The organism is Gordonia sp. C13 (genome assembly GCF_023218005.1).
Classification (GTDB): Bacteria; Actinomycetota; Actinomycetes; order Mycobacteriales; family Mycobacteriaceae; genus Gordonia; species Gordonia namibiensis.
Window position 1 is genome coordinate 344,891 of sequence record NZ_JALPSY010000001.1, and the last position, 186,800, is coordinate 531,690.

174 protein-coding genes, 3 tRNA genes and 3 pseudogenes (1 of these 180 cut by a window edge) are annotated in these 186,800 nt (G+C 67.4%); 53 read left to right on the top strand and 127 right to left on the bottom strand.

The window, feature by feature from the left end; all coding sequences use genetic code 11:
- On the top strand, positions 1-165 hold the final stretch of the coding sequence (locus tag M1L58_RS01620) for a metal-dependent transcriptional regulator (protein ID WP_162904481.1). Its footprint begins 525 nt before the window's first position; only the last 165 of its 690 coding nucleotides appear in the window; its start codon lies off the left edge, out of view; its stop codon occupies positions 163-165.
- Here the strand turns inward: M1L58_RS01620 and truB are convergent.
- Genes truB through M1L58_RS01635 form a run of 3 tightly spaced genes read right to left on the bottom strand, consistent with a single transcriptional unit; the run spans position 162 to position 2,726 of the window.
- Positions 162-1,082 carry a tRNA pseudouridine(55) synthase TruB gene (gene truB / locus M1L58_RS01625; protein WP_248657585.1) on the bottom strand — a complete coding sequence of 307 codons (921 nt, stop codon included), beginning with the start codon at positions 1,080-1,082 and terminating at the stop codon, positions 162-164. The two genes, M1L58_RS01620 and truB, sit on opposite strands and share 4 nt — an antisense overlap.
- A 1-nt stretch (position 1,083) precedes the next feature.
- On the bottom strand, positions 1,084-1,740 hold the full coding sequence (locus M1L58_RS01630; protein WP_248657586.1) for a 4'-phosphopantetheinyl transferase family protein: 657 nt from the start codon (positions 1,738-1,740) through the stop codon (positions 1,084-1,086).
- A complete protein-coding gene (locus M1L58_RS01635; protein WP_248657587.1) occupies positions 1,737-2,726 on the bottom strand; it encodes a metallophosphoesterase family protein in 990 nt (329 codons plus the stop codon). Before M1L58_RS01635 ends, M1L58_RS01630 begins: the two co-directional genes overlap by 4 nt.
- Before the next feature lie 69 nt (positions 2,727-2,795).
- On the opposite strand from M1L58_RS01635, the gene M1L58_RS01640 reads away from it, so the two are divergent.
- Positions 2,796-3,644 carry a hypothetical protein gene (locus tag M1L58_RS01640; protein WP_248657588.1) on the top strand — a complete coding sequence of 283 codons (849 nt, stop codon included), beginning with the start codon at positions 2,796-2,798 and terminating at the stop codon, positions 3,642-3,644.
- Between the two features lie 6 nt (positions 3,645-3,650).
- On the opposite strand, the gene M1L58_RS01645 is transcribed toward M1L58_RS01640, so the two are convergent.
- From M1L58_RS01645 to rimP, 7 genes are all read right to left on the bottom strand, one after another.
- Complete coding sequence (locus M1L58_RS01645; protein WP_248657705.1) at positions 3,651-5,030, bottom strand: MATE family efflux transporter; 1,380 nt, start codon at positions 5,028-5,030, stop codon at positions 3,651-3,653.
- Positions 5,027-5,983 carry a DHH family phosphoesterase gene (locus tag M1L58_RS01650; RefSeq protein ID WP_248657589.1) on the bottom strand — a complete coding sequence of 319 codons (957 nt, stop codon included), beginning with the start codon at positions 5,981-5,983 and terminating at the stop codon, positions 5,027-5,029. The genes M1L58_RS01645 and M1L58_RS01650 overlap by 4 nt, the downstream gene beginning before the upstream one ends.
- The gene (gene rbfA / locus M1L58_RS01655) at positions 5,980-6,429 is read right to left on the bottom strand and encodes a 30S ribosome-binding factor RbfA (protein WP_006866500.1); all 450 of its coding nucleotides are present in this window, start codon (positions 6,427-6,429) and stop codon (positions 5,980-5,982) included. The genes M1L58_RS01650 and rbfA overlap by 4 nt, the downstream gene beginning before the upstream one ends.
- Before the next feature lie 95 nt (positions 6,430-6,524).
- The gene (infB, locus tag M1L58_RS01660) at positions 6,525-9,371 is read right to left on the bottom strand and encodes a translation initiation factor IF-2 (RefSeq protein ID WP_248657590.1); all 2,847 of its coding nucleotides are present in this window, start codon (positions 9,369-9,371) and stop codon (positions 6,525-6,527) included.
- A 131-nt stretch (positions 9,372-9,502) separates the two neighbouring features.
- Positions 9,503-9,757, bottom strand: a complete 255-nt coding sequence (locus tag M1L58_RS01665; RefSeq protein ID WP_248657591.1) for a YlxR family protein — start codon at positions 9,755-9,757, stop codon at positions 9,503-9,505.
- A 103-nt stretch (positions 9,758-9,860) separates the two neighbouring features.
- Positions 9,861-10,871, bottom strand: coding sequence for a transcription termination factor NusA (nusA, locus tag M1L58_RS01670; protein WP_006866885.1), 1,011 nt, complete (start codon positions 10,869-10,871; stop codon positions 9,861-9,863).
- A gap of 82 nt (positions 10,872-10,953) precedes the next feature.
- Positions 10,954-11,523: a ribosome maturation factor RimP gene (gene rimP, locus M1L58_RS01675; protein ID WP_248657592.1), complete on the bottom strand. Its 570-nt coding sequence runs from the start codon at positions 11,521-11,523 to the stop codon at positions 10,954-10,956.
- 116 nt (positions 11,524-11,639) lie between these two features.
- On the opposite strand from rimP, the gene M1L58_RS01680 reads away from it, so the two are divergent.
- A complete protein-coding gene (locus tag M1L58_RS01680) occupies positions 11,640-12,143 on the top strand; it encodes a hypothetical protein (RefSeq protein WP_051992540.1) in 504 nt (167 codons plus the stop codon).
- Positions 12,140-12,604: a ferritin-like domain-containing protein gene (locus M1L58_RS01685; protein WP_127962920.1), complete on the top strand. Its 465-nt coding sequence runs from the start codon at positions 12,140-12,142 to the stop codon at positions 12,602-12,604. Before M1L58_RS01680 ends, M1L58_RS01685 begins: the two co-directional genes overlap by 4 nt.
- 20 nt (positions 12,605-12,624) lie before the next feature.
- Here M1L58_RS01685 and M1L58_RS01690 read toward each other — a convergent pair whose 3' ends face one another.
- Complete coding sequence (locus M1L58_RS01690; RefSeq protein WP_248657706.1) at positions 12,625-14,355, bottom strand: proline--tRNA ligase; 1,731 nt, start codon at positions 14,353-14,355, stop codon at positions 12,625-12,627.
- Between M1L58_RS01690 and yaaA the strand changes: the two genes are divergently transcribed.
- A complete protein-coding gene (gene yaaA, locus M1L58_RS01695) occupies positions 14,354-15,136 on the top strand; it encodes a peroxide stress protein YaaA (protein ID WP_248657593.1) in 783 nt (260 codons plus the stop codon). The genes M1L58_RS01690 and yaaA overlap by 2 nt on opposite strands.
- On the opposite strand, the gene M1L58_RS01700 is transcribed toward yaaA, so the two are convergent.
- From M1L58_RS01700 to M1L58_RS01715, 4 genes are all read right to left on the bottom strand, one after another.
- Positions 15,137-16,636 carry a DHA2 family efflux MFS transporter permease subunit gene (locus M1L58_RS01700; RefSeq protein WP_248657594.1) on the bottom strand — a complete coding sequence of 500 codons (1,500 nt, stop codon included), beginning with the start codon at positions 16,634-16,636 and terminating at the stop codon, positions 15,137-15,139.
- A 72-nt stretch (positions 16,637-16,708) separates the two neighbouring features.
- Positions 16,709-17,908 carry a uroporphyrinogen-III C-methyltransferase gene (gene cobA / locus M1L58_RS01705; protein WP_006866878.1) on the bottom strand — a complete coding sequence of 400 codons (1,200 nt, stop codon included), beginning with the start codon at positions 17,906-17,908 and terminating at the stop codon, positions 16,709-16,711.
- Positions 17,909-17,983: 75 nt separating this feature from the next.
- Positions 17,984-18,238 carry a hypothetical protein gene (locus M1L58_RS01710; protein WP_127962916.1) on the bottom strand — a complete coding sequence of 85 codons (255 nt, stop codon included), beginning with the start codon at positions 18,236-18,238 and terminating at the stop codon, positions 17,984-17,986.
- Entirely contained in the window at positions 18,235-19,230 is a 996-nt protein-coding gene (locus M1L58_RS01715) for an acyl-ACP desaturase (RefSeq protein ID WP_006866876.1), read from the bottom strand. The genes M1L58_RS01710 and M1L58_RS01715 overlap by 4 nt, the downstream gene beginning before the upstream one ends.
- Before the next feature lie 208 nt (positions 19,231-19,438).
- On the opposite strand from M1L58_RS01715, the gene M1L58_RS01720 reads away from it, so the two are divergent.
- A complete protein-coding gene (locus M1L58_RS01720) occupies positions 19,439-20,104 on the top strand; it encodes a response regulator (RefSeq protein WP_006866875.1) in 666 nt (221 codons plus the stop codon).
- Here the strand turns inward: M1L58_RS01720 and M1L58_RS01725 are convergent.
- Genes M1L58_RS01725 through mqo form a run of 6 tightly spaced genes read right to left on the bottom strand, consistent with a single transcriptional unit; the run spans position 20,101 to position 27,783 of the window.
- A complete protein-coding gene (locus M1L58_RS01725; protein ID WP_154881954.1) occupies positions 20,101-21,732 on the bottom strand; it encodes a GAF domain-containing sensor histidine kinase in 1,632 nt (543 codons plus the stop codon). The two genes, M1L58_RS01720 and M1L58_RS01725, sit on opposite strands and share 4 nt — an antisense overlap.
- Entirely contained in the window at positions 21,729-23,180 is a 1,452-nt protein-coding gene (locus M1L58_RS01730) for a cobyrinate a,c-diamide synthase (RefSeq protein WP_248657595.1), read from the bottom strand. The genes M1L58_RS01725 and M1L58_RS01730 overlap by 4 nt, the downstream gene beginning before the upstream one ends.
- A 2-nt stretch (positions 23,181-23,182) precedes the next feature.
- A complete protein-coding gene (gene cobO / locus M1L58_RS01735; protein WP_248657596.1) occupies positions 23,183-23,800 on the bottom strand; it encodes a cob(I)yrinic acid a,c-diamide adenosyltransferase in 618 nt (205 codons plus the stop codon).
- 25 nt (positions 23,801-23,825) lie between these two features.
- Positions 23,826-25,730 carry a VWA domain-containing protein gene (locus tag M1L58_RS01740; RefSeq protein WP_248657597.1) on the bottom strand — a complete coding sequence of 635 codons (1,905 nt, stop codon included), beginning with the start codon at positions 25,728-25,730 and terminating at the stop codon, positions 23,826-23,828.
- Positions 25,727-26,224, bottom strand: a complete 498-nt coding sequence (locus tag M1L58_RS01745; protein ID WP_006866869.1) for a GNAT family N-acetyltransferase — start codon at positions 26,222-26,224, stop codon at positions 25,727-25,729. Before M1L58_RS01745 ends, M1L58_RS01740 begins: the two co-directional genes overlap by 4 nt.
- A gap of 32 nt (positions 26,225-26,256) precedes the next feature.
- Positions 26,257-27,783, bottom strand: coding sequence for a malate dehydrogenase (quinone) (mqo, locus tag M1L58_RS01750; RefSeq protein ID WP_248657598.1), 1,527 nt, complete (start codon positions 27,781-27,783; stop codon positions 26,257-26,259).
- 152 nt (positions 27,784-27,935) lie between these two features.
- Between mqo and M1L58_RS01755 the strand changes: the two genes are divergently transcribed.
- Positions 27,936-28,997, top strand: coding sequence for an alpha/beta hydrolase (locus tag M1L58_RS01755; RefSeq protein ID WP_006866867.1), 1,062 nt, complete (start codon positions 27,936-27,938; stop codon positions 28,995-28,997).
- Positions 28,994-30,391, top strand: a complete 1,398-nt coding sequence (mtr, locus tag M1L58_RS01760) for a mycothione reductase (RefSeq protein WP_248657599.1) — start codon at positions 28,994-28,996, stop codon at positions 30,389-30,391. Before M1L58_RS01755 ends, mtr begins: the two co-directional genes overlap by 4 nt.
- Positions 30,392-30,398: 7 nt before the next feature.
- Here mtr and M1L58_RS01765 read toward each other — a convergent pair whose 3' ends face one another.
- The gene (locus tag M1L58_RS01765; RefSeq protein ID WP_374112645.1) at positions 30,399-31,202 is read right to left on the bottom strand and encodes an alpha/beta fold hydrolase; all 804 of its coding nucleotides are present in this window, start codon (positions 31,200-31,202) and stop codon (positions 30,399-30,401) included.
- 13 nt (positions 31,203-31,215) lie between these two features.
- Complete coding sequence (locus M1L58_RS01770; protein WP_248657707.1) at positions 31,216-32,790, bottom strand: cobyric acid synthase; 1,575 nt, start codon at positions 32,788-32,790, stop codon at positions 31,216-31,218.
- Between the two features lie 145 nt (positions 32,791-32,935).
- Between M1L58_RS01770 and M1L58_RS01775 the strand changes: the two genes are divergently transcribed.
- A complete protein-coding gene (locus M1L58_RS01775; RefSeq protein ID WP_248657601.1) occupies positions 32,936-35,101 on the top strand; it encodes a protein kinase domain-containing protein in 2,166 nt (721 codons plus the stop codon).
- 26 nt (positions 35,102-35,127) lie between these two features.
- On the opposite strand, the gene map is transcribed toward M1L58_RS01775, so the two are convergent.
- The gene (map, locus tag M1L58_RS01780) at positions 35,128-35,991 is read right to left on the bottom strand and encodes a type I methionyl aminopeptidase (protein WP_006866861.1); all 864 of its coding nucleotides are present in this window, start codon (positions 35,989-35,991) and stop codon (positions 35,128-35,130) included.
- Positions 35,992-36,134: 143 nt separating this feature from the next.
- On the opposite strand from map, the gene M1L58_RS01785 reads away from it, so the two are divergent.
- The 3 genes from M1L58_RS01785 to M1L58_RS01795 are packed head-to-tail and all read left to right on the top strand — an operon-like array spanning position 36,135 to position 39,036.
- A complete protein-coding gene (locus M1L58_RS01785) occupies positions 36,135-37,142 on the top strand; it encodes a heme/hemin ABC transporter substrate-binding protein (RefSeq protein WP_248657708.1) in 1,008 nt (335 codons plus the stop codon).
- Positions 37,139-38,242, top strand: a complete 1,104-nt coding sequence (locus M1L58_RS01790; RefSeq protein WP_248657602.1) for a FecCD family ABC transporter permease — start codon at positions 37,139-37,141, stop codon at positions 38,240-38,242. Before M1L58_RS01785 ends, M1L58_RS01790 begins: the two co-directional genes overlap by 4 nt.
- A complete protein-coding gene (locus tag M1L58_RS01795; RefSeq protein ID WP_006866858.1) occupies positions 38,239-39,036 on the top strand; it encodes a heme ABC transporter ATP-binding protein in 798 nt (265 codons plus the stop codon). The genes M1L58_RS01790 and M1L58_RS01795 overlap by 4 nt, the downstream gene beginning before the upstream one ends.
- A 36-nt stretch (positions 39,037-39,072) precedes the next feature.
- Here the strand turns inward: M1L58_RS01795 and M1L58_RS01800 are convergent, their stop codons facing one another.
- The 6 genes from M1L58_RS01800 to puuE all read right to left on the bottom strand — a co-directional run bounded on the left by M1L58_RS01800 (position 39,073) and on the right by puuE (position 46,574).
- Positions 39,073-40,905, bottom strand: a complete 1,833-nt coding sequence (locus M1L58_RS01800; RefSeq protein ID WP_040536084.1) for a penicillin-binding transpeptidase domain-containing protein — start codon at positions 40,903-40,905, stop codon at positions 39,073-39,075.
- Between the two features lie 82 nt (positions 40,906-40,987).
- Positions 40,988-41,824, bottom strand: a complete 837-nt coding sequence (locus M1L58_RS01805) for a GNAT family N-acetyltransferase (RefSeq protein ID WP_248657603.1) — start codon at positions 41,822-41,824, stop codon at positions 40,988-40,990.
- A gap of 63 nt (positions 41,825-41,887) precedes the next feature.
- The gene (ispG, locus tag M1L58_RS01810; protein WP_006866855.1) at positions 41,888-43,075 is read right to left on the bottom strand and encodes a flavodoxin-dependent (E)-4-hydroxy-3-methylbut-2-enyl-diphosphate synthase; all 1,188 of its coding nucleotides are present in this window, start codon (positions 43,073-43,075) and stop codon (positions 41,888-41,890) included.
- A 66-nt stretch (positions 43,076-43,141) separates the two neighbouring features.
- Positions 43,142-44,368, bottom strand: coding sequence for a M50 family metallopeptidase (locus M1L58_RS01815; protein WP_006866854.1), 1,227 nt, complete (start codon positions 44,366-44,368; stop codon positions 43,142-43,144).
- A 34-nt stretch (positions 44,369-44,402) separates the two neighbouring features.
- Positions 44,403-45,575, bottom strand: coding sequence for a 1-deoxy-D-xylulose-5-phosphate reductoisomerase (gene dxr / locus M1L58_RS01820; RefSeq protein WP_006866853.1), 1,173 nt, complete (start codon positions 45,573-45,575; stop codon positions 44,403-44,405).
- Between the two features lie 12 nt (positions 45,576-45,587).
- On the bottom strand, positions 45,588-46,574 hold the full coding sequence (puuE, locus tag M1L58_RS01825) for an allantoinase PuuE (RefSeq protein ID WP_154881921.1): 987 nt from the start codon (positions 46,572-46,574) through the stop codon (positions 45,588-45,590).
- A 114-nt stretch (positions 46,575-46,688) separates the two neighbouring features.
- Between puuE and M1L58_RS01830 the strand changes: the two genes are divergently transcribed.
- Positions 46,689-46,970, top strand: coding sequence for a DUF2631 domain-containing protein (locus M1L58_RS01830; RefSeq protein ID WP_005199001.1), 282 nt, complete (start codon positions 46,689-46,691; stop codon positions 46,968-46,970).
- Between the two features lie 81 nt (positions 46,971-47,051).
- Here M1L58_RS01830 and rlmN read toward each other — a convergent pair whose 3' ends face one another.
- On the bottom strand, positions 47,052-48,158 hold the full coding sequence (gene rlmN, locus M1L58_RS01835) for a 23S rRNA (adenine(2503)-C(2))-methyltransferase RlmN (RefSeq protein WP_248657604.1): 1,107 nt from the start codon (positions 48,156-48,158) through the stop codon (positions 47,052-47,054).
- A 30-nt stretch (positions 48,159-48,188) separates the two neighbouring features.
- Here rlmN and M1L58_RS01840 point away from each other — a divergent pair, with 30 nt between their 5' ends.
- Positions 48,189-48,623 (top strand): LapA family protein, encoded by a 435-nt coding sequence (locus M1L58_RS01840; protein WP_248657605.1) that lies wholly within the window; start codon positions 48,189-48,191, stop codon positions 48,621-48,623.
- Between the two features lie 11 nt (positions 48,624-48,634).
- Here M1L58_RS01840 and M1L58_RS01845 read toward each other — a convergent pair whose 3' ends face one another.
- The 5 genes from M1L58_RS01845 to M1L58_RS01865 all read right to left on the bottom strand — a co-directional run bounded on the left by M1L58_RS01845 (position 48,635) and on the right by M1L58_RS01865 (position 52,720).
- Positions 48,635-49,501, bottom strand: coding sequence for a phosphatidate cytidylyltransferase (locus tag M1L58_RS01845; protein ID WP_006866849.1), 867 nt, complete (start codon positions 49,499-49,501; stop codon positions 48,635-48,637).
- The gene (gene frr / locus M1L58_RS01850; RefSeq protein ID WP_006866848.1) at positions 49,498-50,055 is read right to left on the bottom strand and encodes a ribosome recycling factor; all 558 of its coding nucleotides are present in this window, start codon (positions 50,053-50,055) and stop codon (positions 49,498-49,500) included. The genes M1L58_RS01845 and frr overlap by 4 nt, the downstream gene beginning before the upstream one ends.
- An 83-nt stretch (positions 50,056-50,138) precedes the next feature.
- Positions 50,139-50,894: a UMP kinase gene (pyrH, locus tag M1L58_RS01855; RefSeq protein ID WP_006866847.1), complete on the bottom strand. Its 756-nt coding sequence runs from the start codon at positions 50,892-50,894 to the stop codon at positions 50,139-50,141.
- 33 nt (positions 50,895-50,927) lie between these two features.
- On the bottom strand, positions 50,928-51,698 hold the full coding sequence (locus M1L58_RS01860) for a glucosyl-3-phosphoglycerate synthase (protein ID WP_248657606.1): 771 nt from the start codon (positions 51,696-51,698) through the stop codon (positions 50,928-50,930).
- Complete coding sequence (locus tag M1L58_RS01865; RefSeq protein WP_248657607.1) at positions 51,695-52,720, bottom strand: alpha/beta hydrolase; 1,026 nt, start codon at positions 52,718-52,720, stop codon at positions 51,695-51,697. The genes M1L58_RS01860 and M1L58_RS01865 overlap by 4 nt, the downstream gene beginning before the upstream one ends.
- A 285-nt stretch (positions 52,721-53,005) precedes the next feature.
- Here M1L58_RS01865 and M1L58_RS01870 point away from each other — a divergent pair, with 285 nt between their 5' ends.
- Together M1L58_RS01870 and M1L58_RS01875 are read left to right on the top strand one after the other, a co-directional pair.
- The gene (locus tag M1L58_RS01870) at positions 53,006-54,427 is read left to right on the top strand and encodes a condensation domain-containing protein (RefSeq protein WP_248657608.1); all 1,422 of its coding nucleotides are present in this window, start codon (positions 53,006-53,008) and stop codon (positions 54,425-54,427) included.
- Positions 54,424-56,151: an MFS transporter gene (locus M1L58_RS01875; protein WP_308221778.1), complete on the top strand. Its 1,728-nt coding sequence runs from the start codon at positions 54,424-54,426 to the stop codon at positions 56,149-56,151. Before M1L58_RS01870 ends, M1L58_RS01875 begins: the two co-directional genes overlap by 4 nt.
- Here the strand turns inward: M1L58_RS01875 and tsf are convergent.
- A complete protein-coding gene (gene tsf, locus M1L58_RS01880; RefSeq protein WP_006866842.1) occupies positions 56,123-56,947 on the bottom strand; it encodes a translation elongation factor Ts in 825 nt (274 codons plus the stop codon). The genes M1L58_RS01875 and tsf overlap by 29 nt on opposite strands.
- A gap of 55 nt (positions 56,948-57,002) precedes the next feature.
- Positions 57,003-57,824 carry a 30S ribosomal protein S2 gene (rpsB, locus tag M1L58_RS01885; RefSeq protein ID WP_005198990.1) on the bottom strand — a complete coding sequence of 274 codons (822 nt, stop codon included), beginning with the start codon at positions 57,822-57,824 and terminating at the stop codon, positions 57,003-57,005.
- A gap of 250 nt (positions 57,825-58,074) precedes the next feature.
- Between rpsB and M1L58_RS01890 the strand changes: the two genes are divergently transcribed.
- The gene (locus M1L58_RS01890) at positions 58,075-58,614 is read left to right on the top strand and encodes a M23 family metallopeptidase (protein WP_374112641.1); all 540 of its coding nucleotides are present in this window, start codon (positions 58,075-58,077) and stop codon (positions 58,612-58,614) included.
- On the opposite strand, the gene M1L58_RS01895 is transcribed toward M1L58_RS01890, so the two are convergent.
- Complete coding sequence (locus tag M1L58_RS01895; RefSeq protein ID WP_006866840.1) at positions 58,615-59,499, bottom strand: tyrosine recombinase XerC; 885 nt, start codon at positions 59,497-59,499, stop codon at positions 58,615-58,617.
- A gap of 79 nt (positions 59,500-59,578) precedes the next feature.
- Entirely contained in the window at positions 59,579-60,445 is an 867-nt protein-coding gene (locus tag M1L58_RS01900; protein WP_006866839.1) for a siderophore-interacting protein, read from the bottom strand.
- 182 nt (positions 60,446-60,627) lie between these two features.
- On the opposite strand from M1L58_RS01900, the gene M1L58_RS01905 reads away from it, so the two are divergent.
- A complete protein-coding gene (locus M1L58_RS01905) occupies positions 60,628-61,221 on the top strand; it encodes a TetR/AcrR family transcriptional regulator (protein ID WP_248657609.1) in 594 nt (197 codons plus the stop codon).
- Between the two features lies 1 nt (position 61,222).
- On the opposite strand, the gene dprA is transcribed toward M1L58_RS01905, so the two are convergent.
- Positions 61,223-62,359: a DNA-processing protein DprA gene (gene dprA / locus M1L58_RS01910; RefSeq protein ID WP_248657610.1), complete on the bottom strand. Its 1,137-nt coding sequence runs from the start codon at positions 62,357-62,359 to the stop codon at positions 61,223-61,225.
- Positions 62,356-63,864 (bottom strand): YifB family Mg chelatase-like AAA ATPase, encoded by a 1,509-nt coding sequence (locus M1L58_RS01915; protein WP_248657611.1) that lies wholly within the window; start codon positions 63,862-63,864, stop codon positions 62,356-62,358. Before M1L58_RS01915 ends, dprA begins: the two co-directional genes overlap by 4 nt.
- A 363-nt stretch (positions 63,865-64,227) precedes the next feature.
- On the opposite strand from M1L58_RS01915, the gene M1L58_RS01920 reads away from it, so the two are divergent.
- Positions 64,228-65,838, top strand: a complete 1,611-nt coding sequence (locus M1L58_RS01920; protein WP_248657612.1) for a DUF222 domain-containing protein — start codon at positions 64,228-64,230, stop codon at positions 65,836-65,838.
- Between the two features lie 13 nt (positions 65,839-65,851).
- Here the strand turns inward: M1L58_RS01920 and M1L58_RS01925 are convergent, their stop codons facing one another.
- The 10 genes from M1L58_RS01925 to M1L58_RS01970 form a co-directional block, all read right to left on the bottom strand.
- Positions 65,852-66,508, bottom strand: a complete 657-nt coding sequence (locus tag M1L58_RS01925; protein WP_248657613.1) for an SRPBCC family protein — start codon at positions 66,506-66,508, stop codon at positions 65,852-65,854.
- Positions 66,505-67,095, bottom strand: a complete 591-nt coding sequence (locus tag M1L58_RS01930; RefSeq protein ID WP_154881910.1) for a (2Fe-2S)-binding protein — start codon at positions 67,093-67,095, stop codon at positions 66,505-66,507. Before M1L58_RS01930 ends, M1L58_RS01925 begins: the two co-directional genes overlap by 4 nt.
- Positions 67,092-69,527, bottom strand: coding sequence for a xanthine dehydrogenase family protein molybdopterin-binding subunit (locus M1L58_RS01935; protein ID WP_248657614.1), 2,436 nt, complete (start codon positions 69,525-69,527; stop codon positions 67,092-67,094). The genes M1L58_RS01930 and M1L58_RS01935 overlap by 4 nt, the downstream gene beginning before the upstream one ends.
- Positions 69,524-70,396 carry an FAD binding domain-containing protein gene (locus M1L58_RS23435; protein ID WP_248657615.1) on the bottom strand — a complete coding sequence of 291 codons (873 nt, stop codon included), beginning with the start codon at positions 70,394-70,396 and terminating at the stop codon, positions 69,524-69,526. The genes M1L58_RS01935 and M1L58_RS23435 overlap by 4 nt, the downstream gene beginning before the upstream one ends.
- Positions 70,393-71,781, bottom strand: coding sequence for an MFS transporter (locus tag M1L58_RS01945; RefSeq protein WP_248657616.1), 1,389 nt, complete (start codon positions 71,779-71,781; stop codon positions 70,393-70,395). The genes M1L58_RS23435 and M1L58_RS01945 overlap by 4 nt, the downstream gene beginning before the upstream one ends.
- Positions 71,782-71,888: 107 nt before the next feature.
- A complete protein-coding gene (locus M1L58_RS01950) occupies positions 71,889-73,157 on the bottom strand; it encodes an FAD-dependent monooxygenase (protein ID WP_154881907.1) in 1,269 nt (422 codons plus the stop codon).
- Positions 73,158-73,162: 5 nt separating this feature from the next.
- On the bottom strand, positions 73,163-74,209 hold the full coding sequence (locus M1L58_RS01955; protein ID WP_154881906.1) for a hypothetical protein: 1,047 nt from the start codon (positions 74,207-74,209) through the stop codon (positions 73,163-73,165).
- A 233-nt stretch (positions 74,210-74,442) separates the two neighbouring features.
- Positions 74,443-75,225, bottom strand: a complete 783-nt coding sequence (locus M1L58_RS01960) for a carbon-nitrogen hydrolase family protein (RefSeq protein WP_248657617.1) — start codon at positions 75,223-75,225, stop codon at positions 74,443-74,445.
- 17 nt (positions 75,226-75,242) lie between these two features.
- A complete protein-coding gene (locus M1L58_RS01965) occupies positions 75,243-76,007 on the bottom strand; it encodes a flavin reductase family protein (RefSeq protein WP_308221779.1) in 765 nt (254 codons plus the stop codon).
- A gap of 14 nt (positions 76,008-76,021) precedes the next feature.
- The gene (locus M1L58_RS01970) at positions 76,022-77,104 is read right to left on the bottom strand and encodes a formamidase (protein WP_248657619.1); all 1,083 of its coding nucleotides are present in this window, start codon (positions 77,102-77,104) and stop codon (positions 76,022-76,024) included.
- 222 nt (positions 77,105-77,326) lie between these two features.
- Between M1L58_RS01970 and M1L58_RS01975 the strand changes: the two genes are divergently transcribed.
- From M1L58_RS01975 to M1L58_RS01990, 4 genes are all read left to right on the top strand, one after another.
- Positions 77,327-78,331 (top strand): LacI family DNA-binding transcriptional regulator, encoded by a 1,005-nt coding sequence (locus M1L58_RS01975; protein ID WP_248657620.1) that lies wholly within the window; start codon positions 77,327-77,329, stop codon positions 78,329-78,331.
- Between the two features lie 512 nt (positions 78,332-78,843).
- Positions 78,844-80,454 carry a DUF222 domain-containing protein gene (locus tag M1L58_RS01980; RefSeq protein ID WP_248657621.1) on the top strand — a complete coding sequence of 537 codons (1,611 nt, stop codon included), beginning with the start codon at positions 78,844-78,846 and terminating at the stop codon, positions 80,452-80,454.
- A gap of 29 nt (positions 80,455-80,483) precedes the next feature.
- A complete protein-coding gene (bluB, locus tag M1L58_RS01985) occupies positions 80,484-81,122 on the top strand; it encodes a 5,6-dimethylbenzimidazole synthase (protein ID WP_248657622.1) in 639 nt (212 codons plus the stop codon).
- A gap of 99 nt (positions 81,123-81,221) precedes the next feature.
- Positions 81,222-82,523 carry a DUF4185 domain-containing protein gene (locus M1L58_RS01990; protein WP_248657623.1) on the top strand — a complete coding sequence of 434 codons (1,302 nt, stop codon included), beginning with the start codon at positions 81,222-81,224 and terminating at the stop codon, positions 82,521-82,523.
- Positions 82,524-82,542: 19 nt separating this feature from the next.
- Here the strand turns inward: M1L58_RS01990 and M1L58_RS01995 are convergent, their stop codons facing one another.
- From M1L58_RS01995 to M1L58_RS02100, 22 genes are all read right to left on the bottom strand, one after another.
- Positions 82,543-82,935: a YraN family protein gene (locus M1L58_RS01995; RefSeq protein ID WP_248657624.1), complete on the bottom strand. Its 393-nt coding sequence runs from the start codon at positions 82,933-82,935 to the stop codon at positions 82,543-82,545.
- Positions 82,936-83,065: 130 nt separating this feature from the next.
- The gene (locus tag M1L58_RS02000; protein WP_005198978.1) at positions 83,066-83,377 is read right to left on the bottom strand and encodes a DUF2469 domain-containing protein; all 312 of its coding nucleotides are present in this window, start codon (positions 83,375-83,377) and stop codon (positions 83,066-83,068) included.
- Entirely contained in the window at positions 83,374-84,060 is a 687-nt protein-coding gene (locus M1L58_RS02005) for a ribonuclease HII (RefSeq protein ID WP_006866820.1), read from the bottom strand. Before M1L58_RS02005 ends, M1L58_RS02000 begins: the two co-directional genes overlap by 4 nt.
- A 22-nt stretch (positions 84,061-84,082) precedes the next feature.
- Positions 84,083-84,934: a signal peptidase I gene (gene lepB / locus M1L58_RS02010; protein WP_248657625.1), complete on the bottom strand. Its 852-nt coding sequence runs from the start codon at positions 84,932-84,934 to the stop codon at positions 84,083-84,085.
- Positions 84,935-84,952: 18 nt separating this feature from the next.
- Positions 84,953-85,294 carry a 50S ribosomal protein L19 gene (gene rplS / locus M1L58_RS02015; RefSeq protein WP_005198975.1) on the bottom strand — a complete coding sequence of 114 codons (342 nt, stop codon included), beginning with the start codon at positions 85,292-85,294 and terminating at the stop codon, positions 84,953-84,955.
- A gap of 156 nt (positions 85,295-85,450) precedes the next feature.
- On the bottom strand, positions 85,451-86,449 hold the full coding sequence (locus M1L58_RS02020; protein WP_248657626.1) for a hypothetical protein: 999 nt from the start codon (positions 86,447-86,449) through the stop codon (positions 85,451-85,453).
- Positions 86,446-86,781, bottom strand: coding sequence for a hypothetical protein (locus tag M1L58_RS02025; RefSeq protein WP_248657627.1), 336 nt, complete (start codon positions 86,779-86,781; stop codon positions 86,446-86,448). The genes M1L58_RS02020 and M1L58_RS02025 overlap by 4 nt, the downstream gene beginning before the upstream one ends.
- On the bottom strand, positions 86,778-87,131 hold the full coding sequence (locus M1L58_RS02030) for a YbaB/EbfC family nucleoid-associated protein (protein WP_248657628.1): 354 nt from the start codon (positions 87,129-87,131) through the stop codon (positions 86,778-86,780). The genes M1L58_RS02025 and M1L58_RS02030 overlap by 4 nt, the downstream gene beginning before the upstream one ends.
- Before the next feature lie 32 nt (positions 87,132-87,163).
- Complete coding sequence (gene trmD, locus M1L58_RS02035) at positions 87,164-87,883, bottom strand: tRNA (guanosine(37)-N1)-methyltransferase TrmD (protein WP_154881896.1); 720 nt, start codon at positions 87,881-87,883, stop codon at positions 87,164-87,166.
- Entirely contained in the window at positions 87,883-88,416 is a 534-nt protein-coding gene (rimM, locus tag M1L58_RS02040) for a ribosome maturation factor RimM (protein WP_248657629.1), read from the bottom strand. The genes trmD and rimM overlap by 1 nt, the downstream gene beginning before the upstream one ends.
- Before the next feature lie 26 nt (positions 88,417-88,442).
- Entirely contained in the window at positions 88,443-88,685 is a 243-nt protein-coding gene (locus M1L58_RS02045) for an RNA-binding protein (protein ID WP_004572301.1), read from the bottom strand.
- Positions 88,682-89,131 carry a 30S ribosomal protein S16 gene (gene rpsP, locus M1L58_RS02050; RefSeq protein WP_232719027.1) on the bottom strand — a complete coding sequence of 150 codons (450 nt, stop codon included), beginning with the start codon at positions 89,129-89,131 and terminating at the stop codon, positions 88,682-88,684. Before rpsP ends, M1L58_RS02045 begins: the two co-directional genes overlap by 4 nt.
- A 448-nt stretch (positions 89,132-89,579) precedes the next feature.
- Positions 89,580-90,674, bottom strand: coding sequence for an amidohydrolase family protein (locus M1L58_RS02055; protein WP_248657630.1), 1,095 nt, complete (start codon positions 90,672-90,674; stop codon positions 89,580-89,582).
- A gap of 17 nt (positions 90,675-90,691) precedes the next feature.
- Entirely contained in the window at positions 90,692-92,251 is a 1,560-nt protein-coding gene (gene ffh, locus M1L58_RS02060) for a signal recognition particle protein (RefSeq protein WP_154881893.1), read from the bottom strand.
- A 38-nt stretch (positions 92,252-92,289) separates the two neighbouring features.
- Entirely contained in the window at positions 92,290-94,872 is a 2,583-nt protein-coding gene (locus tag M1L58_RS02065) for a [protein-PII] uridylyltransferase (RefSeq protein ID WP_248657631.1), read from the bottom strand.
- A 58-nt stretch (positions 94,873-94,930) separates the two neighbouring features.
- Positions 94,931-95,269 (bottom strand): P-II family nitrogen regulator, encoded by a 339-nt coding sequence (locus M1L58_RS02070; RefSeq protein ID WP_005198965.1) that lies wholly within the window; start codon positions 95,267-95,269, stop codon positions 94,931-94,933.
- 50 nt (positions 95,270-95,319) lie between these two features.
- Positions 95,320-96,654: an ammonium transporter gene (locus M1L58_RS02075; protein ID WP_006866809.1), complete on the bottom strand. Its 1,335-nt coding sequence runs from the start codon at positions 96,652-96,654 to the stop codon at positions 95,320-95,322.
- Between the two features lie 254 nt (positions 96,655-96,908).
- Positions 96,909-98,480 carry a signal recognition particle-docking protein FtsY gene (gene ftsY / locus M1L58_RS02080; RefSeq protein WP_248657632.1) on the bottom strand — a complete coding sequence of 524 codons (1,572 nt, stop codon included), beginning with the start codon at positions 98,478-98,480 and terminating at the stop codon, positions 96,909-96,911.
- Complete coding sequence (gene smc / locus M1L58_RS02085; RefSeq protein ID WP_248657633.1) at positions 98,477-102,085, bottom strand: chromosome segregation protein SMC; 3,609 nt, start codon at positions 102,083-102,085, stop codon at positions 98,477-98,479. The genes ftsY and smc overlap by 4 nt, the downstream gene beginning before the upstream one ends.
- Before the next feature lie 58 nt (positions 102,086-102,143).
- Positions 102,144-102,425 carry an acylphosphatase gene (locus M1L58_RS02090; RefSeq protein ID WP_248657634.1) on the bottom strand — a complete coding sequence of 94 codons (282 nt, stop codon included), beginning with the start codon at positions 102,423-102,425 and terminating at the stop codon, positions 102,144-102,146.
- A 4-nt stretch (positions 102,426-102,429) separates the two neighbouring features.
- Complete coding sequence (locus M1L58_RS02095; protein ID WP_248657635.1) at positions 102,430-102,888, bottom strand: OsmC family protein; 459 nt, start codon at positions 102,886-102,888, stop codon at positions 102,430-102,432.
- A gap of 66 nt (positions 102,889-102,954) precedes the next feature.
- A complete protein-coding gene (locus M1L58_RS02100; protein WP_374112642.1) occupies positions 102,955-103,251 on the bottom strand; it encodes a VOC family protein in 297 nt (98 codons plus the stop codon).
- A gap of 3 nt (positions 103,252-103,254) precedes the next feature.
- Here M1L58_RS02100 and M1L58_RS23570 point away from each other — a divergent pair.
- Positions 103,255-103,383, top strand: a pseudogene (locus M1L58_RS23570) (HTH domain-containing protein); the annotation flags it as partial.
- A gap of 401 nt (positions 103,384-103,784) precedes the next feature.
- On the top strand, positions 103,785-103,988 hold the full coding sequence (locus M1L58_RS02110) for a WYL domain-containing protein (RefSeq protein ID WP_308221785.1): 204 nt from the start codon (positions 103,785-103,787) through the stop codon (positions 103,986-103,988).
- Positions 103,989-104,004: 16 nt separating this feature from the next.
- Here M1L58_RS02110 and M1L58_RS02115 read toward each other — a convergent pair whose 3' ends face one another.
- From M1L58_RS02115 to rsmD, 7 genes are all read right to left on the bottom strand, one after another.
- Positions 104,005-105,399: an HNH endonuclease gene (locus M1L58_RS02115; RefSeq protein WP_248657712.1), complete on the bottom strand. Its 1,395-nt coding sequence runs from the start codon at positions 105,397-105,399 to the stop codon at positions 104,005-104,007.
- Positions 105,400-105,838: 439 nt separating this feature from the next.
- Positions 105,839-106,714, bottom strand: coding sequence for a bifunctional DNA-formamidopyrimidine glycosylase/DNA-(apurinic or apyrimidinic site) lyase (mutM, locus tag M1L58_RS02120; protein ID WP_248657637.1), 876 nt, complete (start codon positions 106,712-106,714; stop codon positions 105,839-105,841).
- 29 nt (positions 106,715-106,743) lie between these two features.
- The gene (gene rnc / locus M1L58_RS02125) at positions 106,744-107,472 is read right to left on the bottom strand and encodes a ribonuclease III (protein ID WP_248657638.1); all 729 of its coding nucleotides are present in this window, start codon (positions 107,470-107,472) and stop codon (positions 106,744-106,746) included.
- On the bottom strand, positions 107,465-108,139 hold the full coding sequence (locus tag M1L58_RS02130; RefSeq protein ID WP_248657639.1) for a YceD family protein: 675 nt from the start codon (positions 108,137-108,139) through the stop codon (positions 107,465-107,467). Before M1L58_RS02130 ends, rnc begins: the two co-directional genes overlap by 8 nt.
- Before the next feature lie 42 nt (positions 108,140-108,181).
- Entirely contained in the window at positions 108,182-109,030 is an 849-nt protein-coding gene (locus tag M1L58_RS02135; RefSeq protein ID WP_006866800.1) for a DivIVA domain-containing protein, read from the bottom strand.
- A 122-nt stretch (positions 109,031-109,152) separates the two neighbouring features.
- The gene (gene coaD / locus M1L58_RS02140) at positions 109,153-109,641 is read right to left on the bottom strand and encodes a pantetheine-phosphate adenylyltransferase (RefSeq protein WP_248657640.1); all 489 of its coding nucleotides are present in this window, start codon (positions 109,639-109,641) and stop codon (positions 109,153-109,155) included.
- Positions 109,642-109,680: 39 nt separating this feature from the next.
- On the bottom strand, positions 109,681-110,241 hold the full coding sequence (rsmD, locus tag M1L58_RS02145) for a 16S rRNA (guanine(966)-N(2))-methyltransferase RsmD (protein ID WP_248657641.1): 561 nt from the start codon (positions 110,239-110,241) through the stop codon (positions 109,681-109,683).
- Between the two features lie 164 nt (positions 110,242-110,405).
- On the opposite strand from rsmD, the gene ectA reads away from it, so the two are divergent.
- From ectA to M1L58_RS02165, 4 genes are all read left to right on the top strand, one after another.
- Complete coding sequence (gene ectA, locus M1L58_RS02150; protein ID WP_154881883.1) at positions 110,406-110,933, top strand: diaminobutyrate acetyltransferase; 528 nt, start codon at positions 110,406-110,408, stop codon at positions 110,931-110,933.
- A 227-nt stretch (positions 110,934-111,160) separates the two neighbouring features.
- Entirely contained in the window at positions 111,161-112,450 is a 1,290-nt protein-coding gene (gene ectB, locus M1L58_RS02155; protein ID WP_006866796.1) for a diaminobutyrate--2-oxoglutarate transaminase, read from the top strand.
- Positions 112,447-112,887: an ectoine synthase gene (locus tag M1L58_RS02160; RefSeq protein WP_006866795.1), complete on the top strand. Its 441-nt coding sequence runs from the start codon at positions 112,447-112,449 to the stop codon at positions 112,885-112,887. Before ectB ends, M1L58_RS02160 begins: the two co-directional genes overlap by 4 nt.
- Before the next feature lie 54 nt (positions 112,888-112,941).
- Positions 112,942-113,820 (top strand): NAD-dependent protein deacetylase, encoded by an 879-nt coding sequence (locus tag M1L58_RS02165; RefSeq protein WP_248657642.1) that lies wholly within the window; start codon positions 112,942-112,944, stop codon positions 113,818-113,820.
- A gap of 17 nt (positions 113,821-113,837) precedes the next feature.
- On the opposite strand, the gene proB is transcribed toward M1L58_RS02165, so the two are convergent.
- The 11 genes and pseudogenes from proB to M1L58_RS23440 all read right to left on the bottom strand — a co-directional run bounded on the left by proB (position 113,838) and on the right by M1L58_RS23440 (position 127,721).
- Positions 113,838-114,983 (bottom strand): glutamate 5-kinase, encoded by a 1,146-nt coding sequence (gene proB / locus M1L58_RS02170; RefSeq protein ID WP_248657643.1) that lies wholly within the window; start codon positions 114,981-114,983, stop codon positions 113,838-113,840.
- Positions 114,980-116,446, bottom strand: coding sequence for a GTPase ObgE (obgE, locus tag M1L58_RS02175; RefSeq protein ID WP_248657644.1), 1,467 nt, complete (start codon positions 116,444-116,446; stop codon positions 114,980-114,982). The genes proB and obgE overlap by 4 nt, the downstream gene beginning before the upstream one ends.
- Before the next feature lie 95 nt (positions 116,447-116,541).
- Positions 116,542-116,805 carry a 50S ribosomal protein L27 gene (gene rpmA, locus M1L58_RS02180; protein ID WP_005198946.1) on the bottom strand — a complete coding sequence of 88 codons (264 nt, stop codon included), beginning with the start codon at positions 116,803-116,805 and terminating at the stop codon, positions 116,542-116,544.
- Between the two features lie 38 nt (positions 116,806-116,843).
- Positions 116,844-117,155, bottom strand: a complete 312-nt coding sequence (gene rplU / locus M1L58_RS02185; RefSeq protein WP_006866789.1) for a 50S ribosomal protein L21 — start codon at positions 117,153-117,155, stop codon at positions 116,844-116,846.
- A gap of 279 nt (positions 117,156-117,434) precedes the next feature.
- A complete protein-coding gene (locus tag M1L58_RS02190) occupies positions 117,435-120,875 on the bottom strand; it encodes a translation initiation factor IF-2 N-terminal domain-containing protein (protein WP_248657645.1) in 3,441 nt (1,146 codons plus the stop codon).
- Between the two features lie 434 nt (positions 120,876-121,309).
- Complete coding sequence (gene ndk, locus M1L58_RS02195; protein WP_154881878.1) at positions 121,310-121,726, bottom strand: nucleoside-diphosphate kinase; 417 nt, start codon at positions 121,724-121,726, stop codon at positions 121,310-121,312.
- Positions 121,727-121,764: 38 nt separating this feature from the next.
- Positions 121,765-122,241, bottom strand: a complete 477-nt coding sequence (locus tag M1L58_RS02200; protein WP_006866786.1) for a hypothetical protein — start codon at positions 122,239-122,241, stop codon at positions 121,765-121,767.
- 207 nt (positions 122,242-122,448) lie between these two features.
- Positions 122,449-122,838 (bottom strand): DUF4233 domain-containing protein, encoded by a 390-nt coding sequence (locus M1L58_RS02205; protein WP_248657646.1) that lies wholly within the window; start codon positions 122,836-122,838, stop codon positions 122,449-122,451.
- Entirely contained in the window at positions 122,835-124,361 is a 1,527-nt protein-coding gene (folC, locus tag M1L58_RS02210) for a bifunctional tetrahydrofolate synthase/dihydrofolate synthase (RefSeq protein WP_248657647.1), read from the bottom strand. Before folC ends, M1L58_RS02205 begins: the two co-directional genes overlap by 4 nt.
- The gene (locus tag M1L58_RS02215; RefSeq protein WP_248657648.1) at positions 124,358-127,030 is read right to left on the bottom strand and encodes a valine--tRNA ligase; all 2,673 of its coding nucleotides are present in this window, start codon (positions 127,028-127,030) and stop codon (positions 124,358-124,360) included. The genes folC and M1L58_RS02215 overlap by 4 nt, the downstream gene beginning before the upstream one ends.
- A gap of 51 nt (positions 127,031-127,081) precedes the next feature.
- Positions 127,082-127,721, bottom strand: a pseudogene (locus tag M1L58_RS23440) (SDR family oxidoreductase).
- 140 nt (positions 127,722-127,861) lie between these two features.
- Between M1L58_RS23440 and M1L58_RS02225 the strand changes: the two are divergent.
- Positions 127,862-128,506, top strand: coding sequence for a TetR/AcrR family transcriptional regulator (locus M1L58_RS02225; protein ID WP_248657649.1), 645 nt, complete (start codon positions 127,862-127,864; stop codon positions 128,504-128,506).
- Positions 128,507-128,567: 61 nt separating this feature from the next.
- On the opposite strand, the gene mobA is transcribed toward M1L58_RS02225, so the two are convergent.
- Positions 128,568-129,218: a molybdenum cofactor guanylyltransferase gene (gene mobA, locus M1L58_RS02230; RefSeq protein WP_248657650.1), complete on the bottom strand. Its 651-nt coding sequence runs from the start codon at positions 129,216-129,218 to the stop codon at positions 128,568-128,570.
- A gap of 49 nt (positions 129,219-129,267) precedes the next feature.
- Here mobA and M1L58_RS02235 point away from each other — a divergent pair, with 49 nt between their 5' ends.
- Positions 129,268-131,574, top strand: a complete 2,307-nt coding sequence (locus M1L58_RS02235; protein WP_248657651.1) for an FdhF/YdeP family oxidoreductase — start codon at positions 129,268-129,270, stop codon at positions 131,572-131,574.
- Between the two features lie 77 nt (positions 131,575-131,651).
- Here M1L58_RS02235 and clpX read toward each other — a convergent pair whose 3' ends face one another.
- The 5 genes from clpX to M1L58_RS02260 all read right to left on the bottom strand — a co-directional run bounded on the left by clpX (position 131,652) and on the right by M1L58_RS02260 (position 136,263).
- Entirely contained in the window at positions 131,652-132,932 is a 1,281-nt protein-coding gene (gene clpX, locus M1L58_RS02240; protein ID WP_006866778.1) for an ATP-dependent Clp protease ATP-binding subunit ClpX, read from the bottom strand.
- A 198-nt stretch (positions 132,933-133,130) separates the two neighbouring features.
- Entirely contained in the window at positions 133,131-133,829 is a 699-nt protein-coding gene (locus M1L58_RS02245) for an ATP-dependent Clp protease proteolytic subunit (protein WP_006866777.1), read from the bottom strand.
- Positions 133,830-133,884: 55 nt separating this feature from the next.
- A complete protein-coding gene (locus tag M1L58_RS02250) occupies positions 133,885-134,484 on the bottom strand; it encodes an ATP-dependent Clp protease proteolytic subunit (RefSeq protein ID WP_006866776.1) in 600 nt (199 codons plus the stop codon).
- 257 nt (positions 134,485-134,741) lie between these two features.
- Entirely contained in the window at positions 134,742-136,103 is a 1,362-nt protein-coding gene (gene tig, locus M1L58_RS02255; protein WP_006866775.1) for a trigger factor, read from the bottom strand.
- Positions 136,104-136,189: 86 nt separating this feature from the next.
- Positions 136,190-136,263: transfer RNA gene (locus M1L58_RS02260), tRNA-Pro, on the bottom strand.
- Between the two features lie 198 nt (positions 136,264-136,461).
- Here M1L58_RS02260 and M1L58_RS02265 point away from each other — a divergent pair.
- Positions 136,462-136,535: transfer RNA gene (locus M1L58_RS02265), tRNA-Gly, on the top strand.
- A 112-nt stretch (positions 136,536-136,647) separates the two neighbouring features.
- On the opposite strand, the gene M1L58_RS02270 is transcribed toward M1L58_RS02265, so the two are convergent.
- Positions 136,648-136,917 carry a hypothetical protein gene (locus M1L58_RS02270; protein WP_248657652.1) on the bottom strand — a complete coding sequence of 90 codons (270 nt, stop codon included), beginning with the start codon at positions 136,915-136,917 and terminating at the stop codon, positions 136,648-136,650.
- Between the two features lie 211 nt (positions 136,918-137,128).
- Here M1L58_RS02270 and M1L58_RS23445 point away from each other — a divergent pair, with 211 nt between their 5' ends.
- The gene (locus M1L58_RS23445) at positions 137,129-137,314 is read left to right on the top strand and encodes a hypothetical protein (protein ID WP_308221780.1); all 186 of its coding nucleotides are present in this window, start codon (positions 137,129-137,131) and stop codon (positions 137,312-137,314) included.
- Positions 137,315-137,603: 289 nt separating this feature from the next.
- The gene (locus M1L58_RS02275; RefSeq protein ID WP_248657653.1) at positions 137,604-138,302 is read left to right on the top strand and encodes a L,D-transpeptidase; all 699 of its coding nucleotides are present in this window, start codon (positions 137,604-137,606) and stop codon (positions 138,300-138,302) included.
- A 101-nt stretch (positions 138,303-138,403) separates the two neighbouring features.
- On the opposite strand, the gene M1L58_RS02280 is transcribed toward M1L58_RS02275, so the two are convergent.
- The 4 genes from M1L58_RS02280 to M1L58_RS02295 all read right to left on the bottom strand — a co-directional run bounded on the left by M1L58_RS02280 (position 138,404) and on the right by M1L58_RS02295 (position 141,253).
- On the bottom strand, positions 138,404-139,339 hold the full coding sequence (locus M1L58_RS02280; protein WP_248657654.1) for a PE-PPE domain-containing protein: 936 nt from the start codon (positions 139,337-139,339) through the stop codon (positions 138,404-138,406).
- A gap of 93 nt (positions 139,340-139,432) precedes the next feature.
- Positions 139,433-139,870, bottom strand: coding sequence for a hypothetical protein (locus tag M1L58_RS02285; RefSeq protein ID WP_006866770.1), 438 nt, complete (start codon positions 139,868-139,870; stop codon positions 139,433-139,435).
- Between the two features lie 96 nt (positions 139,871-139,966).
- The gene (locus M1L58_RS02290) at positions 139,967-140,770 is read right to left on the bottom strand and encodes an Fpg/Nei family DNA glycosylase (protein WP_248657655.1); all 804 of its coding nucleotides are present in this window, start codon (positions 140,768-140,770) and stop codon (positions 139,967-139,969) included.
- 3 nt (positions 140,771-140,773) lie between these two features.
- Complete coding sequence (locus tag M1L58_RS02295) at positions 140,774-141,253, bottom strand: ribose-5-phosphate isomerase (RefSeq protein ID WP_040536043.1); 480 nt, start codon at positions 141,251-141,253, stop codon at positions 140,774-140,776.
- Between the two features lie 22 nt (positions 141,254-141,275).
- Between M1L58_RS02295 and M1L58_RS02300 the strand changes: the two genes are divergently transcribed.
- Positions 141,276-142,301 (top strand): M48 family metallopeptidase, encoded by a 1,026-nt coding sequence (locus M1L58_RS02300; protein ID WP_248657656.1) that lies wholly within the window; start codon positions 141,276-141,278, stop codon positions 142,299-142,301.
- Positions 142,302-142,347: 46 nt separating this feature from the next.
- Here the strand turns inward: M1L58_RS02300 and M1L58_RS02305 are convergent, their stop codons facing one another.
- Positions 142,348-142,971: a mycothiol-dependent nitroreductase Rv2466c family protein gene (locus tag M1L58_RS02305; RefSeq protein ID WP_248657657.1), complete on the bottom strand. Its 624-nt coding sequence runs from the start codon at positions 142,969-142,971 to the stop codon at positions 142,348-142,350.
- Positions 142,972-143,177: 206 nt separating this feature from the next.
- Between M1L58_RS02305 and M1L58_RS02310 the strand changes: the two genes are divergently transcribed.
- Positions 143,178-144,413: a TetR/AcrR family transcriptional regulator gene (locus tag M1L58_RS02310; protein ID WP_248657658.1), complete on the top strand. Its 1,236-nt coding sequence runs from the start codon at positions 143,178-143,180 to the stop codon at positions 144,411-144,413.
- A gap of 29 nt (positions 144,414-144,442) precedes the next feature.
- A complete protein-coding gene (gene pepN, locus M1L58_RS02315) occupies positions 144,443-147,028 on the top strand; it encodes an aminopeptidase N (RefSeq protein ID WP_248657659.1) in 2,586 nt (861 codons plus the stop codon).
- Between the two features lie 27 nt (positions 147,029-147,055).
- Here pepN and M1L58_RS02320 read toward each other — a convergent pair.
- Both M1L58_RS02320 and M1L58_RS02325 read right to left on the bottom strand, forming a co-directional pair.
- Positions 147,056-147,367 (bottom strand): annotated as a pseudogene (locus M1L58_RS02320) (helix-turn-helix domain-containing protein); the annotation flags it as partial.
- Between the two features lie 11 nt (positions 147,368-147,378).
- Positions 147,379-148,737, bottom strand: a complete 1,359-nt coding sequence (locus M1L58_RS02325) for a sensor histidine kinase (RefSeq protein ID WP_248657660.1) — start codon at positions 148,735-148,737, stop codon at positions 147,379-147,381.
- A gap of 176 nt (positions 148,738-148,913) precedes the next feature.
- Here M1L58_RS02325 and M1L58_RS02330 point away from each other — a divergent pair, with 176 nt between their 5' ends.
- Entirely contained in the window at positions 148,914-150,308 is a 1,395-nt protein-coding gene (locus tag M1L58_RS02330) for a cation:dicarboxylate symporter family transporter (protein WP_248657661.1), read from the top strand.
- A gap of 205 nt (positions 150,309-150,513) precedes the next feature.
- Positions 150,514-151,578: a fatty acid desaturase family protein gene (locus tag M1L58_RS02335; protein WP_248657662.1), complete on the top strand. Its 1,065-nt coding sequence runs from the start codon at positions 150,514-150,516 to the stop codon at positions 151,576-151,578.
- 89 nt (positions 151,579-151,667) lie between these two features.
- Here the strand turns inward: M1L58_RS02335 and M1L58_RS02340 are convergent, their stop codons facing one another.
- From M1L58_RS02340 to M1L58_RS02350, 3 genes are all read right to left on the bottom strand, one after another.
- Entirely contained in the window at positions 151,668-152,162 is a 495-nt protein-coding gene (locus M1L58_RS02340; RefSeq protein WP_006866759.1) for a DUF5130 domain-containing protein, read from the bottom strand.
- The gene (gene ctaJ, locus M1L58_RS02345; protein WP_006866758.1) at positions 152,149-152,397 is read right to left on the bottom strand and encodes an aa3-type cytochrome oxidase subunit CtaJ; all 249 of its coding nucleotides are present in this window, start codon (positions 152,395-152,397) and stop codon (positions 152,149-152,151) included. Before ctaJ ends, M1L58_RS02340 begins: the two co-directional genes overlap by 14 nt.
- 151 nt (positions 152,398-152,548) lie before the next feature.
- On the bottom strand, positions 152,549-153,148 hold the full coding sequence (locus tag M1L58_RS02350; RefSeq protein WP_248657663.1) for an HNH endonuclease: 600 nt from the start codon (positions 153,146-153,148) through the stop codon (positions 152,549-152,551).
- A gap of 150 nt (positions 153,149-153,298) precedes the next feature.
- Here M1L58_RS02350 and M1L58_RS02355 point away from each other — a divergent pair, with 150 nt between their 5' ends.
- Both M1L58_RS02355 and M1L58_RS02360 read left to right on the top strand, forming a co-directional pair.
- A complete protein-coding gene (locus tag M1L58_RS02355; RefSeq protein ID WP_040536040.1) occupies positions 153,299-153,727 on the top strand; it encodes a globin in 429 nt (142 codons plus the stop codon).
- Between the two features lie 100 nt (positions 153,728-153,827).
- Positions 153,828-155,876, top strand: a complete 2,049-nt coding sequence (locus M1L58_RS02360; protein WP_248657664.1) for a glycoside hydrolase family 13 protein — start codon at positions 153,828-153,830, stop codon at positions 155,874-155,876.
- 6 nt (positions 155,877-155,882) lie between these two features.
- On the opposite strand, the gene M1L58_RS02365 is transcribed toward M1L58_RS02360, so the two are convergent.
- From M1L58_RS02365 to ettA, 5 genes are all read right to left on the bottom strand, one after another.
- A complete protein-coding gene (locus tag M1L58_RS02365; RefSeq protein WP_248657665.1) occupies positions 155,883-156,569 on the bottom strand; it encodes a hypothetical protein in 687 nt (228 codons plus the stop codon).
- Entirely contained in the window at positions 156,569-157,039 is a 471-nt protein-coding gene (locus M1L58_RS02370; RefSeq protein ID WP_006866752.1) for an acyl-CoA thioesterase, read from the bottom strand. Before M1L58_RS02370 ends, M1L58_RS02365 begins: the two co-directional genes overlap by 1 nt.
- 117 nt (positions 157,040-157,156) lie before the next feature.
- Positions 157,157-159,439: a molybdopterin-dependent oxidoreductase gene (locus M1L58_RS02375; protein WP_248657666.1), complete on the bottom strand. Its 2,283-nt coding sequence runs from the start codon at positions 159,437-159,439 to the stop codon at positions 157,157-157,159.
- A 63-nt stretch (positions 159,440-159,502) separates the two neighbouring features.
- Positions 159,503-164,245 carry an NAD-glutamate dehydrogenase gene (locus M1L58_RS02380; RefSeq protein WP_248657667.1) on the bottom strand — a complete coding sequence of 1,581 codons (4,743 nt, stop codon included), beginning with the start codon at positions 164,243-164,245 and terminating at the stop codon, positions 159,503-159,505.
- A 38-nt stretch (positions 164,246-164,283) separates the two neighbouring features.
- On the bottom strand, positions 164,284-165,957 hold the full coding sequence (ettA, locus tag M1L58_RS02385; RefSeq protein ID WP_006866749.1) for an energy-dependent translational throttle protein EttA: 1,674 nt from the start codon (positions 165,955-165,957) through the stop codon (positions 164,284-164,286).
- A 316-nt stretch (positions 165,958-166,273) separates the two neighbouring features.
- Between ettA and M1L58_RS02390 the strand changes: the two genes are divergently transcribed.
- From M1L58_RS02390 to M1L58_RS02410, 5 genes are read left to right on the top strand one after another with little or no spacing between them, the layout of a single operon-like run.
- On the top strand, positions 166,274-167,266 hold the full coding sequence (locus M1L58_RS02390; RefSeq protein WP_248657668.1) for a glycoside hydrolase family 26 protein: 993 nt from the start codon (positions 166,274-166,276) through the stop codon (positions 167,264-167,266).
- A gap of 13 nt (positions 167,267-167,279) precedes the next feature.
- Positions 167,280-168,551 carry a PP2C family protein-serine/threonine phosphatase gene (locus M1L58_RS02395; RefSeq protein ID WP_248657669.1) on the top strand — a complete coding sequence of 424 codons (1,272 nt, stop codon included), beginning with the start codon at positions 167,280-167,282 and terminating at the stop codon, positions 168,549-168,551.
- Positions 168,548-170,575 carry a glycosyltransferase family 2 protein gene (locus tag M1L58_RS02400; protein ID WP_248657670.1) on the top strand — a complete coding sequence of 676 codons (2,028 nt, stop codon included), beginning with the start codon at positions 168,548-168,550 and terminating at the stop codon, positions 170,573-170,575. The genes M1L58_RS02395 and M1L58_RS02400 overlap by 4 nt, the downstream gene beginning before the upstream one ends.
- On the top strand, positions 170,575-170,928 hold the full coding sequence (locus tag M1L58_RS02405) for an STAS domain-containing protein (protein WP_006866745.1): 354 nt from the start codon (positions 170,575-170,577) through the stop codon (positions 170,926-170,928). The genes M1L58_RS02400 and M1L58_RS02405 overlap by 1 nt, the downstream gene beginning before the upstream one ends.
- A 19-nt stretch (positions 170,929-170,947) precedes the next feature.
- Positions 170,948-171,361, top strand: a complete 414-nt coding sequence (locus M1L58_RS02410) for an ATP-binding protein (RefSeq protein ID WP_248657671.1) — start codon at positions 170,948-170,950, stop codon at positions 171,359-171,361.
- A gap of 3 nt (positions 171,362-171,364) precedes the next feature.
- Here M1L58_RS02410 and M1L58_RS02415 read toward each other — a convergent pair whose 3' ends face one another.
- Positions 171,365-171,799 (bottom strand): single-stranded DNA-binding protein, encoded by a 435-nt coding sequence (locus M1L58_RS02415; protein WP_248657672.1) that lies wholly within the window; start codon positions 171,797-171,799, stop codon positions 171,365-171,367.
- A 158-nt stretch (positions 171,800-171,957) separates the two neighbouring features.
- Here M1L58_RS02415 and M1L58_RS02420 point away from each other — a divergent pair, with 158 nt between their 5' ends.
- Complete coding sequence (locus tag M1L58_RS02420; RefSeq protein WP_248657673.1) at positions 171,958-172,548, top strand: chorismate mutase; 591 nt, start codon at positions 171,958-171,960, stop codon at positions 172,546-172,548.
- A 13-nt stretch (positions 172,549-172,561) separates the two neighbouring features.
- On the opposite strand, the gene M1L58_RS02425 is transcribed toward M1L58_RS02420, so the two are convergent.
- Positions 172,562-174,586 (bottom strand): cytochrome c oxidase assembly protein, encoded by a 2,025-nt coding sequence (locus tag M1L58_RS02425; RefSeq protein WP_248657674.1) that lies wholly within the window; start codon positions 174,584-174,586, stop codon positions 172,562-172,564.
- A 245-nt stretch (positions 174,587-174,831) separates the two neighbouring features.
- On the opposite strand from M1L58_RS02425, the gene M1L58_RS02430 reads away from it, so the two are divergent.
- From M1L58_RS02430 to M1L58_RS02455, 6 genes are all read left to right on the top strand, one after another.
- A tRNA-Arg gene (locus M1L58_RS02430) sits at positions 174,832-174,904 on the top strand.
- A gap of 38 nt (positions 174,905-174,942) precedes the next feature.
- Positions 174,943-175,203: a hypothetical protein gene (locus M1L58_RS02435; protein WP_248657675.1), complete on the top strand. Its 261-nt coding sequence runs from the start codon at positions 174,943-174,945 to the stop codon at positions 175,201-175,203.
- A gap of 49 nt (positions 175,204-175,252) precedes the next feature.
- A complete protein-coding gene (locus M1L58_RS02440) occupies positions 175,253-175,618 on the top strand; it encodes a hypothetical protein (protein ID WP_248657676.1) in 366 nt (121 codons plus the stop codon).
- Between the two features lie 250 nt (positions 175,619-175,868).
- Positions 175,869-176,063, top strand: a complete 195-nt coding sequence (locus M1L58_RS02445) for a hypothetical protein (RefSeq protein WP_248657677.1) — start codon at positions 175,869-175,871, stop codon at positions 176,061-176,063.
- Between the two features lie 812 nt (positions 176,064-176,875).
- Complete coding sequence (locus tag M1L58_RS02450) at positions 176,876-177,445, top strand: hypothetical protein (protein WP_248657678.1); 570 nt, start codon at positions 176,876-176,878, stop codon at positions 177,443-177,445.
- Between the two features lie 337 nt (positions 177,446-177,782).
- Positions 177,783-178,106: a DUF4190 domain-containing protein gene (locus M1L58_RS02455; protein WP_248657679.1), complete on the top strand. Its 324-nt coding sequence runs from the start codon at positions 177,783-177,785 to the stop codon at positions 178,104-178,106.
- A 4-nt stretch (positions 178,107-178,110) separates the two neighbouring features.
- On the opposite strand, the gene M1L58_RS02460 is transcribed toward M1L58_RS02455, so the two are convergent.
- The 11 genes from M1L58_RS02460 to M1L58_RS02500 all read right to left on the bottom strand — a co-directional run bounded on the left by M1L58_RS02460 (position 178,111) and on the right by M1L58_RS02500 (position 186,532).
- Complete coding sequence (locus M1L58_RS02460; RefSeq protein ID WP_248657680.1) at positions 178,111-178,425, bottom strand: hypothetical protein; 315 nt, start codon at positions 178,423-178,425, stop codon at positions 178,111-178,113.
- Between the two features lie 503 nt (positions 178,426-178,928).
- On the bottom strand, positions 178,929-179,528 hold the full coding sequence (locus M1L58_RS02465; RefSeq protein ID WP_282578181.1) for an HNH endonuclease: 600 nt from the start codon (positions 179,526-179,528) through the stop codon (positions 178,929-178,931).
- A 401-nt stretch (positions 179,529-179,929) separates the two neighbouring features.
- The gene (locus M1L58_RS02470) at positions 179,930-180,676 is read right to left on the bottom strand and encodes a hypothetical protein (protein WP_248657682.1); all 747 of its coding nucleotides are present in this window, start codon (positions 180,674-180,676) and stop codon (positions 179,930-179,932) included.
- Positions 180,673-180,924, bottom strand: a complete 252-nt coding sequence (locus tag M1L58_RS02475) for a hypothetical protein (protein ID WP_248657683.1) — start codon at positions 180,922-180,924, stop codon at positions 180,673-180,675. Before M1L58_RS02475 ends, M1L58_RS02470 begins: the two co-directional genes overlap by 4 nt.
- A gap of 175 nt (positions 180,925-181,099) precedes the next feature.
- On the bottom strand, positions 181,100-181,261 hold the full coding sequence (locus M1L58_RS02480; RefSeq protein WP_248657684.1) for a hypothetical protein: 162 nt from the start codon (positions 181,259-181,261) through the stop codon (positions 181,100-181,102).
- Between the two features lie 286 nt (positions 181,262-181,547).
- On the bottom strand, positions 181,548-182,018 hold the full coding sequence (locus M1L58_RS02485) for a hypothetical protein (protein WP_248657685.1): 471 nt from the start codon (positions 182,016-182,018) through the stop codon (positions 181,548-181,550).
- A 261-nt stretch (positions 182,019-182,279) separates the two neighbouring features.
- Positions 182,280-184,277, bottom strand: a complete 1,998-nt coding sequence (locus M1L58_RS02490; protein WP_248657686.1) for an AAA family ATPase — start codon at positions 184,275-184,277, stop codon at positions 182,280-182,282.
- Between the two features lie 60 nt (positions 184,278-184,337).
- Positions 184,338-184,511 (bottom strand): helix-turn-helix domain-containing protein, encoded by a 174-nt coding sequence (locus tag M1L58_RS23575; RefSeq protein WP_374112643.1) that lies wholly within the window; start codon positions 184,509-184,511, stop codon positions 184,338-184,340.
- A gap of 132 nt (positions 184,512-184,643) precedes the next feature.
- Positions 184,644-184,982 carry a DUF3102 domain-containing protein gene (locus tag M1L58_RS23580; RefSeq protein WP_374112646.1) on the bottom strand — a complete coding sequence of 113 codons (339 nt, stop codon included), beginning with the start codon at positions 184,980-184,982 and terminating at the stop codon, positions 184,644-184,646.
- Positions 184,883-185,425 (bottom strand): helix-turn-helix domain-containing protein, encoded by a 543-nt coding sequence (locus tag M1L58_RS23450; RefSeq protein WP_308221781.1) that lies wholly within the window; start codon positions 185,423-185,425, stop codon positions 184,883-184,885. Before M1L58_RS23450 ends, M1L58_RS23580 begins: the two co-directional genes overlap by 100 nt.
- Positions 185,426-185,434: 9 nt before the next feature.
- The gene (locus tag M1L58_RS02500) at positions 185,435-186,532 is read right to left on the bottom strand and encodes a tyrosine-type recombinase/integrase (RefSeq protein ID WP_248657688.1); all 1,098 of its coding nucleotides are present in this window, start codon (positions 186,530-186,532) and stop codon (positions 185,435-185,437) included.
- Positions 186,533-186,800 lie beyond the last annotated feature (268 nt).

The following is a 186,800-nucleotide window of genomic DNA, read 5'->3' on the forward strand; positions in this document are numbered from 1 at the left end:
GAGATGCTGCGCTACTTCGACGAGGTGGGCGTGGCCCTCGACTGCGTCGTGACCGTCGCCGAGAAGCGGCCGTTCGCCGGCACCATCTCGGTGTCCCTCGACGACGCGGCGCCGATCGACCTGGGCGACATCGCCGCCCGCGCGATCTTCGTCGTCCCGCGCTAGCGCAGCGTCGCCGGGCGAACCACCATCACCGAACTCGCGCGCTTGCCCTTCTCCTGGATCAGCGCGATGGCCTGCTCGTGCGGGTCGACGACCACGTAGACGCCCTTCATGCCGATCGGCTCGAGCCACCTTCCCTGGCTGATGGATTCGGCCTCGTCGTCGGTGATGTCACGTCGCGGGAAGGACAGCTTCACGGCCTCGTCGATGTCGAGACTGACGCGGCCGTCCTCGCGAACCTCGTCGAGCGTGCGGGCGTGCTCGAGGGTGAACGGCCCGACCGCGGTGCGTCGGAGCGCGGTGAGGTGGCCGCCGACGCCTAGTGCGGCGCCGAGGTCCCGGGCCAGGGACCGGATGTAGGTGCCCGACGAACAGTCCACCGCGACATCGAGATCCACGACGCCGGGGGTTCCGTTGTCGGTGTCACCGTCGCGTCGGGTGGCGAGCACGTCGAATCGCGACACGGTGACCGGGCGGGCCTCGAGGTCGAAGTCGGCGCCGGTGCGGACCAGGGCGTGTGCCCGACGGCCGTCGACCTTGATCGCCGACACCTTCGCCGGGACCTGCTGGATGTCGCCGGTGAGATCGGCCACGCCCGACGCGATCTCGTCGTCGGTGACACCGGTGGCGTCGGCGGTGGTGAGGATCTCTCCCTCACGGTCGTCGGTGGTGGTGGAGGCGCCGAGACGGATGGTGGCCGTGTAGGACTTAATGGTCAGCGACAGCAGGCCGAGAAGCTTTGTCGCCCTCTCGATCCCGACGACGAGGACGCCGGTGGCCATCGGGTCCAGGGTGCCGGCGTGGCCGACCCGGCGGGTGTCGAAGATCTTGCGGCACCGCGACACGATGTCGTGGCTGGTGATCCCCGCCTGTTTGTCGACGATGAGCAGGCCGGCCTTTTCGATGGTTGCGTCGGCCATGTCAGACCATCGCGATCGTGGTGGTGATGATGCCCCGTTCGACGAGCCAGCGGCCCTGGAACTCGAGCACCGGCGGACCGCCGTCGGTGGCGGCCGGGTCGATCAGGATGCGCGAGATGAACGTCCCGGACGTCTCCGCGGTCTGTTCGAAGGTGATGAGGGCGTCCTCGAAACCCAGCCACCGCTTGGTGATCGGGAACCATGCCTTGTAGGTGGCCTCCTTGGCGCAGAACAGCAGGCGATCCCAGTGCAGTCCGGCCGGGCGGGTCGCGAGGACCTCGCGCTCGGCGGGCAGGCTGGTGTGCTCGAGTACGCCGTCGGGTAGCGCGTCGTGTGGTTCGGCGTCCATGCCGAGGGACCGCACCCCCATCGCATGCGCGACGATCGCGGCGCGGTAGCCGTCGCAGTGGGTCAGACTGCCCACGATGCCCGCGGGCCAGATGGGGGCACCCTTGTCGCCCTTGAGGATCGGCACCGGGTCGTAACCCAGCTGCCCCAGCGCCTGCCGGGCACAGTGGCGGACAGTGGTGAATTCACGACGACGCTTCTCCACGGCCTTGCCGATGAGCGCCTGCTCGGCGGGCATCGCGATCAGGCCGGGCGGATCGTCGAACGCCTCCGCCGAGGCGACCCCGGATGGGAGGAGTTGTTCGATCACTGCTCGTCCTTTCGTGCTTGCCGTTCCGCCTGCCGCGTCCGGCGCTCTGCTTGCCTCTGCTCCACCCGTGCCCGGAATTCCGCGGCGCGTTCGGCGTAGTCGGGCGGCAGGTCGAAACGCACCCCGTGCTCGGGGAGGTCGGTCTCGCCGAGGCCGTCGCCGGGCACGATGTTGCGCATCAACGGGTTCGGCAGGCCGCGTCGCTTCCACTCGCGCGGATAGCCGACCGACACCTCCTCGAAGCGGATGCCGTCGTACCAGGTGGTGCGCGGGATGTGCAGGTGTCCGTAGACGCAGCATGCGGCGTTGAACTCGGTATGCCAGTCGGCGGTCAGCTCGCTGCCGCACCACAGTGCGAACTCCGGGTAGATGAGCGCATCGCACGGTTCTCGACGCAGCGGCCAATGGTTGATGAGGACCGTCTTCTCCGACGGGTCGAGGGCCTCCAGCCGGCGGCGGGTGATCTCGATGCGCGCCCGGCCCCAGGCATCCCGGGTCGGGAACGGCTCGGGTGAGAGCAGGAACTCGTCGGTCGCCACCACGTTGCGTTCCCGGGCCAGTGCCAGCGCGGTGAGCTTGTTGGCCGTGCCCTCCGGCCGGAAGGTGTAGTCGTACAGCAGGAACATCGGGACCACGCGCACCGGATCGCTGCCGTCACCCGGATCGAACAGCGGGTAGATGTCCTCCGGGGTCACCACGCCGATGTCGCGGCACGCCTGCACGAGATAGTCGTAGCGGGCCACCCCGAACACCTGCAGCGGGTCCTTGGCCGTGGTGTACAGCTCGTGATTGCCCGGAACCCAGATGACGGTGTGGAAGCGGGTCCGCAGCCGGCGCAGGGTGTCGACGATGTCGTCCGTGCGTTCGGCGACGTCACCGGCCACGATGAGCCAGTCGTCCGGCGACGTCGGCCGGATCTCGTCGATGATGTGCTCGTTGCCCCGATGGGCGACGTGCAGATCGCTGATCGCCCACAAAGTTGCCACGAGGATCCATCGTGCCAGAGGTCGTGAATCCACCGTGCCCGGGGCGGGTCGACGTGGGACGATCGAGCGGTGTACGGCGCACCCGTCGGCCCGGGCGGATCACGTCTGCCGGGCAATCGCGGACCCTGGTGGGTCCAGGTCGTCGTGAGCTCCCTGATCCTGCTCGCCTACCTCGTCGCGCAGGTGGCGGCGTACGCCGTCGGCGACACCACCGAGCGATGGACACAGTACGGATTGAGCGGCGCCGTCCTGGTCGTCTTCGTGGTGATCACCGCGACATGGGCTCGGTCCGGCTGGCGGGTGATCGTGGCGGTACTGCTCGGTCTGCTGTTCGTCGGGCTGGAGCGACTCGCCCTGCTCCCCTTCTACCTCGACCTCTCGGTCACCCAGGAGTGGTCGGCGGACGTGTTCCGGCTCGCCTCGATGGCCGCCACCGCGATGCTGCTCACGGGCCTGGTCGTCGTGTGGTCGGTCGCCCGGCGTCGGACGGCCATGACGTGGGTGGGTCTGCTCCCGGCCGCCGGGCTCATCGCGTTGGGGACCTGGGCGACCTACTATCACCAGCCCGACTTCGGGGTCGACCTCACGGCCACCGAGGTCACCTTGCCCCTGCACTACTGGATCGGCGTCGTGGCGTTCGAGTCCGTGTTCGGCGTCGCAGCGGTCCTCGTCCTGTGGGCGTGCGACGCGATCGGTCTCGCCACCCGCCGATCCGTCACGACGAGCACCCCGAACGTGCAGAGCTTCCGGACCACCCAGCTGTACCGGACGCAGGCGGGTCATCCGGACCTGCGGGAGACCGAGCGATATCGGCCTCCGCCTCCCCCGCTCGCCCAGCCGCCGCGGCGTCTCGACGACCCGTCGTTCCGGACCACCCAGATCCGCCGGCCCCACGACAGCGGCACCCGGGACGACTGACGAGCGTCAGGCGGGTACGGCGCCTGCTTGCCGCCAGCGGCCGGAGCGGATACGCCACACGACGGTCGCGAGCCGGACGACCATGAAGACCACCAGGCCCGACCAGACCCCGGCCAGTCCCCAGTCGAAGATCAGCGACAGCCAGATCAGCGGCAGGAATCCGACGAGCGCGCCGGTCAGGGTCGCGGTGCGGAGGAAGGCGGCGTCGCCGCTGCCGAGGAGGACGCCGTCGAGGGCGAAGACCACTCCGGCGATCGGCAGCATCCCGACGAAGAACCACCACGGCACGCCGATCGCGTCGAGGACGGCGTCGTCGGAGGTGAAGATGCGCGGGATGAGAGTCGCGCCGGCGGCGAAGACCGCGGCCATCGCGGTCGCGGCGACCACCGACACCCCGGTGACGCGGCGGGCCACGGTGTCGGCGACCTTGAGGCGACCACCGCCGAGCGCGGCACCGACGAGCGCCTGCGCGGCGATCGCGACCGAGTCGAGGAACAGCGCCATGAACTCCCAGAGCTGCAACACGAGCTGATGCGCCGCGACCTGCGCGACGCCGAACCGGGCAGCCACCGCGGCGGCCGAGACGAAACAGACCTGGAACGACAGGCTGCGGACGATGAGGTCGCGTGCCATCGCCAGCTGGGCGACGATGATCGTCCGGTCGGGTCGGAAACCCTTCGACTCGGTTGACGACCCGACCTCGCGGATCACCCGCACCGCGAAAAGCACACCCGTGACGCCCTGGCCGATCACGTTGGCGACGGCGCTGCCCGGCAGGCCGAGGCGCGGGAACGGCCCGACACCGTGAACCAGACCGACGACGAGAACCGCCGCGAGCGACAACCCGATGACCACGTAGACGACCGGCCGGCGCGTGTCCTGTACACCGCGCATCCAGCCGTTGCCGGCCATCGACAACAGGATCAGCGGTACCCCGAACATCGCGATGCGCATCCAGTGCGCCGCGTCGGCGGCCACCGCGGCCGACTCCGGCGACGACGCCCCGACGAGAAGCCGCATCACCATCGGGGCCAGCGGATAGGCGACCGCGACGATCACCACGCCGACCGCGACCGCGATCCAGCTGGCCTGCACGCCCTCGCGCACCGCACCGGCCCGGTCACCCGCACCGAACCTGCGCGCCGAGCGGGCCGTCGTGCCGTACGACAGGAAGGTGAGCTGGGTGCTGACGATCGAGAGGACCAGCGTGCCGACGCCGAGCGCGGCGAGCTGCTCGCCGCCCAGGCGACCGACGACCGCGAGGTCGAGGAGAAGGTAGAGAGGTGGTGCGATGAGGACCGCGAGCGCCGAGACGGTCAGCGTCGCGATCCGTGCGACACCTGCCTCGTCAGATGCCGCGGCCTCCTCCTCGCGGGTGCCGCTCAGAGTGACTCCAACAACCTCGCGACGACCTCGTCGGCGGTCCCGGCGTCGCTGTAACCGGAGGCCTGACGATGCCCTCCGCCACCGTGGGCGCGGGCGATCGGGACGAGGTCGACGATCTCCTTGGACCGCAGCGACACCGTCCACACTCCGGGTGCATTCTCCTTGAACACCGCGGCCACCTCTGCGTCGCGGGCCGTTCGGATGGTGTCGACGACGCTCTCCGACTCCTCCCAGCTCATACCGGCGAGGGCCTTCTGGTCGACGATCGCGTAGACGAGTCCCTCACCATTGCACGCCGACGGGACGATCTTCGCCGACGCGAGGACGCCGGACATCATCGAGAACCACTCGAACGGGTGGGAGTCGAAGAGGATGCGACTCCACCGGCGCGCGTCGACGCCGGTCTCCAGCAGCCGCGCCGCGATCCGGAAGGACTGCGGCCGGGCCCAGCGGAACGAACCGGTGTCGGTGGTCAGTCCGGCGTAGATGCAGGTGGCGATGTCGGCGTCGAGTTCGACCCCGAGCTCGTCGAGTACATCGAGCACGAGGACCGACGTGCAGTCGGCGGCGGGATCGATCAGGTCGAGGTCACCGAAACCGGGATTCGAGGCGTGATGGTCGATGGTGATCGACGTGTCCGCCGCGCTGAAGACCTCACCCAACGCCTCGAGGCGTTCGAGGTTCGCCGCATCGACCGACACCACCAGCGGGTGCCCGACCACCTGGTTCGGGGAGCACAGGAGTTTGCTGCCGGGCAGGCCGCCGAGGGAGGCCGGCAGCTGCTCGGAACCGGGATAGGACACCTCGACGTCGACGCCGCGACGGTCGAGGGCCAGTCCCAGCGCCAGACCGCTGCCGATGGTGTCCGCATCCGGCCGGATGTGACAGCAGATGGTCACCGCCGAAGCGGACGCCAGCTCTGCGGCGATCGCCGCACACGCCGGAGCGTTCACTCGTCGTCGCCGGCGTCGTCTGCCGAGCGATAGGGGTCGGCGTCACCGGCCGGTGATGCCTCGGCTGCGCGTCGTGCGACGAGTTCGTCGTTGGCGCGGGCGCGCGCAACGAGTTCCTCCATCTGACGGGCCGCGTCGGGCACCGTGTCGAGCATGAAACGCAGGGTCGGGGTGAAGCGGACGCCGGTACCGGCGCCGACCTTGGACCGGAGCACGCCGGTCGCCTTGGCCAGTCCTGCTGCCGCCGCCTCGTAATCGGGTTCGGCGTCGATGGATTCGCCCATCACCGTGTAGTAGACGGTCGCGTCGTGCAGATCGTTGGTCACGCGGGTGTCGGTGACCGTCACGTAGGCCAGGCGCGGATCCTTGATCTCGGTGGCGATCGCCGACGCGACGATCGTCGAGATCCGCTTGGCCAGACGTTGTGCCCGTGCTGGATCAGCCATCGGGAGTCCTTCCATGAGCGGTGCCGTGCGCGCCGGCCCGGTGTCGGGCCGACGCGCACGGACGTGGGTCGAGAGAGCTCAGAAGCGCACGCGCATCAGTCGCGCGGCTTCTCCTGCAGCTCGTAGGTCTCGATCACGTCGTCCACCTTGATGTCCGAGTAGGTCAGCGTGAGACCACATTCGTAGCCTTCGCGAACCTCGGTGGCATCGTCCTTCTCGCGCTTGAGCGACGACACGGTGAGGTTCTCGGCGACCACGACGTTGTCACGCAGCAGGCGCGCCTTGGCGTTGCGACGCATGATGCCCGACTGGACGAGGCAACCGGCGATGTTGCCGACCTTCGACGACTTGAAGATGGCGCGGATCTCGGCGCGGCCGAGCTCCACCTCTTCGTAGATCGGCTTGAGCATGCCCTTGAGCGCGCTCTCGATCTCGTCGATGGCCTGGTAGATCACCGAGTAGTACCGGATGTCGACGCCCTCGCGGTTGGCCAGCTCGGTGGCCTTGCCCTCCGCACGGACGTTGAAGCCGATGATGATCGCATCCGAGGCCGCCGCCAGGTTGACGTTCGTCTCGGTGACGCCACCGACACCGCGGTCGATGATGCGCAGCGAGACCTCGTCGCCCATCTCGATGCCCAGCAGGGCCTCTTCGAGGGCCTCGACCGTACCCGAGTTGTCACCCTTGAGGATGAGGTTGAGCTGGCTGGTCTCCTTGAGAGCCGAATCCAGGTCTTCCAGGCTGATCCGCTTGCGGCTGCGTGCGGCCAGCGCGTTGCGCTTGCGCGCATTGCGGCGGTCGGCGATCTGCCGGGCGATGCGGTCCTCCTCGACCACGAGCAGGTTGTCGCCTGCACCGGGGACCGAGGTGAAACCGATGACCTGGACCGGACGCGACGGCAGCGCCTCGGGGACGTCCTCGCCGTGCTCGTCGACCATGCGACGGACACGACCGTAGGCGTCACCGGCGACGATCGAGTCGCCGACGCGGAGCGTGCCGCGCTGGACCAGCACGGTCGCCACCGGGCCACGGCCGCGGTCGAGGTGCGCCTCGATGGCGACACCCTGGGCGTCCATGTCCGGGTTGGCACGCAGGTCGAGCGATGCGTCCGCGGTGAGCAGCACGGCCTCGAGCAGTGCGTCGATGTTCTCGCCCTGCTTGGCCGAGATGTCGACGAACATGGCGTCGCCGCCGTACTCCTCGGGCACCAGACCGTATTCGGTCAGCTGTCCGCGGATCTTCTGCGGATCGGCGCCTTCCTTGTCGATCTTGTTCACCGCGACCACGATCGGCACGTCGGCCGCCTGGGCGTGGTTGACCGCTTCCACCGTCTGCGGCATGACACCGTCGTCGGCCGCGACCACGAGGATCGCGATGTCGGTCGCCTTGGCGCCGCGGGCACGCATGGCGGTGAACGCCTCGTGACCCGGGGTGTCGATGAAGGTGATCAGGCGATCCTCACCGTTGAGGTGGGTGTTCACCTGGTAGGCACCGATGTGCTGCGTGATGCCGCCGGCCTCGCCCTCGCGGACGTTGGCCTTACGGATCGTGTCGAGCAGTCGGGTCTTACCGTGATCGACGTGGCCCATGACGGTGACCACCGGCGGACGCTGTTCGAGGTCTTCCTCGCCGCCCTCGTCCTCGCCGTAGGTGAGGTCGAAGCTGTCGAGCAGCTCGCGGTCCTCGTCCTCCGGGCTGACGACCTGGACGCGGTAGTTCATCTCCGAGCCGAGCAGCTCGAGCGTCTCGTCGTTGACCGACTCGGTCGCCGTCACCATCTCGCCGAGGTTGAACAACGCCTGGACCAGCGATGCCGGGTTGGCGTCGATCTTGTCGGCGAAGTCGGACAGCGAGGCACCACGGGCGAGACGGATGATCTCGCCGTTGCCGCGGGGCAGACGAACGCCGCCGACGGACGGAGCTTGCATGCTCTCGTACTCGGCGCGTTTTGCCCGCTTCGACTTGCGACCCTTACGGGGAGCGCCGCCGGGACGACCGAACGCACCGGCTGCACCGCCGCGGCCACGACCGCCGCCGCCACCGGGACGACCGCGGAAGCCACCACCGGCGGGTGCGCCGGGAGCGCCGCCGCCACCGGGTCCGCCACGGTAACCGCCGCCGCCGCCGCCACGGCCACCGCCGGCACCGCCACGACCACCCGGACGGGCGTCAGGACGAGCCGCACGCGAGGGCATCGCGCCGGGGCTGGGACGGGGAGGCATGTTGCCCGGGTTGGGACGCGGACCGCCCTGACCGGGAGCGGGACGACCGCCACCGGGACGGGGTCCACCCTGGCCGGCAGGTCCGGGACGGCCGCCACCGGGACGCGGGCCGCCCTGGCCGGGGCCGGGACGAGCCGCCGGGCGCGGCGCGGGAGCCGACGAGTACGGGTTGTTGCCGACACGCGGTGCACGCGGGCCGGGCTTCGGCCCGGGACGGGGACCCGGGGCCTTGGTCGGCGGCGTGGGTGCTGCCGACGCGGCGGGTGCCTGAGGTGCGGCGGGCGCCTGAGGTGCCGGGGCCGCGGGCTTGGGTGCGCCGGGGGTCGGAGCAGCGCTCGGACGCTCGGCGGCCGCCGGTGCGGGGGTCTCGACCGGGGCGGGACCCGGCTTGGGGCCGCCCGGCTTGGGTGCGCTGGTCTGGGGTCCCGGGGCGGGACGCTCGGCCGGCGCTGCCGGGGCGGCACCGGGCTTCGGCGCGCCGGACGGCTTGGGTCCGGGCTTGGCCGACTGGCGAGGAGCGGGTGCCGACGACGATCCGCCGTCCTTGGCTCCCCCGTCCTTGCCGGGGAATGATTCACGCAGTCGACGGGCCACTGGGGCCTCTACCGTCGACGACGCCGATTTGACGAACTCGCCCTGTTCCTTCAGGCGCTCGAGCACCTGCTTGCTCGTCACACCGAGCTCTTTGGCCAGTTCGTGCACGCGGGCTTTGCCTGCCACTGCTCTCCTTTGCTGGAGGCCAAGCGGCTAACCCGCTACGGCCTCGATTTATGTCCGGTACATGCTCATCGTGGGGACTTCACGGTGTGCTCATGTCTTCTGCAACCTGTTCCGGCTCCGAGGAGCCATCTTTAGTGGGTGATCACGCCGAGCTGTTCGGCGAGATCGTCCGGGTCCGCGGTCAGACCGGGGGTCCGGAGTGCCGCGGCGAAGGCCCTGCGTCGCGTCGCGACGGAGATGCACTCCGCCCTCGCATGCAACCAAGCACCACGTCCCGGCATGGTCTTCGCGGGATCGGCCACGAGCACTGGGGTGTCGTCACGCTGCTGCGCGACGACACGAACCAACTCGGTGGCCTCTGCCCGTTGCCGGCAACCGATACACATCCGTACCGGCCTGTGATTGGTTGACGTGCGGGGGGCGGATCGCTGAACCATCGATCAGTCTAGCGCGACCGGGCGGGTTGCGAACAATCGGCTGCCACTCGTGTCACTCGGGTCCCCCCTCGACCGCGGGGGCCGCGTCGGAGCGGATGTCGATCCGCCAACCGGTCAGCCGGGCGGCCAGACGGGCGTTCTGCCCCTCCTTGCCGATGGCGAGGGAGAGCTGATAGTCCGGCACGACGACCCGGGCCGCCTTCGCGGCCGCGTCGACCACGGTGACCGATACAACCTTCGCCGGGGACAGAGCATTCCCGACGAACACACCGGGATCGGAATCGAAGTCGATGATGTCGATCTTCTCGCCGGCCAGTTCGCTCATGACGTTGCGCACACGCTGACCCATCGGGCCGATGCACGCGCCCTTGGCGTTGAGCCCGGCGACACCGGTGTGCACGGCGATCTTGGACCGGTGGCCGGCCTCGCGGGCGACCGCGACGATCTCCACCGAACCGTCCTCGATCTCGGGCACCTCGAGCGAGAACAGCTTGCGGACCAGGTTCGGGTGGGTACGCGACAGCGTGATCTGCGGTCCGCGGGGGCCGCGGCTGACGCCGACGACGTAGCACTTGATGCGGTCGCCGTGGGTGTAGACCTCGCCGGGTACCTGCTCGGCGGGCGGGATGACGCCCTCGGTGCTGTTGGCATCGCTGCCGATCTGCACCACGACCATGCCGCGGGCGTTGGCGCGGGAGTCCTGCTGCACCACGCCGCCGACGATCTCGCCCTCGTGTGCCACCAGGTCACCGAAGTTCTTCTCGTTCTCGGCGTCGCGGAGGCGCTGCAGGATGACCTGGCGTGCGGTGGTGGCCGCGATCCGGCCGAAGCCCTCGGGGGTGTCGTCCCACTCGTGGACGACGTCACCGTTCTGGTCGAGTTCCTGTGCCATCACGCGGACTGCACCGGACTTGCGGTTGATGTCGACACGCGCATGCGGCGCGAAGCCGTCGGTGTGACGGTAGGCGGTCAGCAGGGCGGTCTCGATGGCGGTGATGACCGTCTCGATCGAGATGCCCTTGTCGGCCTCGATCATGCGCAGTGCGCCGATGTCGATGTTCATGGGGTCTGGCTCCTATTCACTTGTCGCCGCTGTTCACTTGTCACTGCTGTTCAGTTCTTCGGTTGTTCAGTTGTTCGGTTGTTCAGTTGTTCAGTTGCGTGCGGTCGCGCGTCCGCCGGCGCTCGATCTCGTCGGCGTCGAGGCCGCAGAGTTCGAGTTCGGCGACGCTCGGCTGCGAGAAGTCGACCTGCACCACGGCTCTCGTCACGGCCTCGAGCGGGATGGTCTCCACCGCGATCCGTCCGCGGTGGTTCATCACGATCTCGACGCTGGTCTCGTCGAGCTTGCCGATGCGGCCGGTGAGGGTCCGCTCCTCGCTCCCCTCGACCGGGGCGAGGTCGACGGCGACGCGGCGTCCGGTGTTGCGACGCCAGTGCCGCGGGAGGGTCAGGGGACGATCGACGCCGGGCGAGGTCACCTCGAGGACATAGGGGTCCTCGTCGGCGAGTTCCGGTACCGCGTCGAGGACCTCGGAGATCCGGTTGGACAGATCGGCGAGAACGTCGAGGTCGCTGCCGCCGTCGCGATCGACGACGATCGTCAGTTCGTCCTGGCCGTCGCGTCGGTTGACGATGACGTCTTCGAGGTCGAAACCTTGCTCCACGACAAGCTTTTCGACGAGTTCACTCACCTGCGGCGGGCTGATCGGCATGCCACTCCCCTCGTCTTCAGTTGTCGGGCCGTGCAGGGTCTCGCACGAAGTTGCTCCGACACATCCTAGTGGATCCCGAGGCATGCCCCGACCACCTTCGTTTCGCGGCTGGCATCATGTGTCGCGTGACCACATTGGATCGGCGCACCGTGCTGCGCGGAGGACTCGTGGCAGGGGTCGCGGTGGCCGGCCTGGGTGCCGTCGGCGTGTCGGGCTGCAGCACCGGGCCGTCGGAGGAGGCCAGGACCGCCGAGCGGCTGGTACCGCTCGTGCGCAGTGCCCTCGGCGACGAGAAGAGTGCCCGATCACTCGCCGGCGCCGAGCCGCGATATGCCGCCGCCCTCGCCGTTGTCGCAGACCAACGCGCCGAGCACGCACGGGCGCTGCGTGAGGAGATCATCCGGCTGGACCAGGGCGTCGCGGCCACCATCGACGAACCGGCCCCCTCTGCGGCACCCGCACCGGGCGGACCGCCGACCCTGGTGGGCCTGCGCGCCGGACTCGAGCAGTCCTCCGGCGAGGCGCGCGATGTGGCGATCTCCCTGTCCGGATACCCGGCCGGTCTGGCCGGATCGGTCGCGGCCGCCGTGACCTCGATGCGAGAGGTGCAACTGGCATGACCAGCCCCGTCCCCTCCCCGGCGGCCGACACCGGCGATCCGCTCGTCGTCGCCGCCGACGCCGAGAACGCCGCGATCTTCACCTACGGGGTGATCACCGCATTCGTCGCGGCCGCGCGCCGACGCATGGTCGGCGACTACGCCGCCGAGCACCGCGCCCGCCGGGACGAGATCGACCGGGCCATCACCGCCGCCGGTGGCACACCGCCGCTGGCCGCGGCCGGTTACACGCTTCCGGTGGAGGTCACCGACCCCGAGACCGCCGCTCGGGCAGCCCTCGCGGCAGAGGTCGACTGCACCACCGCATACCGGGCGTTGCTCGAGCAGGCCGACGACGAGCCGGGTCGCCGGATCGGCGTCGACGGTCTGTCGGATTCTGCGGTCCGCGCCGCCACGTGGCGTGCACTGCTACAGGAAACCCCGGTCACGGTCGCGTTCCCGGGGTCTCCTGTCTCGGGTTGATCAAGAGCAGGGGCTGAGTCTCAGCCGCGCGCCGCGGCGACGACCGCGTCCACTGCGCCGTCGACGGCCACCTCGGTGGCCTCCCCGGTGAACCGGTCGCGGATCTCGATGGTGCCGTTGGCATAACCGCGTCCGACGACCACGACCGTCGGCATGCCGAGGAGCTCGGCGTCCTTGAACTTCACGCCGGGCGAGGCCTTGCGGTCGTCGAGGAGCACCTCGAGTCCGGCGGCGTCGAGGTCAGCGGCGAGCTGCTCGGCACCGGCGATCGCGGCCTCGTCCTTGTTGGCGATGACCAGGTGAACCGCGAACGGCGCCACGGTCTTCGGCCAGCGCAGCCCCTTGTCGTCGTGCGACTGTTCGGCGATGACCGCCACCAGACGTGACACACCGACTCCGTAGGAGCCCTGGGTCAACCGGACCGGCTTGCCGTTCTCACCGAGTACGTCGACCTCGAAGGCGTCGGTGTACTTCTGCCCGAGCTGGAAGATGTGTCCGATCTCGATCCCCTTGGCGCTCAACAGCTTTCCCGCACCGTCCGGCGACGGGTCGCCGTCGCGCACCTCGGCGGCCTCGATCGTGCCGTCCGGGGTGAAGTCACGGCCGGCGACCAGCCCGAACGTATGGCGGCCGGGTTCGTCGGCTCCGGTGATCCACGAGGTCCCGTCGACCACGCGGGGGTCGACGAGGTAGCGGACACCGTTGGCGTACAGGGCCTTCGGACCGATGTACCCCTTCACCAGGAACGGGTTGGCGGCGAAGTCCGCGTCGGTGAGCAGTTCGACCTCGGCCGGCGAGACGGAGGCCTCGAGACGCTTGAGGTCCACCTCGCGGTCGCCGGGCACACCGACGCCGACGATCTCGGGATCCTTGCCCGGCGCATGAAGTTTCACCATCACGTTCTTGAGGGTGTCGGCGGCGGTGTACTCGCCGTCGAGGTTCGCATTGGCCCACTCGACCAGGCTCGCGATGGTCTCGGTACCCGGGGTGTCGTGCACGACCGCCTCGGGCAGGCCGTCGATCGGCTTCGGGTCGGGCGCATGCGTGACGACCGCCTCGACGTTGGCCGCGTAATTCGACTCCAGGCATCGCACGAAGGTGTCCTCGCCGACCTCGGACTCGGCCAAGAACTCCTCGGAGGCGCTGCCACCCATCGCGCCGGAGGTGGCGGAGACGATGACGTACTTGATCTGCAGGCGCTCGAAGATCTTCTGGTAGGCCTCGCGGTGCAGGTTGTAGGCCTTCTTGAGGCCGTCGTCGTCGAGGTCGAAGGAGTAGGCGTCCTTCATCACGAACTCGCGGCCGCGGAGGATGCCCGCGCGCGGACGCTCCTCGTCGCGGTACTTGGTCTGGATCTGGTACAGGATGACCGGCATGTCCTTGTAGGACGAGTACTCGCCCTTGACCAGGGTGGCGAAGAGCTCCTCGTGCGTGGGTCCGAGGAGCATGTCGGCACCCTTGCGGTCCTTGAGGCGGAACAGGGCGTCGCCGTACTCGGTCCAGCGGTTGGTGGCCTCGTACGGTTCGCGCGGCAGCAGCGCCGGCAGCAGGATCTCCTGGCCGCCGATCGCGTTCATCTCCTCGCGCACCACCTTCTCGATGGCCTTGAGCACGCGCAGACCCAGCGGGAGCCAGGAGTAGACGCCGGGCGCGACGCGGCGGACGTAGCCCGCCCTCACCAGCAACTTGTGGCTGGGCACCTCGGCATCGGCCGGGTCGTCGCGCAGGGTCCGCAGGAACAGGGTCGACATGCGTGTGATCACGACAAACCAGCTTAGTTATGGTGTTCCGGTGCTCGTCATCCTCCCTCCCTCCGAGACCAAATCCGACGGTGGGCACGGGGCTCCCCTCGATCTCGACAGCTTGTCGTTTCCCGAGCTGAATCCTGTCCGCAAACGGATCGGCGAGGCCATCGTCGACCTCGCCTGCGACCTCGACGCCAGCCGCAAGGCACTCGGCCTGGGCGCCACCCAACTCTCCGAGGTGGACCGCAACGCCGACCTGTGGCTCTCCCCCACCCGGCCGGCCATCGAGCGCTACACCGGCGTCCTCTACGACGCCCTCGACCACGCCTCGCTCACCAAGGCGGGCAAGACCAAGGCCGCCGAACGCCTGGCCATCGGCTCGGCCCTGTTCGGTGTGGTGCGCGCCGCCGACGCGATTCCCGCCTACCGGCTGTCGGGTGGATCGAAGCTGCCCGGCATGCCGACGCTGGCGTCGATCTGGAAACCGGAGCTGTCGCCCGCACTCGACGCGGTGGAGGACTTCGTCGTGGACCTGCGCTCGGGGGTGTACCAGCAGCTCGGCCCGGTCAAGGGTGCGGTCACCGCGACGGTGATGACCGAACAGCCCGACGGCTCACGCAAGGTCGTGAGTCACTTCAACAAGCACTACAAGGGCCTGATGGCGCGCGAACTGGTGCGCACACGACGCAACGTGCGCGACATCGACGGTCTGGCCGCGGTCCTGTCCGACGCCGGTCAACGCGTCGAGATCGCCGCACCCGACCAGATCGTCGTCATCACCGACTGATCACTCGACGCCCGCGTCGGCTGCTTCCTGGGCGGCCTGCCCCTCGGCGACCTGTTCCGGGGTGAACCGCATGAACAGCACGACGACCGCGGCGATGACCGCGATGCCGGCGCAGGCCGCGAACGCGAGACCGTAGCCCTCCGCCTGCGCGGCCAGCTGTGCCGGGTTCATCGTCTCGACGGGTGCGGTGGTGCCGCCCTTGGACAGCGCCCGCGACGTCACCATCGCACCGACGACCACGAGGCCGACCGCACCGCCGAGGTTCTGCGCGACCTGCGCGAGCGCGGTCAGCGGACCGATCTCGTTGGGTCCGACTCCGGCCACCACGGACAGGGTCAGCGGGATGACGGCGAGGCCCACGCCGAAGCCGATCACGATGACCGGCAGGAAGATCCCCGGGAAGTAATCGGGGGCGTCGGTGGCGATCGACGAGGCGTAGAAGCAGCCGGCGAGGATGACCGCGCCGCCGACCAGGACCAGCCAGCGAGGCTGGATCATCAGCGCGAGCTTCGACGCGATCGCCGCGGCGATGCCGAGTCCGAAGGCGAAGGGCACGACGGCCAGACCGCTCTGGATCGGCGAGTACTTCAGAATTCCCTGCAGGTACAGCGAGATGAAGACCGCCATGCACATCATGATCATGCTGGCGAACAGGATCGCCCCGAGCGCCGCGACGCGGGAGGTGTTGTCGAACAGCGAGAACGGCAGGATCGGGTTGGCGGCGCGGCGCTCGACCACCACGAAGGCGATGAGCGCCAGTACGCCGAGCACGAACGAGCCGATGACGACGGGCGAACCCCAACCGTTGGGACCCTCGTTGACGCCGAGCACCAGCAGGGTGCAGCCGAGGGTGCCGAGCACCGCGCCGGGGACGTCGAGCGGCAGACGCTCACCCTGCGATTCGCGCAGCGCGATGATCGCCCCGATCACGACGACCAGGCCGATGGGCACGTTGATGAGGAACACGAGTCGCCACGACACCTCGGTCAGCACGCCGCCCAGGATCAGGCCGGCGACCGAGCCGACGCCGGTCATCGCCGCATAGATGGCGAAGGCCTGGCTTCGGGGTTTGCCCGGCGCGAACGTGGTCGCGACCAGGGCCATCGCGGTCGGGGCGGCGATCGCGGCCGACGCCCCCTGCAGCGCTCGGCCGACGATCAGGCTCCCCTCGTTCCACGCGAGACCGCACAGGAGTGAGGTCAGGGTGAAGGCCACGACGCCGACGATGAACATCCGCTTGCGGCCGAAGGTGTCGCCGAGGCGGCCACCGAGCAGCATCAGTCCGCCGAAGGCCAGGACGTAGCTGGAGATGACCCAGTTGGCGCTCGACTCGGAGAGGCTGAGGGCGTCGCGAATCCGTGGGAGGGCCAGCGCCGCGACGGTGCCGTCGAGCACCATGAGCAGCTGCATTCCGGACAGCACCAGGATCGGCAGTCCGAAGACCGGACGGAACTGGGAGGTGTCCACAGTTCCAGCGTGCACGGATCCGGGATTCGACATAAGGCACGACGGTACCGGCCGAGCGCGCCGATGTGCCAATCCCTGTTGGTTCGGTGTCCCGGATCGTGCGGCTCAGGCGCCTTCGGTGAACGCGGCCACCTGGCCGATGACGACGATGGCCGGCGGTCGCAACCCCTCGGCCTCGGCGACCTCGGCGGCATGCGCGAGATCGGTGCGCAGCAGTCGCTGTGTCGGCAGCGATCCGTTCTCGATCATGGCGACCGGGGTGTCGGCGGGCCGGCCGCCCTCGAGGAGTGCGTCGGCGAAGACGTCGACGCGTTCGACGGCCATCATCAGCACGAGGGTGCCCCGCAGCTTGCCCATCGCCGACCAGTCGATCAGCGAGTCGGGGTGCCCGGGCGGGACGTGACCGGAGGCGATGACCACCTCGTGGGTGACGCCGCGGTGGGTCACCGGGATGCCGGCCGACGCGGGTGCGGCGATCGAGCTGCTGATGCCCGGCACCACGGTGACCGGTACACCAGCGGCGACGCAGGCCTGCAGCTCCTCGAAGCCGCGACCGTAGACATAGGGGTCGCCGCCCTTGAGCCGGACGACGAACTTGCCCTCCCTGGCGCGCGCCACGAGGACGTCGTTGATGGCCTCCTGCTTCATCGCGCGGCCGTAGGGAACCTTGGCGGCGTCGATGATCTCGACCTGCGGGCCGAGTGACTCGAGCAGTTCGGCTGGCGCGAGACGGTCGGCGACGACGACGTCGGCCTCGGCGAGCAGTCGCTGACCCCGCACGGTGATGAGGTCGGGATCTCCGGGACCTCCGCCGACCAGCGCGACACCCGGGGCGTGCGGCTCGACGTCGTCGACGGTCAGCGAGCCCTCGGCCAAGGCGCGGCTGATCGCGGCGCGCAACGCGGCCGACAGCTTGTGGTCGCCACCGGCGAGGACGCCGAACTGGACGTCGCGGTGCCGGGCGGACGCCGGGGTGACCGCGGTTCCGTACTGTGCGTCGTCGGCGCGCACGCAGAAGGTGTGGCGGCGTTCGGCCTCGGCGACGACCGCCGCGTTGACCGCCGGGTCGTCGGTGCAGGCCATGACGTACCAGGCACCTTCGAGGTCGCCGTCGGCGTACGCGCGGCGGGTCACGGTGATGCCCTGGAACGACTCGACGGCCGGCGTCGGGTCGATGGCGATGACGTGCACGTCGGCTCCGGCCGCGATGAGGTTCGGCAGCCGACGCTGTGCGACGGAACCGCCGCCCACGACGACCACCCTGCGGCCCGCGAGGTCGAGGCCCACGAGGTAGTGACCAGACATGGGACGAAACACTACCGGGCGGCCGCCACGTCCCCGGCGCCCGCCGGTGTGATCTACAGCTGCCCCCGGCCCGATCTAGAGCGGCAGTTCCCCGGTACGGCGAATGTGGGCCCAGACGTCGGCGGCCGGCACACCGAGCCGGTGCGCGGCCGACTGCAACAGCGCCCCGAGCAGCTTGGAACTGCAGTAGGAGGCATCGAGCGCGTCGTCGGCGCTCATGCGGATCTCGTTCCACCACGCCGGGTTCCGGTCGGCGGCCGCCTCGGCCATCGAGATCGCCGTGGCGAAACCGCGATCGCAGTCCACCCGCGCCGGCTGTGTGATCGTCATGCGCGACCCCGGGCCCGCTCGCGCTGCAGGGCACGCTCGCGCGAGGCCTCGAACTTCTCGACCTTGACGTTCATGTCCTCGAGGAAGGCGGCGAGCTGTTCGCGGTAGTGCTCACCGAGCGGACCGAAGTCCTCGCGTTCGAAGATGCGCCACTTGCGCAGCACCGGCATGACCACCTCGGACATGTGCTGCGGCAGGTCGTAGATGCCGCCCTTGGCGATGAGCACCGCGTTGCGCCGGAAGTTCGGCATGGTGGCGCCGGGCATCTGGAAGTTGGAGACGATCGCGTAGATCGCGGCCATCGTCTGGTCGGGCACCAGGTCGAGGGCGCCGGCGACGATGTTGCGGTAGAAGAGCATGTGCAGGTTCTCGTCGGCCGCCACGCGCTGCAGCATGCGGTCGGCGATCGGGTCGCCGCAGGCCTTTCCGGTGTTGCGGTGCGAGACGCGGGTGGCGAGTTCCTGGAAGCTGACATAGGCGACGGCATAGAGCATGTCGAAGCTGTGGTCGCGCTGTCCGTCGTCCTCGGGCAGCGGGTTGAAGCCCGACGTCATGTGGGCCATGCGGATCTCTTCGAGCTCGACCGGGTCTACACCGCGGGTGACGACGAGGTAGTCGCGCATGACCACCGAGTGGCGGTTCTCCTCGGCGGTCCACCGGCCGACCCACCAGCCCCACGCGTCGTCGAGACTGAAGTTCTGGGCGATGACCCGGTGGTACGACGGCAGGTTGTCCTCGGTGAGCAGGTTGGTGATCATCGCGGCCTTGGCGGTCTCCGACAGCTGCGACTGTTCCGGGTCCCAGTCGATGCCGCCGAGCATCGCGAAGTTGCGGCCGGAGTCCCACGGCACGTAGTCGTGCGGATGCCAGTCCTTGGTCATCCGCATGTGACGCTCCACCTCGGTCTCGCACACGGGTAGCAGTTCGCGCAGCAGGTCCGATCCGGTCATCCCGCTGTTGGTCAGTTCCGGGGGTCCGATGAGGGTGGTCACGTGCTCTCCTGGTCCGAAGGTCGGGTGGGACAGGCGGATCGAGAATCCGTCGACAACCACTGTGCGCGCCGGGACGGGTGTTGCTCGTGGGGAGAAAGTCCCGCTTCGATGGGGGCAGACGTCGCGAATATGGCCGGGACCCGGTCGCGGCCGACACAACGCCCGGTTGTGAGTTCTCGCAGCTGAGAAGGTCCGGTACGTTCAGATCATGGCTGACGATTCGACCCCCACACCGGTTCGCGTCTACCTCGTCGACGACCACGAACTCGTCCGACGCGGACTCCGCGACCTCCTCGGCACCGCAGACGACATCGAGGTCGTCGGTGAGGCGGCATCGGTCGGTGAGGCCCTCGTCGGCATCCTCGCGACCAAGCCCGACGTGGCCGTGCTCGACGTCCGGTTGCCCGACGGCAACGGTGTCGAACTCTGCCGCGATGTCCGTGCCGCCGAACCGGACGTGAAGTGCCTGATGCTGACGAGTTACGCCGACGACGACGCCCTGCTCGCCGCGGTGCTCGCCGGAGCGTCGGGCTTCGTGCTCAAGCAGATCCTCGGCCACAACCTCGTGGCCGCGGTCCGCACCGTCGGACAGGGTGGTTCGCTGCTCGACGACCGGTCGACCGCCGCCCTGCTGGCGAAGCTGCGCGACGGCAGGCAGGAGGAGAAGGACCCGCTGGCCGAGCTGACCCATCAGGAACGCGAGGTGTTCAACCTCATCGGCGAGGGTCTGACGAACCGCCAGATCGCCGAGCGGATGTTCTTGGCGGAGAAGACGATCAAGAACTACGTGTCCCGCATCCTCGGCAAGCTGGACATGCAGCGCCGCACCCAGGTCGCGGTGATGGCGACCAAGCTGCGTGACGGCAGGAACTAGCCGGTCAGGGGTACCGACCAGGTCAGCGTCGTCCCGCCCTCCTCGCGGTTGCCGCGCGGGCGGGTCACGACACTGAACGTCCCGTCGCATTCCTCGGCGCGGCGGGTCAGGTTCTCCAGCCCGCGATAGGTGACGTCGGTGCCGATACCGACCCCGTCGTCGGTGATCTCGACCGTCAGCACGTCGTCGGCACGGACCGCGACGGCGATGTGTTCGGCCTGCGCGTGCCGCAGCGCGTTGCTCAGCCCTTCGCGCAGCACCGCGTCGATATGGGGTCCCAGCGTGTCCGGCACCACGGTGTCCACGGGGCCGTCGAACTGGACGCTCGGCGAGATCGACGCGTGCCCGGACAGTTCGGAGACGATGTCGAGGACGCGGCGCCGCAGGGTCGACCCGTCGGCACCGGCGGTGACCGTCTGCAGGTCGAAGATCGACGTCCGGATCTGCGCGATCGTGCGATCGAGGTCGGTCATGATCTGTTCGAGCCGCGCGGTGGCGGCGGCGGGATCGGTTGACCCGGCCAGAAGCGTCTGCACCGACATGCCCACGGCGAACAGTCGCTGGATCACGTGGTCGTGCAGGTCGCGCGCGATGCGGTGGCGGTCCTCGAGCACCTCGAGGTCGCGGGCGATCTGCTGCTGCTCGGCGTAGACGACGGCCAAAGAGGCGATCTCGGCGACGCCGGCCAGTCCGGCGATCTCCTCGGAATCCCAGTACGGGCGGTTGCGGTGGGTGATGATCATCCAGCCGAAGGCGCCCGAGGCCCGCTGCAGCGGCTGCACGGTCGTCCAGCGGGCACCCCGACGCACCAGCGACGGCGCGATGGTTCCGGCGCGCAGGACGGTGATCGCGTTCGCATGCGGTGCGGTGAAGCTGTCGATGTCGATCCGCTCCCCGGTGTGACCGCGCAACTCCACCTTGCCGTCGAGTTCGGTGAGGAGGAAGACGTCAACCGCACCCACCAGGTCGGCGACGTCGACACACATCCGGGACATGGTGTCCGACAGGGCGATACCGGCGAGCGGCTCCGAGCCGCGCCGCGCCAGCACCTGCATCCACTGGTGTCGGGTGCGGGCCCGTTCGAAGAGTCCAGCGTTGTCGATGGCGATACCGGCGGCCACCGCGAGCACCGCGACCACCGTCTCGTCGACCTCGGAGAAGTCGTCGGCCGAACGCTTCTCGGTGAGGTAGATACTGCCGAAGACCTCCCCGCGCACCAGGATCGGCGCACCGAGGAAGGTACGCATCGGCGGGTGGTTGGGCGGGAACCCGACCGAGGTCGGATGCGACCCGAGGTCGTGGATGCGGTGCAGCCGCGGGTCGTCGATCAGCAGCCCCAGCACGCCACGGCCGACCGGCAGGTGACCCATCGTCGACCGCTGCGCCTCGGTGATCCCGATGTGGACGAACTCGCTCAGACCGCCGTCGGGACCGCGGACCCCCAGCGCGCCGTACTGCGCGTCCACCAGACCGGCGGCCACCTCGACGATGCGCTGCAGGGCACGGTCGAGTTCGACGCCCTGACCGACCACGAGCACGGCCTCGAGCAGCTGGCGCAACAGTTCGGGGTCGTCCGCGCCGTGGGTCGCCAGGGCGTCGAGGGTCTCGCGGAGTCGGCGTGCCGTCATGGGCGAGCCCGCGTCGAGGAGTTTGTCGGCATCGTCCACGACGAGGAGCCTACTCGGGACACGAAGCGGTACAGCGCCTCCGGGATGGCCGCCGGGTGCAGGTGCAGATACGACGCGTGGACCGCATCGGTGACGACGCCGTCGGTGGCGGGCCGCCCCTCGACGTCGCGCCACGCCCACGCGGGCGACGTCGTGTCCCCGACTTGCACGGTGCTTCGGTGGAATTCGTGCCCGGTGACGCGCTCGCCGGCACGGAACAGCACCGAGTCGCCGACGGCGACGGCGTCGCGGTAGCCGAGAGTCAGCTTCGGTCCGAAGCTGCCGGTGATGTCGAGGACTCCGCTCATCGGGCGGTCGTCGAGGCGGTCGGCCAGGTAGACCAGACCGGCGCATTCGGCGTGGATCGGCCGGCCCGCGGCCGCGTGTGCACGCAGGTCGGCCCGCAGTTCGTGGTTGGCGCCGAGTTCCTCGGCGTGTTCCTCCGGGAAGCCGCCGCCGATCACGACGCCGGTGGTGTCCGGCGGAAGCCTGTCGCACAGCGGGTCGAACGCGACGACCTCGGCGCCCGCGGCCTGCAGCATCTCGGCGTGTTCGGCGTAGCCGAAGGTGAACGCCGCTCCCCCGGCGACCGCGACGACGGGCCGCGTAGCCGAGGCGGGTGTGCCGTCGAGAAAGGGAGCGAGGGCCTCGGCCGCCGACCATTGCGCGACGTCGGGGATCCGACGCTGCCGAGCCGCGGCCACGATCGCCGGCAGATCGAGTGCGTCGCGCAGGCGAGCGGTCATCGACGCGACGGCAGCGACCGCGTCGGCGCTGCGCTCGGCAGCGGGGATGAGTCCGAGGTGTCGGGACGGCACGGTCAGCGACGGGTCGCGACGCAGCACGCCGAAGACCCGGACGCCGACGCGGGCGCACGCCTGGCGCAGCACCATCTCGTGCCGCGGCGAGCCGACCCGGTTGAGGATGACGCCGGCGATGTGGACCGACGAGTCGTAGGACAGGAACCCGTGCAGCACCGCGGCGAGTGACTGGCTGTGCCCACCTGCGTCGACGACCAGCACCACGGGTGCACCGATGATCGACGCGACGTGTGCGGTCGAGCCGATACCGAGCGCGTCGGTGCCGGCGGCGTCGGGGTCGTCGCTGGTGATGCGGCCGTCGAACAGCCCCATCACACCCTCGACGACGGCGATGTCGGCGCCGGCCGAACCGTGGGCGAACAGTGGTGCGATCAGGTCTTCGCCCACCAGATTCGGGTCCAGGTTGCGGCCCGGGCGCCCGGCGGCGACGGCGTGGTAGCCGGGGTCGATGTAGTCGGGACCGACCTTGAACGGGGCGACCCGGTGACCGGCCGCGCGCAACGCGCCGATGAGTCCTGTCGTCACCGTCGTCTTACCGCTGCCCGAGGACGGGGCAGCGATCACGACCGCCGGTGTCGCACGGGACATGGTCACCACTCGATGCCCTTCTGGCCCTTGCGGCCGGCATCCATCGGATGAGCGATCTTGCGCATCTCGGTCACGAGATCGGCGGCGTCGACGAGCGCCTGCGGTGCGCGACGGCCGGTGATGACGACGTGCTGACGTCCGGGGCGCCGGGCGAGCGTCTCGATGACCTCGTCGGTCTCGACCCAGCCCCAGGCGAGCGGATAGGTGAACTCGTCGAGCACGTAGAAGTCGTGTTCGCCGGCGTCGAGCCGACGGGCGATCTCGGCCCAGCCGGCGCGCGCCGCGGCGGCATGGTCGTCGGCGTGCTCGGTGTTGGCCCGCAACCACGACCATCCCTGGCCCATCTTGTGCCACTCCACCGGACCGCCGGCGCCGGTGTCGATGTGGCACTGGCCGAGAGCCAGCAACGCCGACTCCTCCCCGACCTTCCACTTGGCGCTCTTCACGAACTGGAAGACCGCGACCCGCAGACCGGCGTTCCACGCGCGCATGGCCATGCCGAAGGCAGCGGTGGATTTCCCCTTGCCGTCGCCGGTGTGGACGGCCAGCACGGGCTGGTTCCGGCGCTGGCGGGTGGTCAGGCCGTCGTCAGGAACCGAGGCGGGAACCCCTTGGGGCACTGGATGTCTCCTTCAGTAACCGGTATCAGGCCGCACCGCGGGTCAGCGCGGTCGCGGACAGCTCGTCCATGGTCAGCAACTCGGCGCCGAGGTGGGAGGCGAGGTCGGCGGCGAGGCCGAGCCGCACCATCCCCTGCTCGCAGTCGACGACCACCGACTCGATCCCCCGGCGCCGGATCGCCGACGCCGCGAGCCGCGCCCGTGCCGGGGCATCCCGGCCGGAGGTGGCGCGACCGTCGGTGAGGACGACGACGAGCGGCCGACGATTCGGTTCGGTGCGGCGACAGCGTTCGACGACGTCGCCGGCCAGGGTCAGCCCCTCGGCCAGCGGCGTCCGGCCACCGGTACGGATCTCGGCGAGGCGGCGCACCGCGATGTCCACCGACTTGGTGGGCGGCACGGCCAGCGTCGCGGTACCGCCGCGGGCGACGACCACGGCCACCCGGTCGCGACGCGTGTAGGAGTCCCGCAGCATCTCGACGCACAGTTCTGCGACCGCGGTGAGCCGGCGGCGGGCGGTCATCGATCCGCTCAGGTCCACCACGAAGACGACGAGATTGGATTCCTGGCCGATGCGTTCGGCTGCGCGCAAATCGGGTGCCGCGATCCGGACCGACGACTGCGGCGCCCGGCCCACCGCGGCGAGGACGGTGGCGAACAGGTGCACCGGCCGGCCGTCGGCGAAGTCGACGGCGTGGGTCGTGTGCCCGCGCCGGCTGCGCGCCTTCGACCGGCGGCCGGGGTCGCCGTCTCCGACCCCGGTCACGCGGAGCGCACGCACCCGGCGCCCCGTCGGCGTCGGGGCGGCACCGAAAGCGGGCCCGGGGGCCCGCTGCGACCTGGGCTCCGAGTCTTCGTGCGTATTGGCCTCTTCCGAGGACCCTGAGGATTCCGACGACTCCCCCGGCTCCGGCGCACCCCCGCCCGGTCCGCCGTCCGGCGGTGTCGGGTCGTCGTCCGGGGGCTCGGGAGAGTCGGAGCCGGCGGCATCCTGGCCGGCCGACATCGCGTCGTCGATCTGGTCGTTCGAGAGACCGGATTCGTCGAAGGGATTGCGGCGCCTGCGATGCGGCAGGGCGAGTTCGACGGCGGCCCGCACGTCCTCCTCGGCCACCGTCGTGGCCCCGCGCCAGGCCGCGTGTGCGGCGGCGGTGCGCGCGACGACGATGTCGCCGCGGAGTCCGTCGACGTCGAGGTGGGCGCAGATGCCGGCGATGCGGCGCAGTTCGCGCGTCGGGACCTCGACCTCGCTCGCTGTTTCCCGGGCCGCGTGAATCCGCTGTGCCAGATCGTGTTCGGCCTCGGCGTACTCGGCGGCGAACGCGTCCGGGTCGGCGTCGAACGCCATCCGCCGCCGGACGACCTCGACACGTTCATCGAGATCCTTGCCTGCGGCGACGTCGACCGCGAGCCCGAAGCGGTCGAGCAGCTGCGGGCGCAGCTCCCCCTCTTCCGGGTTCATGGTGCCGACGAGCACGAAATCCGCTGCCTGCGTGTGGGATACGCCGTCACGCTCGATGGTGACGCGCCCGCTGGCTGCGGCATCGAGCAGGACGTCGACGAGATGGTCGGCGAGCAGGTTGACCTCGTCGATGTAGAGGACCCCCCGATGGGCCCGGGCGAGGAGTCCGGGGGTGAACTCCGCGCGCCCGTCGCGCAGCACGGAGGTCAGGTCGAGGGAGCCGATCACGCGATCCTCGGTCGCGCCGATCGGCAGTTCGACGACGCGCCCGGACCGTTCGTCGCCACCGATCAACGGGCCGAGCCCGCGCACGATGGTGGACTTGGCCGTCCCCTTCTCGCCGCGGATGAGGACGCCGCCGATGCTCGGCGAGATGGCGGACAGGATCAGGGCCAGCTTGAGCTGATCCTGTCCGACGACCGCGCTGAAGGGATAGCGGACCGGGGCCGGATCCGAGACGTCGGTCATCGCGGGCCGGAACGGAGCATCGACACGTGTGGGATCCCGTCCTCGAGGTACTCGTCGCCCTCGGCGACGAAGCCGAACTTGCCGTACATCTCGGTCAGGTAGGCCTGCGCCTCGATCCGGCAGGGACGATCCCCGACCTCGTCGAGCGCAACCGTCAGGAGCCGGGCGACCAGCCCACGACCGCGATGCGCGCGTGCCGTACAGGCACGGCCGATCCGGTACACGGTTCCGGCGTCCGCACCCGGCGGCTCCTCGAGGAGTCGCAGGGTCGCCAGCACGGCATCGTCGTCGGGTTCGCCGCTCTCGGTGATCCAGAACTGACGTGTCGTCGGCTCCAAATCGCGACCGTCGATCTCCGGGTACGGGCAGGCCTGCTCCACGACGAACACGTCGACCCGGAGCCTCAGGATCCGGTACAGCGTGGCCGCATCGATCTCGGCTGCCGTACTGCGATGTACCTGCGGGCGCTGGTCGTGCTGCGGTTCAGGGCTCATGTGTCGTGGTTAGCACAGATGACCGCCCGGGATCACCCCGCGGTGGCGGGGGCGAGCGCGCCGGACTCGACGGTGCTCGCGTCGCGACCGGTCAGCCGCAGGGACTTGTTGGTCCAGTCCCACACCTGTCGGTACAGGTCACGGTTGCCGTTGAGCTTCTGACCGAACGACGGGATGATCTCGGTGAGCTTCGGCGACCAGCCGGCGTATTCGGCCGGGAAGCACTTCTCGAGCACCGAGAGCATCGCGGGGACGGCGGTCGACGCGCCCGGGGACGCACCGAGCAGACCGGACATGGTGCCGTCCTCGGAGGTCACGACGGCCGTGCCGAACTCGAGCTTGCCGCCGACACCCGTCTTGCGGATGACCTGGACGCGCTGACCGGCGGTGATGAGCTCCCAGTCGGCCCCGAGCGCACGCGGCACGAACTCCGACAGCGTGTTGACGCGGTCGGCCTTGTTCGCGGCGAGCTCGCTGATGAGGTACTTGAGCAGGCCGAACTCCTGCGGCGCGATCGACACCATCGGCAGCAGGTTGCCCGGCTTGATCGAGGCGGGCAGGTCGGTGATCTTGCCCGACTTGAGGAACTTGGGCGACCAGCCGGCGTACGGACCGAACAGCAGGCCCGGCTTGTGGTTGATGACACGGGTGTCGAGGTGCGGCACCGACATCGGCGGCGCGCCGACGGCGGCCTGGCCGTAGACCTTGGCCTGGTGCTCACCGATGAGGTCGGGGTTGGTGCAGCGGAAGAACTCGCCCGAGACGGGGAAGCCACCGAAGCCCTTGGCCTCCTTGATGCCCGACTTCTGCAGCAGGTGCAGGGCACCGCCGCCGGCACCGACGAAGACGAACTTCGCGTGGACCTTCAGGACGTCACCGGTCCGGCCGTTGCGGACCTTGACGATCCAGCTGCCGTCGGACTGCTTGGACAGGTTGGTCACCGAGTGACCGAAGTAGATGTCGGCGCCCTGCGCGACGTAGTTGAGCAGCTGCTGGGTCAGCGCACCGAAGTCGACGTCGGTGCCCTGGTCGAACCAGTTCAGCGCGACGGGGTCGGAGAAGTCGCGACCGGCCGACATCAGCGGGAGTCGCTTGGTGAACTCGGCCGGGTCGTCGATGAACTCCATGCCCTCGAACAGGGTCTGGCCCGCGAGGTTGTCGTAGCGCTTGCGCAGGTACTTCACGCCGGCGTCGCCGTGGGTGAAGGCGACGTGCGGGATCGGGTTGATGAACTCCGAGGGATCGCCGAGGATGCCCTGGTCGACCGCGTGGGCCCAGAACTGGCGAGACACCTGGAACTGCTCGTTGATGTTGAGCGCCTTGGTGATGTCGACGTCGCCGTCGGCGGTCATGGGCGTGTAGTTGAGCTCACACAGCGCCGAGTGTCCGGTGCCCGCGTTGTTCCACGGGTCGCTGCTCTCGGCGGCAGCGGCGTCGAGCCGTTCGAACAGGCTGATCGACCAGTCGGGCTGCAGCTGACGGAGAAGCGCTCCCAGGGTGGCACTCATGATGCCTGCACCCACCAAAGCCACGTCGGTCTTGATCACCGTTTTCGACACCTGGACTCCACTTCGAGCTCATCAACGATCTTTTCATCGGCCATTGTCCAGCATGGCACGTTCTGTCACAGAATCGACCTGCTCAACTGTGGTATCCGTGACACTTCCGCGGCGCCCCCTGCCCGAGCGGAGGGGTCATTAAGCTGGCTGCTGTGAGCGTATCCGCAGGCACCGGCTGGCAACCCGACCGCTTCCTGGACCACTATCAACTCCGCACCATCCCGCTGGGCGACGATCCGGACGGGGAATCTCCCGTCACCGCCACCCTGATCCGCCGTGCCGAGGCGGGTGCGCGGATCGACGGCTCCCGCCCCGTGGCCGGTGCGGTGCTCTATGTCCACGGCTTCACCGACTACTTCTTCCACGAGCCGCTGGCCGATTTCTTCACCGCCCGCGGTTACGCGTTCTACGCGATCGACCTGCGCAAATGCGGACGGTCGCGGGAGGACCACCACACCGCCCACTTCACCACCGACCTCGCCCGGTACGACGAGGAGCTCGGACTCGCGCTCGAGCTGATCGCCGAAGAGGTCGGTGCGGACACCCGCATGATCATCGCCGGGCACTCGACGGGCGGGCTGATCACGGCGCTGTGGCTCGATCGCCTGCGCGAGCAGGACCCGGCCCGGCACGGGCTCGTCGACGGCCTGCTGCTCAACTCGCCGTGGCTGGACCTCCAGGGTGACGCCGTCCTGAGGACGCTGCCGGTGACGATGCTGATCAAGGCGGTGGCCGCGGTACAGCCCACCCGGGTGATCCCGCAAGAGCTCTCCTCGGCCTACGGCGAGAGCCTCCACGAGAGCGCGCACGGTGAGTGGAGCTACGACCTCGCCCTCAAACCGATGGGCGGTTTTCCGGTCACCTTCGGATTCCTGAACGCCGTCCGCAGCGGGCAACGGCGGCTGCACCGCGGCATCGACGTCGGCACGCCGGCACTCGTGTTGCGGTCGGACAAGACCCATTTCGCGAAGACCTACTCGGCGTCGACCGATCGCGCCGACGTCGTCCTCGACGTCCGCCAGATCGCCCGCTGGAGCGGCTGCCTCGGCGGACGCGTGTCGACCGTCCCCATCCCCGATGCCCGCCACGACGTCTTCCTCTCCGTGCCACATGCGCGTGAGCAGGCCTATCGCGAGGTCGACGACTGGCTCACCCACACCATCCGGCCCGCGACCGAATCCTCGGAAACCAGTAGGAAAGAGAGCACCCTATGACCGCCACGCAGGTCGTCGACCTGGCCATCATCGGCTCCGGCAGCGGCAACTCCATCCCCGACGAGCGCTACGTCGAGAAGACGATCGCCATCTTCGAGGAAGGCGTGTACGGCGGCACCTGCCTCAACGTCGGCTGCATCCCGACCAAGATGTTCGTCTACGCGGCGGAGGTCGCCGAGATCGCCACGCAGGGAGCACGTCTCGGTGTGCACGCCAAGGTGGACTCGGTGGACTGGCCCGGCATCGTCGAGCGCGTGTTCGGACGGATCGACCCGATCTCCGAGGGCGGCAAGGAATATCGCGTCGACCGGTGCGAGAACATCACCGTGTACAGCTCCCATGTCGAGTTCGACGGCCGGGACGATGACGGCCTCTACCGTCTCGTCACCGCCGACGGTGCAACGGTTCTCGCGCGCGAGGTCGTCCTGGCCGCCGGCTCCCGCGCGGTCATCCCGCCGGTCATCGCCGACTCCGGCGTCACGTACTACACCAACAACGACGTGATGCGTCTGCCGGAGCTGCCGGAGCGACTCGTCATCGTCGGCAGCGGTTACATCGCAGCCGAATTCGCGCATGTCTTCGGCGCCCTCGGTTCCAAGGTGTCGATCGTCGCCCGCGGCCCCGCGCTGCTGCGCAAACAGGACGCCGACATCTCCAACCGCTTCACCCAGGTGGCGAAGGAGAAGTGGGACGTCCACCTCGACACCGGGATCACCGGTGCGGAGGACCTGCCCGACGGCGGGGTACGCCTGCAGTTCGACGACGGGACCCGACTGGAGGCCGATGTCCTGCTCGTCGCCACCGGCCGGAAACCCAACGGCGACCGCCTCAATCTGTCCTCGGTCGGCATCGAACTCGACGAGGAGGGCCGGGTGCGCTGCGACACTCGCGGCCGCACCGCCGCGCGCGGGGTGTGGACGCTCGGCGACGTCAGCTCGCCGTACCAGCTCAAGCACGTCGCCAACCACGAGGAGCGGGTGGTGCAGGCCAACCTGCTCAAAGGTTGGGACGCAGACGATCTCGTCGAATTCGACCACCGGTTCGTCCCCGCGGCCGTCTTCACGCACCCGCAGATCGCCTCGGTCGGGATGACCGAGGACGAGGCCCGCGACGCCGGGTACGACATCACGGTCAAGGTCCAGGCCTACGGTGACGTCGCCTACGGCTGGGCCATGGAGGACACCACCGGCTTCTGCAAGGTGATCGCCGAACGCGGCACCGGCAAGATCCTCGGCACGCACATCATCGGCCCGCAGGCCCCGACGGTGATCCAGCCGGTCATCCAGGCGATGTCCTTCGGCCAGACCGCCCTCGAGGTCGCCCGGGGCCAGTACTGGATCCACCCGGGCATGCCCGAGGTACTCGAGAACGCGCTGCTGGGTCTGGAGATCTAGCGCCGATCTAGAAGATCGTCGACCGCAGCGCGATCTCGCTCGCCAGTTCGGCGGGTGCGTTCTGCGGGATCCAGTGGTCGACCCCGGCGAGTTCGCAGAACCGGAAGTCGGAGTAGGCGTAGCGGCCACTGCCCTGCGCCTGCTCGCGCCCGAGCGCGGCGTCGGCGTCACTCCAGACGAGGGTCGTGGGGATCTCCACCGGCGGGCATGCCATGGTGCCCTTGATGTCGCCGACGAAGTTGGCCCGGTACCAGTTCAGCGCCGCCCGCAGGGCGCCCGGCTCGCGCAGCGGGGCGAGTTCCTCGGCGGTGACCCCGGCGGCGCGCAGCTTCGCACCGTCGTCGGCGAGGAGCGCCTTCTCGGCGCCGTCGGCGACGAAATCGAGGATGTAGGAGGATCTTTCGCGCTGATCGCTCGAGGCGAGCGCATCACGCATCGCCGACGGGTGGCCGGTGCTCGCGACCACCAGACCGGTGAACCGGTCCGGGTACTTACCCGCGAGATGCCACGCGACGATGCCGCCCCAGTCGTGTCCGACGAGGATCGCGTACCCGACCTCCAGCTCGTCGAGCACGGCGATCACGTCCGACACCAGGTGGCTGAGGTGGTAGTCCTCGACGGCCTCGGGACGCGCGCCCGGGCTGTAGCCGCGCTGGTTGAGGACGAGCGTCCGCAGGCCTGAATCGTGGAGTCGCGGGAGCACCGCGTCGTAGCAGGATCCGTCCACCGGGAATCCGTGAAGCAGCAGGACCCACGGGCCCCGTTCCGGTCCCCCGATCCGGACGTCGAAGGTGAGGCCGTTGACGGTCACCTGACGCTGATCTTCAGTCATTGGGCCACGATAGCGTCTGCGCCGAACCGGCGTCGGGGTCCAGGTGGTGGCGGATGACCGGCGCGGAGGCGGGCGGCCCGGTCGCGATGAGATGCATCACCGCGTCCATGTCGAGGTGCTCGGCGACCAGGTCGGCCATCGTGTCGACCTGCCGGCGGCGGATCGCCTCCACCGCGGTGTCGCCGGCGACCCGGAAGTTCCGCACACCGGCCTCGGCGGCCACCTCGGTGAGCAGACGACGCCGGAAGGCGTCGTTGGCCAGCAGTCCGTGCCAGTGCGTCCCACGGACCGCACCGCGCACCGCGCCTTCGGGTCCGGCGACGTCGTCGACGATCCAGGTGTCCTCCCGTGACCCGACGACCCGCCCGTGGTGGATCTCGTAGCCGCCGATGCGCTCGCCACGACCGGTGCCGCTGACCTGGCGCAGTGTCTTGTCGGTGGCGAAGGAGATGTCGAGGTCGAAGACGCCGAGGCCGTCGACGCGGCCGCGCCCGGATTCGATCGCGTCGTCGATGGTCCGGGCGAGCATCTGGAAACCACCGCAGATCGCGACCACGGGGGCGCCGCGGGCCGCGCGGGCGGTGACCGCCTCGGCGAGCCCGCGGTCCCGCATCCAAGCGAGGTCGGCGACCGTGGCACGGGTCCCCGGGATCACCACCAGGTCGGCGGCGGCGACGCTCCCCGGGTCGTCGACCCAGGTCACGTCGACCCCCGGTTCGCAGGCGAGCGCCTCGACGTCGGTGGAATTGGAGATGCGGGGCAACCGGATCGCGGCGACGCGGAGTCGGGCGCCCGAGCCGGGCGGGCACAGCGGCGGCCCGACCCGCCGACCGACGGGGGCGGCCAGCGAGTCCTCGGCGTCGAGCCACAGATCGTCGGCGAACGGCAGGACGCCGAGGCTCCGGCGACCGGTGATCGCCTCGACCTGCTGCAGCCCGGGTTCGAGGATCGTCGGGTCGCCCCGGAACTTGTTGACGACGTACCCCGCTATCAGCGCCTGATCAGTGGGATCGAGGATCGCGGTGGTGCCGAACAGCGAGGCCAGTGATCCACCGCGGTCGATGTCGGTGACCAGCAGCACCGGTAGTCGCGCCGCCTGCGCGAGCCCCATGTTGGCTATGTCGCTGCGGCGGAGGTTGATCTCGGCGACCGATCCCGCCCCCTCACAGAGCACGACGTCGAAGTCGCGGCGGAGTGCGGCGAGCTCCTCGACGACGACTTCCCTCAGCCGAGACCGCCAGGCCAGGTAGTCCCGGGCGCCGACGTCACCGGCCGGGCGGCCGCGCAGCACGACGTGGGAGCGGCGGTCGCTGCCGGGTTTCAGCAGGACGGGGTTGAACCGCGTCGAGGGTTCCAGTCCGCAGGCGAAGGCCTGCAGGGCCTGGGCGCGGCCGATCTCCCCGCCGTCGAGGGTGACCACCGAGTTGTTCGACATGTTCTGCGCCTTGAACGGCGCGACGCGCACGCCGTCGCGCGCAAGAGCACGGCACAGACCTGCGACGACGAGACTCTTGCCGGCGTCGCTACTGGTTCCGCCCACGAGCAACGCACCACCGAGATCGGCCACCACGACAGCGTAGTGGTGGGGGTCGTTCACACGACGCACCACTTGCCTCGCGAATCGCTCCGGCTGGTTACAGTGACGACACCGCCTGCAGGGGCGTGGTCGGGAAGACCTGTGCGAGCGGGTCGGGACAAGGGGGTCGTCGGGCGTGGAGACAGTGGAACCCGGATCGACGTTCGCCGGGTATCGCGTGATCTCCCTGTTGGGGCGCGGTGGGATGGGCCAGGTCTGGCTCGTCGAACATCCGACGCTGGGCCGTCGTGAGGCCCTGAAGATCATCTCGCCGAATCCGGCCGATCCGAGCTTCCACGAGCGGTTCCGCAACGAGGCCCGGACCGCGGCAGCCCTCGATCACCCGGGCATCGTCACCGTCTTCACCCACGGCGTCGAGAACGGCAGCCCGTGGTTCTCGATGACCTACCTCGACGGCAAGGACCTCACCGGCGCCGGCCCGATGCCCGTCGACGAGGTCGTCACCATCACCGCTCGCGTCGCCGACGCGCTCGACTACGCGCACGGTCAGCGGGTCATCCACCGCGATGTCAAGCCGGCGAACATCGTCGTCGCCCGCGGGCCGGACGGCCGCATCACCCGCGTGACCGTTCTCGACTTCGGTATCGCCAGGCTGGTCGACGGCAACAAGATGACCGCGACCAACCTGTTCGTCGGCACGCTGGCCTACGCCGCTCCCGAACTCCTCACCGGCGAGGCCGCGATACCCGCCTCGGACCAGTACGCCCTGGGCTGCACCGTCTTCCAGCTGCTCACCGGCCGTCAGCCGTTCCCGGGCAACACCCCGGCGGCGCTCATCTCGGGACACGTGAACTCGCCCGTGCCCCGGCCGTCGGACCACGATCCGGCTCTGGGGCATCTCGATCCGGTCTTCGCCCGGGCGCTGGCCAAGCAGCCCGCCGACCGGTTCGCATCGTGCACGGAGTTCGCGCGGGCACTCGAGCAGGCGGCAGCCGCGGGCCCGCGTCGCGCGGCCCCCACCACCCCCGCCCCGGCGTTCCCGCCACGAATCCGGCACCAGCCCCCGTTCCAGGTGCACACCCCGCCCACCGCGCACCAGCCGCACACCCCGGCCGCGGTCTTCGCCGGCGGCTTCCCCCCGCCACCTCCCAAGAAGAATCGGACCGGGCTCTTCGTGGGTGTCGGCGCCGGTGTTTTCGTCCTCGTCCTGGCTCTCATGATCACCGCGATCGCCCTGGTGGGCTCCGACGACGCCCCGGCGACCACGGCTTCAGGCGCCTCGACGTCGACGAGCTCGTCGGCCGGATCGACCAGTGCCACACCGGGTTCGGGCGGTGACTTCGCGTCCATCGCCTCGAGCGGCGACAGCACCTGCGCGGTGCGTGGCGGCGAGCTGTTCTGCTGGGGCGGCAACCAGTACGGCACCCTCGGCGACGGTTCGACGACGGACCGGCCGCGCCCGGAGAAGGTGTCCGGCCTCGACGATGTGTCTGCCGTCAGCATGGGCGGCCTCGGTAGAACCTGCGCGATCGCCTCGGGCGACCTCTACTGCTGGGGCCAGGGCGTCGGACAGACCGGCCAGAACGTCACGTTGCCGACCAAGGTGTCCGGCCTGACCGACGTGAGCTCGGTGGCAGTCGGCCTCACCACCTGCGCCGTCAGCTCCGGCGACCTCTACTGCTGGGGCAACAACCTCCACGGACAGACCGGTGCGGGCGCCGACCCCACGATCCCCACACCGACGCGGGTCTCCGGTCTCTCGAACGTCACGGCGGTCTCGACCTCCCACACGACGACCTGTGCCATCGCCACGGGCTCCGCCTACTGCTGGGGCAACAACGCCGACGGGCAGGTCGGCGACGGCACCACCACCAACCGGCCCACCCCGACCAGGCTCGACCTGGACTCCCCCACCTCGATCTCCACGAGCCTCTACTCGACGTGCGCGGTGGCCGACGGTTCCGGCGGCGCCTCGGGGACCGTGTTCTGCTGGGGCGAGAACGGTTCCGGTCAGCTCGGCGACGGCACCGAGGTCAGCCGGCAACGACCGACGCCGATCGACGTCCGGGGCGCGACACAGGTCTCCACCACGGGTTACGCCGCTTGTGCCGCGGCGGGCGGTTCCGCCTACTGCTGGGGTTCACGGAGTGCACTCCCCGACCACGCCCCGGACCGGATCAACGGGCTGTCGGGCGTCACCGAGGTGACCACCGGCTCGGCCAACGTGTGCGCGGTCGCCGACGGGAAGATGTACTGCTGGGGTCTCAACTCCAAGGGGCAGCTCGGCAACGGCACCACGACGACGAGCAACGAGCCGCAGCCCGTGCGCTTCCCCGCCTAGCCCGCCCAGCCGGGCGGGAACCGCGGTCAGGCGTCCGGAAGGGTCAGGATCTCCGCGCCGTCCTCGGTGACCACGAGGGTGTGTTCGAACTGCGCGGTCCACTTCCGGTCGGCGGTCACGACGGTCCAGCCGTCGTCCCACATCTCCCAGGCGAGGCCGCCGAGATTGATCATCGGCTCGATGGTGAACACCATCCCGGGTTCGAGGACGGTGTCGACGTTGGGCTCGTCGTAGTGCAGCACGACGAGCCCGTTGTGGAAGGTCTCGCCGATGCCGTGCCCGGTGAAGTCGCGGACGACGCTGTAACCGAAGCGATTCGCGTACGACTCGATGACGCGGCCGACGACGTTGAGTTCGCGTCCCGGCTTGACCGCCTTGATCGCCCGCTCGGTGGCGGTTCGGGTGCGCTCGACGAGGTCGACGACCTCCTGCTCGACGTCCCCGGCGAGGAAGGTCGCGTTGGTGTCGCCGTGGACGCCGTCGATGTAGGCGGTGACGTCGATGTTGACGATGTCGCCGTCGGCGATGACGGTCGAGTCCGGGATGCCGTGGCAGATCACCTCGTTGAGCGAGGTGCAGCAGGACTTCGGGAAGTCCTTGTAGCCCAGCGTCGACGGATAGGCGCCGTGGTCGACCATGTACTCGTGGGCGATCCGGTCGAGCTCGTCGGTCGTCACGCCGGGTGCGACGGCCTTGCCGGCCTCGGCGAGCGCGTTCGCGGCGATCTTGCCTGCGAGGCGCATCTTCTCGATGGTCTCCGGCGTCTGCACCCAGGGTTCGTGACCCTCGTTCACGGTGGGTTTCCACGCGTACTCCGGCCGCTCGATGGAGTCTGGGACGGTTCGGATCGGCGTCGGGGTACCGGGGGTCAGGGCACTGCGAACTGGCATGCGACCACTTTATCCGTCCACCCGGGGTGGACCGGTGCGCGGACGGCATCGGCGCGACAACTAAGCTCGCCCTAAGACTTCCACGCCGCTGGGCGTCGGGACCGGATTCGAAGGTGGTGACGGTGGGCGCGTCGATCAGATCGGTGCGGGCCTTGCTGGTGGTGGTCCTGACCGTCGTGACCGTCTCGGCGTGCTTCGTCACCCCGATCGAACAGGACCGGCACTCCCCCGGCGCCCATCTGCGCAATGGGCCGCAGACGGCCACCCTCGACGGGAACGATGTGACACCCGTCGCGGACGACCCGGGATCGGCGCTGCCGGTCACCGTCGACTCCGTCCGCTACGGACCCGTGACCGTCACCGACACCAGCCGGATCATCGCCGTCGACGTCAGCGGCACCCTCGGCAGCATCGTCTTCGCACTCGGCATGGGCTCGCGGGTCGTCGGCCGCGACACCTCGACGGCTTTTCCGTCGGCGGTCGGACTCCCGGTGGTGACGAACCGCGGGCACAGTCTCAACGCCGAATCCGTTCTGGCCCTTGCCCCGACGGTTCTGCTGGTCAGCGAGTCGACGGTACCGGTGACCGCGGTGGACCAGATCCGCGACTCCGGCGTCACCGTGGTGGTGTTCCCCGCCACCCGCGACCTCGCGTCCAACAACACGTTGATGCGGTCGGTCGCCAAGACCCTCGGGGTCCCCGAGGCGGGTGAGAAGCTCGTCGAACGCACCGATACACAGATCGAGGCCGCCCGCGATCTCGTCCCTGATCCCTCCGGCGACCCGACGATGGCCTTCCTCTACATCCGCGGCCGCAACCTCCTGCTCCTCGCTGGCCCCGGTTCGGGCGCCGACGACCTGATCGCCGAACTCGGTGGCCGGGACGCCGGTGAGGCGGCACAGCTCACCGGTGCGTTCACCGCCATCACCGCCGAGGCGATGATCACGGCCGATCCCGACGTCCTCATCGTCATGACCCAGGGCGCCGACACGGTCGGCGGACCCGACGGAGTGCTGACGCTCCCGGGGATCGCCGACACCGAGGCGGGCCGCAACCGCCGCGTCGTGCAGATGGACGAGAGCAAGATCCTGGCCTTCGGTCCCGATGTCGGACTCGTCCTCTCGGCGCTGGCGAAGGCGATCTACACGTGAGCATCCCGACCGCCGAGACCAATACCGCGGCACCCGTGACCGCCCGCTCGCACCGGATGCGCAACACCGTCGTCGTCGCCGTGATGCTTCTCGCGACCGCGGCGTTCGCGATCGTGTCCGCCGGGATCGGCCAGGTTGAGATCCCGCCGCTCGAGGTGCTCGGCAGCATCGCGCACCACTTCCACCTCGAGATCGGACCGCTGCCCTCGCATCCCAACGGCGAAGGGGCCCTGTGGAACGTCCGGTTCCCGCGCATCGTGTTAGGACTGTTCGTCGGCGCCGCACTCGGCGCCGCGGGGTGCCTGCTACAGGGCGTCCTCGCCAATCCGCTCGCCGAGCCGAGCATCATCGGGGTGTCCTCCGGGTCGGCCATCGGTGCCTGCCTGGTGATCGTCCTCGCGGGTGGTTCGGCGGGAGCCGGTGGGGCCGCCGGGAACTGGGCGCTGGCCGGGGCGGCCTTCCTCTTCGGACTCGTCACCGCCGCGGCGGTCTACCTGCTCTCCCTGCGCGACGGGTCGTCGTCGGCGATCATGCTGGTGCTGACCGGCATCGCGGTGAACGCCTTCGCCGCGGGCGTCATCGCCTTCCTGACCTTCGTCGCCTCCACCGCTGCCCGCGAGCAGATAGTCTTCTGGCAGCTCGGTTCGCTGGCCGGCCGCACCTGGAGCGAGATCTGGGTGGTGGCACCCCTCGTGGTCGTGGGCGTCGCGGCCTGCGTGCTCCTGGTCCACAAGCTGGACCTGCTCGCCCTCGGTGAGATCCAGGCGGCGTCGCTCGGCGTCAACGTGGAATCCGTTCGACGCCGGGCGATCGTGCTGACCGCGATCCTGACCGCCGCAGCCGTCGCCTTCGCCGGGATCATCGCCTTCGTCGGCCTGGTGGTACCGCACGTGATGCGGCTCATCGTCGGCCCCAAGCACTCGATCCTGCTGCCCACCAGCGTGATCGGCGGCGCGCTCGTCATCACCGGCGCCGACCTCGCGGCCCGCACGATGGTCGGCGACGCCGACCTCCCGCTCGGCATGTTCACCGCACTGATCGGCGGGCCGGTCTTCTTCATCCTGCTGCGCCGCAGCCGTCGCGCGGGGGTCGGCTGGTGACCGCCGCCGTGCAGCCCGCGGGCACGCCGGGCATCGCCGCCGAGGACGTCCGGGTCGAACTCGGCGGCCGTGAGGTCGTCCGCGGCGTCTCCCTCGAGGTCCATCCCGGCGAACTCGTGGCGCTGGTCGGCCCGAACGGATGCGGCAAATCGACGCTGCTGTCGGTGCTCTCGGGCACGCGTGGCCCGAAGAGCGGCCGCGTGACCATCGACGGACGGGACGTCGCGACCACCCCGCTGCGCGAGCTCGCACGTCACCGCAGCGTGGTCACCCAGCAGAACCGCGTGGACACCCCGTTCACCGTCGCCGAGGTCGTCGCCATGGGGCGCTACCCCTGGTTGCGTACCCCCAGGGCAGCCGACTCCCCCGCGGTCATCGCCGACGCCGTCGAGCTGTGCGAACTCGCCGACATCATCGACCGCCCCTTCGCCCAGTTGTCCGGCGGTCAGCAGGCCCGGGTGTCACTGGCGCGTGCGCTGGCCCAGGACACCCCGGTGATGATGCTCGACGAGCCGACCGCCGCCCTCGACATCCACCACCAGGAGCAGGTCCTCGAGATCCTGCGCATTCACCGCGACGCCGGGAACGCCGTGCTGCTCGTCGTGCACGACCTGACGCTCGCGGCCGCCTACGCCGACCGCATCGCGGTGATGAAGCACGGTGAGCTGCTTGCCATCGGTTCGACCGACGAGGTGATGACGGCCGAACTGCTCAGCCGCACCTACGACCATCCCGTCGAGGTCATCGAGCACGGCGGGCGCCGGGTGATCCTGCCCGAACGCTCCTCCCGTTGATCGAGCCCCGTTTCCCGTGATCGAGCTCCGCCGATGTCAGCGGACCGCGTATCCCGGGCCCAGCCCGTCGAAGAAGTCGCGGGTGACGGCGACCGCGTTGTTCGAGTCACCACCGCGGACGACGAGCGTGGCGAAGGCGATGTCGCCGCGGTAGCCGGCGAACCAGGCGTGCGATCCGCCGGCGAACTCGGCCTCACCGGTCTTGCCGAACACCGCTCCGCGGCCGTCGATGACCGACGCAGTACCGCTGGTGATCACCGCGCGCATCATCGGCCGCAGCTGCTGGTAGACCTCCGGCGGCATCGTCGGGGTCGGCCCCTCGATCTCGGTCGGCTTGTCCAGGATCAGTTGCGGCACGGGGGCTTTGGAACCGTTGGCGACGGTCGCGGCGACCAGCGCAAGGCCGAGGGGCGAGACGAGCACCTTGCCCTGTCCGAAGCCGTCCTCGCTGCGTGCGACCAATTCGTTCTCGATGGGCACCGACCCGGAGACCGCGTCGAGGCCGGCGATCGAGTACCGCTGACCGATCCCCATGGCCGCGGCCGTGTGGGCGAGGTCCGAGGGCCCCATCTGGCTGGCGAGCTTGGCGAACGTGGTGTTACAGGACGCAGCGAACGCCTGCAGCATCGACACCGTGCCGAGCGAGAATCCGTTGTAGTTCGGGATCAGTCGCGGACCGATCTGGATCTCTCCCGGGCAGCCGACGGTGGTGTCGGGCCCGGCCATCTTGCGGTTGATGGCAGCCGCCGCGGTGACCATCTTGAACGTCGAGCCGGGCGGGTACAGGCCGGTCGTCGCGATCGGGCCCTGCCGGTCGGCATTGGGGTTCTGCGCGACGGCAAGGATTCGGCCGGTGGACGGCTGCACGACGACCATCGCGACCTGGAACCTGTTGGCGGCGTTGACCGCTCGCTGAGCGGCGTTCTGCACGGTACGCGACAGGCTGAGCGATACGGCGGGTGACGGGTCGGCGTCGTGGTCGGCGAGCACGTCGGCGTCGAGTCCGTTGGGGTTCACCGAGACCACCCGCCATCCGGCCCGTCCGGCGACCTCGCCGTCGACGACCTTCTTGACCTCCGTCAGCAGCGCCGGCGCGAACTTCGGGTCCTTGGGGACCAGTTCGGCCTGTTCGTTGGTGACGACGCCGGGGATCGCGAGCTGGTCTCGCAACCGGTCGAACTGGGCGTGGGTGAGTCGGGCCAGCGGATACTGCTGACCGTTCGAGGTGACCTGTTCGGTGATCAGTTGCTCGTCGAGGTCGCGGTTGAAGGGGCGGAGCACGGCGACCGCACTCGTGACCGAGGTCGCGATCGAGGCCCCCTGCTCGGTGGCCTTCTCCGGGTCGAAGTTCACGCCGACGACGGTGCCGTTGACCATGACCTCCGAACCGTCGGCCTCGTTCACCGTCGCTCGGGGCGCTTCGATGATCTGCAGCGAGAGTCGTTGGTCCGCGCCCAGCTTCGGATGGACCGCGGTCGACGCCCAGCGCACCCCCCAACCGGCGTCGGACCGACCCAGGTGCAGGGTGGCGTCGTACGACCAGTCACGGCCGCGCGGGAGCGCCCAGGTGTAGTCGACCTCCACCTCGGCGGTGTCCCCGGTGACGCGAACCCGACCGGCCTTGGCCTCGAGTTCCTCCGCGGCGAGACCCGACCACGCCGACTCCATCGCCGAGCGGGACGTCTGTGGCACATCGGTGAGGGCGGCCGCGGCGTCGAGTTCCTGTTGCGAGTACGCCTCGAGGAATCGTTCCGCGGCGCGGCGCGGGCCATCGTCCTCCGAGGACGAGCAGGCGGCGGTCGCGCTGATCACGACAGCACAGACCGCGACCATCACCGCCGGGGTCCATCGAGTTCGCATGCGCCACATCGTGGTCGAGTCTATGGCTGCGGGGCATCGATACCCGGTAGGCACGCGGGAGGTCGCGGTGTGACCTGAGACCGTGAGTCGATCAGTCGACGAGGACGGTCGCGAAGGTGCCGACCTCGGTGAACCCGATGCGGTCGTAGACCGCACGGGCGGTCTCGTTGAAGCTGTTGACGTACAGGCTCGGGAGTCGTCCGTGGGCCGCGACCGCCTCGGCGACCGCCGCGGTGCCACTCAGGCCCAGACCCTCACCGCGTCGGTCCGGCGACACCCACACGCCCTGGATCTGACCGACCCGCCGCGACAGCGACCCGATCTCCGCCTTGAACACGACATCGGGACCGTCGAAGCGGGCGAAGACCCGTTGGGCGGAGATCAGCGACGCCAGACGTCTGCGGTAAGAACGTCCGCCGTCGCCTGCGGTCGGGTCGACCCCGACCTCGCCGATGAACATGTCGATCGCGGCCGGCATGTAGGCGTCGAGGTCGTCGAGGGTGACCAGCCGGACGGCCGGATCCGACGGGACCGCCGGGCTGCCGGACAGGACGAGCAATGGCTGGACCGGACGCACCTCCCGCGCGGGACCCCATACGGGTTCGATCTGCTGCCACATCGGCAACACCAGGTCGGCCCGGCCGACGATCGACGAGCACGCGCGGGGTGCGGCGACCGCACGATCGGAGAAGTAGTCGAGGTCGTCGGCGGACCCGATGAGCGGGATCAGGTTGGCACCGGAGAAACACAGCGACGTCGAGGGGTCCTGTGCGGTCCAGAGCTCGCCGCCGAGCAGACGCGGGTTGATGCCGTGGGTCTCGAACCTCGCGGCGACCATGCACATCGCCACCGGGTCGGACATGAGCACGCGTTCGACGGCAGCTGCATCACGCGCGCCGAGCGGTCTGTCGCCCAGTAGCTTCAGCACCACCGCTCCTCACTTCCCCACGGGGACTCGCGACAGCGCCCGTTCGGTTCGAGCCGATGGCGCCTAGGAGACGGTGACCACGGGCGAGCCGACGTGCGTGCCGTCTCCAGTTTCCCCTGATTCCTCGGCAATCCGCAGCGCTTCTTCGATCAATGTCTCCACGATCTGCGCTTCCGGCACGGTCTTGATGACCTCACCCTTGACGAAGATCTGTCCCTTGCCGTTTCCGGAGGCGACACCGAGGTCGGCCTCGCGGGCCTCGCCCGGCCCGTTGACCACGCAGCCCATGACGGCGACGCGCAGCGGGACCTCCATGCCCTCGAGGCCCGCGGTCACCTCGTCGGCCAGCTTGTAGACGTCGACCTGCGCGCGGCCACACGACGGGCAGGACACGATCTCGAGCTTGCGGGGACGCAGGTTGAGCGACTGCAGGATCTGGTCGCCGACCTTGATCTCCTCGGCCGGCGGCGCCGACAGCGATACACGGATGGTGTCGCCGATGCCCTCGCTCAGCAGTGCGCCGAAGGCCACGGCCGACTTGATCGTGCCCTGGAATGCCGGACCGGCCTCGGTGACGCCGAGGTGCAGCGGGTAGTCGCACTGGGCGGCGAGCTGACGGTAGGCCTCGACCATGATCACCGGGTCGTTGTGCTTGACCGAGATCTTGATGTCGCCGAAACCGTGCTCCTCGAAGAGGCCCGCCTCCCACAGCGCCGACTCGACGAGCGCCTCCGGCGTCGCCTTGCCGTACTTCTGCAGGATGCGCTTGTCGAGCGAGCCCGCGTTCACGCCGATGCGGATCGGGATGCCTGCATCACCGGCGGCCTTCGCGACCTCTTTCACTCGGCCGTCGAACTCCTTGATGTTGCCCGGGTTCACTCGCACCGCGGCGCAGCCGGCGTCGATCGCGGCGAAGATGTACTTCGGCTGGAAGTGGATGTCGGCGATGACCGGGATCTTGGACTTCTTGGCGATGATCGGCAGTGCCTCGGCGTCCTCGGGACGCGGGCATGCCACGCGCACGATGTCGCAGCCCGACGCGGTGAGCTCCGCGATCTGCTGCAGCGTCGCGTTGATGTCGTGGGTCTTGGTGGTCGTCATCGACTGCACCGAGATGGGGTGGTCGCTGCCGACGCCGACCGAGCCGACGAACAGCTGCCGGGTCTTGCGGCGCGGGGCCAGCACCGGCGGGGGTCCGGCCGGCATGCCGAGTCCGATCGGCACGGCGTTGGCAGGAGTCGGGGCGTTCATCTCATTCACCTCTGTGATTCGGGTGTGGGTCTTCTCGGGCGTCTTGGGGTGATTCGTTGTGGGAGGTCACCACGGATTGATCGGGTTGATGATGTCGGCGGTGAGGGTGAGCACCATGAAGCCGGCCATCACCACCACCGCGGCGTAGGTGATCGGGAGCAGTTTGTAGTAGTCGACGGCGGCGCCGGGGGCCCGGCCGAACCAGCGGCGGACGGTGTCGCGGCCCTTCTCGTAGCCGACGATCGCCATGTGGCCGCCGTCGAGCGGCAGCAGCGGGACCAGATTGAACAGGCCGAGGAAGAAGTTGATGCTGATCAACAGCATCCAGAACATGTCCCATAGACCGCGTTCGACCGCCTGGCCACCGAGCACGGAGGCGCCGTACACGCTGACCGGGGTGTCGAGCGCGCGCTCGCCACCGGTCACCGCGGTCCACAGTGCACCGATCTTGGTGGGCAGCGACAGCAGCGCGTTCCAGGTCTCCTTGATCAGGTCACCGGTGAAGACGAAAGCGCCCGGGATCACATCGAAGCCGCTGAAGTCCTTGATCGCCGGCGGGGCGTCGTAGGCGATGCCGACCATGTTGTACGACACGCTCTCGGTGGTGCCGTCGGAGCGCTTGGCGGTGACGGTGACCGGCTCGGGGGTCATCGTCAGGTCGAGGCGCTCACCGGCGCGGTCGACGGTGAGGACGACCGGGCCCGTGGACTCGCGGATCACCGGGGTCAGGTCTGCGGCCTTGCCGACCGGGGTCCCGTTGATGGCCACGATCTCGTCGCCCGGGCGCAGGCCCGCGGCCGCCGCCGGTCCGCCGCCGGTGCAGGGCGAGTTGGTCTGTTCACCGTCGGCGATGGTGATCGTCGACGACACGCATTGGGTCTCGGCCACCTTCGCCGGGGTCGGCGGCGGGCTGAGGTCGGGCAGCCCGAAGGTGAGGCCGACGATGATGATCAGCACGAAGCCGAGGATGAAGTTCTGCGCGGGACCGGCGAACAGCACGACGAGGCGCTTCCAGGCCTTCTGCTTGTACATCGCCCGGTCCTGCTCGTCGGCGGTGAGCTCCTCGTGCGGGGTCATTCCTGCGATGTCACAGAAGCCGCCGAGCGGGATCGCCTTGAGTCCGTACTCGGTCTCGCCGCGGCGCGTCGACCAGATCGTCGGCCCGAAGCCGACGAAGTAGCGACGCACCTTCATGCCGGTTGCCTGGGCGGCCCACATGTGACCGCACTCGTGCCAGGCGACCGACAGCAACAGTGCCACCGCGAAAAGCGTGACACCGATCGCGAAACTCACGTACTCACTCCATCCAGATCAAGATGCGCACCGATCACGACGAGGCGACGACCAGCTGCGCGGCGCGCTCCCGGGCCCACCGATCGGCGGCGAAGACCTCCTCCACAGTACCTGGCGCGACACGCCACTGATCCGCCTCGCCGAGCACCTCACCGATGATCTCGACGATCCGCGGAAAACGGATCGCACCTGCGAAGAAGCCGTCGGCGGCCGCCTCGTTGGCGGCGTTGTACACCGCGGTGAGACTCCCGCCACCCCGTCCCGCCGCCCGGGCGAGCTCGATCGCCGGGAAGACCTCGTCGTCGACGGGCTCGAACGTCCACGCCGAGGCGGTGGAGAAGTCGCATGCGGTGGACGATCCGGGGACGCGATCGGGCCAGCCCAGCGCCAGGGCGATGGGGAGTTTCATCGACGGCGGCGACGCCTTGGCGACGGTCGCGCCGTCGACGAAGGTCACCATCGAGTGCACGATCGACTGCGGATGGACGGTGACGTCGATGTGGTCGTAGTCGACGTCGAAGAGCAGATGCGCCTCGATGACCTCGAGGGCCTTGTTGACCAGGGTCGCCGAGTTGAGGGTGATCATGGGGCCCATCGACCAGGTGGGGTGCTTCCCGGCCTGCTCGGGGGTGACGTCCCGGAGCTGTTCGGCCGACCAACCGCGGAACGGCCCGCCCGACGCGGTGAGCACCAGCCGGTCCACCTCGGCGGCGGTACCCGCGCGCAGGCACTGGGCGATGGCCGAGTGCTCGGAGTCCACCGGGACGATCTGACCGGGAGCCGCTGCGTCGAGGACGAGTGCCCCGCCGGCGACGAGGGACTCCTTGTTCGCCAGTGCCAGCCGCGCCCCGACACGCAGCGCCGCGAGGCTCGGGGCCAGCCCGATCGATCCGACGACCGCGTTGAGGATCACGTCGACGCCGCCGTCGGCGGCCACCGCGTCGATCAGGTCGCACATGGCGTCGGCGCCACCGAGGACCGGCGCCGCGAGTCGTTCGGCGAGCTCGGCGGCACGCGCCTCGTCGGCGACGGCCAGCCGGGACGCGGGGACACCGAAGGCCGCGGCCTGTTCGGCCAGCCGGTCGAGGTTGCCGCCGCCCGCGCCGAGACCGGCGACCTCGAAGCGGTCGGGATGTTCGGCGATCACCTCGAGCGCCTGAACGCCGATGGAGCCGGTCGAACCGAGGATCAACACACGTGTGGGCACGGATCCATTGTGTCAGCCGGCCGGATGCACCTTCCGCCAGTGCTCGGCGATCTCGATGCGGCGGGTGATCCACACACCGTCGTGGGACTGGATGTGGTCGAGGAACCGCTCGAGGGCCGCCAGCCGGGCCGGCCGTCCGACGAGCCGGCAGTGCAGTCCGACGGACAGCATCTTCGGCGCCCCCTCGACGCCCTCGCGGTAGAGGACGTCGAAGGCGTCGCGCAGGTGCGCGAAGAACTGCTCCCCCGACGGGAAGCCGCCGGGAGACGAGAACTTCATGTCATTGGTGTCGAGCGTGTAGGGCACCACGAGGTGGTCGACGAGTTCGTCGCCGCGCGGGACCTTCACCCAGTACGGCAGGTCGTCGGCGTAACTGTCGGAGTCGTAGGTGAACCCGCCCTGTTCGACGACGAGGCGGCGCGTGTTGGGTGAGTCCCGGCCGGTGTACCAGCCGCGCGGCCTTTCCCCGGTGATCTCGGTGAGCAGTTCGATCCCGGCGCGCATGTGATCGCGTTCGACCTCGGGGTCGATCAGCTGATAGTTGAGCCACCGGTAGCCGTGGCAGGCGATCTCGTGACCGCGTTCGACGAAGGCCGCCGCCACCTCGGGGTTACGGGCCATCGCCTGGGAGACCGCGAAGATCGTCAACGGCAGTCCACGGCGGTCGAAGGCCCGCAGAACCCGCCACACCCCGGCCCGCGAGCCGTACTCGTAGATGCTCTCCATGCTCATGTGCCGGTTCGGGAACGGCTGTGCGCCGACCATCTCCGACAGGAAGGTCTCACTGCCGCGGTCGTTCTCGAGCACGTTGTTCTCGCCGCCCTCCTCGTAGTTGAGGACGAACTGAACGGCGATCTTGGCGTCCCCGGGCCACTGCGGATTCGGCGGCGTGGCACCGTATCCGATCATGTCGCGGGGATAGGCCTCGGCACGGTAGTCGGCCAGGGAACGACCGGCACCGGGGCCGGCGCGGAACTCGGACGGAGACATGTGCCGCATTCTGTCACCGAATCACCCACCGGGCTGGGTCGGCGAGATCACTGTGCCGCTATGCTGTTCGAGAACTACTACCGTTCGTCAGACTTCTGACGACCCGCGCTGTGAGGAGTGGCTGTGGCAAGCACCGATGTGGAGCACACTGGCGGACACGCCGACGTCATCGACACCGGCTGGCGTCGTGAGCCCGCCGATGCGCCGTCGGCTCGTTTCGGCTGGTTCGGATCGGCGACGAAGACCTTCTACGGTGCCGCCATCTTCTTCGCGGCCTTCCTGCTGCTCATGATGATCGGTAACCACACCGGTCACGTCGAGGATCTCTGGCTCATCGCCTTCGCGGTCGGCGTCCTGTACTTCGCGGTCCGCGGCTGGTGGATGAACCGCGGCAAGTGGTCCTGATCCTCCACTGACCAGACACCGAAAAACGCTGAGCGGCACCGCCGCTCAGCGTTTTTCGTATCTCCGGTTTCGTCTCCCGGCTCAGCGCTCTTCGGCGGCGAGCTGGCCGCAGGCCGCGGCGATCTCCTGCCCGCGGGTGTCGCGCACGGTGCAGGACACGCCCTGCTCGCGGACGCGGCGCACGAATTCCCGTTCCACCGGTTTGGGACTGGCATCCCACTCCGAGCCGGGGGTCGGGTTGAGCGGGATGAGGTTCACGTGCACGAGCGAGCCGAGCGCCTTGTGCAGCTTCTGCCCCAGCATGTCGGCCCGCCAGGGCTGATCGTTGACGTCGCGGATCAGGGCGTACTCGATGGAGACGCGACGTCCGGTGGTATCGGCGTAGTAGCGGGCCGCCTCGAGGACCTCGGCCACCGACCAGCGGTTGTTGACGGGCACGAGGGTGTCGCGCAGTTCGTCGTCGGGGGTGTGCAGGGACACCGCGAGCGTGACCGCGAGGCCCTCGTCGGCGAGGCGCCGGATCGACGGGGCGAGACCGACGGTCGAGACGGTCACCGATCGCGCCGAGATCCCGAGACCGTCGGGGGCCGGCGAGGTGATCTGACGGACTGCGCTGACGACGCGCTTGTAGTTGGCGAGCGGTTCTCCCATGCCCATGAACACGACGTTCGAGAGGCGTCCCGGCTCGCCGAGTTCACCGTCGCGCAGAGCGCGCGCGGCGGCGCGCACCTGATCGACGATCTCGGCGGTCGACAGGTTGCGATCGAGGCCGCCCTGTCCGGTCGCGCAGAACGGGCAGGCCATGCCGCAGCCGGCCTGACTGGAGATACACAGAGTGTTGCGTTCGGTGTATCGCATGAGCACGCTCTCGAGGAGGGTGCCGTCGTGCAGGCGCCAGAGGGTCTTTCGCGTCGAGTCGTCGTCGCACGAGATGTGCCGCACCGGGGTGAGGAGCCGCGGGAACAGCTTCTCGCGCACGGCGTCGCGGGAGACCGCGGGCAGATCGGTCATCTCCTCGACGTCGCCGTTGAGGCGCGCGTAGTACTGACGGGCCAGCTGATCGGCCCGGAACTTCGGGAGACCCAACTCGGCCAGCGCCGCGACGCGACCGGCGGCGTCGAGGTCGGCGAAGTGTGTCGGCGGCAGCCCGCGTTTGGGCGCGTCGAACACCAGCGGTAATGAGGTCATTGGGCCATTGTCGCATGTCATGATGAACCCATGACCACACCCGATCGCCGACGAACCGGGAATCCGGTCCCCCAGTGGGGTTCGCAGGGCGAGCCTCACCCTGCTCACGACACCGCGCCCGTCCCCGAGCCCGCACCCATGACCCCGGTACCCGCCGGCGATGATCACGACGCCGTGCTGGCCGAGCGTGACCGTCTGCGCCAGACCGTCGCCGACGTCGAACACACCCGCACACGCGCGACCTGGTTCGGCGTCGTCATCGGCGCCGTCATCCTGGTCCTGCTGCTGGTGTTCATCGTGCAGAATCTGGAGAGTCAGCGGATCGAGCTGATCTTCTGGGAGGTCAACCTCCCGCTCGGGGTCAGCCTGCTGATCGCCGCGATCGCCGGCGCGCTGATCGTCGCCCTCATCGGCGGGCTGCGCATGTTGCAGCTACGTCGGGCCCTGAAGAAGGCCGCCGGGTAGGCCGGTCTCTCCTACAGGAGAGCCGTCAGCACCGCCCACACCACGAACGCCGAGGGCAGGAGGCTGTCGAGGCGATCCATGATGCCGCCGTGGCCCGGCAGCAGTGTGCCCATGTCCTTGATGCCGAGATCGCGCTTGACCTGCGACTCCACCAGGTCGCCGAGCGTCGCGCACACCACCAGCACCGGCCCGAGGATCAGACCGATCCACCAGTGGCTGCCGATCAGGAACGTGATGCAGCAGACCGCGCCGATCGTGCCGACGAGCAGCGAGCCGACGAGGCCTTCCCACGACTTCTTGGGGCTGATCGCCGGCGCCATCGGGTGCTTGCCGAAGAGCACCCCGGCGGCGTATCCGCCGACATCGGAACAGACCACGACCACCATCAGGGTCGCGACGCGGGCCGCGCCGTCCTCCTGGGTGACCAGGTGGACACCGAAGGAGGCCAGCAACGGCAGCCAGGCCAGCACGAACACCGTGAGGGCAAGGTCCTTGAGATAGTTCTCCGGCGCGTTGGAGATGCCCTGGGCGAGCAGCTTCCACACCATCGACACCAGGACGGTCGCGACGAACGCGACCAGCACGCCGGTGGGCCCGTACGGCCAGCTGACCCAGATGATGGCCTGACCGCCGATGAGCAGCGGCCAGAACGCGACGTTGTGGCCCGCGGTCTGCAGCCGCTTGGTCACCTCCCAGGTCGCGATCGCGAAGGCGACGGCGACGAGGACGTACCAGAGCATCGGCGCGAACAGCAGGATCAGGATGATGCTGACGCCGAGCGTGCCTCCGACCGCGATGGCGGCCGGGAGGTCACGACCTGCCCGCGACTTCTTCTCCGGGCCGGTCTTGTTCTCGGGGTCGGATGCCTTCTCGCTCACACCTCGAGCAATTCGTCTTCTTTGTGCTTCACCAGTTCGTCGACCTGATGCACATAGGTGGCCGTGGTCTTGTCGAGTTCCTTCTCGGCCCGGGTGACCTCGTCCTCGCCCGCCTCGCCGTCCTTCTGGATGCGCTTGAGCTCGTCGGCTGCCTTACGGCGAACGTTGCGGATGGCGACCTTCGCGTCCTCACCCTTGCCCTTGGCCTGCTTCACCAGCTCGCGACGACGCTCCTCGGTGAGCTGCGGGATGGCGATGCGGATGATCGTGCCGTCGTTCGTCGGGTTCACGCCGAGATCGGAGTTGCGGATCGCGGTCTCGATGTCACGGAGCGACGACGCCTCGTACGGCTTGATGACGACCAGGCGCGGCTCGGGCGTGTTGATCGACGCGACCTGCGTCACCGGGGTCATCGCACCGTAGTACTCGATGTTGATCTTGTTGAACATGGCCGGGTTCGCACGTCCGGTGCGGATGGAGCCCATGTCCTCCTTGGCGACGTTGACCGCCTTCTCCATCTTCTCCTCGGCGTCGAGCAACGCGTCGTCGATCATCTTCGTCCTTGTTCCGTTCGGTAGGGCCTGGGCAGGCCTTGTTCTCGTGCGGGGCCGTGCTCTCGTGCGGTTCGCTGGGGCTGCTAGGTGCTGACCAGCGTGCCGATCCGGTCGCCGGCCACCGCTCTGGCGATATTGCCTTGTTGGAGCAGATTGAACACCAAGATCGGCATCTTGTTGTCCATACACAGGCTGAAGGCGGTCGCGTCGGCGACCTTGAGTTCCTTGTCGAGGACCTCGCGGTGGGTGATCTCGGTGAACAGCTTGGCGTCCGGATCGGTGCGCGGATCGGCGTCGTAGACACCGTCCACGGCCTTGGCCATGAGGACGACCTCGGCCTTGATCTCCAGCGCGCGCTGGGCGGCGGTGGTGTCGGTGGAGAAGTACGGCATGCCCATGCCGGCGCCGAAGATGACCACACGCCCCTTCTCGAGGTGACGCTGGGCGCGCAGCGGCAGATACGGCTCGGCGACCTGGCCCATGGTGATGGCGGTCTGCACGCGGGTGCTGATGCCGCGCTTCTCCAGGAAGTCCTGCAGCGCAAGGCAATTCATCACGGTACCGAGCATGCCCATGTAGTCCGAGCGACTGCGGTCGAGGCCGCGCTGCTGTAGTTCGGCGCCGCGGAAGAAGTTGCCTCCGCCGATGACGACGGCCACCTGCACACCGGAGTTGACGACGTCGGCGATCTGATCGGCCACGGTCGCCACGACGTCCGGGTCCAGACCGACCTCTCCCCCGCCGAACATCTCACCACCCAGCTTCAACAGGACTCGTTTGAATCCGGCACGCTCGGCTTTCTTGAGATCGGATGGGGTGGGATCGGGCGCTTCGCTCATTCGCTTCCTCACTCGTCGGTTCGGTGAACTATGTTACGTCCTCGCCGAATGCGACTCGCGACACGCGTACTCCTCGGACCGGGCCGGCACCGGAAACGTCTGCACACACCGGTAGCCGTCGTCTTCGGGCAGAAACTGGGTCAGCGGAGCCTGCGAGTCCTCGATTCCGAGACGTTCGAGCAGGGTGACGACGATCTGGCGCGCCTCCGGACCGAGTTCGACGAGCGGTCGACTCCGCAGTTCCCGGACCCCCAGGTCGGCCTGCCCGACAGCATCGATCCCGTGCTCCGCGACCGTGTCGAGCAGGATGCCGATGTCGACGCCGTGGCCTGGTGCGAACGGGATCGACCTCAGCAGGTCCCGGGTTCCGGCGAGGTCACCGCCGATCGGAGCGATGATCGCCGCGAGTTCGGGACACAGCGACGCGATGAGGGGCCGCACCAGCAACTCGGTGAGCCGACTGCCGCCGGCCGGGACCCGGTGGTACCCCTTGACAAGTTGCACGCCCGGGGACGTCAGGAGCGGACCGAGTAGTCGCGAGACGTCGGCCGGATCGGGGTCCACGACATCACCGTCGAGGAAAACGACCAGATCGCCGGTGGTGGTCGCGAGCGCCCGCCGCAGCACGCCTCCCCGATCCTCCCGCGGACCCGAATCGGCGACGACGATCTCGTCGACGAGCGTCCCGACGAGCGGGGCGACCGAGTCGATGACGGCGGTCGCGGGCATCTCCCCGACGAACGCCGGGACCACCACCGAGACGGTGCGGCCGTCCTTGCACCCGACGAGTTCGCCGGGGGTCACCCGGCCAGCGCCGCGCGGAACTGGGGCCAGGCGCGGTGCAGTTCGTCCTGCCAGTACGGCCACGAGTGGGTGCCGCCCTCGTACAGGTGGAAGGTCGCCGGCACCCCGACCTCGCGCATCCGGCGCTGCAGATTACGGGTGCACTCGGCCGTCGCGGTCTCGATCACCGCGCCCACGGCGAGCTGGTCGAAGAGTTTGGAACCGTTGCCGTCGATGCCCGGCCCGTCGATCGTGTCGTAGCGCCCCGGCGCACCGGAACCGTTGGACACATAGATCGACTTCCCACGGAACGACTCCGCGTGGACGAAGGGATCGTTGGCGCGCCAGGCCGGACTCGTCGGCGGCCCCCACATGTTGAGGGTGTTGCCGTGGCCGCGCCCCTCGACGACCATGCGCACCACGGCCTGACCCAGCGGGTCACTCGTCTGCGCACATCCGCTGAAGGAACCGAGCGCCTCGTACAGCTCGGGCGCGTGCAGCGAGAGCTGGAACACCGACGTACCGGCCATCGAGATCCCGGCGACCGCATTACGGCCGTTGGCGTCGAGACGACGGTCGATCACGTCGGGGAGTTCCTCGGTGAGGAACGTGGCCCATTTTTGCACCCCGAGCACCGGATCCGGACGCTGCCAATCGGTGAAGTAGCTCGCGGCGCCACCCATGGGGACGACCACGTTGACGTGCTGATCGGCGAAGTACGTGCGGATGTCGGTGCGGTCGAACCAACTGCTACCGCCGTCACCGCCGGCGGCGCCGTTGAGCAGGTACAGCGTGGGAGCGGGCCGATCCCCTTTTGCGGGAAGCACTTTCACGGTCATCGTCGTGCGCATGGCGCTCGACCGGACCGTCAGGTCGATCTCGCCCGCACGCTGCACGCGTTCGGCGACGATCGACGCCGGATTCGGTTCCGCCGCAGCAGAACCCGGCAACCCGACCACCATCGCCAGCACCGACAGCGCGACGAGGCCCACCGCTCCGATGACACGGCGACCGTTCACCCCGGCGACATCCTGTTCGTTCATCCACTCCGCTTTCCTGCAGCACGACCGCCGATGCGAGCCACATCACATCGATGCGGAGGCAGTCTGCCGGACAAATCGAGCGGTGTCCAATGCGGTCAAATGTCCAGGACTTCAGACTTTTTCACACAAATCAGACACTTTCACCGGAAAACTGTTCTGGTGAACCGAATCTCGGGTACCGTCCCTGCGATCGTCGAAACTTGTCAGTCAGCCGAATGACAACACTCGTAAATCAAATTGCATCGCCCGCAAGTAAATCCCCTTCAGCAAAGAGGTGGTCACACCATGATTAAGTTCGGACTGATCGAGGAGTGGGATCCGCGCCCCGGTCACCTGACGAGTTGGGTGGCCTCACTCGCCTCGGTCACCACGGCGGGCCTGGCGCCCGTCCACCCCGTCCCCGCCTCGCACCAGCAGGAGGAATACCTGAAGGTTGCGTGGCGCAACGAATCTGCCGGTTTCCGGTTCGCCCGGTTGTGCCTCATGGCGTTCGATGTCAACGCCCCTCTGGACGTCGATGCGATGACCACGGCGGTCAATCAGTTCGTCCGGCGCCACGACAGCTTCCGTTCGTGGTTCTCCATGGAGGACGACGGTTCGGTGCTTCGCCACCTCGTGCCGACCGAAGACATCGAGATGGTGCCGGTCGATCACGGAGACCTCGACGCCGAGCGGCTTTGCACGCTCGTACAGGAAGAGACCTCGGGTCCGTTCAACTGGGACTGCTTCACCTTCGGTGCGATCGAATGGGAGGGCGGTTTCACGATCTACGCGGCCGTCGACCACCTCAACACCGACGGCATCTCGCAGGCGTCCACCTGCCTGGAGCTGATGACGCTCTACATGAACGCCGCGTTCGACGCCGGCGCCGAATTGCCTCCCGTCGGAAGCTATATCGACTACTGCGCCCGGGAACGCGCCATCTCGCGGCAGCTCACCCGGCACTCCCCCCACGTCGAACGGTGGATCGACCTGGTCCGGGCCAACGAGGGCCGGCTGCCGAGTTTCCCGCTCCCCCTCGGCACCGACACCCAGGGGTACACGCGGAGCGCGCTCATGAACGCGACAGTGTTCGACGAGGCCGCCGCCCAACGCTTCGAGGACGTCTGTCGCGACCTGGGTTCCAACGTGATCGCCGGGATCATGGCCGTCGCCGCGCTGGTCTACGCCGAATTCACCGGCAGGAGCGACTATTTCGGCATGACGCCGAAGAGTACCCGGTCCGGTGCCGAGGAGATGAACTCGGTGGGCTGGTTCACCAGTCTCATCCCGGTTCCGCTGACGGTCGATGACACGACGTCGTTCCGCAGCCTCGCACCGCAGGCCGCGCGGAGTTACGCCACCGGAAAAGAACTGACCGACATCTCGTTCCACCGGGTACTGCAGCTCGCCGAACCCGAGGACGGCCTTGACGTCAAACCGGGCTGGTCGGTACCGATGGTCTCCTACGTCGACGTGCGCAAGTTGCCGGGCGTGGAGATCTTCGAGGCCGGGAACGGTTGCCTCTTCGGGAACCGCGGGAGCAGCGAGGAGGTCTACATGTGGGTGAACCGCTTCCCCACGACCACCTCGATCACATTCCTCTACCCGAACACCGACATCGCACGGGAATCGGTGCAGCGCTACGTCGAACGCTTCGTCGACGTCATCAGCGCGGTGGCCGACCAGGGTGACTACCAACCGTCGTTGCCCGCACTCACATCGTGACGGCGGGCCCGGCGTGGCTGGCCCTCGCCGGATGCCTGCTGGGCGTGTTCATGCAGATGCTGGACACGACCATCGTCAACATCGCGTTGCCTGATCTCACCGTCGACCTCGGGGCATCGAGCTCACAGCAGCTTCTGGTGCTGACGGTGTACACGTTGTCGTTCGCGTGCACCCTGCTCACCGCGGCCACCCTCGGCGGCCGGTACGGGCGTCGCCGTCTGTTCGTGATCGCGATGGTCGCGTTCACCGTCACCTCCATGTTGTGCGGTCTCGCAACGGATCCGGTGATGCTCATCGTCTTCCGGGGTGCACAGGGTGTCAGCGCCGCCTTGATGTCGGCCCAGACGCTGGCCCTCATCGCCGCCCTGTTCACCAGGGAGCGCCACGGGCTGGTCTTCGGCATCTACGGCGCGGTGGCGGGACTGGCCGCGATCCTCGGTCCCGTCGTCGGCGGGTTGCTGGTGCACGCCGACATCGCCGGATGGGGTTGGCGCACCATCTTCTTCGTCAATCTCCCGCTCGGCGTGCTCGCGTGCGTACTGGCGTGGCGTCGACTCCCGGCCGCGCTCGATCCTGATCCGGACCGTCCGGACATCGTCGGCATGGTGATCTCGGCCTCCGCACTGTTCCTGCTGCTGTACCCGGTGGCGGTGGGCCGGGAACAGCAGTGGCCGGCACCGCTGTGGATCATGCTCGGTGCCGCCGGCATCCTGTCGGTCGTCTTCGTCTGGCACCAGAAACGCCTTGCCGCGCAGGGCGGGACGCCGCTGCTGCGCATGACGCTCTTCTCGTCGCGCCGGTTCGCGGCCGGACTCGCCATGTCGCTGTTGTTCTCCAGCGTGTTCGCGGGCTTCTTCTTCACCGTGTCGATCTCGGCGCAATTCGGTCTCGGGTACTCGGCATTGGACACCGGGCTCCTCGCGTTGCCGTTCGCCGGTGGTGCCGCCGTGGGGTCGGTCGCGTCACCGTGGGCGGTCGCCCGCATCGGGGCGCCCCGGGTTCTGCTCGGCGGTGTGGTCACGGTCGGGGTGGCGTTCGCGTGGATCGCACTGACGCTCGACCCGGCGTCGGAAATCCTTCCGGTGAGCGCGATCCTGGTTCCCCTTGTCCTCGGCGGGGTGGGTACCGGATTGTTCGTCGCGCCCCTGCAGGCGGTCATCCTCTCCGACACCTCGCCGGAGACGGTCGGGTCGGCCAGCGGCACGATCCCCACCGTGCAGCAGATCGGGGCGTCGATCGGCCTGGCGCTGGTGACCATGTTCTTCTTCGGTCAGGTGGCCGGACAGACCGGTACCAGCGTGCCCGCGGTGCGGGCCGAACTGACCGTCGCACTGGAGGATTCGCCGGTGGACCCGATGTTCCGGCCGGCCGTCGCCGACCGGTTCGCCTGGTGCGCGTCGCAACAGCTCACCTCAGCGCATCCGGAACGACCGGCCCCCGGGTGCACCGGCACCCCGACGAACAGCGCGGTCGCGGCGATCGCCGCCGAGGCGCAGCCCTACACGCAGGAGGCGGCGCGGTCCGTCACCGCCCGCACCTTCCTGGGTGCGTTCCGCACGACGCTGTGGGTGCTCGCCGCACTCGCCATCGGCATCGGCGGCATCACTTTCGTGTTGCGGCGCAACGACAACCGCCCCGCCTCCACGATGGGAGACGGGGCGGTCGAGTCGTCATCCGGGGAGACCCCGGAAGCGATCAGGCCTGTCCGACCTCGAAGCGGGTGAAGCCCTTGACGGTCACACCGGCCTCGTCGAGCAGAGCCTTGACGGTCTTCTTCGAATCCTGGACCGACGGCTGGTCGAGCAGCACGACGTCCTTGTAGAAGCCGTTGACGCGACCCTCCACGATCTTGGGCAGAGCCTGCTCCGGCTTGCCCTCCTCCTTGGCGGTCTGCTCGGCGATACGACGCTCGTTCTCGACGACGTCCGCGGGGACCTCTTCGCGAGTGGCGTACTTGGCCTTGAGAGCTGCGACCTGCATGGCGGCGCCGCGAGCAGCCTCCTCGGCACCCTCGCCCTCACCGGTGTAGGACACCAGCACGCCGACGGCGGGCGGGAGGTCCGAAGCACGCTTGTGCAGGTACACGGCGACCGGGCCGTCGTAGAAGACGACGCGACGGAGCTCGAGCTTCTCGCCGATCTTGGCCGAGAGCGCGGCGATGGCCTCATCGACCGTGCCGCTGCCGAGAGCAGCCTTCTTCAGCTCCTCGACATCGTTGGTCTTGGCCTCGGCGGCCGCGGTGACGATGTCATCGGCGAGCTTCTGGAACTCGTCGTTCTTGGCGACGAAGTCGGTCTCGGAGTTGATCTCGATCAGGGCGCCGCCCTTGGCGGCGACCAGGCCCTCGGCGGTGGAGCGCTCAGCGCGCTTGCCCACGTCCTTGGCGCCCTTGATGCGCAGCTCCTCGACGGCCTTGTCGAAATCACCGTCGTTGTTGGCCAGCGCGTTCTTGCAGTCCAGCATTCCAGAACCGGTGAGTTCGCGAAGTCGCTTCACATCGGCTGCGGTGTAGTTCGCCATCGTTGGCGAGCCTCCTTCGAAAGAGTGTGGTGGGACCGAATTGCTGCGGCAGGTGTTACTGGGCAGCCGGTGCGTCGGTGGCTGCTTCGCCACCGGCCGGAGCCGCGGCCTGGGTCAGCAGTTCCTGCTCCCACTCGGCGAGCGGCTCGCCTGCGGCTGCTTCCGGCTTGGCGTCGCCACCGGCGGCGCCGGCGCGGGCCTGCAGGCCCTCGGCGACGGCCGAGGCCACGACGCGGGTCAGCAGAGCAGCCGAACGGATGGCGTCGTCGTTGCCCGGGATCGGGTAGTCGACGAGGTCGGGGTCGCAGTTGGTGTCCAGGATCGCGATGACCGGGATGTTCAGCTTGCGAGCCTCACCGACGGCGATGTGCTCCTTGTTGGTGTCGACGACCCACACGGCCGAGGGGACCTTGGCCATGTCGCGGATACCGCCGAGCGTGCGCTCGAGCTTGTTCTTCTCGCGGGTCAGCATCAAGATCTCCTTCTTGGTGCGACCCTCGAAGCCACCAGTCTGCTCCATGGTCTCCAGCTCCTTCATGCGCTGGAGACGCTTGTGCACGGTGTTGAAGTTGGTGAGCATGCCGCCGAGCCAACGCTGGTTGACGTAAGGCATACCGACGCGGGTGGCCTCAGCGGCGATGGACTCCTGAGCCTGCTTCTTGGTGCCGACGAACAGGATGGTGCCGCCGTGGGCGACGGTCTCCTTGACGAACTCGTAGGCCTTGTCGATGTAGGTCAGCGTCTGCTGCAGATCGATGATGTAGATGCCGTTGCGGTCGGTGAAGATGAATCGCTTCATCTTCGGGTTCCAACGGCGGGTCTGGTGCCCGAAGTGTGCGCCGCTGTCAAGCAGCTGCTTCATGGTCACGACAGCCATGAGATTTCCTTTTGTCGCAGTTGTCTGTCGGCACCGGGTTGGTGTCCGACCCTGGCGCCTGCCGGCGGAATGTCACCCGATTCCGGTCGATGACCGGGTCCGGGACTGCACATTCGGCGTGTTGTCGCAGGCGCGCGAAGTCACCCCATCAACAACCGATGAGGTGCGGACGAGAGTTTACGCGCGTCGACCAGCGAAAACCAAAACGCTCCGGCCCCCTGCCCCGGCGATGGATCCGGATCGCGCTCCGGTGCGTCCAACAGGAGTGCACACCTCGTGTTCCCGCACCGCGCTGGCGGCGTCCTTGTTCCTGGCCATCCTGTGCTCGACACCGTCCCAGGGTAATGCCGCGCCGCGTACCTATTCCGCTCCGCTGTCACCGCGTCCCACCGTCGTGACCGGCTTCGATGCGCCGGAGAAACGGTGGCAACCGGGTCATCGCGGCGTCGACCTCGCGGCCGTGCCCGGTGTCGCGGTCTCTGCGGCCGGTGCCGGCCGGGTGCGGTTCGCGGGTCGGGTGGCGGGTCGTCCGGTGGTCTCGGTGCAGCACCCGGACGGGCTGATCACCACCTACGAGCCCGTCGAGGCGTCCGTCGACGAGGGCGACCATGTGTACCGGGGCGAGCCGATCGGCACGCTCGTCGCCGGGCATCCGGGATGTCCGACGCTGGCGTGTCTGCACTGGGGCGCACGACGCGGGGCCGGGCGCGATGCCGAGTACCTCAATCCCCTGGGGCTGCTCGGAGCCGTGCGGGTGCGGCTCAAACCGCTCGGCCCGGAGCCGCCGTGATCACGCTCGAGGATGGGCCTGACGGTGCACCGCGCGGAGGCGTTCGACGCTCACATGGGTGTAGATCTGCGTCGTCGCCAGTGAGGAGTGCCCGAGCAGTTCCTGCACGACGCGTAGGTCGGCACCACCTTCGAGAAGGTGTGTCGCGGCGCTGTGCCGGAGGCCGTGCGGTCCCATCGCCGGGCCACCGGCGGCCTGGACCGCCTCCGACACCACCGACCGTGCCATCCGCTGGTCGAGTCTTCCGCCGCGCGCGCCGAGGAGCAGCGCCGGTCCGGATGCCTCGGTGGCCAGCGCCGGACGCCCGCGTCGCAGCCAGTCGTCGATGGCCTTGGCCGCGGGTTCGCCGTAGGGCACGGACCGTTCCTTGTCGCCCTTGCCGATCACGCGCAGGATTCGACGCCCCGTGTCGATGTCGTCGACGTCGAGACCACACAATTCGCCGACGCGAATACCGCTGGCGTACAACAATTCCAGGATCAACCGGTTCCGGAGTGCGATCGGGTCGCCGGGATCGCGCTCCTGCGCGGTCGCTCCGATCGCGGCGTCGGCCTGTCCGGGTGCGAGGACGGCCGGAAGTGTGCGGTGGGCTTTCGGCGCCTTGAGTCGCTGCGAGGGGTCAGCGGCCATGATGCCCTCGCGAACCGCCCACGCGCAGAAGGTCTTCGCCGCGGAGACCTGTCGCGCGATTGTCGTACGGGCGGCGCCGCGTTGCGTCAGCTCGGCCAGCCAGGCCCGCAGAAGGGCGAGGTCGATGTCCGCCGCGGCCACTCCCCGGGCACCGGCGAACGACAGCAACGCACGCGCACCACCGACGTAGGCGCGGATGGTGTGTTCACTGCGACCCTTCTCCAGGCGCAGGTGATCGGCGAAGTCGTCGAGCATGCCTGCCAGCACATCGCGCGCCGGGGGCGGGTGCAACCCCACACGCGGTGCCGTGGCCGGATCGATGCCTGCCGCGTGCCTATCGGCCGGCCGGTGCGGCTTCCTCGGCAGCGCGTAGCTCGGCCTTCCAGGTCCGGAAGCCTTCTTCGGTGCGGCCGCGGCGCCAATATCCGGAGATCGAGGCGTTGGCCGGGCTGACCTTGCGTTCCTTGCGGATGTAGCTGCGCAGGTTGTGCATGACGGCCTGTGCCTCACCGTGGATGAAGACATGCGGTTCGCCGTCGAGCCATTCCGCGTCGCGGACGGCTGCGATCAGGGGCGCGTTGTCGCCGGCGACCGAGTCGTCGACCTCGCCGGCCGGTCCGCCACGGTGGACCCAGACGATCTCCGCACCCGGGGGTGCGATGAGGTCGAGCTCGTCCTCGGGTCCGGCGACCTCGATGAACACCTTGGCGATCGCGTCGGCGGGAAGCGATTCGAGAGCGGCGGCCACGGCGGGCAGCCCGGCCTCGTCGGCGGCGAGGAGGTGCCACGGGGCATCCGACTTGGGCCGATATCCACTGCCCGGGCCGATGAACCGCACGGTCTCCCCCGGCTCCACCGATGCGGCCCACGGTCCGGCGATGCCCTCGTCACCGTGGACGACGAAGTCGACGAGGATCTCGCGCGCCTGCGGGTCGACGCGGCGGACGGTGTAGGTGCGCAGGACCGGTTGCTGCTCGGGCGGCAGCGTCGCCCGGACCTCGGCGAGGTCGAAGGGCTCCGGGTAGGTCACGCCCTCCGGCGCGAAGATGAATTTCACGTACATGTCGGTGTCGGCGTCACCGGAAGCACCGACCGCCACCTGGAAGTCGTCGAACCCGTCGCCGCCGAGGTACAGCCGGACGAAGTGCGGGCTGATCTGCTCACGACGGAGCACCGTCATCGTGTTCACGCGCTTGGCCATGGAACCTCCTTGTCGCGTTCACCTTACGCCTATTACTTAGGCGAACCTAAGACGCGGTGCCGGTTTGTCCGAGGAAGCCGTTGGAGGCCCCTTGTAAGGTTTTCTCACGATCAAGCGATGTGATCCGAGAGTTCGCAATTCTTCAGATCAGACGTCGCGAGACCCCGACCAGAGGCGATTCCATGCCGGAGCAACCAGTGGAACCCCGATCCGTAGTGAACAGTGCTCCCGTCCGTAGCTCGCGTCTGGGCGCCGACGACTGGCTCGACGCCGCCGTGGAGGTTCTCCTCGAAGACGGCATCGACGGTCTGAAGATCTCCCGCCTGAGCGCCCGACTCGGGGTCACCAAGGGCAGTTTCTACTGGCATTTCACCGACATCGCGACGATGAAGTCCGAACTCGCCGACCACTGTCGCAAGGGTCAGGCCGCCGCCGTGGCGCGGATGGCGGACCTCGAGGAGCTCCCGCCGGTCGAGCGCATCGAGGGTATGGCGCAGCTCGTGTCCGATCCGCGCAGGTGGCGGATGGAAGCCGCGATGCGCCGGTGGGCCGAGACCGACGGGACGATCGCCGACTCGATCTCCGAACTCGACGGCCAGATCTTCCAGATGTCCCATCAGGCGATGCGCGAACTCGGCTTCGACGAGGCCGAGGCCCATGCCCGCGCGACGACGCTGCTCTACGCGGGGATCGGCTTCGTCCACGCGCACGGACGGCTCGGTGAAGCGACGGCCGACGACCTGCGCATCTTCCTCGACATCCTGACGCGCAAGTGAGTCAGCCGGAGGCCAGTCGCCACTGACCGCCGACGTTCTCCACCAGCCCGTCGATGTCCAGTCGCGCCAACGCCGCCCGGACGACCGGCACCTCGAGTCCTGCCGCGAAGGCGATCTCCTGGATCCCCACGCCACCCCTGCCCGGAATTGCGTCGTGCACGCGCAGCTGCTCGGCGCTGAGGCCATCGGTTCTCTTCACCCTCCCCCGGCCGATGTCTCCCCCGCCGTCGGGCCGGACGAGGTTCACCGCCGACGCGACGTCGGAGACCAGCACCGCCAGCCCGTCGGCGATCATCCGATGACATCCGACGGAGGTCGCCGACGTCACCGGTCCCGGCACCGCACCGAGTGGCCGACCGAGTTTCCGCGCCCAGGCGGCGGTGTTCGCCGCGCCCGAACGTCTGCCGGCCTCCACGACGACGGTAGCCCCCGACAGTGACGCGACCAGCCGATTGCGCGTCAAGAACCGATGTTTGGCGGCTGTCGTGCCCGGCGGGTACTCGCTGATGATCGCGCCGGTCCGGGCGATCTCCGCCAGCAGCGCGGAATGCGCGGCCGGATAGTCGCGGTCGATGCCGCAGGCCATCACCGCCGCGGTGACCCCGCCGGCCGCGACAACGGCGCGGTGCGCCACCCCGTCGATCCCGAAGGCGCCACCGGAGATCACCGCGAAACCCTCGCCCGACAGCCCCGAGGCCAGCATCTGCGTGACGTGCCCGCCGTAGGACGACGCTGCGCGGGACCCGATGAGCGCGATCGAGGCCGCGGCGAGATCGTCGAGCCGCGCCGGACCACGCACCCAGAGGGCCAGTGGCTCGCCGCCGCGTGCGGCGGTGTCGGCCTGGCCGAGGGCGAGGAGCGACCAGGCCGGCCACTCGGGATCGGATCGGGTGACCAGCCGTGCACCGATCGCGGCGGCCGCGTCGAGATCCTCGATCGCACGGTCGGATTCGTACCGCGCCGCGGTTGCCGCCAGAACCGGTTCGTGACCGTCCGGGACAGCGCGTTCACGAATCGCCGATGCCGCGTCGACCGCACCGACCTGGTCCACCAGGGTGATCACGTCCGCACACGGCGGCTCGGCCACGCGTGCCAGGTAGGCCCACGCCGTCAGCTCCGACGGGTACTTGCCACTCACCACGTTGCTCCTCGGTCTCGGTACAGAAGTGCCTGTGCGACATCGTCTTCGACGGGACTCTCGGTGCCCCGCAGATCGCTGAGGGTCCAGGCCAGTCGCAACGCCCGGTCGGCGCCACGTGCCGTCACCCGGCCGTCCCGGAGGAACAGTTCGATGGGACGTAGGGACTCCGGTGGTAGCCGGAACTTCTGCCGTAGGGCCGCGCCCGGCACCTCGGCGTTGGTGCGCCACCCGAATTCCGACCACCGTTCGATCGCTGCCGCACGCGCGGCGGTGACTCGTGCCCGCACCTCGGCACTCGACTCCCCTGCACCGCTCATCAGCGCCGCATTTCCCGGTGGGTCCATACGGACACGGATGTCGACGCGGTCGAGCAGGGGTCCGGAAAGCTTGCCCAGGTAGCGTCGTCGGACCACTGCCGTGCACACGCAGTCGACATCATGCGCGGGTGCACACGGACACGGGTTCGCCGCGAGAATGAGCTGGAACCGCGCCGGATACGTCGCGACCCCATCCCGCCGCGGCACCCGCACCTCGCCGTCTTCCAGTGGTTCCCGCAGGGATTCCAGGACTTTCGCGCTCATCTCGGCGCATTCGTCGAGGAACAGCACACCCCGATGTGCCTTGGAGACCGCGCCCGGCCGGGCGAAGCCGGTACCGCCGCCGAGCAGCGCCGTCGTCGACGAACTGTGGTGCGGAGCGACGAACGGCGGCTCGGTGATGAGCGGGCGACCCGGTGACAGCTCCCCTACGAGCGAGTGGATCGCCGTCACCTCGAGCGAGTCCTCGACACCCAGTGGCGGCAGAATGCCGGGGAGGCGTCGTGCGAGCATCGTCTTCCCGATACCCGGCGACCCGGTCATGAGGACGTGATGCGCTCCGGCCGCAGCGATCTCGAGTGCGTGCCGTGCCTCGTGCTGCCCCACGACGTCGGCCATGTCCGGAATCGGTGGCGGCTTCGTGGTCGGCGTCCGGTGGAAGTCGTCGAGAACGAGATCACCCGCAAGCCAGGCGACCACCTCTTTGAGACTCGTCGCGCCGCCGACGTCCATCCCGTCGACCAGCGCCGCTTCGGCTACCGTCTCGATCGGTACCACCGCACGCCGATAACCCGCCTGTCGCGCGGCGATCACCGCCGGCAGCACTCCGCGTATCGGCCGGACGTTCCCGTCGAGGCCGAGTTCGCCGAGGAAGATCGTCGACGTCAACTTCTCCGACGACACCTGTTCGGTCGCAGCCAGAATCGCGATCGCCATGGCCAGGTCGAAACCCGAACCGACCTTCGGCATGTCTGCCGGCGAGAGCGCCACCGTCACCTTCAGGTCGGGGAACTTGAATCCCGAGTTCTTGACCGCCGCCCGCACCCGGTCGCGCGCCTCGCGCACCGACGGATCGGGGTTACCGGTCACCGCGAAGCCGGGCAACCCCGATCCGACACTGGCCTGCACGTCGACGACCCGAGCGGCGAAGGCATTGAGCCCCACCGACTGTGTTTGCCCCAACATGGAGCACAGTCTGTCGAAGGATCACGCCGGCGAACCGGCCTACAGTCGCCCGGCGAGTGATCTGTGGATCACCTCTCCGATATCCACATCACCGGCTTGATCGGCAGCCCTGCACACCTTCGGTGTCGCATGCGACTTCATCTCAGCCAACCTTGTTGCGGCGCATCTGTGTAGCGAGATGACGCCTGTGGATGACGGTCCGGGTTTGTCGGTGGTCGGGTCTACATTGGTTGTCAGTAGGTGAGCCGATCGATCGGGTCGGCGCCGCAACACTTCTGGGGGCAGGGTGTCGGGGAATCGGATCGATCCGAAGGGCGGGTATCTCGCCGGGATCGATCCTGCCCCCCCCCCTACGTCGCCGACATGTACTCCCTCATGGACGAACTCAAGGCGTCTCAGCGTCGCGAATCCCACGAACACTGGGCCCGATACAAGACGGTGCACGCGATCGCCGAACGCTGCATGAGCACCCGCAACACCTTCGACGGCGGGATCGTCGTCACCGGTGAGGCCGAGTGCGTCCAGCGGGTGTCGCGCCAGCTGTCTTTGACACGACGCCAAGCCGAGATCCTCATCGACGAAACCATCACCCTGCACGAGAACCTCCCCGGGGTACTGGACACCCTGCGCGACGGAATCACCACCCGCTGGCAGGTGCAGGTGATCGCGTCCCGCACCGCACTCGTCCCGCCCGACTCATCGATCACTCCCACCCTCGACGCCGAGATCGCCGCCACTCTCCGCAACAGAAAGGGCTCTTGGACGCGAGCCCGGCTGCGCGACATGGTCGACCGCCTGGTCTTCCGTCACGACCCAGACCTGGTCCGCGAACGCCGCAAAGAAGCGCTCGACAACCGCGGGATGCATACACACACCCTCGACGACGGCACCGCCGAGATCACCGGAGTGATGGCCGCGGAGAACGTGCGTATCGCCGCCAAGGCCGTTCGCGTGCTGGCCGATTCGGTGTGCAAGCACGACGGCCGCACCGTCGGACAACGCAACTCCGACGCCATGTTCGCCCTCCTGACCGGCACTCTGTTCGAATGCTGCTGCGATCGTGACAACTGCACAGCCGAGGTTCCCGAACCCGGGGCGGCGGTCACGGCGGTGCGCAGCGAGATCGTCATCCACGTCGTCACCGATGCCGCGACACTGGCCGGCGCACCCGGGATCGGCTGGATCGACGGGCACGGCGTCATCTCCGATGAGCACGTCCGCGACCTCGCCCACCGACCCGACGCCACCATCAAACCCGTGACTCCGGTCCGCACGGCACCCACACGAGTTGCGGCCGAGACGCCCTCGCCGGCAAGCAAGCACGACGAGCGTGACGCACACGACCGCGAAGCCAGACGCCCGCAACCCGCAGCCGCACCGATCGCTGAGCCGACCGCGCCGAACGGTGCCGAAGCAACGCCACCGGATGTGGTAGTCGTCTATCCCGGTTCCCAGCCGTCCGACCCCTACCGCCCGACCACCGCCTGTGCCGACTTCGTCCGCATCCGCGACGGCTACTGCACCGAACCGGGGTGCGAGCAGTCCTCTTTCACTTGCGACCTGGACCACGTCGCCGAGTTCGACCGTCAGCGCCCGACCCGCGGTGGACTCACCTCCAGTGAGAACCTCAACGCCAAATGCCGCTTCGGGCACCTGCACAAAACCTTCGGCGACTGGATCGACGTCCAGTACCGCGACGACGACGGCCGTCTGGTCACCGAGTACGTCACCCCAGAGGGCTACCGCATCCGCGGCGACGCCGAAACCCTCGAAGATCTGTTCCCCAACCTGCGCCGCATCCGCTTCGAGCAACCTGCTCAAGCGCCACCCACCCCACGGATCATCACCGGTGACCACACCCCGACGCCGACCAACCGAACCGCCGCGAAGCACGCCCGGCGGAGGGCCGAACGTGCCCGCAACAAGCGAGAGCGTGAGCGTCGCCAGGTCGAGGACGGCCCGGCGCCGTTCTGACTGGCAGTCCGTGTCAGCGTCGGCCGAAAGCCCGTGCGATGAGCAACCCTTCGGCGATACCGGCCACGAAGATGCCGGCGTAGGTGACGGCCTTCGCCGTCCCGGCCGGCAGGAACGCCATCATGTCCAGGTCACCCGAGCCACCCGCGGCCGGTTGCGGAACAGGCGCCGGCGAGGACGCAGCAGCAGCAGCCGACAGACCGGGCTGTGCGGTCACGGCGGGCGCCGGTCCGGTGAGCAGTGCCGAGACGTTGTCGGCGAACTGCCCCATGATCTTGTTGGACACGGCGACGATCGCGGACTTGCCGAAGGCGACGATTTTGCCGCTGAGCAACACGTCCGTGTCGACGCGGAGTTGGGAGCCGGTGCCGTCGGGCACAACTGCCAACCGCACGCTCGCCTGAGCGCCGCCGTTGCCGTGCGAGTCCGCTCCCGAGCCCTCCATGACCAGCGTGTAGTTGATCTCGTCGATCTCGACGAACCTCAGGGTTCCCTGGTACGCCGCGGCGATCGGGCCGACCTTGACCTTGACCCCGCCGGTGTAGGCATCCCCGTCCCGACCGGTCAGGGTTGCGCCGGGAACACAGGTGGCGACCCGCTCCACATCGTTGATGAGGGTGAACACCTCGGACGGAGGTGCGGCAATGGTGACCGTGTTCTCCAGTTTCATCGCGAAATCTCCTCTGTCGTGGTGTCTTCGGTCGTCGGCGAGCTGTGGCCGCACATCCCGGGCCCTCCGTCGTGGCCTTGCCTGCGTAGCTCGGCACATTCGACGATGCTGTCGACGATGGTCTGGTAGCCGGTGCAGCGGCAGTAGTTGCTCGCCACCACCTCGCGCACCTCCTCGCGGGTCGGTGCGGGGTTCTCGGCCAGGTACCCCTCCGCGAGCATCAGGAAGCCCGGCGTGCAGAACCCGCACTGCAGGCCGTGGTTACGGGAGAAGCAGCTCTGCAGATCTCCCAGAGACCCGTCGGACTCCTCCAGCGATTCGACCGTGGTGATCTCGTGGTTCTCGGCCTGGACCGCGAACATCAGGCACGAACGCGCCGGCGCCCCGTCGACGAGCACCGTGCAGGAGCCGCAGACGCCGTGTTCGCAGCCGACATGGGTTCCGGTGAGCCGCAAGTCGTGGCGCAGCGCGTCGACGAGGGTTCTGCGTGGTTCGGTGATCAGTTCGCGCGTGACGCCGTTGACCCGGAGTTCGATCAGGACCTTCTCGGCCTCGGTGGGCCCGGCGCTCTCTTCGGTGGATGTCATCTCTGCTCCCCTTGTCGTTCGGTGTATCCGTCGGCCGCGTCGTGACCGTGGGCGCCGGCGAGAGCTGCCGCCACCATGTGCGGATGGATGGGTGTGTTGTCCAGTTCGATCCCCGTCGACGACAGGGCATCGTTGACGGCGTTGAGGACCGCTGCCGGAGCCCCGATCGTGCCACCCTCGCCGGCGCCCTTGGCCCCGGATTCGGTGAACAGGCAGGGGGTCTCGAGGTGCGAGATGCCGACGTCGGGGATCTCGGAGGCGGTCGGGACCTGGTAGTCGATGAAGCTGGCGACCAGCGGTTGTCCCGTCGGGTCGTAGGTGACCTCCTCGAACAGCGCGCCCGCGATGCCCTGGGCGATGCCGCCGCGGGCCTGCCCGTCGACGACCTGCGGGTTGATCGCGACCCCGCAATCCTCGACGCAGTAGTACCGAAGGATCTCGACTTTGCCGGTGCCCGGGTGTAATTCGACGACGACGCCGTGGGTGGCGTTGGAGAACGTTCCGTCGCCTGCGACGTCGAAACTGGCCGTGGCGTTCAGACCCGGCTCGCATTCCTTGGGCAGCAGATGCGCCTTCAGGTAGGCCACGTCGGCGATGTCCCGATAACTCAAGCCACGCGTCGGCTCGTCGACGAGTTCGACGCGCCCTTGGCCGAGTCGAACGTTCTCGCGGTGTGTGTCGAGCAGGTGGGCTGCGATGTCGAGGAGTTTCTCACCGAGCTTGCCGGCCGCGAGTGCTACGGCGCTGCCGCCGATGGTGATCGACCGGCTCGCGAAACTGCCGAAGCCGTAGGTGATCCGCTCGGTGTCACCTTGCGAGATCCGCACCTGCTCGATGGACAGACCGAGGCGGTCGGCGACGATCTGCGCCATCGTCGTCTCGTGACTCTGGCCGTGGCTGAGCGTTCCGGTGGTGACCACGACCGTTCCGCTGGTGTCCATCCGGATCTCCGAGATGTCGAATCCCGGGACGACGTCCATCTTGCGGGCGGCGAAGGCGGCCGACCCGTAACCGGTCCGTTCGCTGAAGCAGGAGAAGCCGATACCGACGTGCCGGCCTTCCGCCCGCGCCTCGTCACGCAGGGTGAACCATCCCTCGTCGGCCAGGACGGACTCGCACAGGTCCAGGGACTCCCGATAGGAGCCGGGATCGTAGGTCACGTTGTTGACCCCGGTGTAGGGAAATACGTCGATCAGGTTCTGCCGGCGCACTTCGAGCGGGTCCATCTCGAGTTCGCGGGCCGCGCGCTCCATCAGGCGCTCCATGACCATGACGTACTGCGGGCGGCTCACGCCTCGATACGGCGCGGTCGGGGCCTTGTTGGTGGTGATCGCGCGGGCCCGGACCCGGTACTCCGGCACCCGATACACCCCTGGCATCTCCGTTGCGGCCATCAGCGGTTCGATACCCGCGGTGAACGGGTAGCAGCTGTAGGCGCCCATGTCGCAGACAACATCCGCGGCCAGCGCGAGAATCGAACCGTCGGCAGCGAACGCCGCCTTGGCCTCGTAATGCTGCTCGCGTGCGAGGAACGATGCGGTCAGGGCGTCGCGTCGGTCCTCGATCCACTTGACCGGCCGGCGCAACCGGAGCGCGGCGGCAGCCACCGCGACCTCTTCGCGTCCGACGACGCACTTGATACCGAAGCCGCCGCCCATGTCGGGGACGATCACACGGACCTTGCGTTCGTCGATACCCAGGCACTTCGAGATCACGGTGCGGACCTGATGCGGAACCTGACTGGGCGTGTGGACCACGAGCTGTTCGTTGCGTTCGTCCCATTCGGCGATCGCGCCGCGGGTCTCCATCGGGAGCGCATTCTGCCGCCCGGTCGAACAGGTCACGGACACAACGCAATCGGCGCTCTCGAAGGCCTCGTCGACGCCCTCGGTGTCGAACATCGACACGTCGACCAGGGTGTTGTTCGCCGCGGCGGCATGCACCAGCGGCGCCTCGGGCGCCAGCGCATCGGTCATACCGGTGATCGCCTGGGTGTAGTGGTAGGTCACCTCCACCGACTCGAGCGCGTCCTCGACCCGATACGCGTCCTCGGCCACCACGATCGCGATCGGTTCACCGACGTACCGCACCTCGCGGTCGGCGAGGATCGGCATCTCGGTCGGCACGAACTCCGACAGCGGCCGGTCGAGCGACGGGGCCATCGGGGCCAGGCCCAGGTCGGTCGCGGTGAAGGCGGCGCAGACTCCCGACATCTCGCGTACCCGGTCCAGCCGGAGGTCGGCGAAGGTCCCCGCTGCGATGGTGGAGCGGACGAACTGGGCATGGACCATGCCGGGCAGCTCGATGTCGTCGAGGAAGCGGCCGGTGCCGCGGAGGAGGCGTCCGTCCTCGCGGCGTCGTACGGATCGTCCGACCCATGAGCCGCCTCGGAGCATCGTCTCCGGCCCGGTCAACGACGGTGCTGACATCATCGGCTCCTGACTTCGTCGGGCGCTGCTGACCACAGCGCGGAACGGATCTGCGTACGGGCCACCCCGCGTACGTATTCCGGGTCGGCCTGATCGGTGAGGTCCAGCTCGGCGACGGCGGCCTCCACACAGGCATCGACCAGGTGTGGGGTGAGTTCCCCACAGTCGGCCAGCACCTCACCGGCGGCGGCGATCGTCACCGGCACCGGCTGTGTGCCCGCCAGCGCGACGCGACCCGCCCGGACTCCGGCAGCCGGATCGACGTCGAGATCCACCCCGGCGGCGACGACGGCGAAATCCCCGTGCCGATTGGCGAACTCGGCGACCGCCGCATTCGGCGCCGGACGCGGGAACCGCAACTCGGTGATGAGTTCGTCCTCGTCGAGTGCGGTGGCGAAGAACCCGAAGAAGAACTCGTGGGCATCGATGACGCGTTCCCCGCGCACCGAGGTGACCACGATCTGCGCATCCAGCAGTTCGGCCAGCAGGCACCACTCGGCGGTGGCATCGGCGTGGGCCAGACTGCCGCCGACGGTCCCCCTGGTCCGGATGGGCAGGTGCCCGATGTAGGGCATCGTTCCGGCGATGACCCCGAACCCGTTGTCGGTCAACACTTCTTGCGCCTTCTCGACCCGATGATGGGTGGTGAGCGCACCGATCCGCAGCTCCGCCGGCCCCACGTCCAGGTAGTCGAGTTCGTCGACTCCCCCGATGTCGAGGAGGTCACTCGGGCGAGCGAGTCGGAACGCCATCATCGCGACGAGCGACTGGCCGCCGGCGAGGATCTTGGCATCCTCACCGAGTTCGGCGAGGAGGCGGCAGGCCGTGGAGACCGAACTAGCCCGGTGATATCCGAAGGACGAGGGTTTCACGAGGTGACACCGTCGGCGATGGGGGTTTCCGGTTCCACGCCGATGTCGTCGAGTTCACGTCCCTTCGTCTCCGGCGATCCGACGATCATCCAGCACACCGCGGCCAGGACCAACACACCGGCGATGGCGAAGGTCGCGGTCAAGCCAACCACCGGCCACAGGAGGGTGCCGAACAACAGCGGCGCGAACCCGGTGGCCACGCGGCTCACTGCCGACGCCCACCCGAAGCCGCTGGCCCGGATCTCGGTCGGATAGAGCTCGGAGACATAGGCATACAGAACCGGGATGGTCAGCTGGATCAGGAAGCCGAAGATGCAGAGGAAGACCAGCGAGATGGTGCCGGCGTTCAGGGTGGCCGCGAAGAGTGCGACGGCCAGCCCGGCCAGCGGACCCGAGAGCCCGATCACCCATTTGCGTCCGTAGGCCTCGCACAACCACGCCGAGGTGAGGACGCCGACGATGCCCACACCGGTCATCAGGGTCGTCCCGGCGAATGCCGCGGTGTCCCCGTGGCCCTGTTCACGCAGAATCGAGGGCATCCAGCTCAAGGCTGCGTAGTAGAGCAACATGATCGTGATGAACAGGGCCCAAGCCGTCGCGGTGATGCGCGGGTTGAACCGCCACACGTCGCGCAGCTGGGTGATCGCGATACGCCACGACATCTTCTCCGCCGGAGCAGGATCGGAGATCGTGTAGACCTCGGGCTCTGCTCCGGTCCGCGCCACCATGTCGTCGATCACCGCACGGGCTTTGTCGGCCTGCCCGGTCCGGGCGAGGTAGATCGGCGACTCGGGAATGCCCCGCCGCACCCAGAACAGCAACAGTGCGGGCAGCACCATGAAGATCAACATCGCACGCCACCGGGTGTCGGCCTCGACCGGGACCAGGAGCGTTGCCACCACGCCGCAGATGGTGCCTCCGATCGGCCACCACACGTCCATCGCGGCCAGGATGCGGCCGCGCAGCCGACGTGGCGAGAACTCGCTGACCAGCGCGTAATCGACTGGTATGCAACCACCGAGGCCGAAGCCGGCGAGGAACCGGAAGAGGATGAACATCTCGAAGTTCACCGAGAAGGCGCCGATGACCGAGAAGAGCGCGAAGATCAGCATCGTGACGCTGAAGGCCTTCTTGCGACCCATCTTGTCCGCGATGCTGCCCCAGACCACCGCTCCGATGGCCATGCCGATCAGGTTCGCCGTGGCCACCAGGCTCCGGGTACCCAGATCGAGGTCCCAGTAGTCGCCGACTAGTGGGGTGAGGAACCCGTTCAGGACGACGTCCCATGCGTCGAACATGTAGCCCAGGCCACCGATGATGAAGATCCTGCCCTGGACATTCCATTTCCATGGCAGTGCTTGAACGACGCTCTCGCCGGATTTCATGTGTACTCCGTGTGTGACGTAGTGGTCTGCGCCTGGGCATCTACCTCGGCGCAACGATCAATCAACCGACGCGTCGTTGCGGCACAGCTGATTTCAGGGTTGGTGCATCATTTCGCGAACTTGTACTCAAAGCTCTCGTTGTCGGGGTCGTTGAGTGGCGTCCCACTCCACAACCAGCGGTACGACACGACGGATTCGCCGTCGAACTCGGCCAGTTTCCGGTCACGCGCCTGTTGCTCGGGCCCGTCGTGCAGGTGGTAGAGCGACATGTTCGCCAACGACGCGTCCTGGACCATGCCGGCATGCTTCGCGCGGCGCGAGACGTAGCGGATCAGCGCCGAGTCGATACCGTCCCGGGTGACCTGGCCGAGTTCCTCGGCGAGGACCGCGGCGTCCTCCATGGCCTGCGAGGCGCCCTGCGCCTGGTACGGCAGCATCGCGTGACACGCATCCCCGAGGAGGGCGACCCGGTCGGTCACCCACACCGGATCCCGCCGCCGGTAGTACAGCGCCTGCACAAGGATGTCGTCGTCGGCCTTCGACAGCATCGCCGGCACCCGCTCATCCCAATCGGCGTACTGGGCAGCCAGTTCCGCGGCCGTCGCGGTTCGCGGTCCGTTGTCCCGAACCTCATCGGTGCACGGGACCAGGGCCACGACGTTCAGGTATTCGCCGCCGCGCAGCAGGTAATGGACGAGGTGACGGTCCGGCCCGTACCAGATCGCCGACTGGAATCGGTCGAACACGAATCGTGTGGCCGGGTCCTTGAAGATCCGCTCCCCGGGAATCAGTGCGCGGTAGGCCATCTCACCGGAGTAGACCAGCGTGTCGTCGAATCCCGCCAGGTCGCGGACGGAGGAACGGACACCGTCGGCGCCGATCACGACGTCGGCACTGTAGGTTTCCCCGTCCGCGGTGCCCACCTTGGGGCGTGTCGGGTCGGACTGGTCGAGCGAGACGACCCGGCTGTCGGTACGGAAGTCGACCGCGGGGCCCGGCTGGTCCGGATCGCTGCAGGCGTGGACGAGTACCGAGTGCAGATCGGCCCGGTGGTAATGCCAGTACGGCGCAAGGTAGTTCTCCTTGCAGAACCGGCCGAGCGAGGTCTGGCCGATCACCGATCCGTCCGCCCAACGCCGGCGGATCTGGTCGAGGGGTTCGGTCTTGATCGCCTCGAGTTTCGACCTGAGCCCCATTCCCATGAGGACGCGACTCGCGTTCGGTGCGGTCTGGATACCCGCACCCACCTCGCCGAGTTCCTTGGCGGCCTCGAGGACGGTGACCCGAAGTCCCCTGCGGCGCAGTGCCAATGCCGCGGTGACACCGCCGAGTCCGCCGCCGACGACGATGACCTCGAAGGACTGTGTGGCAACCATCTGCCTCAGCCCTCCGTGACCAGATCGTCGACGAGGGCGCCGTCGCTGACCACCGGTTCGCCGTCGAGAGTGATCGTCATGCCGCGCTGCGCGATGTCGAGGTGGGCGTAGGAATCCCGGCCCAGAACGGGGTGTGGCCCGGTGGACCACAGGAAGTTGCCGGCATAGGCGCGTGCGTCCATTCCCATGATCTCGTCCTTCGCGTACATCGCGGTCGCGAACCAGTCGCCGCTCCGCATCAGACCCCAGCCCATGTGGGACAGGTAGCGCGCCCATTTGTCGTCGGAATCGTCGAGGAAGTACGAGAGCATCCGTGCGTCGGCACCTCCGCTGACGTCGACGATCTGACCGTTGCTGACGGTCAGCACCGCCGTGTCGCGCACGTACTCCTTGAACGGGAGGACGATGTCCCCCTTGTCGAGCACGATGGTGCCGTTGGAGATCTCCGGCCAGCACAGGACCATCGTCGACGGCCAATGATCCCAGCGCCCCGGATCGTCGGCGTAACCGACCTGGAATTCCGGTGCGCTGTTGCGCAATTCGACCGTCAGGTCGGTTCCCGCCGCGGAGGTCACCCTCATCGTCGATGCCGTCCGGATGCGGTCGACGCCGCGCTGGACCCGGTCCTTGTCCGCGCGAGCGGGCATGTTGCGGATCAGGACCTCCGGCGCGTCGCAGACGAAGATGATCCGGGTCCCGGCCGCGAGGATCTCCTGCTGCACGGGTGCGTGGATGAAGCCCTCGCGGGTCAGATCGACGACGAGGTCGGCCCGCTTGAGGGTGTCCTGGGCGACCTGGTCGGCGAGCACCGACTGCAGACCGGGCCCCGCACCGGTGTGGGTGCTCGGCAGCGGCGCCGGGCTACCGCCGGGAGCGGTCAACACCAGGACGTGCGCGCCGAGCGACTGTGCCGCGCCGAAGGCCGCGGCGATGTAGTCGTCGCGGCTGGTCGGCTCGGTCAGCACCACCACGTGTTCGCCCTTGGCCACGTTGCAGAGCTCGAGTTCCTGCGTGAAGGCGGCGAGAAGATCCATTCCCTGTAGGTCAGGCATGTGCATCCTTGTTCGATAGGTCCGTAGTGCGATCCCGGCCGGGTGACGACGTCGGTAGCGGCTCGGCACGGTCGATCACCGTGTTGCGCCCAGAGGGCGGACAATCGCTTGTGCAATCGGTTGCGTCCACGCTATACGCGGACTCCGTATGGGGTAAATACGTCCGGGTGCTTGTTCACAGTGCGTTAACAACCTCACCGTAACCCGCGACGTCCATTATTGGTCGTTGTTTCTCAGTTGTCCAGCGCTGCAAAAGAATTGATCGACTTCAGGTCTTCCAGATAGGGCAGCTGCGCCCGTGCGCGGTCGATGTCCGCGAGGTCGATGACCACACCCGCCGCGTCCGGGACGTCGCCGAGTTGCACCAGGCGCCGACCGAACGGATCCACGATGGTGCTGTGGCCGGCGAACGGCTGACCCCGCAGGTTCTCCGAACACAGTCCCGCACCGGCCACGATGCAGCCGTTCTCCACGGCTCGGGCACTGGTGAAGAGCTCCCACACGTGGCGGCGCGGACGACCGAAAGCCGCTGGCACCGCAATGATCTCGGCACCCGCGAGGACGAGTTCACGAACGACTTCGGGGAAGCCGATCTCATAACAGATCGGCACACCGATGGTGATTCCGTCCACCTCGGCGAGCAACGCCGCCCCGCGGCCGGCCGTGAAGGTCGCGCGTTCGTCGCCCCAGAGGAAACGCTTGGCGCCGACGTACTGCCGTCCGTCCGCGGCCAGGATGATCGAGGCGTCGTACAGCACACCGTCGTCGTCGAGCAGCGGGAGCGCGGTGACCAGGGTGACCTGATGAGCGATCGCCCACTGACCCAACAGATCTCGCGCACGTAGCGAGGCGTCGGCCGCGATCCCTCGCTGGTCGACCGTCAGGTCGTAACCGGTCATGGCGAACTCGGGGATCACGATGACGTCGGCCCCGGCACCGCGGAGCTCGTCGATCCGGCCGGAGATCTCGCGGAAGCGGGCACCCGGGTCCTCACCATCGGCCCTGGTCTGCACCACTCCGATTCCGAGCCGCCTCAACGATCCGCGCCCCGCGGCTCCGACCCCTCGGCATCCTGGTGGACTCCCCCGGCGACCGCGGAGTAGTACGGACCGGCCAGACGGGCGAGCCAGAGCCCCGCGTCGGGATCGCTGTACAGACGCTCGTCGACCGCGTCCCCACGCACCGTCGCGGCCACCACACTGCCGAAGACCACGGTGTCTGTCCCGATCGGAAGTGTCTGGAGCAGAGTGCATTCCAACGACACCAGCGCGTTGGCGACTGCCTTCGGCCGAACCTTCGTCGAATCACGTTTCTCCACCGAGGCGAGCACGAACTCGTCGATGTCGGACTCGACGGTCTCATGGCTGACGGTCACCGCCCGTGCATGATCACGCGCCGGGATGTTGACGACGAACTCGCCGGTCGCCTCGATGTTGATCAGGGTGTCCTTGGCACGCCCCGGGTGCCCGATACGTTCCCCGATCGAGAACATCAACGTGGGCGGCGTCCGCGACGCGACATTGAAGAAGCTGAACGGCGCCAGGTTGTCGACTCCGTCGGTTCCGACGGTCGACACCCATGCTATCGGGCGCGGTTGAACCGCGATCGAAAGTAGTTTGTAAACCTCGGAATCGGACAGTGACTCGAGCTCGATGTCTCGCAGTTCCGAAGTTGGGGAATCCACGGGCAAAAGGCCCTCCTTCGTCGATTGGCAGATCGCAATCGCTTGTGCAATCGGTTGCAGCGACCGTATGACACAAATCTCTCTCTGTCGACCCCTGAGCCGCCAAGGGCCCACTGTTAACAGAGCCGTTACGGCGTCGGGTTCGCCGCGGGAGCGCGCAAGCCGGCCCGGGCCGTGTCCTGGTCGGACCCCGGTGCCCGTGCCGGGCCGTAGCCCTCACCGGTGCCGTCGGTCACCTCCACATCGGCTTCCCACGGCACGCGATATTCGCCCTTGACCAGGTCTTTCATGAAGGTATACGGGCAGTCCCGCGCACCCCCGGCCACCGCGGTGAAGCCTCGGTGGCCGAGTTGGTAGATGTTGTTCTCCACTCCCCATTGCCGGCGTGCGGCATCGGCGGCGGCGGGCACGATCGAGGTCGTGACGACTCGATTCGGGGTTCCGTCACCGAAGGCGATGATTGTGCCGTCGACGTCGCACACCATGGCCTGCCCCATCGAGGCGATGTGGTTGCCGTCCTCCCCCGCCAGAGCCACCGACGCGGTGAAGGAGAGATTGTGAAACGCATTGGCCTCGTTGGTGATCCGCCACGCCTGAGCCAAGGGGAATTTGTATCCGGCCGTACGCAGCAGCACATTCGCCCCCAGGTAGGACGCTTCGCGCGCCACCTCCGGGAACATCCCGTCGTGACAGATGAGAACGGCGAGCTTGGACCCGTGGGGTCCGTCGCACACCGCGATCCCCTGGTCGCCGGGCTCCCAGGGTTCCTTCGGTACCCAGGGATGTAGTTTGCGCTGGTAGAGGACGATCTCACCGCGATCGTCGACGATGATCGCGACGTTGAACGGCGCACCGGACGGGTTGGCCTCCATCACGCTGAAGCACGCCCACCGGCCGGCATCGACACACGCCTGGCGGAGCACGTCGACCTCGGGCCCGTCGATGTCCAGCATGAGCGAGTCGTCCGCCCAGGCGTCTTTGCGCAGACCGTGGAGGCTGTACTCGGGAAAGACGATCAGATCCGCATTCGAGAACGCCCCCGCGATCTCCGACACCATCGACGCGACCGAGCGCGTGACCGCCATGATGTCCTCACGAGACCGCACCCGCGGTACCTGTTGCTGCACCAGAGCCAGCGTCAGCGCCCCGGAGGGTGGGTTCAGTCCACCCAAACCCGTTCCGCCTGAATTCGTTCCGTCCGAGAATGTCATTGTGTGAGGTCACCTCGACCTGGTTGGGGACGTGGGGCGACCAGAAGCGCCCCGGAATCGACTGCTTTCGCTGCAATCGGTTGCATCTTAGCTAGAATGGGTGATCCCGGCAGCGGAACGCACCACTCCCGTGGGCCCACACGATCATCGACGGCATCTGCCAGGGATTGGAGACGAATGCGACCGACTGACTCAGTGCGCCCGCCGCGCAGTCGAAGCGCGGTGACGCTCAAGACGATCGCCACGGAGGCCGGTGTCCACGTGTCGACCGTGTCCCGCGCGCTTCGTCGGGCAGCTCAGGACGGTACCAACGCCACCCCCGGCGACATCCGCATCCTCGAGATCGCCGAGGCGTTGGGATATGTCCCCAACCCCAACGCCGCCAGCCTCACCACTCGCCGCTCCCATTCCTTCGGTGTGCTCGTCCCGCAGTTGACCGACGCCGTTCTGGCCACGGTGTACGACGCCGTCGAGGAAACCGCGAACGCCGCGGGGTACGCGACGTTCGTCGCCAACACCCGCGACGACCCGGTGGAGCAACTACGTCAGGTGTCGCTGCTGCTCGGCCGGGCCGTCGACGGCCTGATCATCGGCGATGCCCGACTGGACAACAACAACATCGAACAGATCGCCTCGCGCGGGATCGACGTCGTCCTGGTCAACCGCCGCAGCGGCGCCGCCGTGCACTCCACCAGCGACGACATTCTCGGCGGCGACATCGCCGGCAGCCACCTGATCAACCTCGGTCATCGCAAGCTCGGTGTGATCGGGGGACCGTCCTGGGTCAGCACCACGGCCGACCGCCTGTCCGGATTCCGGGCCGCCCTCTCGCGACACGGAATCCCCTTCGCCGACGAGGCCATCCGGTACGAGGGCTTCGACGCCGCCGCCGGCCGGCGCGGGATGGAGTCCCTCCTGGCGTCCGGGACCCCACCGACCGGGGTGTTCGTGATGAACGACGAGGCGGCGATCGGTGCGCTCGGCGTCCTCCGCGATCGCGAACTGACCCCCGGCGAAGATGTCTCGATCATCGGATTCAACGACATCCCCATCGCACGCGAACTCTTCATTCCGCTGACCACGGTCCGGATCTCGTTGCGCCAGATGGGCGTTCGCGCCGTCGAGTCGATGCTCACCCTGATTCACGGGCTCCCGACGTCGTCGTCGGCACAACCGCCGGAGCTCGTCGTCCGCGCCACCACCGGGCCGGCACCGCTGAGTATCTGAATCGAGCTACGGCTTGGGATCGTCGATGAACACCTTGAGCGTGCGGCCGTCGTCCTAATAGCTCACTTCGATCGAGACGTCATGTCGGGTGTAGACGCGACCGCGACCACCGGTCGTGTGATCGATGACCTCGAAGCGTGTGACTTTCTCGTACTCGGACATTCGAAAATGTTCTTGCATCGGCGCGTACTGAGTCGAGCGAATTTCAACAACGAAGTCGCGTGCGATGTCGCTCCGGCGGCGCGACATTGGCTGAGTTCGCGTCGCCAGATCAGTGTCGCGTGCGACATCAATCCGACGAATACTGTTGCTACACAATTGCGTAACGGATGAATCCTGTGGATGGGGATCAGTTCTTGTCGGTGGTCGGGTTTACATTGGTTGTCAGCAGATGAGTCGGCTGACCAGGCTGGCGCTGCAGCACTTCTGGGGGCAGGGTGTCGGGGAATCGAAGCGATCTACCGGGCGGGTATCTCGCCGGGATCGATCCTGCCCACCCCTACGACGCCGACATGAACTCACTCATGGAGGAACTGAGAGCTTCGCAGCGTCGGGAATCGTCCGAGTGGTGGAACCGGTATCGGGCGGTGCATGCCATCGCCGAACGCTGCATCGCCACGCGCAGCACTCTGGACGGCGGGATCATCATGACCGGTGAAGCCGACTGCGTCCTGCGGGTCATGCGGCAGCTCGGTATCACCCGTCGCCAGGCGGAGATCCTCGTCGACGAGACGATCTCACTGCACGAGAATCTGCCCGAAGTGCTCGACACCCTGCGCGACGGAATCACCACCCGCTGGCAGGTGCAGGTGATCGCGTCCCGCACCGCACTCGTCCCGCCCGACTCATCGATCACTCCCACCCTCGACGCCGAGATCGCCGCCACTCTCCGCAACAGAAAGGGCTCTTGGACGCGAGCCCGGCTGCGCGACATGGTCGACCGCCTGGTCTTCCGTCACGACCCAGACCTGGTCCGCGAACGCCGCAAAGAAGCGCTCGACAACCGCGGGATGCATACCCACACCCTCGACGACGGCACCGCCGAGATCACCGGAGTGATGGCCGCGGAGAACGTGCGTATCGCCGCCAAGGCCGTTCGCGTGCTGGCAGATTCGGTGTGCAAGCACGACGGCCGCACCGTCGGACAACGCAACTCCGACGCCATGTTCGCCCTGCTGACCGGCACTCTGTTCGAATGCTGCTGCGATCGTGACAACTGCACAGCCGAGGTTCCCGAACCCCGGCCGGCGGTCGCGGCGGTGCGCAGCGAGATCGTCATCCACGTCGTCACCGATGCCGCGACACTGGCCGGCGCACCCGGGATCGGCTGGATCGACGGGCACGGCGTCATCTCCGATGAGCACGTCCGCGACCTCGCCCACCGACCCGACGCCACCATCAAACCAGTGACTCCGGTCCGCACGGCACCCACACGAGTTGCGGCCGAAACGCCCTCGCCGGTAAGCAAGCACTACGAGCGTGACGCACACGACCGCGAAGCCAGACGCCCGCAACCCGCAGCCGCACCGATCGCTGAGCCGACCGCGCCGAACGGTGCCGAAGCAACGTCACCGGATGTGGTAGTCGTCTATCCCGGTTCCCAGCCGTCCGACCCGTACCGCCCGACCACCGCCTGTGCCGACTTCGTCCGCATCCGCGACGGCTACTGCACCGAACCGGGGTGCGAGCAGTCCTCTTTCACTTGCGACCTCGACCACGTCGCCGAGTTCGACCGTCAGCGCCCGACCCGCGGTGGACTCACCTCCAGTGAGAACCTCAACGCCAAATGCCGGTACGGGCACCTGCACAAAACCTTCGGCAACTGGATCGACGTCCAGTACCGCGACGACGACGGCCGTCTGGTCACCGAGTACGTCACCCCAGAGGGCTACCGCATCCGCGGCGACGCCGAAACCCTCGAAGATCTGTTCCCCAACCTGCGCCGCATCCGCTTCGAACAAGCCGCCCAAGCCCCACCCACACCACGGGTCATCACCGGCGACGACCCTCGCCCCACTCGAAACCGGCTGGCAGACAAACACGCCAGACGGCGAGCCGAACGCGCCCGTAACAAGCGGGAACGCGAACGTCAGCAGGACGAGGACGGACCCGTGCCGTTCTGATCGCACGCCCTCGCTAAGCTCGACAACCGATGTGTGACGGAATTTTCGACGACGCGTTCGTCGCCGACCTGAGCCGACTCTTCCGCTGGCGACGGGATGTCCGTCGGTTCAGTCGCGAACCGCTCGAGCCGCATCTTCTCCCCGAGCTCATCGCGGCCGCGGAGCTTTCGCCGTCCGTCGGCAACAGTCAGCCCTGGCGGTGGGTCGAGGTGCGAACCAAGGCGGCGCGAGAGGCTGTGCGGGACAGTTTCGTCCGCTGCAACGCCGAAGCGCTCGACGGTTACACCGGCGAACGCGCGCAACTGTATTCGTCACTCAAGCTCGCCGGCCTCGACGACGCACCGGTTCATCTCGCCGTCTTCTGCGAACCCGACGTCGACCAGGGCCACGGCCTGGGTCGCCACACCGTGCCGGAGACACTCGAGTACTCGGTCGTCACGGCCATCACCACCCTGTGGCTTTCCGCCCGGGCCCGCGGCGTCGGTATCGGCTGGGTGTCCATCCTCGAACCCAACGAGGTGGCCGCCGCACTCGCGGTCCCACCCACCTGGAAACTCGTGGGCTACCTCTGCATCGGTTATCCCGAACGAGAGAACGACGTCCCCGAACTCGAACGGGTCGGCTGGCAGTCGCGCACCGACTCGGAGAAGCGCCACCTCATCCGCTGACATCGGATCGTGACCGATCTCGGGGCCTTCCGTGACACAACCCTAGTAACAATAGTCACGTCCATAACTTCAGTAACACCTGTCACACGGAGGTCTTGAGTGCCCAGCCGTTTCACCAAAGGTGTCCGACTGGCGCTGGCGGGAGCCTTCGCGATCGGTACCTCCGCGATCGTCCTGACCGCCGGTACCGGCATCGCAGAAGCCGCGCCGTGCGGTAACTCCGGCGCCGGTTCGAGTCTCCTCGGAACCGGTTCGTCGGGCAGCACCAATGCCCCTGCGGCCGGGCCCCAGGGCCCGCTGCCCGTCTACAACGGGAACATCTCCAAGGTCCTCAGCTGGGTCACCGGTCCGCGCAGCAACAACGACACCTACGACCGCTTCGGCATCAGCGGCACCGACCTCGGCATCGCCTGGGACAACGGCCGCGGGCAGACGTTGATGGCGTTCGGCGACAGCTTCGGCAACTGCACCGCCGTCGGTCAGGAATGGCGGCACAATGTCCTGCTGCGGACGAACGACGACGACTTCAGCGACGGGAAGATCACCATCCCGAACGGCGTCGCCGGCGACGAGAACTCGGGGACCGTGATCCGGGGCCGGGCGAACTACGCCGAGGAACTCATTCCGTCCCTGGGCATCTCGAACATCGAGGTCACCACGATCCCCACCGCGGCGATCTCGCTCCCCCACGGCAGCGGGTTCCGGCAGTACATCAACTACATGTCGGTGCGGTCCTGGGGTACGGCCGGCAACTGGATCACCAACTACTCGGGTATCGCCCACTCCGACGACAACGGTCAGACCTGGGTCAGCGACCCCGACACCATCCTCATCAACGCTCCGATCGACCTCGAGCTACCCGGCAACCTGCGCGCGATCGACGTCAACAACGGCAAGTTCCAGCAGAACGCATACATGCGTGGACGGCCGGGCACCGATGAAGAGGACTACATCTACCAGTTCGGTACGCCCAACGGCCGTTTCGGCGCTGCATTCCTGGCGCGGTTCAAACCGGAGGACATCCTCGACCTCGGTAAGTACCAGTACTGGTCCGGCGAGCGCATCGGATGGGTCGACAGCATCAGCGACATCCACGACACCGAGGGCGTCGTCGTCCGTCAGCCGGTCAGCGAACTCTCCGTGGCGTGGAGCCCGTACCTGAAGAAATACATCATGCTCGACGGCGACAACGGCATCAAACTCCGTACCGCGGACCATCCCGAAGGCCCGTGGAGCTCGCCGCGCAACATCGTGGCCCCCGGCAACCCGGTGGTCTACGGGCCGATGATGCTGCCGACCTCGCCGGCACTGACCGGCACCGGAAAAGAGTTGTACTTCAACGCCTCACGCTGGAGCGACTACAACGTGATGCTCATCCGCTCCGACCTCGGCAAGCTGTAGACGCCCGGCCGACGACTACTCACTCGTGGACTCCGCGGTGGTGCCTGACGTGCGCCGCTGCGGGGTCGTCCGGGGTGTGGCCGTCCAACTGCACGCTGATGACATCGAACCGGATTTGTGGCCAGCCTCGTTCCTGGCCCGCGAGCCAGATACCGGCCAGCCGACGCATCCGGGCCAGCTTGCCCGGGGTCACGGCCATCACGGCATCGTCGAAGGTGCGGCTGGCACGTGTCTTCACCTCGACGACCACCAGCGCCGGACCGGCCGGGCCACGGGGGTCGACGGCGATCAGGTCGAGCTCGCCATATCGGTTGCGCCAGTTGCGTTCCAGCACCACCCACCCCAGTGAACCGACGAACTCGGCGGCGATGTCCTCCCCCAGCTTGCCCACGTGCGCACGACGGTTGCTCATGCTCTGAAGGGTCCCCGAACACGACTCGGCCGCGGCGGGAGTACACCCGCCGCGGCCGAATCTGTGGAGAACTACCGACTCACCAACATGGTGTCGTCGACGTCTCGGGGCACGTTCACCCCAGGAGTGTTCAGGGCTCGTCGGGAAGCCGGAGTTCCGGCTTCTCGAGCTCCTCGATGTTGACGTCCTTGAAGGTGATGACGCGAACCTGCTTGACGAAGCGGGCCGGCCGGTACATGTCCCAGACCCAGGCGTCGCTCATCCGGAGTTCGAAGTACACCTCGCCGTCGGTGTTGCGGGGAATCATCTCGACCGCGTTGGCAAGGTAGAAGCGCCGCTCGGTCTCCACCACGTAGGTGAACTGACCGACAATGTCCTTGTACTCGCGGTACAGAGAGAGTTCCATCTCGGTTTCGTACTTCTCGAGATCCTCAGCACTCATCCTGTAAGCCTATCCCTGTTGTCGTTTGCACTGGAGACCACTCGTGCCGCGACGTTCCGGTACGACATGCGGTGTTGTGGTGACGGTCCCGCCGCATCGATGCGGGACATGTGAAGAGCTGTGCTGTATCCCTTGTGGATCGCGAAATCGTACCCGGGCAGGTCGGCGTCCATCGCGACCATGATCCGATCCCTTGTCACCTTCGCGATGATGCTCGCGGCCGCGATGCAGGCCGCGGCCCCGTCTCCCCCGATCACCGGCAGCGACGGCGCGGTCAGGCCGGGGACCACGAACCCGTCGGACAGCACGTATCCGGGAGTCACGTCGAGTGCCGCGACGGCCCGGCGCATGCCCTCGATGTTCGCGACGTGGATGCCGATCCGGTCGATCTCCGCGGCGTCGATGATCACCGCGCTCCACGCGTGTGCGTACCGGGTCACCGATCGGTACAGCGTCTCGCGGGTCTTCTCGGTGAGCCGCTTGGAGTCGTCGAGGTCGGCGAGCGAGGCCAGCTGCGTCGGTTTCAGCACGCATGCCGCCACCACCAGCGGCCCGGCGCACGCGCCGCGACCGGCCTCGTCGACCCCGGCGACAGGACCGAGGCCCTGCCGGTAGAGCGCGAATTCGAAGGTCCGTAGTCCGGCTGCACGACGGACGGGCGAACGCGGTGGCCAGCGGCTCATGGTGTGCGCAATCCCCACATGGTCATTGCTGGGGATCGATCGAACCGACACCACCGATCCGCGAGAAGGGATAGATGATGGTCCGGACCTTGCCGCGGATATCGCTGACCGGGACGGTGCCCTGGTACTGGTCGTCGACGTGGTAGCGCGAGTCCTGTGAGTTGAGGCGGTTGTCGCCCATCACCCACACATTGCCCTCGGGAACCTTGATCGGACCGAAGTCCGGGCCCAGACACGGCGGCAGCTTGTCGCTCACACCGGAATCGGGTCCGTAGGCCGCGAGGGTTTCGCGCTGCAACTCCATGTTGATGTACGGCTCGCGCAGCGGCTTGCCGTCGACCTTCACGCCGACACCCTCGTCGTTGCGACACTCGATGGTCTGTCCGCCGGTCGCGATCACACGCTTGACGAGATTGTTCTCGTCGGGCGGGGCGAAACCGAACCACGACAGCGCATCCTGCGCCTTGTGCACAACCGGATTCGTCGAGCGCGGCGACACCCAGGCGCCGTTCCACGACTCCGACGGGCCCTTGAAGACCACGACGTCACCGGGCTCCGGATCACCGAAACGGTAGACCAGCTTGTCGATCACGATGCGATCGTTGGTGCACCCGTCGCAACCGATCAGAGTCGACTCCATCGACTCCGAGGGGATGACGTACTGCCGACCGATGAAGGTCTGCAGCACCCAGGTGAGGAGCAGGACGCACCCCACGATGATCACGACCTCGCGCAAGAGCGAGCCGGAGCCCGACTTGCTCTTGGCGTCGGCGGTCTCGTCCGGATCGGACTTCAACCGCCAGGGACGCTTCTCACCGTCGTTGCCTTCGGTGTCAAGGTCGCGATCGTCGCTGGGTCGCTGTGTGTCGGCCACCTCGTCAGGGTAGACGCGTCAGCGCTTTTCCTTGATCTTTGCGGCCTTGCCACGCAGATCGCGCAGGTAGTAAAGCTTGGCGCGACGGACGTCACCGCGGGTGAGGACGTCGATCTTGGCGATGTTCGGGCTGTGCACCGGGAAGGTGCGCTCAACGCCGACGCCGAAGGACACCTTGCGGACGGTGAAGGTCTCGCGGACGCCGCCACCCTGGCGACGGATCACGACACCCTTGAACACCTGGACGCGTTCCTTGCTGCCCTCGATGACCTTGACGTGGACGTCGAGGGTGTCGCCGGGGCCGAACTCCGGGACATCGTCGCGAAGGGACTGCTTGTCGAGGAAGTCGAGCGTGTTCATTGATTGGGTCCTATTCTGGCGTGAACGTTGAGCAGAGGAACCTGGCGGGCCGTACGGCTTCGAACCGGTTCATACTCCGAGTCGTCGGTGCCCGTCACACGGGACAGGCAACCCGACTATTGTGCCAGAGACACCCCGGTCCGACGAAATCCCCGGTCAGCGCGACGAACCGGGTGCCATCGCGACCACGCCGGCGGCCTGCAGCGCCGCCACCGTCGCCGAATCCATCGGCGTGGCGGCGGCGACGGCCGTGGGGGTGATCCCCGAACTCGTCATGTGTTCGACGATCGCGAGTTCGGGCGCCCGCCCGTTCGCGGTCAACGCCTCGTCGTCGGCGAGTTCGAGCCCCGCGCGCTGGTAGGGCTGCGGATCGTTGGTCCCGACGACCACCACGCGACGCCCGCGGGCCCCGACACCGACACCGACCGCGGTCCGGAACCAGCCCGCGATGGTCGTCGGCACCGTCGACTGCACGGCGTCGGCGCGGCGTCTCAGCCAGGTCAGGTCTCCCCCGGTGGTGTCCCGGTCGGTGCGCGAGGCAGCACCCACGGCGGCACCGAACCCGGCGGCGGCCGCTCCGGCCGCGCCCATTGCACCCATCGGGGCGAACGGCATCATCCCGCTGGTCGCCGCGGGCGGGGTCCCGCCGGCGGATTGCCCGGCGTCCTCCGACCGTTGCGTGTAGTCGTCACCGGCAGCCGTCAGGGCCAGACGACCGGCACTTGCCGCACTCACCCGCCACGAGTCGTCCCCGACCTCGGCGAAGACCTCCGCCCGCTGCCGGTCACGGTCGGCGACGAGGGCGATCGTCGTCATCTGCTGTTCGGTCTCCACGACGACGTCGGCATAGGTGTCCAACGACGCCGCCATCGCGCGGAGCCGTTCGGCGACATGCGGCAGCGACTGCGGCCCGGTGCCGGTGACCCGGCCGAGCCCGTCGACCAGAGCGTCGGCGAACTCCCCCTCGACGGCCGCGCCGCCGCCGGCCGGTGAGGAGTACGCGGCGGTTGCCGAGACGACCACGTCGGTGACCCGCTCCACGCTTTCGGCGAGGGCCCGTGCGCGTCGTGCCGCCTCCCGGAGCGACGTCGGATCCGCACCCGGCCACACGCCCGGTGCCAGTTCGTCCGCGATGTGTCGGGACGCCGAGTTCACCGGGGATCACCGGGTTCGAAGGCGGCCGCGGCGTCGGCATCGGCGGAGGCGAGCGACTCGACACCGGTGGTGAGTGCCCGCCGATGCTCGGCGAGACGCGCGACCGCGGAACAGAGCAGGTCGCTCGCGTCGGCGCTCGCGGGACCGAAACCGCGACGGAAGGCCATGGCGCCCTCCCCGACCCCGACCGCGGTGTCGATGTCGGCGAGCAGTTCGACGAGTTCGGAATGCACGGTGCCCAGCCGCGACTCGGCATTGGCCAGCCGGGCGGACAAATCCGCCGCGGTACCCACGTCCGCGGCCACCCGGTTTCGGCGTCCTCCGGCCGTCATCCGGTAGTCCGGGCGGTGTCGAGACGGGCAGGGTCGAGACGCGCGTCGGCGTAGTCCAACCCCGAACCCGTTGCCGCAACGAGAAGTTCGGCGCGCCGCGAAGTCAGCGCATGGTCCGCTTCGGCGATCAGGGTGGTCAGGAGTTCGGAGAGCTGGTCGGCACGGTAGCGACGCAAGGCGGTGGGATCGATCGAGATGTCGACGGCGAGACCGCGTGCGTTGACGGTGACGGCGACGAGCCGATCGCGGCTGACCGCCCGGGAGGTCAGCTCCGACAACGCGGCACGGGTCTGCGCGAGTTCGGCACGCTGACGGTCGAGTTCCTCGACCATGGCCTCATAGCCCTGCATAACACCCCCGTGTGCTCGAGTTGTGCCGAATCCTAGCGGGGATCCGACTCCGGGTCTTCGTGGGGATTCACAGGGCCGGCGAGGAGGTCCGGCCGGCGGGCGCGGGTCCGTTCGAGCGCCTGCTCGTGTCGCCATCGCGCGACCTTCGCATGATCGCCGCTGAGGAGCACCGGCGGGACGTCGAGTCCTCGCCAGCTCACCGGACGCGTGTAACTCGGCCCTTCGAGGAGCCCGTCGGAGAACGAATCCTCTTGGTGCGAGCGAGGATTCCCGAGAACACCGTCGATCAGCCGGACGGTTGCCTCGATCATCGCCATGACCGCGACCTCGCCGCCGATGAGGACGAAGTCGCCGAGGGAGACCTCTTCGACGCGTACCCGACGGGCCGCGTCGTCGAAGACACGCTGGTCGATGCCCTCGTAGCGTCCGCAGGCGAAGACGAGATGTTTCTCCGTGCTCCACCGCTGGGCGGTCGCCTGCGTGAACGGCACACCGGCCGGGGTCGGGACGACGAGAAGCGCGTCGTCGGGGCAGACGTCGTCGAGACACGGCCCCCACACGTCGGGTTTCATGACCATGCCGGGTCCGCCGCCGTACGGCGAGTCGTCGACGCTGCGATGCACATCGTGTGTCCAGTTCCGCAGGTCGTGGACGTCGACACTGATCCGGCCGGCGTCGATCGCCTTGCCCAGCAACGCAACCCGGAGCGGGTCGAGATATTCGGGGAAGATCGAGACGATGTCGAGGCGCATCACTTCGCGCCGTCGGCCGAGTCCGGATCGAGGAGGCCCTCGGGCGGGTCGACGACGATGAGTTCGCGGGTCACCGTCGGCACGATTTCCCGCACGAACGGAATCAAGACCTCACGCTTGTCGGGGGTGCGCACCGACAGCAGTTCGCCGCCGGGCATGTGCAGCACCGATTCGACGACACCTACCTCGGTGCCGTCGGCGGTTTGGACCGGGACGCCTTCGAGTTCGTGGTCGTAGAACTCGTCCGGGTCGTCCGACGGCTCGACATCCGAGGAGTCGATGAGGAACAGGGTGCCGCGCAGGGCGTCGGCCGCATCGCGACTGGCGACGCCCTCGAGAGACACCAACAGCCGCCCGGAATGTTCCCGGGCGGCTGTCACGGTGAATCCACGTTCTCCGCCACCGCGCGGCAGTCGGCCGCGCAGCACCGAGCCGCGAGCGAAACGCAGTTCGGGCTCGTCGGTTCGGACGTCGACGACGAGTTCGCCACGAATGCCGTGCGACTTCACGACGCGTCCGACGACGAGATCCACGATGCGTTCGTCCTGCGAGTCGGCCGTCAGCGGTCGGTGTCGACGATGTCGACACGCATGCCGCGTCCGCCGATACCGGAGACGAGGGTGCGCAGGGCGGTGGCCGTACGACCGTTGCGGCCGATGACCTTACCCAGATCGTCGGGGTTCACGTGGACCTCGACCAGGCGTCCACGACGACCGGTGACGAGGTCGACCCGGACGTCGTCCGGGTTGGAGACGATTCCGCGGACGAGATGCTCGACCGCGTCGGCGACGACAGCGCTCACGCGTCACCCTCGGCGGCGGGGGCCTCGGCGGCAGCTTCTGCCGGGGCCTCGTCCTTCTTGGCGGCCTTCTTCTTCGGGGTGGTGGCCGCGGCGACCGGCTCGTTCTCGGCGGCGGCGAGCGCAGCGTTGAACAGGTCGAGCTTGGACGGCTTCGCCTCGGCGGTCTTCAGGGTGCCCTCGGCGCCCGGCAGGCCCTTGAACTTCTGCCAATCACCGGTGACCTTGAGGATCGCGGCAACGGGCTCGGTCGGCTGTGCGCCGACACCCAGCCAGTACTGGGCGCGCTCGGAGTCGACCTCGATCAGCGAGGGCTCTTCCTTCGGGTGGTACTTGCCGATGGTCTCGATCACCCGGCCGTTGCGGCGGGTCCGAGCGTCGGCGACGACGATGCGGTACTGCGGGTTGCGGATCTTGCCGAGCCGCGTGAGCTTGATCTTGACAGCCATGTCTTCTTCTACTTTCGTGTGGTCACTGCGCAATTCTGCGATCCACCCGGAATGGTGGACCCGGTTTTGCGTCTGTTTCGGTGTGACCGTCGGGCGGCCGTGACCGTATCCGACGAACCGTCGAGCCATTCTGCCAGAACAGAGGCCCCGGGAAGAAATCCGTCAGGTCGGCCGGACGGAGTCCGGCGAATGTTGCCGGAAAAGAAACCGGCATGTGGTTGTCCACCCCGCGAGAACAACCACATGCCGTACGTCGCAAACGCCACTTGCCTACCGATTGATCGGCCCCCAGGCTTGCGCGACCCCCACCGAAACCCCGTTTCCACCCCCGGTTTCGGCGGGGTCTGCACTGTGCTGTTCGGTTCGTCCCCTTACGAACCTGTGCAACGCGGTTGCTACCTTACGCGGCAGTAGGTAAGCGCAACCAGCGGTCGCCTTGTGGTGTTGCTCACAAAATGTTTTGGCCCGAGGACACCACTGCGAGCGGGTGACGCAGGACGCCCAGGTCATTGCAGGGGTTCTCCCGGTAGACCACGAAGTCGGCGCGGTCGCCGTCGGCGAGAAGGTCGGCGCCGAGCCACTGCCGAGGTTGCACGGAGGCTGCAGCGATCGCCCCGGCGTTGCCCAGACCGACCTGCGAGAGGGCCTCGATCTCGTCGACGATGCGCCCGTGCTCGACGAATCCGCCGGCGTCGGTACCGGCGAAGATCGCCACGCCGGCCTCGCGGGCGGATGCGAAGACCTTCGGTGCGTCGGCGTGCAACTTGCGCATGTGGGCGGCATAGGTCGGGAACCGCTCGGCGCCGTCGGCGATGCCCGGGAAGTTCTCCACCTGGATCATCGTGGGCACCAACGCGATCGAGCTGTCGACGAGTTGATCGATCAGATCGGCGGTGAGCCCGGTGCCGTGTTCGATGCAGTCCACACCGGCCCCGATGAGGTCGACCAGGGCGTCGGTACCGAAGACGTGGGCGGTGATCCTTGCGCCGTGTTCGTGCGCGACGGCGACCGCGGCCTCGATCTGGTCTCGTGTCCACAGAGGCGCGAGGTCGCCGACCTCGCGATCGATCCAGTCCCCCACGATCTTCACCCAGCCGTCACCGGCCTGCGCCTGGCGCGCCACCTCGGCGGCCAGTTTGTCGGGGTCGTCGAGGTCGACACCGTAGTCGCGCAGATAGCGCTTGGGCCGGGCGATGTGCTTGCCCGAACGGATGAACCGCGGACATGCGGGGTCGTCGTCGAGCGGGTGGGTGTCGAGCGGCGACCCGACCTCACGGATCAGCAGAGTCCCCGTCCGGGCGTCGGCGTACGCGTAACCGCGGGCCTGTTCGATGTCGACGCCGAGCCCGGGCGCGATGCCCACGTGGTTGTGGGCGTCGACGAGCCCCGGCAGGATCCAGCCGGCGTCGACGACGGTCTCGGCGTCAGCGACAGACGTGTGGCTGATGGTCTCACCGGACACCCAGAACTCGATCGGCTCGCCGGTGAGCGGGTCGGCGCCCCGGTAGTGGCGGGCGGTGACATCCGGTGCTGGGCCATCCATCGCCGGGCCACCCATCGCTACTTCTTCTTCTTGGGCTGGAACTGGGAGACGTCGATGCCCTCGAGACCCGGCGGCAGCTGGTCGAGTCCGGCGGGCATGTTGGACAGGTCCGGGAAGCCGGCGGGCATGCCACCGGGCATCCCCGGGAAGCCCCCGCGCACCTTCGGCGGCGTGGGACCGCGTCCCTTGCCCTTCTTCCCCTTCTTGCCCTTGCGGTTGGACTTCCGGTTCATCCCGCCCATGCCCATGCGACCCGACATCTGGGCCATCATCTTGCGGGCCTCGAAGAAGCGGTCGACGAGCTGGTTGACCTCGCTGACGGTCACGCCGGAGCCGTTGGCGATACGCAGCCGGCGCGAGGCATTGATGATCTTCGGGTTGTCCCGCTCGGCAGGGGTCATGCCACGGATGATCGCCTGGACCCGGTCGAGCTGCTTGTCGTCGACCTGCGACAGCGCGTCCTTCATCTGGCCGGCGCCGGGGAGCATGCCCAGGATGTTGCCGATGGGGCCCATCTTGCGGATCATCAGCATCTGCTCGAGGAAATCCTCGAGGGTCAGCTCGCCCTGCGTGATCTTGGCCGCGGCGGCCTCGGCCTGCTCGGCGTCCCAGTGCTGCTCGGCCTGCTCGATGAGGCTGAGCACGTCGCCCATGCCGAGGATGCGGCTGGCCATGCGGTCGGGGTGGAAGACGTCGAAGTCCTCGAGCTTCTCACCGGAGGACGCGAACATGATCGGCTGACCGGTGACCTCGCGCACCGACAGTGCGGCACCGCCGCGGGCGTCGCCGTCGAGCTTGGTCAGCACGACGCCGGTAAAGCCCACGCCGTCGGCGAAGGCCTCGGCGGTGGAGACCGCGTCCTGACCGATCATCGCGTCGACGACGAACAGCACCTCGTCGGGCGTGGTCGCATCGCGGATGTCGGAGGCCTGCTTCATCAGCTCGGAGTCGATACCCAGGCGGCCGGCGGTGTCGATGACGACGACGTCGTAGTGCTTGGTCTTCGCCTCCTCGACACCTGCGCGGGCGACCGAGACCGGGTCGCCGGAGGTGACGCCGAGTGCTCCCTCCCCACCGACGCTGGTGCCCGGGTGCGGGGCGAAGACCGGTACGCCGGCCCGCTCGCCGACGATCTGCAGCTGCGAGACCGCGCCCGGACGCTGGAGGTCACAGGCCACCAGCAGCGGCGTGTGCCCCTGCTGCTTGAGCCAGTTACCGAGCTTGCCGGCGAGTGTCGTCTTACCGGCACCCTGCAGACCGGCCAGCATGATGACCGTGGGCGGGTTCTTCGCGAACCGCACCCGGCGGGTCTCGCCGCCGAGGATGCCGATGAGTTCCTCGTTGACGATCTTGACGACCGTCTGGGCCGGGTTCAGGGCCGCGGAGACCTCCGCACCCTTCGCCCGTTCCTTGATCCGCGCGATGAAGGCGCGCACCACCGGCAGCGAGACATCGGCCTCGAGCAGGGCGAGCCGGATCTCACGGCAGGTGCGGTCGATGTCGGCATCGGAGAGCCGCCCCTTGCCGCGGAGGTCCTTCAGGGCACCGGTCAACCGGTCGGAGAGGGAATCGAACATGGGTCCCATCCTTCCATGTGGTTCCCCGGTCATTCCATTTAGGAGATCGGCACTCCGGACCGTCCCGTCCCGCCGGGCGTCTGCGGCCCGTCCTCCTCGTCACGCTTGGGCTGCGGCGGCGGGCACACCGCGATGATCGCGGCGCTGAGCGCTGCACGCATCTCCTCGGTGTCCTCTGCCAGTCGCAGGCTGAAGATGTCGACGACGGTCGCACCCAGGGTCGAGACCTTCGCCCACCGGATGTCGGCGCCGTTCCTCTCCAGGACCGAGCTCACCCGGCTCAACAGCCCGATCCGGTCGTCGGACCGGACCTCGAGCAGCACCGCACCCTCGGCGGCGTCGGGCTCCGGGGCATCGAGCCAGGTCACCCGCGGCGGCGCGACCGCGAACAGTGCGGGCACGGCGTTCTTCGGGTGACCCGCCCCGTCGACGTCGGGATCGGTGCTGCCGGCACTCGCCCCGAGGCTCACCACCGTCCCGGGCAGGGTGCTGACCGAGGCGATCGTCGGTATCGGCGAGTCCCGCTCGCGCGCATCGAGGCGCGCGAGGACGTCGATCTTGCCGTTCACCGAGGCGATGAGCTGCTGGCGGAGCAGACCCGCGTCGGGCGGACTGCCGAACATCGGCACGACGATGAAGGAGTTGATCGCCTTGCCGTCGTGGCTCTGGGCGCAGGCCTTGTGCGAGCGCAGACCGCCGAGCGCGAGCACCCCGGCCATCTTCGACAGCAGTCCGGGCTGATCCGGCGCCACCATCGTGACGTCGTAGGTGTGCTGCCCGTCGGCGCGCACCAGCCGGACCGCGAAGTCCCCCTCGGCGGCGATCGCCAACTGCTCGGGGGTCAACGGCTCGGGCACGGCCGGTGGGACGCCGTCGATGTGGCGCATGGACCGCCGGACGAGCTCACCGATGAGTGAGGCCTTCCACTCCCCCCACACGCCGGGTCCGGTCGCCCGCGAATCCGCTTCGGCCAGTGCCGCAAGGAGTTCCAGCAGCACCCGGTTGTGACCCAGTGTGGTCGCGACGAATTCGGCGGTGGCCGGGTCGTCGAGGTCGCGGCGCGTCGCGACCTGCGGCAGCAGGAGGTGATGCCGCACCATGTCGGACAGGATCGTCACGTCCTGCGGCCACAGACCGAACCGGTTGCCGATCTGGACCGCGAGTTCGGCGCCGACGATGCTGTGGTCGGCTCCCCGCCCCTTGCCGAGGTCGTGGATGAGCGCTCCGAGGACGAGGAGATCGGGCCGCGAGACCCGCGTCGTCATCGAGCTCGCGTAGGCCGCGGTCTCCACGAGGTGACGATCGACGGTCCAGGTGTGGATCGCATCGCGCGGCGGGAGGTCGCGCACCGCACCCCATTCCGGCAGCAGCCGACCCCAGAGCCCGGTGCGGTCGAGCGCCTCGATCGGGTCGACCATGTGGTGGCCCGAGCTGAGCAGGACCAGCAGGTCGCTGCGCGCCTCGGCCGGCCACGGCTCCCGCAGCTCCGGTGCGTAGTCGGCCAGTCGGCTCAGGGTCGATGCGCTGATCGGCAGGCCCGTCCGCGCCGAGGCGGCGGCCACGCGGAGGATGAGTCCGGGGTCCTTGCTCGGAATCGCGTTGCGCGCCAACACGATCTCACCACTGTGCTCGACCACGCCCTCGTCGAGCGGACGACGCAGCGGGGAACGGCGCAGCTTGGCCAGCCCACGCCGTGGGAGGGCGTTGCCCGCGGTCCGCAGACCGACATCGATGGAATAGCTGATGGTTCGGGCGGAGTCGCTGATGACGCGCGCCAGGTCGAACCGGTCCCCGATCCGCAGTGCGGCGCCGATCTCGTCGGCGTCCTGGGCGCGCACCTGCTCGCGGGGACGGCCGGCCGTGCGGTGCAGCTCGGTACGGATGTCGAGCAGTCGCTGGTAGGCGACCTGTGGCCCGGCGCCGGGCGAATCCGGTCGGAGGCTGGCCATCCCGTCGGTCAGCTGGGCGATCGCCAGGGCACCGAGGAGTTGTACGTCCCGTAGACCTCCCCGACCGTTCTTCAGATCGGGTTCGGCGCGGTGCGCGATGTCGCCGGCGCGTCGCCAGCGGTCCTGCGCGTGGGCGACCACGTCGGGGAAACGATTTCGGATGTCGTTGCGCCACTGCTGGCGTACGCCGCCGATCAGCAGGCTCGACAGGTCCTCGTCGCCGGCGATGTGGCGGGCCTCGAGAAGGCCCAGGGCTGCGGTCACGTCGTCGCCGGCGACCTGCAATGCCTGCGGTACGGTCCGGACGCTGTGATCGAGGGGAATGTTGGCGTCCCACAACGGGTACCAGAGCCCGTCGGCGACCTCGGACACCCGCTCGACGGGCATGTCGTCGTGCAGCAGGATCAGGTCGAGGTCGGAGTACGGCAGCAGTTCGCCGCGCCCCAGACCGCCGACCGCGACGATCGCGAATCCGCTGTGGGGCTTGATGCCGAGTTCGGCGCCCTTGCTGGTCAGCCAGAACTCGTGCAGGTCGACGAGCACCTGGCGGAGCGCCGGTGCGTCGAGTTTCCCGTTCCGGCTCGACTCGGTGAGCTGCCGGCGGGTCTTGGCCAGGTCGGTGGCGGCTACGGGAGGCTCCTCGGTCTCGGGGGTTGAACGGTGCGGCCCCACGCCCGACTCATCGTCGAACGCGGGGCCGCGCTGGGGTTCAGAAAGGGCACGAGCTCACTTACAGAGCGTCGCCGCCGCGCTCGCCGGTGCGGACACGCACCACCGACTCGACCGGCGAAACCCACACCTTGCCGTCACCGATCTTGCCGGTACGGGCGGCCTCGACGATCACGTCGACGACCTTGTCCACGGCCGAGTCGTCCACGACGACCTCGACGCGGACCTTGGGCACGAAGTCGACCGAGTACTCGGCGCCGCGGTAGACCTCGGTGTGGCCCTTCTGGCGTCCGTAACCCTGGACCTCGCTGACGGTCATGCCCAGGATTCCCGCCTGCTCCAGGCCGGCCTTGACGTCCTCGAGCGTGAACGGCTTGACGATTGCAGTGATCAGCTTCATTTGTTATCCCTCTCCACGGGTGTCAGCGTAGTAGCGATTTGGCTCGAGCGTCATGCCAGCTCGTAGGCAGTCTCAGCGTGTTCTGCCTCGTCGATGCCGCTCTTCTCGTCCTCATCGCTGACGCGCCAGCCGAGCGGCTTGAGGGCGAAGGCGATGATCGCGGTCAGGACACCGGTGAACACGAGGGCGAACAGCGCGATCACGACCTGCACGACGAGCTGCTTGTAGTCGCCGCCCCAGAAGAGGCCGACGTCCTTGGCCAGGAAGCCGATTCCGACGGTGCCCCAGAGGCCGGCGACCAGGTGGACGCCGACGACGTCGAGCGAGTCGTCGTAGCCGAACTTGTTCTTCATGCCGATGGCGAGGGCAGCCAGGGCACCGGCGATGACACCCAGGATCAGCGAGCCGACCGGGGTCAGCGCACCACAGGCCGGGGTTATCGCGACCAGGCCGGCCACGATGCCCGAGGCGGCGCCGACGCTGGTGGCGTGCTTGTCGCGGATGAGCTCGACTGCGAGCCAGCCGATCATCGCGGCAGCGGTGGCAGCGGTGGTGTTGACCCAGACCAGACCGGTGACGGCGTCGGCCGCGAGCTCGGAACCGGCGTTGAAGCCGAACCAACCGAACCACAGGAGCGCGGCGCCGAGCATGACGAACGGGATGTTGTGCGGACGGTAGGCGGTGCGGCCGAATCCGGCACGGGCGCCGACGACCAGTGCCAGGACCAGAGCTGCCATACCTGCGTTGATGTGGACCACGGTGCCGCCGGCGAAGTCGATCGGTGCGACGTTGGCCTCACCGTCGGTGCTGCCGAACATCCACGACGCGAAGCCGTTCTCGGCGCCCGACATGATGCCGCCGCCCCAGACCATGTGGGAGAGCGGGAAGTACACGATGGTCGCCCAGATGACGGTGAAGACCGTCCAGGTGGCGAACTTGACGCGCTCGGCGAGCGCGCCCGAGATGAGGGCCACGGTGATCACCGCGAACGTGAGCTGGAAGCCCATGAACACGAAGGACGGGATCGTCATGCCGCCGGTCACGACCAGCTCGGTGTCGTCCGGGCCGGGGATCACGTCGGCCAGCTGGCCGGACCCGAAGAGCGCGAACGGATTCGAGAACAGGCCGGCGATGTCGTCATCCCCGGTGATGCCGTTGCCGAAAGCCATCGAGAAGCCCCAGAGGACGTACACGACGCTGACGGTGGCCAGCGAGATGAAGGACATCATCATCATGTTGAGGACGGACTTGCCTCGAGCGAGTCCGCCGTAGAAGAACGCGAGTCCGGGTGTCATCAACAGCACCAACGCGGCGCTCGTGACGATCCACGCGGTGTCGCCGGTGTCGAATGCGCCGAACGCTTCTTCTGGCAGCGCCAAAACCACTGTAGAAACCTCCTCAGGATGCGCCGACGGCTCGGCGCCTCCAAAGAGACTGTCGGCACTCGGTTTCAGCAGTGGTGCCTTCACGTTTCAGGCACGTAACCCGATGAGCGATTTATATTTCACTCAGGTAAATCGCGAGGACGCTTCTGAGGGCCGTCTCAGATTCGTCCGAGCACTTCTAGCCCGCGATTGCCGATCGCGAATCGGTTTCACACCAGTGCGTCGATCATCGGCGGCTCCTCACCGCGCGGGTCTCACAGCAGTGCGTCGACGAACGCCTCCGGCTCGAAGGGGGCCAGATCGTCCGCGCCCTCGCCCAGACCGACCAGTTTCACCGGCACGCCGAGCTCCTTCTGGACGTGGAAGACGATGCCACCCTTGGCCGTGCCGTCGAGCTTGGTCAGCACCACCCCGGTGATGTCGACGACCTCGGCGAACACCCGGGCCTGCATCAGGCCGTTCTGGCCGACGGTGGCGTCGAGCACGAGCAGCACCTCGTCGACGGGCGCCTTCTTCTCCACCACGCGCTTGACCTTGCCCAGCTCGTCCATCAGGCCGGTCTTGGTGTGCAGGCGTCCCGCGGTGTCGATCATGACGACGTCGACACCAGAGGCGATTCCGCGGTCGACCGCGTCGAACGCCACGGCAGCCGGATCGGCCTGCTCCTTGCCGCGCACGATCTCCGCACCGACCCGCTCACCCCACGTCTGCAACTGGTCGGCCGCGGCCGCACGGAAGGTGTCGGCGGCACCCAGCAGCACGCGACGGCCGTCGGCCACCAGTACGCGGGCCAGCTTGCCCGTCGTCGTGGTCTTGCCGGTGCCGTTGACCCCGACCACCAACACGACGGCCGGACGGCCCGCATGCGGCAGCGCACGGATCGACCGGTCCAGGGTCGGGTCGAGCTGTTCGATGAGCACACGCTTCAGCAGGGTCCGCGCCTCGGCGGCGGACTTCACCGGGTTCGCGGCCAGCTCGGTACGCAGGTTCTCTACGACGGTCATGGTGGTGGCCGTCCCGAGGTCGGCCATCAGCAGCGTGTCCTCGATCTCTTCCCAGCTGTCCTCGTCGAGGTCGCCGGCACCGAGCAGACCGAGCACGCTCTTGCCGATCGCACCCTGCGACCGCGACAACCGCCCGCGCAGCTTGCCCAGCCGCCCGGCAGTCGGGGCGATCTCCTCGCGCGGCGGTACCGCCACCGCACCCGACGCATCGTCGGGGGCAGCGGTCTCGGGGGTTTCGGTCTCGGGGGTTTCGGTCTCGGGAACCTCGACAACCGGCTCTTCGACGGCCGGCGGCTCGACGACCGGGGCCTCGGCTGCTTCCGGCGCCGCCGCTTCCGATTCTGCGACCTTCGCCTCCGGCTCGGTCGTCTCCGACTCGGTCGTCGCGGGCTCGGTGGTCGCGTGTTCTGCCTCGGCCGGTTCGATCACGTCCGGGAGCGGCACCTCGGTGATCCCGCGGCGGTGGGAGTCGCGCGGGACGGCGGCGTCATCGCCGACCGTGGGCTGGCCGTCGACGTCGGTGCGCTCCTCGACCGGCTGGACCGGCGGCTCGGGCTCGGGTTGCGGCTTGCGCGGCGGTTCCGGCTTGCGGGCCGGCGGTTCGGCGAGGGCTGTGTCACCGCGACTGAAACTGAAGCCCGACCCCGCCTGGTAGCCCCCGGACCGGTCGACCTGACGCGTGGTGCCGTCGACGATCTCCGGCTGCGTCTTGGTGTCGGACAGCGAGATGCGACGACGACGCGCCAGCACCAGTCCGAGCGCGATCAGCGCGGCGATGACGACCACCGCGATGACGATCCCGATGATGATTCCGGTGTTCACTGGCTGGTGTCCTCCTGTTGAGCCACGGGCATGTTGACGCCGCGCATGCGTTGCGAGATGACGGTCGTGATGCCGTCCCCGCGCATGCTGACGCCGTAGAGGGCGTCGGCGATCTGCATCGTGGGCTTCTGATGTGTGATGACGATCAGCTGCGACTTCTCCCGCAACTGCTCGAACAGCTTGATGAGCCGGCGCAGGTTGGTGTCGTCGAGCGCCGCCTCGACCTCGTCCATGACGTAGAACGGGGACGGGCGGGCGCGGAAGATCGCCACGAGCATCGCGACCGCGGTCAGGGACTTCTCCCCGCCCGACAGCAGCGACAGCCTCTTCACCTTCTTACCCGGCGGTCGTGCCTCCACCTCGATGCCGGTGGTCAGCATGTCGTTGGGCTCGGTCAGCACGAGCCGTCCCTCGCCCCCGGGGAACAGCGTCTCGAAGACCTGGCCGAACTCGCGCTCGACGTCGGCGTAGGCCTCGGTGAACACCTGCAGGATGCGGGCGTCCACCTCCTCGACCACGTCGAGCAGGTCCTTCCGGGCGGCCTTCACGTCCTCGAGCTGTGAGGACAGGAAGTTGTAGCGCTCTTCCAGCGCCGCGAACTCCTCCAGCGCGAGAGGGTTGACCTTGCCGAGGGTGTTGAGGTCCTTCTGCGCCTTCTTCGCGCGGGCCTCCTGGGTGGCGCGGTCGTACGGCATGGGCGCCGGGGCCACCACCTGGTCTCCGCGCGCCTTGGCTTCCTCGTACTCCTGCATCTCCAGGGCCGAGGGCGGCATCGGGACGTCGGGACCGTATTCGGCGATCAGGTCGTCGGGTGACATCGCGAACGTGTCGAGAATCTGCTCCTCGAGCTGCTCGATGCGCAGGGCAACCTGGGCGCGGGCCACCTCGTCGCGATGGACGGTGTCGCGCAACGAGTTCAGCGTGGTGGTCAGCTCGCCGGCCCGTACGCGCAGTTCATCGAGGGTCGCCGACCGCGCGATCCGGATCTCCTCGAGTTCGTCGCGGCCTGCCTGCGCCGATGCGACCGCGGACGCGAGTCGTTCGGCGACCTGGGCACCGGCCCGTTCGACCGCCGCCGCGACACCCGCGGCCTGCCGACGGATCTCGTCCTGACGACGCGCCCGTTCCCGAGCCTCGCGCTCACGCTGGGCGGCCCGACGCAAGGAGTCGGCCTTGCCGCGCACCGAGGCGAGGCGTTCCTCGGCGGTCCGGAGCGCCAGCCGCGCCTCCATCTCGGTGCCGCGCGCGATCCCGACCGCCGCCGCGGCCGTCGACCGTTCCGAGTCGTCGGCCGCCATCTCCGGTCCCGAATCCGATTCGTCACGAGCGAGCCGTAGGCGCTCCTCGAGTTCGTGGAGGGACTCCAAGGTCTCTGCGCGGTTCTTCTCCAGCAGGTTGCGCTGACGCGTGAAGCGATCCGCCTCCGCACGGGCGGTGCGGATCTCATGGCCGAGTCGGGCCATCTGCTCGTAGGCGGCGCCGACACTCGAATCCGATTCGTGCAGCGCGGCGAGCGCCTCCTCCGCCGCCTCCCGCCGCTCGCGTTGTTCCGTGAGCGCGCCGTCGAGTGCGGCTTCGAGCTCTTCGACGCGGCGCCGGGTGGCAGCGAGTTCCTCGGTGGCGGCGTCGATGGCCGACTGCACCTCGAGCGTCGACGGGCGACGCGACGAGCCACCCTCGATCGACGCCGGGCCGATCCGGTCACCGGCATGGGTGACCACGCGCACGCCGAGGCGACGGGCGATCTCGAGTCCTTGCGCGGGGTCGTCGACGACGACGGTGTCGGCAAGGACGGTGTCGATCGCGTTGCGGATCTCCGGCCCGCAGGTCACCGCGGACGCGGCCCACCGAGCACCGTCGGGAAGAATGACGTCTCGTTGGCGCACGGGCTCGTTGAGGCCGCCGCAGATCAGCGCGGCCCGTCCCCCGTCACCGGACTTGAGGGCCTCGAGGGCGCGGACGGCCGCCATGCCGTCGACGGTGACGATGCCGTCGACCGCGGGGCCGAGCGCGCCGGCGATGGCGGTCTCGAAACCGGGTTCGACGGTGAGCAGCTCCGACATCGGTCCCAGCAGACCGTCGGGTGCGTTGTCGAGCAGCCAGGCACCACCGTCGTTGCGTTCCAGACCCATCGCGAGGGCCTCGACGCGTGCCGACAGCGAGGCGATGGACTGCTCCGCCTCGCGGTGCTCGGCCTGCAGGGTCGCGACACGTTCGTTGGACAGGTTCAGTGCGGCGACGCACCGCTCGTGGTGTTCGTCGAGGGCCTGCTCGGAGGCCTCCAGCTGTGCAAGTTCACCCGCCGCCGAATCCTGTTGCGATGCAGCATTTTCCGCGCGCTCGGTGGCGTGTGCGATGGCGGCCGTCAGGCGGTCGGCCTCGGCGTCGGTCGACTCCGACCGCGTCCGCAGGTTGTCGACCTGTCCCTCGAGACGGGCCAGCCCCTCTCGACGGTCGGCGATGGCCTGGACAGCGGCCAGATGTGCGGCTTCCGCGGCCTCGGCGATCGACTCGCGTTCACGAAGCACCTCGCGGGCCGTCTCGAGCTGTTCGGCGGCGATCTCGACGCCCTCGGTGAGCTCGGCCTCGAGTTCGGCGGCTTCGAGGGCCTCTTCCTCGAGTTCCTCGGGATCGGGTCCGGTGGCCTCGGTCGGGGATTCGCTGAGGTAGCGGCTGCGCTCGGCGGCGACGCGGCGCGTTGCGTCGACGCGCTCGGCGAGCGCCGACAACCGGAACCAGGCGCGGCTCGCCGCGGCTGCTGCCGGGGTGACCTCGGCGAGGTGCTGTTCGTGTTCGGTGACCTGCGCGTTGGCCTCGTCGAGCTGCGCGGCCACCTCGTCCTGGCGGCGCCGCACCTCGTCTTCGACGGCGGCGTGTTCGGCCATCTCGGCTCGGCGGATCACCAGGTCGTCGGCCGCGAGGCGCAGCCGGGCGTCGCGGAGATCGGCCTGCACGGTCTGAGCCCGGCGGGCGACCTCGGCCTGTCGGCCGAGCGGCTTGAGCTGACGCCGCAGTTCGGCCGTGAGGTCGGTCAGACGCGCCAGGTTGGCCTGCATGGCGTCGAGCTTGCGGACCGCCTTTTCCTTGCGTTTGCGGTGCTTGAGAACGCCTGCGGCCTCCTCGATGAACGCACGACGGTCCTCGGGACGCGACTCGAGGATCGCTGACAGCCGGCCCTGGCCGACGATGACGTGCATCTCGCGGCCGATACCGGAGTCGGAGAGCAGTTCCTGCACGTCCATGAGGCGACAGGTGCTGCCGTTGATCTCGTACTCGCCGGCGCCGTCGCGGAACATGCGGCGGGTGATCGAGACCTCGGAGTACTCGATGGGCAGCGCACCGTCGGCGTTGTCGATGGTGAGCGTGACCTCCGCCCGTCCCAGCGGCGGACGTCCGGACGTGCCGGCGAAGATCACGTCCTGCATCTTCCCGCCGCGCAGCGCCTTGGCGCCCTGTTCGCCCATGACCCAGGTCAGGGCGTCGACGACGTTGGACTTACCCGAGCCGTTGGGACCGACGACGCACGTGATACCCGGCTCGAAGCGCAGGGTCGTCGCCGAGGCGAACGACTTGAAGCCCTTCAGGGTCAGGCTTTTGAGGTGCACGACGGTACAGACTACTCACCATCGCGACGCGTTTCGGGGAGCGCTCACCGTTCAGCGCTCACCGTTCGACGAAGCCGGTCAGGTCTCCACGCGCCGGGTCGAGGCTGTCGACGACCAGATCCACCCGTCCGGGGGTCTCCCCCGACCGCAGTGCGTCGAGCAGTGCCAGCACCTTGTCTCGGGGTCCCTCGGCCACGACGTGCACCCGTCCGTCGGCCTGATTGGACGCGTAACCGACCAGACCGAGCTCCAGCGCCCGCGACCGTGTCCACCATCGGAAGCCCACGCCCTGGACCTGCCCGTGCACGAACGCGGACAGCCGGACGGGGTCGGTACTCATCGGGTCAGTCCGTCACGATCTTCAGGTCGACCTCGGCGCCGGCCTTGATGGTGCGGCCCACCGTGCACACCGCGTCGATGGCGCGTTCGACGACGACGAGCAGACGCTGAGCCGCCTCGGGGTCGAGTTCGGAGAGGTCGACCTCGAGGATCTCGGAGATCCGCGGGTACACCTCGTTCTCGCGGTCGGCGTCACCGCTGACGCGGATGGTGGCGTCGTAGTCGTCGCCGAGGCGACGCGACAGCGGACGGTCCGATGACATGCCGGTGCACGCCGCGAGCGCGATCTTGAGTAGTTCGCCCGGCGTGAAGACCCCGTCAACGTCCTGGGAGCCGATCAGCACCTCGGCGCCGCGTGAGCTGCGCCCGGTGTAGAGCCGTGTGCCGGTGCGCTCGACCCAGAGGTCGGTGTGCGCCGGCTCGCCGGTCCCGGCCGGGGCGGCGGTGTTCTGTTCGATCGTCATGCTGGGATGAGTCCTCTCAGGCGGCGGGGTGGCGCTGGCACCGCTGACCATAGTAAGAGCCGAGGATCAGGAAAGATTCCCGGCGGTCTCCACGCCGACCGGGGTGAAGAAATTGACCAAAGTGCCGTCCGGGTCTCTGACCAGCAGCGAACGATTGCCCCACGGCATGTTTGTCGGCTCGTTGACGAACACCTCGACGACCTCGCGCAATGCCTCGTACACGGCGTCGACGTCGTCGACACGGAAGTCGAGGGCGACACTGTGGTTCGCACGCGCCTCCGCGACGCCCTCGCCGAGCAGCGGGACCGTGGCGGTGCTCGCCACGGCCAGCGTCCCGGACGGTGTGCGGATCTCGGCGAACATCGGGTGCAGGCCGACACCACCGCGCGGGCGCTGCGACTCCTCGACTTACTGCAGTCAGCGCAGCAACGCACCGTCGGCGAACTGGCTGAACGCCTCGAAGTCGACGAGCGCACGGTGCGCCGAGACGTGGGTCGGCTCATCGAGTCGGGAATCCCCATCGAGACAGTCCGCGGACGGTACGGCGGATACCGACTCGCGGCAGGTCGACGCGTCCTTCCGCTCATGTTCAGCAACGAGGAGGCAGTGGCGGTCTTCCTCGGCCTCGCCCGCGGCCGATCTGCCGCCGGCGAGGCCGATCTGAGCGCTCAGACGGCGATGGCCAAGATCATGCGGGCGCTGCCGGCGGCTGACACGAGACGGATCGACCTGCTCCTCGGGTTGATGCGACCAGCCTCCCGACGCGCGGTGGATCCGGACCCCGCCGTGATGCTGACGCTGGCAGAGGCCGTGCATCTTCGACGCGTGGTCGACCTGCGCTATCGCAACGGGCCGGCACACCGTCTCGCGCTCGGATCGAGCGCATCAACGAAGCAATCGATAGGTCACCCGGCGAGAGCCCGCCCTGGCACCGCGTCGAGATCCGCGCCGACAGCCTCGACTGGCTGCCGCCGATCATCGCTGTCATGGAAGCCGATGTCGTCATCGGGCAGCCCGAGGAGCTTCGAGACCTGGTCCGGGAAGTGGCAACGAGGATGCTCCGGGTCGTCGGCGTCTCCGCCGGCGCGCCGGGATCCTGACGAGCCGGGCGGGTTGTCAGGCCGCTGTCACCTCGCGGCTTGCGTTGCGTTCCTTCCATTCCCACACCGCGTAGATCACCTCGGTCGCATACCCGAGGTCGAGCTTGCCGCCACCGGTGGGCACCGTCGCATCCGCCGCGATCCGCCTGTCCGGCTGCCACAGTCCTGGCGCGCGTGTCGATGGGCTCACCTCGATCACCGAACCACCTGGCATGTGGAACGAAAACCGTTGCGAGCCATGGCCAGTGATATTGAATTCACCCCGATGCAACGCACGGTGACAGCTTCCGCACAACAGGATCAGATTGTCCAACTCGGTCTCCCCACCAGCCGACCAGAACACCACGTGATGGGCGTGCAGATGCCGTGTGCGTTCACAGCCGGGCGTCTGGCAGCACCGATCTCTGAGGAACAACGCCCTGACCAGTGCCTTGTTCGGCGTTCGTGATTTACGCCCCAAGCCCAGCAACGCCAACTTTCCTGGTGCGCCGGAAACCCTGCTGGACAACGCCTTCCGAACCGCAGCACCGCAGTGCGCCTCCTCCAACTCGGCCTCCGACAGTGCCGGCCCATCATCGAGGTGAGCAGGTTCCTCACCTTCACCGACATGGATCAGGATCTCGGCTCCCGGTGCGAGATCAGGCATCGCGATCCCGTCGTGCACCATGTCGGCCATCGCCACCACCGCCGGCGCCAGATTCGACGGCACATTCCGCCACAGGTCCCGGCGTTTCGCCGGCCCGACCTCGGAGCCCCGTTCACCACCCACGGTTTCCGACTCACCCGCAGCGTTCCGCGGAACGCTCGACACCGCGGGCAGATCCGCATCGTCGCAGGTACGGGTGCGCTCGTACTCGGCACGGACCACACCGGCCAGGAACCGGGCACCATCGAGCGGTGACAGCGTCAGCGACACGGACAAGGAGCCGTCCGCATTCCACTTGCACCGGCCCGTCGACTCCACCGGCGGGCGATTCTCCGGCTCGATGCCACGATCCCGATCGATCTGTCCCATCGCACGTACCGCCCGCTCCAGCTGCGACGCCGTACACGACGACGCCAGGTTCACCAGCTCCTTCTCACGCAGCGGGGTCGCCACCCGCGTCAGCGCTCGCACCTTCGAATACGACAACCGCCCCGCACCGAACGCCTGCCGAATCAACGGCAACTCCTTCAAAGCCTTCGCCACCCGGACCTGCTCCTGCGCCGTGCGTTGCGAGACACCTGCCTTCCACGACAACCAGTGTGCGAGCGAATGAATACCCGGCCCCCTCCATGACTGCCGCTCATCCAACTCCGCAACCAGAGACAAGAACTCGGCGGTAAGCGCGGTGATCTGCGCGGCATAACCCAGCACTCTGCTTTCCAACGCATCATCGGACAAAGATGCCGGATCCGCGCCATCGAACATCGACGACACATTCTCACCGTGCAGCACCGAAACAGACACGAAGCCCCCAGCTGTTCGAACGAATATACGAACAACGTAGCGTCGCCCACCGACAAAACAGCTGGCCAAGGCGCTTCGAGCGTTCCGCGGAACGCTCGCGGCCTTACTGACTCGTCATTACCGCGAGCCTTATGTTTCCGAGCCGCGGGTATAGAAACCCGTGGACCACTCGCGAGCCGAGTTCAGCAGGTTGATGGAGCAGGAGGCGCCGAATTTTCAATGCTCACGTCGCTCTCGATCGCAGCGTAGCCAATGCAGGATGCCGCGCTGCTCCACGGCGCCGCACCTCCTTGCGCAACCAGGTGAGCGCCGATCTGTACGTGTCCTCACGAGCTCGTAGGCAAGCACGGCACCTACGCCGCTCTCACACGGCGACAACATTCACTGAAGTACTACCGACTCAGCGGGCGCGACGCCGCGGAGCAGTCTGGCACTTCGGGCAGAAATACGAGCTGCGGTTCATGAAAGATTCCCGGCGCATGATGGCCCCGCAGCGGCGACACGGCTGTCCTTCGCGCCCATAGGCATTCAAAGATCGTTCGAAGTAGCCCGACTGGCCGTTGACGTTGACGTACAGCGCGTCGAAGGACGTGCCCCCGACCTCGACCGCCTCGGTCATCACCGCGGTGGCGGCGTCGATCAGTTCGAGCAACTTCTTGCGCGAGATCGTCTCGGCGATGCGTCTACCATGCAGCCGGGCGCGCCACAGCGCCTCGTCGGCGTAGATGTTGCCGACGCCGGAGATGACGGTCTGGTCGAGCAAGACCCGTTTGATCTCGGAGTGCTTGGCGCGCATACGGGATACGACGGCTGCGGCGTCGAAAGCAGGGTCGAACGGGTCGGGGGCGATGTGTGCCACCGACACCGGGACGTCGGCGCCGTCATCGGAGACCGCGTAGTCGTCCAGGTGCCAGCCGCCGAAGGTGCGCTGATCGACGAAACGCAGTTCGTTCTCGTCATCGAGGGTCGCGCGAATGCGGAGGTGGGTGTGGTCGGGCGCCCCGTCTCGGGCGATGAGCATCTGTCCGCTCATACCGAGATGGACGACAAGAGCGGCACGATCGGTGTCGTCGGCGACGTCGATCCACATGTACTTGCCGCGACGACGCACCCCGGTGACGTGTTTGCCCGCCAGGCGACCGATCAGATCTGGTTCGCCGCCGACGTGGCGACGGGCGGCACGAGCATGGAGGACCTCGACCGCGGTCACCGTCCGCCCGGTCAGATGCTTCTCGAGACCCATCCGGACGGTCTCGACCTCGGGGAGTTCAGGCATGCACAGTCAAGGTCACGACGAGGCCGACGTCACGACGAAGCCTCCGCACGCTCGGTGAGCGCCCTCCACGCGTGGGCCGCCGCCTGCTGCTCGGCCTCTTTCTTGGTGCGGCCGACACCCTCACCGAGGTTCTCCCCCGCGATCATCGCGATCGCGGTGAACTCCTTGTTGTGGTCCGGGCCGGTGGACGAGATCTGGTACTGCGGTGGGCCGTAGCCGCGTTCGGAGCTCAGCTCCTGCAGCGACGTCTTCCAGTCCAGACCGGCGCCGAGCTGTCCGGCCTTCTCGATGCGTTCGTCGAAGAGACGCAGAATGATCCGCTGCGAGGTCTCCAGGCCGTGGCTGAGAAACACGGCGCCGAACAGCGATTCGAGGCCGTCGGCAAGGATCGAGTCCTTGTCGCGACCGCCGGTCATTTCTTCGCCACGACCGAGGTACAGGTACTTGCCCAGGCCGCCCTCGTCGCCGAGGCCGCGGGCCACGTCGGCGAGCGCGTGCATGTTCACCACGCTCGCGCGGATCTTCGCGAGTTCGCCCTCGGGACGATCCGGGAAATGGAGGTACAGGCGCTCGGTGATCACCACGCCGAGAACGGAGTCGCCGAGGAACTCGAGACGCTCGTTGGTCGGCAGACCCCCGTGCTCGTAGGCGTACGAGCGGTGCGTGAGCGCCAGCGTCAGAAGGTCTTCGGGGATGTCGGTGTCGAGGGCGGCGAGCAGCGCGGCACGCCGACCGTCCTCGCGGGTCGCCTCAGTCACGACGTTCCTGCGTGTCGGGCTTCGCGTCCGTCTCGGATGCTTCACCGTCGGAGAGTTCCGAGAACTTGTTCGCGAGGCCGGCCCAGCGGGGGTCGATCAGTTCGTGCGCATGGCCCGGTTCGGCGACCGCGAGACGGATGCCGCACACCTGACACAACCCCGGGCAGTCCTCCGAACACAGCGGGGACATCGGCAGTTCCAGCGCGACCGCATCGATGATCGACTGCTCGAGGTCGATGCGGTCGTCGACGATGCGGTGTACGTCGTCTTCCTCGGTGGTCTGCTCGGTCACACTGTCGGGGTATGCGAACAGTTCGGTGAGGAACACCGTGACAGTGCCGTCGATCGGCTCGAGACAGCGGGAGCACTGCCCCTCTGTCTCACCGCACGCGGTGCCGGTCACCAGGATTCCCTCGCTCACCGACTCGAGCCGGAGATCGAGATCGACGTCCGAGCCGGCCGGGATGCCGATCATCTCGACCCCGAGCTTGTCGGGGGTCGCGACCGTCTTGTGCACCTCGGACATGGTGCCCGGGCGCCGACCGAGCGACCGGACGTCGAGGACGAAGGGATCGCGCCGTGGCGCCGAACCGGGCCCGTGCGACGTTTCTGATGTCACAGCATGATCAGACACAAACTGCACCATACGCTCGCGATCGCCAATCATCGACCGACGCCACGGTGTGCGCCGGATCGGCTGTCCGGCAGGTCACACCGCCAGCGGGGATCCCTGGTCGCGGTCGTAGGAATTCCGGGTGGACGTCTCACGCGAGCGTGAGTTGTCGCCGCGGGAATCGCGTGCCGGCTCGTCCACGCTGCGGGGGTATTCGACGTAGTCGTGCATGCCCGCACCGGTACGCAGCTGATGCCGTCCACGGTTCACCGAACGCAGTGTGCCGGTGAGGATCTCCTCGAACTGGGCCAGCTTTTCGTCCACGTAGACGTCGCAGTCGCCGCGCAGGCGGTCCGCCTCCGCGTGAGCTGCGTCGATGATGCGTTCGGCCTCGGACTTGGCCGCACCGACGACCTCGGTCTCCGACACCAGACGCTGCTGCTCGGCGATGCCGTCGGCCACCGACTTGTCGTAGGTGTTGTTCGCCGCGTCGATGGTGCGCTGCGCCTCGGCGCGGGCCCGGCCGGTGACGGCCTCGAACTCGCGGGCGGCACTGGTCTGCAGCCGGCGCGCTTCCTCGGTGGCGTCTTCGACGAGCGAGTGCGAGTGCGAGCTCGCCTCATCGACCATGCGATCCGCCTGGGCCTTGGCCTCGGACAGGATTCGGTCGGCCTCGGCACGGGCGTGTGCGAGCACGGCCTCGGACTCGGAGTCGGCCTTGGCCACTGTCGTCTCGGCATGCTCACGCGCGTCACCGATCAGGGTGTCGCGCTGGTCGAGGACGTCCTGAGCGTCGTCGAGCTCGCCCGGGATCGAGTCCTTGATGTCGTCGAGGAGTTCGAGCACGTCACCGCGCGGCACGACACAGCCCGCGGTCATCGGCACACTCCGCGCCTCCTCGACAATCGCGACGAGCTCGTCGAGAGCCTCAAATACCCGGTACACAGCCACCCCAATCCGGCGCTTGCCTGTTTGCAACAGTTGGTGAATCTGTGACTATTGTGCCGAATGTTGCGCCTGTGATTAGTGAAGCGCGTGGGGTGTGTCGCGATTCCCGCAGGTGACTCTCAGACGGAACGCTCGCCGGTGAGCTTCGCGGTCAGGTTCTCGTGGATGTGCGGCGACAGGAAGGGCGTGACGTCACCGCCGAGCTTGGCGACCTCTTTGACGAGCGAGCTCGACACATGCGCGAACCGGGGGTCGGTGAGCAGGAAGACCGTCTCGACGTCGCCGAGCGCGCGGTTCATCTGGGCCATCGGGACCTCGTAGTCGAAGTCGACCGCCGAACGCAGCCCCTTGACGATGGTGTGGATCGACTCCTGCTTCAGATAGTCGACGAGAAGGCCTTCCCAGCGATCGACCCGCACGCCGGGCAGGTCGGCACAGTCTTCCTCGATGAGCGCGATGCGCTCGTCGACACTGAACATGCCGCGCTTGTTGGGATTGACCACCACGGTGATCACCACCTCGTCGAAACACGCCGCGGCGCGTTCGACCACATAGCGGTGGCCGAGAGTGAAGGGATCGAAGGAACCGGGACACACTGCCGTCGTCATGGAACTGAACTTACCGTCAGGTCCCACGCGCGAGCCGCGTCAGGAGCCGACGAACGCCCCGACCTCGACGCGGGTGTCGCCGTAGTTCTTGTCGACGACAACCTCGAAGCCGCCGGGCCAGATGTCGCCGGTCGAGCGCGCCGAACGCTCCACAACGACCAGGGCGTCCTCCGCCAGGCGGGTCGCGGCCAGCTTCGTCAGGTCCTCGAACAGCGCCGCCGCGTCGACCGCGTACGGCGGGTCGGAGAACACGAGGTCGTATCTCCGTTCCGGCGGCGACGAGAGGTAGGCGGACACCGGTCGCGTCAGTACGGTGGTCGACGAGGCGATCCCACAGACCTTCACGTTGGCCCCGATCACGGTCGCAGCCTTTCGCGCGGAGTCGACGAAGGTGGCACCGGCGGCCCCACGCGAGACCGCCTCGATGCCGAGGGCCCCGGACCCGGCGTACAGGTCGAGGACCCAGAGACCGTCGAGATCGAATCGGGCGTCCAACATGTTGAAGACCGACTCCCGCACACGGTCAGAAGTGGGACGAGTTCCCTCGTCCGGTACGCGGAGCCGTCTACCCCGTAGCTCGCCGGCGATGATCCTCGTCATGGGGCCATTCTGCTCTCCCGGGAACCCTCGATTCGACGCGTGGGTGACACTCTTGTGACCCACTTCACATTGCGTGTCTGATCAGGTAGAAGGTAGGGCTTCGATGGGGCAATTTCCGCTGGTGGGTGACTTCCCGGATACCCGTTGTTAACGTCGAGAGCGTTATGAGCCCTTCACAAACAAGAACGGCCCCAACAACTGTCCTCACCGTCGACTATCGGATGCCGACTGTCGCCGACGGAACCCGTCTCTGGGAAATCGCTTCGGACTCAAAGGTTCTCGACGTCAACTCGTCGTACTCCTACGTTCTGTGGTGCCACGACTTCGCCGAGACCTCGATCGTCGCCGAAGTAGACGGCCGTCCGGTCGGTTTCGTCACCGGGTATCGCCGCCAGAACGACCCCTCCACACTCATGGTGTGGCAGGTCGCTGTCGACGACTCGATGCGTGGGCACGGCGTTGCCGGGTCCATGCTGCATCACCTGTTCGATCGTGCGAACCGCCACGGAATGGTGGCGATGCACACCACGATCAGTCCCGACAACATCCCGTCGCAGCGACTGTTCGAGTCGGTCGCGAAGGCCCGCGGTCTGCGTTTCGAGCGCCGTGAGCTGTTCGCCGCCAACACATTCCCGGACTCACACGAGCCCGAGGATCTCTACATGCTGGAACCGGAGATCCCCGAGCCCTGAGCGCTCGCGCGTGATCCCGGCACGGCCATGCCGCCGGTGTCGACAGTTGTAAGTCCGGTCACCATCGAAATACGCAGTGCCACAACGTCGTTGGCACTATTCAGATAGAGATGCCGAAATTCGGCATAAATTCTCGAGTTCTGGGTACTCCCGGTCGTCGAACCGCACCGGAACTCCTGCGCTCACACAGACGTGACGCGGTTATACCAAGAAGAAGGAAGCAGGTCATGCAACTTCTCGACACCACTCCTGTACTCGACAAAACCTACGACGACTCGGTGTTCACCACCCACGAGTCCGAGGTGCGCAGCTACTGCCGCAACTGGCCGGCGGTCTTCACCACCGCCAAGGGGTCCTACATCACCGACCAGGACGGTCGGAAGTACCTTGACTTCTTCGCCGGTGCCGGTTCGCTGAACTACGGCCACAACAACGACGAGCTCAAGAAGGCGCTGATCGACTACATCGCCTCCGACGGCATCACCCACGGCCTCGACATGGCCACCGTCGCCAAGGGCAACTTCATCGAGAAGTTCAACCAGCACATTCTCGAGCCCCGCGGACTCGACTACAAGATCCAGTTCCCCGGGCCGACGGGCACCAACGCCGTCGAGGCTGCACTCAAGCTGGCCCGCAAGGTGACCGGTCGCGAGTCGATCATCAGCTTCACCAACGCCTTCCACGGCATGACGCTGGGCTCGCTGTCGGTGACCGGTAACTCCATGAAGCGCGCGGGTGCCGGAATCCCGCTGGTCCATGCGACCCCGATGCCGTTCGACAACTACTTCGGCGGCGTCATGGAGGACTTCGCCTGGTTCGAACGCGTCCTGGACGACTCGGGTAGTGGCCTGAACCGCCCCGCCGCGGTGATCGTCGAGACCGTGCAGGGTGAGGGCGGCGTCAACGTCGCCCGCGCCGAGTGGCTGCGTGCGCTGGCCGACCTGTGCAAGCGCCGCGACATCCTGCTCATCGTCGACGACGTCCAGATGGGCTGCGGCCGCACCGGCGAGTTCTTCTCGTTCGAGGAAGCCGGCATCAAGCCCGACATCGTCACCCTGTCCAAGTCGATCAGCGGCTACGGTCTGCCGTTCGCGCTGACCCTGTTCAAGCCCGAGCTCGACGTCTGGACCCCCGGCGAGCACAACGGAACCTTCCGCGGCAACAACCCCGCCTTCGTCACCGCCGCCAAGGCGATCGAGACCTACTGGTCCGACGACACCCTGAGCCGCGACATCCACGCGAAGGGTGAGCGCATCCACGAGGTCTTCTCCGACCTCTGCAATCGCTACGAAGGCATCTCGACCCGCGGTCGCGGCATGGTTCGCGGCCTCGTGTTCGAGGACCACACGGCAGCCGGCAAGGTCTGTGCGCAGGCCTTCGGTGCCGGGTTGCTGGCCGAGACGTCGGGTCCGTCCGACGAGGTCGTCAAGCTGCTCCCGCCGCTGACCATCTCGCGCGAGGACCTCGACCGCGGCCTGTCCATCCTTTCCGACGCAGTCAAGGAGGTGATCGGATGATCGTCCGAACCACCGAAGAGATCACCGGTACCGAGCGCGACGTGGCCGACGGCCACTGGCGTTCCAAGCGAATCGTCCTCGGCGGCGACGGTGTGGGGTTCTCGTTCCACGAGACCACCATCGAAGCCGGCAGCGTGAACGAGTTCCACTACGCCAACCACATCGAGGCCGTCTGGCTCGTCGAGGGCACCGGCACCCTGCTCAACCGCGAGACCGGCGAGACCCACCCGCTGGCCCCCGGCACGATGTACCTGCTGAACGGCCACGAGCGCCACACGGTCACCGCCGACACCCAGATGCGCATGCTGTGCGTATTCAATCCGCCGGTGGTCGGCACCGAGGTCCACGACGAGAACGGCGTGTACCCGTTGGTCGCCGTGCCGCAGCCGACCGGTAAGCATGCCGAGGACGCCGTCGAGGAGACCGCCGTCTCCTGACTCCTCGACCTGCACAGAAGTCAACGAGTGCGCACCCTGCCTATCCTGGGCAGGGTGCGCACTCGTCTCCAGCTCGGCCAGACCCCGGCCGAACACACGCCGCTCGACGATGACGTCGCCGAACGCATCGATCTCGCCGCCGACATCCTGGCCGGACGCCGGGTCGCGGTCCTGACCGGTGCCGGCATCTCCACCGACTCCGGTATCCCCGACTACCGCAGCCCGGGGTCGCCGCCGCGCACGCCGATGACCCTCGAGATGTTCCTGTCCTCCCCCGAGTTCCGCCGGCACTACTGGGCGCGCAATCACCTCGGCTGGCGCCACATGGACGCCGCCCTCCCCAACCCCGCGCATCTCGCTCTGACCGAGCTGCAGGCTCAGGGCCGGGTGTCCACGGTGATCACGCAGAACGTCGACATGCTCCACACCAAGGCCGGGACACGAGGCGTCCTGGAGCTGCACGGCTGCTATGGCCGCGTGCGCTGCCTGAGGTGTGACTGGCGGATCTCTCGACACCGTCTCGCCCAACAACTCGAGGAGATCAACGCCGGTTTCGCCGAACGCGTGGTCGGGCGTGGGGCCATCGAGGTGGCACCCGACGCCGACGCGATGCTCTCCGACACCTCGGAGTTCCGGATGATCGACTGCCCGCACTGCGGTGGCATCCTCAAACCCGACATCGTCTACTTCGGCGAGACGGTTCCGAAACCGCTTGTCGAACAATCCTTCTCGGCGGTCGATGAGGCCGATGCCCTGCTCGTGGTCGGGTCATCGCTGACCGTCATGTCGGGCCTGCGGTTCGCACGACGGGCCCATCGTGCCGGTAAACCGTTGATCATCGTCAACCGCGGACACACCCGCGCCGACGAGCTGGCGTCCCTCAAGATCGACCATCGGGCCGGGGTGGTACTGCCGGCGCTCGCGGCCGGTTAGTCCTCGGGAAGCAGCGCTCAGCGCGAGAAGACGACCAGATCGTCGGCGTGCACGACGGGCCGCTGCAGTTCGGGCGGGAGCTCTTCGGTGTGGCGACCGATCATCGAGGTGACGTCGTCGGACTCGTAGGCGGCGACCCCACGCGCCTTCACGACGCCCCGCTGGTCCACCAGTTCGACGACGTCACCGTCGAAGAACCGGCCTTCAACGCCGACCACGCCGGCAGCGAGAAGTGAACGGCGCCTGCGGGATACGGCGGCCACCGCGCCGTCGTCGAGGACGATCCTGCCCCGCGCGTCGGCGGCATGACGCACCCAGAAGCGACGTGCGGACAATCGCTCCTCGCGGGCGGCGAACACCGTGCCCACCGAGGCGTCGGCCAGCGCCTGCGCCGCAGATGACGCGGCGGCGAGCAGAACCGGGACACCGGCGTCGGCGGACAGACGCGCTGCGGCGAGCTTCGACGCCATCCCGCCGGTGCCGAGCGCTCCCCCGGACCCGGCGATGACGCCGTCGAGGTCCTCGGGTCCGTTCACCTCGGGGATCAGACGGGCACGCCGACCGTCCACGCCCACCTTGCGGGGGTCGCCGTCGTACAGGCCGTCGACGTCGGAGAGGAGCACGAGGGCGTCGGCGCCGCTGAGATGGGCGACGAGTGCGGCGAGCCGATCGTTGTCGCCGAACCGGATCTCGTTGGTCGCGACCGTGTCGTTCTCGTTGACCACGGCGACCGCGCCGAGCGACCGCAGACGATCAAGGGTGCGTTGGGCGTTGGCGTGATGCGAGCGGTTCGAGATGTCGTCGGCAGTCAGCAGGACCTGCCCGACGGTGCGGCCGTAGCGGGCGAAGGACGTGCCCCAGGCGTGCGCCAGGGCGAGCTGACCGACGCTGGCCGCGGCCTGTTTGGTGGCCAGATCCTTCGGACGCTTCTTGAGACCGAGCGGGGCGATGCCCGCGCCGATCGCACCCGACGACACGACGATGACGTCGGAACCGGCGCGCATCCGCGCCTCGAGGGCGTCCGCCAGGGCGTCGAGCCGGTCGCGGTCGAGCCCCTCGGCCAGGTCGGTCAGCGCCGACGAGCCGATCTTCACCACAATGCTGCGCGCGTGCGCGATCTGTTCCCGCACGCCCCGCACCTCGATGCCGGCCTCCGCGGTCACGACTGGTCCTGCTCTCCGTCCTCGACGGGCAGTCCGCGCCGCAACCGGCGGGCCTGCTTGCGTTCGTGGGCGCCCACGCGGTCGTTGCGGTCGAGTCGGATGTCGGTACCGCGTCCGGTGACCGGGACGTCGTCGCCCATGGGCGTGCTCGGCTCCCAGTCGAAGGTGACCGCACCGATGGTGACCGGGGCGCCGGGCTCGGCACCCATCTTCACCAGTTCGTCTTCGACGCCGAGGCGGTTGAGGCGGTCGGCCAGGTAGCCGACGGCCTCGTCGTTGTCGAACTGCGTCTGGGCGATCCAGCGCTCCGGGCGCGTGCCGTAGACGATGAAGCCGCCCTCGATCTCGGGGTCGCGGACGATGGTGAAACCGGTGTCGTCGACCGCCTTCGGGCGGATGATCGCCCGGCGAGGTGTCTTCTCCGGCTGCGCTTCCCGGTACTCGCGGACCATCTTCGCCAGCGCGAAGGTCAGTTCGCGCAGACCTTCGTGGGCCACCGCGGAGATCCGGAACACCGGCCAACCGCGTTCGGCCAGTTCGGGTTCCACGAGATCGGCGAGTTCGGCGGCGTCGGGGACGTCCACCTTGTTGAGGATGACCACACGCGGTCGCTCCGCCAGGTCACCGAGACCGTGGTCGGCGTCGAGTGCCGGCTTGTACGCGGCCAGTTCGGCTTCGAGGGCGTCGATGTCGGACACGGGATCGCGGCCGGGCTCGAGGGTCGCGCAGTCGACGACGTGCGCGAGGACGGCACACCGCTCGAGGTGTCGCAGGAACTCCAGTCCGAGACCACGACCGGTCGAGGCGCCCGGGATCAGACCCGGCACGTCGGCGATGGTGAACACGTCACCGGCGGTCTGCACCACACCGAGGTTCGGCACGAGAGTGGTGAACGGGTAGTCGGCGATCTTCGGCTTGGCCGCTGACAGCACCGACACCAACGACGACTTGCCCGCCGACGGGAAGCCGACGAGGCCGACGTCGGCCACCGACTTCAGCTCGAGGACGAGGGAACGCTGCTGGCCCTCCTCACCCAGGAGGGCGAAACCGGGAGCCTTGCGGGCCTTCGACGCGAGCGACGCGTTGCCGAGACCACCGCGACCGCCCTGTGCGGCCTCGAAGGTCGTACCGGTGCCGACGAGGTCGGCGAGGATCGTGCCGTTCTCGTCGAGGACGACCGTGCCGTCGGGCACCTTGAGGACGAGGTCCTCGCCCATGGCGCCGTCGCGGTTGTCCCCGGCGCCGGGCTTGCCGTTGCTCGCCTTGGCATGCGGACGGAAGTGGAAGTCGAGCAGAGTGTGCACCTGCGGGTCGACGACGAGTCGCACCGACCCGCCGTTACCGCCGTTGCCGCCGTCCGGGCCGCCGAGAGGCTTGAACTTCTCCCGGTGAACCGACGCGCAGCCGTGGCCACCGTTGCCCGCCGCGACGTGAATGGTCACGCGGTCGACGAACCGTGACATCGAATCCTTCTTCCGTCAAAAAAGAACAGGGCGGGCCGGGTACGTGATGACCCTGCCCGCCCTGCGAAAAGGCTTGTCGTGCCGGAGTACTCGGGTCAGACCTGAGCGGTTTCCGGGACGATGTTGACCGTCTTGCGGCCACGCTTGCTGCCGAACTCCACCGCGCCTGCGGCGAGCGCGAACAGGGTGTCGTCGCCACCGCGACCGACGTTCACGCCGGGGTGGAACTTGGTGCCGCGCTGACGAACGAGGATCTCTCCTGCGCTCACCTGCTGGCCACCGAAGCGCTTCACACCGAGTCGCTGGGCATTGGAATCGCGACCGTTGCGGGAGCTGGATGCGCCCTTCTTATGTGCCATGTGTCAGTCCTCCTGAGGTCTTCGCGAAGCTTGTCGAACTACTTGATGCCGGTGACCTTCAGGACCGTCAGCTTCTGACGGTGACCCTGGCGCTTGTGGTAGCCGGTCTTGTTCTTGAACTTGTGGATGCGGATCTTGGGGCCCTTGACGTGCTCCACGACCTCGCCGGTGACCGAGATCTTGGCCAGCTGGTCGGCGTCGGTGGTCAGGGTCGAGCCGTCGACGACCAACGCGACCGGCAGGCTCACCGTGGAGCCGACCTTCTCGTCGATCTTCTCGACCTTGACAGTGTCGCCCTCAGCGACCTTGTACTGCTTGCCGCCGGTCTTGACGATCGCGTACGTTGCCATCGAAGTTCTTCCTCTTAATCGTCTGGTCGGGCCCTTCGTCAGCGCCGAGGCGCATTCGAAGGCGTTCGTGTAGTGCGTGCCGGTGCGGGCCGCAATCCACCCAGTCAGTTGACCGGGAGTGGTTGCGATTCACACCAGAGGGCCTGCCACGGGATTTGTGCCGGTTCCGGTGCACGTGGCACAGAACAGCGCAGACCCTCCGCGGGAGGCGACTTTCCAAGGTTACGGGAACGGCGGTGGCCGGGTCAAACTCGCCCCGCCGGTCCCTCACCTCGGACCTCAGCTGTCGGCCGGCGGCGGTCCGGCGGGCCTGCCCGCCGTCCGCTTCCGCGGGCGCCGACGTACTGCGACCACCGACTCTCCGGTGGAGACCGGACCGAAGGTCGTCTTCGGCGCCTCCGGAGCCGCGTCGACGGCCGTCATCACCACGTTCTCCGGTGCGGTCGTCGTCTGCGCCGGACGCCGGACCACCCGGCGGCGACGCTTCGCCGCAGGTACCTGGCCGTCGGTCGACGCGGCCGGTTCCTGGGCCTTCGCGGGCTCCGGGGCCTGCTCCGGCTCTTCGGCCTTCGCGGGTTCTTCCGTCTTCGCGTGCTTCTCGGCCTTCGTGACCGGTTCCGGCGTCTGCGCCTTCTCCGGCCCCGCCTCCGGCGACTCCGTCGTCACCGGGGTCCCGGCGGCATTCGCGACCGCCTGCTCGACCTCGACGTGCTCACCCTCGTGGTGCTCGCCCTCAGGATGCGCACCCTCAGGATGCTCACCGTCGTGGTGATGTGCGGCCATCGCCCGGAACAGCGGGTGCTCGGCAGCGGGCTTGTGCGGCGGGGCCGCCGGCGGTGCGGTCTTGGGTGCCGCCGCCTCGGCGGGGGCCTCCGACTTCTTCTTGCCGCGGCGCGAACGCTTGGAACCCGCGCCGTCCGACTTCGCCGAATCGTCGCCGCCGCGCACCTCCACCGGGTTGGCGTGCACGATCAGGCCGCGACCGCCACACGAGGTGCAGGGGGTCGAGAACGCCTCGAGCAGACCTGTTCCGAGACGCTTACGCGTCATCTGGACCAGGCCGAGCGAGGTCACCTCCGACACCTGATGACGGGTGCGGTCCCGGGCCAGCGCCTCGGTGAGGCGACGCAGCACCAGGTCACGGTTCGACTCGAGGACCATGTCGATGAAGTCGACGATGATCATGCCGCCGATGTCGCGCAGACGCATCTGCCGCACGATCTCCTCGGCCGCCTCGAGGTTGTTTCGGGTGACCGTCTCCTCGAGATTTCCGCCCGACCCGGTGAACTTGCCGGTGTTGACGTCGACGACCGTCATCGCCTCGGTGTGTTCGATGATCAGCGTGCCGCCGGAGGGCAACCAGACCTTGCGGTCGAGCGCCTTCGCCAGCTGCTCGTCGATGCGGTGGACCACGAACGAGTCCGGGGCGTCCGCATGCGGCTTGCTGAACTTCTCCACCCGCTCCATGAGATCGGGGGCTACCGAGCTGACGTAGCCCTCCACGAGGTTCCACGCCTTGTCGCCCTCGACGACGAGCTTCTTGAAGTCCTCGTTGAAAAGGTCGCGGACCACGCGGACCAGCAGGTCGGGCTCCTCGTAGAGCGCCTTCGGCGCACCGGAACCGGACTTCTTGGCGCTCTCGACCGACTCCTCGATCGACTTCCACTTCGCCTCGAGGCGGGCGATGTCGGCTCCGAGCTCCTCGGCGCTCACACCCTCGGAGGCGGTGCGGATGATCACGCCGGCGTCCTCGGGGACCAGCTTCGACAGGATCTGCTTGAGACGCTTGCGCTCGACGTCGGGCAGCTTGCGGCTGATTCCGGTCGACGAGCCGCCGGGCACGTAGACGAGGTACCGGCCGGCCAGCGAGATCTGCGTGGTCAGGCGGGCACCCTTGTGCCCCACCGGATCCTTGCTGACCTGGACGAGCACGTGGTCGCCTGGCTTGAGCGCCTGCTCGATCTTGCGGGAACCGCCGTCGAGTCCGGCGGCGTCCCAGTTGACCTCGCCGGCGTACAGCACACCGTTGCGCCCGCGGCCGATGTCGACGAAGGCCGCCTCCATGCCGGGCAGCACGTTCTGCACGCGTCCGAGGTAGATGTTGCCGACCATCGACGACGACGTCGCCGTGGTGACGAAGTGTTCGACGAGGACACCGTCCTCGAGCACCGCGACCTGGGTGTAGTCCTCCACCGCGGCATGATCGTGACCGTCACCGTCGGTGATGCTGGTGTTGGCACTGCGCTCGCGCACCACCATCACGCGGTCCACCGCCTCGCGACGGGCCAGGAACTCCGACTCGGTCAGGATCGGCGGACGCCGGCGACCGGCGTCACGGCCGTCGCGACGGCGCTGGCGCTTGGCCTCGAGTCGCGTCGAACCGGAGATGCCCTGCACCTCGTCGCGCGCCCGCTTGCTGCGGGGTTCACGCTCGTGGACGACGGTGTTCGGCGGATCATCCGGCGAGCCCTCGTCGGAGTCTCCCCCGCCCTTGCGGCGCCGGCGACGACGCCGGCGGCGGGTCGAGGACCCCTCAGCCGAATCGTCCCCGGAGTCATCGCCGTCGTTGTCGTCCGAGTCGTCGTCACCGGAGTCGCCGTCCTTCGACTCGCCCTTCGACGAATCGTCGGCAGCGGAGTCCTTGCCGTTGGCCTCCTCCGAGGTGTCCGAGCCCGACCGGCGGCGGCGCCGACGGCGAGAGGTCGACTCGTCCGCCTTCGACTCATCCGACTTGGATTCGTCCGCCTTGGATTCGTCCGACTTCGACTCGTCCGACTTCGACTCATCAGAAGTCTCGTCCGTGGTCGCCGCGTCGACGGATTCGGTCGAGGAATCGTCGGGGGACTTGCTCTCGGCCTTGTCGCCGTTCTCGTCGGAATCGTCCTCGTCCGAGGCGTCGCCCGACTCGCCGTCACCGCCCTGGTCACCGCGACCGCGGCCACGGCCACGACGTCCGCGGCGCCGACGACGGCTGCGACCCGAACCCGAATCGTCGTTGTCGGAGCTGTCGGAGTGGTCTGCGGACTCGTCGGTGTCATCCGAGTCGGCGGTCTCCGTTTCGGGAGCCTTCTCCTCGGCGGTCTTCGATGCGGGGGTCTTCGGCTCGGGGGTCTTCGTCTCCGGGGCCTTGGCCTCCTGAGGCTTGGCGCCGGAGTCGTCGGCCTTCGCCGGCTTCTCGGCCTGCTTGGCCGGGCGTGCGGTCTTCGGCTTCTCGGCCGGGGCCTGCGGCTGCAGGAACAACGGCTGGGTGCCGTAGGACGCCTCGGACTCGGCGGCGGGTGCCGCGACCGGCTCGTCGTACCGCGTCGAAGCGGCCGAGAACAGGCTCGGCGGCTCATCGGCCTGCGGTGTCTCCGCCTCCGGTGCCTCCGCCCGCGGTGCCTCCGCCTCAGCGGCGGGTTCCTCGACAGCCGGTTCCCCGGTGGTCGGCTCAGCGGCGGCGGCCTCGGTGGCGGCTCCCTCTGGAGTGGACGGAGTCACGCCGGGCTCGTCGGCCTCGACGTTCGCCCGAACCCGTTCGGCCACGGCCTGCGCCACCTCACGGTCGACGCTCGATTGGGGACTACGCGTCTGCACCCCGAGAGTGGCCAGGTGCGCGAGCACCTGCCGACTCGTCAAGCCCAGGAAGCGGGCCAGTGCGTGCACACGAAGTTTGCTGGGAAATTCTTCCACCGGTTCTGGCGCTGCGTTCGCGTCAGCCGGTGACCCGTTGTCGGTCACTCAGTCTCCTCGAACCCCCGGGCGCGTCGGGCTGACGCGGCCACGCGAGGGTCTGCTCTGTGTCCCGGTCCACGTATGGCCGGTGTTGTGTGGTCTGCGCGTCATCACGCTGAGCCGTGTCGGTTCAGCAGAGAACGCTCTTGCTGTGTCGATGACCGCATCCCGGGCGCCTTCCACGACACCGGGCACAGGGCGAAGCCTGAGTGTCCGGCTGCTGGCAGCAGCACGAACCTCGGCGGGGTCAGCTGTGGTTGTGGGCGTCGCGGTGCGAGGTTGCCGCACCGCGACGCGCCGAACCAAGGCGCGTCATCCGGCCATCGTCGACAAAGTGTGTCGGCGATAACCCTGCAAGTATCCCACATGGGGGTCGGATGACCGCAAAGTATGCGCGTTTGACACGCGCGTCGAACCGAGCCGGACCGAGGTGACCCCGGTCAGCCTGCGAGTTCGGGGAACCAGATGCCGATCTCACGCTCGGCCGATTCCGGCGAGTCCGAGCCGTGGACCAGGTTGTACTGCGTGTTCAGGGCGAAATCGCCGCGGATGGTGCCGGGCACCGCCTTCTCCACGGGATCGGTGCCGCCGGCGATCTGACGGAAGGCCGCGATGGCGCGCGGGCCCTCCAGGACGGCCGCGACCAGCGGGCCGGAGGTGATGAACTCCAGCAGTGAGCCGAAGAAGGGCTTGTCCGCGTGTTCGGCGTAGTGGCCGCGGGCCACCTCGTCGCTGGCGGTCTTGAGTTCGAGAGCGACGAGGGTGAGCCCCTTGCGCTCGATACGGCTGATGATGTCGCCGACGAGCGAGCGTTCGACGCCGTCCGGCTTGATGAGTACGAGAGTGCGTTCAGTCACGACTGACACCTTATCGACCGACCGGAGGATTCCGACGGTCAGGAGCAGTACTCACCGGCCACGGGGAAGAACCCGTAGTTGAACAGGCTGCCGGAGCGCGCCTGCGGGTCGACGACGATCTGCAGGCATCCACCGGGAGAGGCGAGCGCACCGGTGAGAGCGAGGTCGAACTGTTGCGCCAGAGCGAGATTCGCCGGACGGTACTGGGCGGGCACCGGCATGGTCGCGATTGCCTCGGGCGCCTTCATCCCGGCTGCGCGCTTGGTGATGTCGTGGGTCGCGACGTAGCTGAACTCACCCTGCGAGACGGGGACCGGCGCTCCTGCCTCGGGTACCGCGAACGCCTCGAGCGCCGGGGGCGTCTGCTCGGGGGCGGGCTCCGCCGAGGCGACGGCGGGAGCGCTCAGAGCGAACGCGGCCGCCCCGAGCAGCGCCGTTCCGGCCGTACGGCCGAGACGGGCGGAGGTGCGGGGGCGATCGATACCGGCGGGGGTCCGGGAAAACAGGAACTGCACGTACGTCCTCACGTTGGATGTCGCCGCGATTGCGAGTCGCGATGAAAAGAAAGCCACGCGGGAACCAGTCCGCTCCCCCACGGCTTGCGCCATTCTTGCAGCAACTCCCACAGTCCGCCCGGCTTCGCCGATAACGGTCCGGCCACAGGTCTTGCGACCACCAAACCGCCGTGGGGACAGTGTTGACCACCCAGGTGAGAGGCGATGTCAGTCGATCGGTTCCTGCCCGGGGAGCATGCCCAGTTCGACGCGCTTCTCCACATCCCGCTTGATGTAGACGATGTAGAGCCAGACCGACCCGAAGACCACACCTACCACAGCGATCGACCAGTGGAAGACACCACCGACGATTACCGCCACCTGGAGTGCGAGATCGAGCTTGAGCGCGTACGGACGACCCTGCATCCCGGCGGCGGCGATCATCGCGAGCACGAGCAGGATCAGGTATCCGCCGGACACCCAGGTCAGTCCGCCGCCGAGACGCCAGACGATCGGGAACGCCAGGATGACGACGATGACCTCGAGGATCATCGTCCCCGCCATCACCCCGCGCAGGCCCTTCCACGGGTCGTTGGTTGGTGGGGTGTACCGGGTCATGACGGTTCCTTACCGAACAGGGTGCGCGCGGCACCGGCGGTCACGACCGAGCCGGTGATCACGACGCCCGCACCCGAGACTCGTTGGCCCTCGGCTTCCTCCGCGAGGGCGATGGCCTCTTCGACGGCGTCGGGCAGGAACGGCTTCACGACGACGCGTTCCTCGCCGAACACCTCCTGTGCGTACTCCGCGAGCGTCTCGGCGTCGAGGGCGCGCGGCGAGCCGTTGTTGGTGACGACGACCGCGTCGAGGACGGGTTCCAGGGCCTCGAGCAGGCCTCGCGCGTCCTTGTCGCCGAGCACGCCGACGACGCCGATCAGCCGGCGGAAGTCGAACTCCTCGGCCAGCGCCTGCGCCAGGGCGTTCGCGCCGTGCGGATTGTGCGCGGCGTCGGCGAAGACCGTCGGTGCGCTGCGCAACCGCTCGAGCCGGCCGGGGTTGCCGACGGTGGCGAACCCGCTCCGGATCGCGTCAATGTCGAGCTGACGGTCCTGGCCGGCACCGAAGAAGGCCTCGACCGCGGCGAGCGCCAGGGATGCGTTGGCGGCCTGGTGTGCTCCGTGCAGGGGCAGGAACACCTCGTCGTAGACGCCGCCGAGCCCCTGGATCGTGAGCATCTGGCCGCCGACGGCGGTGGCCGAGTCGAGGACGGCGAACTCCGAACCCTGACGGGCGACGACCGTGCCGGCCTCGACGGCGGCGCGCAGCAGCACGTCCATCACCTCGGGGGTCTGCTCGGCGATGATCGTGACCGGGTCGACGGCGCCGAGGGCATCGGGTTCGCCGGCCTTGATGATGCCCGCCTTCTCCCCCGCGATGGCGGTGAGCGTGTCACCGAGGTAGTCGGCGTGGTCCATGGCGATCGGCGTGATGACCGAGACGATGCCGTCGATGACGTTGGTGGCGTCCCAGCGGCCGCCCATGCCCGTCTCGACCACCGCGACGTCGACCGGGGCCTCGGCGAAGACCGCATAGGCCATCGCCGTCAGCACCTCGAACTTGCTCATGCGCGGGCCGCCGGCCGCGGTCGAACTGTCGTCGACCATGGTGATGTACGGCTCGAGCTCGCGGTAGGTGTCGATGTAGGTCCGCGCGCGGATCGGCTTGCCGTCCACCGAGATCCGCTCGGTGACCCGCTGCAGGTGCGGGCTCGTGATGCGCCCGGTGCGCCGGTGCAGCGCGGTCATCAGCGCGTCGATCATCCGCGTCACCGACGTCTTGCCGTTGGTGCCCGCGATGTGGATCGCCGGGTAGCTGTGCTGCGGCGAGCCGAGTAGGTCCATCAGCGCCGCGATGCGCGTCAGCGACGGTTCGATCCTGGTCTCGGGCCACCGGGTGTCGAGTTCGGCCTCGACATCGGCGAGTTCGGCGAGATCGTCGGCGCTGTCGTGGACGGTGAGCGGCGGGCGGTCGGTCTCGGCGTCCGCCGCCCGTTCCTCCGCGTCGAGCAGCTCCGACAATCCCAGCGGGTCCTCGCCGACGACGGCGGGATCCTCTTCGGGGAAGCCGGTCTCGTCGCTCACGCGCCGCCGGCCAGACTCGCGAGCTTCGCGTTGAGCCGCTCGACCTCTTCGGTCGCGATCCGCTGGCGGTCGCGGATCTTGCTGACCACATGGTCGGGCGCCTTGGACAGGAACTGCTCGTTGCCGAGCTTGGCCGAGGTGGTCGCCAGTTCCTTCTCGGCGACCGCCAGGTCCTTGGTGAGACGCTTGCGCTCGGCTTCGACGTCGACGGTCCCGGAGGTGTCGATGGCGACGGTGACAGTCGCGACGGACAGGCGGACCTCGATGGTCGCGGTCGCCCCGAAGCCGGGTCCGGCGGCGTCCAGACGCGCCAGCGACTGGACGTAGGGCAGCAGCGGCTCGAGGCCCGACTCCCCCAGCCCGTCGAACTGTGCGGCCACGCGCTGACCGGGACGCAGCCCCTGGTCGCTGCGGAAGCGGCGCACCTCGGTGATGAGGCGCTGCAGGTCGGCGACACGGGCCGCCGAGTCGGTCGACCAGTCGCGCCCGGACGGCTTCGGCCACTCGGCGATGACCAGCGACTCGCCGCCGGTGAGCGTCTTCCACAGCACCTCGGTGACGAACGGCATCACCGGCGACAGCGCGCGCAGCAACGGCTCGAGGACCGCGCCCAGCACAACGGACGTTGTCTCCGAACGCTTCTCGTCGTTCTCGGCGAACTGAACCTTGGCGAGCTCGAGGTACCAGTCGCACACCTCGTCCCAGGCGAAGTGGTACAGCGATTCGCAGGCCTTGGAGAACTCGAAGGACTCGAACCCGGCGTCGACCTCGGCAAGCACCTCGTCGAGGCGTCCGAGAATCCAGCGGTCGGCGTCGGTCATCGCCTCCGCGTCGGGCAGCTCGGCGACCTTGGCGCCGTTCATCATCGCGAACTTCGTCGCGTTGTACAGCTTGGTCGCGAAGTTGCGCGACGACTGGGCGTGGTCCTCGCCCACCGAGATGTCGGCGCCCGGGTTGGCACCGCGCGCCAGGGTGAAGCGCAGTGCGTCGGCGCCGAAGCGCTCGACCCAGTCGAGCGGGTCGATGCCGTTGCCCTTCGACTTCGACATCTTGCGGCCGTGCTCGTCACGGACCAGGCCGTGGAGGAACAGGTTGTGGAACGGGATCTCGTTGCCCGGGCCCAGGTCCTTGCCGACGTAGGTGCCGAACATCATCATCCGCGCCACCCAGAAGAACAGGATGTCGTAGCCGGTGACGAGAACCGAAGTGGGATAGAACTTCTCGAGATCATCGGTCTGGTCGGGCCACCCCATGGTGGAGAACGGCCACAGGCCCGAGGAGAACCAGGTGTCGAGGACGTCGGTCTCCTGGACGTAACCCTCCGGCGCCTGCTCGTCGGGGCCGACGCAGACGACCTCGCCGTCGGGGCCGTACCAGATCGGGATGCGATGGCCCCACCACAGCTGACGCGAGATGCACCAGTCGTGCATGTCGTCGACCCAGCCGAACCAGCGCGGCTCCATCGACTTCGGGTGGATCACGGTCGACCCGTCGCGGACGGCGTCGCCGGCGGACTTCGCCAGCGACGAGACGTCGACCCACCACTGCATCGACAGGCGCGGTTCGATCGGCTCACCGGTGCGCTCGGAGTGTCCGACGCTGTGCAGGTACGGACGCACCTCCTTGACGATGCGACCCTGCTCCGCGAGCGCCTCGCGGACCTTGACCCGCGCCTCGAAGCGGTCCATGCCGTCGAATTGCGTTCCGGTGTCGGCGATCCGGGCCGACTCATCCATGATCGTCGGCATCGGCAGGTTGTGCCGCTGGCCGAGCGCGAAGTCGTTGGGGTCGTGCGCCGGGGTGATCTTGACCGCGCCGCTGCCGAATTCGGGGTCGACGTAGTCGTCGGCGACGATCGGGATGTTCCGGTCCAGGAACGGGTGCGGCAGTTCGGTGCCGATCAGGTGCTTGTATCGCTCGTCGTCGGGGTGCACGGCGATCGCGGTGTCGCCGAGCATGGTCTCCAGACGCGTCGTGGCGACCACGATGTGGGGTTCGGAGTCGTCGAGCGAGCCGTAGCGGAAGCTGACGAGTTCACCCTCGACGTCGGCGTAGCTGACCTCGATGTCGCTGACCGCGGTCTTGAGGACCGGCGACCAGTTGACCAGGCGCTCGGCCTGGTAGATCAGCCCGTCGTCGAACATCTTCTTGAAGACGGTGTGCACCGCACGCGACAGACCCTCGTCCATCGTGAAGCGTTCGCGCGACCAGTCGACGCTGTCGCCGAGTCGGCGCATCTGTTCACCGATGTTGCCGCCGATCTCGGCCTTCTCGGCCCAGACGCGCTCGATGAAGGCCTCGCGGCCGAGGTCGTCGCGGGTCTTGCCCTCGGCGGCCAGTTTGCGCTCGACCATCGTCTGCATGGCGATCGCGGCATGGTCCATGCCGGGCAGCCACAGCACCTCGTAGCCCTGCATGCGACGACGACGCGACAGCGCGTCCATGAGGACGTGCTCGTAGGCGTGACCCATGTGCAGCGACCCGTTGACGTTGGGCGGCGGGATCACGATCGAGAACGGGGGCTTGTCACTCGTCGCGTCGGCGGTGAAGTAGCCGGCGTCAACCCAGCCCTGGTAGAGCGTGGCCTCGTGCTGGGCGGGGTCCCAGGATTTCGGCAACTCGTTCTCGGGCAGCGCAGATGTCGGGTCGAGTGATGTCACGGCCGCCATTCTATGTTTCCGCCGGGTGAGACCTCGCCCCGGTCCTCACTCGTGCACCGTTCACGCGGTCTCGGCCGCAAGTGCCGGACCGAGGAGGAGCCCGCCGTCGATCACGTAGTCCGCCCCGGTGATGAACGACGCCTCCGCCGACGGGAGGAACAGCAGGAGCCGGGTCACGTCAGCCGGCTCGCCGAGCCGGGGAACGGCGAACGGCTCGGGCGAGTAGAAATCGGCGATCGCCGCCGTGGCGCCGACCGCGGGTTCGTTGATGAACGGGGTCGCGATCACGCCGGGGTGGATGGTGTTGACGCGAATGTGGTCGCGGCCCAGTTCGAGAGCCGCCGTCCGGGTCAGACCTCGTACGGCCCACTTGCTGGCAACATAGGGCGCGTACAACGCGGTGCCACCCATACTCATCGTCGACGCGATGTTGACGATGACTGTTCACGAGCACGTCCACGGCCCCGAAGGCTTCCTCGGCGGTTGCAACCGCCGACGACCACGAGTTCTCGTCTGTGACGTCGAGCCGGATGAAGCGAGCGCGAGACCCGAGCTCGTCGGCGATGGCGGTACCGCGCCCGGCGTCGGTGCCCCCGATGATGACGTTCGCCCCCTCCGCGTGGAAGGCGCGGACATGGCTCGACCCCTGTCCACCGGTTCCCCCGGTCACGAGCACGGTCTGGTTGTCGAAGCGGTGCATGAGGTGTTCCTCCGGTGGCGAGATGGGCGACCGGGAACATCGGATGATGATCGGGGTCAGTGGTGAGCCGATCGACTCACCACTCACGCTAGGTCGTATCAGATGGTGAGTCAAGCCACTCACCTCGTATGCTCAGGGCCGTGAGCAGAGGCGTGTCGACCTACCATCAGCGCATCGCGCAGGAGAAGCGCTCGGTGATCCTGGAGGCCGCGACGGCCCTCTTCCTGCAACTCGGCTATGACCGGACATCGCTGGCGCGGATCGCCGAACACTCCGGCGTGTCGCGGGCGACCCTGTTCAAGCAATTCCCCAGCAAGGCAGCGCTTTTCGATGCCATGATCACCGAGTCGTGGTCGATCGACGACGAGGAGACCGCTCTCCCGGCAGGCGACGTCGCCCACGGGTTGAGCGTCCTCGGTCACCGCTACGCCGCACTGCTGTGCCGTCCCCGGATGACCGACCTGTTCCGGATCGTCATCGCCGAACTGCCCCGGTTCCCAGAACTGGCCGACGCTCAGTTCGCACGCGGGAAGATGCCCTACTTCGAATCCGTGCGCGCATACCTCCTGGCCGAGCACGAGGCGGGCACGGTGCGGATAGACGATGTGGAGCTCGCCGCCACCCAGTTCCTGGGGATGATCTCCAACTACGTGTTCTGGCCGACGCTCCTGGTGCCGGGCTGGGAGGTCGGAGCCGAACGCGTCGCAGAAGTGGTCGACGAGGCCGTCCGCACCGCCGTCGCCCGATACTCCACGGCCGGGTCGCCGGCACCCACCGGCGACTGACCTCGTCGATCAGCCCGTCGCCTTCGATCAGCCCGTCGCTGTGATCAGCCCGTCGCTGTGATCAGCCCGTCGTCGTCACCCGCAGCCGGTGCAGATCCTCGGGCGCGTTCACGTTCACCAGCCAGTCGGCGTCGGACACGCCCACGCGGTAGGTGTTGAGCGCCTCGATCGCACCGAGCATCCGGCGCTCACCGCCGGCCACCAGATCGGCGATCACCGGCCCGGCATCGGTCCGGTAGATCCCCGCCATCGGATGGTCGCGCTGCGCGTCACGGGCGATCACCGCCTGGGCGGAGTCGGTGAGTCCCAGCCGGAGTTCGTCGATGAGTTCGGGCGCGATCAGCGGCATGTCGGTGGCGCACACGAAAGCGAGGTCGGCGCCGTCGGCCGCAGCCTTTGCCAGTCCCGCGACCAGCCCGCCCAACGGGCCGGCCCCCTCCTGTTCGTCGGTCACCCAGTGCACCTTGGACCGGTCGATGCCGGGCGCCGCGCGGTCGCGGATGTCGTCGATGCCGCGGAAAGCCGCCGACGTCTCACCGGCCACGACGAGCACCGGATCGCACCGTTGCGCCACGACCCGGACGACCCGGGCGAGCATCGGCTCCCCGTCCCAGTCCAGTGCCGCCTTGTCGCTCCCCATGCGCCGCGACCGTCCGCCGGCCAGCACGATCGCCGCGAGTTTCGAACCGTCTGATCCCGTGTCGTGAGTCACAACACCCAGTGTGCGTGATCCGTCACCGCGGCGAGGCAAGATGGACATCATGAGCCGTAGCCCTGATGGTGACCTCCGCGTCGACGAGCCCACCGATGTCCAACGCAAGAAGGTGAAGACCTGGGCCGCCGGCGTTCCCGCGGTGGCCGTGGCGCTCAAGCGCGGACTCGAGCAGATGGGCCCGGTGCGCACCGCCCGAACCCTCCTCGAACTCAACCAGCGCGACGGCTTCGACTGCCCCGGCTGCGCCTGGCCCGAGACCCCCGGCCACCGCAAGCACGCCGAGTTCTGTGAGAACGGCGCGAAGGCCGTCGCCGAGGAGGCCACCAAGCGCTCGGTGACCCCGGAGTTCTTCGCCGCCCACAGCGTCGAGGACCTCGCCACCCGCAGCGGTTATTGGCTCTCCCAGCAGGGCCGACTGGCGCATCCGATGTATCTCGCGCCCGGCGACACCCACTACCGCCCGGTGAGCTGGGACGAGGCCAACCGCATCATCGCCGACGAGTTCGCCGCGATGTCCTCCCCCGACGAAGCCGTCTTCTACACCTCCGGGCGGACCAGCAACGAGGCCGCCTTCGTCTACCAGCTGTTCGCGCGCAGCCTCGGGACCAACAACCTCCCCGACTGCTCCAACATGTGCCATGAATCGTCGGGCGCCGCGCTCGGGACGTCCATCGGCATCGGCAAGGGTTCGGTGACCGTCCCCGACCTCGAGGCCGCCGACCTCATTCTCATCGCGGGGCAGAATCCCGGCACCAACCATCCGCGCATGCTGGCCACGCTCGAGAAGGCGAAGGGCAATGGGGCACGGATCGTCGCGATCAACCCGCTGCCCGAGGCGGGTCTGATGCGGTTCAAGGACCCCCAGAAGGTCGGCGGCGTCATCGGTGACGGAACCAAGCTCGCCGACGACTTCCTCCAGGTGCGCCTCGGCTCCGACATGGCGCTGTTCCGAGGTGTCGCCCGACTGCTGCGCGACGCCGAGCAGGCGAACCCCGGCACCGTCTTCGACCACGAGTTCCTCACCGGGTCATGCGCCGGCACCGAGGACTACCTCGCCCTGCTCGACGACGTCGACATCGACGAGGTCGCCGCCATCACGGGTCTGACGAGAACCCAGATCGCTGATCTCGCCGACGCCGTTCGAACCTCGCAGCGCATCGTGTTGTGCTGGGCGATGGGACTCACCCAGCACCGTCACGCGGTGGCGACGATCGCCGAGGGCACCAATGTGTTGTTGCTGCGCGGCATGATCGGCAAGGTCGGAGCCGGATTGTGCCCCGTGCGAGGGCATTCCAACGTCCAGGGCGACCGCACGATGGGCATCTTCGAGAAGATGCCCGAATCCTTCCTCGCCGCACAGGATGCCGAGTTCGGGATCGTCAGCCCCCGCAAGCACGGGTACGACACCGTCGCCGCGATCAACGCGATGGCGGCGGGCAAGGTGCGGGTGTTCATGGGAATGGGCGGCAACTTCGTCTCCGCCACCCCCGACACCGAGGCGACCGCGGACGCGCTGCGCCGGTGCGCCCTGACCGTGCAGGTGTCGACCAAGCTCAACGAGTCGCACACCGTCACCGGTCGCGCGGCGCTCATCCTGCCGACCCTCGGCCGGACCGACCGCGACGTCATCAACGGTGTCGCCCAACGTGTCTCGGTCGAGGACTCGATGTCGGTGGTGCATTTGTCCCGAGGCTCACTGCCGCCGGTGTCGCCCGATCTGCGCAGCGAGGTCGCCATCGTCTGCGACCTCGCCACCGCTGCGCTCGGCGCCGATCATCCGGTGCCGTGGCAGGAACTCAAGGGGAACTACGACACGATCCGCGATCGTATCGAGCGGGTGATCCCGGGGTTCGAGGACTTCAACATCCGCGTCCGGCGCAGCGACGGCTTCGTCCTACCGAACCCGCCCCGCGACAACCGGTCCTTCGACACCCCGAACGGCAAGGCCAACTTCGCGGTGCACCCGCTCGAGTGGGTGCACATCCCGGAGGGGCGTCTCATCCTGCAGACGCTGCGCAGCCACGATCAGTACAACACCACCATCTACGGGCATGACGACCGCTATCGCGGGATCAAGGGCAACCGGCATGTGGTGATGGTCAGTCCCGCGGACATCTCCGCACTCGGACTGCACGACGGCCAGCTCGTCGACATCGTATCGGAGTTCGAGGGCGAGAACGGACTCGAGGAGCGTCGGGTGCGCGGCTTCGAGATCGTCGCCTACGACACCCCGCAGGGCAATGCGGCCGCCTACTACCCGGAGACCAATCCGTTGGTGCCGTTGGGTGCGGTGGCGAAGGAATCCAACACCCCGGTGTCCAAGGCCGTGGTCGTCCGGCTCGAACCGGCCTGAGGCCGCCTCGCTCAGAACAGAGAAATCCCCGCCCGGATCACCGGGCGGGGATTTCTCTTGTCTGTCAGACGGTTACGTCAGGCACTCTTGTCGCGACGCTCGTCGTTCGACGCCTTGCGCGGGACGATGGTCGGCAACACGTTGTCGCGCACCGTTTCACCGGTGACGACGACCTTCTCGACGTCGTCACGGCTCGGGATGTCGTACATGACCGGCAGCAGGACCTCTTCCATGATGGCGCGCAGACCACGAGCACCGGTGCCACGATGGATCGCCTGGTCGGCGACCGCCTCGAGGGCGTCCTGGGTGAACTCGAGCTCGACGTTGTCCATCTCGAACAGGCGGGTGTACTGCTTCACCAGTGCGTTCTTCGGCTCCGACAGGATGCTCACCAGCGAGGCCTTGTCGAGATTGGTGACCGAGGCGACGACCGGCAGGCGGCCGATGAACTCGGGGATCAGCCCGAACTTGATCAGATCCTCCGGCATCACATCGGCGAACTGATCGGAGGTGTCGACCTCGTCCTTGCTCGCCACTTCGTTGCCGAAACCCAAGCCGCGCTTGCCGATTCGTTCGGACACGATCTTCTCGAGACCCGCGAACGCACCAGCGACGATGAACAACACGTTGGTGGTGTCGATCTGGATGAACTCCTGGTGCGGATGCTTGCGCCCACCCTGCGGAGGCACCGACGCCTGCGTGCCCTCGAGGATCTTCAGCAGCGCCTGCTGCACACCCTCACCGGACACGTCACGGGTGATCGACGGGTTCTCGCTCTTGCGGGCGATCTTGTCGACCTCGTCGATGTAGATGATGCCGGTCTCGGCACGCTTGACGTCGTAGTCGGCGGCCTGGATCAGCTTCAGCAGGATGTTCTCGACATCTTCACCGACGTAGCCGGCCTCGGTGAGCGCGGTGGCGTCGGCGATGGCGAACGGCACGTTCAGCATCTTGGCCAGCGTCTGCGCGAGGTACGTCTTGCCACAACCGGTCGGGCCGAGCATGAGGATGTTCGACTTCATCAGCTCGACGGTCTCACCCGTGCGGGAGTCCTTCTTCTCCCCCGCCTGGATGCGCTTGTAGTGGTTGTAGACGGCCACCGCGAGCGTGCGCTTGGCGGTGTCCTGACCGATGACGTACTTCTCGAGGAAGTCGCGGATCTCCGCGGGCTTCGGGAGTTCGTCGAGTTTCACGTCGCCGTTCTCGGCGAGCTCCTCCTCGATGATCTCGTTGCACAGGTCGATGCACTCATCGCAGATGTACACGCCGGGGCCGGCGATGAGCTTCTTCACCTGCTTCTGACTCTTCCCGCAGAAAGAGCACTTGAGCAGGTCGCCGCCGTCTCCGATTCGTGCCATCTCGCGTAGTACCTACTTCCTCGTTGCCGGACTGTCGTCGTGGTCCGTCGCGTCGCACGCAGCCGGGCACGGATGATCTGACGACCTCCGAATGCCCAGTAACCCGACGGTACCCGCGCACCGCTCGAACTTCGACCGATAAGGCCAAATGTCGCGACAGAAAATCCCCGCGACTTCTGTACTGGTTGTGGGTTGTCCCTAGGACTTCTTCATCGACTTCTTGCGGTATTCGAAGACCTCGTCGACGATGCCGTATTCCTTGGCCGCCGCGGCGGTCAGGATGTTGTCGCGATCGGTGTCCTTGCGGATCTTCGCCTTGTCCTGGCCGGTGTGGCTGGCCAGGATCTCGTCGAGCCGGTCGCGGATGCGCTCGATCTCGGCGGCCTGGATCTCGAGGTCGGAGACCTGACCCTGGTAGGCGCCGCCGGTGCGCGGCTGGTGGATCAGGACGGTCGCGTTCGGCAGGGCCGCACGCTTGCCCGGGGTTCCGCCGGCGAGCAGGATCGCCGCGGCCGACGCCGCCTCACCGAGGCACACCGTCACGATGTCGCAGTGGACGTACTGCATCGTGTCGTAGATGGCGAGCATGTCGGGAACGCTGCCGCCGGGCGAGTTGATGTACATGGTGATGTCGCGATCGGGGTCCTGCGACTCGAGGACGAGAAGCTGGGCCATCACGTCGTTCGACACGACCTGGTCGATCGGGGTGCCGACGAAGACGATGCGCTCCTCGAACAGCTTGGCGTACGGGTCGTACTGGCGCTGACCGTTCGGGGTGTGCTCGATGAACGACGGAAGGATGTAGCGCGCCTCGATGTTCTTGAGCGCCAACGCCGACGACGGGATACCGGCGGCGACCTCGGCGGGCATGCCGTCCAGGGAAAGGGAGTTGGTCATCTGTTGCTCCAATGAGTAGGTGTGGCTCGGAGGTGGCGGGATGCTCGGGACCGGGTCACTGCCCCGGACGCGAGATCACCTTGTCGACGAAGCCGTACTCCTTGGCCTCCTCGGCGGTGAACCACTTGTCGCGATCCGCGTCGGCCTCGATCTTCTCGAGCGGCTGACCACTGAACTCGGCGTTGAGCCGGTTCATCTCCTTCTTGGTGAGCGCGAACTGCTCGGCCTGGATGGCGATGTCGGCGGCCGTACCGCCGATACCCGCGGACGGCTGGTGCATCATGATCCGCGCGTGCGGCAGAGCATGGCGCTTGCCCTTGGCGCCGGCCGCGAGGAGGAACTGACCCATCGATGCCGCCATGCCCATCGCGTAGGTGGCGACGTCGCACTGGGCGAGCTGCATGGTGTCGAAGATGGCCATGCCCGCGGTGACCGAGCCACCGGGCGAGTTGATGTAGAGGTGGATGTCCTTGGTGGGGTCCTCGGCGGCGAGCAGCAGGATCTGCGCGCACAGCCGGTTGGCGATGTCGTCGTCGACCTGGGTGCCCAGGAAGATGATGCGTTCGCGCAGCAGACGCTCGAACACCGAATCGGTCAGGTTCAACCCAGCCACACCCGAACTCATCGAGGGTGTGTGGATGGTCGGCTCACTCACAGGTTCCTACCTTTGCCTTGTTGTCATGACCTGTGCGCGCCGTCGCCGGCGTCGCACACGTTCTCTGTCTGATGACGTCCTCTCCGACACTAACCAATCCACACCCACCGGCACTCCCGAGGACACGTCTATTCGCTGAGAGCAGAACGGGTCATCACTGTGAACGGCGAATGCAGACCGGTGCACCCGACGCCGATCGCCGGCCCCCGCGAACGGGGACCGGCGATCGGTGATGCGTGGTGAGGTTCCGGGTCGACTCAGTTGTCGGCGTCGGCCGCCTCGTCGGACTCGGCGTCGTCGTTGCCCCCGAAGAACTCGGAGGTGTCGACGGTCGCACCCTTGGTGTCGGTGACGGTGAACTCACCGACGATGCCGGCCAGCGACTTGCCGCGACGGACGTCGGCGTAGACCGCGCCGACCTGGTTGGCCTGGGTCAGCTGCTGGATGAACTCCTGCGGCTGCATGCCGTAGCGCTGCGCGGTGAAGATGATCTGCTGGGTCAGCTCGTCCTGACTGACCTCGGTCTCCTGCTGATCGGCGATCGCGTCGAGGAGCAGCTGCTGCTTGACCGACTTCTCGGCCTCCTCGCGGGCCTCGGCGTCCCACTCCTCGCGGGTCTTGCCCTGCGCCTCGAGGAACTTCGCGACCTGCTCGTCGTCGTGGCCGAGAGCGTGGATGATCTGGTGCTGCTGACCCTCGATCTCCTCGGCGACGACCTTCTCCGGCAGCGGGACCTCGACGGTCTCGATCAGCTTCTCGAGCACGGCGTCGCGGATCTTGTTGGCCTGCTCGAGCTTCGCCGACTGCTCGACGCGCTCGGCCAGGCTCGCACGCAGCTCCTCGACGGTGTCGAACTCACTGGCCATCTGCGCGAACTCGTCGTCGACCTCGGGGAGCTCGCGCTCCTTGACCGACTGCACGGTGACCTTCACCAGAGCCTCTTCACCGGCGTGGTCGCCGGCGACGAGCTTGGTGGTGAACTCCTTGCTCTCGCCGGCCTTCAGACCGATGAGGGCGTCGTCGAGTCCGTCGATGAGCTGGCCGGAGCCGACCTCATGGGACAGACCCTCGGTGGTGGCCTCCTCGACGGCCTCGCCGTCGACAGTGGCCTCGAGGTCGATCGACACGAAGTCACCGTTCTCGATGCCGCGCTCGACACCCTTGAGGGTGCCGAAGCGGGCGCGCAGGCCTTCGAGCTGCTCGTCGACCGCTGCGTCGTCGATCTCGATGGCGTCGACCTCGACCGAGAGGGTCGAGTAGTCGGGCAGGGTGATCTCCGGGCGGACGTCGACCTCAGCGGTGAAGGTGACGGACTCGCCGTACTTCAGCTCCGACAGGTCGATCTCCGGCTGGCCGATGGCCTTGGTCTCGGTCTCGGCGATGGCCTCCGAGTACTTGGCGGGGATGGCGTCGTTGACGACCTGCGCCAGGACCGAGTCGCGACCGACGCGGGCCTCGATCAGCTTGGCGGGCGCCTTGCCCGGGCGGAAGCCGGGGATCCGGATCTGCTGGGCCAGCGACTTGTACGCCCGGTCGAAGTCTGCGGACAGCTCCTCGAACGGGACCTCGACATTGAGCTTCACTCGGGTCGGGGTGAGTTGCTCGACAGTGCTCTTCACGCCTACTGCTCCTTATATCTGGGGTGGTGATGAAAGTTCGGTTTCGGGTGGTGTGCCCCCGTGACCCACACGGTCACATCGACAAGTCGGGATGACAGGATTTGAACCTGCGACCCTCCGCTCCCAAAGCGGATGCGCTACCAAGCTGCGCCACATCCCGCGGTCCTCAGGTCGCGGTGGAGGCCTCACGGCCGACCGCGCATCAGGGCCAACAGAAGATAGTACGTGGCGTCTGTTGCGACTCGACCAACGGGTGCCGGACGCACCGCCACCCACCCCGATTTAGAAATCCGGCGCGCCGCCAGGTACAGTCACTCATCGCACGCGGCGAACTCCGGTTCCCGGTGATCGCGAGCACGCGGGTGTAGCTCAATGGTAGAGCCCTAGTCTTCCAAACTAGCTACGCGGGTTCGATTCCCGTCACCCGCTCCACCACACCCCTCGACCCGGTCGAGGGCACGATCCGACCCTGGTCCGTCGAAAGACGACGACCAGGGTCGTTTCGTTTCTTGGTGCGCTCAGCGACCTCAGGCCACGGCAGACCTCAGAATTCCCAGAACGGGAAGCCCTCCCCGAACTCGTAGAAGTCGTACGGATAGTCGTAGAACGGCGGGAGCTCCGGCAGAGGCGGTGTCTCCGGTGTGTCTTTCACCGCGCCGTTCTCCCCCGGACCCGTCGAGATGACGGGTGGCGGACACGGGGCGGTCTGCCCGTTGGCGATGGGCATCGTGCATGGTGCGTCGGCGCTCGCAAGTGCCGCGCCACCGAAAAGCCCGGCGGTGGCGGTGGCGACAGCGAACGTCAAGGTGGTCAAGGGTCGGTTCATTGCTCTCGGTCTTCCATTCGCAGACGTCAGCACCCCCCTCCGCGCGGAAATGTCTCCCGACCTGCGTGCACTCTCGGGCACGCGCCCTGTCCTTCCCGGGTGCCGACATCCAGATTGCTCCGGCCGACGACGCTGTTTGCGGTGTTCGCGAAGCCGAAACACAGCTGTGACACACGACACACTCGCGTAAGGTGGGGGCATGTCATCTACACATACGAAAACCCAGCGAAAGTGTCAGACCTGCGGCGCACCGCTGTATATACGCAGGGACATCACCGAATCCGAGACCGGGCTCGGACGCGTCGACATCATGCTCGTGTGCCGGGACGAGGCGTGCACGCAGCCGGTGCGGCATCTGCGCACAGAGCACCCGCAACCCGCCTGAGTCCCGGCGCCCCTGTGGGACAACCGATCCTGTTGACACCACCACGACAGGGCGATGATGTACGCCGATGAGATGATCGGCGGAGTCTGCCATTGGTTTGTGACTACCATCACTCCAGTTGCGGTCAATGCGCTCACCACGGGTTTTCGCCAGCTCGCATGCCCCGTTTGCGATCGCGGCGTCGGCGAGGTCGCTGCATTCCTTGGCCGTTAGACAACGGTTGTGTAACGATGGATTCGCGCTTTCAGATGTACAGCGCGAGATATTCATCGAACCGAAGGTACGACTAGTGCAGACCAACAATGTGCCGACCCCGCGGTCTCGTCGACGCACCACTCGGCGCCTCAGCGGGATCGTCGTCGGCGTCCTGGCCATGGCTCTCGCCCTCCCCGGCGTTGCGAACGCTGCACCCGTCACCGTGATCCCCGGCCTGCCGCCGGTCGAGATCCCCGTGATCCCGGGCCTGCCGACGCCGCCGGCACCGAGCACCCCGAAGGCCCCGGAGCCGCCGTCGAGCAGCACCACCCCGGAGAAGCCCGCGGGTCCGGCCATCCCGAACGTGAAGTCCCCGACCGGGTACATCGCCCTGGCCGACGACAAGACCCACACCATCACGTGGTGGAAGAACGGCGAGGTCGTCAAGACCATGCCGATCTCGATGGGTTCGGACAAGCACCCGACCCCGAACGGTGTCTACTACACCAAGGAGAAGTACCGCGACATGTACATGGATTCGTCCACGTACGGTGTGCCGGTCGACTCCGCCGAGGGCTACCGCACCTACGTCGAGTACGCGACCCGCATGTCGTGGGACGGCATCTTCATCCACGCGGCACCGTGGTCGGTCGCGCAGCAGGGCAACAGCAATGTGAGCCACGGCTGTATCAACGTCACCACCGAGTTCGGCAAGTGGGTCTACGACAACGTCCCGCGCGGAACCCCGATCGTGGTCCGGAACACCATCGGCGGCCAGTACAACGGCAACTGATCTGGCGTTCCAGCAGACCTCGAAGGCCGGTCACCTCCCCGGTGACCGGCCTTCGTCGTCGGTGTCGGACGACAGCCGTGACGCGCGACTCGGGAGACTCCTCAAGCAGCGCGGACGTCGTCCGCGGGAACGGCGGCGAACGTCGCCTGCACCTGCAGCCAACCCGCGATCACCTGGCACCCGGTCGAGACGGGATCGGTGACAGAACCGAGTCGATAGGGCTCGTGGCCGTACGAGGTGTGCCGTCCGCCCGGCGAATTCGCCCACGCGACACCGAGGAACCGCATCACCGACGGCAGATAACAGCGGATCTCCCACCAGGCCGATGCGAGTCGGTGGATGTCCCGCCGCCACTGCGACGGGCGCACCGCGGTGCGGCGGGCGTTCTGGAAGGCGTTGCGGCGCAGCACCTCGAATGCGCTGCGTCCCCAGCGGCCCAGCGCGGCGAAGGTCATCGCCCGGGTGAGGTCGGCGATGTCACGGACCAGGGAATCGGCGCGTGCGTTGCAGATCATGTCGTCGGGGGCGCCCACCCACATCACGGGCAGGCCCGCCGGCAACTGTTCCCCGGGACCCGCGACACCCCATCCGTCGCATCCGGGTACGGCCCCCGGCGGCTGGTGCGGGTCCGCGACGAGTCCGACGCCGATCACTCGGTCGACAACGGGATGGCGGCGCGCCCCCAGTTCGGCGAGCGCCGCCCGGATCACCACGGCACCTTGCGAGTACCCCAGCAGGGCAACCGATCCCGTGGTCTGCTCGAGCAGCTCGGACAATCGCCGGGAACCGATCGCCACACTGTCGGCGAAGCTCATGCCGCCGGGATGGGGCGCCGGGCCGTAGCTCGCCGGATAGGCGACCCAGCGGCAGGAGAACCGATCGTCGAGTTCGGCGGTCACGCCCGAGAGGAGACCGGTCACCTCGGTGCGGACGTCGCCCGGGTACGACTCCCCGGTTCCGCCGACCACGAGGACGGTGATCGCCGGCCGATAGACGTCCCCGAGGGCGTCGTCGAGGGTCTGCTCGTCGCTGTACACCTCATCCAGCGTGACGCCCGCACATGTGAGCGGACGTCAGACGACGCTGTGGGTTCGCTGAGATCCTCCGGTCGCTTCCGCGCCGGATGGAGGTCAGAAGGTGGCGCCGGGCGGCGGCTTGGCGACGTAGTCCGCGGTCTCGATGATCGCGATGAAGAAACCACTCCCCTCGATCACGTTCGCGCTGTGGCTCAGGCCGGCCGGGATGTAGATGCTCGCCGGGGCCTCCACCACATACGACTCGTCGCCCAGGGTGATCTCGTAGACCAGGTGATCGAGCGAGAGGAGGATGTTGATCTCGGGACAGTCGTGCACGTGGGGTTCGCAGTAGTCCCGGGTCGCGGCCGAGACGGCTCGCATCTCATGGGCGACGACCCGCTTCTCGGCCTCGGGGAACAGATCGCCGCCGGCTAGGACGCGTCGGGAGATCGGCGCATCAGAAGCGCCGTGGAACGGCACGTCCTTCAGCGGCGACACCTCACCGCGCGAGATCAGGCCGGCATGGACACGCGACTCCTCGACGATCGACACGCTTACCCCCACCAGATTGCGACGCGGATGCCGTGCATCCCGAACTTCCGCGATGTTACTGAGGTTCGCCTATCCATACATCTTTTGAGGGAAGCGTCACGTCTGGCACACCGGGCACCAGTAGAGCTTGCGGGCCTCGAGTTCGGCGAGCAGAACCGGAGTGCCGCAGATGCGACACGGCTCCCCTGCCCGGCGGTAGACGTAGGTCCGCGGACGATTCGCCGCGTACGCCGGCGCCCCGTGGTCGTCCTCGGGCCGGATCACGTGGATCCGGCCGCGGCGCACGCCCACCTTCATGAGCGCCACCAAGTCGGTCCACATCTGGTCGAATTCGCTTCGGGCGAGGCGCTTCCCGGGGCGCATGGGGTCGATACCGGCACGGAAGAGGACCTCGGCACGGTAGACGTTGCCGATTCCCGCGATGACCTTCTGGTCCATCAGCAGTGCGCCGATCGGTCGCGACGAGCGGGAGATCGCCGCCCAGGCGCGGTCCGGGTCGGCGTCGCGTCGCAGCGGGTCGGGACCCAGTCGGGCGATCAGCGCGTCGAGGTCGGCAGGGTGGTAGATCTCACACGCCGTCGGTCCGCGCAGGTCGGTGGCGGTGTCCTCGGTCTCGATACGCAGCCGGACCTGTCCGACCGGCTCCGGCGGCGGCGCTGTCAGCTCGGTGAAGGCGCCGTAGAGGCCGAGGTGGATGTGCACCATCCGCTCGGTCCGTCCGTCGCGATAGCGATGGAGCAGGTGTTTGCCCCACGCCTCCGCGGCGTGGAAGGTCATCCCGTCGACAGCGGCCGCACCGTCGGCGAACCGACCCTGGGGGCTGGTCACCCGAACCGGTCGGCCGCCGAAGAGTCGCTGTTGCCGGCGGGCGAGCCGGTGCAGCGTATGACCTTCGGGCACCGATCAGGCCGGCGGCTGCGGGACCTCGGGGGCCACGCCGGTGCGCTCGTACTCAGCGAGGATGTCGATGCGGCGCTGGTGGCGCGCCTCATCCGACCACTCGGTGGCCAGGAAGGCGTCGACGATGGCGAGGGCTTCCTCGGTGGAGTGCATGCGCCCGCCGATGCCGATCAGCTGGGCGTTGTTGTGCTGGCGTGCGAGCTGCGCGGTCTCGACACTCCAGGCCAGGGCACAGCGGGCGCCGGGCACCTTGTTCGCGGCGATCTGCTCGCCGTTTCCGCTGCCGCCGAGCACGATGCCCAGGCTGCCCGGGTCCGCGACGGTCCGGGTCGCGGCGTCGATGCAGAAGGCCGGGTAGTCGTCGAGGGCGTCGTAGACGTGGGCGCCACAGTCCACCACCTCGTGTCCGTTCGCCGTCAGGTGGTCGGCGATCTGGTTCTTGAGTTCGAATCCGGCATGGTCGGCACCGAGATAGACACGCATGGCGCCACTATAGATTGAGGGCGTGGACACGCCTGCGCCCATCCCCCGAGCGTTGCCGAACCCGATCCCGAACGTGCCCGGGGTCGCCGACCCGCTCCCGGAGACACCGCCCGACCCGTCACGACACTGGCTTCGCGCGGCTCGTTTCGCCGCGCGCCCGCAGCTGCATCCGTGGGAGATCCCCGTCCTCGTCCTCGTCATCCTCACCACAACGGTGGGATACGCGGCGATCGTGCTCCTCGTCGCCCTCGGCATGTTGGACCAGATCCTGCTGGCCGCCTTGGCATTTCCGCTGCTGCTGTTCGTGATCCGCGGTCTGACCTATGCGACGCCGCGCGTGAACGGCGTGCAGATGACGCCCACCCAGTTCCCGGAGGGCTACCGCATGGTGGTCGAGGCCGCCGCCCGATACGGACTGGAGTACGTTCCCGACGCCTACGTCGTGCTCGGGAACGGACAGATCAACGCCTTCGCCTCCGGCCACGGATTCCGCCGGTTCGTCGTCGTCTACTCCGACCTGTTCGAGGTCGGTGGCGCCGCGCGCAGTCCCGAGGCGCTGGAGTTCATCATCGGACACGAGGTCGGGCACATCGCGGCCGGGCACACGTCGTACTGGCGTCAGCTGGCAACGGTCTTCGGCACCAACATCCCTCTGCTCGGCAGCGCCCTGTCACGGGCGCAGGAGTACACCGCGGACAACTACGGCTACTACGCGAAGCCGGCGGGGGCTCCGGGCGCGATCGGCGTCCTGGCCGCCGGCAAGTACATGCTGTCGGCGGTCGACTTCGACCAGTTCGCCGACCGCGCCACCCACGAACGTGGCTTCTTCGTGCACCTGGTCAATGCGATCTCGACCCATCCCGTCCTGACCTGGCGCGCAGCTGCACTGCGTGACCGCACCCGGGCCGGCGCGATGTTGCTGCGGCCACGCCGGATCGTGCGCGGCATCGGCAGCGGCAACGTCGTGGCCGTGCCACCGCCTGCGCACCCGGCGACGGTCCCGACGGGTTCGCTCCCGAACGGCATCGAACCCCCGCCCAGGTTCTGAGCGGGGGTTCGGGAAGCGGTTCGCGGACAGCGAATCGTGCTGCGATTCAGTCGAACTGGGGCCCTTCGGTGCGGCTGCGCTTGAGCTCGTAGAAGTGCGGGTACGACGCGAGGGCGAGCGCCCCGTCCCACACCTTGCCGGCGTCCTCGCCGCGCGGGATACGTGACAGCACCGGGCCGAAGAAGGCGACACCGTTCACGTGGATCGTCGGGGTGCCGACGTCGTCGCCGACCTTGTCCATTCCCTCGTGGTGGCTCTTGCGGATGGCCTCGTCGAACTCCTCGGAATCGGCGGCCTTCGCCAGCGAGGCATCGAGCCCGAGCTCGGCGAGCGCACCGGCGATGACCTCGTCGAAGTCCTTGACCCCCTCATTGTGGATCCGGGTGCCCATCGCGGCGTAGAGAGGCGCGAGGATATCGTCGCCCTTCTCCGCTGCAGCGGCGGCGATCACCCGGACCGGACGCCATGCGTTCTTCAGCGCCTCGCGGTACTCGTCGGGGATCTCCTTGCCCTCGTTGAGAACGGCCAGGCTCATGATGTGGAAGTTCACGTCGATCGGCCGGACCTTCTCGGCCTCGAGGATCCACCGGGAGGTGATCCAGCACCACGGGCAGAGCGGGTCGAACCAGAAATCGACCCGATCGGTGGTGGACTGGCCCTGCTCTGACATCGTCGACGTCCTCTCAGAAGTGGTGTTCGATCTCGACCGTACCGGCGGCACCGTCAACCGTGCTCAACATCGGCACGCGTCGGGCTGTTCCCGGTTTGTGATGTGAGCTGCGGAAATCTGGCTCGGATCCGGTTACGGTTCCTTGGGAGGACCCCTTCGGGTGGGCCACGTCCGGGTCAGCCACCGTTCTCGGAGAGGAAACGTCCATGTCGTCGACGCCGAATGATCCGGGCTCCGGTCCCGGTCCGGCGGGCGCGCGGGCGAACCCCCGGGGGCTCCGGGCCGAGCAGATCGTCCGGGCGGCGACGATCCTCTTCCAGGACTTCGGCTACCGCAACGTCAGCATCGAACAGATCGGTGCCGCGGTGGGTCTCACCGGTCCCGCGGTGTACCGCCACTTCCCCGGCAAGCACGACATCCTCGTGCAGGCGTTGTTGACCCAGATCGACCTGGTGGACCAGCTCGTGCGCGAGGCCGACGGCCGCGGCGAGACTCCGGCGGCCCAACTGTGGCATTTCCTCGATCGTCTCGGGGACATGACCGCCAATCACGATGTGTCCATCCTCTGGCGCCGCGAACAACGGCACCTGCAGCCCACACAACTCGCCGAGATGCGCGGCTATTTCACGAAGTACGGTGACTACATCGCCGACAAGGTCGTCGCAGTACGACCCGACCTGCCGGACGCCGATGCCCGTCTACTCGGGTTCGCCGTCCTGAGCCTGTACTCCAACACCTCGGTGATCCGCGGGCAGATGCCGCCCGCGCGCGTGATGCAGATCCAGCGGGCCATAGCCCGGTCGATCGTCGACTGCGAGGTGCCCGCAGCCGGACCCGACGCCTCATCCCCGTCGCCGCCCACCCGACGCCCCGCCGACCGGCACGAGCGCATCCTCGATGCCGCCACCGACCTGTTCGCCGAGCGCGGTTTCCACGACGTCCGGATCGACGACATCGCGCGGGCGGCCGACATCTCGGTCGCCACCTTCTATCAGCAGATCCCGGGCAAGACCGAGGTCTTGCGCGCGATCCTGTTCCGCGCCCTCGAGGGAATGCTCTTCCTCACGGCCCACGCCCTCGACGGCGTCGAGCCGAGCGACGCCCTCGACGTGCTGATCTCACTGCACGTGGAGCAGGCGCTCGGCGTGCACGGACGGATCGTCCCGATCTTCACCCGCGACCTCGTCTACCTGCCCGAGGCCGACCAAGACGTCTTGCGGTCGGCCCAACGCGCATACATCGCCGAATGGGCCGCCGCCATCCGCGCCCGCGCGCCCGAACTGTCCGAGGGCGACGCCGCAGGCCTCACCCGCGCATTCATCGGGGTGACCGGTGACATCGTGCAGTCGCCGGAACTGCGCGCACGACCGGGGATCTCCGACGCCCTCATCGCACTCGCGACCGCGATCCTCCAACCCGCCGATCTGCTGTCGGACGGCTGAGCACCGCCAATCTCTATAAGCTGGCCTGCGTGACTGCCCCGAACCTCACCAGAGACCAGGCCCGCGAGCGCGCCGCGATCGTCGACGTGTCGAACTACCAGATCGAACTCGACCTCACCGACGGCAACGGTTCGCCCGGCACCCAGACGTTCCGATCCACCACGACGGTCACGTTCACCGCGACCGAGGGCGCCGAGACCTTCATCGACCTCGTCGCGCCGACGCTGCACTCGGCGACGCTCAACGGTGTCGAGCTCGACGTCTCCGGTTTCGACGAATCCGTCGGCATCGCCCTGCCCGGGCTGGCCGCTGAGAACACCCTCACCGTGGTCGCCGACTGCGCCTACTCGAACACCGGTGAGGGACTGCACCGCTTCGTCGACCAGTCCGACGACTCGGTGTACCTGTACTCCCAGTTCGAGACCGCCGACGCCAAGCGCATGTTCGCCTGCTTCGATCAGCCGGACCTCAAGGCCACCTACACCCTCACGGTCACCGCACCCGAGGACTGGAAGGTCATCTCGAACGCGGCACACGTCGAGACCACCGCCGCCGAACCGGGTATCCACCGCTTCCGCGAGACAGCGCCGATGAGCACCTACCTCGTCGCGCTGATCGCCGGGCCGTACGCCGAGTGGACCGACGTCTACTCCGACGACCACGGCGACATCCCCCTGGGCATCTACTGCCGCGCCTCGCTGGCCGAACACATGGACGCCGACCGGCTCTTCACCGAGACCAAGCAGGGATTCGCCTTCTACCACAAGAATTTCGGCATCCCCTACGCCTTTGGCAAGTATGACCAGCTGTTCGTGCCCGAGTTCAACGCCGGCGCGATGGAGAACGCCGGCGCGGTGACCTTCCTGGAGGACTACGTCTTCCGGTCGCGCGTCACCAAGTACCTCTACGAGCGTCGTGCCGAGACCGTGTTGCACGAGATGGCGCACATGTGGTTCGGCGACCTCGTCACCATGCAGTGGTGGGATGACCTGTGGCTCAACGAGTCCTTCGCCACGTTCGCCTCGGTTCTCTGCCAGTCGGAGGCCACCGAGTACACCAACGCCTGGACGACGTTCGCCAACGTCGAGAAGTCCTGGGCGTACCGGCAGGATCAGCTGCCCTCGACCCACCCGGTCGCCGCCGACATCCCCGACATCGCCGCCGTCGAGGTCAACTTCGACGGCATCACCTATGCCAAGGGTGCCTCGGTGCTCAAGCAGCTCGTCGCCTATGTCGGTGTGGACGATTTCCTCGCCGGTCTGCGCGACTACTTCGCCGCCCACGAGTTCGGCAACGCGACGTTCTCGGATCTGCTGGGGGCACTGGAGAAGTCGTCCGGTCGTGACCTGTCGGACTGGGGCGACCAGTGGCTGCGCACCACCGGCATCAACGTCATGCGACCCGATTTCGAGGTCGACGAGTCCGGGGCGTTCACCCGGTTCACGATCGTCCAGGACGGCGCCGCCCCGGGCGCGGGCGAGACCCGCGTACATCGGCTCCGCGTCGGCATCTACGCCGACAACGGTTCCGGCGCCATCGAACAGACCCATAGCGTCGAACTCGACGTCGAGGGTGAGCGCACCGACGTGCCCGACCTCGTCGGCGTGAACCGCGGAGACCTGGTGCTGCTCAACGACGGTGACCTCACCTATGCGTCGATCCGCCTCGACCCCGAGTCGCTGGCGACCGCGACCGCCCGCATCGGCGACATCACCGACTCCATGCCGCGCACGCTCGTGTGGTCCGCGGCGTGGGAGATGACCCGGCAGGCCGAGATGCGCGCCCGCGACTTCGTCGAACTCGTGCAGCGCGGGATCGCATCGGAGACCGAGATCGGCGTGGTGCAGCGTGTTCTGATGCAGGCGACCACCGCGATCGAGTCCTACGCAGACCCCGCCTGGGTGTCCTCGACCGGTCGGCCCGCATTCAGCGCCCGGCTGCTGGAACTCGCACGGGGTGCCGACGCGGGCTCCGACCACCAGCTCGCCTTCGTCAACACCTGGCTGGCCGGCAAGCTCAACGACGACCAGGTCGACGTGGCTCGCGCACTTCTCGACGGTGCGGACCCGGCCGAGCAGGGCCTGGACGGTCTCGCCGTCGACACCGACCTGCGGTGGAAGCTGGTGCGCGCGTTGGCAACCGCCGGCGCGATCGACACCGACGCGGGTTCGACCCCGACCATCGACGCCGAGGCCCAGCGCGACAACACTGCCACCGGCACCCGCCAGGCCGCCGCGGCGCGTTCGTCGCGACCGCTCCCCGAGGCCAAGGCCGACGCGTGGTCGCAGGCGATCGACGACGATTCCCTGTCGAACATCTACACCCGCACCATGATCGAGGGCTTCGCGCGGCCGGGTCAGGGCGAGCTGCTCGAGCCGTACGTCGAGAAATACTTCGAGGCGATCCCCGAGGTGTGGGCGCGCCGTTCGAGCGAGGTCGCCCAGACCGTCGTCATCGGCCTCTACCCGAGCTGGGCGATGACGCAGCATGCCCTCGATCTCGCCGAGGAGTTCGTCGCGGGTGACCACCCGCCAGCCCTCAAGCGGCTGATCTCCGAAGGCCGTGACGGCGTTGCACGTTCGCTGCGAGCACGCGAGTTCGACGCCCAGGACTGATGTTCCGGGTACCGGTGGTGTCGACGATCAGCGCCGGCGCCACCGGTACCGCACCTGCGGGCGACCGGCCGAGCCGTACTGGGTGTCGCGGTCGAGGATGCCGTCGTCGGCGAGTCGTTCCAGATAGCGCCATGCCGTGACGCGCGAAGATCCCAGTGTGCGAGCCACTTCCGAGGCGGTGAGCCCGTCGGCACTGTCCCGCACCGCACGACACACCGCATCCTCGGTCTGCGGTGCCGAGCCCTTCTTCGCCGACCGTCGGTGATCGCCGGAACGCAACTCGGCCAGTGCCCGGTCGACGTCGCGCTGACTGACCGCCTCCGCCTCACCGGTCAACGCCAGTACGCGGATCACCGGACCTCCCCCGATGGCGACTGCGCCACCCGGATACGCACGGTCACCACCGAGCCGTAGGTGTTCTCGGCGGTCAACGTCCCGTGGTGCCGGGAAACCACTTGCGAGACGAGGGCCAGGCCGAGTCCGCGGCCGGCGCCGTCGCCGCCGGACTTGGTGGAGTACCCCCGGGCGGTCGCGCGTCGGAACAGGTCGCCGCCCATCCCGGGTCCGCTGTCGGCGACAACGATCTCGAGCGCCTCGTGGTCTCCGACGACCCCGACCTCGACCCACGGGTCGTTCGGATCGCAGGCGTCGAGGGCGTTGTCGACGAGGTTCCCCACCGCGGTGATCATCTCGCGCGATGACAGGATCTGCGTGGCCTCATCGCTCACCTGCGAATCCTCGGTGAGCGAGAACGCGATTCCCCGTTCGGCCGCCTGTGCGCTCTTCCCGAGGAGCAACGCGACCAGCGCCGGCTCGGCTACCGCCTGGGCCATCTGGTCGATGAGGTGTTGGGACAGTTCGAGTTCGGTGGTCGCGAGTCGGACCGCTTCTTCCGGCCGCCCCATCTCGACCAGTGCGACCAGCGTGTGCAACCGGTTCGCCGACTCGTGAGCCTGGGAGCGGAGCGCCTCGGCGAATCGGGTCATCGAATCCAACTCTCCCATGGCCTCGGCCAATTCGGTCCGGTCGCGGATCGTGACGACCGACGAGCCGCGTCGTCCGGACACCGGCGAGCGACTGACCAGCAGTACCCGTCCGCCCTCGGCGTGCAACTCGTCGGACACCCCGTCGCCGCGGGTCAGGAAGTCCGGCAGTTCGCCTGCGGGGGTGTCGGTTCCGATGCCCAGCAGGCGTTGGGCCTCTGCATTGACCAACGCAGGCCGGCCGTCGGAGACGACGATCAGGCCCTCCCCGACCGCACGCAGCACCGCGTCGTGGTGGTCGTACATCAGACGCAGGTCGTCCGGGGCCAGTCCGCCGGTCTGCCGCAACAGTCGGCGTCGGATCCACCAGACGCCGGCGGCCGCCGTCAGCAGGGCTGCGAGGGCGGTGACGGCGATCCGAGGGAGTTCCCCGCGCCAGGTCGACGTGAGTGAACGCTGGGTGATGCCTGCGGCCACCATGCCGAGGATCCGTTCGGTGACCGGCTGCAGGATCGCGCTCGGATCCGGCGAGGTGAGTGCGGACACCGTCGAGGGCGCCTGGGCGAGGCTGACCGCCACCGCGGTGACCTCGTCGCGGGCGGCCCGGTCGCCGTCAACGCGCGCGTCGACCGCCGCGAGCACACTGCCCGCCACGACCACGACCCCCACTACGGCCAGCGCGAGCGCCGCCACCTGGCCGGCGAGCGTCCGCGGAAACCACCGCATGCTCGGCCCCTAACTGCGTCTCCACCCTCATGACCCGCCGTCGTGTTTGGCAAAGCCCCATATCGGGCTATTCCCCGGCAGCGGTGAACGTAATGAACAGAACCGTGACGGCGGTCACCTGGTCGGTTCACAATCCTAACCACCCATGTTCCCGGTACACGAGGAGAGAACTGCCGATGAACGTAGATCCGAAGGCCGGTGACGAGGCGGCGGAGGACGAGGCCCCACGGGCCAAACGCGACCGCACGCACTGGCTCTACATCGCGGTCATCGTCGCGGTGGTCGCCGGCGTCGTCGTCGGTCTCGTCGCTCCCGAGGTCGGCAAGAACCTCGGTGTCCTCGGCACCATGTTCGTCAGCCTCATCAAGATGATGATCGCCCCGGTCATCTTCTGCACGATCGTGTTGGGCATCGGATCGGTCCGCAAGGCCGCGACGGTCGGCAAGGTCGGAGGTCTGGCGTTCGTCTACTTCCTCATCATGTCGACGGTCGCGCTGGCGATCGGTCTGGTCGTCGGCAACCTCATCCAGCCCGGTGAGGGCCTGAACATCTCGTCGATGTCGGACAAGGGTTCCGAACTCGCCAAGGAAGCTCACGAATCGGGTGACACCATCGACTTCATCCAGGGGATCGTCCCGGAGTCGATGCTCTCGGCACTGACCGACGGCAGTGTGCTGCAGGCGCTGTTCGTCGCGCTCCTGGTCGGCTTCGCGATCCAGGCGATGGGACGCACCGGCGAGCCGATCCTGACCGCGGTCTCCTACTTCCAGAAACTGGTCTTCAAAGTGCTGACCATGGTCCTGTGGGTCGCGCCGATCGGCGCGTTCGGCGCCATCGCGAACGTCGTCGGCCAGACCGGATGGGCAGCGGTGCAACAACTTCTGACCCTGATGCTGGCCTTCTACCTGACCTGCCTGGTCTTCGTGTTCGGTGTGCTGGGCGTGCTGCTCCGGACCATCGCCGGTGTCTCGATCTTCCGCCTGGTGCGGTACCTGGCCCGCGAGTACCTGCTGATCTTCGCGACCTCGTCGTCGGAATCGGCCCTGCCACGACTCATCGCCAAGATGGAACACCTCGGCGTCGAGAAGACGACCGTCGGTGTCGTGGTGCCCACCGGGTACTCGTTCAACCTCGACGGCACCGCGATCTACCTGACCATGGCGTCGATCTTCATCGCCGACGCGATGGGCGACCCGCTGTCGGTCGGTGAGCAGATCGGTCTGCTCGCATTCATGATCATCGCGTCGAAGGGCGCCGCCGGCGTCAGCGGCGCGGGACTGGCGACCCTCGCCGCCGGACTCCAGGCACACCGCCCGGAGATGCTCGAGGGCGTCGGCGTGATCGTCGGTATCGACCGGTTCATGTCCGAGGCTCGTGCGGTCACCAACTTCTCCGGCAATGCGGTGGCGACTCTCCTGGTCGGTTCCTGGACCAAGACGGTGGACAAGCACCAGGTCGACGAGGTGCTGGCAGGTCGGGTCCCGTTCGACGAGTCGAACATGGTCGACGACGACCTCGACTCGACCGGGGCCCAGGACAAGGTGCTCGAGGGTTCCGCGACGCGGTCCTGAGCACTGTCCTGAGCACTGTCCTGAGCAGGCCCGGCCCGCGCGATCACGGCGCGGGCCGGGTCCGTCGGCCGTGACCATGGCATGATGGGTCTCGCCCCTTGATGCATCGCAATCCCGGTTCATGTCTCTCGTGACGCGCCTCAGTTCCGAAAGCTGATCCCTCCGGCGTACCTGGCAACAATCAGAAGGCCAGAGGTACGCACTCTTGTCCCTTTCAGCTGTGTCACATGCCCGTGACAACAAATTCGTGAGTTCCTACACCGAACTCGCGGCGGAGGTCCGCGCATCAGGACTGCTGGACCGTCGACGCGGGTTCTACGTCGCCCGGATCGGATTGACCGTCCTCGCGTTCGTCGGGATCTGGACGGCGGTGATCCTGCTCGGCGACACCTGGTGGCAGATCGTGCCCGCGGCTCTGCTCGCCGTGGTGAGCACCCAGTTCGGCTTCCTCGGTCACGACGGCGCCCACCGCCAGATGTTCGCCTCCGCCGGGGCCAACGAGTGGAACGCACGGATTCTCGCCGCCGCGGGAGCCGGTCTCTCCTTCCACTGGTGGCGCAACAAGCACAACCGGCACCACAAGGCCCCCAACCAGGTGGGCACCGACCCCGACATCGCCGACGGCCCCATCGCGTTCGTGCCGACGGTGGCCGAGGAACGGACCGGCCTCTACGGCTGGTTCACCAGACACCAGGGATGGTTCTTCGTCCCGTTGCTGACACTCGAGGGGGCCGCCCTCCACGTCGCGAGCCTCCAAGGCCTCGCCGCGCGCACGGCCGTGCCGCACCGGGCCGTAGAGATCGCACTGATCCTGCTGCGCCTTCTCCTCGGTGTCGCGGTTCCGTTCCTCGTGATGTCCCCCGGACTCGCCGTCGCGTTCATCGCGGTACAGCTCGCCGTGTTCGGGCTCCTGCTCGGCGGGTCGTTCGCGCCGAACCACAAGGGCATGCCGCTGGTTCCCAAGGACATGCGCGTGGACTTCCTGCGCCGACAGGTGCTGATGTCGCGCAACATCCGGGGCGGCCCGGTCACCGACTTCATGATGGGCGGGCTCAACTACCAGATCGAGCACCATCTGTTCCCGAGCATGCCGCGTCCCAACCTCGCCAAGGTGCAGCCGCTGGTCCGGGCGCACTGCGCGCGTCACGGCGTGCAGTACACCGAGACCTCGCTGGTCGGGTCCTATGGCATCGTGATCCGCTACCTCAACCAGGTCGGGCTCGGGGATCGCGATCCGTTCACCTGTCCCCTGGTCCGCATGTACCGCTGACCCGACACCCGTCCGGGCACACGTAAGACGCGAACACGACGAAGGCCGCCCCACCCAGAGGTGGAGCGGCCTTTTCGTGGTCTGCTGGACTAGCCTGCGGCGGCCGCGGTCGCCATCACGCGCAGCGACGCGATGAGGCCGTCGATCAGGTTGCCCTGACGGAAGCCGGTGACCGCAGCGGTCACGCCGAGTGCGGCGACGCGGTCGTTGACGCGGCTCGACACCTCGCTACCGGAGACGATGACGACGTCGCGCGTGTTCGGCGACACCGCGATCAGCGTGCCGTGGGCGGGCTCGGGAGCCTTCGCCAGGACAGCGCGGGCGCTCGCGTCGAGGTCACCGTCGAGATCGCCGATGTAGACCGAGAAGCGCACGAGAGCCTTCTCGCTCGCGGCCTTCAGGGTGTCGTCGAGAGCGATCAGGTCCTTCTTGCTGAAGGGCGGCGTCGACGGGGTGTCACCCGGGTAGCGGGCCGCCGAGATGCGTCCGCTGTTGGTGATCACGGCGCCGAGCGGAAGTTCGGCGGCCGACCTGGCCGCGACCTCTGCACTCACGTTCGCGTGCGAAACCTCACCACTTGCCACTTGCCGAGCTCCCATCAACGTCGCCGGGTTCCGCGTGCCGCGGAAGTGCCATCGGTTCGATGTCGGTGGCACTGAAGAGAAGCGGAGCATGCTCCCATTGCTGATCGAGGGTGTACTCCTTGACCTTCGGGTACTTGACCCCGTTGGAGAACACCATCGCGACAACGCAGAGCACGACAAAGAGCACCGTCACGATCGTGACTGGCACTCCGATGGGGACGATCAGGCTGTCCATGTCACCCTTTCGATGGTCGCGCCGGACCAGGCCGGTTGTCGGCACAGGTCATCGTTGATCAATCTAGCCCACATCACACGGCCCGGTGCAGCGACCCCTACAGCGCGTCGTAGACAGTTCTCGGCGGCAACCCCCGGCGTGTCCACGCGCCTCACGCGGCACCCGCGTCGATGTACTGCATCCAGGCCGGATCGATGTCCTTGACGGCGGCGATGAGTCCCCAGTGCCGGCCTTTCGGTGCGACCGGACGGGTCCGTAGCGTCCAGCCCAGCTCGCTGAGCAGGCGGTCGGCCTTGCGGTGGTTGCACGACGTGCAGCACGCCACACAGTTCTCCCAGTTGTGCGCGCCTCCCCGGCTGCGTGGCACGACGTGGTCGATGGTGGTGGCGGGTTTGCCGCAGTATCCGCAGCGGAACCGGTCCCGATGCATCAGCGCCGCCCGGGTCATCGGCACGGTCGCACGGTATGGGACCCGCACATAGTTGCGCAGACGGATCACCGTCGGCACCGGGACCTCCGTCGCAGCCGAGTGGAGCGCTCCCCCGGACTCGTCGGCGTGGACCATGTCGGCGCGTCCACGCAGGATCAGGACGACGGCTCGGCGGATGGTGACCGCACTGAGCGGCTCGTAGGTGGCGTTGAGCAGCAGCACCCGGCGGCGCGTCCGCGACCGTGGACCGCTCGGCGGCGAGGCGGCACCGCCGTGCAGCCTCGTCACCTCGCCCGTCTTGTGATGTGACCGGTGCGTCATTCGCCCTCCCGCCGGATCGGCGTGAACAGGTTGACCTGCACAAGTTCACCACGGACACCGATCTCGTGCACGGAAAATCCGCGGCAGGACACCCCGTCGGGGACCCACCGGCGGCACGCGACGTTGAGGCACCCCTCGGTCGTAGGGACAATGGCGGCTGTGACTGGCGAATCCGGCAACTCCCCCGACCCGGCCCCGCGGAGCTTCTACGAGGAGATCGGCGGCGCGGAGACGTTCCGACGACTCACCGAGGTCTTCTACACCGAGGTGGCGAAGGACGAGGTGCTCCGCCCGCTGTATCCCGAGGAGGATCTCGGTCCCGCCGAACGGCGCCTACGGATGTTCCTCGAGCAGTATTGGGGCGGTCCGCGGACCTACTCCGAGGAGCGCGGCCACCCGAGGCTGCGCATGCGCCACAACCCCTACCGCGTCGGTCCGATCGAGCGCGACGCCTGGCTGCGGTGCATGCACACCGCGATCGCCTCGATCGACGACGACACCCTGGACCCACCGCATCGGCAGGCACTCGTCGACTACATGGAGATGGCCGCCCAGTCGATGATGAACTCCCCGATCTGAGATCCGCGGATACCCTCTGCTTTTCGGCACCCGAACATTCGACACGCCCACGACGCGCCGATTGACCAGGATTTCTCGCCGAAAACTCAGGTAGGGCAGAATGACCACGGTGAGCGATGAGACACCAGATGTTGTCCCCGCCGAGCCATCTGACGGGGGTCAGACCGACGGCGCACACACCGACGTACCGGAGACCACGGGTACCGAGGGCAACGTGAGTGACTTGTCGGGAGACACCCCCGAGATCGCCGGAGACGCATCGGATGCCGAGACCGGCGACGCCGTGAGCGCCGTTCCCACCGAGGACGCGGCAGCAGCCGACGATCCCGAAATCGACGATCGCGCAACCACAGACACCGAGGCCGTCGACCCGGAAGCCGTCGACCCGGAAGTCGTCGATCCCGCGACGACCGACCCGGAGGCCCTCGACGACGAGGCCATCGAGGCCGAGGCGGATGCCGAACTCGACCCGGACGCCGATCTCATCCCGAATGCCGAAACCGCCGCCGCACGAATCGAACCGGCCACCGTGTCGGTGCCACAGCTGGACCCGACGGACACCACGTGGTGGAAGTCCGCGGTCTTCTACCAGATCTATCCGCGGTCGTTCTGCGACGCGAACGGCGACGGCGTCGGCGACCTCGCCGGTGTCATCGGCAAACTCGGATATCTCGAACTGCTGGGCATCGACGCGATCTGGCTCAGCCCCATCATGACCTCCCCGATGGCCGACCACGGATACGACGTGGCCGATCCGCGCGACATCGACCCGCTCTTCGGCGATCTCGCCACCTTCGACGCCCTCATCGCCGAGGCCCACGCCCGCGACATCCGGGTGACGATGGACCTCGTCCCCAACCACACCAGCGATCAGCACGAGTGGTTCCAGGCCGCGCTCGCCGCCGGTCCGGGCAGTCCGGAACGCGACCGGTACATCTTCCGCGACGGTCGCGGTGAGAACGGCGACGAGCCACCGAACAACTGGCACAGCATCTTCGGCGGGCCGTCGTGGACCAGGGTCACCGAGGCCGACGGCAGTCCCGGCCAGTGGTACCTCCACATCTTCGCCGCCGAGCAGCCCGACCTGAACTGGGAGAACCCCGAGGTCTTCGAAGATCTCGAGAAGACACTGCGGTTCTGGCTCGATCGCGGGGTCGACGGGTTCCGGATCGACGTCGCGCACGGGATGGCCAAGCCCGCCGACCTGCCCGACATGGATCTGACCAAGACCGCGCTGCTCTCCAACGACGACGATGATCCGCGGTTCAACAACTATGCGGTGCACGACATCCACCGCAAGATCCGCAAGGTCCTCGACGAGTACCCGGGCGCCGCGAACGTCGGCGAGATCTGGGTGAACGACAACGAGCGGTTCGCCGAGTACCTGCGCCCCGACGAACTGCATCTGGGTTTCAATTTCCGTCTCGCCAAGGCCCCCTTCGACGCCGAGGCCGTCCGCGAGGCCATCGAGAATTCGCTCGACGCGGTCCTGTCGGTGTCCGGCACGCCCACCTGGACGCTGTCGAACCATGACGTCACACGTGAGGTGACCCGGTACGCCCCCGTCGACCCCGCGACCGGCGAACTCGATCTCGCACGCGGGACGCGCCGCGCCCGGGCGATGCTCGTCGTCGAGATGGCCCTGCCCGGTTCGATCTTCCTCTACAACGGTTCCGAACTCGGCCTGCCCAACGTCGACGACCTGCCCGAAGAGGCCCTCCAGGATCCGGTGTGGGAGCGGTCGGGTCACACCGAACGCGGCCGCGACGGATGTCGGGTGCCGCTGCCGTGGCAGGGCACCGAGCCGCCTTTCGGTTTCAGCTCGTCGGCCGACACCTGGCTGCCGATGCCGGAGTCGTGGCGGTCGCTGACCGCCGAGGTACAGCTCGAAGACGTCGGCTCGATGCTGTCGCTGTACCGGGCGGCCATCGAATTGCGTTATGACCGACCGGAATTCGCCGGCGACTCGATCGACTGGTACGAGGCACCCCCGGGTTGCCTGGCATTCCGGCGGTCGGAAGGCTTCCTGATCTGCGCGCTGAACGCCGGTGAGGTCCCGGTGTCGCTGCCGCCGGGCGAGCTCATCCTGATCAGTTCGCCTCTGGTGGACGGCATGCTGCCGCCGGACGCCGCCGCCTGGCTGGTCTGAGGACTCCTAGAGCACCGTGACAGACAGGTCGCGGTGACGCCGCTGGTACACCGACCCGTATCGGGCGTCGACCCGAATCCAGGCCGCGGACAAACGGATCCGGACCGGCTCGGCGGCGTCGATGTCCTCGACCGGCGAGCTCTCGGTGACCGCGCGCCCGTCGCGGTCGCGGATGAAACCCATTCCGGTCAAGGCGAAGAGCGACCGCATGGTGACCGCCGCGCGCAGCGCGCCGTCCTCGGTCGAGACCTCGAGCACGTCCTGGTCGAGGACACCCGTGGCGGGTCCGTGAGCACTTCCCTCCTCACGCGCCACGCGGGCACCGTCGCGCGCCAGGCCGACGATGCTGCGCGCGGGCACATCGTCGACGTGCCGGTAGCCGACGGACGCGGGAAGTGCACCGCGCCAGGCGGAGTCGAGGGAGAATCCGGGATCGATCGGTTCGCCCGCAGGAGCCGCGGCGAGCGCGGAGTGCAGCGATGCGGCGTCGCAGACGATGTCGGCAGGTGCCACCCGCCCGGAGACCGCACGGGTCGCGAGCACCTCGAATCCGGTGTGCGTCCAGAGCCCGACGAGTCCGTCCGAGCGGGCGACGACGCGCACGACGGCGGCGTCGTCGAGCCGTTGGGCATGGGCGAGGAAGGCCGACGCGTTGGAACGATCGGACTCCGCGATCTGGATGAACCGTTCCATCAGCGTGGGTTCGCAGACGTGTCGTCGGCGCGGCGGAAGGAGTTCAGGTACTCCTTCTGTTCCGGGGTGAGTCGGGCGATGCGCTGCCCGGCGACATCGAAGGCGACGAGTTGGGTGCTGGCGACGACCGCCGGTTTGGAGGCGGGATCGGCCCCGGCCGCGCGGACCTCGTAGCCGACGGTGAAGTCGACGGCGCGCAGGCGCTCGACGAACATGGTCACCTCGATGGGCCCCTCGGAGTGCCGCAGCTGTGCCTGGTACTTCACGTGGAGGTCGGCCACGAGGCAGCCGTCCCGCAGCGGCGCGGTGGGCCGGCCGTCGAGGAACAGCCACGGGATGCGCGCCTCCTCGAGCAGCGTGACCATCCGGGCGTGGTTGATGTGCTGGTAGACGTCCATGTCCGACCATCGCACCGGGACCTTCACCACGTAGCCGGCAGCTGTTGCGGTCCCCGAGTCCTCGTTGAGCACGTGCGTTCCATCCCCTGTCGATCCGGATCTGCTGGTACGACGCCGGGCGCCGCGAGATCAACCCTACGCACGACGGGCACCGAGACCCCGGACGGGCGACGAGCGACTTCGATCGGCTCAGGCGGGACCGACCTCGACCCGCACGCCGTTGAGGACGACGGTCCCCGAGAGCGGGTCGAGCCGTGCCCCGTCGTTGAGGAGGTTCACGTTGACGCCCGGTTCGGCGGCCGCCACGGACAGACGGGACTGTGCGTCGTCGTGACCCCAGCCGTGCGGCATCGAGGCGACGCCGGGCTTGATGTCGGTGGTGATCTCCACCGGGACGGTCAGCGATCCGCCCGCTCCGCGGACCGTCGCGATGCCGTCGATGCCCAGTCGCGTCGCATCGTCCGGGTGCATCTGCAGGGTGCATCGGTTCGTGCCGCCGGAGAGAGCGGGGAGGTTGTGCATCCAGCTGTTGTTGGACCGCAGGTGCCGGCGCCCGACGAGGAGCAACGACCGGTCGCCCGTCGGGTGTCCGGCGTCGACCGCGGCGCGCAGCCGGGCGAGATCCTCGATCAGCGGGTCCGGTGCCAGCTCGACCTTTCCCGACGGGGTGCGGAGCACGCCGGGCAGCCGCGGCCGCATCGGCCCGAGGTCGATGCCGTGCGGGGCGGCCAGCAGATCGGCGAACGTCAGGCCCTCCCGTGCACCGAAACCGTCGCCGTACGCGCCGAGGCGCAGCATCATGTCCAGGCGGCGCTGATGGCCCGGCGCATCGGGCAACATCGCCACCAGCGTCTCGGTGTCGCGCCCGGCGACCGGTGAATACGGGTCGGTCACCTCCTTGGCCAGGGTCGCGGCGATGACCTGCTCGTCGACCAGGCCCGGATCGGCGTCGACGCCCACCCCGGAGAGTCCGAGGATCAGGCGGCACACGATGTCGATCTCGTCGGGTCGGCCGTCGGGCAGCGGAAGGACGCGCGACGAGTAGCGGGCGTTCGCGCGTACCGCGAGGTTGTTGAGGATCGCGTCGAAGTGCGGGCTCTGGGAGGGGCGCGGTGGCGGCAGGATGACATCGGCGTGCCGGGTGGTCTCGTTCAGATAGGGGTCGACGCACACGACGATGTCGGCGGCATCGAGCGCTGCGGCCAGGCGGCCGCCGTTGGGTGCCGACAGCACGGGGTTGCCCGCGACCGTGACCAGTGCCCGCAACTGCCCTTCGCCGGGCGTCTCGAACTCCTCGGCCATCGCCACGGCGGGCAACTCCCCCGCGACCTCGGGATGTCCCGATACCCGGCTGCGCCAGCGGCCGGTCCGGAATCCGCGCCCCGGCCGGGCCGGCCTGGGTGCGGGGGCTGTCGGCGCCGTCGGGAACATCACCCCACCCGGCCGGTCGAGGTTGCCGGTGAGGACGTTGACCACGTCGACGAGCCAGCTGCCGAGGGTTCCGAACTCGACGACTGTGGTGCCCAGACGGCCGTAGACCGCCGCCGACGGCGCCGCCGCGATCTCACGGGCGAGCGCGCGGATGTCCTCGGCCGGCACATCGCAGTACGGGGCCACCCTCTCGGGCGTGAGATCGGTTATGCCGTTGCGCAATTCGTCGACACCTTGCACGTGGGGCGCGATGCCGCCGAGGTCGTCGGCGACCAGCCCCTCGTCGAACAGGCAGGTGACGATGGCGGCCAGCAACGCGGCATCGGTTCCGGGGCGCGGTGCGAGGTGGGTGTCTGCCAGACGGGCGGTGCGGGTGCGCGCCGGGTCGATGACCGTGAGCTGCCCGCCGCGACGCCGGAGGGCGTTCAGCTTGCCGGGGAAGTTCGCGGCGGTGGCCATACTCCCGTTGGAGACAACGGGATTGGCGCCGATGATCACCAGGTGATCGGTGCGGTCGAGATCGGGAACCGCGAAGGTCCCGGCGTGACCGAACAGGTATCCCGACGCCGCCTGCTTGGGCATCTGGTCGAGAGTGCCCGCGCTGAACACGTTGCGGGTGCCGATCGCCCGCGCGAGCAGCGGTGCGTACATGGTGCCCGCAATGGTGTGCGCCGACGGGTTGCCGAGATAGAAACCGACCGACGATCCGCCGTGGGCGTCGATGACCGCGCGCAGACGAGTGACGGCCTCGTGGAGCGCCTCGTCCCAGTCGACCTCGACGAACCGTCCGTCCCGCTTGATCAGCGGGTGTTCGAGACGGTCCGGGTCGTTGTCGAGCTGTGGGAAGCTCGCCCCCTTCGGGCAGATGTAGCCGTGACTGAACACGTCGTCGGCGTCGCCGCGGGCACCGGTCACGTGTTCATGCAGGTGCCCGTCGCCCACGGCGTGTTCGTCGATCGGGCCGCCGTGGGTGTCGACGACGAGGGTCAAACCGCAGGTCGCTTCGCAGAGCGGGCAGATTCGCGGTGCCGTACGCGTCATGAGCCCAGGCTAGGCCCGGGCATCGGGTCGGCGGGGCCGAAACGGATCATGGGCAGAAGCGCGTCAGCGGATCACACTCCGGAGTTGTCGTGCCGCGACCGACAGCGTCGCGAGGTCGAGGGTCCCGGTCTCCTCGATCTCCCCGAGGACGCTGCGCAGGCGACTGAGCCGGTTCGACTGGGAGGACTCCCATTCGGCGATCTTCTCGTCGCTCGACTCGTCGGGTTCGCTGACCTCGAGGATCTTGAGGGTGAGCGCACGTAGCGCGCCGTGCATGTCGTCGCGGAGCGCCAGTCGGGCGAGCGCGTGCCAGCGGTCGCCGTAGTCCAGGTTCGACACCGCGGTGAGCAGTCCCTCGAGTCCGAAGTGCTCCATCACCGCGAAATAGAGATCGCCGACCTCTTCGGGATCGCGGTCGGAGATCTCCGCGGCGTCGATGATGTCGAGGAGGCAGAACCGGTGGAGGCTGACGGCCACCGTCCGGGCCAGGTCGTCGGGGACCCCCTCGTCGACGTAGGCACGCACGCGATCGGCGATGTCCTTCGCGGAGCTCTCCCCCAGCCAGCCGTCGACAGCCGCGGACAGCTGGGTGATCCGATCGGAGTAGCGGGTGATCTCGGCGGCCAGGGCAAGCGGCTGCGGGCGGAACGCGAGCAGCCACCGCGACGCCCGGAACAGCAGCCGGCGGGCATACAGCATCATCCCGTCGACGACCTCGGCCGGTGCCGGTGCGTGCCGGATGCTCTCGAAGACGTCGCCCATGCCGAAGATCCGGTTGGACACGACGTAGGCGCGGACACCTTCTTCCGTGGTGCACCCGGCGCCCTCGCTCAACCGGAACAGGTGCGTCATCCCGGCGTGATCGATGACGTCGTTGACGAGGGTCGTCGTGACGATCTGACGGCGCAGCCGATGGGAGTTGATCTGCTCTCCGTACGTCTCGCGCAGAGCTTCCGGGAAGTAGCGGGCGACGCGTGGCGCGAACACATCGTTGTCGGGGAGATCGCTGGCCAGCAGATCCGACTTCGCCTCGAGTTTGACGTGCGCCATCAGGGTCGCGAACTCCGGCGAGGTGAGCCCACGGTGCAACTCCCCGTCGAACCGCTTGCGGAGTGCACGCGCCTGCGGGAGGGCTTCGAGCTCGAGATCGACGCCGCGTTCTCGTGACAGCTGGTCGAGCATCCGGGCATGGACCTCCACGCGCGTGAGCTCGAAGGTGCGGCAGAAGCCCAACTCGGAGTTCTGCGAGATGTTGTCCGCGAGAACGAGATCGGCGACGTCATCGGTCATCGACTCGAGCAGCGGATTGCGATCGTCGGGGTCGAGTGCGCCGCCCGACACCGCGGAATCGAGCAGGATCTTGATGTTGACCTCGTGGTCGGAGCAGTCGACGCCGGCCGAGTTGTCGAGTGCATCGGTGTTGATCCGGCCACCGGCGAGGTCGTATTCGATCCGCCCCCGTTCGGTGACCCCGAGGTTGCCTCCCTCCCCGATCACCTTGGCGCGCACCTGATCACCGTCGACGCGGATCGCATCGTTGGACTTGTCGCCGACATCTCCGTGGGTCTCCGTGGACGCCTTGATGTACGTGCCGATCCCGCCGTTCCAGAGCAGGTCGACCGGCGCGAGGAGGATCGCCCGGATCAGTTCGGGCGGCGAGAGTTCGTCGACCCCTTCCTCTATGCCGAGCGCGGCCGCCATCTCCGCACTGACGGGGATTGCCTTGCGGTCGCGGGACCACACCCCGCCGCCCACGCCGATCAGATCGGTGTCGTAGTCGGCCCACGACGATCGCGGCAGCCCGAACAGCCGGCGGCGTTCGCGGTAGGACCTGTCGGCGACGGGGTCCGGGTCGACGAAGATGTGCCGGTGGTCGAAGGCGGCGACGAGCCGGATGTGCTCGCTGAGCAGCATGCCGTTGCCGAACACGTCGCCGCTCATGTCGCCGATGCCGACGACGGTGAAGTCTTGAGTCTGGGTGTCGACGCCCATCTCCCGGAAGTGTCGTTTGACCGATTCCCAGGCACCGCGGGCGGTGATGCCCATTGCCTTGTGGTCATAACCGGCCGAGCCGCCCGAGGCGAACGCGTCACCGAGCCAGAAGCCGTACGACTGTGACACCTCGTTGGCGATGTCGGAGAACGCCGCAGTGCCCTTGTCGGCCGCGACCACCAGGTAGGTGTCGTCCTCGTCGAGGCGGACCACACCGCGGGCCGGGATGACCTCGCCGGTCGAGCGGTCGATGTTGTCGGTGACGTCGAGCAGACCGGAGATGAACTGCCGGTAGCAGGCGATCCCCTCCGCGCGCTGCGCATCCCGGTCGGCTGCAACGTCACCCGTCGGCGCCGGCGGACGTTTGACGACGAATCCGCCCTTCGCGCCGAGCGGGACGATGACAGCGTTCTTGACGGCCTGCGCCTTCACCAGACCGAGAATCTCGGTACGGAAATCCTCCTTCCGATCCGACCATCGCAGCCCGCCGCGCGCGACCGCACCGAACCGCAGGTGGACGCCCTCGACCCGAGGCGAGTACACGAAGATCTCGTGCAGCGGACGAGGTTCGGGGGTCTGCGGGATCTCGCGGGGCCGGAGCTTGAACGAGATCACGGGGCGATGCTCGCCATCCCGGTCGCCGACCGTCACGAAGTAGTTCGTCCGTGACGTCGCGGTCATGACGGCCGCGAAGGCCGACACGATGCGATCGGCGTCGAGGCTCAGCACCGTCCCGATGTCGGCCCGGAGTTGCTCGCTCACCCGCTCGCGCCGTTCGGGATCGGCGGCGGCCGGGTCGAAGGAGGCCACGAAAAGATCGACCAGTCCACGCGTGATCTGCAGATGACGGCCGAGCACATTCGCGACATGGGCTGTGCTGTAAGAGAATCCACACTGCCTCAGGTACTGCCCGTAGGCGCGCAGCATCGCCGCCGACCGCCAGTCCAGACCGCAGCGGATGATCAGCTCGTTGTAGTCGTCGACCTCCGCTGCGGCGAGCCAGATCTGCCGGAACGCCTCGGTGAAGCGCTCCTCGAGGTCGTCGGCGTGGTCGAGGTCCACCGACATTCCCGCGGCGAGTTGCACGATGAACTCGTAGGCCCAGCAGACGGTGTCGTCGGACCGTCGGATCTCGTACGGGTGTTCTTCGAGAACATCGAGGCCGAGACTGTGCAGCACCGGTAGTACGTCGGTGAGGGTCGCCGACTCCCCGCAGAGGTAGAGGGTGAACCGCCAGCGGTGGTGGTCGCCCGGTCCGCGCTCCTCGGTGGCGTCCAGTGTCACCGCCAGCGCACCCGGTTCGAGAGGGACGACGTGGATCAGGTCCTCGAGGGCGTCCCCGGGTTCGCGTATCTCCTTGTAGTCGTCGGAAAGTGAGGGCAATTGCCGCAGCAGGAGTTCCGGCCCGCCGGCGATCGATCCGGAACGATCACCCAGGTTCGCGGCAAGTTCCCGGACACGTTCGTCCCAGCCACGGATCGCCGCCGCGAGGGCCGCCTGCATACGTGCATGCGCGGGCGATCCGGTGTCCACCGATCCGAGTTCCGATGCGGCGCCCGGTTCGCTACAGACCAGCACCTGTAGGAGCGCGAGCGGCATCTCGCTCACGCGCGCCGTGTATTCGAGTGCGCTGCCGTGCAATTCGTCCATGAGGGCGCGTTCGAGGGCGAGCCGGCTCTGGGTGTTGTAGCGATCCCGGGGTAGATAGATGAGGGCGACCGCGGTCTTGCCGTCGGCGTTGGTTCGCACGAACAGGCGCAACGACCGGGTGGCGACCGCATCGAGCATCTCGGTGACGCGGCGGGTGAGTTCGTCGGTGGTGGAGGCGAACATCTCCACCACCGGGTAGTTCTGCAGCAGCTCGATCATGGACTGCCCCGCGAAGGAGTCCTCGTCGACGCCGGCCCGGGCGAGCACGTCGCGCACCTTGGTGCGCAGCACCGGGACGTCGAGCACGGTCTGGTGCAGACCGGAGGAGGTGAGCGTACCGAGGAACCGGTGCTCACCGTCGTAGTTCCCGTGCGAATCGAAAGCCGGAACCTGAAGCAGCACGGGAAAATTCGTCCGTTGTATGCCGGTTGCGACGTAGACCCGGCTCGCTCGCGGGAGCAGTGGACGCGTGGTCACCGCCGGGAAGTCCCGGTTGATGGAGTCGGTGCGCCAGACACCCAGCCGCTCGTCGCCGTCCCGGACGCCGTCGGTGCCGACCCGGGTGTAGCCGAGTGGGTGGAAGTGGTTCCCGGCGAACCATTCGAGGAGTTTGGCGTACTCGTAGCGGTCGGTGTTGCGGATGCCGGTGGACTCGCGCACCGGCGCCACCGACAGGTCGGCGGCGCAGGATGTCATCCGCGACCGCATGCGGGCGGCGTCGTGGTCGACGTCGCCCACCCGGAACACGACTTCGAGAAGATCCGCACGAAGTGCCTCCGGGTCGACGCCGGGATGTCCGGCGAGCCCGCCGACGAAGATCCAGGATTCCCAGGCGGCACCGGGCCCGTCGTCGATCGCCTCGAGCCGGCCGTCGGTGTCGCGTTGCACCGGCATGACCGGATGGTCCATGCGGTCGATGGCGAGGTCGTGGGCCTCGACGGTCGCGAGGACCGCCTCCACGAGCATCGGCATGTCGTCGTTGACGACGACGATCTCGACCGCGCCGCCCTCGTCGACGGCGACCTCGACCAGCGCCTGACCGGGATCGCGCCGGATCGCGACGTCAAGGTGACGCATCACCTGCTCGGCGGCGCTGTCCGCCCCGGAGCCTTCGGCCCGGGACTTGAAGTAGTGGTTCACCGCGTCCGGCACGAGTGACGTCACATCGCCGATGCTAGTCACCCGTGCCGGACGGGTCGGTATTAATCGCGGGTGAGTTTGCGGTGGGTCACCCGGTGCGGACGTGCCGCGTCGGCGCCGAGGCGCTCGACCTTGTTCGCCTCATATGCCTCGAAGTTGCCCTCGAACCAGAACCACTTCCCTTCCTCGACGTTGCCCTCCCACGCCAGGATGTGGGTACAGGTGCGGTCGAGGAACCAGCGGTCGTGGCTGATGACCACGGCACAGCCGGGGAAGTTCTCGAGCGCGTTCTCCAGCGAACCGAGGGTCTCGACGTCGAGGTCGTTGGTCGGCTCGTCGAGCAGGATCAGGTTGCCGCCCTCTTTCAGGGTCAGTGCGAGGTTCAGGCGGTTGCGCTCACCACCGGAGAGCACCTCGGCCTTCTTCTGCTGATCCGGGCCCTTGAAACCGAAGGCGCTGACGTAGGCGCGCGACGGCATCTCGTTCTGCCCGACCTCGATGAAGTCGAGTCCGTCGGAGACGACCTCCCACACGTTCTTCTTGGGGTCGATGTTGGCGCGCGTCTGGTCGACGTAGCTCAACTTGACCGTCTCGCCGACCTTGACGGTGCCCGAGTCGGGCTCCTCGAGACCGACGATGGTCTTGAACAGCGTGGTCTTACCGACACCGTTGGGGCCGATGACGCCGACGATGCCGTTGCGCGGCAGCGTGAAGGACAGGTCCTTGATGAGGACGCGGCCCTCGAAGCCCTTGTCGAGGTGGGAGACCTCGACCACCACATCGCCGAGACGGGGCGGCGTCGGGATCTGGATCTCCTCGAAGTCGAGCTTCCGCGTCTTCTCGGCCTCCGCGGCCATCTCCTCGTAGCGGGCCAGGCGGGCCTTGTTCTTGGTCTGGCGGGCCTTGGAACCCGAACGAACCCAGGCGAGCTCTTCCTTGAGGCGCTTCTGCAGCTTCTGGTCCTTCTTGCCCTGGACCTCGAGACGCTCGGCCTTCTTCTCGAGGTAGGTGGAGTAGTTGCCCTCGTAGGGGTGCAGCTTGCCGCGGTCGACCTCACAGATCCAGCCGGCGACGTGGTCGAGGAAGTACCGGTCGTGGGTCACGGCCAGGACGGCGCCCGGGTAGGAGGCGAGGAACTGCTCGAGCCACAGCACCGACTCGGCGTCGAGGTGGTTGGTGGGCTCGTCGAGGAGCAGCAGGTCGGGCTTCTGCAGCAGCAACTTGCACAGTGCGACGCGGCGTCGCTCACCACCGGACAGGTGGGTGACCGGCGAGTCGGCGGGCGGGCAGCGCAGGGCGTCCATGGCCTGCTCGAGCTGCGAGTCGAGGTCCCAGGCGTCGGCGTTGTCCAGGTCCTCCTGGAGTTTGCCCATCTCCTCCATCAGCTCGTCGGAGTAGTCGGTGGCCAGCAGTTCGGCGATCTCGTTGAAGCGGTCGAGCTTCACCTTGATCTCGCCCATCCCCTCTTCGACGTTCTCCTTGACCGTCTTCTCCTCGTTGAGGGGCGGCTCCTGGAGCAGGATGCCGACGGTCGCCTCGGGGTCGAGGAAGGCCTCGCCGTTCGACGGCTGGTCGAGGCCGGCCATGATCTTCAGGATCGACGACTTACCTGCACCGTTGGGACCGACGACGCCGATCTTGGCGCCCGGGTAGAAGGACATGGTGACGTCATCGAGGATGACCTTGTCGCCGTGCGCCTTGCGCACCTTTTTCATGGTGTAGATGAACTCAGCCACGTGAAAACTCCTTCGGACCTGCTCGATGCGGGTGGATGTCAGCAATTGGAGATGCTCTGGCGCACGCACGGTCGGTGCGCATACATGGGTCCCAGCCTAGTGGTCGGCCCGTGTGGACTCGTCGCCCGGTGACCCTGCCCGCGGATCGTCGGTGCTCATTTCGCCGGATATGGCACAAGATGTGCGATCTGTCGTAACAATGGATTCTTGTCGGCCGGAGCCGACGCGGGTCGATCGGCGTGTGGCGATGGTCCCGGATGAGAAGAACAGGGTCGTCGAGCACCGCGCGGCACTGGGGCATCGTGATGGGAGTGTCATGCCCCCGGTGAGCAGATGGACCGTGATGACGGTGGTATTCGGCGTGATCGCCGTGTCGATCGGCGCGGTCGGCGCGTGCTCCGCCGATCCGCGCGTGTGCCCCGCCGGCATCACCCCGCTGTCGGGTCCCCCCGGCCCGTGTCTGCGGTTCGGGATCACCACGCCGAACGGGCCGCTCGAACCGGCCGATGCCGCGGCCGTCGCCCGGGTGACCGGTGTGTCCCCCAGCATCAACCTGTTCTTCGAGGACTTCACGGCCATCCCACCGATCGCCGCGCTGAACGCCGTGGTCGGGGCGGGTGCCGAGCCGATCGTCACCTGGGAACCGTGGCGGCATCTCGGCGACGGCACCTACGACCGGACCGCGTTCTCGATGGCGTCGATCGCCGACGGAACACACGACGACCACCTCTACCGCTGGGCAGACGAACTGGTCGCCTGGGGTTCGACGGTGTACCTGCGGTTCGCACATGAACCCAACGGCGACTGGTACCCGTGGAGTCCCGCCGGTGGGACGTCCCCCGAGACGTACATCGCGGCCTGGCGACACGTCCACGACCTGTTCGCGTCGAAGAACGCGGTGAATGTGAAGTGGGTGTGGGCGCCGAACGTGCCCATCTCCGATGCTCCCCTGTCCCGCTGGTATCCCGGCGCCGGCTACGTCGATGTCCTGGGCCTCGACGGCTACAACTGGGGCTCGGTTCCCGGCCACCGATGGACATCGCCGGACGACCTCTTCGACTCCTCGCTCGACCAGCTGCGCGAACTGGCGCCGGACAAGCCGATCCTCGTCACCGAGGTCGGGTGCGCCGAGGCCGGCGGCTCGAAGGCCGACTGGATCGCCGATCTCGTCGACTACCTCGACGATGCGGACGGGGTCACCGGCTTCGTGTGGTTCGACCACGACAAGGAAGCGGACTGGGGCCTGAACAGCTCGCCGGAAGCGGGCCGGGCGATGGCCCGCGCGCTGGAGGAAGTGGGACTGCGTTGAAAGGAGACACACGGTGACGGGGGTCGAAGTGGAGAGACCGGGTCGGGTCGCGGTGGACGAGACGCACGCGCGGATCGACCCCGACGTCGAGGAGGCACGTCTGCGGGCGGTGGAGCAGCTCAACCTGCTCGACTCCGACCCTGAGGACCGGTTCGCGCAGATCACCCGCATGGCCAAGGCGGTGTTCGGCGTCCCGATGTCGACGGTCTCTCTTCTCGACCGGGATCGACAGTGGTTCAAGGCGGTCGACGGCATCGAATTGCAGAACCAGCCGCGCGAGCAGACCGTGTGCCAGGTGACGGTCGCTCGGGCCTACACACGTCCCGCCGACCCGGCGCTCATCATCGAGGACGTGTCGACGATCCCCTTCTTCGCGGAGATCCCCCAGATCGGCGGTGAGGGTGGAATCCGCTTCTACGCCGGGTATCCGCTGTACGGTCCCGGCGGTCACCCGGTGGGAACCTTCTGCGTCTACGACACCCGGCCCCGGCAGCTGACCGCCGACCAGTTGGCCGCGTTCCGCGAGCTGGCGGCCTGGGCGCAACGCGAGATCGAGAACTCCGATGACCTCGAGCGCGCCGCGAAGGTGCAGCGTCAGCTGCTCCCACCGCCGCTCGGGGTCGTGCCCGGCTATGCGATCGAGGCGACGTGCCTACCCGCGTTTGCCGTGGGTGGCGACTTCTACGACCATTACCGCTGTCACGACGGACTCGTGTTCACCGTCGCCGACGTCATGGGCAAAGGTCTGGGGGCGGCGATCCTCACCGCGACCGTGCGGTCGGCGATGCGCGCTGCCTCACGCGCTTTCGATGCTGTCTGCGTGGATACCCCAGAACACGATCTCGGCGAGGTGGTCGAGACGGTGGCGGCGCAGCTCGCCGAGGACTTCGCGGGCACCGAGACCTTCGCGACGCTCTTCCACGCGCGGCTGCGGACCCGAGACGGTCACATCGACTACGTCGACGGTGGGCACGGCCTGGCGACCGTACGTCGCTCTGACGGCCACTGCACCGTCCTGCACGGCGGCGGACTCCCCATCGGCATCCTGCCGGAGGACACCTGGCGGTCGGCCGCAGTCGATCTCGGCCCCGGCGACATGCTCGTGATCGCCTCGGACGGCCTCCTCGACCTCGTTGCCGGCGGCGACGCGTTCGAGCTCCTCCGAATACTCTCCGGCACAAGCACTCCCGCCGCGGTGCGGCGGAAGGTCGAGGAACTGGTGGCCAGTCTTCCTCCGGTCGACGATGTCACGCTCGTCGCGATCCGGCGGGACGATGCCGGGTGAGCGAGAGCCTCGAGGAGTCCACCCTCGCGCGGACCGCCCCGTCACCGTGGTTGCGACTGCTCATCGTCGTGGCCGCCGTGCTCGGCCTCAACTACATCGTGTGGCGCTGGCTGGCATCGGTGAACTGGGAGGCATGGTGGATCGCCGTACCGCTGGTCGTCGCCGAGACCTACAGCCTCATCGACTCGCTGCTGTTCGGGCTCACCATGTGGAAACTGCGGCACCGTCCCGACCCTCCGCCGCCACCCGCGGACGCAACGGTCGACGTCTTCATCACGACCTACAACGAACCGATCGACCTCGTGATGAAGACCGCGCTCGCCGCCAGGGCCATCACCTACCCGCACACCACCTGGATTCTCGACGACGGTGACCGCGCCGAACTCGCCGAGGCCGCGCACGCGGCCGGCGTCGGTTACCTGACCCGGTCGTCGAACTGGCTGGACAAACCGCGACATGCGAAGGCGGGCAACCTCAACAACGCGCTGATGCAGACCGAGGGCGAGTTCATCCTGATCCTCGACGCCGACCAGGTTCCCGAACCTCAGATCCTCGACCGCACGCTCGGCTACTTCCACGACGAGAAGATGGCCCTGGTCCAGACCCCGCAGTACTTCGTCAATGTGCCGCCCTCGGACCCGCTCGGATCGCAGGCACCGCTCTTCTACGGGCCGATCCAGCAGGGAAAGGACGGCTGGAACGCGGCCTTCTTCTGCGGCTCCAACGCCGTGCTGCGACGGGAAGCATTGATGCAGCTCGGGATCACGCAATACGTCACCGCCGTCGAGGACGGCGTCGACCGTGCCCTGCGCACCGCGCGGACCGTGCTCCGCAAAACCAGGCGTCGCGTCCGCGACAACGCCCCGGCACTCGCCGCACTCGACCGGGTGGATGCCGCGGTCAAGGAGGCGCGGACGCAGCTGAAGAACCGGGAACCGCTGGCCGACATCACGTACCGATTCCAGGCGCGGGTCGACGAGGCCGCCCGCGGACTCGTCGACGCCGATGTCGAGGTGATGCGTGCCGACCTCGAGGCGATCGAGGCCCTCACGGAGTTCAGCGAGCAGGAAGCAGGCGCCGGGGCACTCGACTTCGACGCACTGGCGGTTCTGGCCGATCGCGAGTGGTCCCCGCTCGGCGCCATCGAGTCGATCCGTGCGCTGGTCGCGGCGGTCGATGTCGGCAGATCCGATGAGGCGCAACCGATGTTGCCGCTCGCGACGATCTCGGTCACCGAGGACATGGCCACCTGTATGCGACTGCACGCCCTGGGGTGGAATTCGGCGTATCACCACGAGAACCTCGCCTACGGTCTTGCCCCTGAGGACCTGAAAACGATGCTCACCCAACGCCTTCGGTGGGCTCAAGGCACCATCCAGGTGATGCTGCGAGAGAACCCGCTGGTCCAGAAAGGACTGACCGTTGCCCAGCGACTCATGTACTGGGCGACGATGTGGAGCTACCTGGCGGGCTTCGCGGCGATCGCCTACATCGCCGCCCCGGTGGTGTACCTCGTCCTGGGGGTTCTCCCCGTGCAGGCCTACAGCTGGGACTTCTTCCTCCGTCTCATCCCGTTCCTGGTGATCAACCAGGTGCTGTTCCTCGTGGTGGCCAGAGGCACCCCGACCTGGCGGGGACAGCAGTACAGTCTCGCGTTGTTCCCGGTCTGGATCCGGGCCTGCACCACAGCGTTCCGCAACGTCTACCTGAACCGGCCCTTGGGCTTCGCGGTCACGCCGAAGACGAAGCAGTCCCAGGACGCGTTGCCGTGGCACCTCGTCCGTCCACAACTCGCCGCGATGGCCCTCCTCGTCGTGGCGTCGGTGATCGGCATCGTGCAGTTGTGGCGGGGCGCGATCTCCGTTCTGGGCGTGGGCGTCAACCTGTTCTGGGTACTGTTCGATCTGGTGATCCTCAGCGTCGTCATCATGGCGGTCCGCTACCGCGGTCACGACGAGACCACTGCGGCCGGTACCACCGCGAACGACTCCGCCGCCGACAGCTCCACAGACGAAAGGCCATGATGACGACCTTCGCAACCCGCGCCGTGAACGGTGACGCCGTGGCGATCACCCCCGCCGGCCGGCTCAACATGGTCGCGGCCCCCAAGCTGCGCGATCAGTTGCACGAGCTCGTCGGCGCCGGATCGTCCCGGATCGTCGTCGACCTGTCCGGGACCGACTTCATCGACTCGTCCGGTCTCGGAGCGCTCGTCTCCGGGCTGAAGGTGGCGCGGCAGGCCGGTGGAGATCTGCGGATCGCGGCTCCCACCGAGCAGGTCGTGACCGTCCTGGAGTTGACCAATCTCAATCGGGTTCTGCGCGTGCACGAGTCCGCGGACTCCGCGTTCGGCCCGGCCGCGGAGACCGTCGAATGAGATCCGCCGGATCACCGTCATGACCGAACAGACGGGGACGCGCGAACTCGAGGAGATCACCTCCGACGACACCCTCGAGCACGTCCACGCGCTCCTCGCGGACCTGTTGCGCGCATGCCCCGTCGGCGACATGGATGCCATGCAGTTCGAGCTCGCCCTGGCCGAGATCGGCGCGAACATCATCGAACACGCGCGGGACGGGAGCACGGTGCACCTCCGCCTCGAGGTCGAGGTGACCCCGGACCGGATCGAGGCACGTTACCGCGATGACGGCCATCCGGCTCGCGTCGACCTCGACACCGTGAGCCTGCCCGAGGATGTCGCCGAACGAGGACGCGGACTCGCCATCGCCGTCAGGGTCCTCGACGAGTTGTCCTACCGCCGCTCCGACGGACACAACCTTTGGCGGCTGGTCCGCAACCGGACCGCGTGACCCTCACGCGGCCGTCTGGGTTTCCGCCTTGTCTGCGGCGGCGACCGGAGGTGCGGCCGCGACGTCTCGCTCCGACGACGGCGTGCCGCGGTAGGTGACGATGCAGCGACTCAGGTCGAGTCCCACGGCGACGGCGGTCATCTCGAGGTCGGAGCGGCGCGACCCGTCGGCCGTCGGGTACTCGTTGGTCTTGATCTGACCGTGCGCCATGACGGGCCTCCCCTTCGCGATGGCGAGGCCGACGCCGGCGAGGAGTCGGCGCCAGCAGCTCACCGTCAGATACAGCGTCGGTCCGTCCACCCACTCGCCGCTGCGCTTGTCGATGCGGCGCGAGGTGCAGGCCACGCGGAACGAGATCACGTCCTCGCCGGTGGTGGTCTGGCGTCGGCGGGGCTCGGACACAACGGTTCCGATGACGGTCGTGTACGTCTCAAACATGGTCGTCTCCTACTGGTGTCGGCCACGGGAAGTGTGGCCGCATCAGCATCTCCCCCGGCGTGCGTCCGAGACGGGGACCTGATCGGGCTGTGGAGAACTCTCCGAGGTTTACCCACAGATCGCCGGTACCTCTGGCGTTTCGCCCATAGGATCGCGATATGCGACTGCGAGGGTTCCTGGTGGGTCTGATGGCGGCCTCGACGTTGGTCGCGCCACCCTTGTCCACGCCACCTCTGTCTGCGGCGGCGCCGTCCCCTGCTTTGTCGGGCTTGACCGACGCGGTCGCCGGGCGCCTCGCGCTGGCCGACGCGGTGGCCGCGTCGAAGTGGGCATCGGGCGCCGCCATCGACGATCCCGCGCGTGAACAGGTCGTCCTCGACACCGTGTCTCAGCTCGCTCTCGACCGGGACCTCGACCCCGCCTACGTACGCAACGTGTTCCGGGATCAGATCGAGGCGAGCAAGACGGTCCAACGAGGGTTGTTCGCCCTGTGGGAGTTGCCCGGGCAGTCGGCCCCGCCCGCGACACCGGATCTCGGTCCGGTCCGTGCGGCGATCAACGAGTTCAACGTGGCGATCGTCGACGAACTCGCGGCCTCACGCGACGTCGTGACGACCCTGCGCTGCCCGTCGGAACTGGCCGTGTCGAGTGCTCGGTCCGCCGCCGGCGCCGGTTTCGACCCGCTGCACGTCGCCGCCCTGGCCCAGGCCGGTGAGTCCGTGTGCGCGGTCTCGACGGGATCGAGCTGAATCCTGTTGGAGCTCAGCTGCGTTTGTTGAGTTCCTTGAGCATGTCGTTGTAGTTCTCGAGCTCGGCGTCATGGTCGCGGGCCGCGTTGCGGTCGTAGCGTTTCGCCTGCCGGGTGTCGCTGCGCTGCCACTGGACCAGCAGGGCCAGCATGATGACGACGAGCGGGATCTCGCCCGCCGCCCAGGCGATTCCGCCACCGGCGCGCTGGTCGTCGAACAGGTTGTAGGTCCACGGCAGGTTGAGTCCGCGGTAGTAGTTCTCGGCGATGACGGCGGTGGTCATCATGAGGGCCACGCCGAAGAAGGCGTGGAACGGCAGCGAGCCGAGAACGATGCCGAGCTTGGCTACCGGTTTGACCTGTCGTGGTGCGGGGTCGATGCCGATGACGAGCCAGTAGAACAGGTAACCGCTGAGCAGGAAGTGCAGGTTCATCAGCAGGTGCGCCGCGTGGTACTCGACCACCGACTCGTACAGGCCGCCGAGGTAGAGGATGTAGAAGCTGCCGACGAACATGATGGCTGCGATCAGCGGATGCGTCAGGAAGCGCGACGGCCCCGAGTGCACGCCGGCCTGAATCCACTCGCGGGGTCCGGGCGGGTTGCCGCGACCGGCCGGCGGGAGTGCGCGCAAAGCCAGCGTCACCGGGCCGCCCAGCACCAGCAGGACCGGGATCATCATCGACATCAGCATGTGGGCGATCATGTGAATGCTGAACATCGCCGGTGCGTACCGCCCGAGGCCCGACGAGGTCGCCAGGAGCAGCAGCACACATCCGAGAAGCCACGCGAAGGTGCGGCCGATCGGCCAGTCGTCGCCGCGGCGCTTCAGGCGCACGACGCCGCGGATGTACACGACTGCCAGGACGATCGCGGCGAGACCGAAGATGAGGTCGAAACGCCAGTCGGTGAAGAAGCGGAGGAAGGTCGGCGGACCGTCGATGTCGTAGCCGATGGCGTTCTCGACCGGGGAGACGTTCGCGGTGTCGAGGGCCGGCGGCGGGGTCCGGCTGAGGCCGACCGCGAGACCGAAGGTGGCCGCGAAGACAGCCAGTTCCACGAGTCCGAACCGGACGAACAGCGACGGCCGCTCCTCCGAGTCGAGCTGGGCGATGGTCACGCGGCGGTGCCACGCACCGAGAGCGCCGAGGACGACGAGCGCCGCGAGCTTGGCGATGACGAGCTGACCGTAGGTGTCGGAGAAGAGCTGATCGAAGGGCACCCGAACGGCGGCGTTGACCACGCCGCTGAGGCCGACGACGATGATGCACCAGAACGCGACGCGGGAAAAGCGTCGGACCGCCAGTGCCCGCCACCGCCCGGACGCGAGCGCGTAGACGACCACCGCGGCGAGTCCACCGAGCCACAGCGTCGCACCGATCAGGTGGAGGATGAGGCTGTTGGTGGCGATGTCGTGGTTGCCGCCCGACGACGAGTGACCGGCGAGTGCCGACGGCATCAGGCTGAAGATCGTGAACGCGATGACCGCGACTGTCGGACCCCACTTGAGGATCGTCCGCGCGATGATTGCCGCGACCAGCGCGAACACGGCCGTCCAGAACCAGGTGCGCACCTCGGCGACCTGGCCGTAGGCGTTGATCAGGTTGGCCGGTTTGATGGCCTCCGACAGCGGCGAACCGCTGACCTCCGACGCCGACAGCGGCATCAGCAGCAGCGCGCACACCGACCAGACCAGCGCCGACGACGCCGCGATCCGGATGGCGCGATAACCGCCGACGTCGAGCACGTTGTCGGACTGCGGCGGCACGAAGAACGCTGCGAACACCGCGCAGCCGAGCGCGATCGCGGCCGCGAACTCACCGATCGCGGTCAGCGTCGGCAGGCCGTAAGTGGTGAGCGGGCCGGGGTCGGGGACGCCGGTCAGCTTGAGCGCGGTGGACGCGGAGACGGCGGTGACGGCGATGGCGACGATCGCGGCGAGCCATCCCGACGCCCAGAGGACCGCGGTGACGACGCCGCGCGGTTCGTTCATCGCGTCGCGGTTCTGATCCGGCGTGGCGGACGTCGACGAGCGGGTCATTCCTCAACTGTAGGTCCGGGCGTCGACGACACACCCTCCGACCTGGTCAGCCCGTGGTGTGCGGCACACCTGCGGCGGAGCCGGCGCCATGTCGTAAACTCCATGTGCCCGACGCCGCGTGTCTGATGTCACGAGCGTCGACCAGCCTCCGTAGCTCAGGTGGATAGAGCAAGGGCCTTCTAAACCCTCGGACTACGGCGGTCAAACTGCAAAAACGCATTCGGCATGTAGCAGAATGTGGCAACGCCTCCGTAGCTCAGGGGATAGAGCAGCTGCCTTCTAATCAGCTGGTCGCAGGTTCGAATCCTGCCGGGGGCACAAGAACGGGTGTTCACCCAACACGAAAGGTGAACACCGTGACAGACACCACCACTCTCAGCGCCACCGAAACTCTCATCCGCCACGCCTGGGACCTCTACGACCAAGAACCCACCGCCCCTCACGCAGACTCGCTCCGTACCGCTGTCTGGCACTTGGAGGAAGCCGTCGACTACGGCTCTGAGGCTCTCCCTCGGCGTGGCCGCGAGGTCGTCCAAGCACTCACGTTGGCGACTGGCGACGAGGTCGACGAACTGCTGGCACCCATGCCTGGTGTCTCAGCTTGGCTCGGACTCTGAAACCCCCAGATATCAACGACTTTCACACTCCACAGAAGGATCACAAACCATGACCACCCTCACTGCCCTTGCCGCACTCTCAGAGACGAACCGACGCAATGCAGAAACGTTCGCAGCCGTCGCACAGCAGCTCGGCATCACACCGCAGCTTCTCGCAGATCGTGAGTCCGTCACTGTCTATTGGTCGACGCGCCCTGTCGGCACGATCAACGTCGTTGTCGAATCCTCTTACCGACTGGAGGACGGCATCCTGGAACACGGCATCTGTGTGGACGGCAGCGCGGACGGCGACCTGATGAACATAGAGGGGGCCGGCGAGTACGTCACCGCCTTCACCGAAGCCCAAACCCTGTTGCGGCAAGTGACCGAGGCCATCACGGCATCTACGCGCGTCAACCTGTTGAAGTCCGCGTAGATCGACCACATACAACAGAAGCCCGCCCCGTGGCGCGCCCCTGAGAGGGGCAGCGCGGGGCGGGCTTTGCTTTGTAGTGCCTTCCATGGAACCGATCGGTCGGTGTGGCCCAACGCGGACAACAGGCGCACAGTCGTCCAGCCAGACGCTCAGCATCCACGTCACGTACGTCTTCTACACCAACACCACAAACGTCGACTTTCACTACTCGACACCGAGCACAAGCTTCACACAGCACGATCGACGTTTCGTGAACAAGACCGACAAGGGGAACTTTTACTGGAAGACCAGTTACGCGACCCCGGACGAGTACGACTTCCCGATGTCGTGGATATCGACCAACAGCAGCAGCAACAACGCCTATGTGCAGTGCGACATCATCGTGGACGGGCGACGTACAGCGATGCAGCGTGGCTACGGCCCATACGCCTCGGCCTTCTGCTAAAACACCACTGCATAGTTAGCGAATCGTTCGGTTAGCGAACGAACTCCAGAAACCTGCCATTTTTGCAGCCGGTCCGCGACAAACCGGGTTGCGACACGCCCGAACGCGCCACGATCTCGAAATTTCTGCCTACCTGCAAAAATGTGCCAGATCTAGCGCCTACTACGGATTGTGGTAGTCCAAACTCCTGCCCCCTACATCTAGTCTTTGAGACACCAGAGGGCACGACGCTCCATCAGGAGGGCGAACCTTGCCAGACGGAGCATCGTGCCGGTGCGCATCTAACTTTGAAGGGGAAGATGCATCGGCCACGGTACTACCCACGGTCGCACCACTCACAAGGAGTGGGCGAGTTCGTCTGCCCCTGGTGCGAAAAGAAAGAAGGTGAGGGCAATGGCAACGAGCCGTCGCACCTCCACCCACACCAAGCGTGTGGGACCTGTCCGGGTACGTGTCACCACGACCACCACCACGACGACCGTTCGGCGGCGTCGTGGCTAGGGGTCGGGGTAAGGGCACGGTCGTCCGCAGTGCAGTGACGGGGCGTTACGTCCCCAAGTCACGCGCTAAGACGAATCCGCGCACCACTGTGACCGAGCGTCGCAAATAGGCCGCACCCCAACAGGTAAGGCGGGGCCAATCCATCCAGACAACGGATTGGCCCCGCCCTCTTCCCATTTGAACGAACAGAGAACAGAGAAGTGCCCGACGTTGAACCATGGCTAAGCAACCGGCGTAACGCGGCGCTCACCGCCGGAGCGGCCGCGAGCCTAGGCCTAGCAGCGATCACCGCTTGGCAATTAGGCGCGGACATGGGCACATTCCCGTCCTGGTTGACACTCCTCGCGGCCGTCGGCGCATTCGCCAGCGTGTTTCTAGCGTGGCGCACACTGGTCGCGAACCGCGAAAACCGCAGAGAGGACGAGGTATTACTTGCGCGGCTACTCACTCCGCGTCTAGTCACAGCCCACCCCAACGACCGAATCGTCGTGACTGTAACGCTGCGCAACGCGAGCCATCTGCCCTTCCATCAGATCGTCGTCGAGGGCGTGACTTATGGCGACACGGGTTGCCAGCAAACAGAATCCCAGCGACAACATGAACGAGTAGCCGCCGAACGGATGCACCTGCCTCCTGGCGAGGACTTCGACTCCGTCTGGGTCGTGCCCGACCCCAACACCCCATTCGACGGGCAGGACACGCAAGTCTTGTTCCGTTACCTCGACGGCAATGGTCGGCGATGGCGTCGATACACGTTCACCGAGCCAGAGCGCATCCAGCCGAACCCAGTCACTCCGGAGGACAAGCAGCACTTCAACTCCGCGATGAACGCAAGAAAACCTAACGGTACTGGACTTCTAGACCCAAGTATCTGGCACTAGTCAGCCCCACAACGCCAGGCGTGTCGTCTAGCTGGAGGATTAGCACACCAAGTGCGTGCCATTTAGTTCACCACTTGCGCACTATGCGTTCTATGCCCGACTACTGCGTCAACGACAAGGCCCAACCCAACGGCGACCACGAGGTCCACACCCTGAACTGCGCGTACGTGCCCTCATTCGTGAACCGGACAGCCCTCGGCACACACGTAACATGCTTCGGTGCGCTCAACTCCGCGCGCCGCATCCTCGCGCAGGTCGACGGCTGCGTTCATTGCTCCCCGGCGTGCCACACGAGATAGCGCCGTGCGCAGCACTCAGACGCTGAAACCTCGATAGCATGCCCTCTGTCCGCCGAGAAGGCTCACGTGTCGTCCTCAACCCAACCGAAACACCGGAGGTTGAGACGAGGAAGCCCGAAGAGACGACGAACCTGTGCGCCTGCATTTCACTGTTCGCCGCCCTCCTCGGCCTCATCCCCGTCACCATCGTCTTCGCGCTCATTGCGCTGTCCGAGAGCAAACGCCGACCCTATGAACGCGGGGCAGGCATCGCAGTCTCTGCGCTACTCATCTCCGTCGTACAGATCACCGTCATGCTCATCGTCTTGTGGAAACTGGAGCTTCCCCCGTTCGGAGGATGGATCGACCAATACCGAGTATGAGAGCTCAGCCTCGCGGCGACGCAGAACGCCAATTCCACACCGCGTTCAACAACATCGCAAACTGTTCATGATCCACATCGACATCAACCTGGTCGAACTCGTGCACCGCAACAACCACACCAGGCGACAACACATCACCATCCACAAGCCTTGCAGGATCGACAAGCACCTCACTGAAATCATCGACAGCGACAGCGACACAACCAAACTCAGTCTCCAACGTCTTCCACAACGGACAGGCAGTCGCCGACGCAAACTGTAGAGACCAGTAGTGGGCGAACACCGCATCTGCCGGCACAACCGCAGCCCACAAAGTCATCGGCAACGGCTCCCCCGTCGTCACGGGCAACGTCGACTCACACCGGCGCGGGTCCATCGCCCACGACAACCCCACCCGCCAATCGACTGCCATCCGATACACCAACACAAACTCAGGGCACTCACGGGACACCACACGGTCACCCCACACAGCCCGGTATCCGACCCGTCGTAGCTTCCGCCGCCAATCCCGCAACCCAAGCTCAGAAGTCGACTTCGACACGTACCCCCGGACCACCTCCACAGCACGCCGGTCCTCAACCCCCGGCAGTGACTTCCGAAACCGTTTGTAAAACGCCAAATCGGTCTCCACCACCGGACCATCGACGCCAACGCCATCCTTCGCGAACGACGCCAACACTGCACGAGTCGCTGAATCCATCTACATCTCTTCCCACTCAAAGGGTGGGGGTACCCCCACCCGCCCATTCCGCCTGCCTTCAGCAACCCAAGGCGGCTTTACACGCGGGGCCGGAATGCCCCTAAGGGCCGCATTTTCGCAGCTCACTGGGTTTCACTTTCGTTTTCGAGCTTTACAACGCTTTCGAGGTCCCAGCCGGGAAGGAACGGTGTCCAACCGATTCTCTTGGTTCCATCCTCGTTCCATTCAGAATTTCCGTCCCACCCCATTGGAACCCATGGCCGGAGCTTCGATTTTTGTTCCGGCGTCCAGTCGGTTATGTCGATTCCGTGAAATATGTGCGGAGTTTTCGGCCGGGTCTGTTGAACGGGTTTCCGTTGGCTCGGTTTCGTCGCTTCCGACAGTTCCCTGTGCTTTGCGCGGGCTATCTGAGCCTGGGCAAGTCCTTCGATCAGCTCCCTGAACGCCGCCCGCTGCTCAGGTGTGGCGAAATCACTGATTGGGCGGTCCTGCCTCGCCGTGTTGCAGACGTTGTGAGCAGGTCGACAGTCAGCGAGGTCGAATTCGAGTCCGCCAGCAGCGATCGGGGTCACGTGGTCGATGGCACGCGAGTACGGAAGTTTGCCCTTCAACGTGACATCCACGGGGTGACCGCACAGATGGCAGATGGCACCTGATGCGTGTCTCGCCCAGAACTCACGCCTCAGTCGGTGCCATTTACCAGAGGTCGAACGGTTAGCCATGCTCGTCTCCAAACTCGCGGACGCGGAGAGTGTCGGCGTGTCGGTACCGACCCGAGTTGATCCACGACGAGCGCTCGTGGGTGGCCTGCAATGCCCGCCCCTCGTTCCAGGGATCGCCGCCACCGACCGGGTCAGGCCTTTCGACTACCGATACGTGTTCCGGTTCAGGTTCGGTCTCACCACTGTCGGGTAGGTGCCGCGTGGCCTCCAACGCTGCGGCGAGGATCGGATCGGAGCAGTACCGTCGGCCCGTCTCGACGTCTTCGAGTGCTGCGCCGATGATCGGGTCGGGATGCCACTCTCGCCCATCCCGGCGATCCCTCCAGATCTGGGCAAGCTGCGGATCGTCGGGGCACCCCTGGCCGCGTTCCTCTGTGGCAGCAATTGCGGCCTGTACGGCATCATCGAACATGCTCAGCAGCCTCGTCGTCTGCGGCGCGAACCTCGTCGATTTCCGCCTCGTTGCACGGGACCCAGTCCACCCGGCCAAGCGCCTCTGCGAAGAACTTCCGGTGCGGGGGCATCGTGGCTGAGCCCATTGCGCCGTGCGGGTGTTTGGCCAGCAGGTAGCCGCCTGTGTCGCGCTTCGGCTCGAACAGCAGCCGATCTCGGCGTAGCTCACGGATTGCGGTCAACAGTTCGGCACGTTCAGCGGCCAAATCCTCTACCGCCGCCCACTCTGTTGCCAGCCCCGCACGGATAGCGGCGCTCGCGTCTTCGAGCGGTCGAACCTTCGGCTCCAAAACTTCCGCTTGTGTACGGATTTCGTCGAAACGAGCATTGAGTATCGCCGGCAACTGGTCGCGCTTTGACAACAACAGGTTCCACGCAGCGGTAGCCGACTGGGCGTACACAGCTTCGGCGACGTGATCGATAGCACGGGGGTCGAACAGTTTCGAAGCCAATTGCGCAACGGTGGCGTCATCAACAGGCTTGCCCTTGTCGATCAGTGCCGCGACTTCATTCTGTGCGATCTGTGCTGCGACGGCTTCTGAGTTGGCGGCGAACGCTTCAACCCGGTGAGCCTGTTCGACAAGTGCGCTAACTGTGGCGGATTCCTTATCGGAGAGAACGCCCAATCCGTTGAGGGCGTCGAGGTTTCGCCGCACTGCGCGGATTCGATCGGAGTGGTGACGGGTATTAATCATGAGTTTTCCTTTTGCAATGTGGTGACGCCGGTGAGCACATCGACGGCGCTGGTGAGGGTGTCGGCGGCATGCTTGTGGTCGATGAATGCCAGCGTTTCTACGAGGTCACGCAAGAGCCTCGCAGCTTCTTGTGGTCGGAGTTGCGCCGCTAGTGAGATGCCGCCGTCTGGACGGGAAATGGCGAGACGGACCTCGTTTTGCCACATGCTGACGCCGACTTTGGCGCCGACAAAGACTGCTCTGGCCATCAGTCCTCGTCTCGTTCAATGGCAGGCTGTTCGATTTCGCGCCGGATCAGCTTGTATAGATCGGGAAGATGGCTGCTCGGGAAGTCGATCCACGAGACGGGCCCGTGCTCGATTAGAACGACATCCTGGAGGTCGCCAATGCGCTTGAGCGTGAATCGATCAGATAGCCTGCGGCTCACTGCTTTACCCACTGAGCTGGCGTGCAGGCGTCCGAGGAGAAGAATAGCTTCCCAAGCTCCGGTTCCTCGGCGTCGTTCTTCTTTTCAGGCTGTTCAATCCTGATTCTGATCTCACTACACCCTTTTCCGGTTGTCAGCGAGAAAGTCATTTCAGTCATAGTGTTATTCCTTCATTCCTGGCCTGTGTCGTGGGATCGTTCGTCCCAGCGTTTGACCCTGCCGGCGGGTTCGCCGATGTGTCCACGACCTGGACCTGGCGCGATCGGCCTCTCCCGATACCGTCGCATCTGTTCCTGCGCCGCATTAAGGAGGTCGTCGACGTCCACCCACCAGTCGGGGAAACCTCCGGGCCTGTCAGCTTTCAAATGACCGCGAGTCACCCAGTCGCGGAGAGTGATCGGACTTCGCCCACACAGTTTCGCGGCTTTGCTCAGGTGGACTCGTTCACCCAACAGCGGCACCCCGATTGCCCTGGCGAATCTCGGCGAAGCGGTCCCAGTCGCGTGTCAACGCCGCGGACTCAAGTTCGGAAACAAGGATGGAGACGACGTTCTTTGATGCGCCGGCGCTTTGCCTGACCGCCCACCGCAGCGAATCCGTCACGAACACCTCATCGCGAGTATCCCGCACACAGGATCGAATATCCTCACAAATCCACTTCGCGTGCACTGGCCGGGTCGCTGTTCTCATCCCAATGACTTTTCCGGCCGGATTCCTCCAGCACGGGATGCCGGTTAGGTCCAAATCGACTTCCTCGGCGAGTTTGCAGATCGTGGCGAACAGTTTGTCGGCGGCGGCGAGCGGAATGTCGCGAATACCGCGAATCGACATCGCATCTTCCCTCAACGTGACCAAGATTTCGGGAATTATTTCTACGAGCTGGTCGAGTTTCAATGCGTTTAGCGGATCAGCCACTACTCCCAAACCTCTGCGCTTCCGGTCTGCGCACGCCACATCTCTCGCTGAGCGTCAACCCACTCCGAACCTTTACCATCCTCGAAAAGAGGGCGAGGCTCATCCGCGATGATGGCAAGGATTGTTTCCGCGAGTTGACGAGCCTCATTACGATCGACGAAAATGCGGTGGCCTGCCTGATCTACGATGCAGCCTCCGTTTTGTCGGCGCAACACATGGACGGCAGATTTCTTATTCCCGCGTGTAGAATCCAGAATCATCTCATTTACCACCAAGTTGACAGTTCAAGCAAAGGGTTTCGTTCTCGACCGCAGGATCGCCGCACTCGCAGAGATCGACAGGAATCAAGGGAATGGGCTCATCGATTGGAAGATGACGCCCAAGATGACCTGTTTCTTGCGTGATGTCATCTATAGCATCTATGTCATCTTCATTCTTTTCAAAGATGACATCAGAAAACCCCTTCTGACCTGCAAGGTTATATAGATTACTTAAATTTGCATATAGAGGTTTTTTGTCATCTATAGCAGCGTCATCTATAGGAGAACCCTCTTCAGTCGATTTATCCCATGGCCATTCCTGGCTTGGAAGTCTCCACACCCACGGTCCAGTCGTTGATCCCGGTTCCCGCTTCACAAACGCCTTCATGTTTTCCGGCCGTCCACACACGTTTCGGTGAGCATTCCGCAGTTGACGGTCCGAGTACCCTGCTTCGCCGCCCACCGCGTAAACGTTCACTGCCGGTTGCGGCCCATTCTTCAGGAACCTCGACAACCAGCCGCGTGGTGAATCATCCTCATCCGAACCCTCGTCCCGACTCCGATTCAACAGATCATCGACGGTGGTTGTGGTGTCCTCGCCGAACACGACCCGCCCGACCTCGGTCGCGTCATCGCCCACCGGCACCGTCACTGTGACGAACGAGTACGTCAATGAGCGCGGTACTGCGACCAGGTTGCCTTTGACATCGGTTATCACACCGCCGCCGGTAGAATCGTCCCGAGCAAACCCGAGAACCGAGCGCGGCACATCTGTCCACGCCGTTGAGCCAGTCACCAAGAGGCGAGCTTCACGTCCAGTTCCCTTATTGAAGTGCGCAATACCGAGTACGACCGCGCCGAGGTCATCGGCCAGACGGTTCAGGCCTTCGAGAAACGGACGGATTTCGTCCTGCTTGTCGCCGGACTTGTTACCAGCCTTGAAGGAAGTGACGGCATCGAGGACCAGAAACCGGATTTGGTTGTCGCTCATGAGGTCCCGGAGTGCGGGGAGGTCGTCGGGCAGCGACAGACGGGCATCGGTGCCCTCCTCGGTCACTTCCAGAAAGTGCACTTTTGTGCAGTCAGCGCCGGCCGCAACCAGCTTCGGCTTGACGTGGCGGCTTCGGGATTCCTCCGAATGCAGCCAGAGCACGTGCCCGCCGCGTCTTGTCTCAATGGCCGCCCACGCTGCCGCAGCAGTGGACTTGCCAGCATTGCCGCGACCTGCGAGAAGAGTCAGCGAGCCGGAAGGGATCAGCCCCGGCTCCCACCACTGAATCTTCTCGATCTCGACTTGATCTGCGTTCACGAGTGTCAACCTCCGGCCTCGCGGCGTCGGATCGGCGGGAATGAAGTCAGCCACGCCGTAACCAGCAGCAACATGATCGGCAGCATCCTTACCGACTTTTGCCTTAACAAACCGCAAGGATTCGGCAATCGGCCCGACAAGTTCACGGATTTGATCAGCCCACCTCTGACCGGGAGCGTCATCGTCCACGACAGCCACGACAGGTCGCCCCGACAACGGGGACCAGTCCGCTTTACTTGGATTCTGTGCACCCATAGCGGCGGACACTGCCGGGACGCCGAGCACAGTCGCTAGCGCGTCAGCATCCTTTTCCCCTTCGGCCACGTACACCGTTACGGTGAGGTCGGGTAGTCGGTCTGCGCGATAAAGGGCACTGCCCTCGGTGTTTCCCGACTGCCTAAACTTCTTGTCAACCGAGCGATGAACAACACGCCCGTCCGGGTAGCAGTAGTCCACTCCTCGCTTGTTGTCGTAGAGGTCAGCGGTTGTCAGACCCACCGCTGCGAGAACATCTTCAGTGCGGTCCCCCGCAAAGGAGTGAATTAGCGTGCAGCCTTGCGTCCTAGTTACCGACACCGAGCGGTCTTGTCCGCTGTGGCCCGGTCCTTGGCAGAACGCCTGGTTGCCCTTGTCGTCGACATATAATCCGGCGTTACGAAACGCCTCAATAACACCCGCATATGAATCCATGAGGATTCCCCCAATAGCAAAGTTTCCCAACCGCCCAGCCCACCGGGCGGCAAACATTATTTAGTCGATCGGCGTGAACAACGCCTCAATATCGTTCGGATGGATAAATAGGCGACGACCCCTACGAATCGCCGGGAGGATTCCGTCTCGAATTTTTGCGCGCACTGTCAGTTCCGAGTACCCAGTCCGTTTCGCCACCTCGGGCACATCGAAGTACTCATCAATACTCGTCATCAGGTTGCCTTTTCGATAGTATGTTCGATCATGATAGAAAGCGTATACCTACAATGTAGTTCGATCTTTAACGTATAAAAGTGATGAATAGTAATTCATAGTGGTTTATAGGGCCGAAAGTCCCACATGGAATTAACCACCAGCACAAACGCGAACACCGCGACGAATAAAAATCCAGAAACTCGAATGTTTGACGGCTTCGCGGATGGAAAGGTCCGGGTTGTTGTCGAGCAAACTATTCACGCGTGAATAGTTCTGCGCGAGCGTCACGTACCGGCTTGCAGTCGGTTGCGACCCTTGAAAATTCGCTTTGACCCACGGCAACCACTGCCCATGCGGAACCAAAGACTTCGCCGCTATCAGTACCTGGCCTACACGACGGGTGTCGCTAGACGGTCCAGTTCCGCCGCTGACACCCTCAACAGCTTCGGCCCTACCCTGTACCCGGTCAACCGTCCTGACGCCACCCAGCGGCGAATGGTGCGCCCGGAAACGCCAACAATCTGGCCGGCCTGCTCAACACTCAAAAACTTTTGTCCCACAACAACTCCACACGGCTTTAGACCCCTGTAGGGGTGACTTTCGGTTTGGGGTGTTCGTGGGGTCGGAGCCAACACAATCTTGGGGCTTTCCGGACACGGCGCGACGAACCTCGAAACCATACGACAACGGCATGACAGATCGGGCGAACTGTCATACCCAATTTGTGGAGATTTGCCCCTTTGATCGCAACTGCGACACGCGGGGCCTCGATGAAACGGTGCTAAGTGCGGGATCAACACGTGCGCCTCGAACTGGACTTTTGGGTCGGCGTAACTTGCGGGCGTTCCCCTTGCATCGAGTCGCGCACCTGGTTGACGAAGAGTAGAACTCGATGGCACCCAGCTAACAGAACTCCTCACCGAACTACCCATACGTCACGATCAGCCGAGAGCCGCCCTGACCGCATCGTGTTGAGAACCCGCCAGCCGTGCGTACTTCTCCGTCGTCGCGATCGACTGATGCCCGAGGAGCCGTTGCACCTCCTGAATCGGAATACCTGCCTGAACAAGCCACGACGCGTAAGTGTGCCGAGTGTCATGTGGGCGGATGTGGCCCACGTACCTTCGTCGCGCCCCTTCACCTACGGACGCGGCACGGCCAGCAGCATCAAGACGGTGAGCGAACAGAGCACCGTCATACGGCTCCCCAACCGAGTTCGGCAGGATCAGGCCCGACCGGGGTTCCGGAACCTCCCTGAACGGCAGTTTCGGCGGCACACCAAACCCCACCTCATCGAGTCGGGCACTCAGCAGCGCCAGCAGCGACTCCCCCACCGGTATCCGCCGATCGGCATGAGATTTCGTGGGCTTAAAAAACTTGGCAGTCCGGTCGTACGACATCGCTACATGCAGCATGCCGTTATCGAAGTCAACGGCATCCCAGGTCAACGCCGCCGCCTCGCCCCACCGGCAACCTGTACCAATCAGAACATCGAATATGAGCCGGTCAAATCCGTGCAACCCCAACCTGACCGCGTCCGCCTCCGCGCGGGTGAGGAACCGTTCAGGCGAAACACCAGCTTTCGGACGCTTTACTTTGCGGGCAGGGTTCGTCTCCAACGTTCCAGCCACGACCGCAGATTGCAGGACACTCGACAGCAGGTTGACAATCTTTGTCACCGTGGACGCGGACAGCCCGTCGTCGGCCAACTTCTTCTGCCATGCCGCGACCTGCTCGACTGTTACGTCTGACAGCTTCACTGAACCCCAGCGCGGGATGACGTGATGGGTGAGTTTCGATTCGTCTTGGCGTGCCGTGGACTCCTGCACGTTTCGTCCACTGCGCCAGCGCGGAAGCCACTCCGAGACGGTGAGGTTGGTTGTGACCTCCGGGTCGTGCCGTGCAACCCCTTCGGCCTTGTTGGCTTCTGCGAGGGCGCGGTCTTTGTAATGCCATGTTCCGGCTGAGCACTGCTTACCAGACGTGTCGCGGTATACGCCCCGCCACTTTCCGGACGGTAGTTTCTGAACCCAAGCCATGCGCTACACGTTAGCCCGTTCGTGTAGCAACCTGCTGCATTCGGGTGGCAAAAGGTGTCCGGAAGTGACAATCAGCGTGTCGCCGGGTGACTCTCTGAACTGGTATAACTGCCTCGTGTTGACCTCTGGTGACCCAGGGTGGTATGACTTGACCCGAACACCCTTCTAATCCCTAGGTCGCAGGTTCGAATCCTGCCGGGGGCGCTCGCGCCGCGATGCCGCGCCGGATTCCCGCTTGTTCAGTTCCTTCCCGCTGATTGGGCTCGCT

Coding starts and splice junctions, on each gene's coding strand:
- truB (WP_248657585.1), bottom strand. CDS start 1,082: ATGGCCGACGCAACCATCGAAAAGGCCGGCCTGCTCATCGTCGACAAA.
- rbfA (WP_006866500.1), bottom strand. CDS start 6,429: ATGGCTGATCCAGCACGGGCACAACGTCTGGCCAAGCGGATCTCGACG.
- M1L58_RS01665 (WP_248657591.1), bottom strand. CDS start 9,757: ATGTGTATCGGTTGCCGGCAACGGGCAGAGGCCACCGAGTTGGTTCGT.
- nusA (WP_006866885.1), bottom strand. CDS start 10,871: ATGAACATCGACATCGGCGCACTGCGCATGATCGAGGCCGACAAGGGC.
- rimP (WP_248657592.1), bottom strand. CDS start 11,523: ATGCCGATCAGCCCGCCGCAGGTGAGTGAACTCGTCGAAAAGCTTGTC.
- M1L58_RS01680 (WP_051992540.1), top strand. CDS start 11,640: ATGTGTCGCGTGACCACATTGGATCGGCGCACCGTGCTGCGCGGAGGA.
- M1L58_RS01685 (WP_127962920.1), top strand. CDS start 12,140: ATGACCAGCCCCGTCCCCTCCCCGGCGGCCGACACCGGCGATCCGCTC.
- yaaA (WP_248657593.1), top strand. CDS start 14,354: ATGCGTGTGATCACGACAAACCAGCTTAGTTATGGTGTTCCGGTGCTC.
- M1L58_RS01690 (WP_248657706.1), bottom strand. CDS start 14,355: ATGTCGACCCTGTTCCTGCGGACCCTGCGCGACGACCCGGCCGATGCC.
- M1L58_RS01700 (WP_248657594.1), bottom strand. CDS start 16,636: ATGTCGAATCCCGGATCCGTGCACGCTGGAACTGTGGACACCTCCCAG.
- cobA (WP_006866878.1), bottom strand. CDS start 17,908: ATGTCTGGTCACTACCTCGTGGGCCTCGACCTCGCGGGCCGCAGGGTG.
- M1L58_RS01710 (WP_127962916.1), bottom strand. CDS start 18,238: ATGACGATCACACAGCCGGCGCGGGTGGACTGCGATCGCGGTTTCGCC.
- M1L58_RS01720 (WP_006866875.1), top strand. CDS start 19,439: ATGGCTGACGATTCGACCCCCACACCGGTTCGCGTCTACCTCGTCGAC.
- M1L58_RS01725 (WP_154881954.1), bottom strand. CDS start 21,732: ATGACGGCACGCCGACTCCGCGAGACCCTCGACGCCCTGGCGACCCAC.
- M1L58_RS01730 (WP_248657595.1), bottom strand. CDS start 23,180: ATGTCCCGTGCGACACCGGCGGTCGTGATCGCTGCCCCGTCCTCGGGC.
- M1L58_RS01740 (WP_248657597.1), bottom strand. CDS start 25,730: ATGACCGACGTCTCGGATCCGGCCCCGGTCCGCTATCCCTTCAGCGCG.
- M1L58_RS01745 (WP_006866869.1), bottom strand. CDS start 26,224: ATGAGCCCTGAACCGCAGCACGACCAGCGCCCGCAGGTACATCGCAGT.
- mtr (WP_248657599.1), top strand. CDS start 28,994: ATGACCGCCACGCAGGTCGTCGACCTGGCCATCATCGGCTCCGGCAGC.
- map (WP_006866861.1), bottom strand. CDS start 35,991: ATGCCAGTTCGCAGTGCCCTGACCCCCGGTACCCCGACGCCGATCCGA.
- M1L58_RS01800 (WP_040536084.1), bottom strand. CDS start 40,905: ATGTGGCGCATGCGAACTCGATGGACCCCGGCGGTGATGGTCGCGGTC.
- ispG (WP_006866855.1), bottom strand. CDS start 43,075: ATGAACGCCCCGACTCCTGCCAACGCCGTGCCGATCGGACTCGGCATG.
- puuE (WP_154881921.1), bottom strand. CDS start 46,574: ATGCGGCACATGTCTCCGTCCGAGTTCCGCGCCGGCCCCGGTGCCGGT.
- rlmN (WP_248657604.1), bottom strand. CDS start 48,158: ATGACCTCATTACCGCTGGTGTTCGACGCGCCCAAACGCGGGCTGCCG.
- M1L58_RS01840 (WP_248657605.1), top strand. CDS start 48,189: ATGACCACACCCGATCGCCGACGAACCGGGAATCCGGTCCCCCAGTGG.
- frr (WP_006866848.1), bottom strand. CDS start 50,055: ATGATCGACGACGCGTTGCTCGACGCCGAGGAGAAGATGGAGAAGGCG.
- pyrH (WP_006866847.1), bottom strand. CDS start 50,894: ATGAGCGAAGCGCCCGATCCCACCCCATCCGATCTCAAGAAAGCCGAG.
- M1L58_RS01865 (WP_248657607.1), bottom strand. CDS start 52,720: ATGAACGAACAGGATGTCGCCGGGGTGAACGGTCGCCGTGTCATCGGA.
- M1L58_RS01870 (WP_248657608.1), top strand. CDS start 53,006: ATGATTAAGTTCGGACTGATCGAGGAGTGGGATCCGCGCCCCGGTCAC.
- tsf (WP_006866842.1), bottom strand. CDS start 56,947: ATGGCGAACTACACCGCAGCCGATGTGAAGCGACTTCGCGAACTCACC.
- rpsB (WP_005198990.1), bottom strand. CDS start 57,824: ATGGCTGTCGTGACCATGAAGCAGCTGCTTGACAGCGGCGCACACTTC.
- M1L58_RS01895 (WP_006866840.1), bottom strand. CDS start 59,499: ATGCTCGACGACTTCGCCGATCACCTGCGCCTGGAGAAGGGTCGCAGT.
- M1L58_RS01900 (WP_006866839.1), bottom strand. CDS start 60,445: ATGGCCAAGCGCGTGAACACGATGACGGTGCTCCGTCGTGAGCAGATC.
- M1L58_RS01905 (WP_248657609.1), top strand. CDS start 60,628: ATGCCGGAGCAACCAGTGGAACCCCGATCCGTAGTGAACAGTGCTCCC.
- M1L58_RS01915 (WP_248657611.1), bottom strand. CDS start 63,864: ATGTTGGGGCAAACACAGTCGGTGGGGCTCAATGCCTTCGCCGCTCGG.
- M1L58_RS01920 (WP_248657612.1), top strand. CDS start 64,228: ATGTACTCCCTCATGGACGAACTCAAGGCGTCTCAGCGTCGCGAATCC.
- M1L58_RS01925 (WP_248657613.1), bottom strand. CDS start 66,508: ATGAAACTGGAGAACACGGTCACCATTGCCGCACCTCCGTCCGAGGTG.
- M1L58_RS01930 (WP_154881910.1), bottom strand. CDS start 67,095: ATGACATCCACCGAAGAGAGCGCCGGGCCCACCGAGGCCGAGAAGGTC.
- M1L58_RS01935 (WP_248657614.1), bottom strand. CDS start 69,527: ATGATGTCAGCACCGTCGTTGACCGGGCCGGAGACGATGCTCCGAGGC.
- M1L58_RS01945 (WP_248657616.1), bottom strand. CDS start 71,781: ATGAAATCCGGCGAGAGCGTCGTTCAAGCACTGCCATGGAAATGGAAT.
- M1L58_RS01950 (WP_154881907.1), bottom strand. CDS start 73,157: ATGGTTGCCACACAGTCCTTCGAGGTCATCGTCGTCGGCGGCGGACTC.
- M1L58_RS01955 (WP_154881906.1), bottom strand. CDS start 74,209: ATGCCTGACCTACAGGGAATGGATCTTCTCGCCGCCTTCACGCAGGAA.
- M1L58_RS01970 (WP_248657619.1), bottom strand. CDS start 77,104: ATGACATTCTCGGACGGAACGAATTCAGGCGGAACGGGTTTGGGTGGA.
- M1L58_RS01980 (WP_248657621.1), top strand. CDS start 78,844: ATGAACTCACTCATGGAGGAACTGAGAGCTTCGCAGCGTCGGGAATCG.
- bluB (WP_248657622.1), top strand. CDS start 80,484: ATGTGTGACGGAATTTTCGACGACGCGTTCGTCGCCGACCTGAGCCGA.
- M1L58_RS01995 (WP_248657624.1), bottom strand. CDS start 82,935: ATGAGCAACCGTCGTGCGCACGTGGGCAAGCTGGGGGAGGACATCGCC.
- M1L58_RS02000 (WP_005198978.1), bottom strand. CDS start 83,377: ATGAGTGCTGAGGATCTCGAGAAGTACGAAACCGAGATGGAACTCTCT.
- M1L58_RS02005 (WP_006866820.1), bottom strand. CDS start 84,060: ATGAGCCGCTGGCCACCGCGTTCGCCCGTCCGTCGTGCAGCCGGACTA.
- rplS (WP_005198975.1), bottom strand. CDS start 85,294: ATGAACACGCTCGACTTCCTCGACAAGCAGTCCCTTCGCGACGATGTC.
- M1L58_RS02025 (WP_248657627.1), bottom strand. CDS start 86,781: ATGACGGCCGGAGGACGCCGAAACCGGGTGGCCGCGGACGTGGGTACC.
- M1L58_RS02030 (WP_248657628.1), bottom strand. CDS start 87,131: ATGCAGGGCTATGAGGCCATGGTCGAGGAACTCGACCGTCAGCGTGCC.
- trmD (WP_154881896.1), bottom strand. CDS start 87,883: ATGCGCCTCGACATCGTCTCGATCTTCCCCGAATATCTCGACCCGCTC.
- rpsP (WP_232719027.1), bottom strand. CDS start 89,131: ATGGCTGTCAAGATCAAGCTCACGCGGCTCGGCAAGATCCGCAACCCG.
- M1L58_RS02055 (WP_248657630.1), bottom strand. CDS start 90,674: ATGGATGGCCCAGCACCGGATGTCACCGCCCGCCACTACCGGGGCGCC.
- ffh (WP_154881893.1), bottom strand. CDS start 92,251: ATGTTCGATTCCCTCTCCGACCGGTTGACCGGTGCCCTGAAGGACCTC.
- M1L58_RS02070 (WP_005198965.1), bottom strand. CDS start 95,269: ATGAAGCTGATCACTGCAATCGTCAAGCCGTTCACGCTCGAGGACGTC.
- M1L58_RS02090 (WP_248657634.1), bottom strand. CDS start 102,425: ATGAGTACCGACCCCGTCCGGCTGTCCGCGTTCGTGCACGGGCAGGTC.
- M1L58_RS02095 (WP_248657635.1), bottom strand. CDS start 102,888: ATGACGATCGAACAGAACACCGCCGCCCCGGCCGGGACCGGCGAGCCG.
- M1L58_RS02100 (WP_374112642.1), bottom strand. CDS start 103,251: ATGTTCGCCGAGATCCGCACACCGTCCGGGACGCTGGCCGTGGCGAGC.
- M1L58_RS02115 (WP_248657712.1), bottom strand. CDS start 105,399: ATGTTCGATGGCGCGGATCCGGCATCTTTGTCCGATGATGCGTTGGAA.
- mutM (WP_248657637.1), bottom strand. CDS start 106,714: ATGCCTGAACTCCCCGAGGTCGAGACCGTCCGGATGGGTCTCGAGAAG.
- M1L58_RS02130 (WP_248657639.1), bottom strand. CDS start 108,139: ATGATTGGCGATCGCGAGCGTATGGTGCAGTTTGTGTCTGATCATGCT.
- coaD (WP_248657640.1), bottom strand. CDS start 109,641: ATGACGACGGCAGTGTGTCCCGGTTCCTTCGATCCCTTCACTCTCGGC.
- rsmD (WP_248657641.1), bottom strand. CDS start 110,241: ATGACGAGGATCATCGCCGGCGAGCTACGGGGTAGACGGCTCCGCGTA.
- ectA (WP_154881883.1), top strand. CDS start 110,406: ATGAGCCCTTCACAAACAAGAACGGCCCCAACAACTGTCCTCACCGTC.
- ectB (WP_006866796.1), top strand. CDS start 111,161: ATGCAACTTCTCGACACCACTCCTGTACTCGACAAAACCTACGACGAC.
- M1L58_RS02160 (WP_006866795.1), top strand. CDS start 112,447: ATGATCGTCCGAACCACCGAAGAGATCACCGGTACCGAGCGCGACGTG.
- obgE (WP_248657644.1), bottom strand. CDS start 116,446: ATGTCACGGTTCGTCGACCGCGTGACCATTCACGTCGCGGCGGGCAAC.
- rpmA (WP_005198946.1), bottom strand. CDS start 116,805: ATGGCACATAAGAAGGGCGCATCCAGCTCCCGCAACGGTCGCGATTCC.
- rplU (WP_006866789.1), bottom strand. CDS start 117,155: ATGGCAACGTACGCGATCGTCAAGACCGGCGGCAAGCAGTACAAGGTC.
- M1L58_RS02205 (WP_248657646.1), bottom strand. CDS start 122,838: ATGACCCGGTACACCCCACCAACCAACGACCCGTGGAAGGGCCTGCGC.
- M1L58_RS02215 (WP_248657648.1), bottom strand. CDS start 127,030: ATGGCGGCCGTGACATCACTCGACCCGACATCTGCGCTGCCCGAGAAC.
- M1L58_RS02235 (WP_248657651.1), top strand. CDS start 129,268: ATGAGCCGTAGCCCTGATGGTGACCTCCGCGTCGACGAGCCCACCGAT.
- clpX (WP_006866778.1), bottom strand. CDS start 132,932: ATGGCACGAATCGGAGACGGCGGCGACCTGCTCAAGTGCTCTTTCTGC.
- M1L58_RS02245 (WP_006866777.1), bottom strand. CDS start 133,829: ATGACCAACTCCCTTTCCCTGGACGGCATGCCCGCCGAGGTCGCCGCC.
- M1L58_RS23445 (WP_308221780.1), top strand. CDS start 137,129: ATGTCATCTACACATACGAAAACCCAGCGAAAGTGTCAGACCTGCGGC.
- M1L58_RS02295 (WP_040536043.1), bottom strand. CDS start 141,253: ATGCGTGTCTATCTCGGTGCCGACCATGCCGGATTCGAACTCAAGAAC.
- M1L58_RS02305 (WP_248657657.1), bottom strand. CDS start 142,971: ATGTCAGAGCAGGGCCAGTCCACCACCGATCGGGTCGATTTCTGGTTC.
- M1L58_RS02310 (WP_248657658.1), top strand. CDS start 143,178: ATGTCGTCGACGCCGAATGATCCGGGCTCCGGTCCCGGTCCGGCGGGC.
- M1L58_RS02325 (WP_248657660.1), bottom strand. CDS start 148,737: ATGCGGTGGTTTCCGCGGACGCTCGCCGGCCAGGTGGCGGCGCTCGCG.
- M1L58_RS02330 (WP_248657661.1), top strand. CDS start 148,914: ATGAACGTAGATCCGAAGGCCGGTGACGAGGCGGCGGAGGACGAGGCC.
- ctaJ (WP_006866758.1), bottom strand. CDS start 152,397: ATGGACAGCCTGATCGTCCCCATCGGAGTGCCAGTCACGATCGTGACG.
- M1L58_RS02350 (WP_248657663.1), bottom strand. CDS start 153,148: ATGACGCACCGGTCACATCACAAGACGGGCGAGGTGACGAGGCTGCAC.
- M1L58_RS02355 (WP_040536040.1), top strand. CDS start 153,299: ATGGCGGCTGTGACTGGCGAATCCGGCAACTCCCCCGACCCGGCCCCG.
- M1L58_RS02360 (WP_248657664.1), top strand. CDS start 153,828: ATGACCACGGTGAGCGATGAGACACCAGATGTTGTCCCCGCCGAGCCA.
- M1L58_RS02365 (WP_248657665.1), bottom strand. CDS start 156,569: ATGGAACGGTTCATCCAGATCGCGGAGTCCGATCGTTCCAACGCGTCG.
- M1L58_RS02375 (WP_248657666.1), bottom strand. CDS start 159,439: ATGACGCGTACGGCACCGCGAATCTGCCCGCTCTGCGAAGCGACCTGC.
- M1L58_RS02390 (WP_248657668.1), top strand. CDS start 166,274: ATGCCCCCGGTGAGCAGATGGACCGTGATGACGGTGGTATTCGGCGTG.
- M1L58_RS02405 (WP_006866745.1), top strand. CDS start 170,575: ATGACGACCTTCGCAACCCGCGCCGTGAACGGTGACGCCGTGGCGATC.
- M1L58_RS02410 (WP_248657671.1), top strand. CDS start 170,948: ATGACCGAACAGACGGGGACGCGCGAACTCGAGGAGATCACCTCCGAC.
- M1L58_RS02415 (WP_248657672.1), bottom strand. CDS start 171,799: ATGTTTGAGACGTACACGACCGTCATCGGAACCGTTGTGTCCGAGCCC.
- M1L58_RS02420 (WP_248657673.1), top strand. CDS start 171,958: ATGCGACTGCGAGGGTTCCTGGTGGGTCTGATGGCGGCCTCGACGTTG.
- M1L58_RS02425 (WP_248657674.1), bottom strand. CDS start 174,586: ATGACCCGCTCGTCGACGTCCGCCACGCCGGATCAGAACCGCGACGCG.
- M1L58_RS02440 (WP_248657676.1), top strand. CDS start 175,253: ATGACCACCCTCACTGCCCTTGCCGCACTCTCAGAGACGAACCGACGC.
- M1L58_RS02450 (WP_248657678.1), top strand. CDS start 176,876: ATGGGCACATTCCCGTCCTGGTTGACACTCCTCGCGGCCGTCGGCGCA.
- M1L58_RS02455 (WP_248657679.1), top strand. CDS start 177,783: ATGCCCTCTGTCCGCCGAGAAGGCTCACGTGTCGTCCTCAACCCAACC.
- M1L58_RS02460 (WP_248657680.1), bottom strand. CDS start 178,425: ATGACTTTGTGGGCTGCGGTTGTGCCGGCAGATGCGGTGTTCGCCCAC.
- M1L58_RS02465 (WP_282578181.1), bottom strand. CDS start 179,528: ATGGCTAACCGTTCGACCTCTGGTAAATGGCACCGACTGAGGCGTGAG.
- M1L58_RS02470 (WP_248657682.1), bottom strand. CDS start 180,676: ATGATTAATACCCGTCACCACTCCGATCGAATCCGCGCAGTGCGGCGA.
- M1L58_RS02475 (WP_248657683.1), bottom strand. CDS start 180,924: ATGGCCAGAGCAGTCTTTGTCGGCGCCAAAGTCGGCGTCAGCATGTGG.
- M1L58_RS02480 (WP_248657684.1), bottom strand. CDS start 181,261: ATGACTGAAATGACTTTCTCGCTGACAACCGGAAAAGGGTGTAGTGAG.
- M1L58_RS02490 (WP_248657686.1), bottom strand. CDS start 184,277: ATGGATTCATATGCGGGTGTTATTGAGGCGTTTCGTAACGCCGGATTA.
- M1L58_RS23575 (WP_374112643.1), bottom strand. CDS start 184,511: ATGACGAGTATTGATGAGTACTTCGATGTGCCCGAGGTGGCGAAACGG.
- M1L58_RS23450 (WP_308221781.1), bottom strand. CDS start 185,425: ATGGGTAGTTCGGTGAGGAGTTCTGTTAGCTGGGTGCCATCGAGTTCT.
- M1L58_RS02500 (WP_248657688.1), bottom strand. CDS start 186,532: ATGGCTTGGGTTCAGAAACTACCGTCCGGAAAGTGGCGGGGCGTATAC.